Source organism: Streptomyces sp. DvalAA-43, from assembly GCF_900091725.1.
GTDB lineage: Bacteria > Actinomycetota > Actinomycetes > Streptomycetales > Streptomycetaceae > Streptomyces > Streptomyces pulveraceus.
The window spans coordinates 1-201954 of record NZ_FMBW01000033.1; the positions used below are offsets into that span (position 1 = coordinate 1).

Sequence of the window (201954 nt, forward strand, 5' to 3'; positions counted from 1 at the left end):
CCCACCGGCGGGCGGCCGCCGGCGGCTCCCCGCCCCTGCGCGCCGACGGGGAGCGCGGCCGCCTCGGCGCGCGCGGCGTCCTCGCGGAAGAGCAGATGCACGGGGATGGTCGCGGTCCGCTCGTTGGCGATGACCGCCTGGCGCCGCCCGGTCCCCCACGGCGCGGCACCGGACCGCCCGTCCCCGTCGCCCCCGGAGACGGGGAGGGAGTCGAAGACGGTGTCGGGGGCCGTGCGGGCCGACGGCGAGGACGGGACGACGGGTACGGCCCCCGGCACCGACACCGAGGCCGAGGTGGCGCCGAACGCGGAGTCCGGCTCCTCGCCCGGGACCAGATCCAGCACGAGGTCGACCACGGAGTCCGGGCCGCCGCCCGGCCCGGGCCCCGCCCCCGCACCCTGGCCGCCGCCCTCCCGTCCGGGCGGCACCACCCGGCCCGGCCCGCAGGCCCTGACCGGATCCCGCTCCCGCTCCCCCTCGTCCGGCCTGCCGTTCTCCGGGGTTCCGGAGCTGTCCGACACCGTGGATCGCATACCCGCCTCCGTCATGTCCGTCGTGTCACCCGAAGAGTCGCCGCCAGGTCTCCGGGCCGGGGTAGCCGTCGGCCGCTCCGCCCCGCCAGCCCTGAGCCCGTTGGAAGGCCTCGACATTGCGCCGGTCCGCCTCGGTCCACCGGGGTCCGGGCCCCGAGGTGTAATGCGTGCCGAAACCCTTCTTCACCAACTGCTTGCCGAGCTTGTCGACATGGCTGTTGGACTGTCCGGGCCGGAAATAGCCCCGCCCGGGGAACGTTGAACCCGGGTTCGAGTCGCCGTGGCCGGCCTGCGTCCCGTTCCTGTCGCCGCTTCCGGCGCCGGGGATGTCGCGGCCGGTGCCGCTCGCCAGCAGCCGCCAGGTCTCGGCACCGGGGATGCCGTCGGCCTCCTTGCCCTTCCAGCCCTGGGCCTTCTGGAACGCCTGGGTCGCGCGCCGGTCCGCGTCGCCCCAGCCCGGCCCGGGGCCGACCGAGTAGAAGCGCTGGCCGCCCCGGCCCACGAGCATCCTGCCGAGCTGGGTGACATAGGCGTTGCTGACACCGGGACCGAACTTCCCGGCGCCCGGGAACCCGGTCGACGACGAGCCGCCGCCGGCGCTGCCGCCGCCGAGGCCCTTGTAGCGGTACGCGACATAGCCGCCGGAGTTGCTCCAGTACGCCATGGGCGTCGTCTTCTTGCGGGTGTGCGGCTTCGTCTGCTCGTACGCGGTGTAGTGGGTGTGCGTGTAGTCGGTCCAGCCGCCGAAGATCGTGACGTGCGAGCCCTTCGAGGGGTCGGCCGGGTTGTGGAAGAGCAGGATGTCGCCGGGCTGCAGCTCCGCCCGCGAGATCCGCGTCCCGAATGCGGCGAGACTGCCGGTCCACTCGTTGCCGGGCAGGTTCCAGGCCATCGACACAAAGCCGGAGCAGTCCTGCCGGTAACCGTCGTTCCAGTACTTGGTCATGCTGTACGGAACTTGCGCGGACACCCACTTCTTCGCGCGGTTGATGATGTCGGCCCGGCTGGTCGTGCGCAGCTTGGGCGTGGTCGTCGTGGACGAGGGCGGTCCGGAGGCGCCGCCGCCCCGCAGCGGTCCGGGCCCGCCCTGCGGGCTGTCCCCGCTCGGGTCGGTCCGGGCGGACCCGGCCGCCCCCGCGGCCCGGTCGCCCGTCGTACCCGTCACACCCGGCGCACCCACCGCCTCGGCGACGCCGGTGCTCAGCACCACCCCGGCCGCGGTGGCCAGCACCAGGGCGCGGCGTGCGCCGTGTGCGGCCGGATGACCTCCGTACCGCACGGGCAGGGCACTGGCGGCGGTCCGCCGCTGGGCGGCGCACCCCGCACAGGCGCAGTCGATGGCGGGCACGTACTCCTCGAAAGCCGGCACAGTCATGCGTTTCCCCTCCGCACTCGTCAAGATCTTTGGGCGCATCTGCACGGGCGCCAGTGTCTCAACTCTCCTGACATATCGCATTTTGACGGACAGAAGTGAAAAAACGACCATCCGACAGGCCGTGATGGACGGTAAATGGTCAGGAGCACCCCCCGTCTTCGGGTAGAGTTCTCCAGGTCAGCAGGCGCCGCTAGCTCAGTTGGTTAGAGCAGCTGACTCTTAATCAGCGGGTCCGGGGTTCGAGTCCCTGGCGGCGCACGCAGAGTCAAAGCCCCCTCACCATGCGTGAGGGGGCTTTGCTCGTAGGTGAACCCTCCGCGCCGAAGCCTCCCGCACCGAAGCCTCGCGCCGGGCCTGCGCCCCGCGGCGCCCTCCGCGACGCCACCCTGAACCACTACCCGCACAGACGGCGCACAGTCATTTCATAGCTGTCACACAGTCACCAACCGGTCACACAGCGGCGCGAAGGCCGATTCCATACACCTCCGTGCACCCTTCCACAAGGGGTAGGCATATCGCACATACGACCTGCAACCCACCCTTTCCTCCCTTGCGAGCGGGGTCGGGGTCCAAGGTCGGAGTCCGGGGTCGAGGGTCGGGGTCGGGGGTCGGGGTCGGACCATCCGTTCAGTGATCGTCCGCTCCAACCAGGCTGAGGGGCCGAACAGTTGGGACCGCCGAGGGGACTGCCAAGGGGACGTTCCGGTGGTCCGCTCCGGACTCGCGGGAACGCACGGGCCATGACCACCGGCGCAGTTGACCGAGGAGTCACCACGCAGGAGCGGTCGGTGAACCTGCCGCCCCTTCAGGACCGATGGCTGCCCGCCCACGTGGAGTCGCGGCCCCGGGCCAGCTGGACCGTGAACTGCCCTCGGTACGGGCGCCGGTGCGCTGTCGCAGCCGTGTCGTCCTGAGGCCCCAGGCCCCAGGCCTCAGGCCTCAGGCCTCAGGCCTTGTCGCCCGCGGGCTTCTCGCCGGTCAGGTAGGCGGAGACGACGACATTCGCGTCGTACTCGTGCGACGTCCGGTCGAAGGTCCCGCCGCAGGTGATCAGGCGGAGCTCCGCCCGGCCGTCCTGGCGGGGGCCGTACGCCTTGTCGGCGTCGAAGCGTGCCCGGGTGAAGACCTGGACGTCGTCGATGGTGAATTCGGCGACGGTGCCGTCCGCGCGGATGACCTCGACCTTGGCGCCGGGGCGGGCCGCGCTCAGCCCGTAGAAGACGGCCGGCCGGATCTCGGTGTCGACATGGCCGACGAGGAGGGCGGGGCCCTTCGCGCCGGGCTCGGTGCCACCGCCGTACCAGCCGACGGTCTGGGGCGTGTCGAACGGGGGCGGCTCGATCGCCCCGTCCTTGTCCAGGTCCCGGGCGACCACGGGCGCCCGGACGCCGATCGAGGGGATCTCCACCCGCTCCGGCACGGCGCCCTCGATCGGGTCGTGCGGCGGGGGCAGCGCTACGCCGAGAGGGCGGCCCACCGCGGCGATGTCGCCCGTGGTCGGGGCGGAGCTGGCGCCGGAGCCGTCGGTGATGCCGCGGCCCCAGAGCCACAGGCCCAGCAGCAGGACGGCCCAGGCCACTCCCGCGAGCAGCCTGCCGTGGCCCGCGGTGCCGTCCGGGGCGGACATGTCAGTCCGTGGCCGGACGGCGGCGGGCGCTGCGGAACGCGACGGCGACGGCCGCGACGGCCGCCAGGACCAGTCCGATCACCGCGTGCACGGTGCCGGGGCCCTCCTGCCGGGCGTCCCGGCCGGCGAACAGGGTGGCACCGCCGCCACCTGCGGCGACCGGGGCCAGCGGGGTGGCCCGGCCACGGTCGACAACGGTGAGCGTGCCGGTGGCGGTGGCTCCCGTGGTGCCCTTGCCGTCCTTGCAGTCGACCCGGAGGTCGTAGTCGCCCGGGGAGGCGTCCGAGCTGATCCGGGCTCTGGTGACGAGGCCGCCGTCCGCGGCGGACGAGAAGCGCGCCTCGGAGACGAAGGCATCGGAACGGCCCGTGGCCTCGTCGCCCTCGCAGCCCTCCAGCCGCAGGTCCGTCTCACCGCCGGGCACGAGGGAGGACGGGGTGGCCGTCAGGGAGACGCGGCCTTTCTCCTGGGCGGACCCGGAGCCGGAGTCGGCCAGTGCGGCGGAAGCCGGCACCAGGGTCGCCGCGACGACCGCGGCGGCACAGAACGTGAGGGGTATCAAACGCATCGTGAACCTCCTCTGTGCAGGTTCACGCCTCCGGAGGGTTTTCGCATCCGCAGGGGCGCGGGGGTACGGCCCCCGGGGGCCGCCCGGACCCCGCCCCCGCGCCCTTTTCTGCTGTGCCCGGCCGGGGCTCAGCCCGCTTCGACGAGACCGACCAGATCGGCGATCGAGTCGACGACCGTGGACGGCCGGAAGGGGTACTTGTCGATGTCGGCGACCGTGGTGAGACCGGTGAGGACCAGGAAGGTCTGCATCCCCGCCTCCAGACCGGCCAGCACATCGGTGTCCATCCGGTCGCCGATCATGGCGCTCGACTCGGAGTGGGCGCCGATCGCGTTGAGCCCGGTGCGCATCATCAGCGGGTTGGGCTTGCCCGCGAAGTACGGGGCCTTGCCGGTGGCCTTGGTGATGAGGGCGGCGACGGACCCGGTGGCGGGCAGCGGCCCCTCGGCGGACGGGCCGGTCTCGTCGGGGTTGGTGCAGATGAAGCGGGCGCCGCCGTTGATCAGCCGGATCGCCTTGGTGAGCGCCTCGAAGCTGTAGGTGCGGGTCTCACCGAGTACCACGTAGTCCGGCTCGTGGTCGGTGAGGACGTAGCCGATGTCGTGCAGGGCGGTGGTGAGACCGGCCTCGCCGATGACGTACGCCGTGCCGCCGGGCCGCTGGTCGTCCAGGAACTGGGCGGTGGCCAGGGCGGAGGTCCAGATGTTCTCCACGGGCACGTCCAGGCCCATGCGGTTCAGCCGGGCGTGCAGGTCGCGGGCGGTGTAGATGGAGTTGTTGGTGAGGACCAGAAAGGGCAGCCCCGAGTCACGCAACCGCTTGATGAAGGCATCGGCTCCGGGGATCGGCGTCCCCTCGTGGATCAGGACTCCGTCCATGTCGGTGAGCCAGGATGTGATCGGCTTGCGCTCTGCCATGTGTGGGACTCCTGCCGTACGCCGTGTGCGGGGACGCCGGCGGCACCGCGTTGTGCAGCGCCGACGCCCCCGATTTTAGGCCGTCCGTTCGATCTGCCGGAACGGCCGGATCACCGCGTCGTGAGTGTCACTCCGTCGATCACCCAGAACCAGTTGTTGCCGCCGGTGTAGCGGAAGCGGACCTGTGCGGTGGTGGCGCCGGGCGGGACCTGGAGGGTGAGCGATTCGGTCTTCGCGACGGTGTCGGCGGTGTACGTCTTCACGACGGCCGGGGTGCCTCCGTCGTAGGAGACGAGCACCTGGCCCTTCTGCGGGGCTTCCTGGCGGTAGTGGGTGGTGTAGGCGAGGGTGGCGGTGCGGCCGCCGGTGACCGGCCAGGCGGGGCTGATCAGGGTGGAGTCGAAGGTGCCGGTGACGCTCTTGTCGCTCCATTCGTCGCCGTCGGCGACCGCGAAGACATTGCGGGCCCGGACGTTGGTCTCGCGCCACTGGTTGCGCTCGGCGGATGTCCAGAACTCGTCGGTGGTGAAGGTCCAGCCGCGCCATTCGGTGACGCCGCCGGTGCCCATCGCGCTGTTGTCGACCGACCACCCGGCGGGCGGGGTGTGGGTGAAGCCGACGACGGACCCGCCGATTCCCGTCTCGTCGACGCGGGTCCCGAGCTGCGGGCGCAGCGCGTCGAAGGCGTCGGGGACGGGCTGCTGGAGCGGCCGGCCGTCCAGGTTCCAGGCCGGGTCGACGGCTATGCCGAGGTGGGCGAGGGCGGAGGCGGCGACGTCCGGCATCCTGATGTCGTAGCGGGTGGAGCCCGGGGTGACGGTGCCGCCGCTCGCGATGAGGAAGGTCTGCCGTTCGGCCGCGCTGGAGCCGCCGTGGCCGCCCGCGTCGGTGTGCCCGTGGTCGGCGGTGATCATGATGAGCCAGTCCTCGGAGCCGTGGGTGGCCCGGCCCCGTACGGCGGCGACCAGCTGCCCGACCTGGGCGTCCACGCCGTGGATGGCGTCCAGGTACTGCGTGCTCGCGGCGCCGTGGCTGTGCCCGGCGTGGTCGACGTTGTCGAGGTGGACGAAGACCGCGTCCCGGTTGCCGGCGGCCAGTTCGGCGACGGCTCTGCTGGTGGTGCCGGTGTCGTACTCGGCGTCCGGGGTGGAGACCCGGGTGTCGACCTTCGCGGAGAAGATCGTGTCGGTGACGGGGTTCCAGGAGGCGACCGCGTACGTGGACAGCCCCGGCTTCGCGGTCTCGATCCGGGTGAGGAAGTCGGGGTACTGCGCGAAGGCGTGGCCGGTGAAGGCGTTGTCCTTGACGCGGTGCTTGTCGGGCCAGACGCCGGTGATGATCGTGGACCAGCCGGGGCCGGACAGGGTGGGCGCCATCGGGTCGGCGTAGAGCGGGCTGACCGAGGTGAGTCCGGTGGACATCAGCTCGTCCAGGTGGGGGGCGTCCGCGTCCTTGATCCGGTTCAGCAGGGCGCCGTCCAGGCCGATGACCAGGACCTTGGGGGTACGGGCCGCGGCCCGTGCGGTGGTGGCGGCGGCGAGCGGTCCTGCGGCGGCGGCGAGGGCGGCCGCGCTCATGAGGAGAGTGCGGCGGGACATGCCTGTGGTCACGGGTCCTCCGTCAAGACGGTGGGGGGGGGCACACGTGCAACTCCCCGCCTTCCGATGGGGAGTTGCACATGGGACTAGACCCGTTATCCTTCCGCGATGATCCGCCGGAGGTCCATACCCCTGCGGTGAATCGTCGGGCAACGGTCAGCTGCCGGTGGCCGACTTCCAGGCCTCGACATAGGTGTCCAGGTTGGTGTCGATGTCCGACCAGTCGGGCTCGAAGACCTCCACGCCGTCCATCAGCTTGGCGAGCTCGACGGCGTTGGCGTCGGTGCCCTTGACGTCCTTGCGGGCGGAGAAGCCGCCGCCGACCTCGCTGACGTCCTTCTGGGCCTGCTCGGAGAGCATGAAGTCGAGCAGCTTCTTTCCGTTGGCGCTGTGCGGGGCCTTGTTGACCAGGCCGGCCGCGTACGGCAGGGCGAAGGTGGTGGGCTTGCCGCCCTGCTTCGCGGGGAACCAGATGCCGAGGTTGGGCATGTCCTTGGACTGCGCGTAGTTCATCTGGACGTCGCCGTTGGCGGCGAGCAGCTCGCCCTTGTCGACCTTGGGGGCCAGCTTGCCGGTGGAGGCGGACGGGCCGACGTTGTTGGCCTGGAGCTTCTTCAGGTACGCCATCGCCGGCTCCTTGCCGCCGAAGTCGTGCATGGCCTTGATGAGTACGGCCGTGCCGTCACCGGCGACTCCGGGGGTGGAGTACTGGATCTTGTCCTTGAACTTTCCGTCGAGCAGCTCCTCCCAGGTGGTGGGCGCCGACTTCAGTTCCTTCTTGTTGTAGATGAAGCCGAAGTAGTTGTTGACGACCGAGGTCCACTTGGAGTCGGACGCCTTGTCGGCGCCGTCGACCTGGTCGGAGCCGGCCGGGGCGTACGCGGCGAGGAGGCCCTTGCCGTCGGCCTGCTGGATGAAGGGCGGCAGGGTGACGAGGACGTCCGCCTGGGTGTTGGACTTCTCGCGGACGGCGCGCTGCACCATCTCGCCGGAGCCGCCCTCCACGTACTTGACCTTGATGCCGGTCTTCTTCTCGAAGTCCTTGAACACCTTGTCGTACCAGCCGTCGCCGTTCTCGCCCTTGAGGCCGTCGGCGCTGTAGACGGTGACGACCTTCTCGTCGGAGGCGGCCGAGGAGCCGCCGCAGGCGGAGAGGGTGGCGGCGAGGGCGAGGCAGCCGGTGACGGCGGCTATGGGCTTGAGGTGGTTCTTGCGCATGGCAGTCGTATCTCCTGGATGTCGGCCGGGGAGCCGGCCGGAGTCAGTACGGGGGTGTGTCGGCGGATCAGCGGTACGAGGCCCTGGTGCGGATCCGGGAGACGCCGAGCAGTACGAGCAGCGTCGTTCCCATCAGGACCACGGCGACGGCCGCTCCGGTGAAGAGCGAGCCACGGTCGGTGGCCGCGAAGATCTGCACCGGGAGCGGTGTCCAGTCCGGCGGGTAGAGCATCATCGTGGCGCTCAACTCGCCCATGGACAGCGCGAAGCAGAGCCCTGCGGCCGCCGTGAGGGACGGCAGCAGGAGCGGCAGCTTGATGCGCCACAGCACGTAACCGGGACGGGCGCCCAGACTGGCCGCCGCCTGTTCGTACATCGGGTCGAGACGCACTATTGCCGCCGAAACCGACGAATAGGCGAACGCAGTGACAAGAATGGTGTGCGCCAGGATCACGATCCAGCGCGTCCCGTTCAGCAGCATCGGCGGTTTGCTGAACGCGACGAGCACGGCGAGGCCGACGACGACCGAGGGCACGGCGACCGGCAGCATGAACAGCGCGTCGAGGAACCTCCTGCCGCGCCTACGCATCGAGGCGGCGGCGAGCGCGGCCCAGGAACCGATGGTCAGGGCGAGCAGGCTGGCGCTGACGGCGGTGATCAGGCTGGTGGTCAGCGCCTGGAGGGAGTCGCCGCCGGTCGCCGCGGTGTAGTGCTTGGTGGTCGGTCCGGAGGGGAAGGCGCCGGACCAGTTGGTGGTGAACGACGCGGCGAGGATGACCAGCAGCGGCACCGCGAACAGCGGGACGAAGAGCACGAAGAACACGGCCCAGGTGGCCCACTTCCCCGTACGGCTATGCACCAACACGGCGGCTCACCATCCGATACAGGCTGTAGAGACCGACGGAGATCGCGATGTTGACGACGGCGACGACACAGGCCGCCGGGTAGTCGGACTCCAGGATCGCCTTGCTGTAGACGAGCATCGGCAGGGTCGTGACACCCTTCGCGCCGGTGAAGAGCACGATGCCGAACTCGTTGAGACACATCACCAGGACGAGGCTGCCGCCCGCGGCGAGCGCGGGGAGCGCCTCGGGGAGGATCACCTGCCGCACGATCCGGGCCGGCCTGGCTCCCAGCGAGGACGCCACCTCCAGCTGCGCGCTGTCGAGCTGCGAGAACGCGGCGAGCAGCGGGCGCATCACGAAGGGCGTGAAGTAGGTGATCTCGGCGAGCAGTACGCCCCACGGGGTGGTGAGGAAGTCGAAGGGACCTTTGGATGCCCCGGTGAGGTCCGTCCAGACGCCGTTGGCCAGGCCGACGTTGCCGTAGATGAAGAGCAGGGCGAGCGTGATCAGGAACGACGGGAAGGAGAGGAAGACGTCGATGAACTTGGCGACCGCCCGGCCGCCGGGGAACGGCACGAACGCGATGACCATGGCCAGGACGAAGCCCAGCACCAGACAGCCGACCGTGGAGCCGACCGCCAGCCAGACGGTGGTGGTCAGCGCCGAGCGGAACGACTCGGAGGCGAACACATCGCCGTACGGGGCGATCGAGGTGCCGCCCTCGTCCGGGCTGAAGGACTGCTGGACGACGAGGGCCAGCGGGTAGAGGAAGACGAGGGCGAGGACGGCGACGGGCGGCAGCGCCCAGACGAAGCGGGGGATCCGGCGGGCCTCGCGGGCGGGGGCCCGCGGGGGCGTCGTCCCGGACGGGCCGGTGCTCCGGTGGGGCTTCTTCGTCGCCGTGATGCCCGGTGCGACGGGCTGCGCGGTGCTAGCCATCGGTCCCTCCCCCGGCTCCCTCCGCGGCGCCCGCGGGCAGCAGCACCGCGTCCTCGGCCGCGAAGTGCAGGGTGACCCGGTCACCGAGCGCCGGGGTCTCGCGCAGCTCCTTCAGGTCCGCCTTGACCCGGTGCCCGTCGATGTCGACGTACAGCCGGTGGGTGGAGCCGCGCCACTGGACCTCGGTGATGGTGCCGTTCAGGGCGTTGGGTCCGTCGCCGAGGCCGACCAGGTGGGGCCGGACGCAGAGGGTGGCGGTGGCCCCTCGGGAGACCTCGCCGGTCGGTACGTCGAGTGCGCGTCCGGCGAAGTCGACGGTGTCGGCGCCGTCGGCGACGGTGACCGGCAGCAGGTTCGCGTTGCCGACGAACGAGGCGGTGAACTCGGTACGGGGGCGGCGGTACAGGTCCTGCGGGGTGCCGCAGTCCTGGAGCCTCGCCTTGTCCATGACCGCGATCCGGTCGGCGAGGGTGAGCGCCTCGACCTGGTCGTGGGTGACGTACAGGATGGAGACGTCCGGCAGCTCCCGGTGCAGCCGCGCCAGTTCGGCGAGCATTCCGGAGCGCAGCTGGGCGTCGAGGGCGGAGAGCGGTTCGTCGAGCAGCAGGACGCCGGGCCGGATGGCGAGCGCGCGGGCGATGGCGACGCGCTGCTGCTGGCCGCCGGAGAGTTCGCGCGGGTAGCGCTTGGCGTAGGCGGCCATGCCGACCATGTCGAGGGCCTCGGCGACCCGCTCCGGGATCCCGTCCTTCGCGACCTTGCGGGCCTTGAGCCCGAAGGCGACGTTGTCCTGGACCCGCATGTGCGGGAAGAGGGCGTACTGCTGGACGACCATGCCGATGCCGCGCTTGTGCGGCGGCAGCCCGGTGACGTCGCGGTCGCCGAGGTACACCCGGCCCGAGGCGGGCTGCACGAATCCGGCGACGGCCCGCAGGGCGGTGGTCTTGCCGGACCCGGAGGGGCCGAGCAGGGCCATGACCTCGCCGGGTTCGACGGTCAGATCGAGCCGGTCGAGGACGGTGTTGCCGCCGTACGCGACGCTGACCTGGTCGAACCTGATTCCGCTGCGGACGGACCGCTCTCCGCCCGTCATGCCTCGGCCCGCGCGATCAGGTCCGGGAGCTCGGCGACCGAGCCGAGCACATGTGTGGCGCCGTGGCGGGTCAGCTGGTCCTTGTCGTGGGCGCCGGTGAGCACCCCAGCGACGATCCCGGCGCCGGAGCGCACGCCGCTGAGCATGTCGTACGAGGTGTCGCCCGCGACCACGATCTGCTGGACGCCGTCGACGGCGCCGGTGCGCAGGAACGCGGCGAGGACCATGTCCGGGCAGGGGCGGCCCCGGCCGCCCGCGTCGGCCGGGCAGAGGGTCAGGGCGACCAGGTCCTGCCAGCCGAGCGCGGCCAGGATGGCGTCCTGAGTGGTGCGGGCGAACCCGGTGGACAGGACCACGGTCCGGCCCTCGCCCTTGAGCCGCTCGATGGCCTCGCGGGCGCCGGGGATCGGGGCGATGCGGCCGCCGTCCACCAGGCCCCCGTACGCCTCCTCGAAGGCGGTGTTGGCCTGCTGGGCCCGGTCCTCGTCGCCGAAGAGGTGCCGGAAGACGGAGATCTTGGACTCACCCATGGTGGCGCGGACGTAGTCGAGCTTCTCGGCGTGGTCGGCGGAGCCGGGCTCGACGCCGAGGCGGCCGGCCGCGGCGGAGAACGCCTGCTCGACGAGGCCGCCGTCGGCGACGGTGGTGCCGGCCATGTCGAGGACGATCAGGTCGTGGGGGTTGTGCGTGGTCAACTTCTTCACCAGCCCAGTTCGTTGGCGGTCGTTTCGGCGATGGCGGGCGAACAGGTCATGCCCCGGCCGCCCGGTCCGGTGACCAGCCAGACGCCGTCCCGTACCTGCTGGCGGTGGACGACCCGGCTGGTGTCGGTGCACTGGGCGTAGACCCCGGCCCACCGGTGGCGGATCCTCGGCAGCGGGCGGCCGAGGAAGGACTCGACGACGCCGGTGAGGTGCTCGTACGGCTCCTCGACGGTGTCGAAGGAGAAGGGGTGCTCGTACTCGTGGGTGTCGCCGATGGTCAGTCCGCCGTCGCGGCGCTGCACCATGAGCAGCTGCATGCGGTGTTCAGCGGCCGTGGGGGCTTGGGCCTGCCCGGCGTTGAGGGCGTCCAGCGCCGGGCTCTTGTAGGCCGGGTAGTAGCGGAAGCTGTCCGCGTCGGCGACGGAGGTGGCGAGCGGCTCGCCGAGCGGGTCGGTCTGCATCATCTGGAGGCGGACGCGGCGCACCGGGAGATCGGGGCCGGCCAGTTCGCGGACGAGGCCGCCGAGCCAGGCGCCGGTGGCCAGGATCACCGCGTCGCCGGTGTGGACGTCGCCGTGGTCGTCGCGGACGGAGGCGGTGCCCACCACTTCGCGGACCTCGCGCCCGCCGAGGAAGGTGTACCGGCCGGACTTCAGCAGCTCCTGCTTCAGGGCGAGCTGGGCGGTGCGCGGCTCGACCGCGGCGTCCCGCTCGCACCACAGGGCGGCGGCGAAGTCACCGCGCAGCGCGGGGTTGACCGCACGGGCCTCGTCGGCCGTGAGCAGCTTGTAGCCGCGGGCCGCCGCGTCGGGGCGGGCGACGGCCGCCTCTGCGACGGCGAGCTCCAGCTCGGTGCGGAGCGGGGTGAGCGAGCCGCAGGCCCGGAAGCCGAGCCCGGGGACCTGTGCCCCGATGCCCTCCCACAGCTCACGGGCGCGCAGCGCGGTCTCCAGCTCCTCGCCCCCGGCCCGGCCGCTGACCCATATCTGTCCGAAATTGCGGAGCGATGCTCCGCGCGCCTCGCTCTCGCGCTCGATCTGTACGACCTCGTGGCCGCGGTTCACTGCGTGCCAGGCGTGCATGGTTCCCACCACGCCGGCTCCTACGACGATGACTCTCACGACGGCTACGCTCCTCGGAGCGGGTGACCCGTACGGATCGGTACGGCAACGGGACGGTGAACTGGATCCCAAGGTTGGCCTAGACCCGTTATGTTCTCGTTATCTCGATGGGCTCGATGGCCGGGTCGCGGGGGCGGTCGGGGGCAGGAGTCATCGCCATCCGTACGGTGCGGTCGTTCAGTGACCGGCCTGCGGGCCCAGGTGCGCGGTGAAGGAGAACCGGTCGCCGCGGTAGAGGGTCCGTACGCGCTCCAGCGGCTGCCCGGCCGTGTCGCGCGAGATCCGGTGCATCAGCAGCATGGGCAGCGCGGGCGGCGTACCGATGAGCAGCGCCTCGCGCGGTGTCGCGAGCACCGTCTCGATCCGCTCGTCGGCGTCGCCGAAGGGGATCTGGAGCCGGTCGCGGAGGTAGCCGTAGAAGGACGAGTCGGGGTCGAACTCCGTGTCCAGACGGGGCACCCGGGCGACGGAGACATAGGTGCTCTCCAGCCCGACCCGGTCGTCGTCGGCGAGCAGCACCCTCTCCAGGTGCCAGACCGGGTCGCCGCGCTCCGCCCCGATGTCGGCGGCGAGCGCCTCGGGGCAGGGGAACCGCTCCAGGCCGATGAGGTGACGGCCCGGCTTGCGGCCCTGGCGGCGTACGCCCTCCGTGTAACTCGCCAGCGAGAGCGGCTGCTCCAGCTTGGGACCGGCCACGACGGTGCCGCGCCCCTGGCGGGCGAGCCGCCCCTCCAGCAGGAGCTCGCGCAGCGCCTGGCGCACCGTCTCGCGCGAGACCTCGTAGCGTTCGGCGAGATCGCGCTCGGTGGGCAGCATGCCACCCTCGCCCAACTCGTCTATGAGAACGGAGACATGGGCCTTGACGGCGTAGTACTTGGGGATACGGCCGTGCTCGGGGATGCCGGAACGGATGGGTGCGCCAGGTACCTGGTCGTGCGGGTAGTCCACGGCCCGATGGTGGCAGACGGACATGAACAACGGTGAACGTCCGGGCGCGCAATGGGCGGTTCTGTGGTGGGGCCGGGGTGTGGGGCGGTTCAGCCCGGGGGCGGTGCGGGGTGTGCGCGGCGCAGCCGTCTGGCCTTGACCACCATCGCCCCGCCGCCGATCAGGAGCGTGGTGACGGCGAGGCCGGTCGAGGGGACGGAGCCCGCGCCGGTCGCGGCCAGCTCCGGGCGGCCGTCCTGTTCCGGGGTCCGGCCGGGATCGGCGGGCCGCCGGGTGTCGTCGGTGGCGGAGGTGCTGGGCCGGGTTCCGTCCGGCAGGGGATCGCGCGGGGTGTCGCCGGTGTTCCCGGTACCGCCGACCTCGCCGGTGCCTGTGGTCTCACCGGCGTCTGCGGTATCGCCGGTCTCTGTGGGCTCACCCGTCCCTGTGGTCTCACTGGTCCCTGTGGGCTCACCGGTCTCGCCGCCGTCGCTGTCCTCGACGACGGTGAAGGGGTACTCCTCGGACTCGCCGACCCAGGCCCCGTCGTCCTTGCCGCCCGCCGTGCGCTGCCGCTGGACGACGGCGGCGTTGGCGGTGATCCTGCCGGGGCTCGTGTCGGAGGTGAACGCCATCCGGACCTGGATGGTGACGGTGCGGCCCGCCGGGACGGTGAAGCCGCCGAAGGTGTCGCCGGCCGTGCCTCCGAAGACGCCGATCTGCTCGTCCTGGTCGGTGGTCTCCCAGGTGACGCGGTGCTCCGTACCGGGGCGGGCCTGCTCGGAGAAATTCAGCTGGATCTGGTCGGAGGTCAGCTTGCGGTCCTCGTCGGTGAGGACGAGCACCGGGTGGATGGCCCGGCACGACTCGGTGGTGGTGTTGGTCAGGTCCAGGAACCAGGTTCCGTAGCCGCCGCCGGACGCGTATGTGTCCGGGCCGCCGTGGATGCGGGTGCTGATGGGGAAGTCCTTCGCCGCCGGATCGCCGCAGGCGGGCTGCTGGTCGGCGGTGGTGGAGCCGGGCGACGAGACCGGGGTGGCCGAGGAGGCGGCGGAGGCGGGTGTGACGGATGTGCCGCCGAGGACGACGGTCGCGGCGGCCAGCCCGAGTGCGAGTCCGTGCCGGGGGCGCCCGGTCGGCCCCGGAGGCGAGGCCGAGGGGGAGGGTGCGGCCGAGGCCGCAGGAGGACGTGCGGAGGCGGTGAACACGGGGATGGACGCGGCCGTGACGACGGGTACGGACGTGGGACTGGCGGTGGGGAAGGACGCCGGGGCCGACGCGCTCACGGGCCTCGCGGTGGGGGCGGGACCGGCGGCGCGGCCGGGCATCGCACCGAGCACGCGGCCCGGCGCGGAACCGGAAGGCGTGCCGGACGGGGGCGGAGTGGGGGACATCGGGGGGATCATCCTTCGCTGCTCGCGAAACGGTCGGCTCACCCCGTGCGCCGGGGTTCACCGGTTCCGGACCGCGACGCTGCCCCGCACACACGAGGCGGCCAACGGCGTGGGGCTCGGCCGACCTGGGGATTCCGGACGCTGCCACGCACGCGCGAGACGGCCCGCCCCGACATGCCGAGGGGCCGCCCGCCCGGCCGCCGGAATCCAGCCGATCGGCCCAGCCGTTCCGCCGCCCCGGCCTCCTCCGCTGCCCAGCCGTTCCGCCGCCCAGGCCCCCCTGCCACCCCGCGTCCCACGCCGCTGCTCACGCCTCCCCGGCACCGCCCGCCCGCCCGAACAGCGGGGCCAGGACCAGTTGGGCGGCCCCTTCCGCGACCGGCCGGTCCCCTCCCCCGGCGGCGGCGACCGGCACGTCGGCACCGCCCCGCCCGCCCCGCCCCGCGCGCTCGTCGAGCACGGCGCGGACGCCCCGTACGTAGGTGTCGGGGTCCGCGGCCACCGTACGGCCGCCCAGCACCACCCGGTCGATGCCGAGCAGCCCGACGAGGTTGGCGGCGCCGGTCCCCAGCACCCGGGCGGCCTCCGCCGCATCGCCCCGGGCGACCGCGGCGAGGCAGAGCGCCTCGATGCAGCCGCGCCCCCCGCAGCCGCAGACCGGCCCGTCCAGCTGAACGGTCTGGTGCCCGAACTCACCGGCCCCGGTACGGGCCCCGCGATGCAGCGCCCCGCCGAGGACCAGCCCGGCACCGAGCCCGGTCCCGAGGTGCAGATACGCGAAGTCGCCGCCGCCCTCCGCCCGCAGGGCGAGCCCGAGGGCGGCGGCGTTGGTGTCCTTGTCGACGACGACGGGGAGCCCGGTCCGTACGGCCAGCGCGTCCCGCAGCGGATAGCCGTCCCACTGCGGGAACCCGGTGACGCGGTGCAGCACCCCGCCCCGGTGGTCGAGCGGGCCCGGCACCGCGACTCCGACCCCGAGCACCGGCCGGTCCACCGGCCCCGCGCCCCCGCCCCGTACCGCCGACCCCGCGCCCCCTTCTCCGGCAGCCGCCACCGCGCCCCCGTCCCGTACCGCCGTCACCGCGTCGGCCGCCGCCGCGAGCACCTCGTCCGCCGGGGCGCCGAGGTCCAGCGGGGCGGTGCGGCTCCCGGCGACCGCGCCGGACAGGTCGACGAGCACCGCCGTCAGCCCGTCGCGGTCCAGGTGCAGGCCGACCGCGTACCCGGCGTCCGGCACCAGCCGCAGCACGGTGCGCGGCTTGCCCCCGGTGGAGACCCGGTGGCCCGCCCCGGCCACCAGGCCCTCGGCCCGCAGCCGGGCGGTGATCTTGCTGACGGCCTGCGGTGTGAGTCCCGTGCGCTCGGCGAGTTCGAGCCTGCTGATGCCGCGTGCGCCCGCCACCCGCAGCAGATCCAGTACCAGCGCCGCGTTGTGGGTGCGCAGCGCGGGCAGGTTCACACCGCTGTTGCTCCTGTTCACCACCCCATTGTCCCGGTCGCTTGCACTATGGCAACAGCGTTGCTTAAGTGGCGGACATGACTGGCAACGCGACTCACGAGACGCCCCGACCGTCCGGGACCCCCCTGCGCGTCGGGCTCGTCGGCTACGGCCTGGCGGGTTCCGTCTTCCACGCCCCGCTGATCGCCGCGACCGACGGTCTGGCCCTGGACACGATCGTCACCTCGGACGAGGGGCGGCGGGCGCAGGCCCGCGCCGAGTTCCCCGGCGTGCGGTTCGCCGCGTCGCCGCAGGAGCTGTGGGAGCGTGCGGCGGACGGCCCCGACGCGCTCGACCCGCTCGATCTGATCGTGATCGCCTCGCCGAACAAGACCCATGTCCCGATCGCGACCGCCGCGCTGGAGGCCGGTCTGCCGGTCGTCGTGGACAAGCCGATCGCCGGTACGGCGGCCGAGGCGCGCGGGCTCGCGGCCCTGGCCGAGCGGCGCGGGCTGCTGCTCTCGGTCTTCCAGAACCGCCGCTGGGACAACGACTTCCGTACTCTCGCCCGGCTGGTCGCGGACGGCGAGCTGGGCGACGTACAGCGCTTCGAGTCCCGCTTCGAGCGGTGGCGCCCGCAGCCCAAGGGCGGCTGGCGCGAGTCGGGCGACCCGCAGGAGATCGGCGGGCTGCTGTACGACCTGGGCAGCCATGTCGTCGACCAGGCGCTCACCCTCTTCGGCCCGGCGGCGCTGGTGTACGCGGAGTCCGACGTGCGCCGCCCCGGCGCCGCCGCCGACGACGACACGTTCCTCGCGATCACGCATGTGAACGGGGTCCGCTCGCATCTGTACGTCAGCGCCACGACGGCCCAGCTCGGCCCGCGCTTCCGGGTGCTCGGCCGGAGGGCCGGCTATGTGAAGTACGGCCTCGATCCGCAGGAGGCCGCACTGCGCGCGGGCGAGCGCCCGACGGCGGGCCGGCCGTGGGGCGAGGAGCCGGAGGAGCTGTGGGGCCGGATCGGCTCGGGCGAGTCCCCGCTGACCGGCGGCGGCACCCCGGTCCGCACGCTGCCGGGCGACTATCCGGCGTACTACGCGGCGGTCGCCGACGCGCTGCGCGGCAAGGGCGAGAACCCGGTGACCGCCCTTCAGGCCGCGGCGGCCCTGGACGTCCTGGAAGCGGCCCGCCGCTCGGCCCGCGAGGGCGTCACCGTGAAGCTCGCCGCGCCTTCGGGTTCCGGCTCTTCCGGTTCCGCGGCTTCCGGTGCGGAGGGGCGGTCCGCATGAGCCCGGCGCTCCGAGCCTGACCGAGGCGCGGGAGCCGCCGGAGCCGTGCGCGACAACGCCGGACGGCAAAGGCGCCCGAGGGCGGGGCGACCGCCGAACCCACCGGCCCACCGGCAACCGCTCCTCAGCGCGGGGCGACGCTCCTCAGCGCGGGGCGACCGCCGAACAACCCACCGGCAACCGCCCCAGCCTCCGCCCCACGCCCCCGCTACGCGTCCTTGAGCTCCTGCCGCTGCCGCCCGAGCCCGGCGATCTCCAGCTCCACGACATCCCCGGCCCGCAGATACGGCTTGGGCTCGGGCTGGCCCAGGGCGACCCCGGCGGGCGTCCCGGTGTTGATCACATCGCCCGGGTACAGCGTCATGAAGTGGCTCAGATACCGGACCACCTCGCCCACCGGGAAGATCTGGTCGGCCGTCGTGCCGTCCTGCTTCAGCTCACCGTTGACCCAGAGCTTCAGCGACAGCGCCTGCGGATCGGCGACCTCGTCCGCCGTCACCAGCCACGGCCCCAGCGGGTTGAACGTCTCGCAGTTCTTGCCCTTGTCCCAGGTGCCGCCGCGCTCGATCTGGAACTCGCGCTCGGAGACGTCGTGCGCGGTCGCGTATCCGGCGACGTGCGCGAGCCCCTCCTCGGCGGACTCCAGGTAGCGGGCGGTGCGCCCGATGACGACCGCGAGCTCGACCTCCCAGTCGGTCTTGACGCTGCCGCGCGGCACCAGCACCGTGTCATCGGGCCCGACGACGGTGTCCGGTGCCTTGAAGAACAGGATCGGCTCGGTGGGAATCGCCGCTCCGGTCTCGGTGGCGTGGTCGTGGTAGTTCAGCCCGATGCACACGATCTTGCCGATCCGGGCGAGCGGCGGCCCGACCCGCAGCCCCTCGGCGTCGAGCTCGGGCAGCTCGCCGGGCGCGGCCGCGGCGGCCCGTACCCGGGCGAGCGCCGGCTCGTCGGCGAGCAGGGCGCTGTCGATGTCGGAGACGACTCCCGACAGGTCACGCAGGGTTCCGTCCCCGTCCAGCAGGGCCGGTCGTTCCGCGCCTGCCGTACCCACACGAAGCAGCTTCAACTCTCTGTCTCCCCTTGGTCGAGATCGGGCCCGTCGGATGGGTGGCGGCCACCGCAGGACTGTCCGATCGTCCAAGACATCCGATCACTCCACAAGACCCTGTTCACACACTGGACCGGCGCGGCCGCCGTCCCGCTCACACCGCGGTGGCCATGGCGGTCCCGGCGGCGGGCATGTCGCGGTAGAGGACAGCTCGCTCGATCGCGGTCCAGGTGGTGCTCGTGACGACGTACAGCGCGGCGGCGAGCGGCACCACGGACACGGTGAAGAGGGTGGCGAAGGACATCAGCGGCATCAGCTTCGTCATCGCGCCCATGCCGGGCACCGGCTGGCCGTCGGGGCCGGTGGCCGGGGTGACGGGGTTGGCGGCCATCTGCCGCTTCGTACGCCGGAAGTTGAACGTGGCCACGGCGGCGACGATCGCGAACAGGCCGAGGTAGACCATGCCCTGCGCGCCGAACAGCCCGCCGTGCGCGAGTGCGTCGTGCCAGCGCTCGCCGAGCGGGGCGTCGAGGAGCTGGTGCCCGAGCAGCTCGTTGGGGTCGCCGCCGATCTTCTGGCTGGAGAAGAGGTGGTAGAGCAGGAAGAAGGCGGGCATCTGCAACAGGCTGGGAAGGCAGCCGGAGAGCGGCGAGACCTTCTCCTCCTTGTGCAGCTCCATCAGCGCCTTCTGCATGCGCTCGGGGTTCTTGCCGTGCTTCTTGCGCAGTTCGGCGATCTGCGGCTGGAGCCGGGTACGGGCCTTCTGCCCGCGCGCCGCGGCCCGCGACAGGGGGTGCACGGCGAGCCGTACGAGTGCGGTGAACAGCACGATGGCGGCGGCGGTGGAAGCGGTCTGGAAGAGCGGGTGCAGCGCGTCGGCCAGCGCGCCGACCAGACCGGCGAATGCGGACATGAAGACGGACATGGATGAGCCCTCCGGGGGTCTCGTCGTGCCGGGAGAAAGAACGGACTCGGCATGACGGACCGCGCGGGGCGCCCATGGCGCACCTACGGGAGGAGTGGCTGCTGCTGCGAGCCCCTACGCGGCCGTCGGGAGGGCACGGCCGGGGGCTCGGGGGCGCCTGCGCCCCTTGGCGTCGGGATCGCGCTGTGGCAGGAACGCGGTGCGTTTCTCCCGGTCCCGGATGGCGGTGCGGACCCGGGTGCGGGGCACCGGGGCGGCGCAGCGGGCGCTGATGACCGAGGCGACGGCGAGCGCGGAACCGGCGGCGGCGGTCGCGGCGAGCGCGACGGCGGCGGAGAGGCTGCCGCCCTCGGCGAGGAGGACCTCGGTGATGAGGAAGAGCAGCAGCCCGGCGGGGCGGAGCAGCCGGGCGAGACCACTGCGCAGACGGCTGGCGTCACCCCTCATCGGCCCCTCCCCTCTTCCCCTTCACGGCCGGTCGGCCGGTCTCGCGCCCATGTGTCGTTCGCACACGTGCGCGTCCGATGCTCTCCAGCCGTTATACACGATGGGCCGGGCCGGCCGATATCCACGATGGGTCGGGCGGACCGGCTGGCCCGGCGGGGTCAGTGGCCTGTTCCCGCAGGAGCGCCGTCCGGCTCCGCCGCCCGTTCCGGGGCCCCGATCTCGTCCCGTGCGAGCACTTCCTCGTCCGGCCGGTCGTCGTGCTCGCGCGGCCCCGCGTACGTCACCGCGAGCGCGACGACGAGGTTGGCGCCGAGCGCCACGATGCCCGCGTTCACCCCCCACACCGGATCGTTCTCCGTGAACACGAACCCGCACACCACACCGACGCCCACGACCAGCCCGCTCATCGCCCCGAGCAGGGTCAGCCGCCGCCACATCAGCCCCAGCAGCACCATGGGGAGCAGCTGTGCCATGGCCTCGTACGAGATGAGGGAGAGCCGCACGAGCGTGTTCGGCGCGGTGTACGTGAGCAGCAGCGCGAGGCTCCCCGCGATCACCACGACCACCTGCGCGGCACCCTTCTGCCGCCGCTCCAGGCGCGGTACGAGCGAGAGCACGCTGCGCCCCCACATCGTGCCGATGACCAGCATGAAGACGGCCATCGGCACGATCGAGGACAGCGCGGCCGCCACCCCGATGACGCCGACCGCCCAGGCCGGCAGCGAGTCCACGACGAGCTTGAAGAGCGCCAGGTTGGACTCGGCCCCGACGAGCCCCGGCACGACGAAGAGGGCCGCCATGCCGAGCAGCATCGGCACGAAGAGCAGCACGTTGTAGGCGGGCAGCAGCATCGCGTTGCGGCGCAGCACATCGGCGTTCTTCGCGCCGAGGTACCCGGCGACGGTCGTCGGGAAGATCACCACGGTGAGCGAGTTGAGGAACGAGGTGGTGATGAACCAGGCCTGTCCGAGGCCGCTGTCCCCGTGCCCGGGGAAGGTCAGCCACTCGCTCTTCTCGGTGACGAGCCGGTCGAGGAAGGGCCCGTACCCGTCGAAGTAGTGCAGCGGCACGTAGAACGCGAGGAACCCGAGTGTGGCGATCACCAGCACGTCCTTGAGCACCGACACCCACGCGCTGCCCCGCAGCCCGCTCACCACGACGAAGCCGGTGGTGACGGCGAAGGCGATGAAGTAGGCCCAGTTCAGGCTGATGGCACCGTAGGAGATGGTCGAGACGACCACGCCCATGCCGGTGATCTGGAGCTGGACGTACGGCAGCAGGAAGACGGTGGCGAGGACGGCGACGAGGGCGCCGAGCCAGGGCCGTCCGAAGCGGTGCGCCACCATGTCGGTGATCCCGACCAGTCCGTGCTTGCGCGCGTACGCCCAGAGCATCGGGCCGACGACGTAGCCGATGGCGTACCCGCAGGACATGTACGCCACCACGTAGAGCACCGGGGCCCCGTAGTTGTAGCCCCATCCCGCGGCGCCGAGGTAGCTGAAGCTGGTGTAGCCCTCGCCGGCCATCAGTACCCAGATGAACGCGGTGCCGAGACTGCGTCCGCCCACGGACCACTCGGCGAGCCCGCCGCCCTCGCCGTTCCCCTTCCGCCGCCCGCGCGTCGCGAGCAGCCCGAGGGCGACGGTGGCGGCCATGAAGACCCCGAAGACGGAGGTCGCGACCGTGGCGTTCACCGGCGGTCCCCCCGCCGGGTCAGCCATACGGCGACGGGGGTCAGCAGGGTCGCCCCGAGCAGCCACACGAAGAGGAACGGCAGCCCGAGAACCACCGGGTGGACCCGGTTCACGAGCGGCAGCACCCCCAGGTACAGCACGTAGGGGACCAGCAACCACAACAACTGCGGACGTCGTCTGAGCACGTCAGGGAACCTTAGTGCGACACCGCTACCGCGACCGGACATCCACAAGTCTTCCCCATACGACAAGCCGGTACCGGGAGGTGAATTCGGGCGTGCAGGTAGTGAGCGTCACATAGGAACCGGCCTCGGTGTACCCGGGATACGGCTTCACGTTGCTGCGCGGAACGGCCGCGATGACCCCGCCGTCACGTGGACTCGTCCGCGCGAGCGTCCGGTCGACGGTGTAGGTGTACACGGCGTCCCGGGTCTCGATGTCGACGCGGTCCCCGCGCCGCAGCCGGTTGATGTACCGGAACGGCTCGCCGTGGGTGTTGCGGTGCCCGGCGAGCGCGAAGTTCCCGGCCCGGCCGGGCTGCGCGGTGCCCGGGTAGTGCCCGACGTACCCCTTGTCGAGGACGCCACTCTTGCTGACGCCCTGGGCTACGGGGGCTACGAGCCCGAGGCGCGGGATACGGATGACGGCGTACGCCTGGTCCCAACGGGGCACGGAGCGCGCGGCACCACCGTCAGCCGACCACCCACCGGACCCACTGGCCCCTCCGGCCCCACTGATCCCACCGGCCCCACCCGGCTTGTCGGCACCACCGCCGGAGTCACCATCGCCCGCGGCCCCCGCTCCCCCGCGCTCCTGCCCCCACTCCCGCTCAAGGGCCTGTACCTGGTGCTCGGCTCCGGCACGGGCCTGCCGGTTGGTCCACCACAGCTGATGAACGACGAGCAACAACAGGACGACGCCGAGGGTCACCACCAGCTCGGCGCCCACCCAGAGCCCGCGCGCGGCGACCCTGCGCCCCCGCGCGTTCCGCTGCACCACCACCGGTATCCGCTCCCGCACGGCCCGCACGATAGGCCCATGGCCCGCAACTCTCCACACCTGGAACCGACCAAGGCCCACAGCGCTCCACACCACACCTGACCCGACGCCTGGAACAACCATCGCCCCACCGGCCCGCCGGCCCGTAACTCTCCGCGCCCGGAACAAGCCTCCGCCCCGGAGCCGTACAGCAGTACGGTGTGGTCCATGCGCCCCGACACGCCTGCCGACCACACCACCGAAGCCGAGCGCCTGCTACGCGCCGCGGCGCGGTACCCCGAGGACCGTGAGCCGCTGCTCCTCCAGGCCGCGGCCCATCTGGAACTCGCCGGCGACCGCGCCCGCGCCACCACCCTCTACGACGAACTCCTCGCCGCCTCCGACCTCGACCACCCCCACCTGGTCAAGGCCCTGAACGCGGCCAACCTGTGGGAGTACGGCCACGAGGCGGAGGCCCGCGCGATCATCGAAGGCATCCGCACCGCGGGCCCGCTCGACCCCGGCCCCTGGGAGATCGCGGCCGAGACCCTGGAAGCCCACGACGAGCTCGAAGCCGCCCACGACTACTTCTCGACCGCGCTGACACTGCTCCTGGCGCCGGGCGAGGAAGTCCCGTACGCCACCCAGTCGCTGCTGTTCGGCCGACACCGGGTGCGCAGGCTGATGGGCGTCGACCACGACGCCTGGGACGAGCTGGCCGACACCCTCCACACCGCCGCCGTCCCGCTGGACGAGCTCCACGACCCGAAGCGCCTGTGGTCGCTGGGCTCCTCGGACCCGGGCGAACTGCGGGCCGAGATCACCCGACTCCGGGCGGAGTTGGGCACCTACCGCACCGCACTGTCCCGGCCCTTCCCGGTCGCGGTGCTGCACTGGCCGGCCGCCGAACTCGCCGAACTCCTCGCCGCCTACCCGGACCTGCGCGAGGAGTACCCCTCCCACCCCGAGCACCTGGCCCGCCTGGAGGCCGCCCTCCGCGACCTCCACCAGGCCGGCACCCCGAACCTCGGCATCGTGACCGGCACGGTCCCCTCGTACGAGGCCTTCGCCGCCTCGGAGGCCACCACCCCGACCAACCCGGACCTCCTCCCCCAGTACGCCACCACCCTGGCCGCCCGGGGCCGCGCAACCCCCTGGCCCCCGGCCCGTAGCGCGGCCTGCTGGTGCGGGTCGGGGCGGGCCTACCGGGAGTGCCACGGGGCGGACTGAACAGGGCGGTGCGGGAGGAGCGGCCCGGCCCGGCGGGGCCGCTCCGCCCGCACGAACAGGCACGCGCGCGGGCGCACAACACGCACCCGGCACAGAACCAGCACCGGCACCGGCACGGCGGGAGGCGGGATCCCTCCCCGGAACCGCCCTCGTCCGACCTCCCCGGTCGCCGCTGCCGCTCTCCCCGCCATGCCGGCCGACGCGCCGAGCCCACCGCGGAAGATACGAAGCCGGGAAGCCCCGAGGAAGACACCACGGCGCCGCAGGACCCCGGACGTGCCCCGGCGGTCACTCATCACGCCCCAACGGCACCCATCGGGGCGCGAACGAACACCGGGAGACGTACGCGCTCCGGACAGAAAATTCCCCCGCACCAGCGGAAGCCGCCTACGTATGGTTCTGCCATGCCCGAGCTCCAGCGTCTCCGCCCCGACCACGCGCCCGCCCTGTTCACCTTCGAGCAGGAGAACCGCGCGTTCTTCGCCGCATCCATCCCGGACCGGGGCGACGCCTACTTCGCCGACTTCGACGCCCGCCACACCGCCCTGCTCACCGAACAGGCCGCCGGGCTCTGCCACTTCCACGTCCTGGTGGACACCGACGGCGAGATCCTGGGCCGCTTCAACCTGGTGGACGTCGCGGACGACTCCGCCGATCTGGGATTCCGCATGGCCGAGAAGACCACCCGCCGCGGCCTCGCCACGGCCACCGTCCTCCACCTCTGCACCCTGGCAGCCACGGAATACGGCCTGACCACACTCCGCGCGGCAGCAGCCCTCGACAACACGGCCTCCCGCACGGTCCTGACCCGCACGGGCTTCGTCCCCACGGGAGAAGAGGTCCAGCTGAGCGGGCGGCCGGGTCTCGGTTACATCCGACTCACATCGTCCGAGGCCTGACGAAACCCTGGTGTCAAATTCCTCAGCCAGCCCAGCTAGTAACACTCCAATACACAGATGAGGTTCCTCTTGCTCCCCTTCTTCCCTCAGGACTCTTCAGCCGCAGAAAATATTTCATCAGCGCCACCAGCCGCCGACGATGCCGAGATGGCTACCGTACGAAAATATCTTCTGGGAGAAGATCCCACGGGGGAACGTTTCGCCACCGTCCTCCGGGACACCATTGATCAACTCCTTGACGGCGAACATACTGGCCGATTCGACTGGAACGATCTGCACAAGACAGAAAAGACTCACGCTGGAACTCTTATCGAAATCAACCTTCTGCGCGAATTCAACTTCGCCAGCGGGCATGACATGGACTATCTCATCAGCGGCATCGAGGTTGACTGTAAGTTCTCGCAGAGAAATTATCAGTGGATGATTCCGCCCGAGGCTCTCGGGGAAATCTGTCTCGTAGTCTGGGCCGATGACCATAAAAGTAAGTGGAGTGCAGGCCTACTGCGCGCAGATCGCGAGAAGCTCACAACTAGCGGCAAAATCACCAAGAAAGGAAACCGGGACGGAAAGTTTCGCCTGACTAAGGAACATCACTCATTGGTTCAATGGATCTGGGAAGACAAGGAACTCGAAGAAAACCTTCTTCTTCATATCGACCCAGAGCGCCTTGATTTCATCCTGACCGCAGGCTCGTCGTCCCGCCGAAGTCCAGGGCAAGCAAAGGTTTCCGAGCTGTTCCGAAGGGTCCAGCATCGACGTATCAACCGGACAGTGGTCCGTACTCTTGCCCAGCAGAAGGACTACATGAAACGAGTCCGCTACAACGGCGGCTCACGGGGCGCTCTCCAAAAGGAAGGGATCCTCATCTTCGGCGACTATCCGAATCATCAAACTGCCGCCGAGCAGCTAGGATTGCCAGTGCCGCAGGAGGGCGAGTTCGTCAGCGCACGAGTCGTCGAGGCCCAGCCTCGGCATGGCAGCCGAGTTCGCGCGCTCATGGACGGCCGGTACTGGGTAGTTGCCGATTCGGGCGACGAAGTACAGGAGGCGCCGCTCCTGCCAGAAACCAAGAAGAAAAAGTCGAATTAGAAAAATCGGGAAGGAAGCCTAGGTGGACACCGAAAAGCACTGGGTTCCACCAGTGGGTTCCTGGGCCTCGTCTGCAGGGCGGCGCCGCAATATGCAAGCGATCCGGAGTCGCGACACAGAACCAGAACGACTGATTCGTCGGCTGGTACACGCACAGGGGCTTCGCTATCGGGTCGGAGCGAAGCCCCTGCCGGACCTCCGCCGAACGGCAGACATGGTCTTCCGCCCAGTGAAGGTCGCCGTGTTCATTGATGGTTGCTACTGGCACGGATGCCCCGAGCACTACGTTCCGCCCAAGACTAATCCTGGATACTGGTCTGACAAAGTAGCGCGGAACATGGCTCGCGACCGCGACACGAACCAGCAACTAACCGATGCAGGATGGACCGTTCTCCGCTTCTGGGAACACGAGTCACCTGGGGAATGCGCTGACCAGATCGTTCTCGCTGTGGGTAGGCTCCGTCGGCAGAGGGACGCAGGATGAGCTTTCGCTCGCCTCTGCCCTATATGCTTCAAGTGCCTTCATGATCTGCAGGCCAACCGCCTTGGCGACAGGCGGAGGAAAGGCATTACCAACCTGTCGATATGCAGCAGTCTTGCCTCCCTTAAATACCCACTGCTTCTCTTCCGGTTCTGGATTAAACCCTTGGATCATCGCCGCCTGAGAGACAGTGAGCATGGGCCCATTATCCGTTCCCGTACCGAGATCTCGGCGCGGGTTTTTTGTCGTTCCCGTTTCCTTGTCTGGCTCATCGGCCACACCCAACCCGCAAACTCCGAGGTCAGCCCATGCCTTTTTGGCCCTTGTCGGTCCGAGGTCTGCGCCGCCATGTTTCTTGGATCCACCGACGAGAGTCGGGGCAATCCCATTCGACGCCTTCTCGAACCAATCGTCAAACGCCTTCCCCTGCAGGCCCCGCTTCTTCATAGAGGCCGAGAGGAGTTCGCCAACCGAAAGCGCAGGCGCTTGATTGGCAGGGGGCAGATACCAGCCCTCTACATCGAATCGCTTCCAGTATTCCGGCTTCAACGCTACGAGGATGCTCCTCGGCCGCAGTTGCGAGACTCCGAAGTCCCCGGCCTGCAACTCCTGCCAGTCACATTCGTAACCCAAATCTCCGAGCTCGGCCATGATCTCTTCGCGGTAGCTCTCAAACTTCGACTGCATCAGCCCGCGAACATTTTCGATCATGACGGCCGGCGGGTCCAACTGTCCGGCCAACTTGATCATGGTGGGGAAGAGATCCCTGTCATCCTCGCGGCCAAGCTGCTTACCCGCCAGAGAAAATGGCGGGCACGGTACGCCACCAGCCAGCAAGTCGATTTCGATCTTGCTCTTGAGAGTCCGCGCGGCTCCGCTCTCTACGTAGTCACGAAGGTCGCCTTCGTGCACCTCCCACTGTGGGCGGTTGTGGCGGAGCGTCTCGCACGCGCTCTTGTCCATCTCGATCAGGAGTGCATGCTCGAACCCGGCACGTTCCAGACCTAGCGCCTGGCCTCCCGCCCCAGCGCAGATCTCCACCGAGGTGAACTTCTTCTCAGTGCTGGTCATGCACCCTCCTTACAGACTTGCATGGCGGGCACTCTTTGTGTTCCGCCCTTACAGAGGGTGACAGACCCCACTGACATCGCGACCGTCCTCCAGTGTGCGGCACGAGCCGACCTTCCTCAGACACCCCCGCACTACAGGGAACGCACATACGATATTGCCCATGCGTAGCCCTGACTGGACCTGGGACGAGTTGCTGCTGATCTGCTCGCGCGTTGTGAGCAACGACTGGGGCCAGCTCAGGTCGTACCAGCAGCCCACACGCGACCTCGCCGACCTGCTCCGCTCTCTGCCCCTTCACGGGAACGCGGCACACGATGTGCCCGAGTTCCGGTCGGCCGCCAGCATCAGCCGCAAGAGCGCGGACTTGATCACAGGTCGCCCCGACTACACGGGCCCCGCCACCAGAGGCGGCCGACTGACCAGACTCGTAGCTGAGGCGTTCACGGAACGTGAGACGGAGATGCTGCTCGCCGCGCAGGCAATTGAGGACGGAATCTCGTCCGGTGAGCTCGTCCGTATCCCTGAGCAGCCCAACGAGGTCGATGAGGACGGAGTCCCGGCCGCCGAAGGGCGCCTCCTGACCCGCTGGGCAACCTTCCGCGAGCGGAATCCTGCACTGCGCAAACGCAAGATCGCCCAAGCGCGCAGGCTCAGGGAGCCCCTCCAGTGTTCTGTGTGCGCGTTCGACTTCGGTCGGCGGTACGGCACCCTCGGTGAGGGTTACATCGAAGTGCACCATGTCCTTCCCCTCCACCTCTCAGGCCCGCGCGAGACCAGGCTGGAAGACCTCGCGTTTCTCTGTGCCAACTGCCACCGCATGTGCCACCGAGGCCATCGTGGAGCATCGTGGCGTACTCCCGCAGACCTGCGGGCCGAGGTCGAGAAGGCGGCCAGAGCGGTTGGAACCGCGTAGCCTCCCGCCGCTGACTCGTGCACTGCGTTCGTCACACCGCTTCCGCCTCGAAGTGCATCTGCGCGCGGTCCAGCAACCCGTCCGGGTCGCCACCCCGTGCAGCGACCCAGTGCAGGAGATCCGCGATGAGGTCTGTGGCGGATTCCTCAAGGATCTGAGCAGAGCGACTTCTCAGCAGAGGAGGTGCTCCGACATCGCGCCGGTATTTCGACAGGGCCGCCTCGGCCCGCCGCACCCGCTGGCAATGGATGTCCAGGCCTGCTGACAGTTCACACCAGACAGCCTTTCCCGTCGCAGTCAGCAACGTTCCCCAGTCCGCAGCCAATCCAGCAAGCAGATGCAGCCCCCGGCCGCACTCGTCGTCGCAGGCCGCCGGTCCGACAACTGGCACGCGGTAGCTCTTGTCATGGAGTTCGATCCGCAATCGGCCCCCTGCCGCCTCCATCACCAGGGTGGCTGCGGAACCTCTCCCGACATGCTTGATCACGTTGGCTGCCAGCTCACTTACCACAAGCTCGGCCTCTTCGGTAAACGCCGGCAGGCGCCACTCCACAAGCTGCCCTCTGACGGCTCTCCGCAAGTCCCGGACCGCTGCGGGCTCGGCCTCGAACGGCAGAACGCTGCGGAGTCGCGAGCTGCTTTCGTATCCGGACATGGACTCTCCTTCCGGCGCCACATCAGCCCTGCACGTGTCGTATCCAGACGACTGCGCTGAGTGGTCAGGCTTGCGAGTATGTCAGCAAGAAGTCTCTTCATGAAACTTCTCACGAGAATCGATCGGGTGAATCCGGATAGCCGCAACTAGCGGCCGGCATAGCCTGGTTGGCGCCGGAGGGCCCCAGCGCACACGGAACGGAAGGCCATCACCCATGTCCGTCAGGACCACTACACGACGCCGGCAGCTCGGCGCGATGATGCGCAAGTTGCGTGCGCGGAAGGGCATGACGCTGGAGGAGGCCGGTCGGCTCGTCGGCATCTCGAAGGCCACTGTCAGCCGCTACGAGACCCAGGAAGGGCCCGTGAAGTGGCCCATCGCCGACGCGCTCTGCCGGCAGTACAACGCGACCGACGCGGAGCGGAACGCTGTGGTTGCCCTGGCGAAGGACGCGAAGCAGCAGGGCTGGTGGGGGCCGTACACCGACTCCATCCCCGCTGACATGAACCTCCTGCTGACACTCGAAGACGAGGCCGTGCGCGAGGACCATTTCTCCAGCACTTACGTACCCGGCCTCCTGCAGACGCGGGACTACAGCACGGCGATTCAAGGCGCCAGCGAGATGCGGCTGGCACCCGAGGAGATCCAGCGTCTGGTGGACATCCGCATGAAGCGCCAAGAGATCCTGAGCCGGCCGAAACCGCCTCACCTGTGGGCGATCCTTGATGAGTCAGTGATCCGGCGTGTGGTCGGATCGCCCGCGAACATGCGCGATCAGCTGGGCCACCTGGTCGAAGCCAACAACTCGCAGCACATCACCCTGCAGGTCCTGCCCTTCTCCAAGGGCGCTCACGGCGCGGCCCTGGGCAGTTTCGTGATCCTCGGTGGTGCCGAAGCGAGCCTGGACGTTGTGTATGTCGACCTGCATGTCGGCCCACTCTTCATGGAGACGGACGAAGAACTCGACCGATACAGACTTGCGTTCGACTACCTGCGTGCACAAGCGTTGGACATGGCCGCGTCGTCGGCCTTGATCGAGCGCGTTCGCAAGGAGATGTAATGCTTCTGGTACCTCACTCCCCCGAGTCTCTCCACTGGTTCAAATCGTCTTACAGCGGAGCGAACACGACTGAGTGTGTTGAGGCTGCCCGCCTCCCTCAGTCCACCGCGGTGCGCGATTCAAAGGCCCCTGACGGTCCGATGCTGATGTTCGGCAACGCGTCGTGGAAGGGGTTCCTTTCTGCCGTACAGCATGAACGGCTTGGCGCGTAAAGACCGCCTCCAGCGGAGGGCGCCCGCACCACCTCTCCTCCAGTGACGGAAGAGGACTCACACCGGTAGCAGTGGCGCATGGGCACGGTTCGTCGCTTCTCTCCGCGCCTCGTAGGCCGTCAACGTCCCATCGGCCGTAGCGTCCGCCGTCAGCAACCGTCGACGCTCCGACGCATCCGTGACTTCGGCACTCGCGTACTGCCGCGTCTCCAGTCATCAGGCCTCGCGCTTGAAGGTCCTCTGGAGGAGATGATCACTGTCCGCCCTTGAACGCGGCGGCGGATGGATGGGGTGGGCATGAGGGCAGGGCTCGGCACAGGCGTAGGCAGTGGTCGTCGTGGTGTATTGCGCGGGCTGGGTGCCGTGCTGCTTGTTCTGCTGCCGCTGTCCGGGTGTGTGCCTGGGCAGTACGCGGACGTGCCGGCCGTCACCAGGGCCACGGCTGCGGAGATCGTCGGGACCTGGCGGTGCGTCGATGGCACGGAAGTCACCATGCGGGCGGACGGTACCGCCGCTGTGAAGCAGCTGGACGGGCAGGAATTCGACTTCGACAGCCAATGGCGGATGTCCGGCACCGGGACGTGGGAGCTCACCGACCGGCCCATGGGCTGGAGCGACGGTCAGCACGTGCCCTTGAGCGTCACTCGGCGCACGTCGTCCGCATGGCGCGAGCCGGCGGATGCGGCGGACGAGGTAGCCGTCGACGGCAACTCCGGGGAGCCCGCTCCGGACTCGTACACCTGGACCCTGGAACTGGAGCGCCGCGAAAAGGCGCTGGCCCTGAACTTCTTCTACAGCGATCCTGACAACCACAACGCCTACTACCTGGAGAAGGCACGGTAGCCGTCAGCCCACGCCCGGCGCGGTCGTCGGTGTTGTGTTGATCTGTGCGAAGCGTTCTCGCCAGGGCAGGTGGTCGGGTTCCGGGGAGGGGGATGTGGCGTACATGGTGTTCGCGGCGATCAGGCGGCATGGGGTGCATTCCGTCTCGTCCAGCAGGGGGCGGAAGGTGTGTGCATCGCCTGGGGCCTGGCATTCGATGAGTTCGCGGGGGCGGGTGGGCTCGTAGAACTGGGGGGTTGTACGGGGTTCGGGGAGCTTTTGGGCCAGGCGGTAGCGGAGGAAGCCGACTGCTGAGCGCACGCCTTCTTTCGGGCGTTCGGCCAGCAGGGCCTGGCGCAGGTCGGATGCGCTCAGGCCGCGTTCCAGCCACTTGACGGCCTCGACGGCCAGTTGGGCGGCTTCGCGTGCACCCAGGTGCAGTTCGCGGCGGGTGTGGCGCAGGGAGAGCAGGACGCGTTCGGCGCGGGCCAGGAGGGTGGCGTCCGCAGTTGGTCTCGGGCGCTCCGGGGCGGGAGGTGCGGAGAGCGCGGAGGGCTCGGGAGGCCTGGCGGGCCCGGCGGGCCCGGCGGGCCCGCCGGGCTCGGAGGGCTCGGAGGGCTCGGAGGGCTCGGAGGGTGGGTGGGGAGTGGTTTTATCACTGTGGTCTTCTACCGGTTCATAGCCACCGGCCGTCCGGGCAGCCGGTTCGCCGACCGTCGGGAAGTGCGTACTCGGTGGCGCGGCGGCGAGGGAGAGGGGCGGTGGAGTTCCCCGTACGTGGGTCGCCTGCTCACTCGTCAGGGCGGTGTTCGCGACCAGTTGCTCGGTGATCCAGCGGCCGCCGTCGGCCTGGCTGCGCCACTCGTGTACGTACCCGTTCTCGACCAGTTGCTGTTTCGCCTTCTGGTACGCGCGGCCCTTGATGCCCAGCTTGTTGGCCAGTTCGCTCAAGGGCTTGAAGGTGGTGGTGTCGGGGAGGCCCTGGACGTACAGGAGCAGGATCTTCGCGTCACTGCTCAGACGGGGGTGGCGGACGACATCGTTCGATGCCTTCGTATAGCGCGCGGACGGCGCGATAGCATGACGCAGCATTTCCGGTGGGTCCATTCTCCACTGGTTGTGTAGGCCCTCGGATTGGTGTTGGCGCACCGCTGAGGGCCGCCCTATGTGCGCGTGAACACACAGAGCGTGACGATTTCGTCACCGTACCGCATCTTCCTCATCTGCTGCCACGCGCACGGGACTTCACTCCCGGCAGCGGTCAGGTCAGTCACCCGGGTGAGCCCAGCGCCTGGACGGGGCAATTTGACTTGTCACTACATATCGCGAAAGCTAGATGCGTAACGTGGAGAGAGAGCGTGAGTGGAGAGAGTGTGAGTGAGAGGGTGGCGCGATGAATCCCCTGGCCGTACACAAGGCGCTCGCCAATCCCGCACGCCTGCAGTTCATGCAGTGGCTGAAGGAACCCGAGAAGCACTTCGACGAGGACTCCTACCAACAGCAGGGGCTCGGCTTCCACATCGGCGTGTGCGTCGGCGACATCCAGAAGCGATCCGGTCTGGCGCAGTCGGTGGTGTCCGGCTATCTGCAGACCCTGAGGGACGCGGGGCTGCTCACCTCGGAACGGATCGGCAAGTGGACGTACTACCGGCGCAATGAACCGGTGATCGACGAGTTCGCCGCGTACGTCCGCGACGAGTTGTAGCCCCCCACACACACGCACGTGCGGCGTCGAGCCGCAGTCCTATGCATCTACTTTTCTAGATTTGATGAAAGGTTCTGATCGTTCCGATGAGAAAGACCTCCCTCACCGTCCTGGTACTCGCCCTGGGCGTGTTCGGGATCATCACCACCGAGATGGGCATGGTCGGCGTGCTGCCCCGGGTCTCGGCCGAGCTCGGTGTCACGCCGTCCGCCGCCGGCTGGCTCGTCGGGGTGTTCGCCCTGGTCATCGCGGTGTCCGGGCCATTCACCACGCTGCTCGCCTCCGGCATCGACCGCAAGAAGGTGCTCGCCGCCGCGATCGCGGTGTTCGCCCTCTCCAACGCGGTCTACGCGCTCACCACGCAGTACGAGGTGATGCTCGCCTTCCGCGTCGTTCCCGCCCTCTTCCATCCCGTGTTCTTCGCGGTCGCGCTCGCCACCGCCGCGCGGCTGGTACCCGCGAAGGACGCGACCCGGGCCACGACGACCGTGTTCGCGGGGGTCACCGTCGGCTTCGCGTTCGGCGTGCCGTTGACCTCGTACCTCGCGGAGCATCTGTCGCTGGCTTCGGCCTTCTGGTTCGGGGCGCTCGTCAACCTGATCGCCTTCCTGGGCATCCTGCGGTTCGTCCCGTCGATGCCCGTCGGCCAACGCCTGTCCTATGGCGCCCAGTTGAACGTGCTCAGGCGGCCTCGGATGTGGCTCACCATCACCTCCGTCGCCCTGGTCTTCGCGGCGATGTTCTCGGTCTACGGCTACTTCGCCGAGTACCTGGGGCAGGTCACGCACATGGACGGTACGTGGGTCAGCGCCATGCTGATGGCGTTCGGCATCGTGATGATCCTCGGGAACTTCGCCTTCGGGAGCCTGCTGCGGCGCAGCCTCGTCGGCACCGCCGTCGCCTATCCGGTGCTGTGCCTGGTGGTCTACGTCCTGCTGTACGCGGTCGGGCCGCTGCTCGCACCGATGATCCTGGCGGTCCTGATCTGGGGTGCCGTGCATTCGGGCGGGCTCGTCGTGAGCCAGAGCTGGCTGGGGCGGGACGCGAGTGACGCGCCCGAGTTCGGCAACAGCCTCTTCATCTCGTTCTCCAACCTCGGTATCACCGTGGGGACGGCGGTGGGCGGCTGGGTGCTGGCGGAGTACGGTGCGCGCCAACTCGCGTGGGTCGGAAGTGGGTTCGCGGTGGCTGCCGTAATGGTGATGGGTCTGCGGTTGCGGTGGGAGCGCGTCGGTGCAGGGCGAGGGGCGGAGGGTGCGGCCACACTTGGTGCCGCTGGTGACGCCGGCGTCGCCGGCGCTGTCAGTGCCGCTGATGTCGCTGGGGCCGAGGCTGTGAGTCGGGGCGACTGACGGGCCCTGCCGCCCGCCGCGTTGTTCGGGTCGCGGGGGTGCGGGGTGCGGGGGTGCAGGGTGTACGGGGTGCGGCCAAAAGAGTGCCTCCCGGGCCATCTCCTGGGCGCGATGCCAGGACTTTCGGGAGACTGACGGTCATTGCTGGCGGTGCGCCTTGAACAGCTCACAGCGAGAGGCGATTTCCGGCCACAACACAACACCCCTTACCCTGCGATACATCGGTCACCAACGGTCGGCCGGAAAAGAAGGGCGACAACATGACCTCCGAGACCAACACACTGGTCACCATCGATGCCACAACTTCCTTGCTGGAGGCGGAACTTCCCCGCCTGGAGCAGCACCAGCAGACTCTGGAGAAGGAGCTCGCGACGGTCACCGAGCGCCTGGAGTCGGTGCGGACCGCGCTGACGGCGCTGCGTGCGCTGTCGGCCGCCCCCGCCCCGGCTCCCGCCGCGAGCGCGACCGCGGACGCGTCGGCGGAGCCGAAGGTGACGGAGCCGAGCGAGTCCAAGGACGCCAAGGCCACGGCGGCGACCGTTGCCGCTCCCAGGATTCCGCAGCAGGCACAGGACTCCATCGACACCGCAGATTCCTCCGCCTCCGCTGAATCCGCCGAGTCCACCGAGTCCGCCGTCCAGGCGGAAGCGCCGCAGGAGCAGGCGCCGGCCACCCCCGCACGCCGTACCGCCCGCAAGGCGCCCGCCGCGCCCAAGGGCCGCAAGCAGGCTGCCGCCAAGCCGAGGGCCCAGCGCGGCCAGGCCAAGAAGGCCGTCGCCGCAAAGGCCGCCGAGGACATCAAGGACGCCGAGGGCGCCAAGGACGCGGAATCCGCCGCACCCGCGAAGACGGCCAAGGCGACCAGGGCAGTCAAGACGGTCAAGGACAGCAAGCCCGCCGCACCGGCGAAGGCCACCAAGTCCACCAAGGCCACCAAGGTCGCGAAGGCCAGGGCGCCGAAGAAGGCCGCTGCCACCGCCACCGCCCCGACCGCCGCGCCGGCCGTCGACGACAGTGGCAGCCTCACCGAGCTGACCATGAAGGTGCTCGCCGAGTCCGGCGACACCCCCGTGCGCGCCCGCGACGTGACGAAGGCCCTCGGGCGTGAGCTCACTCCCAACGGCATCAACACCGTACGCAGCACCCTCGACCGGCTCGTCGCCACCTCCCGGGCCCACCGCGCCGGCCGGGGCCTCTACCAGGCTCCCGCGAACTGAACCGCTCGTAAGGGGAGTTGGCTGAATGCCCGGTGCCGCCACTTCGGCGGCACCGGGCATCCCTGCGTTCTGGGGGCAGGAAGGCGGAGCGATGGCGCAGAAAATACCCGTTCGAGGCGGCAGGGCATCGCTCTGTAGGTTGCCCGCATGTCTTCCCCATCATTGCGTCTGGAAAAGGTCACGGCGGACAACGTCGAGGCCGCCTGCGGACTGAACGTACGACCCGACCAGGACGGGCTCGTGAAGCCGGTCGCCTGGTCGCTCGCTCAGGCCTACGCGACCCCTGACATCGCCTGGCCCCGGCTGGTCTTCGACGGAGAGCGGCTCGTCGGCTTCGTCATGGCCTTCTTCGACGTCCGGTTCTACCCGGACGACCCGAACGACAACAGGCTCCGCTCCGGGCTCTGGCGGCTGAACATCGACGCCGCTCACCAGGGGCAGGGGTACGGCCGTTTCGCCGTGGAGGCGGTGTGCGAGGAGATCCGGCGGCGGGGGCGGACACGGGCGACGGTGAGCTGGGTTCCCGGTGAGCACGGGCCCGAGCGGTTCTACTCCAAGCTCGGGTTCCGGCTGACCGGGGAGATGAGCGGGGATCAGGTCGTCGGTGAGCTGGAGCTCGGCGACGTGCAAGGGCGCGTAAGTGCGCGTAGTGGCGCGTAGTGCTGTGGCCGGAAACGATCAGTGGGGCGCCCTGGAGTGTCTTGGGGGGTGGGGGTTGGGGGTTGATGAGGGGGCGTCGGTGGGGGTGCGGGCGACAGGGCCGCGACCCGTCACCCGAGGTGTGCTGCGATGATCCGCGCGCACTCCATCGGCTCCCGCCGCGTCGTGTCCACCTCGATGTCGTACCTCACGCCCTGGTGGACCAGGTCCGCCTGTGCGGCCGCCATGCCAAGCACCCGGTCGCCCCGTGCGGCCTCCCTCGCGGCGGCGACGGCGCTCTCGCACCGGACTCCGACCCACAGCACCCGGATCCCGTCGAGCGCCTTCTGCCACCGCTGCTGGGAGTCCGCGCCGCCGAGGAACACCTCGTCGACGACGACCCCGGCTCCCGCACGGGCCATCGCGGCGATCCCCTCGATCCACGCCGTCTCCAACGTACGGAACTCGGGGCCGACGACCACCTCGCCGTCCGGAGCGAACTCGATGCCCGCGTCCGACTCGCTCATGGACGCGGGCATCGCCTCGATCAGTGTGTCCACCCCGAAGGTCAGCCATGGATCCGGCAACACCTCCTGAAGACACCGGGCGATGCCGGACTTCCCCGAGCTGGACCCACCGTTGAGCACGATCATCTGCGTCTTCACCGGGCCACACTAGGACCCGCCGGCGGGTCGGTGCAGCCGTACAGCCGTACAGCGGTACAGCCGTGGAGTCATGGGGTCGTACAGCCCTGCAGCGCGGCGGACGCACGGGGGGCACGCCTCCGAGCGGCTGGAGCTCCGCTCGGTGTTCTGGTCTGCACGCCGGACCACGCGGGGACCCTGCCGGCGGCGTTCAGGAACCTGCTGGACTGGACGGGGTCATCACCGATCCGGGCGCCCGTGAGCAGCTCGGGCAGGTACTCACGCTGCTCACGGAACGGGCCGCGGAGGTCGAGCGGGACGGGTAGGGGTCAGGCCTGGAGGTCACGCCTGACGGTCAGGCCTGGAGGTCACGCCTGGACGTCACACCGTCAGCGTCCGCCGCAGGGCCTCGGCGAACTCCTCGGGCTGCCCCAGGAAGCCTCCGTGGTCGCCGGGGAACTCGACCGGCGGCGTCCCGAGCAGTTCGGCCAGGGCGACGGACGTCCGGTAGGTGACCAGGCCTCCCGAGTCGGCGCCGACCCCGACGACGACGCGGGTCGGGGCCACGGTCAGCGCGGCGATGTCGGGCACGAAGCGGGCGGTGCCCCGCAGGTCGTGGCCGAAGAAGCGGGCGCCGTTGGCGATGTCCTGGAGCGAGGGCTCGTCCGGCTGCGCGGCGGGGGCGCCGTCGTCGCGGCCTTCGTGGTCGAATCCGGCACCGGCCATGAACTTCATCCAGGCCGCGCCCTGTCCCTCCCGGTGGAAGGTCTCGATGATGTCCTCGGTCATGGCACGCTGCTCGGCCGCGTCGGGGAGGAGTTCCATGACCGGCGGCTCGTGCGCGACGAGCGTCCGGACCCGGGCCGGATGCCGTGCGACGAGGGCGAGCCCGGTCACCGCGCCGCCACTGCTGCCGAACACATCGGCGGAGCCGGCCCCGAGCGCGTCGAGGATCGCCGCCACGTCGTCCGCGCGCTGCTCGGGCGTGGAGTCCTGCTCGGGGTCGTCGAGGGTGCTGCCGGAGATGCCGCGCGGGTCGTGGGTGACGACGGTGTGGTCGTTCGCGAGCGCGTCGGCCAGCGGCGCGAAGGCCCCGGCGTCCATCGGTGACCCCATGACCAGCAGCAACGGTCCCGCGCCGCGCACCTCGTAGTGCAGGTGCGCGCCGGGGACGTGGAGGGTGTGGGTGACGGTCATGCCGGTGGTCCTTCCTCGATCGCCCGGACCGCGGTCGCGGTGCCGTTGCGGTGACAGTGGCAGGACTCCGGCCGCCGGGGAAACTCATCGCCCGCCCACGGTCCGACGGTGGAACAGTCGCTGACAGAATGGGCGAAATGGCAACACCTCCTGAGCCCCAGCGCCAGCCCGACCCCTGGCAGTGCGGCGAGCCGCTGCACCCCGAACTCCTCACGGCGAAGACGCTGGTCTACGACCCGAGCGGGCTCGTGTGCACGCGGCCGGTGCCCGAGGCGGAGAGCGCCGAGTACGGGGCGCACGCGTTCACCGTGGACGGCTCCGCCGTCAGGTTCCGGGTGGCCAGGACCACGCCGACGAAGGCCGGGCAGTTCGTGACGGTGTGGAAGCGGGCCCCGGGTGGTGGGCCGATCCGGCCCTACGACTCCGGGGACCCCGTCGACCTCTTCGTCGTCAGCACCCGTGACGCCGACGGCTTCGGGCAGTTCGTGTTCCCGCGAGACGTGCTCCGCGAGCGGGACATCGTGTCGAGGAACGGCATCGGCGGGAAGCGCGCGTTCCGCGTCTATCCGCCGTGGGTGACGGCGCCCAACCGCCAGGCCGAACGTACGCAGGCGTGGCAGGTGGCGTACTTCCTGCCGGTCCGGGAGGACGAGGCGCTCGACCAGGTGCGGTGCCGGGCGCTCTACCACCCGTGACGAAGCCCAACGGCCGGGCTCCACCGCCCGTGGCGACGTCCGCCGGTCAGCGGTAGTCCTCCGGGTGGCCCTGCATCCAGGTGTTGATGCGGTCGCGGGTGCCGATCAGTTCGGAGCGGTGCTTCTCCAGGTTGTCCGTGGAGGTGTCGTCCTTCAGCGTCCGGCGCAGGGTGGCGATCCAGGCGATCGGCTCCTTGAAGTGGCCGGGGCCCTGGGCGTCCGCCTTCATGGACTTGTCCAGGCGGAGCAGTTCGTCGTGGACCCGGCCCAGGAAGTAGGCGCAGTCGGAGGAGCCCGGGGCGCAGTCCTCGTTCAGCGTGGCCTGGAGGCCCGCGAAGGCGTCGCGTACGGCTTCCGGCCTGTTGAAGGCGGCTTCCCCTGTCCCGGCGGACGTGAACGCCTCCGCCTGCACCTCCGCCTGCGGGTCGGCCGCGGCCTCGGATGCCGCCGCGCGGCGCGCCTCATGCCCCTGCGAGGCCTCCTCGGAACAGCCCACCAGGAGCGCTCCCAGTACGACCGCCGCGGCCACGGTCGTCGCGGCACGGCGCGCGTCGGTACGGATAGACATGAGGCCCCCCTCGTCCCGTTGGCCAGACCCTACCTCTCCGCCTGTCTCTCCCCCTCCGGCCCGTTCCGCGTCAGCCGTCGATCAGGGATTGCAGCGCGGGTGCGTACAGGTCCGCGATGTGTTCGGGGGTGGCGTCCGCACCGGCGCCGTCGCGGTGGAGGCTGAGCGTGGCGCCGAGGCCGAGGAGGTGGCCGGCGATCAGCTCGGCGCGCAGGGCGCGTTCGCGGCCGTGGAGGCGGGCGGTGAGGGCGTCGGTGACCTGTTCGTGGAAGCGGTCGCGCAACAGGGAGCGTTCGTCGCGGTTGCCGAGCGAGAAGACGACGCGCAGCAGTGGGTCGGACTGCCGTTCGCGGCGGCGGCTCACCAGCGTCACCACCAGGTGGCGGCCCAGGGTGGCGAGTGGCGCGTCGAGGAGTTCCGCGGCGGCGGGGCCGAAGTCCGCGACGGTGTTGAAGAGCTCCTCCTTGCGGCCGAAGTGCTTGACCACCAGGGACGGGCTCACTCCGGCGTCGGCCGCTATCCCCCTGATGGTGACCTCGGCGTACGGACGCTGTGTGAACGCCCGGCGGGCCGCGCGCAGGATCGCGTCCCGGCCGCTGCCCGGATCGGCAGCGGACCGTACCGGGGCCGGGGCCGAAGTCGGGGCCGGGGCCGAAGTCGGTACCGACGCCGAAGCCGAAGCCCGCACCGGAGCCGAGGCCGAGCCCGAAGCCCGAGCCGAAGCGGTGGCCTGGCCGCTGGTCATGCGCCCTCCTGGATCGGGATCGTCCGCACACCGTCCTTCCGGTCGCCCGGGACGTCGCGGTTCCTTTCGACCGTACCCGTCGCGGGTGTACGGCCGCCCGGCAGGAACAGCGTGACCAGCAGCGCCGCGAGTGCCGCGCCCGCCGCGACCAGGAAGACCAGCTGGTACGCGTGGAGCGTCGGGGCCGTCCGGCCGCCCACCCGGAACGTGATGTTGGCGAGGACCGCGGCCACCGTCGCGCTGCAGAACGCCTGCCCGATCGAGCGCATCAGTGTGTTGAGGCCGTTGGCCGCGCCCGTCTCGCTCACCGGGACACCGCGCATGACCAGCGCGGGGAGCGCCGAGTACGCGATGGCCGTGCCCGAGGCGACGACCGTCGCGCCGGCGATGATCAGCCAGAGGTTGTGGCTGGTGAAGTAACGCACCACGTAACCGGCCGCGATCACCCCCGCCGCCAGCGCCAGGCTGACCTTCGGGCCGTATTTCGCGGAGATCCGCGCCGAGACCGGTGAGAGCGCCACCATCATCACGCCGCCGGGCAGCAGACAGAGGCCGCTGACGACGAGTGAGGCGCCCAGCCCGTACCCCGTCTCCTTGGGCTCCTGCACCATCTGCGCGGTGACCAGGGAGTTCGCGTAGAAGGCGAAGCCGATGAGCAGGGCGGCGATATTGGTGAACAGGACGGCGGGGCGGGCCGAGACCCGCAGGTCGACCATGGGCGACGCGACGCGGAGCTCGTACGCGCCCCAGAACAGCGCCACGACGACGGCCGCCACCAGCAGGCCGACCGTCCGAGCCGAGGTCCAGCCCCAGTCGGCGCCCTGGGTGACCGCGAGCAGCAGGCAGACCAGGGCCCCGGACAGCCCCAGCGCGCCGAGGGCGTCGAAGCGGCCACGGGTGCGCAGCGGCGATTCCGGTACGCACCACAGCACCAGCACGATGTCGATGACACCGATCGCGCCGGAGACCCAGAACATCGTGTGCCAGTCGAAGTTCTCGACGACGAGGGCCGCGACCGGCAGCCCGACCGCCGCGCCGATGCCGAGCGTCGAGCTCATCAGCGCCACGGCGGACAGCACGCGCTCGGGCGGGAGTTCGTCGCGCAGGATGCTGATGCCCAGCGGCAGGACGGCGAGCGCCGCACCCTGGAGGGCGCGGCCGGTGATCAGCACCCCGATGTGGGAACTGACCGCGCACAGCACCGACCCCGCCACCAGCACCATCAGCGAGGCGACCAGCACCCGGCGCTTGCCGTACATGTCACCGACCCGGCCCAGGACCGGCGTGAAGACGGCGCCGGTAAGCAGGGTGACGGTGACCAGCCAGCTCGCGGCGGCCGGGCTCGCGCCGGTGAGGGCCGGGATGTGCGGGAGCAGCGGGACGACGATCGTCTGCATCACCGCGACCACGACACCGCAGAACGCCAGGACACCGACGGCGAAACGGGGGTGGCGCGGGGCCTCTTCGGCGGCGGTGGCCGGGGCAGGTATGTCCGCGGGCATGGCTCTCCGTACGGTGCTCGGCGGCAAGGGGCGTCGTGCGGGGCGCGAGGGTGCGGCGCGGGGGTGCACGCGTGTTCACCCCAGGGTAAACGCTTGTGCACCCCCTCGGCGACCGAAACCGGGAGCCCCGCGTTAGCCTCGGAGTCCCGGGCCGCGGGCCCGGAACACACGGACGAGAAGGCGAAGGTGGCTGCGATGGCGAAGGTTCCGGCAGCGGCGGTGGCGGCGAGCGGGCTGGTCGGCGGGTACGCCGTGGCGCGGTGGACCAGGAAGCGGCCGCTGGGCGGGGTCGCCCTCGCCGCCGCGGGCACCGTCGCCGCGTACGAGTGGAACCGGCAGGCCGGGCCGCGCGCGGCCGCCGGGCTGACCGCGGCGTACGTCGCCGCGTTCGCCGGTTCGCACCCGCTGGCCAAGAAGGTCGGCGCCTGGCCCGCCGTCTTCACCGTGGCGGGCAGCATGGCCGCCGCGTCCTGGGCGGTCACCCGCCGGGCGGCCTGAAGCACGTACGGGCATACCGGCGTGCGTACGGGCGTACCGGCGTACGCCCGTACGCAGAAGCGGAAGGGGCGGAGGCCCGGAAGCCCCCACCCCTTCCGCGTACGTACGCTCCCCCGTCCGGGGCCAGGTGCTTCTACGCCCCCAGCGCCCACGAGACCGTATAGATCAGGAGCCCCGCCAGCGCGCCCACCACTGTGCCGTTGATCCGGATGAACTGGAGGTCGCGGCCGATGTGCGCCTCGATCTTCTTCGACGTCTGATCCGCGTCCCAGCTCGCGACCGTGTCGCTGATCAGCGAGGTGATCTCCGCGCGGTACGTCGTGACGACATAGACCGCCGCGTCCTCCAGCCAGCCGTCCAGCTTCGCCTGGAGCCGGTCGTCCGTCGCCAGCCGTGCGCCCAGCGCCATCAGTGAGGACCGCGCCCGCAGCCGCAACTCGCTCTGCTCGTCCTCCGCGGCCGCGATGATCATCGTGCGTACGGATGCCCAGGCCGAGGCGATGACGTCCTGCACCTCGCCGCGCCCCAGGATCTCCGACTTCAGCCGCTCCACCCGGGCCCGGGTGTCCGAGTCCGTCTGGAGGTCGGCCGCGAAGTCGGTGAGGAAGGTGTCGATCGAGGCGCGCGCCGGGTGTCCCGGCATGTCCCGCATCTCCGTGACGAAGCGCAGCAGCTCCTTGTAGACCCGCTCCCCCACCCGCTTGTCGACGAACCGCGGCGTCCAGCCCGGGGCCCCGCCCTGCACCGCGTCCATCACCGAATCGCCGTGCAGCACCAGCCAGTCGTGGGCGCGTACGCAGATCAGGTCCACCACCTTGCGGTGGCCGCCGTCGGAGACGATCCGCTCCAGCATCTTGCCGAGACCGGGCCCGATCTCCGCCGCGTCGGCCCGCCGGGTGATCGCCTCACCCACCACGGCCTGCACATCGGAATCCCGCAGCACCCTCAACGCACCGCGCAACGCGGTCGACAGCTCGGCGGTGACCCGGTCCGCGTGCTCCGGCTCGGCCAGCCAGGCACCGACACGACGGCCGACGCCGAGCGCGTGGATCCGGCCCCGTACGACATCACCGGAGAGAAAATTCTCGCCGACGAAGGAACCCAGGGAGGCCCCGAGCTGGTCCTTCTTGGTGGGGATGATGGCGGTGTGCGGGATCGGCAGGCCGAGCGGACGCTTGAACAGCGCCGTGACGGCGAACCAGTCGGCCAGCGCACCCACCATCCCCGCCTCGGCGGCCGCGGCGACGAAGCCCGGCCAGCCGCCCACACCCGCGCTCTTCGCCCAGGTGGCGAGGACGTACACGAGCGCGACCAGCAGAAGGAGGCCCGTGGCCGTGGTCTTCATCCGGCGCACACCACGCCGCTTCTCCTCGTCGGCCGCGGTGTACGCGAACGACGCCAGGGGAGCGGCCCGGCCACCGGGGACGGAACGGGCCTCACCCGCCGTCCGCTCCCCGGCACGCTCCCGCTGCCGCGCGCCCGGCTCCCCGGGTTCCGTCCGATCGATCCGTTCCATCCGCTCCACCCGTCCGCGTACGCCTCGCCCCCGGTGTCCCGTACGCATTGTCCCTGCCTGACCTACTCCCGGGCCGCCCGTCGAGTTCCCGAAGCCCTGCCCCATCATGGGATCAGTCCGATTGATCACGAGGAGACACACCGCCCATGCCCAGGCGCCAGGGGTACGCCCTGCTCATCGCCCTCGTGGCGGGCACCGCCGCGCTCGCCGCCGCCGTGGCGTTCGCCGGCTCCCTGCTGTTCTCCGGCTCCGGCGCCCGGCCGCAGCAGCTCACCGCACCCGACCCGCGGTCCGTGGCCCGGACGCCCGCCGCCCCCGCCCACTCCACCGGCCTCTGGGCCGCCACCTGGACGGCCGCACCCATCGACGGGGTGACCGACTCCTCCGACGGCGGCGCCCTGAACCGGCGCACCATCCGTAACGTCGTGCACACCAGCATCGGCGGGGACGCGGCCCGCATCACCCTCTCCAACCTCTTCGGCACCCGTCCGCTGGTCGTGGACCGCGCCACCGTGAGCAGCCGCCCCGTGACCTTCCGGGGCTCCCGCACCGTGACCGTCCCGGCCGGCGGGCAGACCGTCAGCGACCCCGTCGCCGTCCCGGTCGCCGCTGACTCCGATCTCGTGGTCACCCTGCGCACCCCCACCGCCGAGGGGCCCGCCACCGTCCACGAGCGCGGCCACCAGACCTCGTACGTGGACACCGCGTGGGGCAGTCGGCGGACCCAGGACTGGCGCTACCTCACCGCCGTCGACGTGCACACCACGACCGCCGCCGGAACGATCGCCGTGATCGGCGACTCGCTCACCGCGGGCACCGGCTCCACCCTCGACACCAACAGCCGCTGGCCCGATGTCCTCGCCGACCGGCTGCGCGGCCGGTACGGGGTGGCCAACGCGGGCATCGCGGGCAACCGCCTGCTGCGCGACGGAACCGGCGTACGGGCGACCGCCCGCTTCGAGCGCGACGTACTGGACGTCGCCGGGGTGAGGACCGTCGTCATCGCGCTCGGCATCAACGATGTGCAGCGGCCCCCGCAGGAGACCGACCCGCAGCGCATCGCGGACGCCCTGCGGTCCCTGACCCAGCGCGCCCACGCCCGCGGACTGCGGGTCGTCGGGGCGACGCTGATGCCGTACGAGGGGTACCGCGGCTGGACACCCGCGGGCGACGGGGTACGGGAACGGGTCAACGCGCTGATCCGGGCGGGCGGGGTCTTCGACCACGTCATCGACTTCGACGCGGCGGCCCGGGACCCCTTCCGCCCGACGCGGCTCCGGGCGGCCTACGACAGCGGCGACCACCTCCATCTGAACGACGCGGGCTACCGGCTGCTGGGCTCGCTGGTGGACCTGACGGCGCTGGTGCACGAGCAGCCCCGGTCCGACCAGCTCTGAGGGGCGGGTTCCGGGGGCGCCCCGGCAGGCCGTCGGACGGTGGTCGGCCATCGGACCGGCGGATGAGTCGGCCGTCACACCGGTCCAACGCCCGACGAGTCGGCCGGTCAGTCGGCGGACCGGCCGGCTCCGACCCGTCGGCCATCGGACCGGTCAGTCGTCCGAACGATCCGACCGGTCCGACCCGCCCTTCTCCAGCCGCCCCCGCCCACGCCCGCGCTCCCGGTCCAGCTCCCGCAGCCGCTCCCGCTCCACGTCCCTCAGCCGCTGCCGCTCCGCCTTGCTCCGCTTGCGCTCCACGCCGACACCGCCCATCAGCGCGAGCCCGGTGATCCGCACCCGCGGGGCGTCCGGCGACGGGACCCCGTCATCCTTCGAGCGCTCCCCGAAACCGCCCATGATGCCGATGCCCCGGACCTCCACATTCAGCTCCGGCGGAACCGTCACCTGCATGCCGCCCATGATCGTGAAACAGCGGATGACGACCTCGCGGTCCTCGAAGTTCGCCTCGCGCAGATCGATCTCACCGCCGCCCCACATCGCGAACGCGGTGAACTTCCGGCCCACCGTCCAGTTCCCACGGCGCCCGAAGCCGCCCCAGAACGCGAACGCGCCGCCCGATGTGGCGGGCTTGCCGATCCGGTCCGCCCACCGCTTCTGCGACCCGGTCCGCGCCGGAGCCGCCCCCACCGGGGCCACCGCCGCACCCGGCGCCGGAAGATCCCGGACCAGCGGTTCCAACTCCCCGTGCGTACGGGCCTTGTAGGTCGCGTCGAGCCGCTGCTCGAACTCGTCCATCTCCAGCCGGCCCTCGGCAACCGCCTCGCGCAGGATCTCGGCGACACGCTCGCGCTCGGCATCGGAAGCACGCATCTCCGGAAGGTCACTTGTCATACCGCGCAGCCTATTGAACGTCCGCACGCCCGTCACAGCCCTACGCGCCCCGACCGGGCACCTGTATGCCACTCCACTCCATGCCGCTACATGCCGCCGGCCGACTCGTACATCTTCGCGATCACGGCCTCGATGTCCGGCTCCCGCACCGACAGGTCGACCAACGGGTACTCCGCGGCGATCCGGGCGACCAGCGGAGCAGCCGACTCCGAGGCCGGGAAGGCCAGCCACTGCCGCGGCCCCTCCACCTTCACCGTACGGACCGAGGGTTCCGACTCCAGCCGGATCGGCGGGAGTTGACGCTCCAGGTCGACCACCAGCATCCGCTCGCTCTCGCCCACCTCGTGCAGGCCGGCGAGGGCACCGTCGTACATCAGCCGGCCGTGGTCGATCACCATCACCCGCTTGCAGAGCTGCTCGATGTCCGTCAGATCATGGGTCGTGAGCAGCACCGTCGTGCCGCGCTCCGCGTTCAGGTCCCGCAGGAATCCACGGACCCTGGACTTGGAGACGACGTCCAGGCCGATCGTCGGCTCGTCCAGATACAGCACCTCGGGATCGTGCAGCAGCGCCGCCGCGATGTCGCCGCGCATCCGCTGCCCCAACGACAGCTGCCGCACGGGAACATCCAACAGCTCGCCCAGATCGAGGAGTTCGACACAGCGGTCCAGATTCTCCCGGTAGCGCGCGTCGGGGATCCGGTACATCCGGTGCATCAGGCGGTACGAGTCGCGCAGCGGCAGGTCCCACCAGAGCGTGGTGCGCTGGCCGAACACCACACCGATCCGGTGCGCCAGCCTCGTACGTTCCCTCGAAGGGTCGATGCCCGCCACCCGCAGCCGGCCGCCGCTCGGGGTGAGGATGCCGGTCAGCATCTTGATCGTGGTCGACTTCCCCGCGCCGTTCGGGCCGATGTAGCCGACCATCTCGCCGCGCGCGACACGGAAGCTGATCGAGTCGACCGCCCGTACCCGGCGGCGTTCGCCGCGCATGAAACCGGTCCTGCGACGCACGTCGAAGACCTTCTCCACGTTGTCGAGCTCGATGAATCCGGTGGTGGTTTCGACGTCCGTGCGCACGTCCGAGTCCAAGTCCATGTCCCCTGCCCTGCCTCGCTCGATGTTCCGGATCAGCTTCCTGTGCTGCGGTACGCCCGCAGGCCCGAGCGCCAGGCCAGGCCCGCCAGCAGCCAGCACAGGGCCGCCACCACCGGGGGCAGGAACGCCACCCAGTCCGGCAGGCCCAGCGGGTACTCCCGGCCCAGCACGTACAGCGCGGGCAGCCAGTTCGCGAAGGCCAGCGGCACCACGAACGTCACCCCCCGCACCAGGTCCTTCGCGAAGACCGACGGCGGGTACTGGAGCAGGGTGTTCCCGCCGTACGTGAAGGAGTTCTGCACCTGGGCGGCGTCCTGCGCGACGAACTGGAACGCTCCCCCGGCCACGAACAGCGCCCCGAAGATCGCCGCCCCGCTCAGCAGCATCATCGGCACCATCGCCACCTTCAGCGGCGTCCAGGCGATGTCCAGGGTCACCAGCGCGTACCCCAGCACCAGTACCCCCTGGAGCACCCGCCCCAGCCTGCGCAGCGCGAACCGGTCCGCCGCCACCTGGGCGAGCACCGGGACCGGCCGCACCAGCAGGGTGTCCAGCGTGCCGTCGCGCACCCGCTGGCCCAGCCGGTCCATCGAGCCCAGCACCAGGTCGGCGAGACCGAACGCGGTGCCCGACACCCCGTACAGCAGGGCGACCTCGGGCAGCGTGTAGCCGCCCAACTCGTCCACGTGCGAGAACATCAGCAGGATCGCGACGAAGTCGAAGGCGGTCGCCGCGAAGTTCCCGAACGCCGTCATGACGAACGAGGCGCGGTAGGCCATCGTCGAGCGCAGCCACATCATCACGATCAGCCCGTACGCCCGGACGCCCTCGACGAGCCCCGGCCGTTCGGCGAACACCACCCCGGACCGGTCGGCGGCCCGGCCCCCGGGCCCCTCCGCCGCCCCGGGCCCCTCCGCCACACCCGTCGTACTGTCAGCCACCCTGGACCACCACCCTCCTCGTCGCCACCGACTGCACCATCCGCCCCACCAGCAACAGCGCCAGCGCCCAGCCCGCCTGGAAGGCGTACGCCTTCCCCAGCTCCCACCCCGGGTACTTGCCGAGGAACACATCGGCCGGCACCTGGAGCAGCGACGACCACGGCAGCGCCCGCGCCACGTCCCCCAGCACCCCGGGGAACAGCGTCAGCGGGAGCAGCATCCCGGAGAAGAACATCGCGGCCAGCCAGGCCATCTGCGCGGTCCCCGCCCCGTCCAGCAGCCAGAACGCGGAGAGCGCCACCAGGTAGCGGATCGCGAAACTGACCACGACACCGAGCGCCACCGAGACGAGGAAGGCCAGCCAGACGCCCGGCGAGGAGGGCAGCGCCAGATCGAAGGCGAGCGATCCCACCAGCATCGGCACGATGCCGCGCCCCAGCAGATGGAACGCGGCGCGGCCCAGGTCTCCCGCGAGCCACCACAGTTGGAGGTCGGCGGGCCGGTAGAGATCGACCGCGATGTCACCGGTACGGATCCGCTCGATCAGCTCGTCCTCGAAACCGCCGCCCATCATGGAACAGGTCATCAGCAGCGCCTGCCCCAGCCAGACGTAGCTGAGCGCCTGGGACATGTCGTAACCGCCGAGCTGCGGGCGCTCGTCCCACAACGCCACATAGGTGTACGCCAGGATGAACCCGAAGACCGTGTTGGTGAACACTCCCGCCGCCGTGGCGGTCCGGTAGGTGGCGTGGCGGCGGAACCCTCCCGCCGCCACCACCGCGTAAAGCCGCACCGTACGCACCCCCATCGCCCGGGTGCCCAACGGTCTCGGACACCAAAGCGCACGACCCTAGTCCACCGGGAACGGCCCCCGCGACCGCTTTTCGGGGGTCGATCCGGGGTCGATCCGATGCTTATTCCCTAGAAAAGGGCACTATGAGGGAACTGACCGCGGCCGAGGAGTCTGCACGGACATGAGCGACGAGCCACAGCAGCCGAGCGGGGACCAGGGCCCCCGGGGCTGGGCCCCCAGGGATCCGGCTGCCCACGGCCCCGCCGGTGCGTCCGGCGATCCCGGCAATCCCGGCGACGGAAGCGGAACCGCGAGCGGGAAGGCCAAGAAGCCCAAGAAGCGCAAGCGGCCCAAGCGCACCGGATGGCGGCGTGCCGTCCCCACCTGGCGGATGGTCCTCGGTGCCGTCCTCGTCGCCGCCGTGCTCCTGATCGGCGGCTTCATCGCCGGGTACGAACTCGTCGACATCCCGCCCGCCAACGCCAACGCCACCGCGCAGTCCAACGTCTACCTCTACAAGGACGGCAGCGTCCTCGCCCGCTCCGGCGAGATCAACCGGGAGAACGTCCAGCTCGCCCAGGTGCCGCTCACCGTCCAGCACGCGGTCCTCGCCGCGGAGGACCGCGACTTCTACTCCGAACGGGCCGTCGACTTCAAGGCCATGACCCGCGCCGCCTTCAACACACTCACCGGCAAGGGCAAACAGGGCGGCTCGACGATCACCCAGCAGTACGTCAAGAACTACTACCTCGGCCAGGAACAGACCGTCATCCGCAAGATCAAGGAATTCTTCATCGCGGTCAAACTCAACCGCGAGGAAACCAAGAGCCAGATCTTCGAGGGCTACCTCAACACCAGCTACTTCGGCCGCAACGCCTACGGCATCCAGGCCGCCGCCCAGGCCTACTACTCCAAGGACATCGGCCACATCACCACCGCCCAGGGCGCCTACCTGGCCTCCCTGCTCAACGCCCCCAGCGCGTACGACGTCGTCGTCCACCCCGAGAACAAGCCAGCCGCCCTCGGCCGCTGGAACTACGTGCTCGACGGCATGGTCAAGGAGAAGTGGCTCGGCGCGGCCGAACGCGCCGCGATGAAGTTCCCCGTGCCCGGCAAGGTCAAGCCCTCCACCGGGCTCTCCGGACAGCGCGGCTACCTCGTCCAGGCCGTCGACGACTACCTCACCGGACACGACGTCATCGACGAGGACACCCTCGCCACCGGCGGCTACCGGATCACCACCACCCTGGAGAAGAAGAAGCAGGACGCACTCGTCAAGGCCGTCGACGACAACGTCATGTCCCAGACCAGCCCCGACCGCCCGGCCGACCGCAACGTCCGGGTCGGCGGCGCCTCCATCGACTCCGGCACCGGCCGGGTCCTCGCCATGTACGGCGGCATCGACTACACCAAGCAGTACGTGAACAACGCGACCCGCCGCGACTACCAGGTCGGCTCCACCTTCAAGCCCTTCGTCTTCACCTCGGCCGTCGCCAACCGCTCCACCACCCAGGACGGCCGGCGCATCACCCCCAACACCCTCTACGACGGCACCAACAAACGCATGGTCCAGGGCCCCGGAGGATCCACCGGATACGCCCCCGCCAACGAGGACGACATCGACTACGGGCCCATCACCGTCTCCACCGCCACCGACAAGTCCGTCAACGCCGTCTACGCCCAGATGGCCGAGGACGTCGGCCCGGAGAAGGTCAAGCAGACCGCCATCGGCCTCGGCATCCCGAAGAACACCCCCGACCTCACCGCCACCCCGTCCATCGCACTCGGCGTCTCCACCGCCAGCGTCCTGGACATGACGGAGGCGTACGCCACCCTCGCCAACCACGGCCGGCACAGCGCGTACGTCCTCGTCGACCGGATCAGCAAGGACGGCGAGGACCTGGAGCTCCCCGACAGCGGGCACAGCGATCCGGCGGTCAGCCGCGAGGCCGCCGACACCACGACCGGCATCCTCCAGAGCGTCGTCGAGGGCGGCACCGGCACCGCCGCCCAGGCCGCGGGGCGCCCCGCCGCGGGCAAGACCGGCACCGCCGAGGAGGACAAGGCGGCCTGGTTCGCCGGCTACACCCCCGACCTCACCACCGTCATCGCCGTCATGGGCCAGGACCCCGAGACCGGCGTACAGAAACCGCTGTACGGAGCACTCGGACTCGCCCGCATCAACGGCGGCGGCGCGCCCGCCCAGACCTGGGCCCAGTACACCGAGGCCGCCCTGCGCTCCACCCCGGCCACCGACTTCGACCTCGAACTCGAAAGCGGCGCCGAGGAATCCGCGCCGCCCACCGACGAACAGACCAGTCCCGAGGGCACCACCACACCCCCCGGGACCACCTCCAGCACCCCGCCGAACACTCCCGGCTCCACCCCGCCCCGCGAGCCCTCGACCCCCGGTTCCAGCGAACCGGGCACCGGCGGCACGGAGACCAACACCCCCACCGAAGGCACCGCGGACAACGGCGGCGCACAGAACGGCGGCGGGGACAACGGCGGCGCGAGCGGCAGTGACAGTGGCGCGGACGGTGGCGGCGGGGGCGGGGGCGGGGGCGACTACGGCTACTTCCCCGGCCCCCGGGGCACCCCGGCCACCCGTCAGTGACCCGAGGTCGCCTTCAGCCCCACGACGGCGACCAGCAGCAGACAGACGAAGAAGATCCGGGCGGCGGTCACCGGCTCACCCAGCACCACCATGCCCAGGATCGCCGCACCGGCCGCACCGATACCGACCCACACGCCGTACGCCGTACCGATCGGCAGCGTCCTGGCCGCATGGGACAGCATCACCATGCTCGCCACGATCCCGAGGCCGGTGAACACACTCGGCCACAGCCGGGTGAACCCCTCGGTGTACTTCATCCCGATCGACCAGGCCACTTCCAGCAGACCGGCGACCACGAGCAGAATCCACGCCATGACGGCACCTCCGACGAGACGGAACACGCGAACAACACGGGTGCGTCGTCTTTTCCAAGCCCGGTACGGCGCGTCTCGTCGGGGTCGCTCCACCGTAGCAAAGAACATACGAAAGGCCTGGTGACACCGGTCACCAGGCCAAACAGGGACGACGGCCGGACAGGACCACGGGTGGGGGCTACAGATACAGCCCGGTCGAATCCACCGAACCCTCGAACCGGTCCGCCGCCACCGCGTGCAGATCGCGTTCACGCATCAGCACGTACGCCACACCACGCACCTCGACCTCGGCACGGTCCTCGGGGTCGTACAGCACCCGGTCGCCCGGCTCCACCGTCCGCACGTTCTGGCCCACCGCGACCACCACGGCCCAGGCCAGCCGACGGCCGACCGCAGCCGTCGCCGGAATCAGAATGCCGCCGCCGGAACGCCGCTCGCCCTCGGGCGAATCGGACCGCACCAGCACACGGTCGTGCAGCATGCGGATGGGCAGCTTGTCGTCGGTGTTCTCGCTCACGCCCCGCAACCTACCTGCCCGTCGCGCCCGCGCACCCCTCCGGGGTGCACGGACCGCGCGTCAGCCCTTGCGGCGCCGCTTCGACCTCACGACCAGACCCACGACGCCCACCGCGAGCAGCGCCGCCGGAATCACCCGCTCCAGCCGCGGGGCGCCGTCCTCGGACACGAACTGTGCCTTCACGTCCGACACCGCCCGGTTCACCGCGACGAACGCCCGCCCGGCCGTCCGGTCCACGGCCTCGGCGGCCTTGGCCTTCACCTCACCCATGATCGTATCCGGGTGCACCCGCACCCCGATCTCATCGAGCACCACCGCGAGCTGCTCGCGCCTGCTGATGATGTCCGCCTCGATCTGCGCAGGGGTCCTGGCATCCGACACTGCGCCGCCTCCGTGGTCCTCGTCCGGTAAACCTTCATCGACAGTCTGTCAGCTCGACCGCCCGCGCACCCGGCGGCACCCCTATTACGCTCGGTCCCGTACACCCCACGTACCACCCCTGAGGAGAACCATGAGCGAGCGACTCCAGCCCGGCGACACCGCCCCCGCCTTCACCCTTCCCGACGCCGACGGCAACGAGATCTCGCTCGCCGACCACAAGGGCCGCAAGGTCATCGTCTACTTCTACCCGGCCGCCCTCACCCCCGGCTGCACCAAGCAGGCCTGCGACTTCACCGACAACCTGGAGCTGCTCGCCGGCGCCGGATACGACGTCATCGGCGTCTCCCCGGACAAGCCCGAGAAGCTCGCCAAGTTCCGCGAGCAGGAGAACCTCAAGGTCACCCTGGTCGGCGACCCGTCCAAGGAGACCCTGGAGGCCTACGGCGCCTTCGGCGAGAAGAAGCTCTACGGCAAAACGGTGACGGGCGTCATCCGCTCCACAGTCGTCGTGGACGAGGAGGGCAAGGTCGAGCGTGCCTTCTACAACGTCAAGGCCACCGGCCACGTAGCCAAGATCATCAGGGACCTCGGCATCTGACCCGAGCCCGTCGAGGACCGACTCGGACGGCCGAGACGATGTGAGGGACATCCCATTCGGTCATCGAATCGGTTTGCAGCCGCCATGACCGCGCAGAAGCCCTTCCTGGAACACCCACCCGAGGAAAGGACCCGGCCATGGCGGCCTCCGACCCCCATCAGGCGGCCGATCCGGAAGCGGTCAAACGCCACCCGACCCTCTTCCGCGCCATCCGGCAGCGAAGGAATCCGAAGCTGCGCCGGACGGACATCACCGTCACCGACGACCGGGCGGTCAAGCGGGCGGTGAAGGCGGCATCGCTCGGGAACGCCATGGAGTGGTTCGACTTCGGGATCTACTCCTACCTGGCCGTCACCCTGGGCCATGTCTTCTTCCCGTCCGGGAACGACACCACCCAGCTCCTCTCCTCCTTCGCCACCTTCGCCGTCGCCTTCCTCGTACGGCCCCTCGGCGGAATGTTCTTCGGCCCGATGGGCGACAAGATCGGCCGCAAGAAGGTCCTCGCCCTCACCATGATCATGATGGCGGTCGGCACCTTCGCGATCGGAGTCATCCCCTCCCACGACTCCATCGGCCTCTGGGCCCCCGCCCTGCTGATCTTCTTCCGTCTGGTCCAGGGCTTCTCCACCGGCGGCGAATACGGCGGCGCCTCCACCTTCATCGCCGAGTACGCCCCCGACAAACGGCGCGGCTACTTCGGCAGCTTCCTCGAATTCGGCACGCTGGCCGGCTACGTCGGCGCCGCCGGACTCGTCACCGCGCTGACCGCGATCCTCGACTCCGGCCAGATGGAGGCCTGGGGGTGGCGCGTGCCGTTCCTCGTCGCGGGCCCCCTCGGCCTGGTCGGCCTCTACCTGCGACTGCGCCTCGACGAGACGCCCGCCTTCCAGAAGCTGGAGGGCGGCACCGCTCACGCGACCGAGGCCGCCGACGGCGTCGAGACCACCGCCAAGGGCGACCTCGCCAAGATCTTCCGCCAGTACTGGCCGACGCTGATCCTCTGCATCTGCCTGGTCGGCGCGTACAACATCACCGACTACATGCTGCTGTCGTACATGCCGACGTACCTCTCCGACGAGCTCGGCTACAGCGAGACCCACGGTCTGCTCATCCTGCTCGCCGTCATGGTCTTCCTGATGCTGATCATCAGCCAGGTCGGCAAGCTCTCCGACCGCTTCGGCCGCAAGCCACTCCTGATGACCGGCATGCTCGGCTTCTTCTTCCTCTCCCTCCCCGCCTTCCTCCTCATCCGCCAGGGCAGCATCCCCGCCATCACGACCGGCATGCTGATGCTGGGCCTCTCCCTGGTCTGCATGCTCGGCACCATGTCCGCCGCCCTCCCGGCCCTCTTCCCCACCCACGTCCGCTACGGCTCCCTCTCGGTGGGCTACAACCTCTCGGCCTCCCTCTTCGGCGGTACGACCCCGCTGGTGATCACGGCCCTGATCAGCTGGAGCGGCACCAACCTGATGCCCGCCTACTACGCGATGGCGGCGGCCCTGGTCGGCGTGATCGCGGTGGCCTGCATGAAGGAGACCGCCCAGAAGCCCCTGGCAGGCTCCCCGCCGTCGGTGGAGACGGAGGAGGAGGCGGCGGAACTGGCCGCTTCCCAGACCCCGGATCCGAAGTTCTGACCGAAGCTCCAAGGGAACGGCTCGCCCCGCCTCAGTCACCACTGAAACGGGACGAGCCGTTCCGCATCTTGTCGGATATCGGACGTAACTCTCCGATAAGCAGTTCGTTTTTCCGTACGAGGCCGCGAACGTGCGGCCGGGCGCGGAGGGGAACATGACTGCTCGATACACCCGCGAACTCCTCGAAGAAGCGGCGCGGAAAACCACGAACGCGAACGACGCGGTCCGCTGGTGCGGAGGAACACCGACGCCGGGAAGCCGGAGCTACCTGCGGAGCAAGATGGCCGAGTGGGGGATAGACATCTCACACTTCGCCGACACGAGGGTGCGCCACACTGAAGCGGCCCTGCGCGAACTCGTCGCCTGCTCCAAGAGCGTGGCCGAGGTGGTACGCCGATTGGGCATCAGCCCTGTGGGCGGCAATCAGGCGCACATCGGCCGTCGCATTGCGGCACTGCGCATCGACACATCGCATTTCCTGCGCACGCCTCCTCGGAGAGCCAAAGGCGCCTTGGGGAACCCGCTGGCCCTCGGCTCTCCGCCGGACGGGCGGATTCCGGGAGAACGGCTGCGGCGCGAAATGATCCGCAGCGGAGTTCAGGACGTGTGTGCCGAGTGCGGCAACGAAGGAGAGTGGCAGGGTCGGCCGCTCCGACTCGAAGTCGACCACGTCAACGGCGACTGGTGGGACAACCGCTTGGGGAACCTGCGGCTCCTCTGCCCCAACTGCCACGCCGCGACGGACACTTATCGCGGCCGCAAACGCAGGGGGACGGCATGAGCGGCCGGAACAACTACCCTCGCGACCTGCTCGAACGAACCGCAGCCACTGCGACCAGCCTCGTCGATGTCCTGCGCCGCCTCGGCGCACCGCTGGGCAGTCGATCACGCCGTTACGTGCGCGGCCGACTTGAGCACTACGGCATCGACACGTCCCACTTCGCAGAAGAGGCCCTGCCCCACCGAGAGCACCGTACGTACCCGAAGGAGCTTCTTGCCGAAGCGGCCGCCCGCTCGCACAGCATCCGGGAGATGTTCGAGTACATGGGCCTGCCGCCGTGCGAAGGTCCCTACGGTTACCTACGCAGAAAGCTTGATCGGCTCGGCATCGACACGTCCCACTTCACCAACGGACGCGCGTGCGGGACGCCTCCCCTGCCGCGCGCCGAACTCATGGCTGCCGTCGCAGAGTCTCGGAGCATGGCCGGGGCCCTGCGCGCTCTGGGGCAGGTCGACAGCGGCGCCGCTCGCGCCCGGCTGAAGCGGGACATCGAGACCTATGGCCTGTCGACCGCGCACTTCTCCGGCCAGGCCCATGGCCGGGGCAGACGCTCCCCCAACCGCAAACCCGCAGCCGAGATCTTCCAGCGCCTGGAGCCCGGTGCGCCCCGCACGAGCACAGCGCTCCTGCGGCGAGCTCTCGACGACATCGGGGTCCCCCACGAATGTGCGCGATGCGGTACCGGTGAAACATGGCGGGGGAACCGTCTCGTCCTAGAGATCGACCACGTCAACGGCGACCGGCTCGACAACCGCCAGAAGAATCTGCGGTACTTGTGCCCGTCCTGCCACAGCCAGACCGAAACCTTCTCGAAGCGACGCAACGTCACACAGTAGAGTGGGACCGTCGGGTCCGTACCCCAGCTGGCTAGAGGGCGCCGGTTTAGGTCCGGTGTGTCGTGGGTTCGAATCCCACCGGGCCCACAGACGCAAGAGGGCCGCCACCTACGAAACGAAGGTGGCGGCCCTCGCCGTCTCACCCCACCAGCTCCCGCACCACCGGCACCAGCGCCCGGAACGCCTTGCCCCGGTGGCTGATCGCGTTCTTCTCCGCCGGGGTCAGTTCCGCGCAGGTGCGGGTGTCCCCCTCGGGCTGGAGGATCGGGTCGTAGCCGAAGCCGTTGATGCCGGACGGGGTGTGGCGCAGGGTGCCCGTCAGGCGGCCCTCGACCACGCGTTCCGTGCCGTCGGGGAGGGCGAGGGCGGCCGCGCAGGCGAAGTGGGCGCCGCGGTGGGGTGCGTCGATGTCGGAGAGCTGGGCCAGGAGCAGGTCCAGGTTGGCCCGGTCGTCGCCGTGGGTGCCGGCCCAGCGGGCGGAGAAGATGCCGGGGGCACCGCCGAGCACGTCCACGCAGAGGCCGGAGTCGTCGGCGACGGCGGGGAGGCCGGTGGCCTCGGCGAGGGCGTGGGCCTTGAGCAGGGCGTTCTCGGCGAAGGTGACGCCGGTTTCCTTGACGTCGGGGATGTGGGGGTACGCGTCCGCGCCGACGAGCTCATGGGTGAGACCGGCGTCGGCGAGGATCGCGTGGAGTTCGGTGATCTTCCCGGCGTTGCGGGTGGCAAGGATGAGACGGGTCATGCCCCCCAGTATCGGGGGTGGTCAGGGCGTGCAGACCTTGCCGATCTCCGTGGCGGCGTCGGTGACCGGGGTGATGTCGGGGGTGGCGTCGCCCTTGTCGATGGAGTCGCGGACGTTGCCGACGCCCGCCTGGAGGTCGTCGACGGCCTTGCCGAGGTCGGCGTTGTCGGTCTTGTCGCCGAGCTCGCCGAGTGACTTCTGGATGTCGTCGAGGGCTTCGGAGGCCTGGGTGGGGTCGTTGGTGGCGTTGGAGACGGCCTGCTGGAGGTTGTCGACGCTGGTGGCTATGGCGTCGGCGGTGCGGACGCAGTCCAGCGCCTTGTCGACGGCACCGCAGCCCGCGGCGGCGGTGAGGGTGAGGGCGGTCAGGGTCAGCGCGACGGTGATGCGGCGGTGGCGTGCGGCCTTGGCCATGGTGCGGTTCCTCCCCGGATGCGGATACGCGGACGGGCGCACGGTTCGACCCGTGCGCCCGTGTTCGTAACGACGCGCTGTGGTGCTTATTTGGTTGCTTCTTTACCTGTGACCCGCGACCCGCGACTTGCGACCCGCCGCCCCGTGGCCCCCGCGACCCGTGGCCCGCGGGACGTAGGGGCTATTCGCCCAGGGCGTGGGCGAGGACCTCGTGCTGGATGGCGGTCAGGTCGGCGCAGCCGGTGGTGGCGAGGTCGAGGAGGGCGCCCAGTTCCTTGCGGTCGAAGGGGGTGGCCTCGGCGGTGCCCTGGACCTCGACGAAGCGGCCGTCGCCGGTGCAGACGACGTTCATGTCGGTCTCGGCGCGGACGTCCTCCTCGTAGCAGAGGTCGAGGAGGGGGGTGCCGTCGACGATGCCGACGCTGATCGCGGAGACGGTGTCGGTCAGCGGCTTGCGGCCGTGCTTGACGATCTTCTTGTGCTGCGCCCAGGTGACGGCGTCGGCGAGGGCGACGTAGGCGCCGGTGATGGCGGCGGTGCGGGTGCCGCCGTCGGCCTGGAGGACGTCGCAGTCCAGGACGATGGTGTTCTCGCCGAGCGCCTTGTAGTCGACGACGGCGCGCAGGGAGCGGCCGATGAGGCGGCTGATCTCGTGGGTGCGGCCGCCGATCTTGCCGCGTACGGCCTCGCGGTCGCCGCGGGTGTTGGTGGAGCGGGGCAGCATGGAGTACTCGGCGGTGACCCAGCCTTCGCCGCTGCCCTTGCGCCAGCGCGGGACGCCCTCGGTGACGGAGGCGGTGCAGAAGACCTTGGTGTCGCCGAAGGAGACGAGTACGGAACCTTCGGCGTGCTTGCTCCATCCGCGTTCGATGGTGACGGGGCGGAGCTGTTCGGGGGTGCGGCCGTCGATACGAGACATGGCGTCGACTTTATCGGGTGCGGGGGTGGCGTCCGTTCGGGTGCGGCACAGGCCCCGTCCGGGTGGGGGCGGGGCCTGTACGGGGGCCGAGCGGTCGGCTCAGCGGTGGGCTCGGCGGCCGGTCACATCATGTCTTCGATGTCGGCGGCGATGGGGTCGGCGTCGGTGCCGATGACGACCTGGATCGCGGTGCCCATCTTGACGACGCCGTGGGCTCCGGCGGCCTTGAGCGCGGCTTCGTCGACCTTGCTCGGGTCGTGGACCTCGGTGCGGAGGCGGGTGATGCAGCCTTCGATCTCGTCGATGTTCTCGATACCGCCGAGCCCGGCGACGATCTTCTCAGCCTTGCTGGCCATGGCCTTCTCCCTGGTTCTTCACATGCGTGCGACGGCCCACCCTGGGTCCGTTTCGTCACCGTAACGCACGTTTGGCCCAGCTTCACGGGCGGGTGACCGGACCGTCCCCAATGATGACGATCACTGGTGACCTGTCTTCCAGCCGGGTTAGGCACCGTACCCCAACTGGTCTACACCAGTGTGCAACGACCGCCGAACGCGCCGTGTTCCGGGAGGACGCCGATGAGCTCAAGCAGCGCCGCCGTGCCACAGAAGACGTGGTGGAACGGCCTCTTCCAGGGCCTCCAGAAGATGGGCCGCAGTCTCCAGCTGCCGATCGCCGTGCTGCCGGCGGCCGGCATCCTCAACCGGTTGGGCCAGCCGGACGTATTCGGCGACGAGGGCCTGGGCTGGAACAACATCGCCAAGGTGTTCGCGGCCGCGGGCGGCGCGCTGCTCGACTCCGGGCTCGGCCTCCCGCTGCTGTTCTGCATCGGTGTCGCGATCGGCATGGCGAAGAAGTCCGACGGCTCGACCGCGCTCGCCGCGGTGGCCGGCTTCCTCGTCTACTACGCGGTGCTGCACGCCTTCCCGGTGGACTGCGCCCCGGGTTCGACGTTCACCTCGGGCGGCACCTGGTTCGGAACCTGTGTGACCGGCGACGCCAAGGTCACGGCCGCCGAGTACCAGAACCCCGGGGTGTTCGGCGGCATCGTGATGGGCCTGCTGTCCGCCTGGTTCTGGCAGCGGTACCACCGGGTCAAGCTGGTGGACTGGCTGGGCTTCTTCAACGGCCGCCGGCTCGTCCCGATCATCATGGCGTTCGTCGGCCTCCTCTTCGCGGGCCTGTGCGCCTGGCTGTGGCAGCCGATCGGCGACGGCCTGACCAGCTTCTCCAAGTGGCTGGTGGACCTGGACTGGGTGGGCTCCGGCATCTTCGGTCTGGCCAACCGCGCGCTGCTGGTCATCGGCCTCCACCAGTTCCTGAACACCTTCGTCTGGTTCCAGTTCGGCGACTTCACCAAGCCGGACGGCACCGTCGTGCACGGTGACATCAACCGGTTCCTGGCGGGCGACCCGACGGCCGGTCAGTTCACCTCGGGCTTCTTCCCGATCATGATGTTCGCCCTGCCCGCGGCGGCACTGGCGATCTACCACTGCGCCAAACCGCACCGCCGGAAGGCGGTCGGCGGCATGATGCTCTCGGTCGGACTGACCTCGTTCGTGACGGGCATCACCGAGCCGATCGAGTACTCGTTCCTCTTCGTCGCACCCCTGCTGTACGCGATCCACGCGGTGCTGACCGGTGTCTCGATGGCGGTGACGTGGGCGCTCGGGGTGAAGGACGGCTTCAGTTTCTCGGCGGGCCTGATCGACTACGTCATCAACTGGAGCCTGGCGACCAAACCCTGGCTGATCATTCCGATCGGCCTGGTCTGCGCCGCCGTCTACTACGTGATCTTCCGGTTCGCGATCACCAGGTTCAACCTCCAGACGCCGGGCCGCGAGCCCGATGAGCTGGAGGAGGAGATCGAGAGGAACCTCACGAAGTAGCAGGTCGGAAGGGCTTTCGGCCCATCCTGAGCAGACCCTCCAAGGCCCTTGGACCCATGTGGTCCGGGGGCCTTCGGCATGTCGCCGAGCGTGTGTGATAGCTCATGCGAATTGGTGGGGATTCGCAGGTTCCTTATCCAACCCTCACCGTGCTACAACTGGTCTACACCACTGAGTGGTCCAGACCACGTGGCGTTCTGCCGCGTATGTCGAGTCGTCGCCTCCCCCCCCTCAACGACCTGGGCGGCGCCTTGCCCCCATGGAGGAAGTTGATGTCCACGGCAGACACCGCACCCGCGGTCACCAAGAAGAAGGGCGCCGGCGTGATGTCGGTCATGCAGCGCATCGGCCGCAGCCTCATGCTGCCGGTCGCGGTGCTGCCGGCGGCCGCGCTCCTGGTGCGTCTCGGCCACGACGACATGCTCGGCAGGGCCTCGTTCCCGGGCTTCATCACCAAGATCGCCGGCTTCATGGACGCGGGCGGCAACGCGATCCTCGACAACATGGCGCTGCTGTTCGCCGTCGGCATCGCGATCGGCTTCGCCAAGAAGTCGGACGGCTCGACCGCGCTCGCCGCCGTCACCGGCTACCTGGTCTTCCAGAAGGTGCTCGCCACCTTCACCGACAGCAACCTTCCGCAGGTCGCCACGGTGGTCGACGGCAAGATAGTGATGACGGACGCCCCCGTGGACGCCAAGGTCCTCGGCGGTGTGGTGATGGGCATCGTCGTGGCGCTGCTCTACCAGAAGTTCTACCGGACGAAGCTGCCCGCCTGGGCGGGCTTCTTCGGCGGCCGCCGCCTGGTCCCGATCCTCTCCGCCTTCGCGGGCCTGGTCATCGGCGTCGTCTTCGGTTACATCTGGCCGGTCCTCGGCACCGGGCTGCACAACTTCGGTGAGTGGCTGGTCGGTTCCGGCGCGGTCGGCGCGGGCATCTTCGGTGTCGCCAACCGTGCGCTGATCCCCGTCGGCATGCACCACCTGCTGAACTCGTTCCCGTGGTTCCAGGCCGGTGAGTACCACGGCAAGAGCGGCGACATCAACCGCTTCCTGGCCGGTGACCCGACGGCCGGACAGTTCATGACCGGCTTCTTCCCGATCATGATGTTCGCCCTCCCGGCCGCCTGTCTCGCGATCGTGCACTGCGCCCGCCCGGAGCGCCGCAAGGTCGTCGGCGGCATGATGTTCTCGCTCGCGCTCACCGCGTTCGTGACCGGTGTCACCGAGCCCATCGAGTTCACGTTCATGTTCATCGCCCCGGTGCTGTACGCGATCCACGCGGTGCTCACCGGTGTCTCGATGGCCCTCACCTGGGGGCTCGGCATGAAGGACGGCTTCGGCTTCTCCGCGGGCGCCGTCGACTTCTTCCTGAACCTCGGCATCGCGAGCAAGCCATGGCTGCTGGTGCTGGTCGGCCTCTGCTTCGCGGTGGTCTACTACGCGGTCTTCCGCTTCGCGATCACCAGGTTCAACCTGCCCACTCCGGGCCGTGAGTCCGACGAGGAGCTCGCCGAGCTCCTCAAGGCCGAGGCGAAGTAGCCCTCGCCCGCCGCACGACGAAGCCCTCATCTCCCACGGCGGGAGATGAGGGCTTCGTGCGTGGCCAAAAGACCCCGAGGGCTGTCCGGAAATATCCGGCGGGCGTGCGACGACAGCCCTCAGACCTCGTACACCGCCCCCGGCACCGCCACCTCCGCCGGTCCGTGGAAGACCGTGCGGGCGTCCGCCAGGTTGCGGGCGGCGTCGGTCCACGGCGGGATGTGGGTCAGGACGAGGCGCCCCACTCCGGCGCGGGCGGCGGTCTCGCCCGCCTCGCGGCCGTTGAGGTGGAGGTCCGGGATGTCCTCCTTGCCATGGATGAACGATGCTTCGCACAGGAACAGGTCGACCCCTTCGGCGAGTTCGTCCAGGGCCTCGCAGGTCCCCGTGTCGCCGGAGTACGCCAGCGAGCGGCCGCCGTGCTCGATCCGGATCGCGAACGTCTCGACGGGGTGGCAGACCTTCTCCGTACGGACCGAGAAGGGGCCGATCTCGAACGATCCGGGCTTCAGCGTGTGGAAGTCGAAGACCTCGCTCATCGCGTGCTCGGACGGGGTGTCGGCGTGGGCGGTGGTCAGCCGCTGCTCGGTGCCGTCCGGGCCGTAGACCGGGAGGGGGGCGGGACGGCCCCCGTCGTGCCGGTAATAACGGACGACGAAGTACGCGCACATGTCGATGCAGTGATCGGCATGGAGGTGACTGAGGAAAATGGCGTCGAGGTCGTAGAGACCGACATGGCGCTGCAACTCGCCGAGGGCGCCGTTGCCCATGTCGAGGAGCAGCCTGAAGCCGTCGGCCTCTACGAGGTAGCTCGAACACGCTGATCCCGCGGACGGGAACGAGCCGGAGCAGCCGACGACGGTGAGCTTCATGGAGCGTGAACCTCCGAGACGTGGGAACGGGGAGGGTTCGTGCGGTCTGTTGAGCGGTTTGTCGAGCGTAAGGCGCGAAACAGCCGGTCGCTCCTCCACGGCCGTCCGTTGTGGGGGAACTCACCTGTGCTGTCACCGGTTCGATGGAAGCGGTGGGACCGCCGGTACGGTCGGAGCATGGACATGTCCTGGTGGTGGATCGCGCTCGTTCTTGTCGTGCTGCTCGCGCTCGTCGCGGCGGTCGCCGATGGCCGGGGGCGGGGCGGGCGTCGGCCCCGTGGGCGTTCCGGTGGGCCGGAGCGTACGGCGGGGACGCGTTCCGGTGGGCGTCCGGGCGGACGGACCCGTCCGCCGGCGGGCCCCGGGCGCGGGCCGGGGCCGGAGCGGCGGCCGCGGGCGGGCGAGATCTGGTGGGCCGAGGTGCCGTACGAGGACGGGCCCGGGGCGAAGGACCGGCCCTGCCTGGTGCTGTCGGTACGGGGCGACTCGGCGCTCGTCGCGAAGATCACCAGCAAGCGTCACGCGGAGCGGCCCGGAGTGATCGCGTTGCCCGCGGGGACGGTGGGCGACGCGCGGGGCCGGGCGAGCTTCCTGGAGACGGACGAACTGCGGGAGGTCGCCGTGCGGGGGTTCCGGCGTCGGGTGGGTGTCGTGGACGCGACGGTGTGGGAGCGGGTGCGGGGGCTCGGCTGAGGCCGGGCACGCGAACGCCGGACGGGCTGGGTTCCAGCTCGTCCGGCGAGGTGGAGCGGGAAGAACGGGCGGGGCGGGCCGGTTCCTGTCGGGGTGGCCCCGGCCCGCCGCCGGACCGGGACTACGCCCAGAGCTGGCCGTGGAGTGTCTCGATGGCCGCTTCGGTGGTCGGGGCCGTGTAGACGCCCGTCGAGAGGTACTTCCAGCCGCCGTCCGCGACGACGAAGACGATGTCGGCGCTCTCCCCCGCCTTGACGGCCTTGTTCCCCACCCCGATCGCGGCGTGGAGCGCGGCGCCGGTGGAGACGCCCGCGAAGATGCCCTCCTGCTGGAGGAGTTCGCGGGTGCGGGTGACGGCGTCCGCCGAGCCGACGGAGAAGCGGGTGGTGAGGACCGAGGCGTCGTAGAGCTCGGGGACGAATCCCTCGTCGAGGTTGCGGAGCCCGTAGACCAGGTCGTCGTAGCGCGGCTCGGCGGCGACGATCTTGACGTCCGGCTTGTGTTCGCGCAGGTAGCGGCCGACGCCCATGAGCGTGCCGGTGGTGCCGAGGCCCGCCACGAAGTGGGTGATGGACGGGAGGTCGGTGAGGATCTCCGGGCCGGTGGTGGCGTAGTGGGCGCCCGCGTTGTCCGGGTTTCCGTACTGGTAGAGCATGACCCAGTCGGGGTGCTCGGCGGCCAGTTCCTTGGCGACGCGTACCGCGGTGTTGGAGCCGCCCGCCGCCGGGGAGGAGATGATCTCGGCGCCCCACATGGCGAGCAGGTCGCGCCGTTCCTGGGAGGTGTTCTCCGGCATGACGCAGACGATGCGGTAGCCCTTGAGCTTGGCCGCCATGGCGAGCGAGATGCCCGTGTTGCCGCTGGTGGGCTCCAGGATGGTGCAGCCGGGGGTCAACCGGCCGTCCTTCTCCGCCTGTTCGACCATGTGGAGCGCGGGGCGGTCCTTGATCGAGCCGGTGGGGTTGCGGTCCTCCAGCTTGGCCCAGATGCGGACCTCGTCGGAGGGTGACAGCCGCGGCAGGCGGACGAGCGGGGTGTTGCCCACCGCGGCGAGCGGGCTGTCGTACCGCATCAGTTCATGCCGCCGGCGACGGCCGGGAGGATGGTGACGTTGTCGCCGTCGCTGAGCTTGGTGGAGATGCCGTCGAGGAAGCGGACGTCCTCGTCGTTGAGGTAGACGTTCACGAAGCGGCGGAGTTCGTCGCCGTCCACGATGCGCTCGCGGATGCCGGTGTGGCGGCTCTCCAGGTCCGTGAAGAGGTCGGCGAGGGTCTCTCCGTTGCCTTCGACGGCCTTGGCGCCGTCGGTGTAGGTGCGGAGGATGGTCGGGATGCGGACCTCGATGGCCATGGCGTGGGCTCCTGTCGGAAGCGGAGAGGTGGCGTGGGGCGCGCGGCTCAGCCCCCGCGCGGGGGTCGGTGCGTACGTGTGCTGCTCGGGCCGCGGGCCCGGCTCAGGCCTTGCGGCCGGCGGGCAGGCGGCAGGTACAGATCGCGCTGGAGAGCCTGCACAGGTCGACGTGCAGGCGCGCGACGAGCAGCATGCCCGGCGTCTTGTCGCTCACGTCATGGGGAACCATGCGCTCATCGTATCGATTCCCGGTCCGTAATCCCGAGTGTGATCTCACCTGGTGGATGGCTGGTGTTCGACAGGCGGACGGGACCGTGGTGGGCCCGGTCCCGTCCGGCCGGTGGGCGGCCTGCCGGCGTCCGGCGGCAGGACGCGGTCAGGCGGGTTCGTACGCCTCGACGACCTCGACGTCCTCCTCGGTGATCTCGCCGTCCACGATGCGGTACGAGCGGAACTGGAAGGGGCCCGCGTCGTCGGTGTCCGCCGTGGAGACGAGGACGTAGTGGGCGCCGGGTTCGTTGGCGTAGGTGACATCGGTGCGGGAGGGGTAGGCCTCGGTCGCGGTGTGGGAGTGGTAGACGATCACCGGCTCCTCGTCGCGGTCGTCCATCTCGCGGTAGAGCTTGAGGAGGTCGGCCGAGTCGAACTCGTAGAAGGTGGGCGAGCGGGCGGCGTTGAGCATCGGGATGAACCGTTCGGCGCGGCCGGTCCCCGCCGGACCGGCGACCACGCCGCACGCCTCGTCGGGGTGGTCGGCGCGGGAGTGCGCGACGATCTGGTCGTAGAGGGCCTGGGTGATGGTCAGCATGGCGCCAGGATAGGCGGACGGGCCCCCGCGTACCGGACTGTGGTACGTGAGGGCCCGCATGGTGGACAGGGCCGCCGAGAGGCAGGCGGGGCGGCGGCTCTCAGCTCTTGGCGAAGGCCCTGTTCTCCGGGTTGCGGGCCCTGAGGACCAGGTAGGAGACGCCGAGGAGGGCGGCCCAGAGCGGGGCGCAGTACAGCGAGATCCTGGTGTCCTTGTCGATGCCCATCATCACGACGACCACCGCGATGAAAGCCAGCGCGAAGACGCTGGTGTACGGGGCGCCGGGGGCCCGGAAGGCGGACTGCGGGAGCACGCCGCGGTCGGCGAGGCGCCGGTAGCGGATCTGGCTGACCAGGATCATGATCCAGGCCCACATGCCGGAGATGGTGGCGAAGGAGACGACGTAGGTGAAGGCGTCACCGGGCCACTGGTAGTTGATCCAGACGCCGACGAGCATCAGGGCGGCGGAGAAGGTGGTGCCGACGAGCGGGGTGCCGCTCCGGGTGAGCCGGGTGAAGAGCTTCGGCCCCTGCCCGTTGAGCGCGAGGTCGCGCAGCATGCGGCCGGTGGAGTACATGCCGGAGTTGCAGGAGGAGAGCGCCGCGGTCAGCACGACGAAGTTGACGATCCCGGCGCCGAGGCCGAGGCCCATCTTGTCGAAGGCTTCGACGAACGGGGAGACGCCCGGCGAGAACGCGGTCCACGGGACCACGGAGAGGATCATGACGAGGGCCCCGACGTAGAAGACGGCGATGCGCCACGGCACGGTGTTGATGGCCTTGGGCAGCACGGTCTTCGGGTCCTTGGACTCGCCCGCGGTGACGCCGACGAGTTCGACGGCGAGGAAGGCGAACATCACGATCTGCAGGGTCATCAGGGTGCCCTTGATGCCGTGCGGGAAGAATCCGCCGTCGGCCCAGAGATGGGTGACGGACGCGGTGTCCCCGGCGTCGGAGAAGCCGAGGGTGAGAATTCCGGCGCAGATGAGGATCATGCCGACGATGGCGGTCACCTTGACCATGGAGAACCAGAATTCGAGTTCCCCGAAGAGCTTCACGGAGATCAGGTTCACGCCGTACAGAATGATGGTGAAGATCAGCGCCGAAACCCAGGGGGGAATGCTGAACCAGAACGTCATGTACTGGGCGGCCGCGGTGACTTCGGTGATTCCGGTGACGACCCAGAACAGCCAGTAGGTCCAGCCGGTGACGAATCCGGCGAAGGGGCCGATGAATTCACGGGCGTACTCGGAGAAGGAGCCCGAGACCGGGCGGTACATGAGGAGTTCGCCCAGGGCCCGCATGATGAAGAAGATCACCAGGCCCGCGACGGCGTAGGCCAGGATCAGGCTGGGTCCGGCCTTGGATATCGCCTTTCCCGCACCGAGGAAGAGCCCGGTGCCGATGGCTCCGCCGATGGCGATCATCTGGATCTGACGGGAACCGAGGGCCCGCTGGTACCCCTCGCCCGCCGGGCCGGCATCCGCGACTTCCACGGCCCGCCGGCCGCCCTGCCCATTGTCGACCTGTGCCGATGTCATGTGCTGCGCCTTTCTCCACGCCGATCCGCGCCGCCGAGGCCGCGGATCGGGTCCTGATCCCCCCGGATATGGATGGAGTGCCGCCGGTGGTGGCCGGCTCGTGGCGTCCTCGGGAACAGGTGTGGTGTCGCCCGAGTGGTCGTGAAGATTTATCACGGCCACCCGGGCGATCCACCGGGCGTTATGTGGTGCACACCACATTAAAAAGCGGACAAGGGTTTCCTGCCGCAGCAAAAAGGCCATTCGGGTGACGGGATCGTTATTCGGATTTGAGCGTCTGTTGAGCGAACGCCCGCGCGCGTCCGGCGGCATCCCGGGGGGATGCCGCTACGGCATCAGCGTCTCCACCAGCGTTTCCTGGAGCGCGCCGAGCCAGAGGTAGGCCATGACCATCGGCTTGCGCGGGTCGCTGTCGGGGAGCCGGTAGAGCGAGCCGGAGTCGTTCTCGTCCTCGTCGGAGACCTCCAGCCGGGTGCCGATGGTGAGCCGGAGGTCGTTGAGGGCGCCGAGCCAGTGGCGGCACTCGTCGGCGGTGAGTTCCAGCACGGCGCCGCCGTTGTCGGCGACCGTGAGCGCGTCCAGGGTGCGCACGACGGCGAGAGCGTCCTCGCGCTTGCGGGCGCGCAGGTCGTTCTCGGTGAAGCGGCGGAACTCGGCGGAGGCGGCCCGCAGTTCGCCGTCCTCGTCGCCGTACGCCTCGGGGAAGAGGCGGGCCAGGGCGGGATCGGCGGGCGGCTCGCTGGGTCCCTCCGCGAAGAGGGCGGCGAGCGGGTCCGCGCCCTCGGCGGGCTCGTCGCCGGGACCGATCAGTTCCAGCAGCTGGACGGCGAGGGAGCGCAGGATCGCGATCTCCACCTCGTCGAGCGCGACGGCCGCGCCGCCGCCGGGGGTGGCCTCGAAGTGGCCGGCCATGGGTTCTCTCCGATGGTGGGTCGGGCGGGGCGGGGGACGGATCGGGCTAGTTGCGGTCCTGCGTGAGCGTGGCCCACAGCCCGTAGCCGTGCATGGCCTGGACGTCACGCTCCATCTCCTCGCGGCTGCCGCTGGAGACGACCGCGCGGCCCTTCTGATGGACGTCCAGCATCAGCTTGTGCGCCTTGTCCTTGGAGTAGCCGAAGTAGGCCTGGAAGACATAGGCCACATAGCTCATGAGATTGACCGGGTCGTTGTGGACCAGCGTCACCCAGGGGACGTCGGGCTCGGGGACGACAAGAGTCTCCTCGGCCGATTCGGGACGCGTGATCTCTGCGGGGGCGACGCTCACCCACCCCATGCTGCCACCCGGGAGGGGGCATCGCACAAACGACCCGAGATCTCGTCACTCTGACGAAATAGGGGTAGCATCCGGAACATGAACTCTGCGGACCTTGGGCGACGGGTCGGTGTGCCGTCGACCGCGCTCTTCACCGACCAGTACGAGCTCACGATGGTGCAGGCCGCGCTGAAGGCCGGCACGGCCGACCGGCGCTCGGTCTTCGAGGCGTTCACGCGCCGGCTTCCCGAGGGGCGGCGCTACGGCGTCGTCGCGGGCATCGGACGGGTGCTGGACGCGGTGGAGAACTTCCACTTCGACGACGAGATGCTCACCTTCCTGCGCGAACAGAACGTCGTGGACGGGCCCACGCTCGCCTGGCTGGCCGACTACCGCTTCAGCGGTGACATCTGGGGCTACCCCGAGGGCGAGGTGTACTTCCCCGGCTCGCCGATCCTGCGGGTCGAGGGCTCCTTCGCCGAGTGCGTGCTGCTGGAGACGGTGATCCTCTCGATCCTCAACCACGACTCGGCGATCGCCGCCGCGGCGTCGCGGATGTCCGCGGCGGCAGGCGGGCGTGGTCTGATCGAGATGGGTGCACGACGCACCCATGAACTCTCCGCGGTGGCGTCGGCGCGTGCCGCGTACATCGGCGGCTTCCACACCACCTCCGACCTCGCGGCGGGCTTCCGCTACAACATCCCCACCGTCGGGACCAGCGCCCACGCCTTCACACTGCTCCACGACACCGAGCGCGACGCGTTCCGGGCCCAGGTCGACTCGCTGGGCCGGGGCACGACGCTGCTGGTCGACACGTACGACGTCACCGAGGCGGTCCGTACGGCGGTCGAGGTCGCCGGGACCGAGCTGGGCGCGGTGCGGATCGACTCCGGCGATCTGCTGCTGGTCGCGCACCGGGTGCGGCAGCAGCTGGACGAGCTGGGCGCCACGGAGACGAAGATCGTGGTGACCTCGGACCTGGACGAGTACGCCATCGCCTCACTGGCCGCGGCGCCGGTCGACGCGTACGGGGTGGGCACGCAGCTGGTGACCGGCAGCGGGCAGCCCACCTGCTCGATGGTCTACAAGCTGGTCGCCCGTGCCGGGTCCGCCGATCCCGCGGAGCCGCTGCGTCCGGTCGCCAAGAAGTCGCTCGGCGCGAAGTCGTCGGTGGGCGGTCGCAAGTGGGCCGCGCGCCGGCTGGACGAGCACGGGGTGGCCGAGGCGGAGGTGGTCGGCACCGGTGCCGTGCCCCCGGAGCTGGCCGACCGGCAGCTGCTGGTCGAGCTGGTCAGGGAGGGCGAGGTGATCGCCCGGGAGCCGCTGGACGCGGCGCGCGAGCGGCACATCGCGGCGCGGGCGGGGCTGCCGATGTCGGCGTTGCAGCTGTCGCGCGGAGAGCCGGTGATCCCCACGGAGTACGTGTGACCGCGGGGCGCGGTGGCTAGCGGGCGGGTCCGCTCGCCACCGCGCCCCCGGCCACCGCAAGGTCCTCGTTCCGTCCCCTCCCTGTCCGGGGCCGGAGTCTCTAGGCTCGGACACATCCCCCCCAGCGGGTTCGGACCCATCCCACGCCAGGCCCGGCCCCACGCTCTACGACAGGCCCCGACACACCCCCCACGACAGGCCCGGCCCCACCCCTACGACCGCCGAAGTCCCCCACCGAAGGACACCAGCCATGCACCGCGCCTTGATCGTCGTCGACGTTCAGAACGACTTCTGCGAGGGCGGCAGCCTCGCCGTGGCGGGGGGCGCCGATGTCGCCGCCGCCATCACCGATCTGATCGGGGAGGCCCAGGCCGGGTACCACCACGTGGTGGCCACCCGTGACCACCACATCGACCCGGGCAACCACTTCTCCGCCCAGCCGGACTTCGAGCACTCCTGGCCGGCGCACTGCGTGGCCGGCACGGAGGGCGTGGGCTTCCACCCGAACTTCGCCCCCGCGGTCGCCTCGGGGGCGATCGACGCGGTGTTCGACAAGGGTGCCTACGCCGCGGCGTACAGCGGCTTCGAGGGCCTCGACGAGAACGGCGTGGGGCTGGCCGACTGGCTGCACGGCCACCGGATCACCGAGGTCGACGTCGTCGGCATCGCCACCGACCACTGTGTGCGGGCGACGGCGCTGGACGCGGTCCGGGCGGGCTTCACGACGCATGTGCTCCTCGACCTGACCGCGGGGGTCGCCGAGACGACCACGGAGCGGGCTCTGGAGGAGCTCCGCAGGGCAGGCGTGAAGCTGTCCGGCAAGCCGGTGGTGTAACCGGGCAGGCCCCGCGCCCCAGGCCGGGCAGGCCCCGCGCCCCAGGCCGGGCAGGCCCCGCGCCTCAGGCCGGGCGCCGCACGGGCACGGCGGGGCGGAGCAGGGCCCGGATCGGGTGCCAGAGCTCTTGCGCCCGCTGGGGTCTCGCCCGCCACAGCAGCCCGTCGGGGTGGTGCAGTACGGCGGTGATCTCGTCGGGGGTGGGCGGCTCGGCGTTGCCCCGGAGGTAGACCGCGCGCAGGCCCGCGTTGCGCAGCCTGGTCAGGGCGCGGGCCCGGTTGGCGGCGTGCACCAGGACCCGGACCGGGGCGCCGGGACCGGCTCCGTCGGTCGGGCTGGCCAGGGTGATCGCCACCACCACACTGCCGTTCGGCAACTTGCAGAATCCTCCGCCTGCCATGCTCCGCGCTCCCCCGTGAGACGTTGTGTCAATAAGTATCTGAACAAGACGCACCTAAACACGATCGGCCGCCGCCCGCTAGAGGGCGACGGCCGATCATGCTTTGACCTGCGGTTATACGGAACTACTTGTGCGAGGGACCGACCTTGACGGTGATCGTCGAGCCACTGCGGGGCTCCTTGACGATCGAGATCCGGGTGTTCGTGTCAGGGACCTGAACACTTCCGGTCGGGTTCTCCTTGTACCAGTAGGTGCCCTTGTGGTCGTCGAAGGCCGGGACACCGTGCTGCGACTTGATCCGGACCGGCACGTCCGCGTTGTGCAGCGTGAAGGCGTCGGTCGCGTACCAGCTGAAGGGAGCGTCGAACGGCTGGATCTTGTTGCGGATGATCGAGCCGTCGGCCCACTTCAGGGGCTTGGCGTGCGCGTCGACCGGCAGGATCAGGCCCTGGCCCGGGTGCTGCGAGACGTTGTTGTCCTTCTGGGACTTGTCCCAGAGCCAGACGAGCAGGCCGTTCTGGTACGGGAAGTGCTCGACCCAGTCCGGACGGGTCTTGGAGAAGCCGAAGTTGTACGGGCCGACCTTGAGGGTCTTGTCGTAGCTGACGTACTGGCGGTTCTCCGCGATGTAGTACTGCGCGTAGTCCTTGGTGAACGACTCGCCGACGCGGGAGAAGCCCTTGGCGGTCCAGCCGTTGTCGTCGCCCTCGGCGTTGTCCGAGAAGAGCACGGTGCCGTCGGCGGTGACCGAGATGGTGTCGGCCGCGAAGCCGATGCCGCCCGCGCCGCCGTCGGTGGTGTAGCGGAAGCGGATGTCGATCTTCTTGCCCGCGTAGGCGTCCAGCGGGAAGGAGAGCTTCTGGTACTTGCCGGAGACGTCGGTCAGGGCCGGCTTGTCACTGGCGTCGCGCGGGATCGCCTTGCCGTCGGCCGTGCCGTCGATCGCGGTCCAGCTGGTGCCGCCGTTGTCCGACACCTCGGTGTAGAGGAAGTCGTAGTCCTTCTCGATGTCCCACCAGCCGGACAGGTCCAGGGAGGCCTTGGACTTGCCGGTCAGGTCGACCGAGCGGGAGAGGGTGTTGTTCAGGTTGTCGCCCATGTCGCTCCACCACTGCTTGGAGCCCTCCGCCGGCTTGGTGACGGCGGTGGTGACGGGCTTCTCGGGCAGCGTGACGACGAGCGCCTGCTTGTTCTTGGTGTTGTACTCGGAGACGCCCAGCTTGTGGGTGGACTTCTTCGAGGCCTTGGCCTGGGCGTAGTCGAGCCAGCCCAGCTGGAGCTTGTCCCAGGCTGTCATGTCGCCGGGGAGGTCACCGATCGAGTTCTTGCCGGTGCCGAGCCAGGAACCGGCCGACATCAGGGACCAGAAACCGACCGAGTTCTCGGCGGTGTTGGTGGTGTCGTACAGGTCCGGCAGGCCCAGGTCGTGGCCGTACTCGTGGGCGAAGACACCCAGGCCGCCGTTCTCGGGCTGCGCGGTGTAGTCGCCGACCCAGATGCCGGTGTCACCGATCTCGGTGCCGCCGGCCTTGTTGTAGGCCGGACCGGTCGCGCCGGCGTTGGAGCCGTAGGCGTACCAGCGGTGCGCCCAGATGGCGTTCGTGCCCTCGGCGCCGCCACCCGCGGACTCGTCCTCACCGGCGTGGACGATCTGGAAGTGGTCGATGTAGCCGTCGGGCTCGTTGAAGTCGCCGTCGTTGTCGTAGTCGTTACGGTCCCACTGGTCGTACTGGGCGAGATCGGCCTTGATCTGCTCGGGCGTACGGCCCTTGGCCTTCTGGTCGGCGGCCCAGGCGTTCACGCCGTCCCGGATCATGTCCCAGGCGTTGGCGCAGTTGGTCGAACCGCAGTAGTTGGAGCCGTAGCGGGCCTCGTTGTACGGGACCTTGACCCAGTCGGAGACCTCGCCGTCGACCGAGTAGCGCCCGGAGGACGTCTTCTCGTAGTACGTCTTCAGCGAGTCCTTGCCGGCACCCGTACCGAAGTAGAGGTCCTGGAAGTGGGCCTGGTTGTAATCGGCCTGCCAGGCGGTGCTGTTGTCCTTCTTGGGGTCCGGCTTGGCTATCTTGTTGTGCAGCGGGCCGGGCGTGCCCCCGTACTTCGGGACGGCCGGCTTCGGGCCGTCGCCGTCCGGGTCGTACATGGTGGTGTTGTCGACCTTGTCGCCGAACTCCACCAGGACCGTGAAGATCTTGTCGGTCTTCTCGCGGCCGAGCTCGACGTACTTCTTGTCGTCGAGCTTGACGACCTGGGAGCCGCCCCGCTTCGTGATCTTCTTGTCGCCCGATATGACCTGCTCCAGGGCGGCCTGACGCTGTGCGTCCCGCTCCTCGGTGAACGGGCCCTTCAGGTCGTGCTCGTTGCCCTTGGCCGACCCCGGGTCACGGCGGTCGACGATGGTGTTCTTGGCTCCCGACGCCTTGTCATCGGCCTGGGCCGTGGCGAAGGCTGACGCCGTGGCGGCCGTCGCGGCCATGGCCACGACAACCGCGGCAGCGCGAAGCGCCCGTCTGTTCCTGGTCACTTGATGTAGTCCTCCCCGGCACTCGCCGCTGCGGCCAGGGTGAATGTGGGGCCGCGCGCGAATACGCGTCACAAGTGACGACATTCGACCGGAGTTACGCGAGAAAAGACAGATCTTGACTTGCACAGGCCAAGTGCACTATGCAGGAGAACGCTTCCGTTATCCGGACGTTCATCGAACGGGTGACCAGCGCGTAGGGGGCCACAGCCGGAGCGGAATATGCCTCCGTGCGCCCCCTGTGCACCGGCACCGGGGGTTAGGCCACGCTTACCGATGGCCCCTCTCGGGCATCCACCGTCGTAGAGTCGATTGACAGTGCGACCGTGTTGAGAGACTGCCCATCCGATGCCCCGAGGACGGATACCGCCATGCCGCGTCCCACCGCCGCACAGCTCTCCTACGGTTCGGTCACCGTCGTCTTCGCGACCCTCGCGATGCTGCTGCTCTCCCGTACGGGCTCGGGCCTCGGCATCGCCGCCATCGGAACCGCGGCGCTCGCGCTCGGTCTGCTGGTGGCCGTGACCGTACCCCAGCCGTCCCACGCGAAAACCACGAAGCGGGCCAAGGCCCGCTCCGCGATCCGGGTGAACCAGGACACGGTCTCCGCGGCCGTCGAGGCCGAGGGCCTAGCCCGCGACGACGCCCGGACCCTCGCACCCCGCGAGACCGCACGGCGCTCCGCGGCCCCCGCGGAGCGGCCCGTGAACCAGCACTCCGTACGACGCTGAACCGCCGGGCGGTCCCTGGCTAGTTGCTCTGGACGACCACGGTCTTCGCCGCCTTGTCCTGGAGGCCCTGCCGGTACGGCTTGTCCGTGAACATGAGCACGATGTTGATCAGCCACCACAGACACGGGCAGCACAACAGGGCCGGCAGCCACAGCACCACGGCCCGCAGGAACGACGCGCCGGTGTCCGGCACCCGCCCGTCGTTGAGCATGGCGACCCGCAGCTTCAGCAGCCGCTTGCCGAGGGTCCGGCCGTCCTTGTGCGTGAAGTACGTGTCGTACGCGACGTAGACGACCAGCCCGATCAGCGACCACACCAGCTGGTGCCCGCTGTACGTCTGGCTGAAGACATCGCTGACGCCGCTGCCGTTGCCGTTGTTGTCCGACATCTCGACCGCGCCGCCCCACGGGAGTGAGATCAGATAGAGCGGGATCGAGATGATCAGGAAGTCGATCAGCCGGGCCAGGATGCGCTTGCCCGGCTCCGCCAGCGGCGGCATGCCGGCCAGCGGGTCCGGGCCACCGTACGGTCCACCGCCGCCGTAGGGCCCCGGATCGTACGGCGGCGGCGGGGGCGGGGGAGCACTGTCGTACGGCGAACCCGAAGACGGCGGCGGCTCGTGCGGCTTCTTGCGGAACGGGTCGTCCTCGGGCGGCTGACCGGACGTCGGCTGATCATTGCTCATGGGGGCAGTGCACCCCGGCCCGGGGGTACCCGCAACGGCTCAGGTGCGTTCGGGGGAACGGGCGGCCCCGACGGCCCCTCACCCGATGGGCCGTCGGCCGGACGGGTGCGGTCAGCCCGCCACGAAGGTGTGTGCCGTCTTGTCGTGCCAGCACTGGCGCCACGGCCGGTCGATCAGGCACCAGAGCACGTTGACCACCCCGATCGCGAGAATGCCCAGCACGCCGTAGACCAGCCAGCGGCGCAGCGCGGCGCCGAAGGACGGGGCGCCGTGGGACTCGATGTCCCGCACTTCGAGCCCGCAGAGCTTCTTGCCGAGCGTGCGCCCCCACTTGGCCGTCGGCAGCGCCTCCAGCAGGACGCCGAGCACGAGGAACGCGCCGAGCACCCCGCCGAACAGACCGGCCGTGGTGGAGTCCACCAGCCAGACGGTGACCGTCTCGCCGGACAGCTTCGCCGCGTCGATCTTCCCGTCGATGTGGTCCAGTGCCCGCGAGACGAGCGGGAAGCCGATCGCGCCGACGAGCGCCATCAGCACGACGGTGTCGATCAGCCGGGCGGCGAACCGCTTGCCGAGCCCGGCCGGCCTGGCCGCCGCCTGGGCCTGTGCGAGCTGCTGGAAGGGGTCGTCGACCGGCGGCTTCCAGGGCACGACGGGCTGGTCCGGCTGGGCACCCTGCGCACCCTGAGCGCCGAAGTGCTGCTGGAGCTGCGGCGGATGTGGCTGCTGGGGCTGGAATTGCGGCTGGAGTTGAGGCCGGTGCTGCTGGGCCGGAAGCTGCGGCTGGGGCCGGGCCGCCTGGGCGGGCGGAGTGAACTGGGCGGACTGGGCGGGCGGACCGGCCTGCTGCGCCCAGGGGGCGGGGCTCTGCGCGGGGACCTGGCCCTGCACGGGGGGCTGGCTCCGCGCAGGGGGCTGGTTCTGCGCGGGAGGCTGGTTCTGCGCCGGGACCTGGCCCTGCGCGGGGGCCTGGTTCTGCGCCGGGGCCTGGTTCTGGGCCGGGGCAGCCGGAGCGGGGGTCTGCGGGTTCGTGCCGGGGGTGATCGCGCGGATCGCCATCGTGCCCTCCGCGGCCGCCGGTTCCGGTGCCCGTCGGGACCGGCGGCTGACCCGGATCGCCACCGTGTTCTCGGGAACCTGCACACCGGCGCCACGCGCGCCCGGCACCGCACCGGCCGCCGGGTCCGGCGCGGGGGAAGGGGCCACGGGGGAAGCAGGAGGAAGGGCGGCGGGCTGCCGCGGGTCCGAGGTGGCCCGGTCGGCGGGCGTACGGACCGCGGGGCCCCGGCCGTCCGGCACCTGGCCGCCCTGGGCCGAGTCCACCGGGACAGGACCCATCGGGGCGGGATTCACCGGGACGAGGCCGGCGGGAGCGCGGCGCGCCGGAAAGCGGTCGACGGGCGTACGCGGATCGTGGCCGGGCTCCGAACCGGCCCCGGACTCCGGCCCCGACGGCCGGAGCGGGCCGCTCTGTCCGCCCAGTTCGCCGGGCTGTCCGGTGCCGCCCCAGGAGACCCTTCGGTCGCGTTCCCCGCCGAAGCCGGTCTGCCGGGAGGCGTCGGCCTGCCAGGCGGTGGCCGGTTCGGGGCGGTTGCCCGCGTCCGGCTCCTCGTCCAGGAAGACCGGACCGGTCTCGTCGACCGCCGCCGGGGCCGGCGACTGCGGTTGCGGCTCGCCCGCCGGTGCGGCGGGCTCCGCTCCGGAAGGTGCCGCAGGCATCGACTCACCCTGCCGGGGAGCGGGGCGGCTCGTGCCGGGGACCCATGAAGCGCCGTTCCAGTACCGGACGTATCCGGGAATGGACGGGTCGGGGTAGTACCCCTCGCGGGGGCTTTCGTCACCGGGTGCCGGGGTTGGGGCGCTCATCACCGTGGTCCCGTATCTCGTCGAGGCCTGAATGCAACGGGTCCACATCTACCAGACGCCCGCGTACCCCTGGGCCACTCCCGGGGTTTGAGGCAGTTTCCCGTCGCCCGGAAATTTTTTCCGGAAGTCGCGTAATAGCCGGCGGGGAGGGCGCTCTCTCCCTGTGCGGACCGGTCATGGGACCGGCCCACAGGCACTGGAAGGACGCACTCATGCACACCGTCGTGGAACGCGAGCTGGAACTCAAGCTGGTCCTGTCGCCCGAGCGCAGCATCCCCGTACCCGCCCGTCTGACGTACCGCACGGCGGACCCGTACGCCGTGCACGTCGCCTTTCACATCGGCTCCGACTTCCCGGTCCACTGGACCTTCGCCCGCGATCTGCTGGTCGAGGGGGTGTTCCGGCCGTGCGGTCACGGGGACGTCCGGATCTGGCCGACCAAGGTCGAGCGGCGCAACGTCATCTTCGTCGCGCTGACCTCGCCCGACGGGGACGCGCTGCTGGAGGTGCCGTCCGCCGCGGTGGCCGCCTGGGTGGAGCGGACGCTGCGGGTGGTCCCGCCCGGCACCGAGGCCGAGCTGCTCGGGATCGACGAGGGTCTCGCCGAGCTGCTCGCGCCGCTGCCGGCCGACGACCTGTGGATGCGCGACCCGTGGCCGTCGGACGAGTCGCAGGACGGCGACGCGTGAGCGGGCGCGGCTCCGCCCGGCCGCCGTACCCGTCATGCCCGTCGTACCCGCCGCCGTCAGAACACCTTCCCGGGGTTGAGGAGCCCCAGCGGGTCGAAGGCCTGCTTGATGCCCCGGTGCAGCTCGACGCTCACCTCGCCGAGTTCGCGCGCGAGCCACTCCTTCTTCAGGACGCCGACGCCGTGCTCTCCGGTGATCGTGCCGCCGAGCTCCAGGCCGAGCGCCATGATCTCGTCGAACGATTCCCGGGCCCGCCGGGACTCGTCGGCGTCGGTGTGGTCGAAGCAGACGACGGGGTGGGTGTTGCCGTCGCCCGCGTGCGCGCAGACACCGATGGTGAGGCCGTACTTCTCGGCGACGGCCGCGGTGCCCTCCAGCATGGCGCCGAGCTTCGAGCGGGGTACGCAGACGTCGTCGATCATCGTGGCCGACTTGACGGTCTCCAGCGCGGTGAGCGACATCCGCCGGGCCTGGAGCAGCATTTCGGACTCGGCGGCGTCCTCCGCGGGGACCACCTCGGTGGCGCCCGCCGCGGTGCACAGCTCGGCGACGGCGGCCAGATCGGCCGACGGGTCCGGGGTGTCGAAGGCGGCGAGCAGGAGCGCCTCGGTGGTGTCGGGGAGGCCCATGCCGGCCATCCGGTTGACGGCCTGGACCGTTGTACGGTCCATCAGTTCGAGGAGTGACGGAGTGTGACCACGCTCCATGATCCGGCAGATCGCGTCGCAGGCGGTCGCCGCGCTCGGGAACTCCGCGGCCAGCACCAGCTGCCGCGGCGGCCGCGGTTTCAGCGCGAGCACGGCCTTGACGACGATGCCGAGGCTGCCCTCCGAGCCGACGAAGAGCCGGGTGAGGTCGTATCCGGCGACGCCCTTGGCGGTGCGGCGGCCGGTGGTGAGCAGGCGCCCGTCGGCGAGGACGACCTCCAGGCCGAGCACGTACTCCGCGGTGACCCCGTACTTCACGCAGCACAGACCACCGGACGCGGTGCCGATGTTGCCGCCGATGGTGCACATCTCCCAGCTGGAGGGGTCCGGCGGGTAGTACAGGCCGTGTTCGTCGACCGCCCGGGACAGCACCGCGTTGATGACGCCCGGCTCGACGACGGCGATCCGGTCGACCGGGCTGATCTCCAGGATCCGGTCCATCTTCACCAGGGACAGCACGATGCAGCCGTCGGAGGCGTTGGCCGCGCCCGACAGGCCGGTACGGGCCCCCTGCGGGACCACCGGGACGCGCAGCGCCGTGGCGGTGCGCATGACGTGCTGGACCTGCTCGACCGTGCGCGGGAGCACGACGACCGCGGGGGTGCCCGCGTCGCAGAAGCTCGCCATGTCGTGGGCGTACGAGGCGGTGACGTCGGGATCCGTGATGAGGGCCTCGGGAGGCAGCCCCGCACGCAGGTGTTCGAGAAGACCGTTCATGATCCCAGCGTGGCACCCGGGCCCATTGGTGTGAACCCGTCTGCGGCGGCCTACGCGCAACGTGGTGTGCTCTTATTACTGACGCAGAGTGATCGGCATGGATGTCATGCCGCACCAGCCTCCGCAGTCCCCCGGTCCGAGCCGCCGCCGTCCTCTTGAGGTTTCCGACTTCTCCGGTGCCTCCGCACTCTCCTCGTTCTCCGACCCGGCGCCGCCGGCCGAGCTCCCGCCCCTCTCACTGCGTACGACCCTGCGCAGGGCGGCCCTGGGCGTGGTGGCGGGCGCGGTGCTGGTGACGGGTGCGGTGGTGGCCGTTCCGGAGGACGGGAAGAAGGCCGCGCCACCGCCCGTGCCCGGCCCGGTCTCGCGTGCGCTGGCGGCGACGGCCTCGGGCGCCCCGGCCGCGCTCTCCGATCTGACGGCGCTGATCGGGGACCGGCAGCAGTGGGTGGGCACGCATCCGTCCGACGCGCGGTCCTGGGCGGTGCTCGGTACGGCCTACGTGGAGTGGGGGCGGCGCTCGGCCGATGCGGCGTACTACGGGCGGGCCGAGCAGGCGCTGAAGCGCTCGCTGGACGTCCAGCCGGGTGAGAGCGGGAACACGGCGGCCTGGGTGGGGCTCGCGGTGCTCGCCGATGCCCGGCACGACTTCGGCACGGCGAAGAAGTGGGGCGAGGCGGTCCGGGCGCGTCGGCCGGAGGAGTGGGCCGTGTATCCGGCGCTGATCGACGCGTACAGCGGTCTCGGGGAAAGCGGGGCGGTGCGCACGGCGGTGGAGAGGTTCACGGCGCTGCGCGCGGGGGTCCCGGCGCTCCTGCAGACGGCGAGGATGCATCGGGACCGGGGCCGGCACCAGGAGGCGCTGGCCGCAGCGCGGGACGCGGCGGGCCGGGCGACCACTCCCGCGCAGAAGGCCGAGTGCCTGTCCCTGCTGGGCGAACTGGCCTGGGAGCGGGGCGATCCCGCGGAAGCGGTCAGGCAGTACGGCGCGGCGCTGGGCGCCGACCACGACCACCGTCCGTCGCTGGCGGGCCGGGCCAGGGCGCTGGTGGCGCTCGGCCGTACGGACGAGGCGCAGCGCGACTACCGGGCGGCGCTGGCGCGGCTCCCCCGGCCCGAATACATGCTGGAACTGGGCGAGTTGTACGAGTCGCTGGGCCGGGAATCGGATGCCGCCGAGCAGTACGCGCGGCTGCGCGGGGTACTCGCCCATGACGACGGCCAGGGGGTGGACAACACCCTTCTGCGTGGCCGTTTCGAGGCCGATCACGGGGATCCGGCGGCGGCGGTCGAGGTGCTGGACGCCGCGTGGGGGCGCGCGCACCGCAGCGCGGCGGTGGCGGACGCGCTGGGCTGGGCCCTGCACCGCTCCGGCGACCCGTCCGCCGCGCTGGAGTACGCGGCCCGCGCGGTCGACACGGGTGGATACAACGCCTCGTACGCGTATCACCTGGGCGTGATCCAGAAGGCGTTGGGGGAGTACGGTCCGGCGCGCCGGAATCTGACGGAGGCCCTGCGCGCCAACCCTCGGTTCTCGCCCCTGGCCGGTCCGGCCGCCCAGGAGGCCCTGGACATCCTGACCACTCCCCCGGAGGACGACCCGCAGGACGCGCGGCCCGCGCCGGATCCGGAGCCACCGGCTCCTCGGCAGCCGCAGCAGGCCGCCCTGGCCGCACCGGCGGCCGCGTCCCACGCGCCGCGGCAAACGGAGCCACAGCAGTCGCAGCAGCAACGGTCGAAGAGCCCCGGACCGCAGCAGCCCGCCGCAACGCCGCAGGCCCCGGGCAGCCGCTGAGCTGCCCGGGGCCCGGGGCACACCGGCCCGAGGGGGTCAGAGGTTGCCGCGCTTCTCCTGCTCGCGCTCGATCGCCTCGAACAGGGCCTTGAAGTTGCCCTTGCCGAAGCCCATCGAGCCATGGCGCTCGATCATCTCGAAGAAGACGGTCGGGCGGTCCTGGACCGGCTTGGTGAAGATCTGGAGCAGGTAGCCGTCCTCGTCGCGGTCGACGAGGATCTTCAGCTCGCGCAGGATCTCCACCGGCACCCGGGTCTCGCCCGCCCACTCGCCGAGGGTGTCGTAGTACGAGTCGGGGGTGTCCAGGAACTGGACGCCCGCCGCCCGCATCGCCCGTACCGAGGCGACGATGTCGTTGGTGGCCAGCGCGATGTGCTGGACGCCCGCGCCGCCGTAGAACTCCAGGTACTCGTCGATCTGGGACTTCTTCTTGGCGATCGCCGGTTCGTTGATCGGGAACTTGACCTTGAGGGTGCCGTCGGCGACGACCTTCGACATGAGCGCGGAGTACTCGGTGGCGATGTCGTCGCCCACGAACTCCTTCATGTTGGTGAAGCCCATGACCTTGTTGTAGAAGCCGACCCACTCGTTCATCCGGCCGAGTTCCACATTGCCGACGCAGTGGTCGACGGCCTGGAAGGTGCGCTTGGCCGGGGGCTCGACGATCGGGGCGGCCGTGGCGTAGCCGGGGAGGTAGGGGCCGTCGTAGCCGGAGCGCTCGACGAGGGTGTGCCGGGTCTTGCCGTACGTGGCGATCGCGGCGAGCACGACGGTGCCGTGCTCGTCCTTGACCTCGTGCGGCTCGTCGAGGCCGAGGGCGCCGTGCTCGACCGCGTAGGCGTAGGCCGCGCGGGCGTCCGGGACCTCGATGGCCAGGTCGACTACGCCGTCGCCGTGCTCGGCCACATGGGCGGCGAGGAAGCGGCCGTGGTCGGTGGCGGCCTTGATGACGGAGGTGAAGACGAAGCGGGCCGATCCGTTGGTCAGTACGTAACTCGCCGTCTCGCGGCTGCCGTTCTCCGGTCCGGAGTAGGCGACCAGCTTCATGCCGAAGGCCGTCGAATAGTAGTGCGCGGCCTGCTTGGCGTTGCCGACGGCGAAGACGACCGCGTCCATTCCCTTGACCGGGAAGGGGTCGGCCTGCCGGGCTGTTTCGGGGGTGGTGTGCAGAGTCTCAGTCATGTGCGAAGGCTCTCGCCGCTTCGCAAGGTGCGCAATAGTTTGCGAATCTGCTGGGCAATCTGTACAGCGGATGGGGATGATGGGCGGGCTATCTGTACATGATGACCATCACGTCGACCCTTCGGAGAAGACCATGGCGATCGATCGGCTGGACGGCCGGCTCATCGTGCTGCTGGCCCGCGAACCCCGCATCGGCGTCCTGGAAGCATCGCGCAGACTCGGCGTGGCCCGCGGGACGGTGCAGGCGCGACTCGACCGGCTTCAGTCGAATGGAGTCATCCGCGGATTCGGCCCGGCGGTCGATCCGGCGGCGCTCGGATATCCCGTGACCGCGTTCGCCACGCTGGAGATCAAACAGGGCCAAGGGGCCGATGTGCGGGCCCACTTGGCGGGCGTACCGGAAGTGCTGGAGCTGCACACCACCACCGGGCACGGCGACATGCTCTGCCGTCTCGTCGCGCGTTCCAACGCCGATCTCCAGCGGGTGATCGACCGGGTTGTCGGTTTTGATGGCATCGTCCGGGCCTCCACGGCCATCGTCATGGAGAACCCGGTCCCGCTGCGGATCATCCCGCTCGTCGAGCAGGCCGCGGAGGACCACGACTGAGCCGAGGAGTGACGCGTGAGCTTCTGGGAGTACCTGGGCAACCGGCACCAACAGCTGCTCACCGACGCGTACCAGCACGTCAGCGCCGTGTTCCAGTGCATGGTCATCGCCACCGTGCTGGGCATCCTGATCGGGGTCGTCACCTATCGCAGCGGCTGGGCGGGGTCACTGGCCATCACCTCGACGGCGACGATCCTCACCATCCCCTCTCTCGCCGCGATCGGTCTGCTCATCCCGCTCGTCGGCCTCGGTGTGGCGCCCACGGTGATCACCCTGACGCTGTACGGGCTGCTGCCCATCGTCCGCAACGCCATCGTGGGGCTGCGCGGCGTCGATCCGGCGCTGGTCGACGCGGCGAAGGGCATCGGGATGTCGCGGCCGGCCCGGCTGTGCCGGGTGGAACTGCCGCTCGCCTGGCCGCCGATCCTCACCGGCATCCGGGTCTCCACACAGATGCTGATGGGCATCGCCGCCATCGCCGCGTACGCCTCGGGCCCCGGCCTGGGCAACGAGATCTTCCGCGGCATCGCCTCGCTGGGCAGTGCCAACGCGCTCAATCAGGTCCTCGCGGGCACGCTCGGCATCGTCGTCCTCGCGCTGCTCTTCGACGCCGCGTACGTACTGCTCGGGCGGCTCACCATTCCCAGGGGGATCCGTGTCTGAGACCGCAAGGGGGATCCGTGTCTGAGATTCCGAGGGGGATCCGTGTCTGAGACCGCCACCGGGAGCACGGCCGCCGAGGGCGCCGGCACGCAGCGGACCACGTCCGGCGCCACCATCCAGCTGGAGGACCTGACCAAGCACTACCCGGGCAATCCGAACCCGGCGGTGGACAGCGTCTCGATGGACATCAAGGCGGGCGAGACGGTGATCTTCGTCGGCCCGTCCGGCTGCGGGAAGTCCACCACCCTGAAGATGATCAACCGGCTGATCGAGCCGTCGTCCGGGCGGATCAGGATCGGCGACGAGGACGTCACCGACATCGACGCGGTGAAGCTGCGCCGCAAGATCGGGTACGCGATCCAGTCGTCCGGGCTCTTCCCGCACATGACGGTAGCCGAGAACATCGCACTCGTACCGAAGATGGTCGGCTGGTCGAAGTCGAAGGTGAAGGACCGGGTCGAGGAGATGCTCGATCTGGTGGGGCTCGACCCGAGGGAGTTCCACGGGCGCTATCCCCGCGCGCTCTCCGGCGGTCAGCAGCAACGGGTGGGCGTGGCGCGGGCGCTGGCGGCCGATCCGCCGGTGCTGCTGATGGACGAGCCCTTCGGAGCGGTCGACCCGATCACCCGCGACCACCTCCAGGACGAGCTGATCCGTCTCCAGCACGAACTGCACAAGACGATCGTCTTCGTCACCCACGACTTCGACGAGGCGATCAAGCTGGGTGACCGGATCGCCGTGCTGCGGGAGCGTTCGCACATCGCGCAGTTCGACACCCCGGAGGCGATCCTCACCAATCCGACGGACGACTTCGTCTCGGGCTTCGTCGGGGCCGGTGCGGCGCTGAAGCGGCTCAACCTGACCCGGGTTCGGGATGTGGAGATGGCCGCGTTCCCGACGGTGACGGTCGACGACCCGCTCCAGTCGATCTTCAACAAGCTGCGCAGCGGGCCGCACAACGAACTGCTCATGCTGGACCGCAGGAACCGCCCGTACAAATGGCTGCGGCGCGGCGACCTGATGCGGGCCCGGGGTTCGCTGGCGCGGGCCGGGCAGCTGGTCCACGACACGGTGACGCGGGACGCGACGCTGCACGACGCGCTGGAGGCGGTGCTGACCGACAGCGGCGGGCGGGTCGCGGTGACCGGGCGGCGCGGCGAGTTCATCGGGGTCGTCGACATGCAGACCCTGATGAACTCCGTCCATGAACTGCTGGAGGCCGACCGGCTGGCCGCCATCGAGCACCAGCACGACCTGGAGGAGCTGCGCAGCCACCAGACCGAGGCGGAGCTGGAGGGCGGTGCGGGCGCATGACTCCCCATTCGCCGCTGAACCCCGAATCCTCCCGCCGGACGCGCTCCGCTCCTCCCGTGCCCTCCTCCGACAAGGACCGCCCGCCCGGCGAACACGACGTCAAGGGCCATGCCTTCCGGGACGAGGAGGAGGAGCCCGCGCCGCCGCCGGCCGGTCCGCCGCGCCGGTTCACCTGGCGCAAGCTGGTGGTGATGCCGGTCGTGCTCGCGCTCGTGCTGGTCATCACCTATCTGTGGATCACCAATGTCCACCTCGACTCGATCGCGCGGAACTCGCTCACCGGCGGCAATGTGCGGCTGCGCTGGTGGCAGCATGTGCGGCTGACCGCGATCTCGACGTTCTGGGTGCTGATCATCGCCATTCCGCTGGGCATCGCGCTGACCCGGCGCGGGCTGAGCAAGGGGGCCCCGGTGGTCACGGCGGTCGCCAACATCGGGCAGGCGACCCCGGCGATCGGCCTGCTGGCGCTGCTGGTGATCTGGCTGGGCATCGGGCCCTCGACGGCGATCATCGGCATGGTGATCTACGCGGTGCTGCCGGTCTTCTCCAACACGGTGGCCGGCCTCAAGGCGATCGAACCGAATCTGGTCGAGGCCTCGCGGGGCATCGGCATGTCGGCGACGGGGACGCTCACCAAGGTCGAACTGCCGCTCGCCGTACCGCTGATCCTGGCCGGTGTGCGCACGGCGCTGGTGCTCAATGTCGGCACGGCGACCCTGGCCACCTTCGTCGGTGGCGGCGGCCTCGGCGACCTGATCACCTCGGGCATCCAGACCCAGCGGATGCCGGTACTGGTGCTCGGTTCCGTACTGACGGTGGTGCTGGCGCTGCTGGTGGACTGGCTGGCCTCCCTGGTCGAGGTGGCGCTGACACCGCGCGGACTGGAGGTGGGGTGATGGGTCCGCGGAAGGTGCGCGCCGCCCTGGCGGGGGCGGTGCTGCTGGTGCTGGCGCTCTCCGGGTGCGGGCTGAAGAGCGGCTCGCCGATGGTGGACGACGTGGAGCCGGGCTCGGTCGGCCGGGGGAAGCCGCTGCACGGCGCCTCGCTGACCGTCACCTCGAAGAACTTCAGCGAGAACATCATCCTGGGCCAGATGATCGGCCTGGTCTTCAAGGCCGCCGGTGCGGAGGTCCTGGACCGGACGAACCTGCCCGGCTCGATCAGCGCCCGCGAGGCGATCGTCAAGGGCGACGCGGACGCGATGTACGAGTACACGGGCACCGGCTGGATCACCTATCTGGGCCACGCGAAGCCGATCCCCGACCCGATCGAGCAGTGGAAGGCGGTCCGCGACCAGGACCGCGCGACGGGGGTGACCTGGCTGACGCCGTCCACGCTCAACAACACCTACGCGCTCGCCATCAGCCGGAAGAACAACGCGAAGTACCACCTGAAGACGCTCTCCGACGTAGCGGCGCTGGCGAAGAAGGACCCGTCGGCGGTGACGATCTGCGTGGAGAACGAATTCGCCTCCCGCGACGACGGACTGCCGGGCATGGAGAAGGCCTACGGGATGTCGCTGCCGGCCTCCAGCATCAAGAAGATGGACGCCGGGATCATCTACACCCAGGTCTCGAAGTCCGGCTCCTGTCTGCTGGGCGAGGTGTTCACCACGGACGGCCGGATCAAGGCGATGAACCTCGACGTGCTCGTGGACAACAAGCACTTCTTCCCCAACTACAACGCGGCGCCGGTCATCCACACCAAGACCTTCGAGAAGTACCCGCGGATCGCCGCGCTGCTCGACCCGGTCAGCAAGAAGCTGACCACCGAGGTCGCCCAGGTGCTCAACGCCAAGGTGGACGTGGACGGGCAGGACCCGCACGAGGTGGCGAAGGACTGGCTGATCCAGGAGGGGTTCATCAAGCAGGGCTGAGCCGGGGGCCTCCGTCGCCTCCTCCTCTTCCCCCTGAGCCGCGCCCCTCCGACGCCGCCCTCCCCCGCGCCGCCCGCTCACAAGCAAAGATTCCGTTGCAAAGAATCTGATGCAAAGAACATGTTGCAAAGAGAACTTTGCAACTCTACGGTTATCCCATGCCCGCACCAGAGGACGGCGCCCAGCACCCCGCCGAAACCGAGAACATCCACAAGGTCGATGCCCGCACCCTGCGCGGGCTGGCCCACCCCCTGCGGCTGCGCCTGCTGGCCGCACTGAGGGAGTACGGCCCCGCCACCGCCTCCGGCCTCGCCGACCGGCTCGGCGAGTCCAGCGGCGCCACCAGCTACCACCTCAGACAGCTGGCGACATACGGATTCGTCGAGGACGACCCGGAGCGCGGCAAGGGCCGCGAGCGCTGGTGGCGGGCCGCACACCGCGGCACCATCTTCGACAGCGGCAGATTCCTGAGCCACCCGGACCCCGAGGTGCGCGGCGCGGTGGACGTCGTACTCCATGAGATGGCCACCGCACACGCCAGGGAGCTGAACACCTGGATCGGCACCATGCGGGAATGGCCCGAGAACTGGCGCGAGGGCTGGGACATCAGCGACTTCCAGGTACGCCTCACCCCCGATCTCTCCGAGGAGCTGATCCGGAAGATCCACGACCTCATCGAGAGCTACCAGGGCCGGGTCCCGGAAGGCACCGAGGGATCGGCCACCGTCCGCAGCCATGTGCACTTCTTCCCGCGCCCCCCGGAGTAACCAGCCCTCGACTCGTCGACCCCGCGCAACGAGCCCCTCCCGACCGGAAGGACACCGCCATGCACTCCGACACCCATCTGCTGCTCCACCGCCTGCGTTCCGCCGAACTACGCGGACACACAGCGGAGTTCGGTCTCACCCCGACCGCCTCCCGCACCGGCCTGCGCACCCGGCTCGGCTGGGCCCTGGTCGACCTGGGGCTGCGCATCCTGCCCCGCCGCAGCCCCTTCGCGGCCGGTACGGCGTGACCGGTCGGGGGGACCGGAGCCGTATCCCGCTCATCGCCGTACTGTCCGCCAACTCCATATCCACGGCCGGCACTTCACTCACCCTGATCGGGGTGCCGTGGTTCGTCCTGGAGACCACGGGAAGTGCCGGCCGGGCCGGGGTCGTCGCGTTCTGCGCGACCCTGCCGATCGTCGTCTCCGCCCTGATCGGCGGTCCCGTCATCGACCGGATCGGACGGCGCCGGGTCTCCGTCGCCTCCGACCTGGTGTGCGGCCTCTCCGTAGCCGCCATTCCGCTGCTGCACTACGCGGACGCGCTCGCCTTCTGGATGCTGTGCGTACTGATGGCGGTCGGCGGACTCCTGCACACCCCCGGCAACACCGCGCGCTACGTCCTCGTCCCGGATCTCGCCGAGCACGCCGGCACCACCCTCGCCCGCGCTGCCAGCCTCTTCGACGCCGTCTCGCGCGGCGCCCGGATGGTCGGGGCCGCGCTGGCCGGCGTACTGATCGCGCTCGTCGGCGCCGAGAGCGTACTGCTGCTGGACGCGGTGACGTTCCTGACGTCCGCGCTGCTGATCGCGGCGGGCGTACGGGGGGTGCGTGCGGCCGAACCCCACAAGGCCGCGGCGCCCGTCTCGCTGCGCGCGTACCGCGCCGAACTGCGCGAGGGCTTCGCCTACTTGCTGGGCAACCGGCTGCTGCTGGCGGTCGTGGTGATGGTCCTGTTCATGAACGGCACCGACCAGGGCTGGAACGCCGTCCTGCTGCCGGTACACGCCGCCGCCGAACTGGGCGGGGCCAAGGACATCGGGCTGCTCACCGCGCTGTTCGGCGCGGGCGGGCTGACCGGGGCGCTGCTGTACGGGGCGGTCGGGCACCGTTTCTCGCGGCGGGCCGTGTTCACGGTGTGCGTGGTGCTGTGCGGTGCGCCCAGGTACGTGGTCGCGGCGCTGACCGGGACGACGCTGCCGCTCGCCGTGACCATGGCGCTGAGCGGTCTCGCGGGCGGGGTGCTGAACCCGATCCTGACGACGGTGATCTACGGAACGGTCCCCGACGAGCTGCGCAGCCGGGTCTCCGGGGTCCTCACGGCGGGCGGCGAACTGGCCATGCCGGTGGGTGGTCTCGCGGCCGGTCTGCTGGTGGAGAGCGCGGGCGTGCGGGGGGCGCTGCTGGCGATGGGCGGGGTGTACCTGCTGGCGACGCTGAGCCCGCTGGTGTTCCCTGCGTGGCGCACGATGGACGGGGCGGTGGAGGTGACCAGGACGGCGGCGGCGACCGAGGCAAGCCGTACGGCCGTGCCGTCGCCGGCCGGCGAGGTCAGCAGCTCGGGACCTTGTGCCCCTGCTCCAGTGCCCGGAGCGAGGACACCGCGTCCTTCAGGGTCGTGACCGGGATCAGCCGCAGCCCCTTGGGGAGCTCGGCGCCCGCCTCCCGGCACTCCGCCTTCGGTACGAGGAAGACGGTCGCCCCGTCACGGCGTGCGGCCTGGGTCTTCAGCGAGACCCCGCCGACCGCGCCGACCGCGCCGTTCGCCTCGATGGTGCCGGTGCCCGCGACGGTGCGGCCGCCGGTGAGATCGCCGCCGGAGCCGTCGCCGTCGAGCTTGTCGACGATGCCGAGCGCGAAGAACAGTCCGGCGCTCGGGCCGCCCACGTCGGCGAGATGCAGGGTCACATCGACCGAACCGGGCTTCTTGCCGAGGTAGTTCAGGGCGGCGTCGACCGCGGAGTCCTGCGACTTCACCATGTCGTCGAGGTTGTGCTTCTCGATCTCCTTCTCGGAGCCGCCGGTCGGGTAGACGGAGTTCCGGGGAAGGACCGCCCGGTCCGTACGGAACCAGCCGTCGATCACATCGCCGACGCCGACATCGGCGGTCGGCCCGGTCGCCACGATCGTCGTCATCCGCAGCTCGCCCTTGGTGGGGCGGGTCGGCGTGCCCTTGATGCTGATCACGGGCGTGCCGTGATCGTCCCCGAGCACATTCGCGGTCGTGCCGGGCTGCGCCAGGGTGAACGGCAGCGGCGCGAAGGCGGCCACACCGAACAGGGCGAGGACGGGCAGGGCGCACAGGGCGAGGGCACGGGGACGCGAGAGACGAGTGAGCACCCGCCCAATCTAACCGGCCCCCACCGCACCCCGGGGCCGCACCCGGCGCGCCGACAGGCCATGGGCCCGCCGAGCCCGCGCCACCGGAGCGCGGGCCGGGCGCGCTACCGGAGCGCGTCCGCGACCTCGCGGGCCGCGTCCACCACCCGGGGGCCGACGCGCTCGGGTACGGAGTCCGCGAGCATCACCACACCCACGCTGCCCTCGACCCCGGTCACCCCCACCAGCGCCGCCGCGGCCCCGCTCGCCCCGGCCTCCAGCTCGCCGTGGGTGAGGGTGAAGGCGGTCTCGCCGACCGGCTTCCGGCGGGCGGCGAGGATCGCGCGCCCGGCGGCGCCCCGGTCCAGCGGATGGCGGAAACCCGCCCGGTAGGCGACGTGGTAATCCGTCCAGGTCGGCTCGACGACCGCGACGGCCAGCGCGTCGCTGCCGTCGACCAGCGTGAGGTGGGCGGTGGCCCCGATGTCCTCGGCGAGCGACCGCAGCGCGGGCAGCGCGGCTTCCCGTACGAGCGGATGCACCTGGCGGCCCAGGCGCAGCACGCCCAGGCCGACCCTGGCCCGGCCGCCCAAGTCACGGCGGACCAGGGCGTGTTGCTCCAGGGTGGCGAGCAGGCGGTAGACCACGGTGCGGTTGACCCCGAGTTTGTTGGACAACTCGGTGACGGTCAGGCCGTGGTCGGTGTCGGCAAGCAGTTTGAGGACCCTCAGGCCCCGGTCGAGCGTCTGGGAGGTTTCCGCGGTCACGACGCCCTCTCCTCTTTGATGAGCGGCAGCGGCTGGTTCCCACGGAATGTGCGCCGCCGGTCCCAGCGGCGACGCACGGAGAGGCCGCCGGCCTAACCAGGCACCGGCTGCGCCCCGGGGCGGCTCTGCCACGGGGCGTTCATTTTTTTGGACAGTAGCGAGCGAGTCCGCTCAGCGGAAGGCCTCGTCCAGAATCCGGGCGTTGTCCGGGGCAAGGTTGTCTTGAAGAAGCATAAGTGCCGGTCAGCGCGGCGTCGGCCGAAGCCTGGAGGTCTACGCGCGTCCAGGTCGGCCGACGCCTTCACGGCGCTCGACGCACCGGAAGTGAACTTCCGTTAACTCACGGTGAAGGACTGCTGCACAATTTTTCCGTTCACGAGCACCTCGCAGGCGCGGATCGACCTCGTCGCCGGGTCGCGGACGGTGAATTCGAGGGCGAAGGTGCCGTCGAGTCCGATGACCCGGGTGACATACGGATCGGCGGTCTGCTTCCCGTCGGCGGTGCGGCCGGTCACCGAGACCGTGGCGACGGGGGCGAATCCGCGCCCGGTCACCTGGACCGCCGTGCCGACGGGCCCCTCGGGCGGCGAGAGCGCGAAGGACGGTCCGGCGGGAACGGTGCCGTCCTGGACGGTGAACGCCGCCGTCTCGGTACGCGGGTTGACGAGGACCTCCCGGACCCGGATGGCGACGGTGTCGGCGGCGTTCACCTTGAAGGTCTGCGAGAACGCCCCGTCGAGCCCCACCACCTTGGTCTTCACCGCATCGGACGTCTGCGAGCCGTCGGCCCGCAGCCCGACGATGGACACGGTCGCGACCTTCGCGAAGCCCTGGCCGACGACGGTGACGGCGGTGCCCTTCGGGCCGGACGACGGGGAGAGCACGATGAAGGACGGGGCGACGGTCAGCTGGGTGAGGGCCTGCGCTCCCCCGGCCGTGACCTGGAGCGCGTACTCGGCACGCGGAGTGGACCCGGCGACGGTGACCGTGCCGGCGAGCGTCCCGTCGGCGCCGATCCGGAGGGTGGAGCCGCTGATCCGGGAGCTGTCGCAGGAGCCGCCGTCGGCTCCGCAGAGCGTGGCGGTGGGCGTGGTACCGGTCGGCCAGTCGCCGCCGGAGAGGGCGATCGTCCCGCCCGGCTTGACCTTCGCCGCGCCCGCGGAGAGCGTCGCGGAGGCTTCGGTCACGGTGAACGGTGTGGTCAGCACGGTGGCCGGATCGTTGCCCTCGTCGACCTGGATCGAGGCGATGGCCGGGTCGGAGACGGTGAACTCGGCGCTGAACGTGCCGTCGGGGGTGCTCTTCACATAGACGGCGGTGTCGTCGAGCGTGGCCCCGCTCGCGTCCAGGGCGACGATGTTGATCCACTGGTCCTGGTAGTAGTTGCTGCCGGTGACCTCGATGACGCTGCCGAGCGGGGCACCGGCACGGGAGAGCGCGATGGCGCGCGGCCCGGCGGGGACGAACGCCTTGACGGTCAGGGGCGCGGTCGCCTCCTTCGTACCGTCGCCGACCTTCACCAGGTACGAGCCGTCGGGCACGGCGCCCGCGGCGGCGAGCACCGCGCTGCCGGTCAGCTCTCCCGAGCCGCTGATCGCGAGCGTGCCGGAGACGAACTTGCCGGGGTCGCAGCCGCCGCCGTCCGCCGCGCACAGCGACGGTACGGGAGTGGCGCCCGCGGTCCAGAGGCTGCCGGACAGGGCGACGGAGGTGGACGGCCGGACGGCGGTGGCGGGCGCGTTCAGGGTGGCCGGGTGGCCCGCGGTGCCCTCGGCGGTCACCGTGCCGATGGACCCGCCGCCGCTCACCACGTCGCACGGGGTCTCGTAGGTGGAGCCGAGCACCTTCGTACGCGTCAGATTGCGCACCGGGGTGAAGGAGATCGGGCCGCTCGCGTTGGCGGGGATGATGAAGTCCCCTTCGTACGGCGGGATTTCGATGGGTTTGCCGGACGGGATGTTCAGGTTGATCTGGGGGCCGGTGACGGTGACCGTGCCGGTGGCGCCGCCGGACATCGCGAAGTCGATGCTGGGCGTGGTGGGTACGTCGCTCAGGCTGAGGCCACTGGTGGCGGGGGACGGGCCGAGGCTGACCTTGGCGTGCACCTTGCCACCCGGGTCGACGATCCCCGGCGAGAGCTCGACGCTCATCTGCTGCGGCCCGGTCGCCTCCCCCTGTCCGGCGGGCAGGGAACAGTGGACGGTCGGGGTGACGGTGGCGGCCCCGGCGGCGGGCGCGAGGGCGACGGTGCCACCGGTCCAGACGAGCACCGCCCCGGCGGTGAGGGCCACGGCACGGCGGAACACCGCACCCGGTCTCTCGGTTCTTCTCGGTTGTCGGACGGACATGCGGCTCCTCCATGGGTGTCGCCCGCGGCTGCGGCACGGCCGCGGGAATTCTGCGCGATCCGGAACGGCGACGCCCGCCCGCTCCGTGCGATACGGAGCGGGCGGGCGCCTCCGGTACTTTCGTTGCCTCCGGTGCTTTCGATTCCGTGCTCGGAGAGACGTGCTGGTACGCGCTCAGAGAAGCGTGAGCGTGAGCGTGGCGCTGTAATCCCCGGGCCGGGTGGTTCCGGGAACCGTGAGGGTGAGATCGGCGTCGGCGTCGAACCGGCCGCCGGTGAACGGGCGGGAGCCGTCCGGATCCATCCGGCAGAGGCTCGCCGCCCCGCTCCCGAGCGCGGCGGGCGATCCGGCGACCGGTACGCCCACGCTGCCGCTCTGCGCCGTGCATCTGGGGGTCCACCGGACGGCGTCGGCCGGGATGGTGCCGCCGTCGGTGCCGGTGAAGCCGGTGAGGGTGGCGGTCAGGGACCAGCCGCTGTCGACGCCACGGGCGTCCTCCACCTCGACCCGGTTGAGCCGGGAGCGCTGCACACCGCTGCCGGTGCCCAGGACGGTGGTGCCGAAGTCGACCGTGTCGCCGTCCTGGACCATGGAGAGCGTCCCGGCCCGGACCGTGGTGTTCAGCTTCTGGTCGGCGCTGCCGCCGCCTCCCCCGCCCGTGGAGACGGTGAACGGGACGGTCCGTACGGTCGCCGGGTCGTTGCCCTCGTCGGCCTGGACGGCGACGACGGCGTCGGAGATCACGGTGAACTCCACGGCGAAGGTGCCGTCCGGGCCGCTCTTGACGTAGACCGCGCTGTCGTCGAGCCCGGTGCCCGTCGCGTCGAGGCCGATGACGTTGATCCAGCGGTCCGGGTTGTAGTTCTTGCCACTGACCGTGATCACACTGCCGACCGGACCGCTGCTCCGCGACAGTGCGATCTCACGGTCCCCGGCGGCGACGGCCCTGACGGTGAGCGGCGCCGTGGCCTCCTTCGTACCGTCGTTGACCTTCACCTCGTACGCGCCGTCCGGCACCGCGCCGGCCTCCGCGAGGGTGGCCGTGCCGTGCAGCGTCCCGCCGCCGTCGATGGTGAGGGCGTGGTCCTTGAACTTCAGCGGATCGCAGCCACCACCGCCCACCGCGCAGAGCGAGGGCACCGGCGCACCACCCGGCGTCCATCCCGAACCAGCCAGCGCCACGGCGGTGTTGGGCCGCACCGGGCCGGCGGGCGCGCTCAGGGTGGCGGGCTCGGAGCCGGTGCCCTCCGCCGTGACGGTCCCGATGGAGCCGCCGCCGTCGACGACATCGCACGGCGTCTCGAAGACCGACCCGAGCACCTTGGTCTGCGTCAGTGTGCGGACCGGGGCGAACGAGATGTCTCCCGAGGCGTTCGCGGGAACCAGGAAGTCACCCTCGTACGGCGGGAGTTCGATGGGCTTCCCGGCCGGGATGTCCATGGTGATCTCGGCACCCCGCACCGTGACGGTGCCACTCGCCCCGCCGGACATGGCGAGGTCGAGGCTGGGAATGGTCGGTACGTCCTCCAGCGCGAGGCCACTGGTGGCGGGGGACGGGCCGAGCGTGACCTTGGCGTGCACCTTCCCGCCCGGGGCGACGACCGCGGGCGACAGTTCGACGGTCATCTGCTGCGGCCCGGTCGCCTCGCCCTGGCCCGCGGGCAGGATGCAGTGGACGGTGGGGGTGACCGCATCGGCGGCCCCCGCTCCGGCCGGGGGCGCGGCCTGGGCGGTGGCCCCGGCGCAGCTCAGCGACATCACGAAGCAGGCTGCGAGCAGACCGGTCACGCCGGGTCTTCGTCGTCGTATCACCAGACACCCCTCCATGGCCCATTGATTGCGCACATTGAGGAGGCCGGGTGCCAAGAAGTCAAGAGAGAACCGATTGATCCTTATCTGAAATGCCCGAAGAGCATTTCCACGGGAATTTCAAGTGCTCCTGCGGACATCTCTTGACTTCTCCGAAGGCCGCCGTTTCACTGCACCCGACATGCCGGGCCCGGCACGCAGATCCACTTCTTCAGTTCTTCGGTGAATCTGCGGAATTCAGAACCGGAAGGAGTTCCCCCCGTCATGTCGTCGAATCGAAGACGTATCCCGCTCGTACTGGCCGCGGCCTGTTCCGTGGCCGGTGCCCTCGCCCTGGCTCCGGCAGCCCAGGCGGTGACTCCGCTCACCGCGACGGCCACCTACGACTGCGGGTCCTGGGGCAGCGGTCTCGCCACCCTGACCGCCACCGACTCGGGCACGTCCAAGTCCATAAAGATCACGTCCACCGCGATCACCATGCCGGCCGGTACCAGCGCCGACCCGAACAGCATCACGACGACGCTCAAGCTCACCAAGACCTCGGGCGGCGTCACCAGTCAGGTGCAGTTCTCCGGGAAGACCAACCCCGGCCTGAGCGGCGGCAACCCCATCACCCTGGGCCCGCTGAAGCTCACCTCCGGCACCCTGGCGGCAGGGGACAGCACGAATTCCGTGGTGCTGGCCTCCCCGCCGAGCGCCACCAACTGGTCACTGCAGATCGTGGCCTCGTCCCCGACGTCGGCCACGGTTCCGTGTGTGGCCACGGCGAACCAGTCGGCGCCGTTCGTCTGGTAGCAGCGCCGTCCGTCCGGTAGTCGCGCCACCCCATCCGCACGCACGCACAGAACCGGCCCGGGGCGAGGACCACTGTCCCCACCCCGGGCCGGCACCCGCACTGGCACACCCGACGGCTCAGGTCATCCGGGTGGCCCACTCCTGGACCTTCTTGATCCGCTGCTGGATCTGCCCGGCCGTGGCCTCCGCGCTCGGCGGCCCGCCGCACACCCGCCGCAGCTCGGTGTGGATCACCCCGTGCGGCTTGCCGCTCTGGTGCGTGTACGCCGACACCATCGTGTTGAGCTGCTTGCGCAGCCCGAGCAGCTGCTTGTGCGTGACCACCGGTCGCGCCTCTGCCGGCTTCTCCAGCAGGTCGGCCTCCTCGGCCGGCCGCTGGCGGCTGTGCGCGATCTGCCGGGACTGCCGCTTCTGGAGGAGCAGCTGCACCTGGTCGGGCTCCAGCAGCCCCGGAATCCCCAGGTAGTCCTGCTCCTCCTCGCTGCCGGGGTGCGCCTGCATGCCGAATTCGGCACCGTCGTACAGCACCCGGTCGAAGACCGCGTCGGATTCGAGGGCCTCGAAGGGCAGCTGCTCCTCGGTCTCCTCGTCCTCCAGCTTCTCGGCGTCGGCCAGGAGCTTGTCCTCCTCCGCGAACGGGTTCTCCTCGTCGCTGCCCTTCTTGGGCTTGTCGAGGACGTGGTCCCGTTCGACCTCCATCTCGTTGGCGAAGTCGAGCAGCATCGGAATGGTCGGTACGAAGACCGAAGCGGTCTCGCCACGCCTGCGCGAGCGCACGAAACGCCCGACGGCCTGGGCGAAGAACAGCGGCGTGGAGATGGTGGTGGCGTACACGCCCACGGCGAGGCGGGGCACGTCGACGCCCTCCGACACCATGCGGACCGCGACCATCCAGCGGGACTCGTCCGCGCTGAACTGGTCGATCTTCTTCGAGGCGGCCTTCTCGTCGGAGAGGACCACGGTGGCCTTCTCGCCGGTCACCCGCTTGAGGATCTTGGCGTACTCGCGCGCCGATTCCTGGTCGGTGGCGATGACCAGCCCGCCCGCGTCCGGGATGCCCTTGCGTACCTCGGTCAGCCGCTTGTCGGCGGCGCTCAGCACATTGGGGATCCACTCGCCGGTGGGCGACAGGGCGGTGCGCCAGGCCTGCCCGATGGCGTCCTTGGTCATCGGCTCGCCGAGCCGGGCGGCGATCTCGTCACCGGCCTTGGTGCGCCAGCGCATGTTGCCGCTGTAGCTGAGGAAGATCACGGGCCGGACGACGCCGTCGGCCAGCGCGTTGCCGTAGCCGTAGGTGTAGTCGGCCGAGGACCGCCGGATTCCGTCGTTGCCCTCCTCGTACACGACGAAGGGGATCGGGTTGGTGTCCGACCGGAACGGCGTACCGGTGAGCGCGAGCCGCCGGGTGGCCGGATCGAAGGCCTCCTGGCACGCCTCGCCCCAGGACTTCGAGTCACCGGCGTGGTGGATCTCGTCGAGGATGACGAGCGTCTTGCGCTGCTCGCAGCGGTTGCGGTGCAGCATCGGCCGGACGCCGACGCCCGCGTAGGTGACCGCGACGCCGTCGTACTCCTTGCTCAGCGGACCCGCGCTGTAATCGGGGTCGAGCTTGATCCCTATCCGGGCCGCTGCCTCGGCCCACTGCTTCTTCAGGTGCTCGGTCGGCGCGACGACGGTGATCTGCTGCACGACGTGGTGGTGCAGCAGCCATGACGCGAGGGTCAGCGCGAAGGTGGTCTTCCCCGCGCCGGGGGTGGCGACCGCGAGGAAGTCGCGCGGCTGCTCCTGGATGTACTTCTCCATGGCGCCCTGCTGCCAGGCTCGCAGCTTGCCGGCCGTGCCCCAGGGGGCGCGGCCGGGGAAGGCGGGTGAGAGGTGGTGGGAGGCGGTAGTAGTCACGGTCTCCGGTTCGGGTCTCTCGGGTACGTGGGGTGCTGTCCGCACGGCCGGGACGGACCCGCACGCGATACGACAACCGGGCCACCTTACCGGGGGGCGGCGCGTGGACCGCCTCGAACTACGCCGCCCCGCACCGAATTGCGACGGCTGTCACACGCCTTCGACGACCAGTTCGCGCAGCCCCTGGGAGATGGTCCTCACCTCGTCCATTTCACCGGTGGCCACCGCGATGACCAGGCGTTCCGCAGCACCGATGTCCGGACGAAGATCCACCCCGTTCATCGCCGGAAAGGTCACGCACGACAGCCAGGCGGTGCGCTCGTTGCCGTCGAAGAGCGGGTGATTGATCGCCAAGGACTGCAGGAGCGCGGCAGCCTTGCCGATCACGTCCGGGTACGCCTCCTCGCCGAACACGGCCGCGGAGGGGCGGTGCGCCGCCGATGCCAGGAGACCGACATCGCGCACGACGACGTGCGTGTCCGAGCGGGCATGCTCGGCGAGGAGGCGTACCCGGACGTCAGGTAGACACAGCTCATTCGAGCCGCTGGAGGGCTTCGGTCTGGTCGTCACGAAGACGCAGGTTCATGGCCCTACCAAAACAGCACCACTCGGTGGGGCCACACTGGTACCACCTACCGGGTGCGCACCCGGGCCGCCACCCACGCCCCCACCAGCGCCACCCCCGCCATCGGCAGGAAGACCACCGCGAACGCCCCCGGATGGGACCCGGTGGCCGCCGTCTTTGCCGCCTCGTGCACGGCGCCCACCGTGCCGCCGCCGAGCGCCGCGAAGGCCGCTCCGCCCGCGGCGAGCAGCAGCACGTTGGACAGCCCGTCGGAGATCTGGAGCGCGGCCGAGTTCGCCCCCGCCTCCTCCGGCGCCGACAGCTTCAGCAGCAGCACGCTCGTCGACGCGATCACCATGCCCATGCCGAAGCACCCGAAGGCCCAGGCCACGGCCACGGTCCAGACCGGCACCGAGTCGATCAGCACGGAGGGCGCGGCCGCGATCGCCGCGGCCACCAGCACCATGCCGCCCACCATCAGGCGCTCCCGGTACGGCTCCAGGCGCGGCCGGGACTGTACGTACGAACCGAGCGCCCAGGTCCCGCCGCCGGCCGCGAGCGAGAACCCGGCCATCGTCGGGCTGAGTCCACGCTGGGTCACCAGCATCAGCGGTACGAACGACTCGGCGGCTATGAACGACCCGGCCGCCACGCCACGCAGCAGCACCACCGAGGGCAGCCCGCGCGCTGCGCGAGCCGTCCCCGGGGGCAGCAGACCGCGCACGGCCGGGACGAGCAGCCCGAAGCCGACGGCCGCCGGGAGCAGAGCGAGCCAGTTCAGCTCCTGCCCGGCGTACTGGAGCAGCGCCGCGCCCAGCGAGATCCCCAGGGCGAGCCGGATGCGCCGCCGGTCGTACGGTTCCACGGGCGCCTCGGGGTCGGCCGGGCCGGACGCCCGCCGTCGGATCTGGGGCAGCGCGAGCGCCAGCGGGAACACCACGAGGACGGGGATGCCGATGAAGACCCAGCGCCACCCCAGGTGCTCGGTCACGCTCCCGGCGGCGAGCGGCCCGACGACCGAGGGGATCACCCAGCTCGCGGCGAAGGCGGCCAGGATCGACGGCTGCAGCCGCTTCGGATAGGCCCGGCTGATCACCACGTACAAGGCCACGATCACCAGCCCGCCGCCGAGCCCCTGGACGGCCCGGCCCGCGACGAAGATCCACATGGTCCCGGCGGTCCCGCAGAGCAGCAGCCCCGCCGCGAACGCGCTGATCCCGGCGGCGAGCGGCCCCAGCGGGCCGCGCCGGTCCGCCCACTGCCCGGAGAGCACCATGGCGAAGAGGCTGGTCGTGAAGTACGCGGAGAACGCGAACGCGTATAGCGGAATGCCGTGCAGTTCACGCGCGGCGACCGGCATCGCGGTCCCCACGGCGGTCGCCTCGAAGGCGATCAGGAACACGACGGAGACGATGCCGACACTGAGCGCCCGGTAGGTCCGCCCGAGCACCCCTCCGGATTCGGCGGCGACAGGAGCCTCCGCGGCAAGCGGCGGGGCATCGACGTCGTCACGCGGTTCCAGGGCACTCATGAGCTCAAGAGTAAGGGGCAAGATCTCATTTGAACCCTGTCGCGAGACGGGTCCCCCGGTCCTCCGTTGGTCGTAGGACCACGACGCCGATCGTGAACGCGGTATGGCAGTCGCATTGCACCCCACCCCGCGCCCTTGAGCGACGATGCCCCCGGCCCTACGGTCGAACCACGACGAGGAGCACACGGCCGTGTGCCCGAGTGGTTCAGGGGCTCGACTGCAACTCGAGTTACACCGGTTCGAATCCGGTCACGGCCTCCGAGCAATGGAAATGGCTGCCCCACAACAAAGGGGCAGCCATTTCCGCACGCCCGCCCCTCCCTCGATCCTTCTTCTCACCCGGTCCCTCGGCCCGGCGCCGCCCCAGGATCCACCCGCGCCCGGTCGAGCCCCGCGAGCACCGCGTCCACGGACTCCTCCACGGTCTGCCCCGACGTATCCAGCCAGAGCCCGATCCGCGGCGTCTCCTCCCGCAGCACCCGGTCCAGCGACTCCACGGTCCACCCAGCCCCGTAACCGCTCTTGCCCCGCCCGGCCTCCCGCTCGGCAACGGCCCGCGGCCCGGGAGCAAGCACGACGACGTACAGCGGCCGCGTCCGTACGAGCTCGACGTACCGGCGCAGTTCCTCCCCCAGCACCACGTCCTGGACGACAGCGGTCCAGCCCTCACCCGCGTACGCGTCGGCGGTCATCGCGGACAACCGGTACCGGAGCCGGAGCTGAGCCGCGGCCTCCTCGTACGCCCCCGGCACCATCTCGGCCCGCCCGGACACCACCATCCTCCGGAAGACGTCCCCCCGCACATGAGCCGCCCTCGGCAACCGCTCGGCAAGGGCCTGGGCCACGGTGGACTTCCCGGAGGCCATCACCCCGGTGATGAGAACGACGGCGGGGCCTGGCCCGCCGCGGGCCGCAGCCCGATCCCTCTCTCCTTCTCCGCCCACAGCCACCATCACGTCCTCGCCCGCCCTTCTCTCCCGGGACACAGCGCGGCGTTCGCCGGGGTCCCCGTTGGACAAGTCATCACAGAGTTCTCGGCACCACCAAGTCCCGCACTGACCGAAGCGTTTCCGATGCCGCCGACATCCAAGGGGGACGGTGAAATCCATCAGCGTTCCCGAGTCGGATCCCCGGCATGTCCTGTCTCGGTGTCACAGCATTCCGCCGTGCGGCCGCCGCGTCACGAAGCGCCCCCAGTTCCGGCATTCGCCTCAAGAACGCGGGACCGAGCACGGGGAAATGAAGGGCACGACTACGAGATGTCCGCGGACAGGGATCGCTTACCTGAGAGGGCCCTCGCAGGATGATTGGCTACCAGGAGGAGCAGCAGGAGGCGGGCCGAAGGGCGTGGGTGTGGTTTGGTGTTGAGGCTGTGGTTGCTGGTACGGGTTGGGGTACGGGGGCTGGTGCGGGTACGCGGGCGGGGCTGATGCGGCGCTGGACTTACGGCGGCGGGAGCGGAGGACCACGCCTGACGTGGCTGCGCCGATGAGCGCGAGGGCGCCGATACCCAGACCGATCCAGAGGCCCGTGTTGTTGCTGTCGCCGGAGGCGGAGGCGGGGGCTGCTGCGGCCGACTTGTCGGAATTCTCTGAACCCCCGGTCGCCTTGGAAGACTTGGGGGAAGCACTGGGGCTCTTACGCTCGGCCGCAGCGAGGTCGGGGAGCGGGTACACATCGGGCGGGCCGGGGTCGCCCGGGGTCTTGAGGGCGATACGGGGGCGGACCGCGCCGTATCCGACGTAGTCGTCACGCTTTGCGCCGCTCTTCGGCTTGCCGACTGTATTCAGCATGACGCGGAGGACCTGGTTGTTGGTCCAGTCGGGGTGCTTCGACCAGATGAGGGCGGCGGAGGCGGAGGCGATGGCGGTGGCGTCGCTGGTCCCGCTCGTCTTGCACAGCTGAGTTCCGCCCTTGCAGGGATGGACCATGTCGATTCCCGGTGCCGTGAAATCGATCTGCGGCCCGTACTGGGACTCGTCGGTTTTCTTCGCGTCGTGACCGATAGCGCCGACTGTGACTACTCCTGGTGTTCCACTCGGGTATTCGACCATGTTGGAGCCCTCACCACTGTTACCGGCAGCTGCGAAGACCAAAGAGCCATGGTCGAGCGCGTACCTCACTGAATCCGTAAGAGCCTGCGATCCTGCATACGTCCCCAGGGAAATGTTGATGACCTTTGCGCCACGGTCGACCGCGTAGCGGATCGCAACAGGAGCAACCTTGTTGAACTCCTCATTCTCGACCGCTTGATTTGCCCCGACTCCGGACTCAGGCATGCGGACCGGAAGAATCTTGACTCCCGGCGCAAGCCCGAACGCACCGTTCCCTCCATTGCTTCGGCCTGTTCCTGCGATCAGTCCAGCCATGCTCGTGCCGTGGCCGTCGTAATCGGTGTGCTCGTCACCTTTGACGTCCGGCTCCAGGTTCTTTCCCTTGAGGACCTGCCCCACCAGGTCCGGATTCGCCTGGTCCACACCACTGTCGATCACAGCGACGACAACGCCCTTGCCCGTACTCGTCCTCCACATCTCGTCTGCCTTCATGACATCGAGATGCCACTGCATGGAACGCGTGGAGTCAGCAAACGCGGGCACAGCAGAACCGCCTACCAGGAGTAGGCCCAGCGCAGCCGCCACCACGGATCGCCGTCGTGTCAGTCCTTCACTCCTGATGTGCATGCAAGTCCTTCGTGAGTTCACTGCTGATCAGTCGATGACCGGCGGGACTACGCGTCGGTCACCTTGCTGCCAGGTCTCATCGTCTTCGACCAGATAGTCCGGCCGCTCGCCGTTCTTGTCCCGCCCCGTCGTGCGCGCCCCGGAGCCTCTACGCACCGAGCCTTCCGAGGCTCCGCCCCTCACCAGACCGGACCCTCCAGCGGTGAATGGGCGCGTGGCCCCTTGCCCCTGCTGTTGGCGGCCGCCCACCACGCCGCCCGCTTCCCCGGCCGGCCGACGGGCGCTGCCGCCTGTGATCGGAGAGACTCTGGGACCGATACCGCCGCCCATGCCTGGGGCGCGTCCCATAGGCGCCGTGCCATGTGGGTTCTCGTTGCCGATGACCGCTCCACGGGGAATACCCACGGCAGAGCGCCCTGATTCTGGGGGTACCACGCGGCCGCCAGTGATCCCGTTCGGCCCGGGGGCACGACCTACCAGCCCTGGACCAGGCGGAGTCACTCCAGGGGCAGACGCTGGTGGACGTGGCAGCCCTGTCGGTCTTCCTCGCCCGCTCGTACTGCGGGGTGCGGAGGGGCTGATAGGGAGAACAGGCGGAATCATGCCCGGCTTCAGCGAGGGGGCGCTGTCAGGCCTTGGCCCGGTTGGCGGCGCCGCTGGGTTCACAGCCGATGTGGGCTGAGTGTCCGGCAGCACGCCCACCCCGTCGATGCCCATACCCACCGGCCCGGACGTAGGGGGCGAGACAGAGTGCGAAGGGAGACCTGCCACCCCAGCCGAAGAGGCCGTCACGAGCGCTGCTTCTGGGCCCTGCCCCTCCGTGCTCGCGTATCCCGCAGGTGATCCGTGTCCGGCTCCAGTCCCGAGATGCTGTCCCTGCGTTCCGCCACGCCCACCTACAACAGGTGGCGCGATCACCCCCGGCACAGCCGGAAACACCGGCTTCTCCAGAGACAGCATCTGCGACGACGAGAAGGTGTACGTCTGCGACAGCCTCCGCATCTGCGCGGCCGCCTCGTCGCGGTTCCTCTTCCCGGACTCGATCAGCGTCTCCGCGGACTTCCTCGCCACGTCCGAAGCATCCGGATCGTTCCGTGCCGCGAGAGCCGTCTCCAGGTTTACCCGGGCGCCGGCCTCCGTCCGTGGAATGGATGCCTGTGCCGACGCAACCGCGTTCGATGCCTCGCCGAGCCACTTGGAGACGCCCTCGCTGTAGTCACCGAGGCGCAGCGTCGCATTGGCCAGATCCGCACTCCATGTACGGAACGCGTCGGCTCCTTGGCCCTTCCACTCCACCCACTGCGGGCGGACCTTCAAGTCCTCGGCGATCTTGCGGATCTCGGAAGCCGCCTTCCCAAGACGATCCGACGCGGCCTGCATCTCGCCGCTGTTGGCGTGGTCCAGCCACTCCAGCATCTGCTCGTGCGTCTTTTTGTCGAAATCCGTACCCATGGCGTCGTCCCTCTCCCCGTCCTCATGATCCGCCCACAGAACAACATCAGCGTCAGTGCCCGTGTCAGAAGGCGGTGCCGTTGGACGTGTGGCGCTGCTCGGCCTTGTGATGGGCCCTCATGCTGTCCTGGATCGCGACCATGCGGCCGCGGACCTCCAAGTCGACGTTCTCGTAGCCCTTATGAGCCCCGAGCACGGCGATGCTCATGCCCTCGATGGAGTCGGAGAGCAGTTGGGACAGTTCCTCCAGCTCCTTGATGACCTTGGAGTACGAGCCGTGCAGAGCGTCCGCTTCCGACCATTCGCCCTTGCCGCCGCCGAACCGTTCGCGACCCATCGTGTCTTCGCCGACCTTCCCCGGGCCCGCCGGAGAGGTCTTGAGGTCGTGGAGGAGGCCGTCGATGCGGTCACGGAACTTCGTGAACGACGAGAGTTCGGTGAACAGCTCGCCCGCGGCGCCCGGGGAGATCGCCCCGGCTGCTCCTACGGCACCGATGACACTCCATGGGTACGTCGGTGATTTCGCCCCCGGCTCGTTCGGTCGCACAGCGCCTCCCCCGTTCGGCGAGAGACGATCAGCGCATCGGCCCTCGGCTTCGGGGTTCACCTTAGTGAGCAGCGGTGACACTGCGCACTTCCGGGTTGCAGGTGCAACCCGGATCACGCCATTCGTGCAGGGATCAGGAGGCGGGGCTCAGGGGCAGGGCTCAGGAGTTGGACGCCGCGACCGCCGCCTGGGGCCTGATGGGGAGGCGGTTGATCGGGCGGCCGGTGGCGGCGCGCACGGCTGCGGCGACCGCGGCCGGGGACGTCACCACCGGGACCGCCGAGGCGGGCTTGGCACCGAAGGGGGCCACCACGTCGCGCTCCTCGATGAGTTTGACGATGCGAATCTCGGGTGCGTCCAGGGCCGTCGGGAGCGCGTAGCCGGTGAGGTCGGGGTGGCGGATCAGGCCACGGGCGCTGCGGAGGTTCTCGGTGAGGGCGGCGCCGATGCCCTGGGTGATGCCGGCCTCGATGCGGGTCGCCAGCTGGGACGGGTTGAGGACCCGGCCGACGTCCTGGGCCACCGCCATCTCCACGACCCGGACGGAACCGATCTCGATGTCGACGTCCACCACCGCGCGGATCGCGCAGAAGGCGAGGCCGACGAAGGCGTCGCCCTGGCCGGATTCATCGAGGGGCTCGGTCGGGTGGGGGCGGCACTGGGCGGTGGCCCAGAGCTCCTTGCCGTCCATCGCCTCCGTGACCGTCGTGGACAGCACACCGTCGTACGAGGTGATCTTGCCGTCGGCGATCTGCAGCAGCTCCGTGGACATGCCGAACTTGTGGGCCAGGGGCTGGAGGAGCTGGGTACGGACCATCCTGGCCGCGCGTTCCACCGCCCCGGCCGACACCCACGTGTGGCGGCCGTGCGTCGCCGGACCGGCCGGTGGCTGGTCGGTGTCGACGGATGCCACATGGACCTCTTCGATGCCCAGGGTCTCCTGGACGACCTGGCGGGCGAGGGTGGAGAAACCCTGACCCGTCTCGACCGCCGCGCAGATGACCGTGGCGATGCCGTCGTGGACCCTGACCGTGGCCGTGGAGACCTCGTCGGCACCCTCCGCACCGAGCATGTGGACCATGCCGAGCGCATAGCCGACCCCTCGGCGCACCGCCCCGGGTTCGCCCGCGCCCTCGGGGCCGCCGGGGAGCAGCCAGTCGTCCTCCGGGGCGTCCTTGGGAAGAACGGGCAGGGGGAAGTCCTGTACGGCGGTGAGCAGTTCGGAGACGGGTGCGGGGCAGGTCACCGTCTGGCCGGTGGGCAGGATGTCGCCGGTGGACAGGGCGTTGCGCAGGCGCAGTTCGGCCGGGTCGATGCCAAGCTTGGCGGCCAGCTTGTCCATCTGGCCCTCGTACGCCGTGCAGACCTGCATGGCGCCCTCGCCGCGCACATGGCCCGAGGGCGGGTTGTTCGTACGGACCGCCCAGCCCTCGATGAACGCGTGCGGGACGACGTACGGGCCGCAGGCGAACGCGACCGCCGCGGCCAGCGACTCGGACGAGGACTCGGCGTACGCGCCCGCGTCGAGCAGGATCTGTGCCTCGACCTTCACCAGCCGCCCGTCGGTGTCCGCGTGGTGGCGGTAGCGCAGCAGTGTCGGGTGGCGGTGGGAGTGGCCGAGGAAGGACTCCTCGCGGGTGGCGGTCAGTTTGACCGGGCAGCCGGTGCGCAGGGCGAGCAGGCCGAGCGGCAGCTGGAAGCCGGGCTCCTCGCGGTCGCCGGTCGCGCCGGGGACACCCGTGACGACGACCTTCACCCGCTCCGGTTCGAGGCCGAAGCAGGCGGCGGCGAGATCGCGGTCGGTGTGCGGGTCGGTGGAGGCGGTGTAGATCTCCACGCCGCCGTCGGGGCGGGGCACGGCGAGCCCGGCCTCGGCGCCGATCGGGGCCGGGTCCTGACGGCCGATGCGGTACAGGCCCTCGACGACGACCTCGCCGGTGATCTCCGGGTCGCCGTAGCGCAGCGGGATGTGGCGGATCAGATTGCCGTCGGGGTGCAGCGGTTCGGCGGCGAACGCCTTCTCCGGGTCGGTGACCGGTTCCAGGACCTCGTACTCGACGGCGATGGCCGCGGCGGCGAGGCGGGCCGTGTCGGGGTGGTCGGCGGCGACCGCGGCGATCGGCTCGCCGTGGTGGCGGACCAGGTCGGACGCGAAGACCGGGCGGTCGACGATCCTGCGGCCGTACGCGCGCTCCCCGGGGATGTCCTCGTGCGTGATGACGGCCCGTACCCCCGCCATCGCGACGGCGGCCGAGGTGTCGATGGACAGGATGCGGGCGTGCGGGTGCGGGGAGCGCAGGACGGCCGCCCAGAGCAGGCCCTCGGCCCAGAGGTCGGCGGCGTACGGGAAGGTGCCCTCGGTCTTGGCGCGCGCGTCGGCGGGCGGCAGCGAGACGCCGAGGCCGAGTACGGGCGCTTCGGCTTCGGGGACCTCGGCCGTCGGGGTGGTGATCCGTGTGCTGGTCGCGTTGGCAGCGGTGGCTGCGTCGTTGCTCACGCCATGCCTCCGTCCTGCGGGTGGGGCTGCTGGACGCTACCGGCGCCGGGGGCCGCCTGGTGCGGGATGCGGGCCTCGTCGGGCTCCGGGGACGTGGAGTCCGACGAGGCGGGATCGAGGGTCGCCTCGCGGCCTGCGATGACCTCGTTGACGGCGTCGAGGACGCCGCGGTAGCCGGAACAGCGGCAGAGGTTTCCGCAGAGCGCCTGGCGCGTCTCCAGTTCGCTGGGGGCGTGGTTGCCCTCCAGCAGGTCGTGGACGGTCATGGCCATACCGGGGATGCAGAAGCCGCACTGGACGGCGCCGCACTTGGCCAGGGCGCGCTGGACGTCGGACGGCTCGCCGTCCACGGCCAGGCCCTCGACCGTACGGACCTCGCTGCCCGCCGCGGTCGCCGCCGGGACCAGGCAGGAGGCGACCAGCCGGCCGTCCACCTGGACGTTGCACGCGCCGCACTCGCCCTGCGAGCAGCCGTCCTTGGCGCCGGCGAGGCCGAGGCGCTCACGGAGCACGTAGAGGAGCGACTCGCCGATCCAGGCGTCGGTGACGGGGCGGTCGGCGCCGTTCACGTGCAGGACGTAGGAGGCGGCGGGGTGCTCGTCGGGGATGCCGAGCGGATCGGATTCGAGCGGACTGGATTCGAGTGGCTCGGAATCGACTGGTCCGGGCTCGGCCGGGCCGGATTCGACCGGTTGGAAGTCGGCCGGTTGGGCGTCGACCCGCCCTGGTTCGGCCTGCTCTGGTTCGGACTGGCCTGCTTCGACCGGCTCGGAGTCGGTCGCTCCGGAGTCGGTCGGCTGGGGTTCCTGAGGCTCTGTGCCGTCGGAGGCGTGCGCTTCCAGCGGTGGGGCGGGAGGCGTGTCGGGGACGGCCGCCGGTACCGGGTCGGCCGAGGGGAGCGACGCGGCCTCGGAGGCGACGTCGTGCGGCTCGTCGGCGGACGGGGTCTGCGCCGGTGCCTGTGCGGCCGGGTACTGCTCGGGCTCGGGCGCGGGCTCCGCCGGGTGTTCGGCGGGAGCGTCGCCCACAGCGGTGTCGGGGGCCGTGCCGGAGGCAGTGTCAGGCGCCGTCTCCGGCGCGAGGTCGGCTCCGGGGGCTGTCACGGGAGCGGTTACGGAAGCAGTTACGGAGCGGTCCTCGACAGGCTCCGCCTCCGGCGTGGCCCCGGGGGTTGGTGCCGGATCGGGGGCCCGCTCGAACTCGGCTCCCGGCGCGTGCTCCGGCTCGATGTCCGCCAGGGGGGCGGGCTCCGCCACGAACTCGGGCTGGGGTCCGGCGTGGAGCCCGGCCTCGGGCTCGGGCTCCGGGGTCGGCTGCTGCGTCGCCCACGGCGCGGGCGCACCGCCCGGCAGCGTGGCCGGCGGGGTGCGGTCCCCGTACCACTGGGCCGCCAGGGCCGAGGCGGCGAACTCGCCGGACTCCTCCGGCAGATCGCCGTCGGCGACCGGAATCGTCCACTGACCGGTGTGGCCACCGTGGCTGGCGGGATCGACGTGGCTGTCGTGGCCACCGTGGCTGGTGTGACTGGCGGGATCGACGTGGCTGGCGTGGCCGGTGTGACCGGTGTGACCGGTGGGGTCGACGTGACTGGCGTGGCCGGCGGGGTCGACGTGGCCGCTCTGACCGGTGTGGTCGCCATGACCGGTCAGATCGACCTGACCCGTGTGGTCAACCTGACCCGTGTGGTCGACCTGGCCCGTGTAATCAACCTGACCTGTGTGGTCGACCTGACCCGTGTGACCGGCGTGGTCGCCGAGACCAGGGTGACGCGCGTAGTCGGCCTCGCCCGCGTAGTCGGTCTGGCCCGTGTGGTGCGTCTGGCCTGTGTAGTCGGTCTGGCCTGTGTAGTCGGTCTGGCCCGTGTGGTCGGTCTGGCCGGTGTGGTCGGTCTGGCCGGTGTGGACGCCGAATTCCGTGGACTCGGTGAAGTTCCACTGGCCCGTGGCCGCCGGTGTCTCCCGGTACCGCTCCCGCGCGTACGGATCGTGCGGGGCCTGCGGGACGCCGGAGGACCGCGGGTACTCGTAGTCGTAGTCGTACGGGCCCTGCTGCTGGTTCGGGTCCGGCCAGTGGACCGCCTCGGGGGGAGGCTGTTCCGCTCCCGCACCGCGGTCCTGCTGGTTCTGTGTCTGCATGACCCAGCTGCCCGTGGCCGACGGGTCGAGCCCGGCCGCGGGTGTCAGCGGCAGGATCATCGGCGGTACGTAGCCCTGGCCGGGCGCGGCCAGCGGGATGTTCGCCAGGTCCTCCGGCGGCAGGTGGACGAAGGCGGTCGCCCCGTCGTCGTACTCGCCGCCCTGCGGCGTCGGCTCCCAGCTCCCGTGCCGCAGGTGCTCCTGCTGCCCGTGCTGTTCGTTGTGGTCCTCGTTGCTCACGACAGTGCCCTCCCCAGCGCGCGTCGGGCCAGCGCGGCGACGGTCCGCCGCAGATGCAGTACGGCGGGGGGCAGCGGTGGCGCCTCTCCCCCGTCGGCGGGCGGTACCTGGTCCGGGATGCAGGCCGCCGCGACGTACTCGCCGAAGGCGGCCAGCGCGTCGGGGGCCAGGCCTCGTTCGCCGTCCCAGTCGATCAGTGAGGCGATCCAGCGCTCGGCCTCCAGCGGCCGCAGCGGCATCGGCGCGATGGCGCCGACCGCGCAGCGCACCCCGCGCCGGGCCGGGTCGAGGACGATCGCGACGGACGCGGTGGCGCGGCCGGGGCCGGTGCGGCCGGTGGCCTTCAGGAAGACCTGGGGGGCGTGCAGCAGCGGTACCCGGACGAAGCCGATGAGTTCGGCGGGTTCGAGCATGTCGCGGCCGGCCAGCAGGTGCGAGACCGGGATCTCGCGGCGGGCGCCGTCCGGCCCCGCGATGACCAGCTCGGCCTCCAGCGCGGCGAGCACCGGCAGGGCGTCGCCGGTCGGGGCCGCGGTGGCGATGTTGCCGCCGAGCGTTCCGGCGTTGCGGATCTGGGGCGGGCCCGCGGCGCGGGCCGACGCGGCCAGGGCGGGGATGAGGGCGGCGAAGTCGGGCCGCCCCATGCGCGCGTGGGTGAGCCCGGCGCCGAGCAGGGCGTGGCCGTCCTGGTAGTGCCAGCCGCGCAGCTCGCTGATCCGGCCGAGGCCGACCAGGCCCGAGGGGCGCAGCAGCCCCTTGTTGACGGCCGACATCAGGTCTGTTCCGCCTGCCACGGGAACGGCGGCGGGCATGGCGCCGAGCGCCGCCACGGCCTCGTCGAGCGAGGCCGGCAGCGTCACGGACTGCGTCGCCTGCGGTGCGTGCGTGGTCAACCCAGCTGCCCCTTCCCGGTGTCCCGGCTGTCCGGCTGTTTCGCCGTACGGTACGTGCTCAAAGCCTGGACGTGGCAACTCTGGCACATCTTCGGATCGGACCGACGCGAGGGTCCGCGAAGGACGCATCCATCCCTGATCAGGGGAATGTTCCCGTTTCGGACCGCTTCGGCGCAGAGTGTGAATTGCAGCGCTTGGAGGTGTCCTGGTGTGATTGTTCTGTTCTGAAGTCGCCTTGCGGCGCCTCGCCGCGGTCCGCTGTTCCGGCCCGTCGGCCCACCACTCCACCGGCCCTGCTTCCCGCTCCGAGCGTTCCGTTTCCGCAGGGCGAGTTCCGGACAAAAAGCGCCGGCCGGCGCGCCCTCTCGGAGCACGCCGGCCGGGAACCGGCCGCAGCCGGGATCACACGTTCGGGGGCGTCCCGTCGATGGGTCGTCCCAGCACCCCCGGGCGCTGCTGCCTGGGCAACGGGCCGGACGGCGGCCGGTAGTCGACGCCCAGGGCGTCAAGTCGGGCGTAGTGCGTGGCCATCCGGCGCTCGAAGTCCGCGAAGTCGCGCTCGGCGGAGGCGGGCAGCGGCGACCAGGCGACCTCCGCGAACGCCGCGAGGCGCGGGAAGACCTGGTAGTCGACGCGGGCCCGGTTCTGCATCACCTCGGTCCAGACATTGGCCTGGGTGCCCAGGATGTGACGGGCCGCCTCCGCGGAGAGGCCCGCCGGTACGGGTTCGAAGCGGTAGACGTCCTCCAGGGTGCGGACGAAGCCGATGGGCATCGGCTCGTCGGGGCCGCCGTGCTGACGGTGGTCCAGGTACACGTGCTGCTCCGGGCACATGACGACGTCGTGGCCCGCCTCGGCGGCGGCGATGCCTCCGCCGTAGCCCCGCCAGGACGACACGGCGGCGCCCGCCGGGAGGCCGCCCTCCAGGATCTCGTCCCAGCCGATCAGCCGGCGTCCGCGCGCGGTGAGCCAGGCGTCGAAGTGCCGGATGATCCAGGACTGCAGCTCGTCCTCGTTGGCCAGGCCGAATTCCTCGATCCGGGCCTGGGCGACCGGCGACTCCTTCCACTGCTCCTTGCGGCACTCGTCGCCGCCGATGTGGATGAACGGCGAGGTGTCGGCGGGGAAGAGGCCGAGCACCTCTTCGAGGACGCCCTCGAAGAAGCGCAGGGTGTTGTCGGTGGGGGCGAGTACGTTCGCGTTGATGCCCCAGGTGTCCCAGACGGACAGGGCGGTGGTGTCGACGACGTCGGCGTTGCCCAGCTCGGGGTAGGCGGCGATGGCGGCCTGCGAGTGGCCCGGGATGTCGATCTCGGGGACGACGCGGATGTGCCGCTCGGCGGCGTACGCGACGATCTCGCGGATGTCGTCCTGCGTGTAGTAGCCGCCGTGCGGGGTCTCGTCCCACAGCTCGGACGCCCGGTGGCCGTGCTTGGTGCGGGACCGCCAGGAGCCGATCTCGGTGAGCCGGGGGTAGCGCTTGATCTCGATGCGCCAGCCCTGGTCGTCGGTGAGGTGGAAGTGGAAGACGTTCAGCTTGTGCGCGGCGAGGAGGTCGAGGTAGCGCAGGACGTCGTCCTTGGCCATGAAGTGCCGTGCCACGTCGAGCATCATGCCGCGCCAGGGGAAGCGGGGGCTGTCCTCGATGTCCGTGAAGGGGATCGCGCGCCGTGCGCCGGGGCGCACGGGGGCGCGGCGGAAGGCCTCGGGGCCCAGGAGCTGACGGAGGGTCTGCGCGCCCCAGAAGACCCCGGCGGGGCTGCCTCCGGTGATCTCGACGCCGGTGCCGGTCCCGGTGCTCAGCCGGTAGCCCTCCGGCTCCAGCGCAGGATCGAGGGCCAGCCGGACGGTGTTCGCGACCGGTTCACCGTCTTCGGCAACCGCCCCCGGGGCGAGCGGCAGGCCGAAGGCGGCGCCGAGCGTGGTGCGCAGCCAGCGTTCGGTGGTCTCGGTGCCGGGAGCGGCGGTGATGGTGGTGGACGGGTCGAAGACGAAGCCGCACCGCCCTTCGCCGCCCGTGCGCACGGGCGCCGGGATGAGGTGCGCGGGCGCCGGGGTCGGGTCCATGTCGTTGTCCGTGGCCATGGCGTCAGTCCTTTACCGCCCCGCCGAGTCCGGAGACCAGGCGGCGCTGTACGAGTACGAAGAAGACCAGCACGGGAATGGTCATCACCGTCGAGGCTGCCATGATCCCTCCCCAGTCGTTCTCATCGGGTTTGAAGAAGACCAGCAACGCCATGGGCAGCGTCGACTGGGAGGTGTCGCTGATGATGAACGACTTCGCGAACAGGAAGTCGTTCCAGGTGGAGATGAACGAGAACACGCTCGTCGCCACCAGGCCGGGGAAGACCAGCGGGAAGAGGATCTGCCACAGGAAGCGGGCGCGGCTCGCGCCGTCGATGTACGCGGCCTCCTCCAGCGCCTCCGGGACCGCCTTGACGAAGCCGCGCAGCATCCAGATCGCGAACGGCAGCGAGAAGGCGAGGTGCGGCAGGATCAGCGAGCCGAGCGTGTTCAGCTGGCCGAAGTCCCGCATCAGGAAGAACAGCGGGATGGTCAGCGCCTCGACCGGCACCATCTGCGCGACCAGGAACATGATCAGCAGGGTGGTGCGGAAGCGGAACTTGAACCGGGTGACGGCCGTCGCCGCCAGGAAGGCGATCAGCGCGGAGACGATGACGACCGTTCCGGCGACGATCAGGCTGTTGAGGAAGTACCGCCCGAAGTCGTTCTGTCCGAAGACCCGGCGGAACGAGTCCAGGGACGGCGACAGCGTCCACGGGCGGGGGTCGGTGGACTGGATCTCCCCGGCCGGTTTGAGGGCGGAGAGCACCATCCAGTACAGCGGGAAGGCGACCGCGGCGGCGATCAGCAGGGCCGCCGCCTCGGCGGCCAGCCGGCCGGGCCGGCGGATGCGCAGCATGCTCCGTGCGCTCACAGTTCCTCCCCCTGGCGCCGCACCAGGCGCAGATAGACGAGCGTGACGGCCAGCAGGATCACCAGCATCACGACGCCGATCGCGGAGCCGAGGCTGTACTGCGAGGACGCGAACGCCTTCTGGTACGCGTACACGTTGAGCACCAGGTTCTGGCCGGCGATGCCGCCGCCGGCCGTCATCACGTAGATCTGGGTGAAGACCTTGAAGTCCCAGATGATCGACTGGATGGTGACGACGACGAGGATCGGCCGCAGCATCGGGGCCATGACCGACCGCCAGATCCGCCACTGCGAGGCGCCGTCCAGCGCGGCCGCCTCCAGCACCTCGGTGGGGATCGCCCGGATGCCCGCGTACACCGTCACCATCACGAACGGGAACGAGCACCACAGGACTTCCAGCAGCACCAGGGCGAAGGCGCTGTATCGCCCGTACGTCCAGGAGAAGTCGCCGAGCCCCAGCACCCGGTTGACCGGGCCGAAGTCGGGGTCGAAGAGGAACATCCAGACGGTCGAGCCGGTGATCGCCGGGGTCGCCCAGGCGCCGAGCGCGGCCAGCATCAGGACGAGCCGGGGCACGGCCCGGATGCGGGTCAGCAGGACGGCGAGGGCGCAGCCGACGAGCAGGGTGGCCAGTACGCAGGCGGCGGCGAAGACCACGGTCGCCAGGAGCACCTGCCAGAACTGGCTGTCCCCGAAGAGCGTCGCGTAGTTCCCGAAGCCCTGGAAGGTGGTCGGTTCACCGCCGCTGACCTGGGCCTGGGTGTACTCCAGGAAGGAGATCAGGCCGAGTTGGTAGATCGGGTAGACGAGCAGCCCGCCCAGGAGGACGAGTGCGGGCAGGAGGTAGAGCCAGGGGGTCCAGCCGGAGCGGCGCGCGGAGGGGGCCGGGCGACGCCGGAGCGGGCGGGTGGAGGTGCCGCCCGCTCCGGACGTGCCGGGCGCCTTGTACGCCGTACTGTTCGCGGTCATGGTCAGCCCGCGTCGGCGAACGCGGCGTCCATCTTCTTCGCGGCGTCGTCCGAGGCCTTCGCCACGTCCTTGCGGCCGCTGACGATCTCCTGGAACATCGTCGGCAGGATCAGCGAGGAGTCGATCTGGCCCCAGCCCGGCGAGGCCGGGACGAACTTCGCGCCCGCGCCGAGCGTCCTGACGAACGGCTCGACGAACAGCTCCTTCTTCGCGGCCGCGGCCCGTACGTCGGTGTACGTCGGCAGGAAGCCCATCGCGTCGAACATCTTCGCCTGTGTCCGCTTGCCGGTCAGGGACTTCATCAGGTCCACGGCGAGGGTGCGGTGCGAGCTGCTCTTCAGTACGCCGATGTTGTTCCCGCCCGCGAACGCGGGGGCGACGGAGCCCTCGGTGAGGCCGGGCAGCGGCACCACCGCGTACTTGCCCTTCACCGAGCCCGCCTCGACGGCCGTGTGGCTGAAGTCGCCGCCGATCGCCATGGCGGCCTTGCCGGAGGCGAACGCGGTGACGGTCGCGTTGCCGCCCATGGCCGCGCACTTGGCGGCCGGGCAGTTGTCGTCGCCGAAGAGCGAGGTGTAGGCCTCGATGCCCTTGCGGGCCTTGTCGCTGTTGATGGCCGCCTTGTACGTGCCGCCGCTCTCGTCGGCGAGTTCGCCGCCGCCCGCCCAGATGAACGGCATCGCGCCGTAGGTGTACGCGCCGCCGACCGCGAGCCCGTACAGGTCCGGCTTCTTCTTGTGGATCTTCTTCGCGGTGGAGATCAGCTCGGCCTGGGTCTTGGGGGCCTCGATCCCCAGGTCCTCGAAGACGTCCGTGCGGTAGTAGAGCGCCCGTACGCCGACGAAGAGCGGGGCTCCGTAGACCTTGCCGCCGACCGTCACGGACTGCTTGGCGGTCGGGTCGGTGTCCTTGGCCTCGTCCCAGGCGGCGAACTCGGCGCTCACATCGGCGAGTCCGCCGTCCTTGACGTATCCGGCGGTGTCGGTGTTGCCGTACTCGATGAGGTCCGGGGCGCTCTCGGGGTCGTTGAACGCCGCCTTGATGCGCTGCGCACGGGTGTCGACCGGTATGTACTCGATCTCGACCTTCGCGTCCTTGTGCGCCTTCTTGAAGTCGGCGACCGCCGCGTCGACGACCTGTTCCTTGGGCTTGTTGCCGACCTCCTGGAACAGCCAGACCCGCAGCGTGCCGGTCTTCTCGTCCCCCTTGGCTCCGGTGTCGGACGTCTGCGGCGCACAGCCGGTGGCGGTGAGACCCGCCAGCACAAGCGCCGCGGCCGGGGCGGCAATTCGGGCAGACAGTTTCATCTGGGAACCTCTACCGGTAGGCGTTGCAACATACGCAACGTGCGTTTCGTACTGCACAACTGGCAGGAGAGTAGGTGCGCACGCAGACGCCGACAAGTGGTCTCTACCACTCTGTGACCCGGGGAAGCAGCCCGTGCAACGCAAAAGGCCCCCGGGGGCGCGATTCGACGCGCGCCCCCGGGGGCCGAAGCAATGACCGCCGGACGGTTCCGGACTACTTCTTGTCCTTGCCGCCCTTGCCCTTGTCCTTGTCGCCACCGGCGCCCATGGACTCGTAGATCTCCTTGCACATGGGACAGACCGGGTACTTCTTGGGGTCGCGCCCCGGCACCCAGACCTTCCCGCAGAGTGCGACCACGGGGGTGCCCTCCAGGGCACTCGCCATGATCTTGTCCTTCTGGACGTAATGGGCGTAGCGCTCGTGGTCGCCGTCGCCGTTCGACACCTGCGGCGTCGGCTCCACGAGGGTTCCGGTACCTGCCCCGCGCTCGGGCTCAAGAGTGCTCATAACCGCCAAGGGTACCGACAGCCGGGAGCTTCAGTTCAGCGAAGGGTCGTCCGGATACGTGGCGATCATCGCCAGTTCGCTGCGCTGACGGCGCAGGACCGCGCGCCAGAGGTGTTCCGGGCGCGGGGAGGAGACGTCCCCGGGTTCGGACTCGACCACGTACCAGGCGCCCTCGGTCAGTTCGGTCTCCAGCTGGCCGGGGCCCCAGCCCGCGTACCCGGCGAAGATCCGCAGCGAGCCGAGCGCCGCGGCCAGCAGCTCCGGCGGCGCCTCCAGGTCCACCAGGCCGATCGCCCCGTACACCCGGCGCCAGCCCAGCGGGCCCTCGTCGCCGGGGATGACGGCGACGCCGAGCGCCGAGTCGAGCGAGACCGGGCCGCCCTGGAAGACGACGTCCGGCTCGCCGGTCAGGCCGGCCCAGGACGTGAGGATGTCGACGACGCCGACCGGGGTCGGACGGTTCAGGACCACGCCGAGTGAGCCCTCCTCGTCGTGGTCGAGGAGCAGCACCACCGCCCGGTCGAAATTCGGGTCCGCGAGCGCGGGTGTGGCCACGAGCAGTCGCCCTGTGAGCGAGGACACCTCGGTCATGGCAGAAATGATCCCGCATCTTCGGCCCCCGCGGGGACCAAGTGGGCCACCCGGTCAGCGGCCGGGCCGCGGCGCAGCTCAGGGCGCACGGGTGCACGGGGAGCGCGCTTTCCGGAGGGTCATGCGGACGGTAACCCTCCGCAAGGCCGGGGAAGCGGAGCGTGTTGTGGCGGATTCATGACGTTCGTACACCCCCCGTTCTCTTACTGAATGAGGGCAGGGGGCCATTACTCTTTCGTTTGGCCCCCTGCCCGACCACTCCGGAACGCGAGATTCATGACCGGCACAGACGATGTCCTGCTTGTCCACGGCGGAACCCCGCTGGAGGGCGAGATCCGCGTCAGAGGCGCCAAGAACCTGGTGCCGAAGGCAATGGTCGCCGCGCTGCTCGGCAGCGGGCCCAGCCGGCTGCGCAATGTGCCCGACATCCGCGACGTGCGGGTGGTCCGGGGTCTGCTTCAGCTGCACGGCGTGACGGTCCGGCCGGGTGACGAACCGGGCGAGCTGATCCTGGACCCGACCCATGTGGAGAGCGCGAACGTCGCCGACATCGATGCCCACGCGGGCTCGTCGCGCATCCCGATCCTCTTCTGCGGCCCGCTGCTGCACCGGCTCGGCCACGCGTTCATCCCGGGGCTCGGCGGCTGCGACATCGGCGGCCGGCCGATCGACTTCCACTTCGACGTGCTGCGGCAGTTCGGCGCGACCATCGAGAAGCGGGCGGACGGTCAGTACCTGGAGGCCCCGCAGCGGCTGCGCGGCACCAAGATCCGGCTGCCGTACCCCTCGGTGGGCTCCACCGAGCAGGTGCTCCTGACGGCCGTGCTCGCCGAGGGCGTCACCGAGCTGTCCAACGCGGCCGTGGAGCCGGAGATCGAGGACCTCATCTGCGTACTGCAGAAGATGGGCGCGATCATCTCGATGGACACCGACCGGACGATCCGGATCACCGGTGTCGACCGGCTGGACGGCTACACCCACCGGGCGATCCCGGACCGCCTGGAGGCGGCCTCCTGGGCGTCCGCGGCGCTGGCCACCGGGGGCAACATCTACGTGCGGGGCGCACAGCAGCGCTCGATGATGACGTTCCTCAACACCTTCCGCCGGGTCGGCGGCGCCTTCGAGATCGACGACGAGGGCATCCGCTTCTGGCACCCGGGCGGCGCGCTGGACGCCATCGCCCTGGAGACGGACGTGCACCCCGGCTTCCAGACCGACTGGCAGCAGCCGCTGGTGGTGGCCCTGACGCAGGCCACGGGCCTGTCCATCGTCCACGAGACGGTGTACGAGTCCCGGCTCGGCTTCACCTCCGCGCTCAACCAGATGGGCGCACACATCCAGCTCTACCGCGAGTGCCTGGGCGGTTCCGACTGCCGCTTCGGCCAGCGCAACTTCCTGCACTCGGCGGTCGTGTCCGGGCCGACCCGGCTGCAGGGCGCGGATCTGGTCATCCCGGACCTGCGCGGCGGCTTCTCGTACCTGATCGCGGCGCTGGCGGCGGAGGGCACCTCGCGGGTGCACGGCATCGACCTGATCAACCGCGGCTACGAGAACTTCATGGACAAGCTGGAGAAACTGGGCGCGAAGGTGGAGCTGCCGGGCGGGGCGCTGGTCTGAGACCGCGCGCCGGACGGCTGCTGACGGGGGTTCGGGGCGCTGCCCCGGGCCCCCGTTTTCCCGTTCCCGGGCTCACGTTCCCCGATATCGGGCCCTCGTTTCCCCGTCCCCGGGCCCCGGTTCCTCGATATCGGGCCGTAGAGGCCCAGAACGGGGCCTCTCGGGCCGGTACACCGAAGGGCGGTCACCCTGGTGGGGTGACCGCCCTTCGTCGCGCCTGTGGGGCTTACTTCCCCTTGGCGGCTTCCTTGAGCTTGGAGCCCGCGGAGACCTTCACGCTGTAGCCGGCCGGGATGTTGATCGGGTCGCCGGTCTGCGGGTTACGAGCGGTGCGAGCGGCACGGTGGGTGCGCTCGAAGGTCAGGAAGCCGGGGATGGTGACCTTCTCGTCGCCCTTGGCGACGATCTCACCGACGGTCTCGGCGAGCGCGGCCAGCACGGCGTCGGCGTCCTTGCGAGTCACCTCGGCGCGGTCGGCCAGGGCGGCCACCAGCTCACTGCGGTTCATGTTGTTACTCCCGTGTTCTTCTTGCCTGTGAGGCGTGAGATCGAAGCCGATGCTGCCAGGGCCCTCGGACAGTCCCCGGACCCGGGTCTGTCGTCAGACCCTCGCGCCCGATTACGCATCCTGCCCCCACCTGCGGCGGTAACGCCAATCCGGCACCCTCCGGAGTCACACGAAAAGCACCAGCGCCTCTTCGTGGTGACGTTCCGTCGACTCTCCGAAAGCGTTCCGCAGCGGTTGCGGGCCTTGGGGGGACGCGCCGCCCGCCCACCCTAAAGGGGCGTTTGGGGCGCCGCGACCCGCGACGCGCCGTAGGCCGGGCCGAGCTGGCCGCCGCGGGCGCGGACGATGCCGGCAGGAGCCCGCACCGGGCCCTGCCGACGGGGCGGGGTCAGCCGAGCTCGCCCGAGGTCTTCGCGGCGCCGCCGGCCGCCTTCGCGGCGTCCCGGACGGCACCGGCGACCGCACCCGCGACCCGGTCGTTGAAGACCGACGGGATGATGTAGTTCGCGTTCAGCTCGTCCTCGGCGACCACGTCGGCGAGGGCCCTCGCCGCGGCGAGCATCATCTCCGTGTTGACGGTGCGGGACTGAGCGTCCAGCAGGCCGCGGAAGACACCCGGGAAGACCAGCACGTTGTTGATCTGGTTCGGGAAATCGGAGCGCCCGGTGGCGACAACTGCCGCGGTCTGGCGGGCGATTGCCGGGTCCACCTCGGGGTCCGGGTTCGCGAGCGCGAACACGATCGCGTCCTCGGCCATGGCGGCGACATCGGCGCCGTCCAGGACGTTCGGGGCGGAGACGCCGATGAAGACGTCGGCGTCCACGACGGCCTGCTTGAGCGTGCCGGTCATGGACTCCGGGTTGGTGTTGTCGGCGATCCAGCGCAGCGGCGAGTCGGCGTCGGCGGAGACCAGGTCCTCGCGGCCGGCGTGCACCACGCCGTGGATGTCGGCGACGACGGCGTGCTTGACGCCCGCGGCGATCAGGAGCTTCAGGATGGCCGTACCGGCCGCTCCGGCGCCCGACATGACGACCCGGACGTCCCCGATCCCCTTGCCCACCACGCGCAGCGCGTTGGTCAGCGCGGCCAGGACGACGATCGCGGTGCCGTGCTGGTCGTCGTGGAAGACCGGGATGTCCAGGGCCTCGCGCAGCCGTGCCTCGATCTCGAAGCAGCGGGGCGCGGAGATGTCCTCCAGGTTGATGCCCGCGAAGCCGGGGGCGATCGCCTTGACGATCTCGACGATGGCGTCGGTGTCCTGGGTGTCCAGGCAGATCGGCCAGGCGTCGATGTCGGCGAAGCGCTTGAAGAGGGCCGCCTTGCCCTCCATGACCGGCATGGCGGCCATCGGGCCGATGTTGCCGAGGCCGAGCACCGCGGAACCGTCCGTCACGACCGCAACGGTGTTGCGCTTGATGGTGAGGCGGCGCGCGTCCTCGGGGTTCTCGGCGATCGCCATGCAGACCCGGGCCACGCCCGGGGTGTAGATCATCGAGAGGTCGTCACGGTTGCGGATGGGGTGCTTGGACGCCATCTCGATCTTGCCGCCGAGGTGCATCAGGAACGTACGGTCGGAGACCTTGCCCAGGACGACGCCCTCGATGCCGCGCAGGCCCTCGACGATCTCGTCCGCGTGCGAGGTGGAGGTGGCCGCGATGGTGACGTCGATCCGCAGCTTCTCGTGACCGGAGGCGGTCACGTCGAGGCCGGTGACCGATCCGCCGGAGGACTCCACGGCCGTGGTGAGCTGGGAGACCGCTGTGCCGCTCGCGGGCACCTCCAGCCTGACCGTCATCGAGTACGAGACGCTGGGCGCCGTTGCCATGGCCGAGTCCTTCGCTTTCCTTAGCTTCATTGCCGCGCGACCGGGGCGCTCACCTCGGACACGCTTCCCGATCGTCGCACCTACTGGCCGGTAGCCGGTAATGACTGCCACTCTTCGGAAAGTAGTTTCCACCATACGAGATATGACCGCCTCAGCGGAACCCCCGAATGGCCCCGGCCGGATCGGTATCGGCCATGTCCGTGCGCCGGGGCCCCGCGCGATGAGCACCGCCTCCGGAAACAAGAACAGACCCGCGCCACCGGAAGGTGACGCGGGTCTGTCTTCTTGGTCAAGCGGCACCGACCCGCCATGCTCGCCTCGCGGCAAGTGGTCGCTCGTAGCGACGAAGGTTGGGCCCGGGGGCTTGGATCGAGCCGGTGCCGACACCAGGCTAACAAAGACCCCGAAGAAGTGATTCCCCGCAGCACAGGTTGACCCGAAAAACAGTGCCGGACGCGGCCCCGCCGCCCCGCCCGGCCCCGTCTCAGTCCCTCAGCAGCCCGTCTCAGTCCCTCAGCAGGTCGGGGACGCCGTCCTCGTCGGGGAGGTCCCGCTCCCCCGAGACCACCGTGAGCTGCTGCGTCGCACGCGTCAACGCCACGTACAGCACCCGCAGGCCGGCCGGGGACTCGTCCGCGATCTCCGCGGGCGAGACGACCACCGTGGCGTCGTACTCCAGACCCTTCGCCTCCAGGCTGCCCAGCGCCACCACCCGTTCGCCGAGCTCGGCGAGCCAGTCGCGGGCCTGCGCCCGGCGGTTCATCGCGACGACCACGCCCACCGTGCCGTCGACCTCGGCGAGCAGCCGCCGTGCCTCCTCGCGCACCGCGGCGGCCAGATCGCCGTCCCGTACGGTCTCGAAGCGCGGCTTCACGCCCGTCGAGCGGACCGCGGCGGGCGACTCCATTCCGGGCATCGCCAGCGCCAGGACCTTCGAGGCCAGCTCGGCGATCTCCGCCGGGTTGCGGTAGTTGACCGTGAGGGTGAAGCGGCGGCGCGGCCGGTTGCCGAGCGCCTCGTCGCGCGCGCGGGCGGCCTCGTCCGGGTCGGACCAGGAGGACTGCGCCGGGTCCCCGACGATCGTCCAGGTGGCGTGCCTGCCGCGGCGGCCGACCATCCGCCACTGCATGGGCGTGAGGTCCTGCGCCTCGTCGACGATGACATGCGCGTACTCCGTGCGCTCCGCGGCCAGCCGCTCGGCGCGCTCGCGCTGGGTCTCCTCGCGCTGCGGCATCAGCTCCTCCAGACCGGAGAGCTGGTCCAGCGGGTCGAGTTCGCGCTTCTTCTTCGGCCGGTGCGGGGTGCCGAGCAGCGTCTGGAGCTCGTCGAGGATGGCCACGTCGTGCACGGACAGCGGTCCGTTCCCCTCGCGGTCGAGCCGCTTCAGGGAGCGCGCGAAGCGGCGCACCTCGCCCTGGTTGAGGACCCGGCGGGCCCAGCGGCCCAGCCGCTTCTCGTCGGCCATCGCGGCGAGCACCCCGCGCGGGGTGAGCTCGGGCCACCAGGCGTTCAGGAAGTCGAGGAAGTCCGTCTCGGTGGAGACGTCCTCGTCGAAGGAGGAGCGCAGTTCGGCGACGAGCTCGGGGTCGGTGTAGCGGCCGCGGCCCGAGGACTTGTTCCAGAGGGCGTCCAGGAGCATTCTGCGGGCGCGCGGGCGCAGCAGGTTGACCGGGGCGGTGCCGCCGAGGACGGACTGCCGGATGCGGTGCAGCTCGTCGGCGTTCAGCTCGACGCGGGCGCCGAACGCGACGACCCGCAGCCGGGTGGGGGTGACCGGGGCGGCGCCGGCTTCCGCGTCCCCGTCCCCGTCGCCGAAGGACAGCTGGCCGTCCCGGTCCGCCGGCCTGCGGGAGGTGCCCGGCTGTTCCAGGGCGCCGCGGGAGGCCTTGCGCAGCACCTGGAGCATCCGCGAGGAGCCCTTGATCCGGGCGACGGCGGGCTCGTCGTAGGTGGTGGCGCCCTCGACGCCCGCCGCCTCGTCGGAGAGCGAGCCGACCGCGCGGATCGCGACCTGCCCCTCCTCGCCCAGCGAGGGCAGTACGCCTTCGGTGTACGCGACCAGGAGCGGGGTCGGCGAGACGACGAGGATGCCGCCCGCGTAACGCCGCCGGTCCTGGTAGAGGAGGTACGCGGCGCGGTGCAGGGCGACGGCCGTCTTGCCGGTGCCGGGGCCGCCGGAGACCTCGGTGACCGAGGCGGCGGGGGCCCGGATCACCAGGTCCTGTTCGGCCTGGATGGAGGAGACGATGTCCCGCATGGTGTGGCTGCGGGCCTGGCCGAGCGCCGCCATCAGGGCGCCGTCGCCGATAACGGGCAGCTTGTCGCCGTCCAGGTACGCGGTCAGCTCGGGGCGCATCAGGTCGTCCTCGACGCCGAGGACCTTACGGCCCTTGGAGCGGATGACCCGGCGGCGTACGACCCTGCCGGGTTCCTTCGGCGTCGAGCGGTAGAACGGTGCGGCGGCCGGTGCGCGCCAGTCGATGACCAGCGGCGCGTAGTCGGAGTCGAGGACCCCGATCCGGCCGATGTGCAGCGTCTCCGCGATATCGGCCGAGTTGTCGTCGCGGACGGCGTCGTCGGCCGCCTCGACGGAGGTGTACGCGCCGTCCGGGCCGCGTTCGCCGTCCTTGCCGAGCAGCAGGTCGATCCTTCCGAAGAGGAAGTCCTCGAACTCGCTGTTCAGCCGGTTGAGGTGGATTCCGGCCCGGAACACCTGGGCGTCGCGCTCGGCGAGCGCTCCCGGGGTACCGACCTGGCCACGCTTGACGGCGTCATTCATGAGAAATTCCGCCTCGTGGATCTTCTCCTCAAGGCGGTGGTACACACGGTCGAGATGTTCCTGCTCGACACCGATTTCCCGGTCCCGCAACGAATCGACAGCGGCATCCTGCGCGGCCACCGAGGCCCCCTTCTGACGTGCATTGGGCAGCCGTCAACCTTATGCGAAGGGGGACCCGCCGCGCACCTGCCGCGCATATCGAAATGATGCTCCGGCGATCTCGGTCCGGCATCGGCCCCGGCCGGTCCTCCGCCGCCGGACCTGCGCGCCCCGAAGCGGTCGGTGTCTCTCCCCCGCCGTCTACGGCACCACCGGGCCCCGCTTCTTTACAGCGCTGCGTCTTTACAGCGCTGCGTCTCTACGGCGCTGCGTCTCTACGGCGCTGCCGGGCCCTGCTTCACGACACCGCCGCGTCCGGCACCGCGACGGGCGCGTCCCGCACCGCCACGGCCGCCGCGCGGCGCCGGTGCCTGGCCACCCGTTCGCGGTTCCCGCACACCTCGCTGGAGCACCAGCGCCGCCGGCGTCCGCGCGAGGTGTCCAGATAGATGCGGCGGCAGTTGCCCGCCTCGCAGCGGCGCAGTGCGGCTCGGGCCACGGGGTCGGTGAGGAGTTCCACGACGTCCCGGGCGACGGCGGCCAGCAGCGCCCCGCAGTCGGGGTCGGCGCTCAGCGCCCGCACCAGCTTGCCGCCCCTGCCACGCACCGCCCGCAGCCCCGGTGGCGCCTCGGCGGCGAGCGCGTTGACCCGGTCCAGGGCGCTCCCGGCTCCGCGGCCGCCCAGTTCGGCCGTCAGCAGCCGGTCCACACCGGTCCGCAACTGCCGGAAACGCACCACCCAGCTCTCGTCCACGGCGTCGAGGCGCGTGCCGTCCGGTACGAGTCCGGCGGCGACCAGCCAGTCGGCGAGCCGCTCGGCGCCGTCGAGCAGTTCGCAGGCGCCGGTGGTCCCGATCCCCGTCGCCACCAGGTCGAGGCAGGGCCGACCGGAGTCGAACCGCCAGTCGCACGCACTCCTGCCGACCGTCATGCGCATGTCACCGCCTCGGTTCACCGATGGGGCCTCCCCCAGAGTGCCCCCAGCGGGCCCGCCCCGGAACCCCTGCCGTCCCACGGGTCGTCGCACGCGGGGCCGTACGGTGTCCGGATGGATGACGATCCCGGCACCTTCACCCTGTCGGCCGGCCCGCTGCTGCTCCGGCCCTGGCTTGCCGAGGACGCCCCGGCCCTGATCGAGGCCCACCGTGACCCCACGATGCGCGCCATGCTGTTGACGCGGATCACGGACGAGGCGGAGGCGGAACAGTGGCTGCGGGAGCAGCGGCGGGGCCGGAAGTCCGGCAGCCGCTTCGGCTTCGCGGTGGTGGACCGCGATCACGGCGGCGCATTGGTCGGAAACGTGGCGCTCAAGTACCCGGGCCCCGGCTCCGGCAGCGCGGAGGTCGGCTACTGGACGGCGGCGCCCGCCCGCGGCCGCGGGATCGCGCCGCTGGCGCTCGGGGCGCTCGGCGACTGGGCGTTCGGGGCGTTCGCCGGGGACGGGCTGACGCGGCTGGAGCTGATGCACCAAGTGGACAACAAGGCGTCGTGCCGGGTCGCGGAGAAGAGCGGATACGGCTTCGCGGAGGTGCTTCCGGCGCGGCCGCCGTGGCCGCGCGACGGGCACCGGCACGTGCGTCTGTGTGCCGGTGGGACACGGCGTACGGGGAAGGTTCTTCCGTAGGTACCCGGGAATGTCCTCCCATGCGTACCGGGAACGTCCTCCCGTAGGCACCGGGAATGTCCTCCCGCAGCCGTCCGTCTCCGGCCGCCCGGTGGCTCAGCCCGTCGGCGGGCCGTCGTGCAGGATCCGCTGGAACAGGCGGTGGTCGCGCCATTCGCCGTTGATGTGGAGATAGCGCGGGGCCATTCCGAACTGCTCGAAGCCGCACTTGGCGAGCACCCGCTGGGAGGCGGCGTTGTCGACCACGGTCCCGGCCTCGACCCGGTGCAGCCGCAGCCCGTCCCTGGCCACCTCGCAGATCCGTCGCACGGCGGCCGTGGCCAGACCGCGGCCCGCGTACTCGACATCGGTCCAGTACCCGAGCGTGCCGCTGCGGAACGGCCCGAGCGCGATGCCGTTCAGGTTGAACCCGCCGATCGCACGGTCCGCCTCGTCGGCGAGCACCCAGGCCATGCACCGCCCGGCGTCCCGGTCGGCGAGCAGCCCGGCCAGCCGCTCGCGCTGCCCCTGCTCGGTGTAGAAGGAGTCGGGCCGCACGGGCTCCCAGGGCTGCATGTACGCGCGGCTGCGGGTCAGCGAGTCGGCGAGGGAGGCGGCGTCGGCCGGGGTGACGGGACGGAGTCGTACCTCCGCGTCGAGCCGGTGGATGTCATGGATCATCCCGGCACGCTATCCCGGTGCGGTCCTCCGGCCCACGGCTGCCCCCGCCCCCGTCCCACGCCCGGACCCCGCCCCTCACTACGCCGCGTGGTGCCGCTCCGCCAGGGCCGCCAGCCGGTCGAAGGTGCGGATCAGCTCGGCGCGTCTGTCCTCCTTGTATTCCTGCTTGGGTTCCAGACCGTCGATGGTCCGCTCCCACACGTCCATGAACGTCTTCTTCCAGCCCTCGACCACCGCCGGCTCCGGCATGGTCACGCCGACATGGCCCTGCTCCGCTATCAGGGCCAGCAGCTCGATGTTGCAGGGCACGGCGACGCCGTCGTATTCGTCGGGCTCCAGGACGACCGGGTCGCCGCCCATCGCCTCCTCGATCTCCGAGAGAAGCCGCCCGGTGATGCCCGACAGATGGTCCGCGGCCGTGTCACTGTCGAAATTCCCGCTGCCCCAGGTACCCACGGGGCCCCCTTCCGCTGGTCCTCCCCTGCCTCCCCCGTTCTACCAAGAGGCACTGACAACGGGCACGGAGAGAAGACGGAACAAGAGTCGGAACCGGAGACGGGACCGGTGGCCGGACCGACGGCGGGACCGGCAACCGGCCCGGCAGCGGACTCATCGGCCCCCGCCGTCCTCCGCCGGGTCCAGCGCCAGCCGGTAGCCGCGTTTGACGACCGTCTGGATGAGCCGGGGCTCACCCAGCGCCGTACGGAGCCGTGCGACGGCCGTCTCCACCGCGTGCTCGTCGGTACCGCCGCCGGGCAGTGCGCGCAGCAGGTCGGCGCGGGCCACCACCCAGCCCGGCCGACGGGCCAGGGTGTGCAGCAGCGCCATTCCGGCGGGCGCCACCGGGCGCGGCTCGCCGTCCACGATCACGGCGTGCCCCCGGATCTCGACCCGGTGTCCGGCGACCGGCAACGCGGGTGCCCTGGCCGGAAGTTCCTGGCACAGGAGCTGGACGAGCGGGGCGAGCCGGAAGCGTTCCGGCTGGATCGTGCCGATGCCGCGGGCCCGCAGCGGCGCGGCGGTGACCGGTCCGACGCAGGCCACGAGGACGTCGTCGCGCAGCGCGCTCAGGAGTTCCGGGAGCAGCCCGCGCTTCTCGCCCCGGCCGAGCAGCGAGGCGGCGGCCGGGGCGCTGGTGAAGGTGAGCGCGTCCAGGCCGCGGGCGAGGGTGATGTCGAGCAGCCGGTCGAGCGGGGCGATGTCCTCGGGGTCCGTCCAGCGGTAGACGGGTACGGGGAGGACCTCGGCGCCCGCGTCGCGCAGCGACTCGATGAAGCCGGGGAGCGGTTCGCCGTGCAGCTGGAGGGCGATCCGGCGGCCCGCCACGCCCTCCGCCAGGAGCCGGTCCCCCACCTCGGCCAGGGACTCGGAGGCGGGCGACCACGTCTCGGTCAGCCCGGCGGCCCGGACGGCGCCCTTGACCTTGGGGCCGCGGGCCAGCAGTTCGGCGCCGCGCAGGGCCGCCAGCAGACGGTCGCCGAGGCCCCAGTCCGCGGCGGCCTCGGTCCAGCCGCGGAAGCCGACCGCGGTGGTGGCGATGACCACGTCGGGGGCGGATTCGACGATCTGCCGGGTGACGGCGCGGAGTTCGCCGTCGTCGGCGAGCGGCACGGTCCGCAGGGCGGGCGCGTGCAGGACCGTGGCGCCCCGTCGTTCCAGCAGCGCGCCGAACTCCTCCGCGCGCCGTGCGGCGGTGACCCCGACGGTGAAGCCCGCGAGGGGCCCGCGCTGTTGCTGTTCGTCCTCGTGCATGTGGTTTCCCGGCTCTCGTCCCGCTGCTGCCCGATGATGCCGAGGGGCGAGCCTGCCAAGGATGCGTGACAGGGCTGGTTCACCCGCATTTCCCGCCCGTTACGGCACATGACATCGGGCGGTCATGATTCTGCCCCGGCACCGCTGAGCAGCGGCTTCCGGGGGCACGGACGCGGCGGAACCCGTTCCGGCGAGAAGGTATACGCACGGTTGACGCCCGCCCACTGCCCGGCCCACGACCGGCAGGGGTGACGGCGCCCGCCCCAAGACCACCACCGGCACTGCTCAGCCGGACCCCAGCATCAGCGACGCGTCGGGACCGGGAAGCCAGCTGCCCTCGGGGCGCACCATCCAGCCCTCCTCGGAACCCAGCAGGGCCGCGGCTTCGCGCAGGGCATCGAGGCCGGGGTGGCGCAGCCCCTTGCGCCAGACCAGCAGCAGCGGCGAGAGCGGCACGGGCCGGACCAGCGGACGCACCACGGTGCCCGGTATCGGAGGGAAGTCGACGACGGCCAGCACCGGGTTCCGGGACTTGGCCATGACCCGCTGGAATTCGGCCACGCCGATGGCGAGCGGCATGGGCGGCGCGAGTGCGACGCCCCATTCGGCGAAGAGCAGCCGGGCGAAGTCCGTCCATTCCGTGGTGCGCGGGTTCCCGGCGCCCGCGTAGACGGTCTCACCGGCCAGGTCGCCGAGCGCCACGGCCTCGCGCGCGGCGAGCGGGTGCTCGTCGGGGAGCAGCACGGCCATCGGCTCGTACCGCACCGGCTGTGTGCCCAGCCGTGCCCGCACCGCGGGGTCGAGTCCGGCGGCGCGACCGAAGGAGACATCGAGCCGCCCGGCGAGGATCTCCTCGGCGGCCCAGGTCAGGCCGCTCTCGAAGCGCGCCATGAGCTCGCACGCCGGGGCCAGTTCCCGGGCGCGGGCGAGCACCCGGGCGGCGGTCATGCCGTCGGTGTTGAGGTCGACGAAGAGCGGCCGGGCCGCGGGGTCGTCGAAGGCCTCGGCCAGCTCGGCGTGCGCGTCCAGCACCCGTCGCGCGTACGGCAGGAGCCTCTCGCCATCGGCGGTGAGGGCGACCTGCCGGGTGGTCCGTACGAACAGCTCGGCGCCCAGCTCGCGCTCCAGCCTGCGGATGTCGCGGCTCAGCGCCTGCTGGGCGAGGTAGAGCCGGGCGGCGGCACGAGTGAAGTGAAGTTCCTCGGCCACCGCGACGAAGGCGTGGAGCAGCCGGGGGTCGGTGTGGGTGCGGACGGTACGCGTCGGGGTGCCCGGATCGGCGGCGGAGGAGGCCACACCAGAATTTACAACACAGATGCGTCAATCGGCGCGGAGAAGGTGTTGGACCCCGGGGACCGCACGCCCCGAGGCTTGATCCATGCCGTACGAGAGAAAGCCCGCCACCACTCCCCTGCTCACCGTCTCCGGTGACCTGCTGGTCATCGCCGCCCGCACCGCCCCCGCCCGGCGGGCGTCCACCAACCCGTACCGCAGGCTGCTCGCCACCCCGGGCGCCCGCGCCTTCACCGCGGGCAATCTCATCGCCCGGCTGCCCAGCGGGATGTTCAGCGTCAGCGCGGTCATCATGATCGCCGGGACGCGCGGCTCGTACGCCCTGGCCGGGGCGGTCACCGCCACCGGCCTCGCCGCCACGGCGCTGGTCGCCCCCTGGACGGCCCGGCTCGTCGACCGGTACGGGCAGGCGCGGGTCGCGGTGCCCGCCACCGCGATCGCCGTGCTCGGCTCGCTGGCCCTGCTGCTCTGCGTGCACTACGACGCCCCGGCCTGGACCCTCTTCGCCTCCTACGCCGCGACCGCCACCACCCCCAACACCGGCGGGATGTCCCGGGCCCGCTGGGCCCATCTGCACCGGGGCGACCCGGCCGCCCTGCACACCGCGAACTCCTTCGAACAGGCCGCGGACGAACTCTGCTTCATGCTCGGCCCGGCCCTCGCCGCACTGCTGTGCTCGGTGCTCTTCCCCGAGGCCGGAACACTCGTCGCGGCGACCCTGCTGATGACCGGCGTACTGCTCTTCGCCGCCCAGCGCGCCACCGAACCGCCGGTGGCGCCCCGCACCCACGCGGGCTCCCCGCTCCGCACCCGGGGCATGCCGGCGCTGCTCACCGCCTTCCTCGCCACCGGCGCGGTCTTCGGCTCGATGGAGGTCGTCACGATCGCCCACGCCGGGGGCGCGATCCTGGCGCTCCAGGCGGCCGGATCATGCGTGGCGGGCCTGCTGTACGGCTCACTGCGCCCGGCCACCGACATCCGGCGCCGACTGCTGCTCTGCCTGGCCGGAATGACCGCCCTGATGTCCCTGCCCCTGCTCGCCGCCGCCTCGACCCCGTCCCTGCTCGCCCTCGCCGCCGCACTCCTCCTGGCCGGCGCGGCGACCGCCCCGACCATGGTCACCGGGATGACCCTGGTACAACGCCTCACCCCGCAGGGCCAGTTGAACGAGGGCATGACACTGGCCGTGACCGCACTCCTGGGCGGCATCGCCGCAGGCTCGGCGACCGGAGGCTGGCTGGTGGAACACACAGGACAGGTGACGGGGTACGCCGCACCGGTCTGCGCTGCGGCCCTGGCCCTGACCGCCGCGGCGGCCGGCGTCCGGGCGCCTCGGAGCCGGTGACCGGCACACGAAAAAGGACCCCGTCGCCGGTGGCGACGGGGTCCTCGTTCACATGGGAATTGTGGAGATGGCGGGAATCGAACCCGCGTCCAACGGTGCAGAATCAGGGCTTCTCCGTGTGCAGTTCGCTGCGATTTTCTCGGCCCCGGAGATCACGCGAACAAGTCTCCGACGGGCTCAGTCACTGTTTGATTTCCTTCCAGGCCCCGTGACCGGGTCTAGAAGTTTAGATCCCTTGATGATGCCAGGATCCGGGTCGGGATCACCCCCGGGCTGACACTTCGCAAGTCGCTACTTAGGCAGCGAGGGCGAAGGAATCGCGCTTGGTGTTGGCGATTATTGGTTGCGACATATGGTTTACGAGATCATTGCCGCTTCCTCGACACGCTTCCCCTGCTTCGACATCCGCTGTCGAAACCGATCATCCCCATGTTTTGTTTTCAATGCGCGCACCTGCGGTGAGGTGCAGTGCCATCGTACGTGACCAACGCGCGACGATGCCAGCCTATTCCTGCCGACGCCCGGCGACGCCGGGCCGGGCACGGTCCTACGCGCTCCGCTGGCGCCTGCGCGCCGCCGAGATCGCGCGGTTGGTCTCCCTCGTGTCCTGCTTCTCGCGGAGGGTCTGGCGCTTGTCGTACTCCTTCTTGCCCTTGGCGAGCGCGATCTCGACCTTGACCCGGCCGTCCTTGAAGTACAGCGCGAGCGGCACGATCGTGTGGCCCGTCTCGCCCGACTTCGACTCCAGCTTGTCGATCTCGGCCCGGTGCATCAGCAGCTTCCGCTTCCGCTTGGCCGAGTGGTTGGTCCAGGTCCCCTGCACGTACTCGGGCACATGGATGTTGTGCAGCCAGGCCTCGCCGCCGTCGATCTGGACGAAGCCGTCCACCAGGGAGGCCCGGCCCAGCCGCAGCGACTTGACCTCGGTGCCCATGAGCACGAGGCCGCACTCGTAGGTGTCCAGGATGTGGTAGTCGTGCCGCGCCTTCTTGTTCTGCGCGATGAGCTTGCGCCCTGTGTCCTTTTCCTTAGCCATAGTGCGGCCATTTTCGCACTACGACCCACCCCCGAGGCCACTCAATACTGTCTCGGCCCGCTGCTCGGCCCGGGAGTCGACCGCGAGGTCCGGGGTGATGCCGCGTTCGTCGACGCTGCGCCCCGCCGGGGTGCGGTAGTGGCCGACGGTCAGCTCGGCCACCGCGCCGCCCGGGAGCTTGCTGGGCATCTGGACCGAACCCTTGCCGAAGGTCCGTGAGCCGACCGTGACGGCGCGGCCCCGGTCCTGGAGCGCGCCGGTGAGCAGCTCGGCGGCGCTCATCGTGCCGCCGTCGACCAGGACGACGAGAGGGCGGCCGGTGTCGCCGCCCGGCTGCGCGTAGAGGGCGCGCTGCTCGCCGTGCACGTCGTACGTGGCGACCAGGCCGCCGTCCAGGAAGGCGGAGGCGGCGGTGACGGCCTCGGTGACCAGGCCGCCGGAGTTGCCGCGGAGGTCGAGGAGGACCCCGGCGTCCGACGGCGCGTCCCGGACCGCGTCCCGGACCTTGGCGCCCGAGCCCCTGGTGAACGAGTCGACCTCGATCAGTACGGCGGCGGCGGGGTCGGCACGGTCCGCGCCGATCCGTCGCACGGTCACGGCCTCGGTGGTGAGCCTGGCCCGGCGCAGCGTCTCGGTGCGCAGACCGGCGCCGCGCTCGACCCCCAGCACGACGGTGGTGCCCGCGGCGGCCTCCGTGCGGTCGCCGCGCAGCAGGGCGACGACCTCGGCGACGGGGCGCCGGCCGACCCGGTGGCCGTCGACCGTGCGGATCCGGTCGCCCGGCTCGATGCCGGCCCGGTCGGCGGGGCCTCCGGGCTGCACCCGGGCCACCTCGACCTGCCCGTCTGCGGTGCGCTTCGCGGCCAGCCCGACACCGGTGTACGAGCCGTCCAGGGCCTGCTCGAACTCCTCGTACTGCCGCTCGTCGTACACCGCGCCCCAGCGGTCCCCGCTGCGGCTGACGACCTCCTCGGCCGCCTCCTTGCCGGACTTGCCGTCGGCCACGGCGCGGGCCGCGGCGGCAGCCACCTCGTCGCGGTCGACGGTGGAGGCCACGGAACGGGTCGCGAGATCCTCGGACTTCGGGTTGCAGCGCGGCAGCGAACCGGTGGCCGCCGCGGTGGCCAGTACACCCGCGAAAACCAAGGTCAGGGCCGCCCCGCGGCGCACACCGCGGGGCCCGAGACGCTGCGTGGGGCCCGACATGGCGCCGAGTCTAGGACAACGCCCCCTGGGCGCACGGCCGGTTGGCCGCGCGCCCAGGGGGCGCATGTCACACCTTGAGGTACTTGCGGAGCGCGAAGAGCGCGGCAACGGCGGGCATCAGCAGGCCGATTGCAAGGACCAGGGGCAGCTTGGTGAGGACCGCGTCCCAGCCGATGAAGTCGATCAGATTCAGCTTGCTCTGGAGTTCCAGACCGCCGTCGATCAGGAAGTACCGGCCGGCCAGCAGCATCACGCAGGCCAGCACACCGCCGATGAGACCGGCGAACGCGGCCTCCATGATGAACGGCATCTGGATGTAGAAGCCGGAGGCGCCGACCAGCCGCATGATGCCCGTCTCGCGCCGTCGGCTGAACGCGGACACCCGGACGGTGTTCACGATCAGCATCAGCGCGATGACCAGCATCAGCGCCATCACGAAGAGGGCGGCCACGTTCATGCCGTTCATCAGCTGGAAGAGGTTGTCCAGGATGCTTCTCTGGTCCTGGACGGACTGCACCCCGTCCCGGCCGGCGAAGGCGGTGGCGACGACCTTGTACTTCTTCGGGTCGTGGAGCTTGACCCGGAACGACTCCTGCATCATGTCCGGCGTGATGTTGTTCGCCATGGGCGAGTCGCCGAACTGGTCCTGGTAGTGCTTGTACGCCTGGTCGGCCGACTCGTAGGTGACCGTGTCGACGGCGTCCATCTTGCCGAGGTCGTCCTCGATCGACTTCTTCTGCTGCGCGGTGACGGCACCCTTGGCGCACTTGGGCGTCGAGGTCACATCGCTCTTGCTGCAGAGGAAGATCGAGACGTTGACCTTGTCGTACCAGTAGTCCTTCATCGTGCTGACCTGCTCGCGCATGAGCAGCGCGCCGCCGAACAGGGCGAGCGAGAGGGCTACGGAGACGACGACGGCGAAGGTCATCGTGAGGTTCCGACGGAGGCCGACGCCGATCTCCGACAGGACGAACTGGGCGCGCATGGCGTCCTTTCAGTGCTCGGTGCTCAGTGCTGGTAGCCGTAGACGCCGCGGGCCTGGTCGCGTACGAGACGGCCCTGCTCCAGCTCGATGACGCGCTTGCGCATCTGGTCGACGATGTTCTGGTCGTGGGTCGCCATGATCACGGTGGTGCCGGTCCGGTTGATCCGGTCCAGCAGCTTCATGATGCCGACGGAGGTCTGCGGGTCCAGGTTGCCGGTCGGCTCGTCCGCGATCAGCAGCATGGGGCGGTTCACGAACGCCCGCGCGATCGCCACGCGCTGCTGCTCACCACCGGAGAGCTCGCCGGGCCTCCGGTCCTCCTTGCCGCCGAGGCCGACCAGGTCGAGGACCTGGGGCACCGCCTTGCGGATCTCGCCGCGCGGCTTGCCGATGACCTCCTGCGCGAACGCCACGTTCTCCGCGACGGTCTTGTTGGGGAGAAGCCTGAAGTCCTGGAACACCGTGCCCAGCTGGCGGCGCATGTGCGGCACCTTCCAGTTGGACAGGCGCGCGAGGTCCTTGCCCAGGACGTGGACCGCGCCCTGACTGGCGCGCTCCTCACGGAGGATGAGCCGCATGAAGGTGGACTTGCCGGAGCCGGACGAGCCCACCAGGAAGACGAACTCGCCCTTCTCGATATCGAGGGACACATCCCGTAGAGCGGGGCGGCTCTGCTTCGGGTAGGTCTTGGAGACGTTGTCGAATCGGATCACGGATGCACCACGGTCGGCCGGGAGTAGGTGTGCGTGACCATACGCGAACCGGACTGAGCCGTGCAGGCGCACGTCCGAGGATGGGCGTTTTATGGCGGAACGGTACCGGCCGGACGCGGGTCCCAAGTGCCGCGGAACGGGCGATCTCCGGCGGGCCGCGCCGAAATCCGCGCGAGCTGGCACAGTGGTAGGGGGAACGGTTGCGTTTCCATGAGCGTTGTGCGGAGAGAAAGCGTATGCGGCTCCGCCGCGCGGGAGGAGGAAAGCGCATGACCTATGACCGACTGGTGTGCGCGAACTGCGCGGCGCCCGTCAACGAGGGCCGCTGCCCCGTGTGCCGGGCGAGCCGTGCGCGGCTGCAGCAGGAACAGGAGCAGGGAATGTTCGCCGGGCTGAACCCGGTGATGCTGGTGGCCCTGCTGGTGGTGCTGCTGGGCGCGCTGGCACTGCTGGCGCACCAGGGCGTGTAGCCGCACGCTCCGCCTGCCGGACCACAGGCGCCGGTACGTGTACGCGGAGGGGCCCGGGATACCGATCGGTATCCCGGGCCCCTCTGTGCGTGGCGTTGCCGCCGGCGGCCCTTAGGCGACCGTGCGGCCGTTCATCAGGCGCGGGAGGATCCGGAAGCCGATGCCTCCGGCGATCATCGTCGCGGCGCCGACCAGCAGGAACGTGGTCTCGGCGGCACCGGTCTCGGCGAGCTCGTCCTTGCCCTTGCCCTGCTCGACCGGCTGGTTGCCGGCGGAGTCGGGAGTGGTGTTGTCCGCGCACTTGGCGCCGTCGAGGTCGACGGTGCAGGTGTCGCCGCCGGTGGTGGAGCCGGTGGCGCCGCCGTTACCGGTGGTACCGCCAGTACCGGTGGTGCCACCCGTGCCGGTGGTGCCACCGTTACCCGTGGTACCGCCGTTACCCGTGGTACCACCATTGCTGGTGGTGCCACCGTTGCCGGACGTGCCGGAGGTGCTGTTTCCGCCGTTGCTGGACGAACCGCTGTTTCCGCCGTTGCCGGAGGTGCCGTTGTTGCCGCCGTTGCCGGAGGAACCCTCGGTGCCGGAGTTGCCCGACGTGCCCTCGGTGCCGGAGTCGCCGGACGTGCCCTCGGTACCCGAGTCGCCCGACGTACCCTCCGTGCCGGAGTCGCCCGACGTGCCCTCAGTACCCGAGTCACCGGACGTACCCTCGGTGCCCGAGTCACCGGACGTGCCCTCGGTGCCGGAGTCACCGGACGTACCGGAATCGCCGGAGTCGCCCGACGTGCCCTCGGTGCCGGTCTGACCCTCGTCGACCGCGCCCGGACCGCCGTCGGAGCTGCCCTGCGGGCCCTTGATGTCGGCGTCGATGCCCAGACCGCCCTCGTCGACCGCGGCCTTCGTGGACACGACGCCCAGGTCGACGCCGATGCCGACCGCCGAAGCCGCACCGGCGGCAGTGAGCGAGGCGCCCGCGGCGATGACCGCACCTGCGGCGATCCGCGCGACGCGTACTCGCGTCTTCTTCGTCATGTGCTGCTACCCCCAGTAGCTGTTCTCGTCAGTGGAGCAGCCATATGCGGGCCCCGGTTCTCCGGAGTTCGCTCCGAGCGGCGCCACACAGAGCCGTGGTCATGCCGCCCGCCCCCGTTCGCACCCGTCCCGGACATACGCATGCTGCCCTAGCACCCTGTCCACAGTTAAGGACTACGTCAAGGCCGTTCCGTGCAATATGAGCTGTTTTGCTCGCAGTTGGCCTTCATACGGAATCACGACTGTGACGCACTCGCCACGGCATCCACGCAACCAGGAGTCCCAACTCCCCTTCGGCGGCGACCTCGTGACCACCCCTGACGAAAACGGCGGTACCGGAGACCCCGAGGGACTCCGGCACCGCCGCGAACGCGTGTTCCCGTCTACTTCTCCCGCTGCTTGCGCCAGCGGATGCCCGCCTCCAGGAAGCCGTCGATCTCGCCGTTGAAGACCGCTTCCGGGTTGCCGATCTCGAACTCCGTACGCAGGTCCTTGACCATCTGGTACGGGTGCAGGACGTACGACCGCATCTGGTTGCCCCAGGAGTTGCCGCCGTCGCCCTTGAGGGCGTCCATCTTGGCCTGCTCCTCCTGGCGGCGGCGCTCAAGGAGCTTCGCCTGGAGGACGTTCATCGCGGACGCCTTGTTCTGGATCTGCGAGCGCTCGTTCTGGCAGGAGACGACGATGCCGGTCGGCAGGTGGGTCAGACGGACCGCGGAGTCCGTGGTGTTGACGCCCTGGCCGCCGGGGCCCGAGGAGCGGTACACGTCCACGCGCAGCTCGGACTCGTCGATCTCGATGTGGTCGGTCTGCTCGACCACCGGCAGCACCTCGACGCCCGCGAAGGACGTCTGGCGGCGGCCCTGGTTGTCGAAGGGCGAGATCCGGACGAGCCGGTGGGTGCCCTGCTCGACGGAGAGCGTGCCGTAGGCGTACGGCACCTGGACGGCGAAGGTGGTCGACTTGATGCCGGCCTCCTCCGCGTAGGACGTCTCGTAGACCTCGGTCTTGTAGCCGTGCCGCTCGGCCCACCGGATGTACATGCGCTGGAGCTTCTCGGCGAAGTCGGCCGCGTCCACGCCGCCGGCCTCGGCCCGGATGTTGACCAGGGCCTCGCGGGAGTCGTACTCGCCGGAGAGGAGGGTACGGACCTCCATCTCGTCCAGCGCCTTCCGGACGGACTCCAGCTCCGACTCCGCCTCGGCCAGGGCGTCGGCGTCGCCCTCGTCCTGGGCGAGCTCGAAGAGGACTTCGAGATCGTCGATCCGGCCGCGGAGGGCCTCGGTCTTGCGGACCTCGGCCTGGAGGTGCGAAAGCTTGCTGGTGATCTTCTGCGCCGCCTCGGGGTCGTCCCAGAGGGAAGGCGCGGCCGCCTGCTCCTCGAGCGCGGCGATGTCCGCCCTCAGCGCATCCAGGTCCAGGACGGCCTCGATCGACCCCATGGTCGAGGAGAGGGACTTCAGCTCTTCGGAAATATCGACGACTGCCACGGGTCCAGCGTAACGGCTGTCGGCACGGACGTTCCTCGGGCCGCCCGATCACACCCCGGCGATCATGGTCGCGGTGGCCTCGCGGGCCGTACGGCGACGGGGTCGCGCGGGGTGGCCGCGCCCGCCCGCGGACGGCCTCGCGGGCCCCGGGGTCAGGGCGCTCCCGGCGCCGAGGTCCCCGTCTCCCGGGCGGGTGCCTCCGGATCGTCGCCGCTCAGCGCCAGCCAGCCGCCCACGCCCAGCGCCACCAGCAGCACCAGGGCGGCGGCGCCCAGCGTGAGACGGCGCTTGCGGACGGCCGCGGACTTGTTGCGGGCCGAGCCGGGGCGGGGCGTGCCCGGGGAGCGGGGGGCCCTGGCCGTGCCCCGGGGGCCGCCGGAGAGTTCGTCGGGAGCCGGGACGCGCATGCTGGTGTGGGTGTCGCGGTTGGAGTCGGCGGAGGAGCCGGGGACCAGCGGGACCGCGCCGCGCCGGCGGGGTTCCTCGGGGGCGGGCGTGTACTGCTGCTCGTCGTACGTCGAGGGCTCCGGCTCGGCGTCCGGCTCGTCCACGTCGAGCGGCGGGATGCCGGCCAGGTGCGGGAGCTGCTCGCGCAGCCGGGCCGCGAGCTCGGAGGCGCGCAGCCGGGAGGCGGGGGCCTTGGCCAGGCACTGGACGAGGAGCTGCCAGAGCTCGTCGGGGATGCCGGGGAGCGGTACGACCGTCTCCGTGACATGGCGGCGCAGGACGGCGCCGGGGTGTCCGCCGCCGAAGGGCGTGAAACCGGCGAGGAGTTCGTACAGGACGGTGGCGAGGGCGTAGATGTCCACGGCGGCGCGTGGCGGCAGCCCCTCGACTATCTCGGGGGCCAGGTAGTCCGGAGTGCCGATGATCTTGGTGGCCTTGGTGCGGCGCGGGGTGTCGATCAGCTTGGCCACGCCGAAGTCGGTGAGCAGCGCCGGGTGGGAGCCGCCGGGGCCGAGCGGACCCTCCATGTCGAGCAGGATGTTCTCCGGCTTGACGTCGCGGTGGACCACCCCGGCGGCGTGCGCGGCGGCGAGGCCGTCGGCGACGTCCGCGATGATCGCCACGGCGGCCTCGGGCGCGAGGCGGCGTTCGCGGTCGAGGCGGGTGCGCAGGTCGGTGCCGCGTACCAGTTCCATGACCAGGGCCAGGTCGTTGCCGTCGACCACGAGGTCGCGGACGGCGACGACATGCGGATGGTCGAGGCCGAGCAGGGCGGTGCGCTCCTGGACGAAGCGGCCGACGAGTTCCTGGTCGGACGCGAGGTCCTCGCGGAGCAGCTTGATGGCCACCGGGCCCTCGGGCCCTTCGCCGAGCCAGACCGTGCCGGCGCTGCCGCGCCCCAGAATCTGGTGTGCGGTGTACCGGCTGCCGATATTCCGTGCCAAGACTGCTCCCTCAGCGGCTGGCGATGGACCGTCGCTCATGACCCCCGGTCGACAAAGTTACGCGTCGGCCGGGGGGTTGAGTGCCCGGGATGGTGCCAACCTTCACTTCCGCGGGCGATATGCGGTGGAAACTGGCCCACGGAAGTCGATATAGCTACCGAGTTGATGGTGGTGCGGCCGCTCAGGGGCCGGTGTTGCCGGTGCTGCCGCCGCCGTCGCTGCTGCCGCCCAGCTTCGAGATCCAGTCGCTGATGTCGGAGACCGTGTCGCTGATCGCCTGCCAGTAGCTCTTGCCCTGGCCGATCCAGTCCTGCAACGGGGTCAGTTCCCAGATCAGCCAGCCCGCGACGAACAGCAGCACCACGGTGAACAGACAGCCCTTGAGGCAGCCGAGGCCGGGGATCCGCATCGGGTTGGCGCTGCGCTGCCTCGGTTCGCGGGGCTGACGCGGGGCCGGCGGCTGGGGCGCGGCCGGCTGCTGCGGGGGCGCGTACTGCTGGCGCTGGGGCTGTTGTTGGTGCTGGGGCTGTTGTTGATGCTGCGGCTGGTACTGCTGCTGGTGCTGGGGGTACTGCCGCTGCTGCGGCTGTTGCTGCGGCTGCTGGTACTGCTGGTGCTGCGGCGGCTGCCGCCGCTGGGGCTGCTGGGGCTGTTGTTGGGGCTGGGCGCGCTGGGGGCGGCGGCGCAGCGGGTCCTCGCTCGGGTCGAGGTACTGGACCTGGGTCTGCTCGTTGCGGTCGCGGGCCGCCTGGAGCTGGGACTGCCAGGGGTGCGGCCCGTCGGGCTGCGGGGAGCCGTCCGGACGCGGCGGCACGGGCGGCAGGACCGAGGTCGGGTCGGCGTGCCCGGCCGGGCCCTGGCCGGGGGTCTGCGGCAGGACGCTGGTGGCGGCGCCCGGGTCGTACGCGCCGGCGTTGCTCGGCAGCACCTGCGTCGGGTCCGCCGCACCGGGGGTCGCCGGAACGGCCGCGGGCGCCGGATCGGGGGCGAGCAGGGCGCCCACGCCGTCGGCCGCGGCGATCTGGGCGGAGTTGGCGTGCACGCCGATGCCCTCCGCGACGACGCGCAGGCCGCGGGCCAGGTTCTCAGCGCTGGGCCGCCGGTCGGGGTCCTTGCTCAGGCAGCGCTCTATCACCGTCCACAGCGGGGCCGGGACGGTGCTGGGGCGGCGGGGCTCCTCGCTGAGGTGCCGGTGCAGCACTTCGAGGGCGGTGCCGCCGGCGAACGGCGGACGGCCGGTGACCAGCTCGTACAGCAGGATGCCCGCGCCGTAGATGTCGACGGCGGAGGTCTGCGGGCGGCCCTCGGCGGACTCGGGCGCCACATAGGCGGGCGTGCCGACGAACTCATGGGTCCGGGTGAGCCCCGGGGAGTCGGCCAGGCGGGCGATGCCGAAGTCGGTGAGCATCGGGCGCATCCGGCCGTCGCGCTCGTCGAGCAGGACGTTGGCGGGCTTGAGGTCGCGGTGGACGACGCCGTCGGCATGGCTGGCGGCGAGCGCGTCCGCGATCTGCGCGGTGAGCAGCGCGGCGGCGACCGGGGTGAGCGGGCCGTTCTCGCGGAGGTAGCGGTGCAGGTCGGGGCCGTCGATCAGGTCCATGACGAGGGCGAGGAGGTCGCCCTCGACGACCAGGTCGCGGGTGCGCACGATGTTCTCGTGGGTGAGCCGGAGCAGTACCGAGCGCTCGCGCAGGAACCGCATCACGATGTCGGCGTCGTTGGCGAGCTCTTCCTTCAGGACCTTGATCGCCACGGTCTCGCCGGGCTCGCCTGCGACGGCCGCCTCGGCGCCCGCGGTCTCCCGCTGGCGGGCCCGCCAGACGGTGCCCGTGGCGCCGCGTCCCAGCGGCTCCTCCAGGAGGTACTTGCTGCCTACCGGCCGCACGTCATGCGCTCCCTGCAGATCGTGGTGCTTACGGTCTTCCCGGATCCGCCCGGGAGTTCCGGCCCACTCTAGTGGGGTGACCGGCGGGGTCGGGCGGCTCCGTCGGGTCGTCCGCGGTCCCCCGGCCGCTCCCGCCCCGGGGAGGCGCCGGCCGGTCTCGGAACAAGACGCGCACATCGGGCGGATGGTTGCCGCACACCTGTGCGACGAACCGTTCCTGGCGCTCCCGCGGAACGGTTCCCTCCTCGCGTACGGCGTTCCAAGCAGGCACTTATGGGCGCACAGCCGACGTTTCAAGATCACTTGGCGGTGGCCCCCGGGCGTGTTGTCAGCGGCAGGTGCGAGGATGCCTCCAGCACGGAACTGTGGGGTCGGGAGCCCCGCGGCACGTGACGAACCTGTACCGGACGACGCGTCCGTGTCGGGTGGGGGGAATCACAGGGCGTTTCCCCTGCCCGGCGCACCGCGCAGAAGGGACCGCTGACGGCGATGCAGATCCGGCTGACCGTCCTCGCGCCGCGCAGCGGCCAGACCCCGGCGCGCGCGTGCGACGTGCTGGTCACCGCCCCGTCGGGGACGGCCCTCGCCACCGTGGCGTCCAACCTGGCCACGGCCGTGCTGGGGCCCGACGGCTCGCTCGGCAGCGGCGCGGTGGTGCTGTTCGCCGGGCGCGAGCGGCTCGACGCGCAGCGGTGCGCGCTGGGTGAGCCGCCGCTGGTGGACGGGGCGGTGCTCTCGCTCCAGGTCCCGGGCGAGGACGAGGCGGTGGACGACGCCGTCCCGGCCCGGCTGCACGTGGTCGCGGGGCCGGACGCGGGCGGGGTCCATCTGCTGCACGGCGGCCGGATCCGGATCGGCCGCTCCGCCGACGCGGACGTCCCGCTCGACGACCCCGATGTGTCCCGGCTGCACTGCGCGGTGACGGTCTCCGCCGACGGCCTGGTCTCGGTGGCGGACCTCGGCTCCACCAACGGCACCCTGCTCGACGGCGCGGAGGTCCGCGACCGCCCGGTCCGGCTCAAGCCCGGTGCGCTGCTGCGGCTCGGCGAGTCCACGCTCCTGCTGACCTCCGGCGCGCCCGCGCCGACGCTGGCGACGGCCCCGGACGGCGAGGGCCATCTGCGGGTCTCCGGCACGACGGACGCCGACGACGGCTCCGGGCACGGTTACGCCACGCCCGTCTCCCCCGCGTCCGCCCCCCGCGAGGACCCCGGCGCCGGTCGGGCGTACGCGGGCGATGACGACGGGCGGACCGACGGGCGCGGGCCGTCCGCCCCCGGCCGCCCCGGCCCGGACGACGGGGCGCCCAGACGGGGCGGGATAGGCGCCTGGGCCCGCAGACTCGCGGGCAACAGGGGCGAGCCCGTGCACGAGGCGATGCCCGACGGGGCGGGGCCGGCCGATCCGCTGTACCCGACCGCCCCCGCGGCACGGTCCGGGTCCGCCGAACGGAGCGTCTGGCCGGACCCGGCGGCCGTGCTGCTGACCGCGCTCGGCCCCGGCCCCCGGCTGTGGGAGCGCGGCACCGACCACCCCGAGGCGCTCGTGGTGCGCCTGGGGACGACGGACCGGGCCGAGCTGCCCGCCGTGCCGGTGACGGTGGGGCTGCGGGAGGCCGGTTCGCTCGGGCTCGCCGGGCCGCGGACCCGGCTGGCCGGGCTCGCCCGCTCGACGGTGGCGCAGCTCGCCGCGCTGCACTCCCCCGCCGATCTGGAGATCGTGCTCATCAGCACGGACCGCGCCCGGAGCGCGGACGAGCGCAGGCGCGAATGGGCCTGGCTCGGGTGGCTGCCCCATCTGCGGCCGACGCACGGCCAGGACTGCCGCCTGCTCCTCGCGTACGACCGCGAACAGGCCACCGCCCGGGTGGCGGAGCTGGTGCGCCGGCTGGACGACGGTCCGCTCGGGCCCGGCTGGGCGAGCCTGGACCGGAGTACGGTCACCGGGGCCGCGGAGCGGTACACCGGCCCGTACACCGTGCTGGTCGTCGACGGCGACCCGGGCTCGGCGGCGCTGCGCGAGAACACCGCCCGGCTGGCCGCCGCCGGTGCCGCGGCCGGTATCCATCTGATCTGTCTGGCCGAGACCCCGGCCGCCACACCCACCTCACCGGTCGCGGCGACGTACGAGGCCGCCTGCCACGCCTCGATCGCCTTCCGCGAGTGCGGGGCGGTGGCGATGCTGAGCGGTGACGTGGCGACGGCCCTGCGGCTGCTGCGGACGGCGGACGGCCGGGCCGCCGGGCGCGGCACGGTCGCCGCCGTGGACGCGGTCTCGGCGCACTGGGCCGAGCGGTTCGGCCGGGCGCTGGCCCCGTTGCGCACGGAGGGTTCGGCCACCGCCCACGGCCGGTCGTCGTCGGCCGCGCTCCCGACCACCGCCCGCCTGCTGGACGAGCTGGGGCTGGCCCGTGCCACCCCGGCCTCCCTGATGGCCCGGTGGGCCTCCACCGCGGACGACCAGCCCGGCGCCACGGTGCGCGGCTCGGGCCGTACGGAGCACCCGCGCGGCACCGGCCCGCGCGTGGGCGCCCAGCGCATGGGCGGCGCCCCCGGCCCGGACGGATACGCACCCGGCTCGGGCCGCACCCCGTACCCCGACAGTGAGAACGCCACCCACATCGGCACCCCGGGCCACTCCCTCGCCCCGGACGACGGCCACGAGACCCCCGGCTCCGGGCGCACCCCGTATCCGGACTCCGGCCACACCCCTCACCCCGGCGGTTCCGGGGGCCGGATCGGCGGGCAGCGCCACGGCGGTGCGCCCGGGGACACCCCGGGCTCGCGGACCGTGCCCGGGTCCGGGACCGGCACCTGGGCCACTGGTGGCGACCGCGCGGGTGAGGTCCAGGGGGCCGGCAGCCTCCGCTCCGCCGGTTCCGGGCGCGGCTCGAACCGGGTCAGCGGGCCGCGCGGCGACGACACGCCCCGAGTGGCCGCGCGGGGTGCGGAGAGCGCAGCCGCGGCCGCACCCGCTCCGGCCTCCGCCGAAGGCGCCGCTCCCGCCGCCGTCGGGCGGCCCGTGGTGGTGCTCGGGGCCGGGCCCCGGGGCGCGGTCAGCGTGGATCTGTCGGAGGAGGGCCCCCACCTCCTGATCGAGGGACCGGCCGGCAGCGGGCGCACGGAGCTGCTGCGGGCCGTCGCCGCCTCGCTCGCCGCGGCCGCCCGGCCCGACCTGCTGGGCATCCTCCTGGTCGACGGCGCGGGCGGCGACCGAGGCGAGGGCCTCGGCCCCTGCACCGAGCTCCCGCACGCCTTCACGCACCTGGTGGCCTCCGATCCGGTGCGGATGCGGGAGGTCGCCCAGGCCCTGGGCGGCGAGCTGAAGCGCCGGGCCGAGCTGCTCGGCCCGTACGACTTCACCGAGTGGCACCACCGGCAGGAGGTGGCGCGGCGGATGGTCGGCCAGCGCCCACCGACCGCCGCGGAACAGCGCGGTGACGTGGACGCCCCGATGAGCGGGACGCTCCGGCTGCGCCCCGCCGCCCGGTCCTCGGATCCCGGCCCCTCCCCGCTGCCCCGGCTCGTCGTCCTGGTCGACGACTTCGACGCGCTGGTCGCCCCGGCGCTCGGCAGCCCCGGCCGCCCCGCCGCGGGTTCGGTGGTGCGGGCCCTGGAGGCCGTGGCGCGGGAGGGCGGCCGGCTGGGTGTCCACCTGGTCGCGGCCTCCGCCCGCCCGGACCGTACGGAGGACACGGACCTGGCCCACGGGGCCCGGCTGCGCATCGTGCTGGACGCGCCGGTGGTCCCGCCGTCGCCGGAGAGCCCGGCGCCGGGGCGGGGCAGGCTCGGGCATCCGGACGGGCGGGTGACGCCGTTCCAGGGCGGCCGGGTGACCGGGCGCATCCCGCGTACGGCCACGCTGCGGCCCACCGTCGTCCCGCTGGAGTGGGAGCGGATGGGCGATCCGCCGACCCGGCGCCCGGTCCGCGAACTGGGCAACGGGCCGACCGACCTGGCGCTGCTGGCCAGCGCGCTGGAGTGGGCGGCCCGGTCGGTGAACGCCGAACCGATAGCGCCGTTCGGACCCGCCCACCCCTGACGGGAACCCTTGGGCGGGAACCCCGGGCGGCGCCGGGTCCGGACATCCACTGACATCACGTCACGAGCCCATCACGATCAAGGAGTTGAGACCGGAAGCGGTATTGCGGCCCCCGTACACCGGGCGTAGGACTGTGCGCACACAACGATGTGAGAAACGGGGAAGCAATGCGCACAACCCTTCGGATCAGCAGGGCCGCAGCGGTGTTCACCGCCATCGGCGCACTGGCCCTCACCGGTTGCAGTGACGGCGGTGACGGGAAGGACAAGCCGGAAAAGAGCGCGGGAAGCGACAAGGGCGGCTCCGGCGTCGACCTGCCCAAGCTGGACGGCGAGAAGCTCTCGGTCGCGGCCGTCTGGACCGGCGCCGAGCAGGCCAACTTCGTCAAGGTCCTCAAAGAGTTCGAGAACCGGACGGGCGCCAAGGTCACCTTCGTCCCGGCACAGGACCCGATCGTCAACTTCCTCGGTACGAAGATCGCGGGAGGTCAGCCGCCGGACGTCGCGATGATCCCGCAGGTCGGCGCGATCCAGCAGGCCGCCCAGAAGAAGTGGGCGAAGCCGGTCGGCCCCGAGGCCAAGGCCCAGCTGGCCAAGAACTACTCCAAGGTCTGGCAGGACCTCGGCGCGGTGGACGGCACCCAGTACGGCGTCTACTTCAAGGCCGCCAACAAGTCCCTGGTCTGGTACAACACCAAGGCGTTCGAGAACGCGGGCGCGGCCGAGCCGAAGACCTGGAAGGACTTCCTGAAGACGGCCGAGACGATCTCCGCCTCGGGCGTCACCCCGGTCTCGGTAGGCGGCGCCGACGGCTGGACGCTCACCGACTGGTTCGAGAACGTCTATCTCTCCCAGGCCGGTCCGGAGAAGTACGACCAGCTGGCCCAGCACAAGATCAAGTGGACGGACCCGTCCGTCAAGGACGCGCTGACCACGCTCGCGCAGCTCTTCGGCAAGCCGTCGCTGATCGCGGGCGGCGCCGACGGCGCCCTGCAGACGGAGTTCCCGGCCTCGGTCACCCAGACGTTCACCGGCGGTGACCAGCCCAAGGCCGCGATGGTCTACGAGGGCGACTTCGTGGGCGTCAACATCGCGCAGACGAAGGCGAAGATCGGGACGGACGCCAAGGTGTTCCCGTTCCCGGCGGTCGGCGCCGAGTCCCCCGTCGTGACCGGCGGCGACGCCGCGGTGGCGCTGAAGGACGGCAAGGGCGCCCAGGCCCTGCTGACCTGGCTGGCCTCGACGGACGCGGCGAAGATCATGGCCGAGCAGGGCGGGTTCATCTCCCCGAACAAGGCCCTGGACGCTTCCGCGTACCCGAACGAGGTGCAGCGCACCATGGCGAAGGCACTGATCGCGGCCGGTGACTCCGTCCGGTTCGACATGTCCGACCAGGCGCCGCAGTCGTTCGGCGGGACGCCCGGCAAGGGCGAGTGGAAGACCCTCCAGGACTTCCTGAAGAACCCGAAGGACATCGCGGGGACTCAAGCGAAGCTGGAGTCCGACGCGGCCAAGGCGTACAAGAGCTGACGGGATGACGACAGCCGCAGCGGGGGGCGCCGACGCGGTGCCCCCCGCCGACAAGCAATCGTCCGCCGAGCCGTCGGTACCCGCGCCCAGGAAGCCGCCCGGCCCGCAGTCCGGAGGCCCGGGACGCGGTCGCCGCGGCGTGACCGGCACCCGCAGGTTCATCGCGGCCCTGTTCCTGGCGCCCGCGCTGGTGCTGCTGGGCGCGCTGGTGGTCTATCCGATCGTGTACTCCGTCTACCGGTCGTTCTTCGACCAGGCGGGTACGGGCTTCGCCGGGCTCGACAACTACAAGGCGCTGTTCACGGACGACACCATCCGTACGGCGGTCAAGAACAACGCGATCTGGGTCGTGGTCGCGCCCACGGTCTCCACGGCCCTCGGGCTGATCTTCGCGGTGCTCACGGAGCGGATCCGCTGGGGCACGGCGTTCAAGCTGGTCGTCTTCATGCCGATGGCGATCTCCATGCTCGCCGCCGGCATCATCTTCCGGCTGGTGTACGACGCCGCCCCGGAACGCGGGGTCGCCAACGCCGTCTGGGTGGGTGTGCACGACACGTTCAACGAGTCGGCGAGCTACCCGAAGGCGCATCCGCTGCCCGTCCACCCGCTCAAGGCGGGCGGTGGCGGCTCGTTCGTCACCAAGGCGCCGGTACGGGCCGGGCAGCCGGTGCGACTGCCGCTGGTCGGTGTGGTTCCGGCGAACATGCCGAAGGACGCGAAGCCCGCGAAGGCCACCGCGGCCAAGGACGGTGAGATCACCGGCACCGCGTGGCTGGACTTCACCAAGGGCGGCGGCGGCCGGCCCAATGTCATCGACGCCAAGGAGCTGGGGCTCAAGGGCCTCACGATCGAGGCGGTCAAGGACGGCAAGGTGGTCGCCTCGGCGACGGCGGCGGCGGACGGTACGTTCACCCTGCCCGCGTCGGCGGACGGCGCCGGGATCCGGCTCCCCGCCTCGAACTTCAAGGAGCCGTACAACGGGGTCGAGTGGCTCGGCCCGGCCCTCGTCACCCCCGGGATCATCGGCTCCTACGTCTGGATGTGGGCCGGGTTCGCGATGGTGCTGATCGCGGCGGGGCTCGCGGGTCTTCCCCGTGAACTCCTCGAAGCGGCCCGGGTGGACGGCGCGAACGAGTGGCAGGTGTTCCGCAGGATCACGGTGCCGATGCTCGCGCCCGTGCTCGTGGTGGTGCTGGTCACGCTGATGATCAATGTGCTGAAGATCTTCGACCTGGTCTTCATCATCGCGCCGGGTTCCTCGCAGGACGACGCGAACGTGCTGGCGCTCCAGCTCTACCGGTCCTCGTTCGGCACGGACGCGGACCTCGGGATCGGCAGCGCCATCGCCGTACTCCTGCTGCTGCTGGTACTCCCGGTGATGTACGTCAACATCCGCCGGATCCGGAAGGAGGGGCGCCGATGACGACAGCGTCGACCACGAGCACGACGGCCGGGAACGTTCCGGTGAAGGCCGAGCGGTCCCTCGGCGCGCGCCTCGCCGCCCGCGCCGGCGGCGGTGCGATGCGGATCTTCCTCGTCCTGGTGGGCCTGTTCTGGCTGATGCCGACGATCGGGCTGCTGCTCTCCTCGCTGCGCGGCGCGGACGACATCGCCGCGACCGGCTGGTGGAAGGTCTTCACGGCCCCGTCCCAGCTCACCTTCGACAACTACTCCAGGCTGCTGGACAATCCGACGATCACCCACTCCCTCCTGAGCACGGTCATGATCACCGTTCCGGCGACCCTCCTGGTCGTCGTGATCGGTTCGCTGGCCGGATACGCCTTCGCCTGGATGGAGTTCCCCGGCCGCGACTGGTGGTTCCTGGTGGTCGTGGGGCTGCTGGTGGTCCCGGTGCAGGTCGCCCTGGTGCCGGTCTCCAAGCTCTTCGGCGCGGTCGGGATCTTCGAGACGACCTTCGGCGTGGTCATCTTCCACACGGCCTTCGGTCTGCCCTTCGCGATCTTCCTGCTGCGGAACTTCTTCGCGGAGATCCCGAGAGAGCTGCTGGAGGCGGCCCGGCTCGACGGGGCGGGCGAGATCCGGCTCTTCACCCGGGTCGTGATGCCGCTGGGCGGTCCGGCGATCGCCTCGCTCGGGATCTTCCAGTTCCTCTGGGTGTGGAACGACATGCTGGTCGCGCTGATCTTCGCCGACTCGGACAGCCCGCCGATCACGGTGGCCCTTCAGCAGCAGGTCAGGCAGTTCGGCAACAACATCGACGTGCTGGCGCCCGGCGCCTTCGTGTCGATGGTGATCCCGCTGGCGGTCTTCTTCGCCTTCCAGCGCCAGTTCGTCTCCGGCGTGATGGCGGGCGCGGTCAAGTAGGCGGTGTGAAGCGGGCCGTGCGAAGCGGGCGCTGGAGCGACGCGCACGGCTGTACGTCAACACGGGGCGGGGTTGCCCCTCAGGGTGACCCCGCCCCACCTGCCCGTTCGCGGATCTGCCACGTTCTGACGTAACCCGGCCACCCCGTCGGACGTTTGCGGACCACCCGCCCGCGCAGCGAACGACCCATGGATGTGTTGTGCCCCGGTTCAGTGTCATCGTCCCCGTCCGCCGTGCCCGAGGTCAGCTGCGCGAGTGCCTGGAGTCGGTGCTCGGCCAGTCGTTCACGGACATCGAGGTGATCGGGGTCGACGACGGCGCCCCCGACGGATCGGGGCTGCTGTTCGACGAGTTCGCCGCCCGGGACTGCCGGGTGCAGGCCATCCATCTGCCGCCGGGCGCCGGTGCGGACGGGCGGCGCAACGCCGGGACCGAGCGGGCCCTCGGGGACTACCTCCTCTTCCTGGAGGGCCACTCCGTCCAGCTGCCGGACGCCCTGGAGGCCGTCGCCGACCGGCTGGACGCCGCCGGTGACCCCGAGCTGCTGCTGTTCGGCCACCACTGGCGGCCCTTCCGCGGCCGGTCCCGGCCGACCCGTTCGCTGGAGCTGCTCGGCGCGCTGCCCGCGGGGCGGCTCACCCTCGCCGAACACCCCCTGCTGCTGGACGTCGCGCCGGTCTCCTGGAACCGCGCCGTGCGCCGCTCCCTCCACGAGGGCGAGAAGCTGTCCTTCGGCCCCGGGCAGCACGGCGAGCGGATGTACGCGTTCCAGACCCTCGCCGCCGCCGGCTCCGTCGCCGTGCTCCCCGTCCCCTGCGTCGAGCACCGCGGCCGCCGCCCGCTGCCCGCCGCGGCCGACACGGCGGAACCGGCCAGGGGCTCGGCACCGCACGAGCTCGTCGACGCGTACACCGGTCTGCTGGAGTTCGTACGGGACCGGCCGCGGCTGCTTCCCGTCCAGCCCCTGCTCTTCGAGCGGGCGGCCCGGGAACTCCTCTCCGGGTACCCGTCGGTGACCCGGCGGCGCAGGCGGTACGTGCGCTCCGTGGCGGCGTTCCACCACGCGCACCGGCCCGAGGAGCACCGTTTCCCGGAGGGCGCCCAGGGGCTGCGGCCCCGGCTGATGGGGAGCGGCCGGTATGCCGCACTCGGGGCGCTCGACACGGCACTGGCCCTGCGCCGGAGCCTGCGGGCGGCGCCCGGCGCGGTGCGGGCGCGGGCCGGGCACGGGCTGTCCGGGAGCTACTACTGGTGGCAGCGCAGACTCCCGCTGGACGACGGTCTCGCCGTCTACGCGGCGTACGGGAACCGCGGGCCGAGCTGCAATCCGGAGGCGATCTTCCACCGGGCCCAGGAGCTGGCCCCGCGGGTGCACGGGGTGTGGGTGGTGTCGCGCGGGCGGCTGGACTCGGTGCCCGAGGGCGTCGACCACGTGGTGCCGGGGACCCGTCGCTACTGGCAGGTGCTGGCGCGGGCCACGTACTTCTTCAACAACATCGACTTCCCCGACCACCTGGTCAAGCGCCCCGGCCAGGTCCATGTGATGACCCATCACGGCACCCCGCTGAAGATCATGGGGCTCGACCAGCAGAGCCATCCGGCGGCGGCCCGGGGGATGAGCTTCGACCGGCTGCTCCGGCGGGTGGACCGGTGGGACTGGAGCGTCTCCGCCAATCCGCACTCCACCGAGGTGTGGGCCCGCGTCTATCCGAACGCGGCACGGTCCCTGGAGGCGGGCTATCCGCGCAATGACGTCCTCGCGACGGCGACGGCCGACCGGATCGCCGCGATCCGCCGGGCCCTCGGCGTCCGGCCCGGACAGCGCGCCATCCTGTACGCGCCGACCCATCGCGACTACGAGACGGCGTTCAGCGGTCGGCTCGATCTCGTCCGGTTCTGCGAGGCGCTCGGCCCGGATTCGGTGGTGCTGGTCCGTGCCCACCCCTCCTACGAGGGCGCCGGGCTGCCGGACCATCCCGCGCTCATCGACGTCTGCGACCATCCGCGGATCGAGGAGCTGTGCCTGGCGGCGGACGCGCTGGTGACGGACTACTCGTCCGTGATGTTCGACTACGCCCATCTGGACCGCCCGATCGTGGTGCACGCCCCCGACTGGGAGACGTACCGCACGGTCCGGGGGGTCTGCTTCGATCTGCTGTCCGGTGCGCCCGGCGACACCCCCGGGGCTATCTCCACGACCGCGGACGGGCTGGCCGGGATCTTCCTCGACGGCAGCTGGCGCGGCCCGGAGAACGAGGCGCTGCGGGCCGCGTTCCGGGCCCGGTTCTGTCCGTACGGCGACGGGCGGGCCGCGGAGCGGGTGGTACGGCAGGTGCTGCTGGGCGAGGCGGATCCGGTCGCCGGACGGGCCTGAGCGGCCCGCCCGGCGGCGGCGCCGTCAGCGTTGCTGGCCCGCCATCACCGTGGCCAGGCCGACGACCACGAGCAGCGAGCCGCCCCAGGTCCACATCGATGTCCGCTCGTGCAGCACGGTCGCCCCGGCCAGCACGATCAGCAGATACCCGAGGGCGTTGAACGGGTAGGCGATGGACAGCGGCACCTTGGCCAGGGTCGCCATCCAGGCGAGGGCGGACACCGCGAAGACCACCAGCCCCAGGGCGACCCAGGGGCTGGTCGCGGCGCGCAGGGCGACGGACCCGCCGCCGTGCCCCGCCGCGGCCGCGGCGCCCTTCATCCCGTGCTTGAGCATGATCTGGCCGCCCGCCGACGAGAACACGGCGAACAGCAGCAGCATCAGACTGGGGAGGGTCAAGACCTTGCTCCTGACTGCGGCGCCCGGGGACTGCCGCTCCGGGGCGGGGGTGGGACGGGGGACGGCGGCCTCAGACGCCGACCCGGTCGGCAGGGACGTACTGTCGGTTGAGGATGTCCTGTACATCGACGTGCTCTCCAGCGATGATCGTCTCGGCCGCATGCGGGGTGAGCAGTGCGACGTGCTGATAGCCGAACAGCGTCGGCCGGATCCGGGTGAGCAGCTTCGACACTCCGCCCAGGACCGCGGGGAGCGGTCCGCCGCCGAGCAGCGCCCAGAACGGGGCCCCGGTCGACGCGATGCCGAGGACGTCGTAGCCCGCGTCCCGGACCGTGCGGCGCAGGCTGGCCCGGGTGAAGAAGCGCAGATGCGTTTCGTCGAGGATGCCGCGCCGGTCGTAGCCGAAGACGCCGAACGCCACCCGCAGCCGGGAGTACCAGTGGCTGAAGTTCGGTACGGAGAGCAGCACATGGCCGCCGGGCCGCAGCACCTCGGCGACCTCGGCGAGGACCCGCTCGGGGCGGGAGAGGTGCTCGATGACGTCGCCGGCGACCACGTAGTCGTAGTCGACCCCGATCTCGACCGGCAGCCCCTCCTCCAGGTTGGCGAGGTGGAAGCGGGTGCACTTCTCGCGTACGCCGGGGACCTCGACGTAGTCGACGCCCGTCACCTCGTGGCCGAGGGCTTCGAGGCGCTGGGCGAACAGGCCGCCGGAGCAGCCGAGGTCGAGGACCCGGCCGGGCGGGAGGCTGCGCATCTTCTCCAGGATGACGGCGTGCGAGGAGCCGTCGCCCTCCTTGAACGCGTACTCGACGGGCTTGGGGATCCAGCCGCAGGTGCCGAATCCCTTGACGGCGAGCCGGTATTCGAGGACGTCCTTGACGACGTCCTTGGCGTACTTCATGCCGTTGACGTAGCAGATCTCGTCGCCGTAGTACGTGGGGACGGGGATCTCCTTGATCCGCATCCCCTCGTTGAGCAGCTGGACGATGATCTGGGTGTCGAAGTCGAACGCGTCGGTGTTCCGGTGGATCGGCAGTTTCTTGAGTGCCGCGACGCTGTAGGCGCGGTATCCGGAGTGGAATTCGGTGAGTTGCGAACCGAGCAGGGCGTTCTCCACGCGGGTGAGAATGCGGTTGCCGAGCCACTTGTACATCGGCATGCCGCCCTTGAGCGCGGATCCGGATTTCATCATCCGTGACCCGAAGACGGCCTCGCATTCGCCGCGTTCGATCGGTGCGACCATGTCGGGCAGGAATTCTGGGGCGTACTGCCCGTCGCCGTGCAGCAGCACGATGATGTCGAGTCCGTGTTCGGCGGCCAGCGCGTATCCGGCCTTCTGGTTTCCGCCGTATCCGAGGTTCTTGGTGTGCCGCATCACCACGGTCCGCGGCATTCCCTCCGTCTGCGACCAGCGGCAGCCCGCGGTGAAGGTCGCGTCATGGCTCGCGTCGTCGAGAATGAGGATTTCGGCGACCTTGGACCGGAAGTCCTCCGGAATGCGGTCGAGGGTCCTCTCCAGCGTCGTCTCGGCGTTGTACGCGACCACCAGGATGCCGATCCTGGGGCTCGGGCTTTCCTTCACGGGGCGTTCTCCAGTTGCGCTCGGTGCTCGGTGATCGGTGCGTGGTGCGGGGGCGGGGAGGTCAGTTGACGGTGGAGCCGGTGGGCTCCGCGGTGCGGGGCGCCGCGACCGGTCTCCCGCCGGCGGGGGACCGTCCGGGCGGGTCCGGCTGGGTGTCGAGGACCTTGCGGACGCCCCTGAGGAGGCCCGCGGCGAGCACCACCCAGCCGACCTCGGCGAGTTGCAGCACCGTTTCGCTCCAGCGCACGGCGGAGGCTCCCCGGTAGCCGAGGACCGCCGTCAGGCCGAGCAGGCAGCTGTACGCGGCGCCCTCCCAGAACCCGACGACGAAGAGCCCGGCGGCGGCCCAGGTCAGGTACTGGAGCGCGGACGCGGTGGAGAGCAGCAGCAGGAGGCTCATCGTGAGGGCGACGACGACGGGCAGTTGCGCGGGCCGCAGCCAGGCGAGCCAGACCCCGGCCGCCACGCAGGCCAGCACGAAGAGGAAGTGGCCGTCGCCCTCGATGAAGGTGATGAAGGACTGCGGCAGGCCGAACAGGTCGGCGAACCGGACGAGGCCCCAGAGGCGGTAGCCGCCGCCCGCGTACTCCAGGACGTTCTCCTTGAGGTTCTCCGGCACGGTCGCCAGGACCGGCCCCCAGACGAGGGCGACCAGGGCGGTGAACCCCGCGCCGAAGCGGAGGAACGCCGGCCGGCCGGCCCGCAGCGCGACGAGGAACAGTGCCGGGATCACCACCACGGGGATGAACTTGATGCTGATCGAGAGCGCGGCGGTCACCCCGGCGGCCAGTGGCGCCTTCCGGTCCACCAGCAGATGGGCGGCGATCAGGGCGAGCGTGATGGCGACCGCGTCGGTGTTGCCGTGATAGCCGGAGGTGGCGATCAGCACGGGGCTGGCGGCCACGCCCACACCGCAGGCGACGGCGGCACCGAGGGAGGCGCGCCGGCGCACGATCTCGAAGACGACGAGTGCGCAGAAGAAGTCGGCGATCGAGGCGGGCGATCTGATCAGCGTGCCGAACGGGATGCCCAGTTCGGAGAGTTCATTCAGACCGAGAAGCATCCAGCCGGCCAGCGGCGGGTGGTTGTAGACGGGCAGTCCGGGGAGTGGCTGTTCGTAAATCCGAATGGGCCCGTAGCGCACGATCGCCTTTGCGAAACCATGAAAGATTCGTACGTCGGCCGGGCCCGGCATATTCGCCGCGATCAGCATTCGGGTGAGAAGCCCGGCGGCCGCGGCAATGAGCACCACCGCCCTTGCGCGTGGCACGTCCCAGGTTTCGCATCGCATTCGGATACCCATGAAAGCAGAACGTAGCAACCCGAAGACGCTGAGCAACGCACCGTCGGCCACACTTATAGGGACCATTACTTGAATGCGCCGAACGTTTACATAAACCTTCGCGCCCCCTGAACCACTCGGACGGTTCAGGGGGCGCGTGGTGGCATCGGCCTTCTGCCCGGCCGGCGGGGGTGGCGCCGGGCGGTGCGGATTACAGCATTCGGTCGACCACGGCCGCCGCCGCGTGTCCGTCGTCCAGGTCGCAGAAGTCGCGGCGGAATGCCTCGTACGCCTGCGCGTGTCCCGCGGTGGCACGCTCCGGGTCGCGCAGCGCCTCGACGAGTCCGGCCGAGCCGGGGATCAGCGGGCCGGGGGCGCGGGCCTCGAAGTCGAAGGAGAATCCGCGCTGGGTGTCGCGGTAGTGCGCCAGGTCGTGGGTGTGGAAGAGCATCGGGCGGCCGGTCCGGGCGAAGTCGAACATCATCGAGGAGTAGTCGGTGACCAGGGCGTCGCTGATCAGCATCAGCTCGCCGGCGTCCCCGTAGCGCGAGACGTCGCGGACGAAGCCGCTGCCGCTGTCCGGGATCCGCCCGGCCACCAGGTGGTGGCGGCGCACCAGCAGGACGGTGCCGTCGCCGAGTTCGCGTTCGGCGGCGGCCAGGTCGAGGTGCAGGTCGAGGGCGTGGCGGCCGTCGCTCTGCCGCTGGTCCTCCCGCCAGGTCGGCGCGTAGAGGACGACCCGCTTGCCGTCGGGGAGAGCGAGCCGCTCCCGTACCGCCGCGGCGACCTTGGTGCGGTCCGAGGCGTGGAACAGGTCGTTGCGGGGGTAGCCGCACTCCAGGATCTCGCCCCGGTAGCCGAACGAGCGGCGCAGGACGGGGGTGGCGAAGCTGTTCGGGGAGACCAGGAAGCTCCACTGGCGGGCGCGCCGCTCGATGGTGGCGAGGTCGGCGGCGTCGGCCCGCGCGGTGCCCGCGAGGTCGAGGCCGATGCGCTTGAGCGGGGTGCCGTGCCAGGTCTGGACGACGCACTGGCCGTCGCGCCGCTCGAACCATGCCGGGAGCTGGGTGTTGGTGACGACGTACCGGCTGCGGGCCAGCGCCTCGTGCCAGGCGGCGGAGCCGTGCTCAACGGCCGTGGCGTCCGCCGGGACCCGGGCCTGCTGGTCGCGCACCACCCACAGGTGCTCCAGCCCGGCGCCGCGCCGGGCCAGCTCCTCGTGGACGGCGCGCGGCGAGTCGGAGTACTGCCGGCCGTCGAAGCTGCTGTACAGCACCGTGTCGCGCAGCGGCGCGGTGCGCCGGGTCCGGTACGTCCCGCGCAGCAGCCGCCGGGCGCGCGGGCCGCGTTCCCCGGCGGTGAGCACCGGGGCGCAGTTGATCAGCAGCTGGTCGTGGCGGCGCCGCTCGACGACGTACGTCCGTCCGGCGAGGGTGCGGGCGGCGGGCAGGGTGCGGTGGATGGCGGCCGGGATGCGCAGCGGGGTGTCGTCCGCCCCGTCCCGCGCGCCCTTCTCGCGGAGGAGGAGGTACCAGGTGCCCTGTCCCAGCGGCAGTTTTCCGCCGGGACGCTCGACGGCGTCCGGCCGGAGCGCGGCGCGGAACCGCCGGGCCCCGGGGTCCCCTGAGGAGGTGAGGGGGAAGGCGGCCTCCTCGCCGTGTCCGCTGTGCCTGGCCACCAGCTCGACGGGCCGTTCCGGGAGGTCGGGGAAGGTGCCCTCCAGGAGCAGCCGGCCGTCCTCGGTCCAGGTCGCCAGGTCGACGGCGGGCTGCACGGTGCGGTCGCTGATCAGCAGATTGCCGCGGGGGCTCGCGGTGAGGCCGAGTTCGCGCCGCTCGTCGCCGTTCCCGGTCAGCGGGTAGCGGCCCGGCAGTACGGGCCCCGGCACGTCGAGCGGTGTCCGGCGGCCGTCCGGCCCGACGAGCCGCAGGCTGTACGGGAGCCGGGCACGCCCTTCCGCCTCGGCCTCGGCCGCGCCCGGCCGGGCGTCGTGGAAGGCGTCGAGTGGGATGTCCGCGGTGAACCGCCGCCAGCCCGCCGCCGAGGGCACCGCCCCCTGGTGCACCGTCACCGGGCGGTCGACGGTGGTGCCGGAGGGGCGGTGGGTGAGCGTGAGGCGCAGCGGGCCCGTGCCGAGGCGGGCGCGGATCATGCCGTCGATGACCACGGCGGCGGTGCCGTCGCCGGTGTCGCCCGCGCGGTGCGTCTCGAAGCGGGCGTCGATCCGCTCGGCGTGCAGCACCAGCCTGCCGTCGTCGAAGGCGGGCACGATCCGGTGGTCGCCGTCGGGGCGGTGCAGGGGCGGCGGGGCGGTGGCCTCGTCCGTCGAGAGCCGGGAGCGGCGCAGCAGGCCGTGTCCGACGATGCCGATCTCCGGGTGCCAGGTGAGCCGTTCGAGGGTGGCGCCCGCGTCGATGCGGAGCCTGGCCGGGTCGACGACGGTCTCGAAGCCCGCCCGGTCGTAGTCGTGCAGGCTCTGCCGGGACCGGGCGGTGGCCTCGGGCTCGTCGACGGTGCGCAGCCGCAGCGGCACCACGCGGCGCGCGGCGCGCAGCCAGCCGGCCCGGAACTCGCCGAGGCGCGGGCCCGCGGGCAGGTTGCGGATGTACGCGTACCCCTTGAGGTGCAGTCTGCCGCCCTGCCAGTAGGCGTCCAGCAGCCGGGCGGTGAGCGGCAGGTCCCGGTCGGCCACCCGCAGCACCGGGCGCGGCACCGGCCGGGTGAGGGCCGGGAAGGAGGCGCTGCGGCGGCGCACGCCGCGTACCGCGAACGCGCCCGGTTCGGCCTGGTCGGAGGCGAGCAGGTCCAGCAGTTCGCCGGTCCGCCGTTCGCGCACCAGGTGCCACATCAGCCGCAGCGGCAGCGGCAGCGCGTGGAGGACGGCCGGGTCGACCTGGTCGGTGAACTCGTTGGCGTAGGTGAGGAAGGCGCGCCGGTACTCCTCGTCGCCGTCGGGCAGCGCCGCCATGAAGTACCGGAGGTCGTGGGCGAGTACGTGCGCCTCGTACCGCCGCTTGTCGTCGGCGCCGCGGTGCTCGTCGAGGAAGGCGCAGACGCCCAGCACGTGCGAGACCCGGTCCTGGACGCCGCGGACGACGGCGCGCGGGGTGGTGGCCGGGCCCGGCCGGTCGCGCCAGTGGTAGACGGCGTCCTTCAGCACGTCCACGGAGCGGGCCAGGAAGTGGGCGGGCAGGACGACCGGGATGTCCTCGTGGAGGGTGCCGGCCGGGAAGGCGAAGGCGTGCTCGTCCCAGAAGGACCGGCGGAAGACCTTGTTGCAGGCGGTCCGGTCGGCGGCCAGGTCCCAGTCCCGGGAGATGTGGGTGCGCAGCCGGGTGGTCGCCATGGGTCTGCGGAAGCCGGGCGCCTGCCGGAGCCGGCCGCCGGTGTGCAGCCGCAGCACATTGCCGGACGCGAGGTCCGATCCGGTCTCGTCCAGGGCGCCGACGAGGAGTTCGTACGCGCGGGGCGGGAGCATGTCGTCGCCGTCGGCGAAGGCGAGGTGGCGGGCGCCCGGATCGCAGCCGCGGACCCCGGTGTTGCGGGCGTGCCCGAGCCCGCCGTTCTCCTGGCTCACCAGCCGGAACCTCCCGTCCCGTGCGGCGAACGCGGCGGCCAGGGCCGCGCTGCCGTCGGTGGACCCGTCGTCGACCATCACCACCTCCAGGTCGGTCATGGTCTGCTCCGCGAGGGACGTCAGGCAGTCCGTCAGATAGAGCTCGACGTTGTGGACGGGTACGACGACACTGAGCCGTGGCGGCATGTTGAGCACGTCCGTTCATCGGGGCCTGGATGTCCGTACGGCTCAACCCCGTGACGGTCCGGGGGTCACCGGTCGCGGTCTCTCCCGAACGGGTGACATCGGCCGCGCCCCGGTTGCCGTCCGCCCGGACTCCGCGCCGGCCGGGAACAGCCCGCGCCCACGCCCACGACCACGCGCCCGGCCGCGTGTCGGCCGCCGTACGGGCAATAGCGCTCCGGAACGCCGCCCGAAGGAGGCACCGCCCGCACGCCGAACCCTCTGTTCACCCGTTCGGGGCAGTCGTGGTGACCCGGGGCGCCCGCCCCGGTTGACCGTTGCATGAAACCGCGCCTCAGTGTCGTCGTCCCGGTCCACAACGTCCAGGACTGCCTGGAGGACTGCCTGCGCTCGGTGGCCGAACAGTCGGTCACGGACATCGAGGTGGTCCTCGTGGACGACGGCTCGACGGACAACAGTGCGGCCCTCGCCGAGGACTTCGCCGCCCACGACCGGCGCTTCCGTCTCGTGCGCCGCCCCAACGGCGGGCCGGGCGCGGCCCGCAACACGGGCGTGCGGCACACCACGCCGGACGTGCCGTACCTGGCGTTCGTCGACAGCGACGACCTCGTCGTCCACGACGCCTACACGCGGATGCTGGCCTCGCTGGAGTCGACCGGCTCCGACCTCGCGACCGGCAATGTGTGGCGGCTGACCGAGCAGGGGCGCCGGCAGGCCCGCCAGTACCGGTGGCTGACCGAGACCCGGTCGCGCACCCACATCGGCCGCGATCCGCGGCTGCTCACCGACCGGTTCGCCTGGAACAAGGTGTTCCGGCGCTCCTTCTGGGACCGGCACGCCTTCTCCTTCCCCGAGGGCAGGCTCTACGAGGACGCCCCCGTGATGATCCCGGCGCACTATCTGGCCGGCTCGGTGGACGTGCTGCACGAGCACGTCTCCTACTGGCGGGTCCGGGAGGGGTCGATCACCCGACGGCGTACGGATGTGAAGGGCGTGCGGGACCGGATCGCGGCGTGCGAGCAGGTCAGCGCGTTCCTGGCGGGCCGGGGCGGCGGTGCGCGGCGCCGCTACGACCTCTCGTGCCTGCGCGAGGACTTCGTGTACTTCCTGGAGGGGCTCCCGCTGGGCGGGCCCCGGTACCGGAAGGCGTTCATGGCGGACGCCGGGGCGTTCCTGGACCGGATGGAGCGGATGGACGGGGCGGGCCGCGCGGACCGGGCCGTGGCCCATGAGCTGCCGGTGGAGCTGCGGATCAAGTGGCAGCTGGTGAAGGAGCGCCGGCTCCCGGAGCTGCTGGAGGTGCTCGCCTTCGAGCGGGCCAACGGTGCCGGGACGTTCACGGTCTGCGGGGTGCCGGGGCGGCGGCAGGCCGGTTTCCCCGGCATCCCGGACACCGCCAGGCCGGCCCGTGGCGATCTTCCGGCCGTGGCCCGGCTGCTGGACGCACGGTGGGACGGCGACGGGAAGCTGCGGCTGCGCGGTTACGCGTACATCCGCAATCTGCCGGCCGCGACGCCGCGCCACTCGCTGAAGGTGGGCATGGTGCGCGCGGCCGGTGGACAGCAGTTGCGGACGGTGCCGGTCCGCGGCGTGCCCGCGCCCGAGGCGACCGTCGACTCCGGCCAGCAGCTGCACGGGTACGACCACTCCGGCTTCGAGATGATCCTCGACCCGCACCGGCTGCGGCCCGGCGGCTGGCTGGTGGGCATGATGGTGGCCGCCCAGGGCGCGGTCCGCCGGGTGGCGGTGCGCGCCCCGGAGACGGGGGCCGTCCAGCCGCTCGTCCATGACCTGGACGACGGACGGCGGGCGGTGCTCGACTACCGCAACGGGCGGCTCCGGCTGACCCTGGAACAGCTGCCCGCCCGCTGCGAGACCCACCGTTTCGGCAAGGACCTGGAGCTGACCGGCCGGCTGTACGGGGATGCCCGGCCGAAGGCCCTGGTGCTGACCTGCGACGGGGTGGCGGACCAGGAGTTCGGTCATCCCGTCGAGTGCCGGCCGGGCGGCCGCTTCACGGTCCGGATCCCGCTCGCCGACCTGGCCGGGATGGCGGTCGCGCCGAGGGCACCGCACCGGGCGCCGCGCGAGGTCGAGCCGGAGCCCGGCGGCCGGTGGCGGGCGCGGCTGGTGCTGGCCGACGGAGCGCGGGTGCCGCTCGCGGCGGCCCCGGAGTCCGCTCCGCCGGTGGTGGCCGACGCGGCGGGCGAGCTGGTGCTGGATCTGAGCGGACAGCCGTTCGTGGAGGGGGCCGTGTGGACGCCGGACGGTGCGCTGCGGATGGAGGGGGTGACCGGCGCGGGTACCGGCGTACGGCAGGGCGAGGGCCCGGACCGCCTGGTGCTGCGGCACGAGACGCTGCGCGAGACGGTGTCGGTGCCCGTCACCCACGACGAGCGGCGCGCGGGGGCGCGCGAGGTCGCCGGGGGGCGCCGTTTCACCGCGTTCCTCGCGCCCTCGGTGGCCGCCGGGCTGCACGAGGGCCGCTGGGAGGCGTATCTGGGCGGCCGGCCGGTCCGGGTGCTGGCCTCGCTCGCCGCCCGGCTGCCGCTGCGCCGGAGCGGCACGGTGGCCGCGGCGCCCGTGCCCGGCCGGGAGTTCGCCCTGGACCGCTGGTCCGGCGACCGGCTGACCGTGCAGGCCGGGCCGGTGCTCCCGCTCGCCGAGCGCGGCGCGTACCGCCGGGCCGAACTGCGCGGCAGGCACTATCCGTCCCGGCGCGCGATGCCGATGCGGGACGCGGTCCTCTACACGGGCGGCGACTCGCCGCGCGCCGTCCACGCCGAGCTGCTGCGCCGGGGCGTGGAGTCGGAGCAGCTCTGGGTCACCGACGGGGTCCACGGCCGCGTACCGCCCACCGCCGTCCCGGTGATCGAGCACAGCACCGCCTGGTACGAGGCGCTGGCGCGGTGCCGCCGCATCGTCACCGCCGACCAGCTGCCGGAGTGGTTCCAGCGCCGGCCCGGCCAGACCGTCGTGCAGACCTGGCACGGCACCCCGCTGGGCCGCTTCGGCACGGATCTGGCCGGCACCCTGTACGCCGACCACCAGGAGCTCGCCACGCTGGCGCACCGGTCGGCCCAGTGGTCCGTCCTGGTCTCCCCGAGCAGCCGTTCCAGCCCGCTGCTGCGGCGCGCGCTCGGCTACCGGGGCGAGGTCCTGGAGGCGGGCTCCCCCGCCAACGATCTGCTCTTCTCGGCCGACCGCGCCAAGACCGCGGAGCGGGTACGGCGCCGGCTCGGCATCCCGGACGGCCGCCGGGTCGTGCTGTACGCGCCGACCTACCGCGACCACCTGGCCCATCCCTCCGGCGGCGACGGCGAGCGGCCCCGCTACCGCTGGGACCCGGCGCTCGACGCGGTGGCGCTGGCGCGGTCCATCGGCGACATCCACACGGTGCTGGTGCGCCGCCATCCCCGGGTGACCGGGAGCGTGCCCGAGCGGCCGGGCGTGCGCGACGTGTCGGCGCACCCGGACACCGCGGAGCTGCTGCTGATCGCCGATGTGCTGGTCACGGACTACGCGGGCCTGATGTTCGACTTCGCGCACACGGGCCGCCCGATGCTCTTCCACACCTACGACCTGGCGCACTACCGCGACACGGTGCGCGGTTTCTGCCTGGACTTCGAGTCCCGGGCGCCGGGCCCGCTGCTCTCCCGCACGGACGAGATCGCCGCGATGCTGCGGGACGCGGGGACCCTGGCGGCCTCGTCGGCCCGGTACGCGGCGGCGTACGAGAGCTTCCGCCGGGACTTCTGCGATCTGGACGACGGCGGGGCGGCGGCCCGGGTCGCGGACCGGCTGCTGGCCGAGGGGTGACGGCTCCCGGGTTCCCGGGGTGCTCGGCTCTTGAGGCCGCTCAGCTCTTGAGGGCGGCGACCGCGGCGGTCGCCAGGTCGTCGAGATAGCCCTTGGGCAGCGGGCCCCGGACGACGGCGAGCCGCCAGTAGAGCGGGCCGACGATCAGGTCCAGCGCCCGGTCCGGGTCGCTGTCCCCGGGCAGCTCGCCGCGGGCCACGGCGTCCCGTACGACCACGGCGGCGATGCCCTGCTGCGGGTCCAGCAGCGCGGCCTTGATCGTGTCGGCGATCTCCGGATTGCGGGCCGCCTCGACCAGCAGGTCCGGGATGACCTGCGAGGCGACGGGGTGGCGCAGGGCGTAGGAGGCGAGTTCGAGCACGGCCCGGACGTCCCCGTAGAGCGAGCCGGTGGCCGGGGCCGGCATGCCCTGGACCGCGACGGCGGAGACCAGGTCGAGGACCAGGGCCAGCTTGGACTTCCAGCGGCGGTACACGGCGGTCTTGCCGACGCCCGCGCGCCGCGCGATCCCCTCGATCGACATCCGGGCGAAGCCCACCGCGGCCAGTTCCTCGAAGACGGCACCGCGAATCGCGTCGGTGACGTCCTCGCGGAGCACGGCGGCTCCGGCGGGGACACGGCGGCGGGTTCCCGGGTCGGTGGTCATGGCCCGAATCATAGTCCGTCACGACGGAACGGTTGCGTTGCGACGTAAGTGCGCCCTACCCTCGACGTTGCGACGATACGGTCCCGTTCCGTCGGGCGTCGCTTCCTGCCCTCCCGTCGAAAGCGATCGTGGTGAGCCAGACAGCAACCCCAGCGGCCCCGGCCGACACCCCTGCCGGTGCGCCGTTCCCGGTGTACGCGCCGGGCGAGCTCGCCGCGCTCGCCGCCCGGCACGGCCTCACGATGAGCGGGGCCCGGCCCTCGCTGACGGCGTACGTCCGGCAGCTGTGGGGGCGCCGGCACTTCATCACGGCGTTCGCCACCGCCAAGCTGACCGCCCAGTACAGCCAGGCGAAGCTCGGCCAGATCTGGCAGATCATGACGCCGCTGCTCAACGCGACGGTCTACTACTTCATCTTCGGCGTCCTGATGAACACCAAGCGCAACGTCGAGGACTTCGTGCCCTTCCTCGTCACCGGCGTCTTCATCTGGACCTTCACCAGCAGCTCGATCACCGCGGGCACCCGGGCGATCAGCGGCAACCTCGGGCTCGTCCGGGCGCTGCACTTCCCGCGCGCCTCGCTGCCGATCGCCCTGGCCCTCCAGCAGCTCCAGCAGCTGCTGTTCTCGCTGGGCGCGCTGGTGCTGATCCTGGTGGGGTTCGGGCAGTTCCCCAAGCCGTCCTGGCTGCTGGCGGTTCCGGCGCTGCTCCTCCAGGCGGTGTTCAACACCGGTGTCTCCATGGTGGTGGCGCGGCTGGCCGCCCGGACGCCGGACATCGCCCAGCTGATGCCGTTCCTCCTGCGCACCTGGATGTACGCGTCCGGGGTCATGTGGAGCGTGGACACGATGCTGAAGGGGGACCGTGTCCCGCACGCCGTGATGGTGCTGCTGGAGTGCAATCCGGCCGCCGTCTTCATCGATCTGATGCGGTTCGCGCTCATCGACAGCTTCGGCGCGTCCCACCTCCCGCCGCATGTGTGGGCGATCGCCGCGGGCTGGGCGCTCGTCTGCGGGATCGGCGGATTCGTGTACTTCTGGCAGGCGGAGGAGCGGTACGGACGTGGCTGACATCGACGAGCAGGTACCGACCGTCGTCGTGGACGACGTGCACATCACGTACAAGGTCAACGGTGCCCGTACCGGCAAGGGCAGCGCCACCTCGGCGCTCAGCCGGATCGTCTCGCGCCGGCAGGCCCCCGGGGTGCGCGAGGTGCACGCCGTGAAGGGAGTGAGCTTCGCCGCGTACAAGGGCGAGGCCATCGGCCTGATCGGGTCCAACGGCTCGGGGAAGTCGACCCTGCTCAAGGCCATCGCCGGTCTGCTGCCCGCGACGAAGGGCCGGGTGCACACCCAGGGCCAGCCCTCGCTGCTCGGGGTGAACGCCGCGCTGATGGGCGATCTGACCGGTGAGCGCAACGTGGTGCTCGGCGGCCTCGCGATGGGCATGACGCGCGCCCAGGTCCGCGAGCGCTACCAGGAGATCGTCGACTTCTCCGGCATCAACGAGAAGGGCGACTTCATCACCCTGCCGATGCGTACGTACTCCTCCGGCATGGGCGCCCGGCTGCGCTTCTCGATCGCGGCCGCCAAGAGCCACGACGTCCTCCTGATCGACGAGGCGCTGTCCACCGGCGACGCCAGGTTCCAGCGGCGCAGCAAGGAGCGGATCATCGAGCTGCGCAAGGAGGCGGGCACGGTCTTCCTGGTCAGCCACAGCAACAAGTCGATCACCGAGACCTGCGACCGGGCGATCTGGCTGGAGGCGGGCACGCTGCGGATGGACGGCCCGGCGGAAGAGGTCGTGGCGGCGTACGAGAGGTTCACCTCCGGCAAGAAGTGAGGGCTGCCCCGCAGGGCGCGGCGGCCGGGGCGGAACTCCACCGCCGTGCGACGGGGGTCGCGGCCGAGCCGTTCACCGGACTCCCCCTGTGGCAGCGGCAGGCGCACCACCACCTCGGCTCCACAGCCGCAGCAGCACCCGGTCCGCCGATTCCCCGCCCGCCAGCAGCGCCGCCGCCCGTGACCAGGTGGCGGCGGGCAGTCCGTGACCGGTGATCAGCCGGTGGAGCACGGGAGCGGGGCCCGGCAGCATCAGCAGTTCGCCGAGCAGCCGGGCGTCGGCGGGCGGTGCGTCGGTGGCGAGAACCAGGTCCAGCGCGTCCGAGCCGAAGCGCTCCACCAGCGCGAGCCCGTCCTCACCGGCCGCGAGCAGCCACGGGGTGAGCCGCCCGCTCTGCCCGCCGTGCCGCTCCCGCTGCTCCACCAGCAGCCGCAGCACCCGTTCCCCCGACCGGCCCGCGAGCAGCGGCAGCCAGCGCGGGCCCCAGGCGGTGAGGGCGTCGGCGGCGCCCGGCAGCCGTTGTTCGACGACGGCGGCGGTGACGGCGACCCGCGGCCCGAAGCGGACTCCGACGGTCAGGACGGCCTCCAGCGAGGGCGGCGCCAGCACCCCGGTGAGCGGGGCGAGTCCGGCGAGGGCGCGGCGCTGTTCGGGGCTGAGCCGCAGCCGGTCGGCGAGCTGCTGGGCGAGCACCCCGAGCCCTTCGCGCAGCAGGGTCCGCAGGGCGTCGCCCGGATCCGGGGCGGCGAGGATCATCGGGAGCTCGCGACGGGCCCGGGGATCGAGTACGGCCTCGGGCTCGGCGGCGTACAGGTCGAGGAGCGCGGCGCGCTGCCGCGGGCTGCCGAGACCGGCGAGCAGGGGCAGCAGGGCGGGGTGGCCAGCAGCGAGTCCAGTACGGGGGCGGCCGTGCCGGGCGCGCCCAGCACCGCCTCGGTGACCCGGCGCCCCAGCCCCGTGCCGTCCACCGCCCAGTCACGGATCCGGCCGGGGCGTTCCACCACGTTGCCGACGATCCAGCCGAGCGCCTTGCCCCGGCCGCATTGCAGCCGTGACCACTCGACGGCCGCCGCGGTGGCGAACGGGGCCGCCTGTTCGCTCTCGTACCCCCGTTCCTGGAAGGCGACGAGCACCTCGTCCAGCGGGCGCCCCAGCCCTTGCGCGTATCCGCCGAGTACGGTCATCGCCCTTTGGTCCAGGCCGAGTTCATGGGCGTGCCGCAGCCCCTCGGTGCCGAGGGCCGCGAGGGCGTCCTCCGGGTCGGGGAAGGCGGCGACGATCTCGGCGATGTCCAGGGCGCCCTGCTCGGCGAGCCAGCGGGCGGCGAGCAGCGGGTGTGCGCAGACGGTGGCCCAGTGCTCGGGGCCGGTGCCGAGCAGGGCGCGCACCGCGTCGTGCCCCGGGACATGCGCGTCGGTGGCGATCCGCAGCAGCACCCGGGCGTCGACGGCGCCCGCCTGGTCCTGGGCGGCGAGCTGGACCCAGCCGAGGCCGAGGGTGACGAGGTGTTCGGGCTGGCGCAGCCCGTCGAGGAGCATCCGCCACATCTGCGGGGTGTAGCGGCTCAGGAGGTCGAGGTCGTCGCCCTGGAGGTGCGGGCGGAGCAGGTCGAGCAGCTCGGGGTCCTCCAGCCGTCCGGCGAGGAACTGGAGGCTGGGAGCCGGGATCTCGGAGAGCACCGCGACGAGCGTGTCGTCCATCGAGGCGACGGCCGCGGCGAGCCTGGCCGGGGGGACCTGGGTGACGGCGGTGCAGAGCCGGCCGTACAGACCGACCCGGCGGATGCCGGGGCGCTCGCGCAGCGCGTCCTCCATCGGCAGCGCACCGGCCCCGACCGGGAGGTCCGGGTCGAAGACCGTCGCGAGCCGGGTGGCGACGGGGAGCAGTCTGCGGGCCGCCTCGTCGTAGAGGTCCTCGGCGGCGGGGCCGAGGAGCGCGGACATCAGGCAGTCGCGGAAGACGGAGCCGGGGACGCCCGCGAGGGCGGCGACCAGGCGCCGCATCCGGGCCTCGTCGAGCAGCCGGTTCTGCTTGCGCATGCCGGGGGCGTTCTGCCGGGCGCGCACCGCGACGAGCAGTTCGGTGTTGGTGCCGAAGCAGTCGGTCATCTGGTCCAGAAGCTTGCCGCGCTGGCGGGGCGGCAGCTGGTCGGTGCCGCCCAGCGCCAGGGTCCAGCCCGCCGCGAAGGTCCGCCGCCGCATCGCCTGGCCGCCGACGCCGCCGAGGAGTTCGGCCGAGTAGGCGTCCATGTCCCGGTCGGTGAGGTAGGGCAGCTGGTCGGCGGGGCGGCCCGCGATGCGCGGTACGGCGCCCGCCAGGTCGTCCGGGTCGACGCGCTGGGCGCGCCCGCCGCGCACCGCCTCGATCCGCCGCAGGTCCTCGCCCCCGATCCGGCCCGCGACGACGAGCCGGGCCCGGGGCGCGGCGGCGGCCGCCCGGCAGACCTCGGCAGCGAATTCCTTCGGGTTCAGCAGCACCCACCCGGCGCCGGAGAGCAGGGTGGCGGTACGGGTGCCCAGGCGCCGCTGTTCGAACGCGGCCAGCGCGATCACCCTGGGCCCGTGGTCGTGAAGCAGGCCCAGGCGCAGCACCTCGGGGTTGATGTCGAGCCGGCCGCCGCCCCCGGAGCCCTGGGCGGCGTCGTCGTACACCAGCAGCGCCTCGGCCTCGGCGAAGTCGCGCAGCGCGCGGGCCTCCTCCTCGTGCCGGGCGGCGCGGGCCAGGGTGTCGGCGAGGTGTCCGGGGCGCAGTGCGGGGACCCGCTGGAATCCGGCGGCCGACAGATAGCCGCCGAGGTCGGCGGGACCGTGCACCGGGCCCCAGGCGGCGGGCGGCAGTCCGCAGGCCATCCAGCCGGCCAGCCGGGTCAGGGCGCGCAGCTGGACCTCCCGCCAGCGCACCGCGATGTCCTGGCCGGTGGTGGTGGCGGGCGGCAGGTCCTCGCCGAGGAGCAGCGCGCTGGGCAGCGACATGCCCTGCGGTCCCGGCATCCGGCCCTCGGACGGTACGTAGCCGTGCCGGCCGAGGCCGACGAGGGCGAGCGAGCCGGAGTTGAGGACGAGATGGTCCGGGGAGAGTTCCAGCGGGGTGAATCCGGCGTGCGCCAGGTCGTCCAGGGCGCGGCCCAGCGGGACGAGGGTGTGCAAGGCCTCGGCGGGGGTCCAGCGGTGGCCGGCGGCGAGCATGGTGTCGAGGTCGTCGCGCTCGCGCAGCGCGTGCAGGGGTACGGAGGAGGCGCCGGGCGACCAGGCGGTGACGAGGGCGGGCGGCAGCCCGGGGTCGTCGACGATGTCCAGGAGGGCGGGGGTGACGGGGCTGCCGGCCGCGAGGAACGCCGCGGCCCGGCCGCGTTGCTTGCGGTTCGGGAAGACCCGCAGCGCGCCGTACGCGTCGGCGTCCTCGTCCTTCACCAGCCGGGTGGCCCGGACGGCGGCGGCGCCAGAGGAACGCAGATGGCCGGGGCGCAGCTGCACGGTGTGCGGCTCCCAGACGCGGCCGGAGCGGCCGGGGACGCGGGTGAGCGGCCCGGTGAGGGTGGCGTCGGCTCCGGTACGGCGGGGCGTGGCGGCTCCCGGCTGGTTCATCGGGGCTCTCCCAGGGTGCGGAGCGCGGACCGCAGGGCCGTGGCGCTGCGGGCGCGGGCGAGGTCGGTGCGGACCCGGTCGACGGTGGCCAGCCGGAATTTCTTCGCCGACAGACAGGTGGTGAGGGCGTTGGTGAGGATCGGTCCGTAGCTCAGACTCGCGATGAAGCGGCGGGCCGGGGCGCTGACCTCGAAGTCCTCCGCGTACAGCTCGCGGGCCTGCCGGTCGGTGAGCCTGCGCAGGGCGGCTGCGTGGGCGAGGGTGGCGCCGAGCATGTAGATGTCGAACCGCTCGGAGGCCGGGGCGAGTTCGGAGGGTTCGTCGGTGCCCTCGGCGGCGGGCGGGGCGTAGGCGCTGGTGGTGGTGCGGATGCGGTCGCCGATCTGGACGGCGGCGTCGTAGTCGATGAGCACATAGCGGGCGGGCGGCCCGAGGACGAGGATGTTGTCCGGTTTGATGTCGGCGTGGATCCAGCCCTTGGAGTGCTCGTCCCCGTGGTGCCGGTCGGCGTGCAGCGCGGCGAGAGTGTTGCACAACTGCTCGGCCAGGTCGAGGAGTTGGTCGGGCTTGAAGCGGCGGTGCGAGGCGGCCCGCTCGTCGATCTCCTCCTGGAGGGTGCGCGAGACGCCGCCGTGGTGGCCGATGAACTGCTGCACGAGGAAGCTCTCGTACGGCACCTCGCCGTCGCCCTGTCCGCCGTATCCGCCCTGTCCGCCGTCGGCGAGCAGGGAGGGGGAGGGCTGGGACTCGACGCTGATCACGACGGGGCACTGCTGGGTGAGCTGGGCGGCCTGCCGGGCGGCCCGCAGCCCCTGGTCGCGCTGTTTCCGCTGCTCGCCGAGGGCTCGGTGGACGCTGCGCGGGTCGTCGAGGTCCGACCGCGACCACCACATGCCCTTGATCACCACGTCGCCGCCCGACCAGCGGTCCTCGGCCAGTACGGCGTACCCCTGACCGGCCCCGGCCAGCAGCCGCTTGGTGAGGAAGCGGCCGTCCTCGCCGTAGGACTCGGGGAGCCAGGCCAGCCGGGGCGAGCCCAAGTTGTCGGGATGCTCGGCGTGCACCCAGCCGGGACTGAATTCGCTCACTCGGCCTGCTCGCTTCCCTTGCTGATGCGCAGCCGCACGGTGCCCGGACCCAGGTGGAGTTCGTCGCCGTCCTCCAGCGCGTACGGCGTTCCGGCGGCCAGCCGGGCGGTGCGCGGCAGTCCCTCGAAGTCCAGCTCCGGGTTGAGGAAGGAGGCGTTGTTCTCGGGCAGGTGCTCGGCGAGCGGCCGGCCGTCGTCGTCGAGGAAGATCCTCAGATGGGCCCGGCTGATCTCGGCCGCCCGGTCGGCGCCGAGCCCTTCGGTGACATCGGTGGTCCCGGGGCGGCTGCGCGAGGCCCGGCCCAGCGTCAGCCCCTGCGGCGGCACCGTGACCGTGGCCCGGACCGCGTAGCCGTGCTGCACGGTGACCAGGACCGGTCCCGTGTCCAGCCCCTCGGGCACCGGCGGTTCGACGACGACCTCGACCGCCTCGTAGCCGCACGAGCGGCAGAACCAGCGGTTGCCGTCCTTGTTGACCTGGCGCGGCAGCAGCACCGCGCCGCCGCGCAGACAGGTGCCCGTCGGGTCGGTGCAGCGGAAGCGTTCCTCGGCGTCCTCGCGCAGCAGCCCGGCCTTGTCGAGCTTGTGGAGCCGGTCGCGCTCGATCTCCTCGTCGCTGGCGACCCCGAGGTGGCGCGGGCTGAACACGACCCGGCCGTGCACCCTGCGCACCGACCAGACCCGGGAGTCGCTGCCCTGCAGCCAGGCGTGCTCGCGGCGGGCGAAGCGGAAGTTGTCGCTGGAGACGACGGCGGCCCGGAACCGCGCGGCGAGCGCGAGGATCCGGTCGTCCGCGTCCCCCTGGTGCACTTCGAGCCACTGCTCGCGCTCGGCCTGCCTCACCAGGTGCTGTTCGTCGAGGAACGGCCGGACGGTGGCGTCGAGCACGGCGATCGCGGCGGTGCCGGGGTGGTCGCGCAGCCAGGCGTCCCGCACCTCGACGACCCGGGAGAAGGGCCAGGGCCGCTTCCTGGTCGCGGCGACGTTCGAGGCATCGATGATGACGCCGGGCACACTCACCGCGGGCCCCGGCCCGGCGGCGGTTCGGTGGGGGCACCGGGCGGCGGGGTGGGCGGGCCACCGAACGTGCCACTGCCGTAGGTGCCGGTGCCGTAACCGCCGCCGCCGTACGTACCGCTGCCGCGGGTGCCGCTGCCGCCGCCGCTGCCGTACGTACCGCTGCTGTAGGTCCCGCTGTCGCCGCCGGTGTACGTACCGCTGCCGTACGCACCGCCGAACTCGCCCTCGTCGTCATCGTCGTCGAGGCTCTGCCGCCGGCGCCGGGCCCGGATCTCGTCCGGTGTCTCGACCGGGATCTGCTGGAACCAGTCCCGCTTGGACTTGGTGGAGCTGCGGCTGGACGCCGCCCGCGCCTCGTTCGCCACGTCCTTCGGGTCGAGCCCGTCCCGCAGCCCCCCGCTCGCCCGCTGGTAGGCGGCGGCCAGATCGGGGTCGGGGATGCGCCGGGCGCGCTCCACGCCCTCCTGGTAGATCCGCTCGCGGTCGGCCTTCGAGGTGGCCGCCGCGATCCGGCCGCTGATCTCCCGGTCCAGTTCGATGGCGTCGATCTGCCGCTTGAGGTCGGGCTGAAGGATCGGCGACATGGGGTTGTCGACCGTGCGCAGCGCGATCTGGCCGGGCGCGAGCTGTCGTGCGCCCGACCCCGTGCCGAGGGAACCGGTCGCCTTCAGCACCGGCATCGGACCGGCGCTGATCCGCTCGGGCGCGCGCAGCTTCAGCGCGTACAGCGGCTGCCCCTCCTCCCCCGCGCCGATCGCACCGAGCTTCAGCCGCACCCGGCTGGGCCGCCGCCCGCCGCCGTCCGCGAGCGCGCCGTCGACCCGGCGGCGGGTGGGGTCGAGCTGGTAGACGCCGAGCACCGGGAAGCTCGGGTTGATCTCCAGGGACAGTTCGCCGCTGCCCGCCACGACGTCCCGGCCGAAGGCCGCGAACCTGGCCGTGATCTGCTTCATCGCCTCGGCCGCGCCCGTTCGGGAGGCGACGTGCTCGGGCAGCCCGGTCGGTGCGAGGCGTTCCAGGAGCCCGAAGTCGGCGCCCGCGCCGATGCCGATCACATCGGTGTGCAGCTCGCGGTCGGCGGCGTCGCGGGCGAGGGCGGCGAGCCGGCCGGGGTCGGTCTCGCCGAAGTTCGGGATGCCGTCGCTGAACAGCACCACGCGGCGCGAGGCGGCCCGCTGCCGGTCGAGCTGCTGGTACGCGCGCCGCAGCGCGCCCTCGATGTTGGTCCAGCGGCGCTCGTCCTCGATGTTGCCGTTCCACCGGCCACGGCGCCGGAGCTCCCCCGCCGTGCCGGAGAAGCGCACTCCGGCGTTCTGCGCGAAGGTCAGCACATCGACATGGGCGTCGCGCGGCAGCGCGGCGACCAGCTCGTGCACCCCGGCCTCGGCGACCTGCTTGCGGCTCGGGTCGTCGGGGCTGCCCGGGTCGGCGAACTCGTCGGTGCTCGAATCGGCCCTGATCTCCATGGAGTAGCTGTCGTCGACGGCGATGACATAGGCGACGCCCTCGACGACGCGGTCGCCGCGGCCCAGCTCGCGCGGGGCGATCAGGACGGCGAACTCCTCGCCGAGGTGCACCTCCTGCCGGTCCGCGGTGATCTTGATGTCCTCGGCGGTCATCAGTCCTTCGCCTCCCCCACCGCGCACACCAGCGCGGTCGCGTTGTCCCAGCCGCCGAGTGCCTCGGCCCGTTGCACCAGCGCGGCGGCGAGCGCGGGTGCGGTCGGTCTGCCCGACGCGTCGAGCTGGGCGGTCAGTTCCGCGAGCACGGCGCCGAACCAGCGGTCCCGTTCCGGTTCGGTCGCCCCGTCCGAGGCGAGCAGCAGCAGATCCCCGGGGGCGACCCGGAACGTCCGGTGGGCCCAGCGGGCCGTGCCGCCGCCGAGGAAGGAGACGAGCTGCGACTCCTCGCCCTCGGCATCGGCGGTGACCCGCAGCCGCTCCGCGAACCCGGTGTGAGCGGGCGTCAGTCTCCAGGCGGTGTACGGGATTTCTCCCGCCAGTGCGCGCAGGGGCCGGATCAGCCAGGCCTCGGTGTCGCCCACCGAGACTACGGACGCCGTGCCGTCGGGCCGCACGGTGGCGAGGACCGCCGCCGCGCTGCCGGTGGCGGTGGCCCGCCCCACGGCGGCGTCCAGCTCGGCGACCAGCTCACCGGGCCGGGCCACGGGAGACCCGGGCCCGGTGGAGGACGGAGCGCCGCGCGGGACGGAGCGCGGCGCGTCGACGGAACCGGGACCGGCCCCGGGCCCGGCGGGGTGGTGGTCGGACGGCGGCGCGTCCCCGGCCACCGCCGCCTCCTCCAGCCGCCACCGCCGTACCGCCTGCTCCAGCGCCGCCCGTGCGGCCGTGCCGCCCGAGCCGTCGCCGTCGCCGGTCACCCCGTCGAAGACCGCGCACCGCAGCACCCCGCTCGGCCCGGTCAGCGCCCCCGCGGTGTCCTCGTTGTCGGTGGCCGGATCGCCCTTGGCCTTGCGCGAGCCGACCGCGCTCTCCCGGAAGCAGAGCGTGGACACACCACCGGGCGCACGCCGGTCGAGCGCCTCCTGAAGCGGGGCGAGCCCGGCGGCGACCCCGTGGCGCAGTTCGTGCCCGAGGAGCCGGCGGCAGACCGCGTCCAGCCCCGGCGGGAAGGTCCCGGCGAACACGTCGAGCATCTGGAGCGCGTCCCGCAGATCCAGGCACGGCCGTTCGGCGACCGCGTCCACCAGCGCCCCGACCAGCGCCCGCCGGTCCCTGAGCTGCGGCGCCGCGTGCTGCGTGCCGTCCCCGCGCTCGCGCGGGCGGACCCGTCCGTCGAGGCCGTAGCGGGGCAGCGCGGCCACCTGCCACCCCTCGTACGCGTCATGCCGCACGGACTCGACGACCAGGCTTCCGGGCCCCGCCAGATCCAGCGCCGCGTCCACCGCACGCCACAGTCCGGGCAGGGCCGCGACGAGGTCCTCGCGGTCCAGGCTGTGCGCGTCGACCACGCTGTCGCGGAGGGTCGGGGCCAGCGCCTGCGGCCATTCCACTCTGATCTCCGGCAGCGCGACGGCCCCGTACTCCGTCGCGTCCGCGGACGGTTCCACGCTCATGTGCCGCTCGTGCCCCCTTGATCACGCCCGCCGGCACGCCGACGGCGGTCCAGTACATGCCGCAGGACACCCGCCTGCTCCGCCTTCGCCAGCTCGCCGCTCAGCCGGACGGTCTCCGCCTCGGCCCGCTGGGCGCGCTCCTGCCACTGCCGGACCGCCTGGGCGACCTCGTCACGGGCCGCCGCGATCTGCTGCTCGGCGTACTCCTGGGCTCGCCGGGCGGCCTCCTGCGCCCGCTGCTCGCGCTGGGCGGCCCGTCGTTCGGCGGCCTCCGCCCGCTCGCGCGCCGCCGCCTTCGCCTCGGCGAGTTCCCGTTCGGCGCGCCGGGCGGCGGCCTCGACCTCGGCCCGGACCCGGTCGCGCTCCTCCTCCTGCACGCGGTGCAGCAGCTCGTCGAGGTCGGGGCCCTGCCCGACCGGGAACACCCCGGCCCGCTCGGGCGCGCCGACGGTGTACGGCTCGGGGTCCGCGTACAGCTCCGCCACGGGGGTCGCGGTGCCGACGGGCGGTTCGGCGAGGGCCAGCGGGACGAGTCGTACGGTGAGCGCGGCCGGATCGACCACCCGCACCGGCCGCCAGCCGTCGAACCCGTCCGCGGCCGCCTCCCCGTCCTCGCCCCGCACCACGGCCACCCGGCAGCCCGAACCGAGCACCGCCTCCGCCCCGGCGACCTGCGCCCACAGGGTCTCCCCGGCGGTCAGCAGCGAGGCGGCGACCTCCGGGGAGGGCGCCGGAACCCCGTACGTACGCGGCGCGGCCGACGGGGGCGGCGGGAAGGGCGCGGCGGACGGGGGCGGCTGCGCGGCTCCGGCCGCCGGTGCCTCGTCGACGAAGCTGCCCCAGCCGTCGTCCCCGGTGCCCGCCCCGGGCGGGGGATGGTCGGGCGGTGGCGGCGGGGACTGCCCCGACGGCGTCTCGTCGATGAACGAACCCCACTCCGACACGCAAACGCCCCCACGTTCTCGTCCTGTCGTCCCACGGCCGCCCGTTCGCGCGCGTCCGCCGGAACTCGGGGGCCGCCGAGGACGTCAATATAGTTGCACCTCAAGGGAATTCACATGCCGTCAGCTTCCGTACAGGGCTTCCGGGAGGCGACCCCCGATGGAAAACCACCTCACCACGGACTTCGGCGCGGCCTGCTTCCTGGTAGACCTGTCCAACGTCGTGCGCAACCGCTCGCTGGGCGGACCCGGTCTGCGTTCCCTGCGCCGGCTGCGGCTCCTCGTGGACGCCGCGAAGGAGCTCGCCCGGGATCCGGACGTCAAGCTGTATCTGGTCGCCGATGCCAGTCTGCGGCTCGGCGGACGGCGGGAGTTCACCGATCCCGCCGACATCCGGCTGCTCGGCCGCTGGGTGGACCGCGGCCTGGTCGAGGAGCTGCCGGACGCCGACGACCGCCTGCTCGAACTGTGCGCGTACACCGGCATCCCCGTCATCACCGGCGACCGCTTCCGCGGCCACCGCGAGTCGCACCCCTGGCTCCAGGGCAATACGGACGACTTCCTGGAGCCGGTCCCGGCCCCCGGCGGCACGGTCGGGCTGGTCCCCGTCGACCTGGAGGTGGCCAGTGCGCTGGACATCTCCAGGAAGATGGAGGAGGACGTACTGAAGAAGATGGGGCTGCTCGGCCCGCACCGCACCCCCCGGTTCGACGTGGTCAGCCGCAACTGGCGCTGCGAGGACCGCCGTTGCACCCTCTACGACACCCACCGGGGCAGCGCAGCCCTGCTGCCGCGCGTCATCAGGGGCGTGCCCCACTGCCAGAGCCACGGCACCCCCCTGGCCGACGACGGTCCCCGCACCGCGACGGTCCAGCTGAAGCTGCTGGTGGAGGGCGATGTGAAGGCCCGGTTCACCCTGGAGGACGGTACGAGCGTGAAGGTGGGCAGGGCGCCAGGCGAGGGCGGCATAGCCCTGCACGGCCTGGTCCCGGAGCACCGCACCGCCGGTCTCAGCCGCGCCCATGTCGAGCTGCGGGTGACCGGCGGCCTCGTCCATGTGCGCGACCACAGCACCTACGGCACCCGGTGGCGGGCGACGGCCGGGAAATCGGGTCCGGGCCCGTGGAAGAAGCTCGGCACGGCCGAGCGGCAGTACCACGGCGGGGACGAACTCGAACTGGTCGAGGGCGTGGTCCTGGCCCGCAGCGGCCGCCGTTTCCCGACCGAGCTGGCCCAGGAATGGCGGCGCCGCCTGCCGCCCCCGCCGGACGCGGCGGGCGAGACCCGCATCTACTGACGCGGGCGGCCGCACACCCCCGGGGCTGCGACGAAAGGGGGCGGCCACCGGACGGATCCGGCGACCGCCCCCTCCCGCGCGGCTACGCGTGCGTACGGAGCAGGGTGCGCATCGTCCGCATCGCGACCGACAGGTTCGCCAGGTCGAAGGCGTCCGACCCCTGGATCTCTTCGAGCGTGGAGCGGGACCGCGTCAGGATCGCCGCGTTCTTCTCCTCCCACGCACCGAAGCGCTCCTCCGGCGTCGAGGTCCCGTTGCCCACCGCCAGCACATCCGCGGTGAGGGCGGCGTGCGCCGCGTACAGGTCCTCACGGATGGAGGCACGGGCCATGGACTGCCAGCGGTCGGCCCGCGGCAGCTCGATGATCCGGTCCATCAGCTGGGTGATGCCCAGCCGGTCCGCGAGGTCGTAGTACACCTCGGCGACGGCGAGGGGGTCCTTGCCGGTGCGCTCCGCGATCGCCACGATGTCCAGCGCCGGGAAGGCGGAGGAGAATCCGGCGACCCGCTGGGCCAGCTCGCCCGGGACGCCCGCCTCGGTGAGCTCGTCCAGGATCGACTGGTACCACTCCAGGTCGGCGCCCATCAGCATCTTGGGCAGCTCGGCCCAGACCTGCTCGACACCCGTCTTGAAGAAGTCGATCGTTTCTGCGATCTCCAGCGGCTGCGGCCGGTTGCCCAGCAGCCAGCGCGAACCGCGCTCGACGAGCCGGCGGGAGTGCAGCCGGATCCGGGTCTGCACATCGGCGGCGACCTTGTTGTCGAGTGCCTCGACGGCGTCCCACACCTGGCCGAGGCCGAAGATCTCCCGGGCCGCGAACTGCGCCCGCACGATCTCCTCGATCGAGGCACCGGTCTCTTCCCGCAGCCGGTGCAGGAAGGTCGAACCACCGCTGTTCACGGTGTCGTTGACCAGGACCGTGGTGATGATCTCGCGACGCAGCGCGTGCCCGTCGACCGCCTCGGGGAACTGCTCGCGCAGTTGCTCCGGGAAGTAGGCGTGCAGCAGCTTCTGCAGGTGCGGGTCGTCCGGCAGGCTGGTCCGGATCAGCTCCCGGGCCGCGGTGATCTTCGTGTACGCGATCAGCACGGCCAGTTCGGGCTGGCTGAGCCCCTTGCCGGCGTTGAGCAGCTCGCGGATCTGGCGGTCGTTGGGCAGGAACTCCAGACCGCGGTCGAGGTCCCCGTCCCGGCCCAGCCGGCGCATGAAGCGCTGGTGGGCGTGGAGCAGCGAGGGGGACTGGGAGGTGGCGTTGGCGAGCGCGACGTTCTGCGCGTAGTTGTTGCGCAGGACCAGACGGCCGATCTCGTCGGTCATCTCGGCGAGCAGCTTGTTGCGCTGCTTGACGGTCATGTCGCCGTCCCGGACCAGGCCGTTGAGCAGGATCTTGATGTTCACCTCGTGGTCGGAGGTGTCGACACCGGCGCTGTTGTCGATCGCGTCGGTGTTGATCCGGCCGCCGCCCCGGGCGAACTCGATCCGGCCGAGCTGGGTGGCGCCGAGGTTGCCGCCCTCGCCGACGACCTTGGCCCGCAGGTCCTCGCCGTTGACGCGGATCGCGTCGTTGGCCTTGTCGCCGACGTCCGCGTTCGACTCGGCGGAGGACTTGATGTACGTACCGATGCCGCCGTTCCACAGCAGGTCCACGGGGGCCTTGAGGATGGTCTGCATCAGCTCGGCGGGCGTCATCTTGGTGACACCCGGCTCGATGCCGAGCGCCGCGCGGACGTGCGCGTTGATCGGGATGGACTTGGCGCTGCGCGGGTGGATGCCACCGCCCGGGGAGAGCAGGTCCTTGTCGTAGTCGGCCCAGGAGCTGCGCGGCAGGTCGAACAGACGGCGCCGCTCGGCGTACGAGGTGGCGGCGTCCGGGGTCGGGTCGATGAAGATGTGCCGGTGGTCGAAGGCCGCGACGAGCCTGATGTGCTCGGAGAGCAGCATGCCGTTGCCGAACACGTCACCGGACATGTCGCCGACGCCGACGACGGTGAAGTCCTCGGTCTGGGTGTCGTGGCCCAGCTCGCGGAAGTGCCGCTTGACGGACTCCCAGGCGCCGCGGGCGGTGATGCCCATGCCCTTGTGGTCGTAGCCCGCGGAACCGCCGGAGGCGAAGGCGTCGCCCAGCCAGAAGCCGTACCCGACGGCGACCTCGTTGGCGATGTCGGAGAAGCTCGCGGTGCCCTTGTCGGCGGCGACGACGAGGTAGGTGTCGTCCTCGTCGTGCCGGACGACGTCCTTGGGCGGCACGACCTCGCCGGCCACCATGTTGTCGGTGATGTCGAGCAGCGCCGAGATGAAGGTGCGGTACGAGGCGATGCCCTCGGCCATCCAGGCGTCACGGTCGACGGCCGGGTCCGGGAGCTGCTTGGCGACGAATCCGCCCTTGGCGCCGACCGGCACGATGACGGTGTTCTTCACCATCTGCGCCTTGACCAGGCCGAGGATCTCCGTACGGAAGTCCTCGCGCCGGTCCGACCAGCGCAGACCGCCTCGGGCGACCTTGCCGAAGCGCAGGTGCACGCCCTCGACGCGCGGCGAGTAGACCCAGATCTCGAAGGCCGGGCGGGGCGCCGGCAGATCCGGGATGGACTGCGGGTCGAACTTCATCGAGACGTACGAGTGCGGCTTGCCGTCATCCGCCATCTGGAAGAAGTTGGTGCGCAGGGTGGCCTTGATGACGGTGAGGAAGGACCGCAGGATGCGGTCCTCGTCGAGCGAGGCGACCTGGTCCAGGGCCCCGTCCAGCTCTTCGAGGAGGCCGTCGGTCAGCTCGGTGCCGGCGCTCTGCCGCTCCGGGGACATCCGGGCCTCGAAGAGCGAGACCAGCAGCCGGGTGGTGTGGACGTTGTTGCGGAGCGTGCTCTCCATGTAGTCCTGGCTGAACGTCGACCCCGCCTGGCGCAGGTACTTCGCGTACGCGCGCAGCACCATCGCCTGGCGCCAGCTCAGCCCGGCGCCCAGCACCAGCGAGTTGAAGCCGTCGTTCTCGGCCTCGCCGGTCCACACGGCGGCGAAGGCGTCCTGGAAGCGGTCGCGGGCGTCGTCGGCGAGGTAGTTGCCGTTGCCGGTGGCCTGCGGCATCCGGAGCCCGAAGTCGTAGATCCAGGCGTGCGTACGGTCCGCGCAGCGCAGCTCGTACGGGCGCTCGTCGACGACCTCGACACCGAGCTGCTGGAGGGCGGGGAGCACGGCGGAGAGGGAGACCTGCTCGCCGGTCCGGTAGATCTTGAAGCGGCGCTCGCCGGGGGCGGCGCCGACCGGCTCGTACAGGCTGAGTGCGAAGTCGGTCTCGTCCTGCTTGAGCGCTTCGAGGTGGACCAGGTCGGCCACGGCGGAGCGCGGCGTGTGGTCGGCCTTGTAGCCCTCGGGGAACGAGTGGCCGTACTGGCGCAGCAGCTCGGCGGCGCGTTCCTCGCCGCACTCGGCGCCCAGCGCCTCCTGGAAGCCGTCGGCCCAGGAGCGGGCGGCTTCGACAAGCCGGGCCTCGATGCGGTCGGCCTCGGCGTCGGTGAGGTCGGGCAGCTCGGTGCCGGGCGCGACACGGACGACGAAGTGCAGCCGGGAGAGGATCGACTCGGTGTTCCAGGCGGTGAAGTCGACGCTGGTGCCGCCCAGCTCCTCCTTGAGGATGTCGATCAGCCGGAGCCGCACACCCGTGGTGTAGCGGTCGCGCGGCAGGTAGACGATCGCGGAGTAGTAGCGCCCGTACTCGTCCTGGCGCAGGTAGAGCCGGAGCCGGCGGCGCTCCTGGAGGTAGAGCACGGAGGTGACGACGGAGCGCAGCTGGTCGACGGGCGTCTGGAAGAGCTCGTCGCGCGGGTACGTCTCCAGGATCTGGAGCAGGTCGCGGCCGTCGTGGCTGTTGGGCGAGAAGCCCGCGCCCTCCAGCACCTCGGCGACCTTGCGGCGGATGACGGGCACCCGGCGCACGGACTCGGTGTAGGCGGCGGAGGAGAACAGCCCGAGGAAGCGGCGCTCGCCGATGACGTTGCCGTCCGCGTCGAACTTCTTCACGCCGACGTAGTCGAGGTAGCTGGGACGGTGGACGGTCGACCGGCTGTTGGCCTTGGTGAGGACGAGGAGCTTGCGCTCGCGGGCCTTGGCCCGTGCGTCGGCGGGCAGCCGGTCGAAGGACGGGCTGACGGGGTGCGCCTCGTCGACGCTGTGGTGCGGGTCGGAGCGCAGGATCCCGAGGCCGGTGCCGGGGACGGCGGCCAGCGCGTCGGTGTCCTTCAGCTCGTACTCGCGGTAGCCGAGGAAGGTGAAGTGGTCGGCGGCGAGCCAGCGCAGCAGCTCCCTGGCCTCGTTCACCTCTTCGTCGGCGAGGTCGTCGAGCGGCTCGCCGGGCAGGTCGTCGGCGATGCGCAGCGCGGCGTCGCGCATCTTGTCCCAGTCCTCGACGGTCTCCCGTACGTCGGACAGCACGCGCAGCAGGTCGGCGGCGATCTGCTGGAGGTCGGCGCGGTCGGTCTCGCGGTCGATCTCGACATGGATCCAGGACTCGACGAGAGCGTCGTGCGGCAGCTCGTGCTTGGCGTCCTTGCTGCCCTTGCGTCCCTGCGGACCGGTCGCGATGCCGTTGCCCTCGGTGAGGACCTCGATGAGCTTTCCGGTGACGTCGCGGCGCACGACGACCTGCGGGTGGATCACGACGTGGATGCCGCGCCCCTGCCGGGACAGCTCATTGGTGACGGAGTCGACCAGGAACGGCATGTCGTCGGTGACGACCTCGACGACGGTGTGGCTGCAGGTCCAGCCGTTCTCCTCGACCGTCGGAGTGTGCACCCGGACGTTCGCCGTGCCCTGCGGGCGCGTCTCGGCGAGCCGGTAGTGGGAGGAGGCGGCACCGAAGACGTCCACGGGGTCGCGGCCCGCGATGTCCTCCGGAGCGGTATGCAGGTAGTAGCGCTGGAGGTAGGAGAGGAGTACGTCCGCCCCGGGACGCTCCTGCTCGGTCCCGGAGGCCGCGACACGCACCCGGGAGGCACCTCCCGGGCCACCGACACCACCGCCTGGGCTGTTGTCAGCTACCTTGGCGGCCCGTGCGAGCAGCTCGGCCTTGGCTTCGTCCAGCTTGGTCTGCATGTCCTCTGGCTCCTGTCACGCGCCGTTGCGAGACGTAGGTGAAAAAGACGACGTACCGCCACGACACGGGGTTTCCGGTCTGAGTCGACGCTATGCCGCTATGAGAGACGCCCGGGACCATATTGGCCATTCTTGACGGTCGGTCCGGGCGAGGGGAATCAGCGACGGCCCGGGTGCTGTGGCACTCCGGGCGCAGGCCGGGGGCTTCGCTGCCCCCGAGGCGTATCGCGCTGATCACGGGGTCCAGGCTATATCGCCCGCCCCGGTGACCGTCACGAGCCGTTTGTGTAAAAAGACGGGGCCGAACTTTGACACTCTGGACAGCGCGCGGGGCCGTGGTACCGCACTCTGGTAGACGGAACAGGCCGACGAACCGTGGGAGCCCCGCCATGGCACCGAAGATCCTGATCGTCACCGGCGACGCCGCCGAGTCCCTGGAAGTCCTCTATCCCTACCAGCGGCTGCGCGAAGAGGGGTACGACGTCCACATCGCCGCCCCCACCTGCAAGACGCTCCGTTTCGTGGTCCATGACTTCGAGCCCGGCTTCGACACGTACACCGAGAAGCCCGGCTACACCTGGCCCGCCGACCTGGCCTTCTCCGAGGTCGACGCCGGGGACTACGTGGCGCTGGTCGTCCCCGGGGGCCGGGCGCCCGAGTATCTGCGCAACGATGCCGAGCTGCGCAAGATCCTCAAGGCCTTCTTCGACTCGGACCGGCCGGTGGCCCAGATCTGCCACGGCCCGCTGATGACGGCGGCGGTCGATGGGCTGACCGGCCGGCAGGTGACCGCCTATCCCGCGCTGGAACTCGACATGCAGGCGGCGGGCGCCACCTTCGAGGACCGCGAGGTGGTGGTCGACGGCACGCTGGTCTCGTCCCGCGCATGGCCGGACCACCCGGCGTGGATGCGGGAATTCCTGAAGGTCCTCCGCACGAAGGCCCCGGTCACCGGCTGACCCGTCGCCCGGCCCGTACGGCCTGTCGGACCTGTCCAGCCCACCCGGCCTGTGCGACCTGTGCGACCTGTGCAGCCCACCCGGCCGTCGAACCCGCCGTGTCCAGCCGCTTCGCCGCTGTCCGGCCGACCGCAATCCGGCGACCCGCTACCCGGCCAGCTGCTCGGCGAGCTGGGCGGCCTCGGCCAGACTGTCCACCACCGGCACCCCGGCCGCCTCCAGGCTGGTCCTGCTGTGCGATCCGCCGGTGTAGAGCACGGCCTTCGCGCCGACGTGGGCCGCGGCCACGGCGTCGTCCACCGCGTCGCCGATGACCACGGTGTGCTCGGCGGATATCCCGTCCAGCGCGGCGAGGTGCCGCTCCATGTACCGGGCCTTGCTGCCGCCGGACGGGCCGGTGCGCCCGTCGACCCGCACGAAGCGCTGCTCGATGCCGTACCCGCGCACCACGGGGACCAGCTGGTCGTGCCCGTACATGCTCAGGAGGGACTGGCTGCGCCCGGCCAGCTGCCACTGCGCGAGGAGCTCCTCGGCCCCCTCGGTGAGCCCGCAGGCGGCCCGCTGCTCTGTGTAGTACCGGTGGAAGATCCCGTCCATCCGCTCCCACTCGGCGTCCGTGGGCAGCCTGCCCATCAGCCGTTCGTAGAAGCGCGGTATCGGGATGCAGTACATCTCGCGGTACTGCTCAAGCGTGATCGGCTCCAGGCCGACCTCGCCGAACGCGGCGTTCGTCGCGCCGACGACCGCCGCGTTGTCGTCGAGCAGTGTGCCGTTCCAGTCCCAGACCAGATGCGTGCGGTGCTTCCCGTGCGTCCCCATGCGTAGAAAATACCCGCCGGGTCCGACAACCGTTCGACCTTCGGCCCGCTCGCTCCCGGCAGGCTCCTCAGCCGATCAGGTTCGGGATCTCCTGGATGCCGAACCACAGCAGCTCGTGGTCCTCGGCGCCGTCCACGGTGAACTGCGCGTCGTCGTCGCCGAGGTCCGCCGCGCCCAGCGCCGCGGCCGCGGCCGTGACGTCCTTCGTCGCGTCGTCCGCGTCCACGTGCACCGCGGCGGCCTTGGCGAGCGCCACGGGAGCGGCGATCCGCACCTCGCCGAGCGACGACGGGTCGAAGCTGTGGTCCGGGTCGGCGACGGCCGCGTTGTCCGGCACCTCGACGGCCACGACGACGCGCCTGCGGACCGCGTCGGGATTCTGCGCGATCATGCGCAGCGAGGCGGAGGCGGCCCGGTTGAGCGCCGCGTACTCCAGCTCCTCGATGTCGTCCGAGACGTACCACTCGCGCAGTGCGGGGGTCACCGCGTACGCGGTGAGCGGACCGGGGCCGATTTCGCCCGCCCGGTGCGCCGCAGCGAGACCGGACAGGGTCAGGGGGACGTACACGCGCATGGCCGGGTCGCTTTCGTAGTCGGAAACGCCCTCAGGATACGTGTGACGTCCCCCTTTGGGGTCACGTGCACCGATGGCGCTCCGTCCACCCGGCAACCGCTCCTCACCCTCCTCACGCCCGCCTCACGCCCCGTCCGGCACCGGGCGCCTCACCCGGATAGGTGATTCCGCCCGATCGGTCCCGGCACCCGCAGCCGCTTGCGGCCTCCTCGACCGCCCCCGTAGAAGGTCCCCAGCAGAAGTTACCGCCCGGTATTACGCCGGGCCTCTGAAGCACGGGGGCGATGATCGATGAGCACGAACAGGACCCGGCCCACTGGCCGCCGCGACCAGCGCAGGCCCGAATCCGTACCACCGCAGCGCGCCCGGACTCCCCGGCGGGTCCGCCCGCACCACTGGTTCGCCGAGCGCCTCCTGGCGGTCCTCAGCGGCCAGCGCCCGGTGCACTGGATGCTTGGCCACACCATCGGCGATGCCTACGACCAGCTGGCCGAACTGGCCCCACGCACCCCTCTCAGGGCCCGCGGCGCCCGGCCCGTCATCCGCATGTGCCACGGCGCCCAGCCGGCACCCGGGGTGGTGGAGGCCTGCGCGAGCATCGCGGCGGGCGAACAGGTACGCGCCATGGCCTTCCGCCTGGAACAGGGCGCCGACCTCCGCTGGCGCTGCGCCGCGGTGGAACTCGGCGACCAGCACCTGGAAGCAGCCCCGGCCCACTAGGGATCGCGTGTCCCGGCCCCCGCCAGGGGCCGGGACAGGACCCAGGAACGGGAGGCGGGGCAAAGGCAGAACCACACAGGAGCCGAGCCAGAACACCGAACGAGGGCGGGGCGCGGCGGGGAACGGAACACGACCGGGACGGGGGCAGGGGGCAGGGGGCAGGGGGCAGGGGGCAGGGGGCAGGGGCAGGGGGCAAGGGCAGTACACACCCAGCCCTTCCGCCCCACAGGTCCCTCTCAGCCCCCGCCCCAGCCCCGACCACCCCGCAACACACCTCCGGCGGCTCCGGGCCTCTCCAGCCCCATTCCCGGCCCCAGACACACCCCCAGGACCGCAGAGCCACCGGCCGCAGAGCGACGGGCCGCTGAGCCGCTGAGCCGCTGAGCCGCTGAGCCGCTGAGCCACAGCCAAAACGCCGGGGCCGGGCGCCCCAACCACGCGCCCGACCCCGGCTACATCCCGGCTACGCCCCGGCCACCGCGACGACATCCACCGCCGTCCACGGCATCCGGGCCATCCGTACCCCGCTACTTCTTGCGGCGGCGCCCGCCCCCGCCGTTCTTCTGGGCCTTGCGCCGCTCCGCCCGGGTCAGCCCGTCGGACTCGGACCCGGCCGTCCCGTCACCGCTGGAGAAGTCGCCCTCGACGACCCCGCCCTCCCCGTCCACCGTGGGAGCGGAGAAGTGCAGCCGGTCCGGACGCTGCGGAGCGTCGAGCCCCTTGGCCCGGATCTCCGGACGCGCCGCCGGAACGGCGTCCTCCTTGACGAGCGAGGTGCGCTCGGCCTCGTCCTGCACCGGCACCTCCTCGACCTGCTGCTCGACCTGGACCTCCAGGTTGAACAGATAGCCGACGGACTCCTCCTTGATGCCCTCCATCATGGCGTTGAACATGTCGAAGCCCTCGCGCTGGTACTCGACCAGCGGGTCCTTCTGCGCCATGGCACGGAGGCCGATGCCCTCCTGGAGGTAGTCCATCTCGTAGAGGTGCTCACGCCACTTGCGGTCCAGGACGGACAGCACCACGCGCCGCTCCAGCTCACGCATGATGTCCGAGCCGAGCTGCTTCTCGCGCTCGTCGTACTGCTCGTGGATGTCGTCCTTGATGGACTCGCCGATGAACTCGGCCGTGATCCCGGCCCGGTCGCCGGCCGCCTCCTCCAGCTCGTCGACGGTGACCTTCACCGGGTAGAGCTGCTTGAAGGCGCCCCACAGCCGGTCCAGGTCCCACTCCTCCGCGAAGCCCTCGGCGGTCTCCTGGCGGATGTAGTCGTCGATCGTGTCGTCCATGAAGTGGCGGATCTGGTCCTGCAGATCCTCGCCCTCCAGGACCCGGCGGCGCTCGCCGTAGATGACCTCACGCTGCCGGTTGAGCACCTCGTCGTACTTCAGGACGTTCTTCCGCGTCTCGAAGTTCTGCTGCTCGACCTGCGACTGGGCCGACGCGATCGCCCGCGTCACCATCTTGTTCTCGATCGGCACGTCGTCCGGCACATTGGCCATCGACATGACGCGCTCGACCATCTGCGCCTTGAACAGACGCATCAGGTCGTCGCCGAGCGAGAGGTAGAAACGGGACTCGCCCGGGTCGCCCTGACGGCCGGAACGACCACGCAGCTGGTTGTCGATGCGCCGCGACTCATGCCGCTCGGTGCCCAGGACGTACAGCCCACCGAGCTCCTTGACCTCCTCGAACTCCGCCTTCACGGCCTGCTCGGCCTTCTCCAGCGCGGCGGGCAGCGCGGCCGCCCACTCCTCGACGTGCTCGACGGGGTCGAGGCCGCGCTGGCGCAGCTCCGCCTCGGCGAGGTCGTCGGGGTTGCCACCGAGCTTGATGTCGGTGCCTCGGCCGGCCATGTTCGTGGCGACCGTGACCGCGCCCTTGCGGCCGGCCTGCGCGACGATCGTGGCCTCACGGTCGTGCTGCTTGGCGTTGAGGACCTCGTGCTGGACACCGCGCTTGGAGAGCTGCTGCGAGAGGTACTCGGACTTCTCGACCGAGGTGGTGCCGACGAGGATCGGCTGCCCCTTCTCGTGCTTCTCGGCGATGTCGTCGACGACCGCGGCGAACTTCGCGACCTCGGTGCGGTAGATCAGGTCCGACTGGTCGGCACGGACCATCGGTCGATTGGTCGGGATCGGCACCACACCGAGCTTGTAGATCTGGTGGAACTCGGCGGCCTCGGTCATCGCCGTACCGGTCATGCCGGAGAGCTTGCTGTAGAGGCGGAAGAAGTTCTGCAGGGTGATCGTGGCGAGGGTCTGGTTCTCGTCCTTGATGTCCACCCCTTCCTTCGCCTCGATCGCCTGGTGCATGCCCTCGTTGTAGCGGCGGCCGGCGAGGATACGGCCGGTGTGCTCGTCGACGATCATGACTTCGCCGTCGATGACGACGTAGTCCTTGTCCTTCTTGAAGAGTTCCTTGGCCTTGATTGCGTTGTTGAGGTACCCGACGAGCGGGGTGTTCACCGACTCGTAGAGGTTCTCGATCCCGAGCCAGTCCTCGACCTTCGAGACACCGGGCTCGTGGATGGCGACGGTCCGCTTCTTCTCGTCGACCTCGTAGTCGCCGGTCTCCTCGATGCCCTTGAGCGGGTTGCCCGCCTCGCCCTTGGTCAGCCGCGTGACCAGCTTGGCGAAGTCGCCGTACCACTTGGTGGCCTGGTCGGCCGGGCCGGAGATGATCAGCGGCGTACGGGCCTCGTCGACGAGGATCGAGTCGACCTCGTCGACCACGGCGAAGTTGTGACCGCGCTGGACGAGCTCGTCCGCCGACCACGCCATGTTGTCGCGGAGGTAGTCGAAGCCGAACTCGTTGTTCGTGCCGTACGTGATGTCGCAGGCGTACTGCTCACGGCGCTGGGCCGGAGTCATGTTGGCGATGATGCAGCCGACGGTCAGACCGAGGAACTTGTGGACGCGACCCATCAGTTCGGAGTCGCGCTCGGCCAGGTAGTCATTGACCGTGATCAGATGCACGCCCTTGCCGGAGAGCGCGTTGAGATACGCCGGCAGGGTGCCGACCAGGGTCTTGCCCTCGCCGGTCTTCATCTCGGCGACATAACCGAGGTGGAGGGCTGCGCCGCCCATCATCTGAACGTCGTAGTGGCGCTGTCCGAGGACCCGCTTGGCGGCCTCACGGACGGTCGCGAATGCCTCGGGGAGCAGGTCGTCCAGGCTCTCGCCGTCCGCGTACCGTTCCTTGTACTCGTCGGTGAGCGCCCGCAGCTCGGCGTCGGAGAGGTTGACGAAGTCCTCTTCGATGGAGCTGACCTGGTCCGCGATGCGGTGCAGTTTGCGCAGGATCTTGCCTTCGCCTGCACGCATGAGCTTGTTGAAGACGGACACTGAGGCTGGTCTCCTTGCCGGTCGGGCCTGGCACTGGGTCGTGTTATGGACTCTGGCGCGGGCACGGCAGGTGGGCCCCACCGCAACGGCCATCGTAAGCGAGGACCCCGCCGCGCCGGGAGGGCTGCCGTCGCGTTGGCCCCGTCGTCCCCTCCGAGTCAACGGCCGGGGAGCGCCGAAGGTGCCGGGAAGTCCGAAAAGTGTTCGCTTCCCGGACGGCGCCTCACCAGAATCCCCCCATGGAGCCGATCACCCTCACCAGCGACCGTCTGCTGCTGCGCCCCTTCACCGGCGGCGACGCGGACGCGGTCCACGCCGCCTGTCAGGACCCGGCCATCCAGCGGTGGACGGTCGTGCCTTCCCCGTACAGCCGCGCCGACGCGGAACTCTTCGCGGGCAGGCTGTCCCCCGACGGCTGGCACGACGACTCCATGTACAACTTCGCGGTGGTCCTGCGCGGCAGCGGGGCCCTGACCGGCGCCCTCGGCATCAACCGTCGCAATCTGCCGGGAACGTACGAGGTGGGGTTCTGGACCACCGAGGAGCACCGGGGCCACGGCTATACGACGGAGGCGGTGCTCTCCGCCGCCCGCTGGACCTTCACCGCACTCGGGGGTGACCGGCTGGAGTGGCGTGCCGAGGTGGGCAACGTCCCCTCGCGGGCGGTGGCGCTGAAGGCGGGATTCCGGATGGAGGGCGAACAGCGCTCGGGCCTGCTCAACAAGGGGGTGCGACGCGACATCTGGATCGGCGCGCTGCTCCCCTCCGACCTCGGCCTGCCGGGCACCCACGCCTATCTGCCCACCCCCTGACCCCGTCGGCGCCCGCCGCCTGTCCCCCGTCCCAGCAGGGTGCGGTCCCCACGGATTCCACAGCTCCACGGCCGGGTGTCAGTGCCTGCCTCTAGGGTGCGAGGCATGACGTCTGTGCCGCCTCCCGCCGCTGAACTCTCCGCCGACCAGGCGCGCAGGATCGCTCTGCGCGCCCAGGGCTTCCTCGGCGCCCCGGACCGCCGGGCCGGGGTCCCGGGCGTGCTGCGGCATCTCGGCGCCGTGCAGCTCGACACGATCTCGGTGCTCGCGCGGTCGCACGAGCTGATCCCGTACGCGCGCCTCGGCGCGGTCGGCAGGCGCACCGTCGAAGAGGCGTACTGGTCGGGCGGCCGCACCTTCGAGTACTGGTCGCACGCGGCCTGCATCCTGCCGGTCGAGGAGTGGCCGCACTTCGCCTTCCGCCGCCGCGCCTACCGCTCGCGCCCGCACTGGCACCACGACCTGCCGGACGGCGCGTACGAGACGGTGATCAAGCAGCTGCGCGCCGAGGGCCCGCTGACGGCGACGGAGCTGGGCGGCGCGAAGAACGGCGGGGAGTGGTGGGACTGGTCGGCGTCGAAGGTCGCCGTCGAGCGGGCCCTGATGTACGGCGAGGTGGTGTGCACCGAACGGCGCGGCTGGAAGCGGGTCTACGACCTGGCCGAGCGGGCCATTCCGGATGCCGTGCTGCACGACGATCTGAGCGATGCCGAGTGCCGGCGGCGGCTGGTCGCGCTGGCCGGCAAGTCCCTGGGCGTCGGCACCCGTAGCGACATCGCGGACTACCACCGGCTGAAGGGCGAGGAGTTCGACGCCGTGGTGGCGGACTCGGGGCTGGTCCCGGTCGCGGTGGAGGGCTGGGCGAAGCCGGCCTGGGCGGACCCGGAGGCCCTCGCCAAGGAGCCGCGCGGACGCCACCGTACGACGCTGTTGTCGCCGTTCGACTCGCTGATCTGGGAGCGGGCGCGCACGGAGCGGATCTTCGACTTCACCCACCGGCTGGAGGCCTATGTGCCCAAGCAGAAGCGGATCCACGGCTACTTCGCGATGCCGCTGCTGGCGGGCGGGAAGCTCCAGGGCCGGGTCGACCCGGCGCGCGAGGGCACCACGCTGGTCGCCAAGCAGGCGTCGTTGGCCGGCCCGAAGGCGGTGGCCCCGATGGCCGAGGCACTGGTGGAGGCGGCGGCCTGGGTCGGCTGCACGGGCATCCGGGTGGACCGGGTCGACGCCCCAGAGCTGCGCGAGCCGCTCAGGACGGAGATCGGCCACGCGCTCCGGCGTGCCTACCGCTGACCGGCCACCGGCCTTCCGCTACCTGATCTCCAGAATCTTCTCGCGCATGGCATAGACCACGGCTTCCATCCGGGAGTGCAGCTGCAGTTTCTCCAGGATATTGCGGACGTGGTTCTTCACCGTGTTCTCGGAAATGAACAACTCCTTGGCGATATCCCGGTTGTTCATGCCGGTCGCCACGAGTTTCAGCACTTCCAGCTCGCGTTCGGTGAGCCGGGGCGCCGGAACGAGCCGGCGCTCGTCGGTCCGCTGGATCATCGACTTGAACTCGGTGAGCAGCTTGGACGCCATGGAGGGGCTGATCTGGGACTGCCCGTCGGCGACCGCGCGAATGGCCGTGGCCACCTCGTCCGTGGAGATCTCCTTGAGGAGATAGCCGGTGGCACCAGCCTTGATCGCGTCGTAGAGATCGGCCTCCTCGTCGCTGATCGTCAGCATGATGATCTTCGCGCTGGGGGCCACCTCCTTGATGGACGTGCAGGCCTCGATGCCGCCGCGCTTGGGCATCCGTACGTCCATCAGCACGATGTCGGGGAGCAGATCGGCGGCCTTGTCGACCGCCTCGGACCCGTCGCCCGCCTCGCCGATGACCTGGATGTCCTCCTCCTGGGCGAGGACGATCTCCAGGCCTCTGCGGAAGAGCGCGTGGTCGTCCACCACGAGGACTCTGATCGGCTCCCTGCGGAATCCGCTGTCCGCGCCGGTACCGGCGATGTCGTCGGCATCATTCGCGTCACGCACGGGCCCGAAGGTGTCCGCCATCGTTCCTCCCCCTGAAGGCCGTGGCCTGAAGTTCACACACTGTCCGCCAACGGCAGTTCACAGAACACCGGTTGGCCTGGGACGCCATGATTCCATGCCTGGACGTCAGAGCGGTGATCCCGTGGTCGCACGCGGGTGCCCCTGGGGGCGCACAAGCACTCCAGGGGCACCGCGGAGGGGTGGCGTCAGCCGCCGAGCGCACCGCCGGCCCCGCCCGCCTCATCGGCGGCCAGCGGATCGGTCCTCAGGTGGATGACACCGTAGTCGTAGGCATGTCGCCGGTAGACGACACTGGGCTCCTTGGTCTCGGAGTCGACGAACAGATAGAAGTCGTGCCCGACCAGCTCCATCTCGTAGAGCGCCTGGTCGAGCGACATCGGTGCGGCGACGTGCGTCTTCTCGCGCATCACCAGCGGACCCTCGCCCTGAATCTCCAGCGAGCCGAACCTGGTGGTGGGCACGGACTCGGCCGACTCATCGGCGATCAGGTCGCCCTCGCCGTTGAACGACGCCGCACCCGGCACGATCTCGCCGACCTCGGCAGCGGGAATCCGGCCGTTGCCACGGCGGCTGTAGCGCTTGTCGTGCTGCTTGCGCAGCCGCGCCTCCAGCTTGCCGGTGGCCAGGTCCAGCGCTGCGTACGGGTCGCCTGCGGCCGCTTCCGCCCGGATGACCGGACCACGCGAGCGGAGCGTGATCTCCACCCGGTCGGAACGGTCGGCCTGACGGGGATTCGGCTCCTTGGACACCTCGACGTCGAGGCTGATCACCTTGCCGTCGAACTTCTGGATCTTGTCCAGCTTCAGCTTCTCGGCCACGTGCTTGCGGAACCGCTCGGGCACCTCGGTCTTGCGGCCCTTGACGACGATGTCCACGCAGAACTCCGTTCCCGGATCGCTCCGCTCAGAGGCGGAGCATCTCCCTTTTGCACCAGGCCCCGGTGACGACCGGAGCCGCGGACTCGGTGACTTCCACCTCCTCCTCCCCCGATCGATGAGGTCTCCGCCCCACCGAATTCCAGCTTCTGGACCACTGGTGTGTTGCCTGCCCGAAACCTGGCGGTGCATTCATCGAGGTCTGGCATTCACCATTCCTCACAACCGAACATAGCCTGCCCGGCCGGATGTCGGCACCCGCTACTCGCACGTACCTCCGATCGGGCTGTTTTCCACACTCATTACCTGCAACGATGCAGGTTCATTGACAGTTCCGGTTTATTTCGAAGGCCGACGGAGATACTGCGACGACGGCCGCCTGCCCGCCGTCGTAACCAGTGGCGTCGTAGCCAGTCGCAGTGCTCGTGTGCCCGCGTGCGGCCCTCACCGCCCGAGCCGCCTCGGCGAGCGAGGCTCCCGTCGTCAGAAGGTCGTCCACCAGCACCACCCGTCCGGCCGCGAGCAGCCGCTCGCCCCCGGCCACGACCTCCAGCGCCCCCGCCAGATTCACCTGCCGCTCCCGGGCACCCAGCCCCGCCTGGTCGGCCACCGCGCGCCGCTGCCGGAGCACCGCGACCACCTGGGCCCGCACACCACCGCGTCGCAGCTCCCCGGCCGCGGCCAGCGCGATCCGCCGCGCGGGGTCATGGCCCCGCGCCGCCACCGCCCGCCGCGCCGACGGCACGGGTACGAGCAGCAGCGGGCCCGCACCACCCGCTTGCCCCGTCCCGGCCCGTACAGCCCCCGCCAGCGCCTTCCCGAGCGCTCCGGCCAGCCCCAGCTCGCCCCGCTCCTTGTGGGCCAGCAGCACGGCACGTACCGCGTTCTCGTACGCGGCGGCCGCGTGCACCACCGGCAGGCCCGCAGGCTCCGGATCGGGCCTCACCCGGCGCGGCACCCCGCCGTGGAGCGCCGCCCGGCATTCCTCGCACAGCTCTGCACGCGGCTTGCCGCAGCCGCCGCAGGACACCGGCAGCACCAAGCCGGAGATCTCCCGCCACCACCCCCGCATGACTCCACTGTGCGCCTCCCACAGCCGGCGGGCCACCCCTGTGGAAAACGCGGAACGGGCCCTGCGGCGTTCTGCCCGAACGGGGGCGGCCCAGCCCCGAACAGACTGAACGGGCCGACCCGGGCCCGGACAGGTCGGCCCGGCCCGGACGGACCGGCTCAGCCCCGGACGGACCCGCTCAGCCCGGGTAGACCAACGAGGAGCCTTCCTTGACCACCGTCTGCCAGTTGTCGCCGGGCGACAGCTTCACGATCCCGTCGCTGGACGTGGCCGCCATCAGCGGAAGCTGCTCGTCGTCCGCCGCCGCGACCGACGACACCTGGTTCACACCGGGCAGCACACCCGACGCGGACGTCGAACCGTCCGCCTGGGCATAACGCACCTGCTGCACGCCGCCCTGCTCCTTGCCGACCACCACGAGGCGGCTGCGGCCCGACCACGACATCGCGGTCACATCCGTCAGCTGCGGCGCGGCCTGCCGCAGGTCCACCACCGACACCCGCTGCTCCGTCGCAGGCCCGCGCCGCTCGATCCGGCCGATCTTCAGCGTGGTGCGGTCGTCCTGGTGCACCAGGAGGGCGATCCGCACTCCGTCCGCGGACATCCGCAAGGCCTCGATCCGCCCGCCGTCCAGATCGGGCACGGCCACCTCCTGCGGCTTGCCGGTACCACCGGCCAGCCGCAGCAGTCTGGTGTTGTCGGGATCCCGGTCGGCCACCCACAGATCGCCCCGGCCGTCCCAGCTCGGGGTCGACAGACGGTTCTTCGCCTCATGGCCACCGCTGGTCACCGAGGCTGCGGGAAGTTCGCCGTCCGAGACGATGGACGACACGTAGAGGGACGCCCCGTCGCGCGAGACCGCCGCCGCCGACTGTTCGTCCCGGGCCACACCGACCGTGCCCATCCGCACCGGTCCGTCACCGAGCGGACCGGCCACCAGCTCCGGGACGCCACTGCCCTTGGTGCTGCCGGGAATGCGCTCCACATGCCCCTTGGCATCGATGAAGTACTGGCTGTCCGGCCCGCTCGACGAACCGTCAGGAGCGAACTCCTCCGCCTGATCGGCCCCCAGCAGACACAACGGGGAGCCGTCGGAGCGCTGCAGTTCGACCTGCTCGACCCGTGCGGACGTCAGGTCCCTCAAGGTGTAGAGGATCTGCGAGGCCATCATGCGGCAGGAGCGCTGCCCGACACCGTCCGCCTTCTTGTCGAGCGGGACCTTCAGTACATTGCGGTCGTCGGGCGCCAGCGAAGTGACGCCCTTTTTCAGCGCCGTCCCGGCGGGGAACCGGGACTCGACCACCGGTCGCAGCCAACTGGTGGGCCCCGCGAGGAGGCTCCGGACGGACTGCGTCACGGTGTCCATCCCCGTGACGGGGTCCGTCCGGCTGCGGAGATAGACGGGGTCGGCGACCAGGGTCGACTGCACTTCGGGCCGACCCGTCGCGAAGTAGTACTTGTTGACGGACCGATAGAGGCGCTTGAAGTCCGACTGCCCGAGCAGGAGGCCGTCCGGCACGAGGTCGATCCGCCACTCCTTGCCGTCCGGCCCGTTCTCCTTCACCAGATGCAGGGTCTGGTTGTAGTCGGTGGGAGCGAGCGGCTGGTAGGCGCTCTGGGCGTCGACCGTCGCCACCTTCTCACCCGTCAGCGTGTAGGTGACCTCGTCGAGATTGCGGTCGCTGTCGCGCAGCGGGCGGTCGCTCCTGTTCGGCGCCTTGGTGAGCACGGTGGTGAACGCGTTCGGCTTCCATGTGTCGGCCGCCTTCTTCGTCAGGTACCGACGGGTCGTCCTGAAGCGCGGGTCGTCGCTGGTCATGGACTCCAGGAAGCCGTCGACCACCTCGTTGGGGGTGGCGTTGTCACGCGGCGCGACCGCATACACCTGCACCTGGGAGTCGCCGGGCTGCGAGGCGTCGACGGCCTTGACATCCCCGGTGACGGGCATCGAGCCGCACGCGGACAGCAGCACCACACCGCATCCGAGCAGCGCGAACAGCCCCAGTACCCGTCCATGGCCGTCCCTGCGACGGTCAGCGCCCACGATTCGTTTCCCCCCGCTCCGGGTCCTGCACCGCCGTGTCGAATTCGCCGCCCGACCGGTCCTCGACGGGACGGGCGACCACCCGTGCGCCGCTTCCGGGAAGGGCCGCCGGATGCACCGAGGCCGGTGCCGTCCGCGGCGCCGCGGGAGTGCGGGGCGGTACGGACAGCGCGGACCTGTCATTGCCGCCGGGCTGGGCCGGCACGGCCGTCAGCCGGTGCTCGCTCCCGGCCCTCGGTGCGGCCCCGGTCCGCTGACGGTTCTCCTGGTTGCCACGGGAGTCCTCGGGTTCCAGTGGTATCGGCGACCCGCGCAGCGGCTCGTCCGCCGTACGCGGCAGGGTCAGCCGGAACTGCGAACCGCCACCGGGCTCGCCCCAGGCCTGCAGCCACCCGCCGTGCAGTCGGGCGTCCTCCACCGCGATGGAGAGCCCGAGACCGGTGCCACCAGTCGTCCGCGCACGAGCCGGGTCCGCCCGCCAGAAGCGGTTGAACACCCGCGTCGCCTCGCCCGGCTTGAGCCCCACCCCGTAGTCCCGGACGGCCACGGCGACCGCGCCTCCGGCCACCCCCATCCGCACCACGACGTCCCGGCCCTCACCGTGTTCGACGGCGTTGACCACAAGGTTGCGGAGCACGCGCTCGACGCGCCGTGCGTCGGCCTCCGCGATCACCGACTGCTCGTCACCGACCACCCGGATCCGGGTGCCCTTGCGGTCGGCCAGCGGCTCGGCCCCGCCGATCACCCGGCGTACGACCTGCCGCAGATCTATCGGCTCCGCCTCCAGCGCCGCGGCCCCCGCGTCGAAGCGGCTGATCTCCAGCAGATCGGAGAGCAGCGACTCGAACCGATCGAGCTGGTCCCCGAGCAGCTCCGCGGAGCGCGCCGTCACAGGATCGAAGTCGCTGCGGGCCTCTTGGATGACGTCGGCGGCCATCCGTACGGTCGTCAGGGGGGTCCTCAGCTCGTGGGAGACGTCGGAGACGAAGCGCCGCTGCATGCGGGAGAGCTCCTCCAGCTGCTGGATCTTCAGCTGCAGGTTCTGCGCCATCTTGTTGAAGGCCTCACCGAGCCGGGCGATGTCGTCCTCGCCGGTGACCTTCATCCGCTCCTGGAGCCGACCGGCGGAGAGCCTCTCCGCGATACCGGCCGCCATGCGCACGGGCGTGACGACCTGCCTCACCACGAACCAGGCGATGGCCCCGAGCAGCACGACCACGAAGAGTCCCGCGGTCGCCAGCGTGGTCTTGATCAGGGTCAGCGACTTCTCCTCCTGTGTCAGCGGGAAGAGGTAGTAGAGCTGATACGGATTGTGGTCGTTGTCGTAGAGCCGCTTGCCCACGACCAGTCCGGGCTGCGGCGGCTGCCCGTTCGCGTACTGGATCTCGGAGTACGTCTGGTACGCCCCGGGACCCTTGTTCACCGCGTCCCGCAGGCGCTGCGGAATGCTCACCGCCTCGACGCTGCCCGAGCCGCGTGGGGCGCGGGTTCCCTCGTCGGCGCTGAGCGCCACCACGTTGAAGGCGTTCTTCCCGCCGCTGGCGAGCTGGTCGACGAGCTCGGTCCGCCAGGAGTTGTTGGCCGTGGTGCCGTCCGTCGTGTCACCGCCCTGGCCACCGGGGGTGAGCGGTTCGTTCGCCTTTTCCTGGGCTGCGGCGAAACCGCCGGCCGCCTGTGTCTGGGCGGCCTTGCCCTTGGCGTCGAGCAGGCCGTTGCGCACCTGTCCGATCACGACCAGCCCGAGGAGCAGCACCACACCGAGCGACATGAGCAGCGTGCCCGCGACGACCCGCAGCTGGAGATTGCGCCGCCAGAGCCGCACGGCGGGCAGCAGCGGACGCCGCACCCAGCGCATCAGCAAGCGCGGCACAGGACCGCCGGGCGCCCGGTCGTGGAACAACCGGCCGCCCTGCAGAAGGCGCCCGATCCGGAACGCCCTGTGTCCTGGACCGGCAGCCCGCTCCGCACGGGCTCCCGGCTCCCCGGGCTGCGGAGCAGCGCTACTCGGGGGCATCTCAGCTCGGTCCGGCCTTGTAACCGACCCCTCGGACGGTCACCACGATCTCCGGGCGCTCCGGGTCCTTCTCCACCTTGGAACGCAGCCGCTGGACATGCACGTTCACCAGCCGGGTGTCGGCGGCGTGGCGGTAGCCCCACACCTGCTCGAGCAGCACCTCACGGGTGAAGACCTGCCACGGCTTACGTGCGAGCGCGACCAGCAGGTCGAATTCCAGGGGGGTGAGGGCGATCGACTGCCCCTCCCGCTTCACCGAGTGACCGGCCACATCGATGACCAGGTCCCCGATGGCCAACTGCTCCGGCGCCGGCTCCTCGGACCTCCGCAGACGTGCCCTGATCCGGGCCACCAACTCCTTAGGTTTGAACGGCTTGACGATGTAGTCGTCGGCCCCGGACTCCAGGCCCACCACCACGTCAACCGTGTCGCTCTTGGCAGTGAGCATGACGATCGGCACACCCGACTCGGCCCTGATCAACCTGCAGACCTCGATGCCGTCCCTACCGGGCAGCATGAGATCCAGCAGGACCAGGTCCGGCTTGGCCTCACGAAATGCAGCAAGTGCCTTGTCGCCGTCCGCTACGAACGACGGCTCGAACCCTTCTCCACGCAGCACAATCCCGAGCATCTCGGCCAGTGCGGTGTCGTCGTCGACGACAAGGACGCGTCCCTTCATAAACGACATCATCCCATTAGCTAATCGTTACCTGCGATGATCTGGCACACAGCTCTGCCAGTCCGACCCCCGTGACCGGGGAAATTGCACCCTCTTCCGTGACGATCGCCGTGACCAGCTCCGGCGGCGTGACATCGAACGCGGGGTTGTACGCGGGCGTTCCCACCGGCGCCACGAGCGATCCGCCAGCATCCGCGCCCGCCACCCCGGCCCGCAGGGATGTGAGCTCCGTCACTTCGGACGCCGATCGCTGCTCCACGATGATCGACGCTCCGTCCGCGGTGTCCGGATCCACGGTCGTGGTCGGCGCGACCACGATGAACGGTACGTGGTGGTACTGAGCAAGCACCGCCAGCGGATAGCTCCCCACCTTGTTCGCCACCGACCCGTCGGCGGCGATGCGGTCCGCCCCGATGAGCACAGCATCCACCTCCCCCGCGGCGAACAGCGAACCTGCGGCATTGTCCGTGAGCAGGCTGTACGGCATTCCGTTGCGCGCGGCCTCGTACGCCGTCAGCCGGGCACCCTGCAGCAGCGGACGCGTCTCGTCCACCCACAGCCGCCGCAGCCGCCCCTTCCGGTGCGCCCCGAGTGCCACGGCGAAGGCGGTGCCCTCACCACCGGAGACGAGCGCCCCCGTATTGCAGTGCGTCAGCAATCGGTGGCCGTCACCACCGGGCAGCAGCTCGTCCAGCAGGGCAAGGCCGTACCGCGCCATGCGCCCACTGGCCTCGGCGTCTTCCTGGTGCAGCGCCCTGGCCTCGGCCAGCGCCACCGCCGCGGCCCGCTCCGGATCCACCCCCTTCCCGACGGCCTCCCGATATGCCCCGCCGGCCCGGCGCACCCCGTACCCGAGGTTCACCGCGGTGGGCCGCGCCCGCTCCAGCAGCTCCGCTGCCACGGCCACGTCGTCCCCCCGCGCGGCCGCGAGAGCCACTCCATAGGCTCCCGCGATACCCAGCAACGGGGCGCCGCGCACCGCCAGCGTCCGGATCGCCCGGACCAGAGCGGGCACATCGGTGCACACCAGCTCGACTTCCCGCGCGGGCAGCCGCGTCTGGTCGAGGAGCACCAGTGCGGGACCTTCCGGGGGCTCGGTCCAGCGAAGTACGGGAAGCGCGGGAGGCTCGATACCCACCGGCGGTTGCGCGTCCTGATCAGCCATCCGCCCAGTCTGCCCGGTGAGCACCCCACAAATGAAGGTACGAAGGAGATGGAGCGCCCGGCCCACAGCGGAGCGACGCGTGGCACGATGGCTGCCAACCTGCCGCCCCGATGAGCGGACAGGACCATGAAGGAGCGAGAATGAACGACACTCCGGGCTGGGCCTCGCCCGGATCTGCCCCCTCCGAGGGTCAGGGCGCCGACGTCCCCCGGCCCTCCGAGCCCGTCGACGGCAGCGGTCCGGCAGGGAACTGGTCTCCCGCCCAGCCGCCCGCAGGGCAGTGGTCCCCGCCGAGCACTCCCGGCACAGGTCCTGGCGCACCGCCCCCCGCTGCAGGCTGGGGCGGCGGACCTCAGGGCCCCGGCTGGGGGCAGCCGCCCCTTGCGGCCAAGCCCGGTGTCATCCCGCTCCGCCCTCTCGGCGTCGGCGAGATCCTCGACGGCGCGGTCTCCACGATGCGCGCCCACTGGCGCACGGTCCTCGGCATCACACTCACGGTGTCCGTGATCACCCAGATCGCGATCATCCTCGTCGAACGCTTCCTGCTGCCGAAACCCGCGCAGATCGATCCGAACGCCACCGGCACGGAAGCGCTGCGTCAGGCCGCCGACTCGGCGCAGTCGACCGTGTTCAACAGCGTGCCGTCCATGCTCATCACCATGATCGCCACGCTGGTCACGACATCCGTGCTGACCGTGGTGATCAGCCGCTCGGTGCTGGGCCGCCCCGTGACGCTCTCGGACGCCTGGGCCGAGGCCCGGCCCCGGCTTCCTCAGCTGCTGGGGCTGACCCTGCTGCTGGCCCTGATCAGCGCCGCCATCATGGCGGTGGGCCTGCTGCCGGGCATGCTCGTCGGCTCCGCCGCGGGTGCCGGACTCGTCGTCATCGGTTTCGTGGCCGCGTTCGCCGTCGTCATCTGGCTGATGGTCCGCTTCTGCCTCGCCTCCCCGGCCCTGATGCTGGAGCGGCAGTCGATCACGGCCTCCATGCGCCGTTCCGCGAAGCTCGTCAGGGGCGCGTGGTGGCGGACGTTCGGCATCCTGGCGCTCACCGCGGTGCTGACGTTCGTGGTGGCGTTGGTCATCACCATTCCGTTCACCTTCATCGCGATGATCGTGGACGGCGGCGGAATCGGATCCGCCCTCACGAACGGCACCACGGACTTCGGCTGGCCCTTCCTGATCATCTCCGGCATCGGCGAAGTAGTCATCACGACGATCACGTACCCGCTCTCCGCCGGCGTGATGGCACTGCTCTACATCGACCAGCGCATCCGCCGCGAGGCGCTCGACCTCGAACTCGCTCGGGCCGCGGGCCTGCCCGGATACGACACCAGGAGCTGATGCCGTGTCGGGGGCGGGGGGCACCACAGCAGTACAACTACTGATCCACGCGAGCAGCGACATACCCGTGGACACTCCACGTGTCCCCGCTCGCGAGGCCGCGGAGCACGAACTGTCCAAACCGATGTACCACGAGAACGATCCCAACCTCCTCCAGCAAGGCCTCGACAAGCTCTGGGGCTGGATCAGTGACCTCCTGGACGCGGCCTCCGGCGTCGCACCAGGTGGCCCGGTCGGTCTCGTCGCACTGGTACTGATCGTGCTGGGACTGGCCGCCGCGCTCTGGTGGCGGCTGGGCACACCGCACCGCACCGTGCGTTCGGCGGACGCCCTTTTCGACGACAGGCCCCGCAGCGCGGCCGAGCACCGGAAGGCCGCCGAAGCCCACGCGGCCGCCCAGCGCTGGAACAGCGCGGTCCAGGAACGGATGCGCGCCATCGTCCGCTCCCTGGAAGAACGTGCCCTGCTCGATCCCCGCCCCGGGCGCACCGCCGACGAGGCCGCCGCCGAAGCGGGCCGCCCCCTGCCGGCACACGCGGCCCGGCTGCACGCTGCCGCCAGCGAATTCGACGACGTCACATACGGCGGCCGTACCGCCGGCCAGCAGGCGTATCTGGCCCTACGGGCTCTGGACCTCGACCTCGAAACCACCAAGCCCGTCCTGGCAACCACGGCCCGGGGAGCAGCCGAATGACCGAGGTCACCACCGCCTCCACCTCGGTGGCCCCCACCCCTCGCCAGGTCTGGATCCGCATCCGCGGTCTGCTCCTCGCCCTCCTGGTCCTCGTCGCCGCCGGAATCACCCTGGCCACCGTGCGCTCCGGTGACGAGCACGGCCGCCTCGATCCTCGCTCCGCCGACCGCTACGGCAGCCGGGCCGTCGCCGAGCTCCTCAAGGAACGCGGCGTCTCCGTTCGCGTGGTCACCACGCTCGACGCCGCCACCGCCGAGGTCGGTCCCGACACCACGTTGCTCGTCACCTCCCCCAACCTCCTCGCACCACGCCAGCAGAGCGAACTCCGTGCCGCGACCGACAAATCGGCAGGCCGCACCGTCCTCCTCGCAGCCGGCCCACCCTCCGTGCGCACACTGGTCCCAGGTGTCACGGCGGAGTCCGCCGGGCCGGTGACCCCCCTCGCCCCCGAATGCGCCCTGCCTGCCGCCCGCGATGCCGGCGACGTCGAAACGGGAGGCCTCCGCTACGCCTCGGATGGACTCGACGCCATCGGCTGCTTCCCGTGCGATGGTCTCCCCACCGTGCTCCTGGTCGAACAGGGCGCGGGCGACACCGTGCTCCTCGGGTCCCCCGACCTTCTGCACAACGACAGGCTCGCCAACCAGGGCAACGCATCCCTGGCCCTGCACCTTCTCGGTTCCCGCCCTCATCTGATCTGGTACCTCCCCTCGCTCACTGATCCGTCCGCCGTCGCCGAGAACGGTGGCGATGGCGCCACCAGCGACCGCAGCTTCGCCGACCTGATCCCCCGGGGCTGGCTGTGGGGCACTTCGCAACTCGCACTGGCCGCCCTGCTCGCCGCCATCTGGCGCGCCCGCCGTCTGGGCCCCCTGGTGGCCGAGCGGCTGCCCGTGGCCATCCGCGCCTCCGAATCCGCCGAGGGCCGGGCCCGCCTCTACCGCAAGACGAACGCTCGTGACCGGGCCGCCGACTCGCTACGTTCCGCCACCCGCACCCGCATCGCCCCGCTCATCGGCGTCCCCCCACGCGACGCCCACTCCCCTTCAGTGCTCGTTCCTGCCGTTTCCGCCCGCCTCAGCAGCACCGATGACGGCCTCCGGACATTGCTCTTCGGACCCGCCCCGTCCGACGATGCCGCTCTCGTTCAACTGGCAGACCAACTCGACACCCTCGAAAGAGAGGTACGCACGTCATGAGCGCCCCGCCCTCGGTGCCCGCCGAGACCACCAAGTCCCTCGGGAACGGCGACACAGCCCGCGCGTCCCTGGAAGCGCTGCGCTCGGAGATCGCCAAGGCCGTGGTCGGCCAGGACCCTGCCGTCACCGGCCTCGTCGTCGCTCTGCTCTGCCGAGGCCATGTCCTCCTGGAAGGCGTCCCCGGAGTAGCCAAGACCCTCTTGGTCCGGGCTCTCGCCGCCTCGCTCGACCTCGATACCAAGCGCGTCCAGTTCACCCCCGATCTGATGCCCAGCGATGTCACCGGCTCATTGGTCTACGACGCCCGCACGGCCGAGTTCTCGTTCCAGCCCGGCCCCGTCTTCACCCATCTGCTTCTCGCCGACGAGATCAACCGCACCCCTCCCAAGACACAGTCCTCCCTCCTGGAAGCCATGGAGGAACGCCAGGTCACCGTCGACGGAACCCCTCGGCAGCTGCCCGCCCCCTTCCTCGTGGCCGCCACGCAGAATCCCGTCGAATACGAGGGCACCTACCCTCTCCCCGAGGCCCAACTGGACCGGTTTCTTCTCAAACTGACGGTGCCCCTGCCCTCTCGGGAGGAGGAGATCAACGTCCTCACCCGCCATTCCGAGGGCTTCGACCCGCGTGACCTCCAGTCAGCCGGCATACGCCCCGTCGCCGGCCCCGCCGATCTGGAAGCCGCCCGCAACGCGGTCGCCCGGACCAAGGTCTCTCCCGAGATCGCCGGCTATGTCGTCGATATCTGTCGTGCCACGCGTGAATCCCCCTCGCTCTCCCTCGGCGTCTCTCCCCGAGGCGCCACCGCCCTGCTGTCCACCGCCCGTGCCTGGGCCTGGCTCACCGGGCGCGACTACGTCATTCCTGATGACGTGAAAGCCCTGGCACTCCCCACGCTTCGCCATCGCATCCACCTGCGGCCCGAGGCGGAGATGGAGGGTGTCACCCCCGACTCCGTCATCACGGCCGTCCTCGCCCACGTCCCCGTACCCCGATGAGGCGATGACCGTGGCCCTCACCGGACGCACCGCCTTGCTGGCCGCCCTGGGGTCACTCCCTGTAGGCATCCTGGCTCCCAGTTGGGCCGGAATGCTGGCAGTCAACGCACCGCTCTCTTTGGCAATTCTCTGCGACTACGCCCTGGCTGCACCAGTGCGAACGCTTCAGTTCACTCGAACCGGTGAAACAAGCGTTCGACTTGGCGAAGCAGCCGAAGTGCAACTCACCGTAACCAATCCTTCCCGTCGCAAGCTGCGGGCACACCTTCGCGACGCATGGCCTCCCAGCAGCTGGCCCACCGGCACGGAGCAGGGCTCTTCGCGGCACACCCTCGCGGTCCCGGGAGGCGAACGCCGTCGGCTGACTACCCTCCTGAGGCCGACACGGCGCGGTGACCGCCGGGCCGAGCGCATCACCGTCCGCTCATTCGGGCCTTTGGGCCTCGCCGCCCGGCAAGGGAATCACCAGGTCCCGTGGACGATACGGGTCCTGCCTCCCTTCACCAGCCGGAAGCATCTGCCGTCCCGTCTCGCCAGACTCCGCGAGCTCGACGGCCGCACCAGTGTCCTCACCCGTGGCGAGGGCACGGAGTTCGACAGCCTGCGCGCGTATGTGCCCGGCGACGACACCCGCTCCATCGATTGGCGAGCCACCGCACGTCAGTCCGCCGTCGCGGTGCGCACATGGCGTCCCGAGCGGGACCGTCACATCCTCGTCGTCCTGGACACGGGCCGTACCTCGGCGGGACGTGTCGGTGACGTACCCTGTCTCGACGCCTCGCTGGACGCGGCCCTGCTGCTCACCGCGCTCGCCACTCGTGCGGGCGACCGTGTGGATCTGCTGGCCTACGACCGCCGCGTCCGCGCACAGGTACGTGGGCGGTCCGCGGGGGAGGTCCTGTCGGCCATGGTGAACGCCCTGGCACCGATCGAGCCGGCACTCGTGGAAACCGATGCCCGAGGTCTCGTCGCTGCCACACTCGCCGGGGCGCCTCGTCACTCCCTGATCGTGCTTCTCACCGGCCTGGGCGCGGCCCCCGTAGAAGAAGGCCTGCTCCCTGTACTACGCCGTCTGACCCAGCGCCACACCGTGCTGGTGGCTTCCGTGGCGGACCCGCACGTCGAGCTGATGGCGAGGGCGAGAGGCACAGTGGACGCGGTCTACGAAGCGGCGGCCGGCACACAGGCCCAAGCCAGGCGGCTCCGCACCGCAGAGCAGCTCCAGCGACACGGCGCGGTGGTTGTCGACGCCACTCCTGACAACCTCGCGCCTGCCCTCGCTGATGCCTATCTCGCCCTCAAGGGGGCGGGACGACTCTGATCCGTTCCGATCCTCCGCCCACAGACACAAACAAGAACCGAGCCATCCATAGGGAAAAGGAGCTTCCCCGTGGATGCCCGT

General features: G+C 71.1%; 171 protein-coding genes, 3 tRNA genes, 1 other RNA gene, 2 pseudogenes and 1 riboswitch. Of the genes and pseudogenes, 63 read left to right on the top strand and 114 right to left on the bottom strand.

Going from position 1 to position 201954, the window contains the following annotated elements; genetic code table 11:
* Together GA0115234_RS41810 and GA0115234_RS09700 are read right to left on the bottom strand one after the other, a co-directional pair.
* A pseudogene (locus tag GA0115234_RS41810) lies at nucleotides 1-533 on the bottom strand (hypothetical protein); the annotation flags it as partial.
* A 25-nt stretch (nucleotides 534-558) separates the two neighbouring features.
* Nucleotides 559-1908: a peptidoglycan-binding protein gene (locus GA0115234_RS09700; RefSeq protein ID WP_093540496.1), complete on the bottom strand. Its 1350-nt coding sequence runs from the start codon at nucleotides 1906-1908 to the stop codon at nucleotides 559-561.
* A 184-nt stretch (nucleotides 1909-2092) separates the two neighbouring features.
* Between GA0115234_RS09700 and GA0115234_RS09705 the strand changes: the two genes are divergently transcribed.
* Nucleotides 2093-2166 (top strand) — tRNA-Lys (locus tag GA0115234_RS09705).
* A gap of 688 nt (nucleotides 2167-2854) precedes the next feature.
* Here the strand turns inward: GA0115234_RS09705 and GA0115234_RS09710 are convergent.
* The 13 genes from GA0115234_RS09710 to GA0115234_RS09770 form a co-directional block, all read right to left on the bottom strand.
* Nucleotides 2855-3535 (bottom strand): class F sortase, encoded by a 681-nt coding sequence (locus tag GA0115234_RS09710; protein ID WP_093540497.1) that lies wholly within the window; start codon nucleotides 3533-3535, stop codon nucleotides 2855-2857.
* Between the two features lies 1 nt (nucleotide 3536).
* Nucleotides 3537-4103 (bottom strand): hypothetical protein, encoded by a 567-nt coding sequence (locus GA0115234_RS09715; RefSeq protein WP_093540498.1) that lies wholly within the window; start codon nucleotides 4101-4103, stop codon nucleotides 3537-3539.
* A 128-nt stretch (nucleotides 4104-4231) separates the two neighbouring features.
* Nucleotides 4232-5020, bottom strand: coding sequence for an HAD-IIA family hydrolase (locus tag GA0115234_RS09720; RefSeq protein ID WP_093540499.1), 789 nt, complete (start codon nucleotides 5018-5020; stop codon nucleotides 4232-4234).
* Between the two features lie 110 nt (nucleotides 5021-5130).
* Nucleotides 5131-6618, bottom strand: coding sequence for an alkaline phosphatase family protein (locus GA0115234_RS09725; RefSeq protein WP_093540500.1), 1488 nt, complete (start codon nucleotides 6616-6618; stop codon nucleotides 5131-5133).
* 156 nt (nucleotides 6619-6774) lie between these two features.
* Nucleotides 6775-7836, bottom strand: coding sequence for a 2-aminoethylphosphonate ABC transporter substrate-binding protein (locus GA0115234_RS09730; protein WP_093540501.1), 1062 nt, complete (start codon nucleotides 7834-7836; stop codon nucleotides 6775-6777).
* Between the two features lie 67 nt (nucleotides 7837-7903).
* On the bottom strand, nucleotides 7904-8701 hold the full coding sequence (locus GA0115234_RS09735) for an ABC transporter permease (protein ID WP_093540502.1): 798 nt from the start codon (nucleotides 8699-8701) through the stop codon (nucleotides 7904-7906).
* Complete coding sequence (locus GA0115234_RS09740; RefSeq protein WP_093540503.1) at nucleotides 8688-9620, bottom strand: 2-aminoethylphosphonate ABC transporter permease subunit; 933 nt, start codon at nucleotides 9618-9620, stop codon at nucleotides 8688-8690. The genes GA0115234_RS09735 and GA0115234_RS09740 overlap by 14 nt, the downstream gene beginning before the upstream one ends.
* On the bottom strand, nucleotides 9613-10713 hold the full coding sequence (locus tag GA0115234_RS09745) for an ABC transporter ATP-binding protein (RefSeq protein WP_093540504.1): 1101 nt from the start codon (nucleotides 10711-10713) through the stop codon (nucleotides 9613-9615). The genes GA0115234_RS09740 and GA0115234_RS09745 overlap by 8 nt, the downstream gene beginning before the upstream one ends.
* Nucleotides 10710-11417, bottom strand: coding sequence for a phosphonatase-like hydrolase (locus tag GA0115234_RS09750; RefSeq protein WP_305123095.1), 708 nt, complete (start codon nucleotides 11415-11417; stop codon nucleotides 10710-10712). The genes GA0115234_RS09745 and GA0115234_RS09750 overlap by 4 nt, the downstream gene beginning before the upstream one ends.
* On the bottom strand, nucleotides 11414-12538 hold the full coding sequence (locus tag GA0115234_RS09755) for a TIGR03364 family FAD-dependent oxidoreductase (RefSeq protein ID WP_093540505.1): 1125 nt from the start codon (nucleotides 12536-12538) through the stop codon (nucleotides 11414-11416). Before GA0115234_RS09755 ends, GA0115234_RS09750 begins: the two co-directional genes overlap by 4 nt.
* A gap of 177 nt (nucleotides 12539-12715) precedes the next feature.
* Nucleotides 12716-13486, bottom strand: a complete 771-nt coding sequence (locus GA0115234_RS09760; protein WP_093540645.1) for a GntR family transcriptional regulator — start codon at nucleotides 13484-13486, stop codon at nucleotides 12716-12718.
* A gap of 89 nt (nucleotides 13487-13575) precedes the next feature.
* A complete protein-coding gene (locus tag GA0115234_RS09765) occupies nucleotides 13576-14859 on the bottom strand; it encodes a hypothetical protein (RefSeq protein ID WP_237541224.1) in 1284 nt (427 codons plus the stop codon).
* Between the two features lie 307 nt (nucleotides 14860-15166).
* Complete coding sequence (locus GA0115234_RS09770; protein ID WP_093540647.1) at nucleotides 15167-16339, bottom strand: ROK family transcriptional regulator; 1173 nt, start codon at nucleotides 16337-16339, stop codon at nucleotides 15167-15169.
* Nucleotides 16340-16395: 56 nt separating this feature from the next.
* On the opposite strand from GA0115234_RS09770, the gene GA0115234_RS09775 reads away from it, so the two are divergent.
* Nucleotides 16396-17586: a Gfo/Idh/MocA family oxidoreductase gene (locus tag GA0115234_RS09775; RefSeq protein ID WP_093540506.1), complete on the top strand. Its 1191-nt coding sequence runs from the start codon at nucleotides 16396-16398 to the stop codon at nucleotides 17584-17586.
* 208 nt (nucleotides 17587-17794) lie between these two features.
* On the opposite strand, the gene GA0115234_RS09780 is transcribed toward GA0115234_RS09775, so the two are convergent.
* From GA0115234_RS09780 to GA0115234_RS09805, 6 genes are all read right to left on the bottom strand, one after another.
* The gene (locus GA0115234_RS09780) at nucleotides 17795-18655 is read right to left on the bottom strand and encodes a fumarylacetoacetate hydrolase family protein (RefSeq protein WP_093540507.1); all 861 of its coding nucleotides are present in this window, start codon (nucleotides 18653-18655) and stop codon (nucleotides 17795-17797) included.
* 136 nt (nucleotides 18656-18791) lie between these two features.
* A complete protein-coding gene (locus tag GA0115234_RS09785; protein WP_093540508.1) occupies nucleotides 18792-19562 on the bottom strand; it encodes a YidC/Oxa1 family membrane protein insertase in 771 nt (256 codons plus the stop codon).
* Between the two features lie 114 nt (nucleotides 19563-19676).
* Nucleotides 19677-20009: a DUF6412 domain-containing protein gene (locus tag GA0115234_RS09790; RefSeq protein ID WP_093540509.1), complete on the bottom strand. Its 333-nt coding sequence runs from the start codon at nucleotides 20007-20009 to the stop codon at nucleotides 19677-19679.
* A 158-nt stretch (nucleotides 20010-20167) separates the two neighbouring features.
* Nucleotides 20168-21703 carry a sodium:solute symporter family protein gene (locus tag GA0115234_RS09795; protein ID WP_093540510.1) on the bottom strand — a complete coding sequence of 512 codons (1536 nt, stop codon included), beginning with the start codon at nucleotides 21701-21703 and terminating at the stop codon, nucleotides 20168-20170.
* On the bottom strand, nucleotides 21700-21858 hold the full coding sequence (locus GA0115234_RS09800) for a DUF3311 domain-containing protein (RefSeq protein WP_093540511.1): 159 nt from the start codon (nucleotides 21856-21858) through the stop codon (nucleotides 21700-21702). Before GA0115234_RS09800 ends, GA0115234_RS09795 begins: the two co-directional genes overlap by 4 nt.
* Nucleotides 21859-21913: 55 nt before the next feature.
* Nucleotides 21914-22723 (bottom strand): class E sortase, encoded by an 810-nt coding sequence (locus tag GA0115234_RS09805; RefSeq protein WP_256088695.1) that lies wholly within the window; start codon nucleotides 22721-22723, stop codon nucleotides 21914-21916.
* Nucleotides 22724-22909: 186 nt separating this feature from the next.
* Between GA0115234_RS09805 and GA0115234_RS09810 the strand changes: the two genes are divergently transcribed.
* The 4 genes from GA0115234_RS09810 to GA0115234_RS09825 all read left to right on the top strand — a co-directional run bounded on the left by GA0115234_RS09810 (nucleotide 22910) and on the right by GA0115234_RS09825 (nucleotide 26383).
* Nucleotides 22910-23911, top strand: coding sequence for an SEC-C domain-containing protein (locus GA0115234_RS09810; protein WP_093540513.1), 1002 nt, complete (start codon nucleotides 22910-22912; stop codon nucleotides 23909-23911).
* Between the two features lie 404 nt (nucleotides 23912-24315).
* Nucleotides 24316-24810 (top strand): GNAT family N-acetyltransferase, encoded by a 495-nt coding sequence (locus GA0115234_RS09815; protein ID WP_093540514.1) that lies wholly within the window; start codon nucleotides 24316-24318, stop codon nucleotides 24808-24810.
* 57 nt (nucleotides 24811-24867) lie between these two features.
* Nucleotides 24868-25899, top strand: coding sequence for a NaeI family type II restriction endonuclease (locus GA0115234_RS09820; protein ID WP_093540515.1), 1032 nt, complete (start codon nucleotides 24868-24870; stop codon nucleotides 25897-25899).
* A 52-nt stretch (nucleotides 25900-25951) separates the two neighbouring features.
* Nucleotides 25952-26383, top strand: a complete 432-nt coding sequence (locus GA0115234_RS09825; protein WP_256088702.1) for a very short patch repair endonuclease — start codon at nucleotides 25952-25954, stop codon at nucleotides 26381-26383.
* On the opposite strand, the gene GA0115234_RS09830 is transcribed toward GA0115234_RS09825, so the two are convergent.
* Nucleotides 26312-27451: a DNA cytosine methyltransferase gene (locus GA0115234_RS09830; RefSeq protein ID WP_093540517.1), complete on the bottom strand. Its 1140-nt coding sequence runs from the start codon at nucleotides 27449-27451 to the stop codon at nucleotides 26312-26314. The genes GA0115234_RS09825 and GA0115234_RS09830 overlap by 72 nt on opposite strands.
* 160 nt (nucleotides 27452-27611) lie before the next feature.
* On the opposite strand from GA0115234_RS09830, the gene GA0115234_RS09835 reads away from it, so the two are divergent.
* Nucleotides 27612-28364, top strand: coding sequence for an HNH endonuclease (locus tag GA0115234_RS09835; protein ID WP_093540518.1), 753 nt, complete (start codon nucleotides 27612-27614; stop codon nucleotides 28362-28364).
* Nucleotides 28365-28395: 31 nt separating this feature from the next.
* On the opposite strand, the gene GA0115234_RS09840 is transcribed toward GA0115234_RS09835, so the two are convergent.
* Nucleotides 28396-29019, bottom strand: coding sequence for an ATP-binding protein (locus GA0115234_RS09840; protein ID WP_093540519.1), 624 nt, complete (start codon nucleotides 29017-29019; stop codon nucleotides 28396-28398).
* 214 nt (nucleotides 29020-29233) lie between these two features.
* Between GA0115234_RS09840 and GA0115234_RS09845 the strand changes: the two genes are divergently transcribed.
* The 3 genes from GA0115234_RS09845 (at nucleotide 29234) to GA0115234_RS09855 (ending at nucleotide 31134) form a co-directional block, all read left to right on the top strand.
* Nucleotides 29234-30079 carry a helix-turn-helix domain-containing protein gene (locus tag GA0115234_RS09845; RefSeq protein ID WP_093540520.1) on the top strand — a complete coding sequence of 282 codons (846 nt, stop codon included), beginning with the start codon at nucleotides 29234-29236 and terminating at the stop codon, nucleotides 30077-30079.
* Nucleotides 30079-30291: a DUF397 domain-containing protein gene (locus GA0115234_RS09850; RefSeq protein ID WP_093540521.1), complete on the top strand. Its 213-nt coding sequence runs from the start codon at nucleotides 30079-30081 to the stop codon at nucleotides 30289-30291. The genes GA0115234_RS09845 and GA0115234_RS09850 overlap by 1 nt, the downstream gene beginning before the upstream one ends.
* 363 nt (nucleotides 30292-30654) lie before the next feature.
* The gene (locus tag GA0115234_RS09855) at nucleotides 30655-31134 is read left to right on the top strand and encodes a hypothetical protein (RefSeq protein ID WP_141718413.1); all 480 of its coding nucleotides are present in this window, start codon (nucleotides 30655-30657) and stop codon (nucleotides 31132-31134) included.
* Between the two features lie 3 nt (nucleotides 31135-31137).
* On the opposite strand, the gene GA0115234_RS09860 is transcribed toward GA0115234_RS09855, so the two are convergent.
* Entirely contained in the window at nucleotides 31138-32205 is a 1068-nt protein-coding gene (locus GA0115234_RS09860) for a hypothetical protein (protein ID WP_093540523.1), read from the bottom strand.
* A gap of 301 nt (nucleotides 32206-32506) precedes the next feature.
* On the opposite strand from GA0115234_RS09860, the gene GA0115234_RS09865 reads away from it, so the two are divergent.
* The 4 genes from GA0115234_RS09865 to GA0115234_RS09880 all read left to right on the top strand — a co-directional run bounded on the left by GA0115234_RS09865 (nucleotide 32507) and on the right by GA0115234_RS09880 (nucleotide 36047).
* A complete protein-coding gene (locus GA0115234_RS09865) occupies nucleotides 32507-32818 on the top strand; it encodes an ArsR/SmtB family transcription factor (protein ID WP_093540524.1) in 312 nt (103 codons plus the stop codon).
* Nucleotides 32819-32904: 86 nt separating this feature from the next.
* Nucleotides 32905-34170: an MFS transporter gene (locus GA0115234_RS09870; protein ID WP_093540525.1), complete on the top strand. Its 1266-nt coding sequence runs from the start codon at nucleotides 32905-32907 to the stop codon at nucleotides 34168-34170.
* A gap of 260 nt (nucleotides 34171-34430) precedes the next feature.
* Nucleotides 34431-35387, top strand: a complete 957-nt coding sequence (locus GA0115234_RS09875) for a hypothetical protein (RefSeq protein ID WP_093540526.1) — start codon at nucleotides 34431-34433, stop codon at nucleotides 35385-35387.
* Between the two features lie 147 nt (nucleotides 35388-35534).
* Nucleotides 35535-36047: a GNAT family N-acetyltransferase gene (locus GA0115234_RS09880; protein ID WP_093540527.1), complete on the top strand. Its 513-nt coding sequence runs from the start codon at nucleotides 35535-35537 to the stop codon at nucleotides 36045-36047.
* Nucleotides 36048-36157: 110 nt separating this feature from the next.
* On the opposite strand, the gene cpt is transcribed toward GA0115234_RS09880, so the two are convergent.
* Together cpt and GA0115234_RS09890 are read right to left on the bottom strand one after the other, a co-directional pair.
* A complete protein-coding gene (gene cpt, locus GA0115234_RS09885; RefSeq protein ID WP_093540528.1) occupies nucleotides 36158-36679 on the bottom strand; it encodes a chloramphenicol phosphotransferase CPT in 522 nt (173 codons plus the stop codon).
* 372 nt (nucleotides 36680-37051) lie between these two features.
* Nucleotides 37052-37867: an alpha/beta fold hydrolase gene (locus tag GA0115234_RS09890; protein WP_093540529.1), complete on the bottom strand. Its 816-nt coding sequence runs from the start codon at nucleotides 37865-37867 to the stop codon at nucleotides 37052-37054.
* A 137-nt stretch (nucleotides 37868-38004) separates the two neighbouring features.
* On the opposite strand from GA0115234_RS09890, the gene GA0115234_RS09895 reads away from it, so the two are divergent.
* Entirely contained in the window at nucleotides 38005-38562 is a 558-nt protein-coding gene (locus GA0115234_RS09895; protein WP_093540530.1) for a MepB family protein, read from the top strand.
* Nucleotides 38563-38608: 46 nt separating this feature from the next.
* On the opposite strand, the gene GA0115234_RS09900 is transcribed toward GA0115234_RS09895, so the two are convergent.
* The 3 genes from GA0115234_RS09900 to GA0115234_RS09910 all read right to left on the bottom strand — a co-directional run bounded on the left by GA0115234_RS09900 (nucleotide 38609) and on the right by GA0115234_RS09910 (nucleotide 41377).
* A complete protein-coding gene (locus GA0115234_RS09900; protein WP_093540531.1) occupies nucleotides 38609-39130 on the bottom strand; it encodes a hypothetical protein in 522 nt (173 codons plus the stop codon).
* Nucleotides 39131-39200: 70 nt separating this feature from the next.
* The gene (locus tag GA0115234_RS09905; RefSeq protein ID WP_093540532.1) at nucleotides 39201-39875 is read right to left on the bottom strand and encodes a TetR/AcrR family transcriptional regulator; all 675 of its coding nucleotides are present in this window, start codon (nucleotides 39873-39875) and stop codon (nucleotides 39201-39203) included.
* Nucleotides 39872-41377 (bottom strand): MFS transporter, encoded by a 1506-nt coding sequence (locus GA0115234_RS09910; RefSeq protein WP_093540533.1) that lies wholly within the window; start codon nucleotides 41375-41377, stop codon nucleotides 39872-39874. The genes GA0115234_RS09905 and GA0115234_RS09910 overlap by 4 nt, the downstream gene beginning before the upstream one ends.
* A gap of 195 nt (nucleotides 41378-41572) precedes the next feature.
* Between GA0115234_RS09910 and GA0115234_RS09915 the strand changes: the two genes are divergently transcribed.
* Nucleotides 41573-41875, top strand: a complete 303-nt coding sequence (locus GA0115234_RS09915) for a hypothetical protein (RefSeq protein ID WP_093540534.1) — start codon at nucleotides 41573-41575, stop codon at nucleotides 41873-41875.
* A gap of 133 nt (nucleotides 41876-42008) precedes the next feature.
* On the opposite strand, the gene GA0115234_RS09920 is transcribed toward GA0115234_RS09915, so the two are convergent.
* Nucleotides 42009-43391, bottom strand: coding sequence for a DUF445 domain-containing protein (locus GA0115234_RS09920; protein ID WP_370804161.1), 1383 nt, complete (start codon nucleotides 43389-43391; stop codon nucleotides 42009-42011).
* Nucleotides 43392-43537: 146 nt separating this feature from the next.
* Between GA0115234_RS09920 and GA0115234_RS09925 the strand changes: the two genes are divergently transcribed.
* Nucleotides 43538-44788, top strand: a complete 1251-nt coding sequence (locus GA0115234_RS09925; protein ID WP_093540536.1) for an SGNH/GDSL hydrolase family protein — start codon at nucleotides 43538-43540, stop codon at nucleotides 44786-44788.
* 153 nt (nucleotides 44789-44941) lie between these two features.
* Here GA0115234_RS09925 and GA0115234_RS09930 read toward each other — a convergent pair whose 3' ends face one another.
* The 4 genes from GA0115234_RS09930 to GA0115234_RS09945 all read right to left on the bottom strand — a co-directional run bounded on the left by GA0115234_RS09930 (nucleotide 44942) and on the right by GA0115234_RS09945 (nucleotide 48513).
* A complete protein-coding gene (locus GA0115234_RS09930; protein ID WP_176729127.1) occupies nucleotides 44942-45661 on the bottom strand; it encodes a DUF1707 SHOCT-like domain-containing protein in 720 nt (239 codons plus the stop codon).
* Between the two features lie 107 nt (nucleotides 45662-45768).
* Nucleotides 45769-46779, bottom strand: coding sequence for an ABC transporter ATP-binding protein (locus GA0115234_RS09935; RefSeq protein WP_093540538.1), 1011 nt, complete (start codon nucleotides 46777-46779; stop codon nucleotides 45769-45771).
* A gap of 32 nt (nucleotides 46780-46811) precedes the next feature.
* Nucleotides 46812-47720 (bottom strand): ABC transporter permease, encoded by a 909-nt coding sequence (locus tag GA0115234_RS09940; RefSeq protein WP_256088696.1) that lies wholly within the window; start codon nucleotides 47718-47720, stop codon nucleotides 46812-46814.
* Nucleotides 47713-48513, bottom strand: a complete 801-nt coding sequence (locus GA0115234_RS09945; protein ID WP_093540649.1) for an ABC transporter permease — start codon at nucleotides 48511-48513, stop codon at nucleotides 47713-47715. Before GA0115234_RS09945 ends, GA0115234_RS09940 begins: the two co-directional genes overlap by 8 nt.
* Before the next feature lie 181 nt (nucleotides 48514-48694).
* On the opposite strand from GA0115234_RS09945, the gene GA0115234_RS09950 reads away from it, so the two are divergent.
* Complete coding sequence (locus GA0115234_RS09950; protein WP_093540539.1) at nucleotides 48695-51130, top strand: transglycosylase domain-containing protein; 2436 nt, start codon at nucleotides 48695-48697, stop codon at nucleotides 51128-51130.
* Here GA0115234_RS09950 and GA0115234_RS09955 read toward each other — a convergent pair.
* The 3 genes from GA0115234_RS09955 to GA0115234_RS09965 form a co-directional block, all read right to left on the bottom strand.
* On the bottom strand, nucleotides 51124-51444 hold the full coding sequence (locus GA0115234_RS09955; protein ID WP_093540650.1) for a DMT family transporter: 321 nt from the start codon (nucleotides 51442-51444) through the stop codon (nucleotides 51124-51126). The genes GA0115234_RS09950 and GA0115234_RS09955 overlap by 7 nt on opposite strands.
* 39 nt (nucleotides 51445-51483) lie before the next feature.
* A riboswitch (guanidine-III (ykkC-III) riboswitch) is annotated at nucleotides 51484-51548 on the bottom strand.
* Between the two features lie 74 nt (nucleotides 51549-51622).
* Complete coding sequence (locus GA0115234_RS09960; RefSeq protein ID WP_031087845.1) at nucleotides 51623-51961, bottom strand: GroES family chaperonin; 339 nt, start codon at nucleotides 51959-51961, stop codon at nucleotides 51623-51625.
* A gap of 60 nt (nucleotides 51962-52021) precedes the next feature.
* Nucleotides 52022-52342 (bottom strand): DUF3618 domain-containing protein, encoded by a 321-nt coding sequence (locus GA0115234_RS09965; RefSeq protein WP_093540540.1) that lies wholly within the window; start codon nucleotides 52340-52342, stop codon nucleotides 52022-52024.
* Between the two features lie 130 nt (nucleotides 52343-52472).
* Between GA0115234_RS09965 and bcp the strand changes: the two genes are divergently transcribed.
* From bcp to GA0115234_RS09990, 5 genes are all read left to right on the top strand, one after another.
* Nucleotides 52473-52940 carry a thioredoxin-dependent thiol peroxidase gene (gene bcp / locus GA0115234_RS09970; protein WP_093540541.1) on the top strand — a complete coding sequence of 156 codons (468 nt, stop codon included), beginning with the start codon at nucleotides 52473-52475 and terminating at the stop codon, nucleotides 52938-52940.
* A gap of 137 nt (nucleotides 52941-53077) precedes the next feature.
* The gene (gene proP / locus GA0115234_RS09975) at nucleotides 53078-54574 is read left to right on the top strand and encodes a glycine betaine/L-proline transporter ProP (RefSeq protein ID WP_093540542.1); all 1497 of its coding nucleotides are present in this window, start codon (nucleotides 53078-53080) and stop codon (nucleotides 54572-54574) included.
* Nucleotides 54575-54728: 154 nt separating this feature from the next.
* Nucleotides 54729-55355, top strand: coding sequence for an HNH endonuclease signature motif containing protein (locus GA0115234_RS09980; protein ID WP_093540543.1), 627 nt, complete (start codon nucleotides 54729-54731; stop codon nucleotides 55353-55355).
* Nucleotides 55352-56191, top strand: a complete 840-nt coding sequence (locus GA0115234_RS09985; protein ID WP_093540544.1) for an HNH endonuclease signature motif containing protein — start codon at nucleotides 55352-55354, stop codon at nucleotides 56189-56191. Before GA0115234_RS09980 ends, GA0115234_RS09985 begins: the two co-directional genes overlap by 4 nt.
* Before the next feature lie 12 nt (nucleotides 56192-56203).
* A tRNA-Leu gene (locus GA0115234_RS09990) sits at nucleotides 56204-56278 on the top strand.
* Between the two features lie 52 nt (nucleotides 56279-56330).
* Here the strand turns inward: GA0115234_RS09990 and rdgB are convergent.
* The 4 genes from rdgB to GA0115234_RS10010 form a co-directional block, all read right to left on the bottom strand.
* Nucleotides 56331-56933, bottom strand: coding sequence for an RdgB/HAM1 family non-canonical purine NTP pyrophosphatase (rdgB, locus tag GA0115234_RS09995; RefSeq protein WP_093540545.1), 603 nt, complete (start codon nucleotides 56931-56933; stop codon nucleotides 56331-56333).
* 21 nt (nucleotides 56934-56954) lie between these two features.
* A complete protein-coding gene (locus GA0115234_RS10000; RefSeq protein WP_093540546.1) occupies nucleotides 56955-57347 on the bottom strand; it encodes a hypothetical protein in 393 nt (130 codons plus the stop codon).
* Nucleotides 57348-57528: 181 nt separating this feature from the next.
* Nucleotides 57529-58266, bottom strand: a complete 738-nt coding sequence (gene rph, locus GA0115234_RS10005) for a ribonuclease PH (RefSeq protein WP_093540547.1) — start codon at nucleotides 58264-58266, stop codon at nucleotides 57529-57531.
* Nucleotides 58267-58388: 122 nt separating this feature from the next.
* The gene (locus tag GA0115234_RS10010) at nucleotides 58389-58622 is read right to left on the bottom strand and encodes a glucose PTS transporter subunit EIIB (RefSeq protein ID WP_014156020.1); all 234 of its coding nucleotides are present in this window, start codon (nucleotides 58620-58622) and stop codon (nucleotides 58389-58391) included.
* Nucleotides 58623-58844: 222 nt separating this feature from the next.
* Here GA0115234_RS10010 and GA0115234_RS10015 point away from each other — a divergent pair, with 222 nt between their 5' ends.
* Both GA0115234_RS10015 and GA0115234_RS10020 read left to right on the top strand, forming a co-directional pair.
* The gene (locus tag GA0115234_RS10015) at nucleotides 58845-60155 is read left to right on the top strand and encodes a PTS transporter subunit EIIC (protein WP_093540548.1); all 1311 of its coding nucleotides are present in this window, start codon (nucleotides 58845-58847) and stop codon (nucleotides 60153-60155) included.
* 272 nt (nucleotides 60156-60427) lie between these two features.
* On the top strand, nucleotides 60428-61693 hold the full coding sequence (locus GA0115234_RS10020; protein ID WP_093540549.1) for a PTS transporter subunit EIIC: 1266 nt from the start codon (nucleotides 60428-60430) through the stop codon (nucleotides 61691-61693).
* A gap of 119 nt (nucleotides 61694-61812) precedes the next feature.
* Here the strand turns inward: GA0115234_RS10020 and GA0115234_RS10025 are convergent, their stop codons facing one another.
* Nucleotides 61813-62565, bottom strand: coding sequence for an MBL fold metallo-hydrolase (locus GA0115234_RS10025; RefSeq protein WP_093540550.1), 753 nt, complete (start codon nucleotides 62563-62565; stop codon nucleotides 61813-61815).
* Between the two features lie 177 nt (nucleotides 62566-62742).
* Between GA0115234_RS10025 and GA0115234_RS10030 the strand changes: the two genes are divergently transcribed.
* Nucleotides 62743-63258, top strand: a complete 516-nt coding sequence (locus tag GA0115234_RS10030; RefSeq protein WP_093540551.1) for a type II toxin-antitoxin system PemK/MazF family toxin — start codon at nucleotides 62743-62745, stop codon at nucleotides 63256-63258.
* A gap of 121 nt (nucleotides 63259-63379) precedes the next feature.
* Here GA0115234_RS10030 and GA0115234_RS10035 read toward each other — a convergent pair whose 3' ends face one another.
* The 7 genes from GA0115234_RS10035 to clpS all read right to left on the bottom strand — a co-directional run bounded on the left by GA0115234_RS10035 (nucleotide 63380) and on the right by clpS (nucleotide 68229).
* Nucleotides 63380-64330: a PLP-dependent cysteine synthase family protein gene (locus GA0115234_RS10035; protein WP_093540552.1), complete on the bottom strand. Its 951-nt coding sequence runs from the start codon at nucleotides 64328-64330 to the stop codon at nucleotides 63380-63382.
* Nucleotides 64330-64608, bottom strand: coding sequence for a MoaD/ThiS family protein (locus GA0115234_RS10040; protein ID WP_093540553.1), 279 nt, complete (start codon nucleotides 64606-64608; stop codon nucleotides 64330-64332). The genes GA0115234_RS10035 and GA0115234_RS10040 overlap by 1 nt, the downstream gene beginning before the upstream one ends.
* 103 nt (nucleotides 64609-64711) lie before the next feature.
* Entirely contained in the window at nucleotides 64712-64837 is a 126-nt protein-coding gene (locus tag GA0115234_RS43335; RefSeq protein WP_256088703.1) for a putative leader peptide, read from the bottom strand.
* Nucleotides 64838-64984: 147 nt separating this feature from the next.
* A complete protein-coding gene (locus tag GA0115234_RS10050; RefSeq protein ID WP_093540555.1) occupies nucleotides 64985-65416 on the bottom strand; it encodes a Mov34/MPN/PAD-1 family protein in 432 nt (143 codons plus the stop codon).
* A 100-nt stretch (nucleotides 65417-65516) separates the two neighbouring features.
* Entirely contained in the window at nucleotides 65517-66956 is a 1440-nt protein-coding gene (locus GA0115234_RS10055; RefSeq protein ID WP_093540556.1) for an amino acid permease, read from the bottom strand.
* Between the two features lie 327 nt (nucleotides 66957-67283).
* Entirely contained in the window at nucleotides 67284-67868 is a 585-nt protein-coding gene (locus tag GA0115234_RS10060; protein ID WP_093540557.1) for a DUF2017 domain-containing protein, read from the bottom strand.
* 46 nt (nucleotides 67869-67914) lie between these two features.
* Entirely contained in the window at nucleotides 67915-68229 is a 315-nt protein-coding gene (clpS, locus tag GA0115234_RS10065; RefSeq protein WP_093540558.1) for an ATP-dependent Clp protease adapter ClpS, read from the bottom strand.
* A 78-nt stretch (nucleotides 68230-68307) separates the two neighbouring features.
* Here clpS and GA0115234_RS10070 point away from each other — a divergent pair, with 78 nt between their 5' ends.
* Both GA0115234_RS10070 and GA0115234_RS10075 read left to right on the top strand, forming a co-directional pair.
* On the top strand, nucleotides 68308-69636 hold the full coding sequence (locus tag GA0115234_RS10070) for a nicotinate phosphoribosyltransferase (RefSeq protein WP_093540559.1): 1329 nt from the start codon (nucleotides 68308-68310) through the stop codon (nucleotides 69634-69636).
* Nucleotides 69637-69886: 250 nt separating this feature from the next.
* Nucleotides 69887-70471, top strand: coding sequence for an isochorismatase family protein (locus tag GA0115234_RS10075; RefSeq protein ID WP_093540560.1), 585 nt, complete (start codon nucleotides 69887-69889; stop codon nucleotides 70469-70471).
* Between the two features lie 64 nt (nucleotides 70472-70535).
* Here GA0115234_RS10075 and GA0115234_RS10080 read toward each other — a convergent pair whose 3' ends face one another.
* A complete protein-coding gene (locus GA0115234_RS10080; RefSeq protein ID WP_176729128.1) occupies nucleotides 70536-70871 on the bottom strand; it encodes a hypothetical protein in 336 nt (111 codons plus the stop codon).
* 124 nt (nucleotides 70872-70995) lie between these two features.
* Nucleotides 70996-73395, bottom strand: a complete 2400-nt coding sequence (locus GA0115234_RS10085) for an immune inhibitor A domain-containing protein (RefSeq protein WP_176729129.1) — start codon at nucleotides 73393-73395, stop codon at nucleotides 70996-70998.
* 368 nt (nucleotides 73396-73763) lie between these two features.
* Here GA0115234_RS10085 and GA0115234_RS10090 point away from each other — a divergent pair, with 368 nt between their 5' ends.
* Entirely contained in the window at nucleotides 73764-74123 is a 360-nt protein-coding gene (locus tag GA0115234_RS10090) for a hypothetical protein (RefSeq protein ID WP_093540562.1), read from the top strand.
* Between the two features lie 19 nt (nucleotides 74124-74142).
* Here GA0115234_RS10090 and GA0115234_RS10095 read toward each other — a convergent pair whose 3' ends face one another.
* Together GA0115234_RS10095 and GA0115234_RS10100 are read right to left on the bottom strand one after the other, a co-directional pair.
* A complete protein-coding gene (locus GA0115234_RS10095; RefSeq protein WP_093540563.1) occupies nucleotides 74143-74808 on the bottom strand; it encodes an RDD family protein in 666 nt (221 codons plus the stop codon).
* 111 nt (nucleotides 74809-74919) lie between these two features.
* Entirely contained in the window at nucleotides 74920-76674 is a 1755-nt protein-coding gene (locus GA0115234_RS10100) for an RDD family protein (RefSeq protein ID WP_093540564.1), read from the bottom strand.
* Nucleotides 76675-76886: 212 nt separating this feature from the next.
* Between GA0115234_RS10100 and GA0115234_RS10105 the strand changes: the two genes are divergently transcribed.
* Nucleotides 76887-77363: an SsgA family sporulation/cell division regulator gene (locus tag GA0115234_RS10105; RefSeq protein ID WP_093540652.1), complete on the top strand. Its 477-nt coding sequence runs from the start codon at nucleotides 76887-76889 to the stop codon at nucleotides 77361-77363.
* A 56-nt stretch (nucleotides 77364-77419) separates the two neighbouring features.
* Here the strand turns inward: GA0115234_RS10105 and GA0115234_RS10110 are convergent, their stop codons facing one another.
* Nucleotides 77420-78787 (bottom strand): FAD-binding oxidoreductase, encoded by a 1368-nt coding sequence (locus GA0115234_RS10110; RefSeq protein ID WP_093540565.1) that lies wholly within the window; start codon nucleotides 78785-78787, stop codon nucleotides 77420-77422.
* Between the two features lie 97 nt (nucleotides 78788-78884).
* On the opposite strand from GA0115234_RS10110, the gene GA0115234_RS10115 reads away from it, so the two are divergent.
* Entirely contained in the window at nucleotides 78885-80582 is a 1698-nt protein-coding gene (locus GA0115234_RS10115; RefSeq protein WP_093540653.1) for a tetratricopeptide repeat protein, read from the top strand.
* 36 nt (nucleotides 80583-80618) lie between these two features.
* Here GA0115234_RS10115 and hppD read toward each other — a convergent pair whose 3' ends face one another.
* Nucleotides 80619-81764: a 4-hydroxyphenylpyruvate dioxygenase gene (hppD, locus tag GA0115234_RS10120; RefSeq protein ID WP_093540566.1), complete on the bottom strand. Its 1146-nt coding sequence runs from the start codon at nucleotides 81762-81764 to the stop codon at nucleotides 80619-80621.
* A gap of 133 nt (nucleotides 81765-81897) precedes the next feature.
* Here hppD and GA0115234_RS10125 point away from each other — a divergent pair, with 133 nt between their 5' ends.
* The 8 genes from GA0115234_RS10125 (at nucleotide 81898) to GA0115234_RS10160 (ending at nucleotide 88612) form a co-directional block, all read left to right on the top strand.
* Nucleotides 81898-82371 carry an Lrp/AsnC family transcriptional regulator gene (locus tag GA0115234_RS10125; RefSeq protein WP_093540567.1) on the top strand — a complete coding sequence of 158 codons (474 nt, stop codon included), beginning with the start codon at nucleotides 81898-81900 and terminating at the stop codon, nucleotides 82369-82371.
* 15 nt (nucleotides 82372-82386) lie between these two features.
* Entirely contained in the window at nucleotides 82387-83034 is a 648-nt protein-coding gene (locus GA0115234_RS10130) for an ABC transporter permease (RefSeq protein WP_093540568.1), read from the top strand.
* Between the two features lie 42 nt (nucleotides 83035-83076).
* Nucleotides 83077-84348 carry an ABC transporter ATP-binding protein gene (locus tag GA0115234_RS10135; RefSeq protein WP_093540569.1) on the top strand — a complete coding sequence of 424 codons (1272 nt, stop codon included), beginning with the start codon at nucleotides 83077-83079 and terminating at the stop codon, nucleotides 84346-84348.
* Nucleotides 84345-85244: an ABC transporter permease gene (locus GA0115234_RS10140; protein WP_093540570.1), complete on the top strand. Its 900-nt coding sequence runs from the start codon at nucleotides 84345-84347 to the stop codon at nucleotides 85242-85244. Before GA0115234_RS10135 ends, GA0115234_RS10140 begins: the two co-directional genes overlap by 4 nt.
* Nucleotides 85244-86224 carry a glycine betaine ABC transporter substrate-binding protein gene (locus GA0115234_RS10145; protein ID WP_093540571.1) on the top strand — a complete coding sequence of 327 codons (981 nt, stop codon included), beginning with the start codon at nucleotides 85244-85246 and terminating at the stop codon, nucleotides 86222-86224. The genes GA0115234_RS10140 and GA0115234_RS10145 overlap by 1 nt, the downstream gene beginning before the upstream one ends.
* A 158-nt stretch (nucleotides 86225-86382) precedes the next feature.
* Nucleotides 86383-86991 carry a winged helix-turn-helix domain-containing protein gene (locus GA0115234_RS10150; RefSeq protein ID WP_093540572.1) on the top strand — a complete coding sequence of 203 codons (609 nt, stop codon included), beginning with the start codon at nucleotides 86383-86385 and terminating at the stop codon, nucleotides 86989-86991.
* Between the two features lie 59 nt (nucleotides 86992-87050).
* Complete coding sequence (locus tag GA0115234_RS10155) at nucleotides 87051-87239, top strand: hypothetical protein (RefSeq protein WP_093540573.1); 189 nt, start codon at nucleotides 87051-87053, stop codon at nucleotides 87237-87239.
* Complete coding sequence (locus GA0115234_RS10160; RefSeq protein WP_093540574.1) at nucleotides 87236-88612, top strand: MFS transporter; 1377 nt, start codon at nucleotides 87236-87238, stop codon at nucleotides 88610-88612. The genes GA0115234_RS10155 and GA0115234_RS10160 overlap by 4 nt, the downstream gene beginning before the upstream one ends.
* Here the strand turns inward: GA0115234_RS10160 and GA0115234_RS10165 are convergent.
* The 4 genes from GA0115234_RS10165 to GA0115234_RS10180 form a co-directional block, all read right to left on the bottom strand.
* The gene (locus GA0115234_RS10165; protein ID WP_093540575.1) at nucleotides 88542-89330 is read right to left on the bottom strand and encodes a S16 family serine protease; all 789 of its coding nucleotides are present in this window, start codon (nucleotides 89328-89330) and stop codon (nucleotides 88542-88544) included. The two genes, GA0115234_RS10160 and GA0115234_RS10165, sit on opposite strands and share 71 nt — an antisense overlap.
* A 104-nt stretch (nucleotides 89331-89434) precedes the next feature.
* The gene (locus tag GA0115234_RS10170; protein WP_093540576.1) at nucleotides 89435-90076 is read right to left on the bottom strand and encodes an IclR family transcriptional regulator; all 642 of its coding nucleotides are present in this window, start codon (nucleotides 90074-90076) and stop codon (nucleotides 89435-89437) included.
* Between the two features lie 335 nt (nucleotides 90077-90411).
* A complete protein-coding gene (locus tag GA0115234_RS10175) occupies nucleotides 90412-92424 on the bottom strand; it encodes a hypothetical protein (protein ID WP_141718414.1) in 2013 nt (670 codons plus the stop codon).
* 174 nt (nucleotides 92425-92598) lie between these two features.
* On the bottom strand, nucleotides 92599-94212 hold the full coding sequence (locus GA0115234_RS10180) for a hypothetical protein (RefSeq protein ID WP_093540578.1): 1614 nt from the start codon (nucleotides 94210-94212) through the stop codon (nucleotides 92599-92601).
* 285 nt (nucleotides 94213-94497) lie between these two features.
* On the opposite strand from GA0115234_RS10180, the gene GA0115234_RS10185 reads away from it, so the two are divergent.
* Complete coding sequence (locus GA0115234_RS10185) at nucleotides 94498-95028, top strand: hypothetical protein (RefSeq protein WP_093540579.1); 531 nt, start codon at nucleotides 94498-94500, stop codon at nucleotides 95026-95028.
* 117 nt (nucleotides 95029-95145) lie between these two features.
* Here the strand turns inward: GA0115234_RS10185 and GA0115234_RS10190 are convergent, their stop codons facing one another.
* The 3 genes and pseudogenes from GA0115234_RS10190 to GA0115234_RS10200 form a co-directional block, all read right to left on the bottom strand.
* Nucleotides 95146-96927 (bottom strand): DEAD/DEAH box helicase, encoded by a 1782-nt coding sequence (locus GA0115234_RS10190; protein ID WP_093540580.1) that lies wholly within the window; start codon nucleotides 96925-96927, stop codon nucleotides 95146-95148.
* Between the two features lie 150 nt (nucleotides 96928-97077).
* A pseudogene (locus GA0115234_RS10195) lies at nucleotides 97078-97463 on the bottom strand (type II toxin-antitoxin system death-on-curing family toxin).
* A gap of 96 nt (nucleotides 97464-97559) precedes the next feature.
* Nucleotides 97560-99023 carry an MFS transporter gene (locus GA0115234_RS10200; protein ID WP_093540581.1) on the bottom strand — a complete coding sequence of 488 codons (1464 nt, stop codon included), beginning with the start codon at nucleotides 99021-99023 and terminating at the stop codon, nucleotides 97560-97562.
* A 186-nt stretch (nucleotides 99024-99209) separates the two neighbouring features.
* Here GA0115234_RS10200 and GA0115234_RS10205 point away from each other — a divergent pair.
* Nucleotides 99210-99281, top strand: a tRNA-Cys gene (locus GA0115234_RS10205).
* 77 nt (nucleotides 99282-99358) lie between these two features.
* On the opposite strand, the gene GA0115234_RS10210 is transcribed toward GA0115234_RS10205, so the two are convergent.
* The 12 genes from GA0115234_RS10210 to GA0115234_RS10270 form a co-directional block, all read right to left on the bottom strand.
* Nucleotides 99359-99976 carry an AAA family ATPase gene (locus GA0115234_RS10210; protein ID WP_093540654.1) on the bottom strand — a complete coding sequence of 206 codons (618 nt, stop codon included), beginning with the start codon at nucleotides 99974-99976 and terminating at the stop codon, nucleotides 99359-99361.
* A 327-nt stretch (nucleotides 99977-100303) separates the two neighbouring features.
* On the bottom strand, nucleotides 100304-101704 hold the full coding sequence (gene mycP / locus GA0115234_RS10215; RefSeq protein WP_093540582.1) for a type VII secretion-associated serine protease mycosin: 1401 nt from the start codon (nucleotides 101702-101704) through the stop codon (nucleotides 100304-100306).
* 1516 nt (nucleotides 101705-103220) lie between these two features.
* Nucleotides 103221-103703 (bottom strand): hypothetical protein, encoded by a 483-nt coding sequence (locus tag GA0115234_RS10225; protein ID WP_093540584.1) that lies wholly within the window; start codon nucleotides 103701-103703, stop codon nucleotides 103221-103223.
* Nucleotides 103704-103863: 160 nt separating this feature from the next.
* Complete coding sequence (locus GA0115234_RS10230; protein ID WP_093540585.1) at nucleotides 103864-106200, bottom strand: xanthine dehydrogenase family protein molybdopterin-binding subunit; 2337 nt, start codon at nucleotides 106198-106200, stop codon at nucleotides 103864-103866.
* Complete coding sequence (locus GA0115234_RS43340; RefSeq protein WP_256088699.1) at nucleotides 106197-108575, bottom strand: 2Fe-2S iron-sulfur cluster-binding protein; 2379 nt, start codon at nucleotides 108573-108575, stop codon at nucleotides 106197-106199. Before GA0115234_RS43340 ends, GA0115234_RS10230 begins: the two co-directional genes overlap by 4 nt.
* On the bottom strand, nucleotides 108572-109468 hold the full coding sequence (locus GA0115234_RS10240) for an FAD binding domain-containing protein (protein ID WP_093540586.1): 897 nt from the start codon (nucleotides 109466-109468) through the stop codon (nucleotides 108572-108574). Before GA0115234_RS10240 ends, GA0115234_RS43340 begins: the two co-directional genes overlap by 4 nt.
* A gap of 402 nt (nucleotides 109469-109870) precedes the next feature.
* Nucleotides 109871-111553 (bottom strand): beta-N-acetylhexosaminidase, encoded by a 1683-nt coding sequence (locus GA0115234_RS10245; RefSeq protein WP_176729130.1) that lies wholly within the window; start codon nucleotides 111551-111553, stop codon nucleotides 109871-109873.
* A 4-nt stretch (nucleotides 111554-111557) separates the two neighbouring features.
* Nucleotides 111558-112406, bottom strand: coding sequence for a carbohydrate ABC transporter permease (locus tag GA0115234_RS10250; protein ID WP_093540587.1), 849 nt, complete (start codon nucleotides 112404-112406; stop codon nucleotides 111558-111560).
* Complete coding sequence (locus GA0115234_RS10255) at nucleotides 112403-113374, bottom strand: carbohydrate ABC transporter permease (protein WP_093540588.1); 972 nt, start codon at nucleotides 113372-113374, stop codon at nucleotides 112403-112405. Before GA0115234_RS10255 ends, GA0115234_RS10250 begins: the two co-directional genes overlap by 4 nt.
* 2 nt (nucleotides 113375-113376) lie before the next feature.
* Complete coding sequence (locus GA0115234_RS10260; RefSeq protein ID WP_093540589.1) at nucleotides 113377-114681, bottom strand: extracellular solute-binding protein; 1305 nt, start codon at nucleotides 114679-114681, stop codon at nucleotides 113377-113379.
* Between the two features lie 214 nt (nucleotides 114682-114895).
* Nucleotides 114896-115189 (bottom strand): DUF3039 domain-containing protein, encoded by a 294-nt coding sequence (locus tag GA0115234_RS10265; protein ID WP_072484142.1) that lies wholly within the window; start codon nucleotides 115187-115189, stop codon nucleotides 114896-114898.
* A gap of 30 nt (nucleotides 115190-115219) precedes the next feature.
* The gene (locus tag GA0115234_RS10270; RefSeq protein ID WP_093540590.1) at nucleotides 115220-115780 is read right to left on the bottom strand and encodes a YqgE/AlgH family protein; all 561 of its coding nucleotides are present in this window, start codon (nucleotides 115778-115780) and stop codon (nucleotides 115220-115222) included.
* 276 nt (nucleotides 115781-116056) lie between these two features.
* On the opposite strand from GA0115234_RS10270, the gene murA reads away from it, so the two are divergent.
* Complete coding sequence (murA, locus tag GA0115234_RS10275; protein WP_093540591.1) at nucleotides 116057-117397, top strand: UDP-N-acetylglucosamine 1-carboxyvinyltransferase; 1341 nt, start codon at nucleotides 116057-116059, stop codon at nucleotides 117395-117397.
* 226 nt (nucleotides 117398-117623) lie between these two features.
* Here the strand turns inward: murA and GA0115234_RS10280 are convergent, their stop codons facing one another.
* From GA0115234_RS10280 to GA0115234_RS10295, 4 genes are all read right to left on the bottom strand, one after another.
* Nucleotides 117624-117905, bottom strand: coding sequence for an HU family DNA-binding protein (locus GA0115234_RS10280; RefSeq protein WP_003968811.1), 282 nt, complete (start codon nucleotides 117903-117905; stop codon nucleotides 117624-117626).
* Nucleotides 117906-118293: 388 nt separating this feature from the next.
* Complete coding sequence (locus GA0115234_RS10285; RefSeq protein WP_093540592.1) at nucleotides 118294-119730, bottom strand: NAD-dependent malic enzyme; 1437 nt, start codon at nucleotides 119728-119730, stop codon at nucleotides 118294-118296.
* A gap of 505 nt (nucleotides 119731-120235) precedes the next feature.
* A complete protein-coding gene (locus tag GA0115234_RS10290) occupies nucleotides 120236-122629 on the bottom strand; it encodes a HelD family protein (protein WP_176729131.1) in 2394 nt (797 codons plus the stop codon).
* Nucleotides 122630-122906: 277 nt separating this feature from the next.
* On the bottom strand, nucleotides 122907-123539 hold the full coding sequence (locus GA0115234_RS10295) for a CGNR zinc finger domain-containing protein (protein ID WP_093540657.1): 633 nt from the start codon (nucleotides 123537-123539) through the stop codon (nucleotides 122907-122909).
* Between the two features lie 117 nt (nucleotides 123540-123656).
* Here GA0115234_RS10295 and GA0115234_RS10300 point away from each other — a divergent pair, with 117 nt between their 5' ends.
* Complete coding sequence (locus GA0115234_RS10300; protein WP_093540594.1) at nucleotides 123657-124232, top strand: GNAT family N-acetyltransferase; 576 nt, start codon at nucleotides 123657-123659, stop codon at nucleotides 124230-124232.
* Between the two features lie 96 nt (nucleotides 124233-124328).
* On the opposite strand, the gene GA0115234_RS10305 is transcribed toward GA0115234_RS10300, so the two are convergent.
* From GA0115234_RS10305 to GA0115234_RS10320, 4 genes are all read right to left on the bottom strand, one after another.
* The gene (locus GA0115234_RS10305) at nucleotides 124329-124892 is read right to left on the bottom strand and encodes a GNAT family N-acetyltransferase (RefSeq protein ID WP_093540595.1); all 564 of its coding nucleotides are present in this window, start codon (nucleotides 124890-124892) and stop codon (nucleotides 124329-124331) included.
* Nucleotides 124893-124970: 78 nt separating this feature from the next.
* A complete protein-coding gene (locus tag GA0115234_RS10310) occupies nucleotides 124971-125348 on the bottom strand; it encodes a DUF4259 domain-containing protein (RefSeq protein WP_093540596.1) in 378 nt (125 codons plus the stop codon).
* A 153-nt stretch (nucleotides 125349-125501) separates the two neighbouring features.
* Nucleotides 125502-126644, bottom strand: coding sequence for a uroporphyrinogen-III synthase (locus tag GA0115234_RS10315; RefSeq protein ID WP_093540597.1), 1143 nt, complete (start codon nucleotides 126642-126644; stop codon nucleotides 125502-125504).
* Between the two features lie 285 nt (nucleotides 126645-126929).
* Complete coding sequence (locus GA0115234_RS10320) at nucleotides 126930-127940, bottom strand: LysR family transcriptional regulator (protein WP_093540598.1); 1011 nt, start codon at nucleotides 127938-127940, stop codon at nucleotides 126930-126932.
* An 82-nt stretch (nucleotides 127941-128022) separates the two neighbouring features.
* On the opposite strand from GA0115234_RS10320, the gene GA0115234_RS10325 reads away from it, so the two are divergent.
* A complete protein-coding gene (locus GA0115234_RS10325; protein ID WP_237541230.1) occupies nucleotides 128023-129282 on the top strand; it encodes an MFS transporter in 1260 nt (419 codons plus the stop codon).
* Nucleotides 129283-129341: 59 nt separating this feature from the next.
* Here GA0115234_RS10325 and ssrA read toward each other — a convergent pair.
* From ssrA to ftsE, 5 genes are all read right to left on the bottom strand, one after another.
* Nucleotides 129342-129711, bottom strand: a transfer-messenger RNA (tmRNA) gene (ssrA, locus tag GA0115234_RS10330).
* Nucleotides 129712-129829: 118 nt separating this feature from the next.
* Nucleotides 129830-130318, bottom strand: coding sequence for an SsrA-binding protein SmpB (gene smpB / locus GA0115234_RS10335; RefSeq protein ID WP_072484162.1), 489 nt, complete (start codon nucleotides 130316-130318; stop codon nucleotides 129830-129832).
* An 18-nt stretch (nucleotides 130319-130336) separates the two neighbouring features.
* Nucleotides 130337-131524 carry a S41 family peptidase gene (locus tag GA0115234_RS10340; protein ID WP_093540599.1) on the bottom strand — a complete coding sequence of 396 codons (1188 nt, stop codon included), beginning with the start codon at nucleotides 131522-131524 and terminating at the stop codon, nucleotides 130337-130339.
* A gap of 67 nt (nucleotides 131525-131591) precedes the next feature.
* Entirely contained in the window at nucleotides 131592-132509 is a 918-nt protein-coding gene (gene ftsX, locus GA0115234_RS10345) for a permease-like cell division protein FtsX (RefSeq protein WP_093540600.1), read from the bottom strand.
* A 23-nt stretch (nucleotides 132510-132532) separates the two neighbouring features.
* Nucleotides 132533-133222, bottom strand: a complete 690-nt coding sequence (gene ftsE, locus GA0115234_RS10350) for a cell division ATP-binding protein FtsE (RefSeq protein WP_093540601.1) — start codon at nucleotides 133220-133222, stop codon at nucleotides 132533-132535.
* Between the two features lie 269 nt (nucleotides 133223-133491).
* Between ftsE and GA0115234_RS10355 the strand changes: the two genes are divergently transcribed.
* On the top strand, nucleotides 133492-133692 hold the full coding sequence (locus GA0115234_RS10355) for a hypothetical protein (protein WP_093540602.1): 201 nt from the start codon (nucleotides 133492-133494) through the stop codon (nucleotides 133690-133692).
* Nucleotides 133693-133803: 111 nt separating this feature from the next.
* On the opposite strand, the gene GA0115234_RS10360 is transcribed toward GA0115234_RS10355, so the two are convergent.
* The 4 genes from GA0115234_RS10360 to GA0115234_RS10375 all read right to left on the bottom strand — a co-directional run bounded on the left by GA0115234_RS10360 (nucleotide 133804) and on the right by GA0115234_RS10375 (nucleotide 139490).
* Nucleotides 133804-134724, bottom strand: a complete 921-nt coding sequence (locus GA0115234_RS10360; RefSeq protein WP_093540603.1) for a hypothetical protein — start codon at nucleotides 134722-134724, stop codon at nucleotides 133804-133806.
* Nucleotides 134725-135107: 383 nt separating this feature from the next.
* A complete protein-coding gene (gene prfB, locus GA0115234_RS10365; protein ID WP_093540604.1) occupies nucleotides 135108-136214 on the bottom strand; it encodes a peptide chain release factor 2 in 1107 nt (368 codons plus the stop codon).
* Nucleotides 136215-136366: 152 nt separating this feature from the next.
* Complete coding sequence (locus tag GA0115234_RS10370; protein WP_093540605.1) at nucleotides 136367-137605, bottom strand: serine/threonine-protein kinase; 1239 nt, start codon at nucleotides 137603-137605, stop codon at nucleotides 136367-136369.
* A 181-nt stretch (nucleotides 137606-137786) separates the two neighbouring features.
* Nucleotides 137787-139490, bottom strand: a complete 1704-nt coding sequence (locus tag GA0115234_RS10375; protein ID WP_093540606.1) for a serine/threonine-protein kinase — start codon at nucleotides 139488-139490, stop codon at nucleotides 137787-137789.
* A gap of 489 nt (nucleotides 139491-139979) precedes the next feature.
* Between GA0115234_RS10375 and GA0115234_RS10380 the strand changes: the two genes are divergently transcribed.
* The 5 genes from GA0115234_RS10380 to GA0115234_RS10400 all read left to right on the top strand — a co-directional run bounded on the left by GA0115234_RS10380 (nucleotide 139980) and on the right by GA0115234_RS10400 (nucleotide 149759).
* Nucleotides 139980-143531, top strand: coding sequence for an FHA domain-containing protein (locus GA0115234_RS10380; protein ID WP_093540607.1), 3552 nt, complete (start codon nucleotides 139980-139982; stop codon nucleotides 143529-143531).
* A 167-nt stretch (nucleotides 143532-143698) separates the two neighbouring features.
* Nucleotides 143699-145060 (top strand): ABC transporter substrate-binding protein, encoded by a 1362-nt coding sequence (locus GA0115234_RS10385; RefSeq protein ID WP_093540608.1) that lies wholly within the window; start codon nucleotides 143699-143701, stop codon nucleotides 145058-145060.
* A gap of 4 nt (nucleotides 145061-145064) precedes the next feature.
* Nucleotides 145065-146483, top strand: coding sequence for a carbohydrate ABC transporter permease (locus GA0115234_RS10390; protein ID WP_093540609.1), 1419 nt, complete (start codon nucleotides 145065-145067; stop codon nucleotides 146481-146483).
* A complete protein-coding gene (locus GA0115234_RS10395) occupies nucleotides 146480-147385 on the top strand; it encodes a carbohydrate ABC transporter permease (RefSeq protein WP_093540610.1) in 906 nt (301 codons plus the stop codon). The genes GA0115234_RS10390 and GA0115234_RS10395 overlap by 4 nt, the downstream gene beginning before the upstream one ends.
* A gap of 199 nt (nucleotides 147386-147584) precedes the next feature.
* On the top strand, nucleotides 147585-149759 hold the full coding sequence (locus tag GA0115234_RS10400) for a bifunctional glycosyltransferase/CDP-glycerol:glycerophosphate glycerophosphotransferase (RefSeq protein WP_093540611.1): 2175 nt from the start codon (nucleotides 147585-147587) through the stop codon (nucleotides 149757-149759).
* A 24-nt stretch (nucleotides 149760-149783) separates the two neighbouring features.
* Here GA0115234_RS10400 and GA0115234_RS10405 read toward each other — a convergent pair whose 3' ends face one another.
* From GA0115234_RS10405 to GA0115234_RS10420, 4 genes are all read right to left on the bottom strand, one after another.
* The gene (locus tag GA0115234_RS10405; protein WP_237541233.1) at nucleotides 149784-150158 is read right to left on the bottom strand and encodes a hypothetical protein; all 375 of its coding nucleotides are present in this window, start codon (nucleotides 150156-150158) and stop codon (nucleotides 149784-149786) included.
* Between the two features lie 70 nt (nucleotides 150159-150228).
* Nucleotides 150229-151743 carry a bifunctional glycosyltransferase/class I SAM-dependent methyltransferase gene (locus GA0115234_RS10410; RefSeq protein WP_093540612.1) on the bottom strand — a complete coding sequence of 505 codons (1515 nt, stop codon included), beginning with the start codon at nucleotides 151741-151743 and terminating at the stop codon, nucleotides 150229-150231.
* 61 nt (nucleotides 151744-151804) lie between these two features.
* Nucleotides 151805-152887: a hypothetical protein gene (locus tag GA0115234_RS10415; RefSeq protein ID WP_256088700.1), complete on the bottom strand. Its 1083-nt coding sequence runs from the start codon at nucleotides 152885-152887 to the stop codon at nucleotides 151805-151807.
* A 349-nt stretch (nucleotides 152888-153236) separates the two neighbouring features.
* Nucleotides 153237-156788, bottom strand: a complete 3552-nt coding sequence (locus GA0115234_RS10420; RefSeq protein ID WP_176729133.1) for a bifunctional glycosyltransferase/CDP-glycerol:glycerophosphate glycerophosphotransferase — start codon at nucleotides 156786-156788, stop codon at nucleotides 153237-153239.
* A gap of 318 nt (nucleotides 156789-157106) precedes the next feature.
* Between GA0115234_RS10420 and GA0115234_RS10425 the strand changes: the two genes are divergently transcribed.
* Nucleotides 157107-160604, top strand: coding sequence for a bifunctional glycosyltransferase/CDP-glycerol:glycerophosphate glycerophosphotransferase (locus GA0115234_RS10425; RefSeq protein ID WP_093540615.1), 3498 nt, complete (start codon nucleotides 157107-157109; stop codon nucleotides 160602-160604).
* A 40-nt stretch (nucleotides 160605-160644) separates the two neighbouring features.
* Here the strand turns inward: GA0115234_RS10425 and GA0115234_RS10430 are convergent, their stop codons facing one another.
* Nucleotides 160645-161262: a TetR/AcrR family transcriptional regulator gene (locus tag GA0115234_RS10430; RefSeq protein WP_093540616.1), complete on the bottom strand. Its 618-nt coding sequence runs from the start codon at nucleotides 161260-161262 to the stop codon at nucleotides 160645-160647.
* 116 nt (nucleotides 161263-161378) lie between these two features.
* Here GA0115234_RS10430 and GA0115234_RS10435 point away from each other — a divergent pair, with 116 nt between their 5' ends.
* Nucleotides 161379-162320, top strand: coding sequence for an ABC transporter permease (locus tag GA0115234_RS10435; protein ID WP_093540617.1), 942 nt, complete (start codon nucleotides 161379-161381; stop codon nucleotides 162318-162320).
* The gene (locus tag GA0115234_RS10440; RefSeq protein ID WP_093540618.1) at nucleotides 162313-163092 is read left to right on the top strand and encodes an ABC transporter ATP-binding protein; all 780 of its coding nucleotides are present in this window, start codon (nucleotides 162313-162315) and stop codon (nucleotides 163090-163092) included. Before GA0115234_RS10435 ends, GA0115234_RS10440 begins: the two co-directional genes overlap by 8 nt.
* Before the next feature lie 72 nt (nucleotides 163093-163164).
* On the opposite strand, the gene GA0115234_RS10445 is transcribed toward GA0115234_RS10440, so the two are convergent.
* The 7 genes from GA0115234_RS10445 to GA0115234_RS10475 are packed head-to-tail and all read right to left on the bottom strand — an operon-like array spanning nucleotide 163165 to nucleotide 172803.
* Entirely contained in the window at nucleotides 163165-163848 is a 684-nt protein-coding gene (locus GA0115234_RS10445) for a hypothetical protein (protein ID WP_093540619.1), read from the bottom strand.
* A complete protein-coding gene (locus GA0115234_RS10450; RefSeq protein WP_093540620.1) occupies nucleotides 163845-166676 on the bottom strand; it encodes a hypothetical protein in 2832 nt (943 codons plus the stop codon). Before GA0115234_RS10450 ends, GA0115234_RS10445 begins: the two co-directional genes overlap by 4 nt.
* The gene (locus GA0115234_RS10455; protein ID WP_093540621.1) at nucleotides 166673-167764 is read right to left on the bottom strand and encodes a hypothetical protein; all 1092 of its coding nucleotides are present in this window, start codon (nucleotides 167762-167764) and stop codon (nucleotides 166673-166675) included. Before GA0115234_RS10455 ends, GA0115234_RS10450 begins: the two co-directional genes overlap by 4 nt.
* The gene (locus tag GA0115234_RS10460) at nucleotides 167761-168783 is read right to left on the bottom strand and encodes an FHA domain-containing protein (protein WP_141718415.1); all 1023 of its coding nucleotides are present in this window, start codon (nucleotides 168781-168783) and stop codon (nucleotides 167761-167763) included. Before GA0115234_RS10460 ends, GA0115234_RS10455 begins: the two co-directional genes overlap by 4 nt.
* Complete coding sequence (locus GA0115234_RS10465; RefSeq protein WP_093540623.1) at nucleotides 168780-170402, bottom strand: VWA domain-containing protein; 1623 nt, start codon at nucleotides 170400-170402, stop codon at nucleotides 168780-168782. The genes GA0115234_RS10460 and GA0115234_RS10465 overlap by 4 nt, the downstream gene beginning before the upstream one ends.
* Entirely contained in the window at nucleotides 170402-171859 is a 1458-nt protein-coding gene (locus tag GA0115234_RS10470; protein ID WP_093540624.1) for a SpoIIE family protein phosphatase, read from the bottom strand. The genes GA0115234_RS10465 and GA0115234_RS10470 overlap by 1 nt, the downstream gene beginning before the upstream one ends.
* Entirely contained in the window at nucleotides 171856-172803 is a 948-nt protein-coding gene (locus GA0115234_RS10475; RefSeq protein WP_093540625.1) for a hypothetical protein, read from the bottom strand. Before GA0115234_RS10475 ends, GA0115234_RS10470 begins: the two co-directional genes overlap by 4 nt.
* Before the next feature lie 157 nt (nucleotides 172804-172960).
* Here GA0115234_RS10475 and GA0115234_RS10480 point away from each other — a divergent pair, with 157 nt between their 5' ends.
* Nucleotides 172961-174097 (top strand): FHA domain-containing protein, encoded by a 1137-nt coding sequence (locus GA0115234_RS10480; RefSeq protein WP_093540626.1) that lies wholly within the window; start codon nucleotides 172961-172963, stop codon nucleotides 174095-174097.
* A gap of 82 nt (nucleotides 174098-174179) precedes the next feature.
* Here GA0115234_RS10480 and GA0115234_RS10485 read toward each other — a convergent pair whose 3' ends face one another.
* Complete coding sequence (locus tag GA0115234_RS10485) at nucleotides 174180-179183, bottom strand: NAD-glutamate dehydrogenase (protein WP_093540627.1); 5004 nt, start codon at nucleotides 179181-179183, stop codon at nucleotides 174180-174182.
* Between the two features lie 389 nt (nucleotides 179184-179572).
* On the opposite strand from GA0115234_RS10485, the gene GA0115234_RS10490 reads away from it, so the two are divergent.
* Nucleotides 179573-180142 carry a DJ-1/PfpI family protein gene (locus GA0115234_RS10490; protein WP_093540628.1) on the top strand — a complete coding sequence of 190 codons (570 nt, stop codon included), beginning with the start codon at nucleotides 179573-179575 and terminating at the stop codon, nucleotides 180140-180142.
* Nucleotides 180143-180289: 147 nt separating this feature from the next.
* On the opposite strand, the gene GA0115234_RS10495 is transcribed toward GA0115234_RS10490, so the two are convergent.
* Nucleotides 180290-180961 carry an HAD family hydrolase gene (locus GA0115234_RS10495; protein WP_093540629.1) on the bottom strand — a complete coding sequence of 224 codons (672 nt, stop codon included), beginning with the start codon at nucleotides 180959-180961 and terminating at the stop codon, nucleotides 180290-180292.
* 67 nt (nucleotides 180962-181028) lie between these two features.
* Nucleotides 181029-181535 (bottom strand): DUF6912 family protein, encoded by a 507-nt coding sequence (locus GA0115234_RS10500; protein WP_093540630.1) that lies wholly within the window; start codon nucleotides 181533-181535, stop codon nucleotides 181029-181031.
* Between the two features lie 291 nt (nucleotides 181536-181826).
* On the opposite strand from GA0115234_RS10500, the gene GA0115234_RS10505 reads away from it, so the two are divergent.
* Nucleotides 181827-182255: an Rv3235 family protein gene (locus tag GA0115234_RS10505; protein ID WP_093540631.1), complete on the top strand. Its 429-nt coding sequence runs from the start codon at nucleotides 181827-181829 to the stop codon at nucleotides 182253-182255.
* 527 nt (nucleotides 182256-182782) lie between these two features.
* On the opposite strand, the gene secA is transcribed toward GA0115234_RS10505, so the two are convergent.
* Nucleotides 182783-185602 carry a preprotein translocase subunit SecA gene (gene secA / locus GA0115234_RS10510; protein WP_093540632.1) on the bottom strand — a complete coding sequence of 940 codons (2820 nt, stop codon included), beginning with the start codon at nucleotides 185600-185602 and terminating at the stop codon, nucleotides 182783-182785.
* Between the two features lie 239 nt (nucleotides 185603-185841).
* On the opposite strand from secA, the gene GA0115234_RS10515 reads away from it, so the two are divergent.
* Entirely contained in the window at nucleotides 185842-186414 is a 573-nt protein-coding gene (locus tag GA0115234_RS10515; RefSeq protein ID WP_093540633.1) for a GNAT family N-acetyltransferase, read from the top strand.
* 105 nt (nucleotides 186415-186519) lie between these two features.
* Nucleotides 186520-187707 carry a winged helix-turn-helix domain-containing protein gene (locus GA0115234_RS10520; RefSeq protein ID WP_093540634.1) on the top strand — a complete coding sequence of 396 codons (1188 nt, stop codon included), beginning with the start codon at nucleotides 186520-186522 and terminating at the stop codon, nucleotides 187705-187707.
* Nucleotides 187708-187725: 18 nt separating this feature from the next.
* On the opposite strand, the gene GA0115234_RS10525 is transcribed toward GA0115234_RS10520, so the two are convergent.
* The 7 genes from GA0115234_RS10525 to mtnA all read right to left on the bottom strand — a co-directional run bounded on the left by GA0115234_RS10525 (nucleotide 187726) and on the right by mtnA (nucleotide 196318).
* Nucleotides 187726-188469 (bottom strand): response regulator, encoded by a 744-nt coding sequence (locus tag GA0115234_RS10525; RefSeq protein ID WP_093540635.1) that lies wholly within the window; start codon nucleotides 188467-188469, stop codon nucleotides 187726-187728.
* 185 nt (nucleotides 188470-188654) lie between these two features.
* Nucleotides 188655-189344 carry a ribosome hibernation-promoting factor, HPF/YfiA family gene (gene hpf, locus GA0115234_RS10530; RefSeq protein ID WP_093540636.1) on the bottom strand — a complete coding sequence of 230 codons (690 nt, stop codon included), beginning with the start codon at nucleotides 189342-189344 and terminating at the stop codon, nucleotides 188655-188657.
* Nucleotides 189345-189666: 322 nt separating this feature from the next.
* Nucleotides 189667-190416 (bottom strand): ComF family protein, encoded by a 750-nt coding sequence (locus GA0115234_RS10535; protein ID WP_093540637.1) that lies wholly within the window; start codon nucleotides 190414-190416, stop codon nucleotides 189667-189669.
* Between the two features lie 178 nt (nucleotides 190417-190594).
* Entirely contained in the window at nucleotides 190595-192460 is a 1866-nt protein-coding gene (locus GA0115234_RS10540; RefSeq protein ID WP_256088701.1) for an LpqB family beta-propeller domain-containing protein, read from the bottom strand.
* Nucleotides 192450-194474 (bottom strand): MtrAB system histidine kinase MtrB, encoded by a 2025-nt coding sequence (mtrB, locus tag GA0115234_RS10545; RefSeq protein WP_093540638.1) that lies wholly within the window; start codon nucleotides 194472-194474, stop codon nucleotides 192450-192452. Before mtrB ends, GA0115234_RS10540 begins: the two co-directional genes overlap by 11 nt.
* Nucleotide 194475: 1 nt before the next feature.
* Nucleotides 194476-195165, bottom strand: a complete 690-nt coding sequence (mtrA, locus tag GA0115234_RS10550; protein WP_187281934.1) for a two-component system response regulator MtrA — start codon at nucleotides 195163-195165, stop codon at nucleotides 194476-194478.
* A 4-nt stretch (nucleotides 195166-195169) separates the two neighbouring features.
* Nucleotides 195170-196318: an S-methyl-5-thioribose-1-phosphate isomerase gene (mtnA, locus tag GA0115234_RS10555; protein ID WP_093540639.1), complete on the bottom strand. Its 1149-nt coding sequence runs from the start codon at nucleotides 196316-196318 to the stop codon at nucleotides 195170-195172.
* Nucleotides 196319-196458: 140 nt separating this feature from the next.
* On the opposite strand from mtnA, the gene GA0115234_RS10560 reads away from it, so the two are divergent.
* Genes GA0115234_RS10560 through GA0115234_RS10580 form a run of 5 tightly spaced genes read left to right on the top strand, consistent with a single transcriptional unit; the run spans nucleotide 196459 to nucleotide 201873 of the window.
* On the top strand, nucleotides 196459-197661 hold the full coding sequence (locus GA0115234_RS10560) for a glycerophosphoryl diester phosphodiesterase membrane domain-containing protein (protein WP_093540640.1): 1203 nt from the start codon (nucleotides 196459-196461) through the stop codon (nucleotides 197659-197661).
* A 4-nt stretch (nucleotides 197662-197665) separates the two neighbouring features.
* Nucleotides 197666-198355 (top strand): DUF4129 domain-containing protein, encoded by a 690-nt coding sequence (locus GA0115234_RS10565; RefSeq protein ID WP_093540641.1) that lies wholly within the window; start codon nucleotides 197666-197668, stop codon nucleotides 198353-198355.
* The gene (locus tag GA0115234_RS10570; protein WP_093540642.1) at nucleotides 198352-199554 is read left to right on the top strand and encodes a DUF4350 domain-containing protein; all 1203 of its coding nucleotides are present in this window, start codon (nucleotides 198352-198354) and stop codon (nucleotides 199552-199554) included. The genes GA0115234_RS10565 and GA0115234_RS10570 overlap by 4 nt, the downstream gene beginning before the upstream one ends.
* On the top strand, nucleotides 199551-200552 hold the full coding sequence (locus GA0115234_RS10575) for an AAA family ATPase (RefSeq protein WP_093540643.1): 1002 nt from the start codon (nucleotides 199551-199553) through the stop codon (nucleotides 200550-200552). The genes GA0115234_RS10570 and GA0115234_RS10575 overlap by 4 nt, the downstream gene beginning before the upstream one ends.
* 10 nt (nucleotides 200553-200562) lie before the next feature.
* Nucleotides 200563-201873, top strand: a complete 1311-nt coding sequence (locus GA0115234_RS10580) for a DUF58 domain-containing protein (protein WP_093540661.1) — start codon at nucleotides 200563-200565, stop codon at nucleotides 201871-201873.
* Nucleotides 201874-201954: the final 81 nt, after the last annotated feature.

What these genes read in the sequence shown, in the direction of transcription:
- GA0115234_RS10035 (WP_093540552.1), bottom strand. Translation starts at nt 64,330, where the DNA reads ATGCGGTACGACAGCCCGCTCGCCGCGGTGGGCAACACCCCGCTCGTC.
- GA0115234_RS10560 (WP_093540640.1), top strand. Translation starts at nt 196,459, where the DNA reads ATGAACGACACTCCGGGCTGGGCCTCGCCCGGATCTGCCCCCTCCGAG.
- GA0115234_RS10505 (WP_093540631.1), top strand. Translation starts at nt 181,827, where the DNA reads ATGAGCACGAACAGGACCCGGCCCACTGGCCGCCGCGACCAGCGCAGG.
- GA0115234_RS10050 (WP_093540555.1), bottom strand. Translation starts at nt 65,416, where the DNA reads ATGCTGACCATCACCCAGGCCCTCTACGACCAGATCGTCGCGCACTCC.
- GA0115234_RS10285 (WP_093540592.1), bottom strand. Translation starts at nt 119,730, where the DNA reads ATGGCAACGGCGCCCAGCGTCTCGTACTCGATGACGGTCAGGCTGGAG.
- GA0115234_RS10485 (WP_093540627.1), bottom strand. Translation starts at nt 179,183, where the DNA reads ATGCAGACCAAGCTGGACGAAGCCAAGGCCGAGCTGCTCGCACGGGCC.
- GA0115234_RS09905 (WP_093540532.1), bottom strand. Translation starts at nt 39,875, where the DNA reads ATGACCAGCGGCCAGGCCACCGCTTCGGCTCGGGCTTCGGGCTCGGCC.
- GA0115234_RS10500 (WP_093540630.1), bottom strand. Translation starts at nt 181,535, where the DNA reads ATGCGCGTGTACGTCCCCCTGACCCTGTCCGGTCTCGCTGCGGCGCAC.
- GA0115234_RS10010 (WP_014156020.1), bottom strand. Translation starts at nt 58,622, where the DNA reads ATGGCCAGCAAGGCTGAGAAGATCGTCGCCGGGCTCGGCGGTATCGAG.
- GA0115234_RS09985 (WP_093540544.1), top strand. Translation starts at nt 55,352, where the DNA reads ATGAGCGGCCGGAACAACTACCCTCGCGACCTGCTCGAACGAACCGCA.
- GA0115234_RS10270 (WP_093540590.1), bottom strand. Translation starts at nt 115,780, where the DNA reads ATGACCGAGGTGTCCTCGCTCACAGGGCGACTGCTCGTGGCCACACCC.
- smpB (WP_072484162.1), bottom strand. Translation starts at nt 130,318, where the DNA reads ATGGCTAAGGAAAAGGACACAGGGCGCAAGCTCATCGCGCAGAACAAG.
- GA0115234_RS10420 (WP_176729133.1), bottom strand. Translation starts at nt 156,788, where the DNA reads ATGCCGCCACGGCTCAGTGTCGTCGTACCCGTCCACAACGTCGAGCTC.
- GA0115234_RS10315 (WP_093540597.1), bottom strand. Translation starts at nt 126,644, where the DNA reads ATGCACGAGGACGAACAGCAACAGCGCGGGCCCCTCGCGGGCTTCACC.
- GA0115234_RS10200 (WP_093540581.1), bottom strand. Translation starts at nt 99,023, where the DNA reads ATGAGTGCCCTGGAACCGCGTGACGACGTCGATGCCCCGCCGCTTGCC.
- GA0115234_RS09865 (WP_093540524.1), top strand. Translation starts at nt 32,507, where the DNA reads ATGAATCCCCTGGCCGTACACAAGGCGCTCGCCAATCCCGCACGCCTG.
- GA0115234_RS10325 (WP_237541230.1), top strand. Translation starts at nt 128,023, where the DNA reads ATGCCGTACGAGAGAAAGCCCGCCACCACTCCCCTGCTCACCGTCTCC.
- GA0115234_RS10525 (WP_093540635.1), bottom strand. Translation starts at nt 188,469, where the DNA reads ATGGCGGACACCTTCGGGCCCGTGCGTGACGCGAATGATGCCGACGAC.
- GA0115234_RS10080 (WP_176729128.1), bottom strand. Translation starts at nt 70,871, where the DNA reads ATGGCAGGCGGAGGATTCTGCAAGTTGCCGAACGGCAGTGTGGTGGTG.
- rdgB (WP_093540545.1), bottom strand. Translation starts at nt 56,933, where the DNA reads ATGACCCGTCTCATCCTTGCCACCCGCAACGCCGGGAAGATCACCGAA.
- GA0115234_RS10280 (WP_003968811.1), bottom strand. Translation starts at nt 117,905, where the DNA reads ATGAACCGCAGTGAGCTGGTGGCCGCCCTGGCCGACCGCGCCGAGGTG.
- GA0115234_RS10125 (WP_093540567.1), top strand. Translation starts at nt 81,898, where the DNA reads ATGGCGATCGATCGGCTGGACGGCCGGCTCATCGTGCTGCTGGCCCGC.
- GA0115234_RS10140 (WP_093540570.1), top strand. Translation starts at nt 84,345, where the DNA reads ATGACTCCCCATTCGCCGCTGAACCCCGAATCCTCCCGCCGGACGCGC.
- GA0115234_RS10105 (WP_093540652.1), top strand. Translation starts at nt 76,887, where the DNA reads ATGCACACCGTCGTGGAACGCGAGCTGGAACTCAAGCTGGTCCTGTCG.
- GA0115234_RS10185 (WP_093540579.1), top strand. Translation starts at nt 94,498, where the DNA reads ATGTCGTCGAATCGAAGACGTATCCCGCTCGTACTGGCCGCGGCCTGT.
- GA0115234_RS09810 (WP_093540513.1), top strand. Translation starts at nt 22,910, where the DNA reads ATGCGCCCCGACACGCCTGCCGACCACACCACCGAAGCCGAGCGCCTG.
- GA0115234_RS10175 (WP_141718414.1), bottom strand. Translation starts at nt 92,424, where the DNA reads ATGTCCGTCCGACAACCGAGAAGAACCGAGAGACCGGGTGCGGTGTTC.
- GA0115234_RS10095 (WP_093540563.1), bottom strand. Translation starts at nt 74,808, where the DNA reads ATGAGCAATGATCAGCCGACGTCCGGTCAGCCGCCCGAGGACGACCCG.
- clpS (WP_093540558.1), bottom strand. Translation starts at nt 68,229, where the DNA reads ATGGGGTGGGTGAGCGTCGCCCCCGCAGAGATCACGCGTCCCGAATCG.
- GA0115234_RS10255 (WP_093540588.1), bottom strand. Translation starts at nt 113,374, where the DNA reads ATGACCGCGAACAGTACGGCGTACAAGGCGCCCGGCACGTCCGGAGCG.
- GA0115234_RS09910 (WP_093540533.1), bottom strand. Translation starts at nt 41,377, where the DNA reads ATGCCCGCGGACATACCTGCCCCGGCCACCGCCGCCGAAGAGGCCCCG.
- GA0115234_RS09785 (WP_093540508.1), bottom strand. Translation starts at nt 19,562, where the DNA reads ATGTCCGTCTTCATGTCCGCATTCGCCGGTCTGGTCGGCGCGCTGGCC.
- GA0115234_RS10340 (WP_093540599.1), bottom strand. Translation starts at nt 131,524, where the DNA reads ATGTCGGGCCCCACGCAGCGTCTCGGGCCCCGCGGTGTGCGCCGCGGG.
- GA0115234_RS09730 (WP_093540501.1), bottom strand. Translation starts at nt 7,836, where the DNA reads ATGCGCAAGAACCACCTCAAGCCCATAGCCGCCGTCACCGGCTGCCTC.
- GA0115234_RS09740 (WP_093540503.1), bottom strand. Translation starts at nt 9,620, where the DNA reads ATGGCTAGCACCGCGCAGCCCGTCGCACCGGGCATCACGGCGACGAAG.
- GA0115234_RS10100 (WP_093540564.1), bottom strand. Translation starts at nt 76,674, where the DNA reads ATGAGCGCCCCAACCCCGGCACCCGGTGACGAAAGCCCCCGCGAGGGG.
- GA0115234_RS10000 (WP_093540546.1), bottom strand. Translation starts at nt 57,347, where the DNA reads ATGGCCAAGGCCGCACGCCACCGCCGCATCACCGTCGCGCTGACCCTG.
- GA0115234_RS09700 (WP_093540496.1), bottom strand. Translation starts at nt 1,908, where the DNA reads ATGACTGTGCCGGCTTTCGAGGAGTACGTGCCCGCCATCGACTGCGCC.
- GA0115234_RS10090 (WP_093540562.1), top strand. Translation starts at nt 73,764, where the DNA reads ATGCCGCGTCCCACCGCCGCACAGCTCTCCTACGGTTCGGTCACCGTC.
- GA0115234_RS10490 (WP_093540628.1), top strand. Translation starts at nt 179,573, where the DNA reads ATGGCACCGAAGATCCTGATCGTCACCGGCGACGCCGCCGAGTCCCTG.
- cpt (WP_093540528.1), bottom strand. Translation starts at nt 36,679, where the DNA reads ATGATCGTGCTCAACGGTGGGTCCAGCTCGGGGAAGTCCGGCATCGCC.
- mtrB (WP_093540638.1), bottom strand. Translation starts at nt 194,474, where the DNA reads ATGCCCCCGAGTAGCGCTGCTCCGCAGCCCGGGGAGCCGGGAGCCCGT.
- GA0115234_RS10520 (WP_093540634.1), top strand. Translation starts at nt 186,520, where the DNA reads ATGACGTCTGTGCCGCCTCCCGCCGCTGAACTCTCCGCCGACCAGGCG.
- GA0115234_RS09860 (WP_093540523.1), bottom strand. Translation starts at nt 32,205, where the DNA reads ATGCTGCGTCATGCTATCGCGCCGTCCGCGCGCTATACGAAGGCATCG.
- GA0115234_RS10495 (WP_093540629.1), bottom strand. Translation starts at nt 180,961, where the DNA reads ATGGGGACGCACGGGAAGCACCGCACGCATCTGGTCTGGGACTGGAAC.
- GA0115234_RS10425 (WP_093540615.1), top strand. Translation starts at nt 157,107, where the DNA reads ATGAAACCGCGCCTCAGTGTCGTCGTCCCGGTCCACAACGTCCAGGAC.
- GA0115234_RS09850 (WP_093540521.1), top strand. Translation starts at nt 30,079, where the DNA reads ATGCTTCTGGTACCTCACTCCCCCGAGTCTCTCCACTGGTTCAAATCG.
- GA0115234_RS09745 (WP_093540504.1), bottom strand. Translation starts at nt 10,713, where the DNA reads ATGACGGGCGGAGAGCGGTCCGTCCGCAGCGGAATCAGGTTCGACCAG.
- GA0115234_RS10025 (WP_093540550.1), bottom strand. Translation starts at nt 62,565, where the DNA reads ATGAAGCTCACCGTCGTCGGCTGCTCCGGCTCGTTCCCGTCCGCGGGA.
- GA0115234_RS10245 (WP_176729130.1), bottom strand. Translation starts at nt 111,553, where the DNA reads ATGGCCACGGACAACGACATGGACCCGACCCCGGCGCCCGCGCACCTC.
- GA0115234_RS09830 (WP_093540517.1), bottom strand. Translation starts at nt 27,451, where the DNA reads ATGACCAGCACTGAGAAGAAGTTCACCTCGGTGGAGATCTGCGCTGGG.
- hppD (WP_093540566.1), bottom strand. Translation starts at nt 81,764, where the DNA reads ATGACTGAGACTCTGCACACCACCCCCGAAACAGCCCGGCAGGCCGAC.
- GA0115234_RS10515 (WP_093540633.1), top strand. Translation starts at nt 185,842, where the DNA reads ATGGAGCCGATCACCCTCACCAGCGACCGTCTGCTGCTGCGCCCCTTC.
- GA0115234_RS10395 (WP_093540610.1), top strand. Translation starts at nt 146,480, where the DNA reads ATGACGACAGCGTCGACCACGAGCACGACGGCCGGGAACGTTCCGGTG.
- GA0115234_RS09725 (WP_093540500.1), bottom strand. Translation starts at nt 6,618, where the DNA reads ATGTCCCGCCGCACTCTCCTCATGAGCGCGGCCGCCCTCGCCGCCGCC.
- GA0115234_RS10535 (WP_093540637.1), bottom strand. Translation starts at nt 190,416, where the DNA reads ATGCGGGGGTGGTGGCGGGAGATCTCCGGCTTGGTGCTGCCGGTGTCC.
- GA0115234_RS10015 (WP_093540548.1), top strand. Translation starts at nt 58,845, where the DNA reads ATGAGCTCAAGCAGCGCCGCCGTGCCACAGAAGACGTGGTGGAACGGC.
- GA0115234_RS09710 (WP_093540497.1), bottom strand. Translation starts at nt 3,535, where the DNA reads ATGTCCGCCCCGGACGGCACCGCGGGCCACGGCAGGCTGCTCGCGGGA.
- GA0115234_RS09720 (WP_093540499.1), bottom strand. Translation starts at nt 5,020, where the DNA reads ATGGCAGAGCGCAAGCCGATCACATCCTGGCTCACCGACATGGACGGA.
- GA0115234_RS10020 (WP_093540549.1), top strand. Translation starts at nt 60,428, where the DNA reads ATGTCCACGGCAGACACCGCACCCGCGGTCACCAAGAAGAAGGGCGCC.
- GA0115234_RS10305 (WP_093540595.1), bottom strand. Translation starts at nt 124,892, where the DNA reads ATGATCCATGACATCCACCGGCTCGACGCGGAGGTACGACTCCGTCCC.
- GA0115234_RS09920 (WP_370804161.1), bottom strand. Translation starts at nt 43,391, where the DNA reads ATGGAACGGATCGATCGGACGGAACCCGGGGAGCCGGGCGCGCGGCAG.
- GA0115234_RS10265 (WP_072484142.1), bottom strand. Translation starts at nt 115,189, where the DNA reads ATGAGCACTCTTGAGCCCGAGCGCGGGGCAGGTACCGGAACCCTCGTG.
- GA0115234_RS10360 (WP_093540603.1), bottom strand. Translation starts at nt 134,724, where the DNA reads ATGACGAAGAAGACGCGAGTACGCGTCGCGCGGATCGCCGCAGGTGCG.
- mtnA (WP_093540639.1), bottom strand. Translation starts at nt 196,318, where the DNA reads ATGGCTGATCAGGACGCGCAACCGCCGGTGGGTATCGAGCCTCCCGCG.
- GA0115234_RS09765 (WP_237541224.1), bottom strand. Translation starts at nt 14,859, where the DNA reads ATGTCCCCCACTCCGCCCCCGTCCGGCACGCCTTCCGGTTCCGCGCCG.
- GA0115234_RS09915 (WP_093540534.1), top strand. Translation starts at nt 41,573, where the DNA reads ATGGCGAAGGTTCCGGCAGCGGCGGTGGCGGCGAGCGGGCTGGTCGGC.
- GA0115234_RS10040 (WP_093540553.1), bottom strand. Translation starts at nt 64,608, where the DNA reads ATGGCCATCGAGGTCCGCATCCCGACCATCCTCCGCACCTACACCGAC.
- GA0115234_RS09925 (WP_093540536.1), top strand. Translation starts at nt 43,538, where the DNA reads ATGCCCAGGCGCCAGGGGTACGCCCTGCTCATCGCCCTCGTGGCGGGC.
- GA0115234_RS09980 (WP_093540543.1), top strand. Translation starts at nt 54,729, where the DNA reads ATGACTGCTCGATACACCCGCGAACTCCTCGAAGAAGCGGCGCGGAAA.
- GA0115234_RS43335 (WP_256088703.1), bottom strand. Translation starts at nt 64,837, where the DNA reads ATGGTTCCCCATGACGTGAGCGACAAGACGCCGGGCATGCTGCTCGTC.
- GA0115234_RS09875 (WP_093540526.1), top strand. Translation starts at nt 34,431, where the DNA reads ATGACCTCCGAGACCAACACACTGGTCACCATCGATGCCACAACTTCC.
- GA0115234_RS10030 (WP_093540551.1), top strand. Translation starts at nt 62,743, where the DNA reads ATGGACATGTCCTGGTGGTGGATCGCGCTCGTTCTTGTCGTGCTGCTC.
- GA0115234_RS09955 (WP_093540650.1), bottom strand. Translation starts at nt 51,444, where the DNA reads ATGGCGTGGATTCTGCTCGTGGTCGCCGGTCTGCTGGAAGTGGCCTGG.
- rph (WP_093540547.1), bottom strand. Translation starts at nt 58,266, where the DNA reads ATGTCTCGTATCGACGGCCGCACCCCCGAACAGCTCCGCCCCGTCACC.
- GA0115234_RS10575 (WP_093540643.1), top strand. Translation starts at nt 199,551, where the DNA reads ATGAGCGCCCCGCCCTCGGTGCCCGCCGAGACCACCAAGTCCCTCGGG.
- GA0115234_RS10055 (WP_093540556.1), bottom strand. Translation starts at nt 66,956, where the DNA reads ATGACATCGGCACAGGTCGACAATGGGCAGGGCGGCCGGCGGGCCGTG.
- mycP (WP_093540582.1), bottom strand. Translation starts at nt 101,704, where the DNA reads ATGCACATCAGGAGTGAAGGACTGACACGACGGCGATCCGTGGTGGCG.
- GA0115234_RS10115 (WP_093540653.1), top strand. Translation starts at nt 78,885, where the DNA reads ATGGATGTCATGCCGCACCAGCCTCCGCAGTCCCCCGGTCCGAGCCGC.
- GA0115234_RS09790 (WP_093540509.1), bottom strand. Translation starts at nt 20,009, where the DNA reads ATGAGGGGTGACGCCAGCCGTCTGCGCAGTGGTCTCGCCCGGCTGCTC.
- GA0115234_RS09870 (WP_093540525.1), top strand. Translation starts at nt 32,905, where the DNA reads ATGAGAAAGACCTCCCTCACCGTCCTGGTACTCGCCCTGGGCGTGTTC.
- mtrA (WP_187281934.1), bottom strand. Translation starts at nt 195,165, where the DNA reads ATGATGTCGTTTATGAAGGGACGCGTCCTTGTCGTCGACGACGACACC.
- GA0115234_RS10260 (WP_093540589.1), bottom strand. Translation starts at nt 114,681, where the DNA reads ATGAAACTGTCTGCCCGAATTGCCGCCCCGGCCGCGGCGCTTGTGCTG.
- GA0115234_RS10445 (WP_093540619.1), bottom strand. Translation starts at nt 163,848, where the DNA reads ATGATCCTCGCCGCCCCGGATCCGGGCGACGCCCTGCGGACCCTGCTG.
- GA0115234_RS09835 (WP_093540518.1), top strand. Translation starts at nt 27,612, where the DNA reads ATGCGTAGCCCTGACTGGACCTGGGACGAGTTGCTGCTGATCTGCTCG.
- bcp (WP_093540541.1), top strand. Translation starts at nt 52,473, where the DNA reads ATGAGCGAGCGACTCCAGCCCGGCGACACCGCCCCCGCCTTCACCCTT.
- GA0115234_RS10060 (WP_093540557.1), bottom strand. Translation starts at nt 67,868, where the DNA reads ATGGCCGGCCACTTCGAGGCCACCCCCGGCGGCGGCGCGGCCGTCGCG.
- GA0115234_RS10110 (WP_093540565.1), bottom strand. Translation starts at nt 78,787, where the DNA reads ATGAACGGTCTTCTCGAACACCTGCGTGCGGGGCTGCCTCCCGAGGCC.
- GA0115234_RS10075 (WP_093540560.1), top strand. Translation starts at nt 69,887, where the DNA reads ATGCACCGCGCCTTGATCGTCGTCGACGTTCAGAACGACTTCTGCGAG.
- GA0115234_RS09715 (WP_093540498.1), bottom strand. Translation starts at nt 4,103, where the DNA reads ATGCGTTTGATACCCCTCACGTTCTGTGCCGCCGCGGTCGTCGCGGCG.
- GA0115234_RS09840 (WP_093540519.1), bottom strand. Translation starts at nt 29,019, where the DNA reads ATGTCCGGATACGAAAGCAGCTCGCGACTCCGCAGCGTTCTGCCGTTC.
- GA0115234_RS10430 (WP_093540616.1), bottom strand. Translation starts at nt 161,262, where the DNA reads ATGATTCGGGCCATGACCACCGACCCGGGAACCCGCCGCCGTGTCCCC.
- GA0115234_RS10300 (WP_093540594.1), top strand. Translation starts at nt 123,657, where the DNA reads ATGGATGACGATCCCGGCACCTTCACCCTGTCGGCCGGCCCGCTGCTG.
- ftsX (WP_093540600.1), bottom strand. Translation starts at nt 132,509, where the DNA reads ATGCGCGCCCAGTTCGTCCTGTCGGAGATCGGCGTCGGCCTCCGTCGG.
- GA0115234_RS10385 (WP_093540608.1), top strand. Translation starts at nt 143,699, where the DNA reads ATGCGCACAACCCTTCGGATCAGCAGGGCCGCAGCGGTGTTCACCGCC.
- GA0115234_RS09775 (WP_093540506.1), top strand. Translation starts at nt 16,396, where the DNA reads ATGACTGGCAACGCGACTCACGAGACGCCCCGACCGTCCGGGACCCCC.
- GA0115234_RS09890 (WP_093540529.1), bottom strand. Translation starts at nt 37,867, where the DNA reads ATGACCGTCACCCACACCCTCCACGTCCCCGGCGCGCACCTGCACTAC.
- GA0115234_RS09820 (WP_093540515.1), top strand. Translation starts at nt 24,868, where the DNA reads ATGAGGTTCCTCTTGCTCCCCTTCTTCCCTCAGGACTCTTCAGCCGCA.
- GA0115234_RS09880 (WP_093540527.1), top strand. Translation starts at nt 35,535, where the DNA reads ATGTCTTCCCCATCATTGCGTCTGGAAAAGGTCACGGCGGACAACGTC.
- GA0115234_RS10480 (WP_093540626.1), top strand. Translation starts at nt 172,961, where the DNA reads ATGGAAAACCACCTCACCACGGACTTCGGCGCGGCCTGCTTCCTGGTA.
- GA0115234_RS09900 (WP_093540531.1), bottom strand. Translation starts at nt 39,130, where the DNA reads ATGTCTATCCGTACCGACGCGCGCCGTGCCGCGACGACCGTGGCCGCG.
- proP (WP_093540542.1), top strand. Translation starts at nt 53,078, where the DNA reads ATGGCGGCCTCCGACCCCCATCAGGCGGCCGATCCGGAAGCGGTCAAA.
- GA0115234_RS10380 (WP_093540607.1), top strand. Translation starts at nt 139,980, where the DNA reads ATGCAGATCCGGCTGACCGTCCTCGCGCCGCGCAGCGGCCAGACCCCG.
- GA0115234_RS10145 (WP_093540571.1), top strand. Translation starts at nt 85,244, where the DNA reads ATGGGTCCGCGGAAGGTGCGCGCCGCCCTGGCGGGGGCGGTGCTGCTG.
- GA0115234_RS10570 (WP_093540642.1), top strand. Translation starts at nt 198,352, where the DNA reads ATGACCGAGGTCACCACCGCCTCCACCTCGGTGGCCCCCACCCCTCGC.
- GA0115234_RS10355 (WP_093540602.1), top strand. Translation starts at nt 133,492, where the DNA reads ATGACCTATGACCGACTGGTGTGCGCGAACTGCGCGGCGCCCGTCAAC.
- GA0115234_RS10450 (WP_093540620.1), bottom strand. Translation starts at nt 166,676, where the DNA reads ATGAACCAGCCGGGAGCCGCCACGCCCCGCCGTACCGGAGCCGACGCC.
- GA0115234_RS09845 (WP_093540520.1), top strand. Translation starts at nt 29,234, where the DNA reads ATGTCCGTCAGGACCACTACACGACGCCGGCAGCTCGGCGCGATGATG.
- GA0115234_RS10210 (WP_093540654.1), bottom strand. Translation starts at nt 99,976, where the DNA reads ATGGTGGCTGTGGGCGGAGAAGGAGAGAGGGATCGGGCTGCGGCCCGC.
- GA0115234_RS10465 (WP_093540623.1), bottom strand. Translation starts at nt 170,402, where the DNA reads ATGACCGCCGAGGACATCAAGATCACCGCGGACCGGCAGGAGGTGCAC.
- GA0115234_RS10295 (WP_093540657.1), bottom strand. Translation starts at nt 123,539, where the DNA reads ATGACGGTCGGCAGGAGTGCGTGCGACTGGCGGTTCGACTCCGGTCGG.
- GA0115234_RS09815 (WP_093540514.1), top strand. Translation starts at nt 24,316, where the DNA reads ATGCCCGAGCTCCAGCGTCTCCGCCCCGACCACGCGCCCGCCCTGTTC.
- GA0115234_RS10070 (WP_093540559.1), top strand. Translation starts at nt 68,308, where the DNA reads ATGAACTCTGCGGACCTTGGGCGACGGGTCGGTGTGCCGTCGACCGCG.
- GA0115234_RS10470 (WP_093540624.1), bottom strand. Translation starts at nt 171,859, where the DNA reads ATGAGCGTGGAACCGTCCGCGGACGCGACGGAGTACGGGGCCGTCGCG.
- GA0115234_RS09930 (WP_176729127.1), bottom strand. Translation starts at nt 45,661, where the DNA reads ATGCGTGCTTCCGATGCCGAGCGCGAGCGTGTCGCCGAGATCCTGCGC.
- GA0115234_RS09935 (WP_093540538.1), bottom strand. Translation starts at nt 46,779, where the DNA reads ATGGACTTGGACTCGGACGTGCGCACGGACGTCGAAACCACCACCGGA.
- GA0115234_RS09895 (WP_093540530.1), top strand. Translation starts at nt 38,005, where the DNA reads ATGGCAACACCTCCTGAGCCCCAGCGCCAGCCCGACCCCTGGCAGTGC.
- GA0115234_RS10150 (WP_093540572.1), top strand. Translation starts at nt 86,383, where the DNA reads ATGCCCGCACCAGAGGACGGCGCCCAGCACCCCGCCGAAACCGAGAAC.
- GA0115234_RS10390 (WP_093540609.1), top strand. Translation starts at nt 145,065, where the DNA reads ATGACGACAGCCGCAGCGGGGGGCGCCGACGCGGTGCCCCCCGCCGAC.
- GA0115234_RS10155 (WP_093540573.1), top strand. Translation starts at nt 87,051, where the DNA reads ATGCACTCCGACACCCATCTGCTGCTCCACCGCCTGCGTTCCGCCGAA.
- murA (WP_093540591.1), top strand. Translation starts at nt 116,057, where the DNA reads ATGACCGGCACAGACGATGTCCTGCTTGTCCACGGCGGAACCCCGCTG.
- GA0115234_RS09950 (WP_093540539.1), top strand. Translation starts at nt 48,695, where the DNA reads ATGAGCGACGAGCCACAGCAGCCGAGCGGGGACCAGGGCCCCCGGGGC.